This window comes from Bacillus massiliglaciei (assembly GCF_900098925.1).
Classification (GTDB): domain Bacteria; phylum Bacillota; class Bacilli; order Bacillales; family DSM-1321; genus Peribacillus; species Peribacillus massiliglaciei.
On the sequence record NZ_LT622360.1, the window covers coordinates 564311 to 794996 of the forward strand.

Annotated in this window: 224 protein-coding genes and 4 pseudogenes (2 of these 228 cut by a window edge); 208 read left to right on the forward strand and 20 right to left on the reverse strand. The window is 41.4% G+C overall.

Translation table 11 applies throughout. The features are described 5' to 3' along the window. The 7 genes in view from BQ4305_RS19300 to pyrE are tightly spaced (each overlapping or abutting the next) and all read left to right on the forward strand, a layout consistent with a single transcriptional unit that may run on beyond the window. A protein-coding gene (locus tag BQ4305_RS19300) for a dihydroorotase (RefSeq protein ID WP_110929353.1) crosses the window boundary here: on the forward strand, positions 1-297 show its end. It extends 990 nt beyond the left edge of the window; the window shows 297 of its 1287 coding nt (coding positions 991-1287); its start codon lies off the left edge, out of view; its stop codon occupies positions 295-297. Beyond that, on the forward strand, positions 294-1391 hold the full coding sequence (locus tag BQ4305_RS19305; protein WP_110929354.1) for a carbamoyl phosphate synthase small subunit: 1098 nt from the start codon (positions 294-296) through the stop codon (positions 1389-1391). Before BQ4305_RS19300 ends, BQ4305_RS19305 begins: the two co-directional genes overlap by 4 nt. After that, the gene (carB, locus tag BQ4305_RS19310; protein WP_110929355.1) at positions 1378-4584 is read left to right on the forward strand and encodes a carbamoyl-phosphate synthase large subunit; all 3207 of its coding nucleotides are present in this window, start codon (positions 1378-1380) and stop codon (positions 4582-4584) included. Before BQ4305_RS19305 ends, carB begins: the two co-directional genes overlap by 14 nt. Then, positions 4581-5366, forward strand: a complete 786-nt coding sequence (locus tag BQ4305_RS19315) for a dihydroorotate dehydrogenase electron transfer subunit (protein WP_110929356.1) — start codon at positions 4581-4583, stop codon at positions 5364-5366. Before carB ends, BQ4305_RS19315 begins: the two co-directional genes overlap by 4 nt. Further along, positions 5363-6304: a dihydroorotate dehydrogenase gene (locus tag BQ4305_RS19320; protein ID WP_110929357.1), complete on the forward strand. Its 942-nt coding sequence runs from the start codon at positions 5363-5365 to the stop codon at positions 6302-6304. The genes BQ4305_RS19315 and BQ4305_RS19320 overlap by 4 nt, the downstream gene beginning before the upstream one ends. Continuing rightward, complete coding sequence (pyrF, locus tag BQ4305_RS19325; RefSeq protein ID WP_110929358.1) at positions 6276-6992, forward strand: orotidine-5'-phosphate decarboxylase; 717 nt, start codon at positions 6276-6278, stop codon at positions 6990-6992. The genes BQ4305_RS19320 and pyrF overlap by 29 nt, the downstream gene beginning before the upstream one ends. Next, the gene (gene pyrE / locus BQ4305_RS19330; protein ID WP_110929359.1) at positions 6986-7621 is read left to right on the forward strand and encodes an orotate phosphoribosyltransferase; all 636 of its coding nucleotides are present in this window, start codon (positions 6986-6988) and stop codon (positions 7619-7621) included. The genes pyrF and pyrE overlap by 7 nt, the downstream gene beginning before the upstream one ends. Before the next feature lie 230 nt (positions 7622-7851). Here pyrE and BQ4305_RS19335 read toward each other — a convergent pair whose 3' ends face one another. Beyond that, positions 7852-9072 carry an ISL3 family transposase gene (locus BQ4305_RS19335; RefSeq protein ID WP_199880766.1) on the reverse strand — a complete coding sequence of 407 codons (1221 nt, stop codon included), beginning with the start codon at positions 9070-9072 and terminating at the stop codon, positions 7852-7854. A gap of 458 nt (positions 9073-9530) precedes the next feature. On the opposite strand from BQ4305_RS19335, the gene helD reads away from it, so the two are divergent. Further along, a complete protein-coding gene (helD, locus tag BQ4305_RS19340) occupies positions 9531-11864 on the forward strand; it encodes an RNA polymerase recycling motor HelD (RefSeq protein WP_110929361.1) in 2334 nt (777 codons plus the stop codon). Positions 11865-12067: 203 nt separating this feature from the next. Here the strand turns inward: helD and BQ4305_RS19345 are convergent, their stop codons facing one another. Further along, on the reverse strand, positions 12068-13780 hold the full coding sequence (locus BQ4305_RS19345) for an Rqc2 family fibronectin-binding protein (protein WP_110929362.1): 1713 nt from the start codon (positions 13778-13780) through the stop codon (positions 12068-12070). A gap of 285 nt (positions 13781-14065) precedes the next feature. Here BQ4305_RS19345 and BQ4305_RS19350 point away from each other — a divergent pair, with 285 nt between their 5' ends. From BQ4305_RS19350 to spoVM, 17 genes are all read left to right on the forward strand, one after another. Then, a complete protein-coding gene (locus BQ4305_RS19350; RefSeq protein ID WP_110929363.1) occupies positions 14066-16744 on the forward strand; it encodes a calcium-translocating P-type ATPase, SERCA-type in 2679 nt (892 codons plus the stop codon). 76 nt (positions 16745-16820) lie between these two features. Beyond that, entirely contained in the window at positions 16821-17774 is a 954-nt protein-coding gene (locus tag BQ4305_RS19355; protein ID WP_324611623.1) for a YicC/YloC family endoribonuclease, read from the forward strand. 55 nt (positions 17775-17829) lie between these two features. Continuing rightward, positions 17830-18093, forward strand: a complete 264-nt coding sequence (gene remA / locus BQ4305_RS19360) for an extracellular matrix/biofilm regulator RemA (RefSeq protein WP_110929365.1) — start codon at positions 17830-17832, stop codon at positions 18091-18093. A gap of 7 nt (positions 18094-18100) precedes the next feature. Next, positions 18101-18715 (forward strand): guanylate kinase, encoded by a 615-nt coding sequence (gmk, locus tag BQ4305_RS19365; RefSeq protein ID WP_110929700.1) that lies wholly within the window; start codon positions 18101-18103, stop codon positions 18713-18715. Between the two features lie 2 nt (positions 18716-18717). Then, positions 18718-18924 (forward strand): DNA-directed RNA polymerase subunit omega, encoded by a 207-nt coding sequence (gene rpoZ, locus BQ4305_RS19370; RefSeq protein ID WP_110929366.1) that lies wholly within the window; start codon positions 18718-18720, stop codon positions 18922-18924. 283 nt (positions 18925-19207) lie between these two features. Then, on the forward strand, positions 19208-20413 hold the full coding sequence (gene coaBC, locus BQ4305_RS19380; RefSeq protein WP_110929368.1) for a bifunctional phosphopantothenoylcysteine decarboxylase/phosphopantothenate--cysteine ligase CoaBC: 1206 nt from the start codon (positions 19208-19210) through the stop codon (positions 20411-20413). Positions 20414-20419: 6 nt separating this feature from the next. Beyond that, positions 20420-22828: a primosomal protein N' gene (priA, locus tag BQ4305_RS19385; protein ID WP_110929369.1), complete on the forward strand. Its 2409-nt coding sequence runs from the start codon at positions 20420-20422 to the stop codon at positions 22826-22828. A 106-nt stretch (positions 22829-22934) separates the two neighbouring features. Continuing rightward, the gene (def, locus tag BQ4305_RS19390; RefSeq protein WP_110929701.1) at positions 22935-23420 is read left to right on the forward strand and encodes a peptide deformylase; all 486 of its coding nucleotides are present in this window, start codon (positions 22935-22937) and stop codon (positions 23418-23420) included. Beyond that, positions 23417-24373: a methionyl-tRNA formyltransferase gene (fmt, locus tag BQ4305_RS19395; protein ID WP_110929370.1), complete on the forward strand. Its 957-nt coding sequence runs from the start codon at positions 23417-23419 to the stop codon at positions 24371-24373. The genes def and fmt overlap by 4 nt, the downstream gene beginning before the upstream one ends. Next, on the forward strand, positions 24360-25709 hold the full coding sequence (rsmB, locus tag BQ4305_RS19400; protein ID WP_110929371.1) for a 16S rRNA (cytosine(967)-C(5))-methyltransferase RsmB: 1350 nt from the start codon (positions 24360-24362) through the stop codon (positions 25707-25709). Before fmt ends, rsmB begins: the two co-directional genes overlap by 14 nt. Continuing rightward, entirely contained in the window at positions 25709-26803 is a 1095-nt protein-coding gene (rlmN, locus tag BQ4305_RS19405) for a dual-specificity RNA methyltransferase RlmN (protein WP_110929372.1), read from the forward strand. The genes rsmB and rlmN overlap by 1 nt, the downstream gene beginning before the upstream one ends. Positions 26804-26811: 8 nt before the next feature. Continuing rightward, a complete protein-coding gene (locus tag BQ4305_RS19410; RefSeq protein WP_110929373.1) occupies positions 26812-27561 on the forward strand; it encodes a Stp1/IreP family PP2C-type Ser/Thr phosphatase in 750 nt (249 codons plus the stop codon). Positions 27562-27566: 5 nt separating this feature from the next. Next, positions 27567-29570, forward strand: a complete 2004-nt coding sequence (gene pknB / locus BQ4305_RS19415) for a Stk1 family PASTA domain-containing Ser/Thr kinase (RefSeq protein WP_110929374.1) — start codon at positions 27567-27569, stop codon at positions 29568-29570. A gap of 12 nt (positions 29571-29582) precedes the next feature. Then, a complete protein-coding gene (rsgA, locus tag BQ4305_RS19420; protein ID WP_110929375.1) occupies positions 29583-30467 on the forward strand; it encodes a ribosome small subunit-dependent GTPase A in 885 nt (294 codons plus the stop codon). Between the two features lie 2 nt (positions 30468-30469). Continuing rightward, a complete protein-coding gene (rpe, locus tag BQ4305_RS19425) occupies positions 30470-31117 on the forward strand; it encodes a ribulose-phosphate 3-epimerase (RefSeq protein ID WP_110929376.1) in 648 nt (215 codons plus the stop codon). Positions 31118-31187: 70 nt separating this feature from the next. Next, positions 31188-31841, forward strand: coding sequence for a thiamine diphosphokinase (locus tag BQ4305_RS19430; protein ID WP_110929702.1), 654 nt, complete (start codon positions 31188-31190; stop codon positions 31839-31841). A 114-nt stretch (positions 31842-31955) separates the two neighbouring features. Continuing rightward, complete coding sequence (gene spoVM / locus BQ4305_RS19435; protein WP_046522178.1) at positions 31956-32036, forward strand: stage V sporulation protein SpoVM; 81 nt, start codon at positions 31956-31958, stop codon at positions 32034-32036. Positions 32037-32127: 91 nt separating this feature from the next. On the opposite strand, the gene rpmB is transcribed toward spoVM, so the two are convergent. Next, positions 32128-32316 (reverse strand): 50S ribosomal protein L28, encoded by a 189-nt coding sequence (gene rpmB, locus BQ4305_RS19440; RefSeq protein ID WP_028392895.1) that lies wholly within the window; start codon positions 32314-32316, stop codon positions 32128-32130. Between the two features lie 253 nt (positions 32317-32569). Between rpmB and BQ4305_RS19445 the strand changes: the two genes are divergently transcribed. The 102 genes from BQ4305_RS19445 (at position 32570) to BQ4305_RS19950 (ending at position 137272) form a co-directional block, all read left to right on the forward strand. After that, positions 32570-32932 (forward strand): Asp23/Gls24 family envelope stress response protein, encoded by a 363-nt coding sequence (locus tag BQ4305_RS19445; protein WP_110929377.1) that lies wholly within the window; start codon positions 32570-32572, stop codon positions 32930-32932. 18 nt (positions 32933-32950) lie between these two features. Beyond that, positions 32951-34621: a DAK2 domain-containing protein gene (locus tag BQ4305_RS19450; RefSeq protein WP_110929378.1), complete on the forward strand. Its 1671-nt coding sequence runs from the start codon at positions 32951-32953 to the stop codon at positions 34619-34621. 175 nt (positions 34622-34796) lie between these two features. After that, complete coding sequence (gene sdaAB, locus BQ4305_RS19455) at positions 34797-35459, forward strand: L-serine ammonia-lyase, iron-sulfur-dependent subunit beta (RefSeq protein WP_110929379.1); 663 nt, start codon at positions 34797-34799, stop codon at positions 35457-35459. Positions 35460-35502: 43 nt separating this feature from the next. Further along, positions 35503-36387 carry an L-serine ammonia-lyase, iron-sulfur-dependent, subunit alpha gene (gene sdaAA, locus BQ4305_RS19460; RefSeq protein ID WP_110929380.1) on the forward strand — a complete coding sequence of 295 codons (885 nt, stop codon included), beginning with the start codon at positions 35503-35505 and terminating at the stop codon, positions 36385-36387. Beyond that, complete coding sequence (gene recG / locus BQ4305_RS19465) at positions 36384-38429, forward strand: ATP-dependent DNA helicase RecG (protein WP_110929381.1); 2046 nt, start codon at positions 36384-36386, stop codon at positions 38427-38429. Before sdaAA ends, recG begins: the two co-directional genes overlap by 4 nt. 108 nt (positions 38430-38537) lie before the next feature. Next, a complete protein-coding gene (gene fapR / locus BQ4305_RS19470; RefSeq protein WP_110929382.1) occupies positions 38538-39095 on the forward strand; it encodes a transcription factor FapR in 558 nt (185 codons plus the stop codon). Between the two features lie 18 nt (positions 39096-39113). Next, complete coding sequence (gene plsX, locus BQ4305_RS19475) at positions 39114-40097, forward strand: phosphate acyltransferase PlsX (RefSeq protein ID WP_110929383.1); 984 nt, start codon at positions 39114-39116, stop codon at positions 40095-40097. 23 nt (positions 40098-40120) lie between these two features. Continuing rightward, positions 40121-41065 (forward strand): ACP S-malonyltransferase, encoded by a 945-nt coding sequence (gene fabD / locus BQ4305_RS19480; RefSeq protein WP_110929384.1) that lies wholly within the window; start codon positions 40121-40123, stop codon positions 41063-41065. Continuing rightward, a complete protein-coding gene (gene fabG, locus BQ4305_RS19485; protein WP_110929385.1) occupies positions 41065-41808 on the forward strand; it encodes a 3-oxoacyl-[acyl-carrier-protein] reductase in 744 nt (247 codons plus the stop codon). The genes fabD and fabG (BQ4305_RS19485) overlap by 1 nt, the downstream gene beginning before the upstream one ends. A gap of 105 nt (positions 41809-41913) precedes the next feature. Continuing rightward, a complete protein-coding gene (gene acpP, locus BQ4305_RS19490; protein WP_110929386.1) occupies positions 41914-42147 on the forward strand; it encodes an acyl carrier protein in 234 nt (77 codons plus the stop codon). A gap of 157 nt (positions 42148-42304) precedes the next feature. After that, positions 42305-43042, forward strand: a complete 738-nt coding sequence (gene rnc, locus BQ4305_RS19495; protein WP_110929387.1) for a ribonuclease III — start codon at positions 42305-42307, stop codon at positions 43040-43042. A 26-nt stretch (positions 43043-43068) separates the two neighbouring features. Then, on the forward strand, positions 43069-46632 hold the full coding sequence (smc, locus tag BQ4305_RS19500; protein ID WP_110929388.1) for a chromosome segregation protein SMC: 3564 nt from the start codon (positions 43069-43071) through the stop codon (positions 46630-46632). A 27-nt stretch (positions 46633-46659) separates the two neighbouring features. Continuing rightward, on the forward strand, positions 46660-47655 hold the full coding sequence (ftsY, locus tag BQ4305_RS19505) for a signal recognition particle-docking protein FtsY (RefSeq protein ID WP_110929389.1): 996 nt from the start codon (positions 46660-46662) through the stop codon (positions 47653-47655). 191 nt (positions 47656-47846) lie between these two features. After that, entirely contained in the window at positions 47847-48179 is a 333-nt protein-coding gene (locus BQ4305_RS19510) for a putative DNA-binding protein (RefSeq protein WP_110929390.1), read from the forward strand. A gap of 11 nt (positions 48180-48190) precedes the next feature. Beyond that, the gene (ffh, locus tag BQ4305_RS19515; protein ID WP_110929391.1) at positions 48191-49531 is read left to right on the forward strand and encodes a signal recognition particle protein; all 1341 of its coding nucleotides are present in this window, start codon (positions 48191-48193) and stop codon (positions 49529-49531) included. Between the two features lie 130 nt (positions 49532-49661). Then, positions 49662-49934: a 30S ribosomal protein S16 gene (rpsP, locus tag BQ4305_RS19520; protein ID WP_110929392.1), complete on the forward strand. Its 273-nt coding sequence runs from the start codon at positions 49662-49664 to the stop codon at positions 49932-49934. A 9-nt stretch (positions 49935-49943) separates the two neighbouring features. Next, positions 49944-50174, forward strand: a complete 231-nt coding sequence (locus BQ4305_RS19525; RefSeq protein ID WP_110929393.1) for a KH domain-containing protein — start codon at positions 49944-49946, stop codon at positions 50172-50174. A 282-nt stretch (positions 50175-50456) separates the two neighbouring features. After that, positions 50457-50843, forward strand: a complete 387-nt coding sequence (locus BQ4305_RS19530) for a YlqD family protein (protein ID WP_110929394.1) — start codon at positions 50457-50459, stop codon at positions 50841-50843. A 10-nt stretch (positions 50844-50853) separates the two neighbouring features. Next, complete coding sequence (gene rimM, locus BQ4305_RS19535) at positions 50854-51372, forward strand: ribosome maturation factor RimM (RefSeq protein ID WP_110929395.1); 519 nt, start codon at positions 50854-50856, stop codon at positions 51370-51372. Further along, complete coding sequence (trmD, locus tag BQ4305_RS19540; RefSeq protein WP_110929703.1) at positions 51372-52106, forward strand: tRNA (guanosine(37)-N1)-methyltransferase TrmD; 735 nt, start codon at positions 51372-51374, stop codon at positions 52104-52106. Before rimM ends, trmD begins: the two co-directional genes overlap by 1 nt. A gap of 129 nt (positions 52107-52235) precedes the next feature. Continuing rightward, entirely contained in the window at positions 52236-52583 is a 348-nt protein-coding gene (gene rplS, locus BQ4305_RS19545; RefSeq protein ID WP_110929396.1) for a 50S ribosomal protein L19, read from the forward strand. A 226-nt stretch (positions 52584-52809) separates the two neighbouring features. Further along, positions 52810-53364: a signal peptidase I gene (gene lepB / locus BQ4305_RS19550; protein WP_110929397.1), complete on the forward strand. Its 555-nt coding sequence runs from the start codon at positions 52810-52812 to the stop codon at positions 53362-53364. Positions 53365-53413: 49 nt separating this feature from the next. Then, positions 53414-54286, forward strand: coding sequence for a ribosome biogenesis GTPase YlqF (ylqF, locus tag BQ4305_RS19555; protein WP_110929398.1), 873 nt, complete (start codon positions 53414-53416; stop codon positions 54284-54286). Between the two features lie 120 nt (positions 54287-54406). Beyond that, positions 54407-55186, forward strand: coding sequence for a ribonuclease HII (locus tag BQ4305_RS19560; RefSeq protein ID WP_110929704.1), 780 nt, complete (start codon positions 54407-54409; stop codon positions 55184-55186). An 18-nt stretch (positions 55187-55204) separates the two neighbouring features. Beyond that, the gene (locus BQ4305_RS19565; protein WP_110929399.1) at positions 55205-57031 is read left to right on the forward strand and encodes a hypothetical protein; all 1827 of its coding nucleotides are present in this window, start codon (positions 55205-55207) and stop codon (positions 57029-57031) included. Then, positions 57028-57306, forward strand: a complete 279-nt coding sequence (locus BQ4305_RS19570) for an EscU/YscU/HrcU family type III secretion system export apparatus switch protein (protein WP_110929400.1) — start codon at positions 57028-57030, stop codon at positions 57304-57306. The genes BQ4305_RS19565 and BQ4305_RS19570 overlap by 4 nt, the downstream gene beginning before the upstream one ends. A 302-nt stretch (positions 57307-57608) precedes the next feature. Further along, entirely contained in the window at positions 57609-58769 is a 1161-nt protein-coding gene (gene sucC / locus BQ4305_RS19575) for an ADP-forming succinate--CoA ligase subunit beta (protein ID WP_110929401.1), read from the forward strand. Between the two features lie 17 nt (positions 58770-58786). Continuing rightward, entirely contained in the window at positions 58787-59689 is a 903-nt protein-coding gene (gene sucD / locus BQ4305_RS19580; protein WP_110929402.1) for a succinate--CoA ligase subunit alpha, read from the forward strand. Between the two features lie 87 nt (positions 59690-59776). Next, the gene (dprA, locus tag BQ4305_RS19585) at positions 59777-60658 is read left to right on the forward strand and encodes a DNA-processing protein DprA (RefSeq protein ID WP_110929403.1); all 882 of its coding nucleotides are present in this window, start codon (positions 59777-59779) and stop codon (positions 60656-60658) included. 242 nt (positions 60659-60900) lie between these two features. After that, the gene (gene topA, locus BQ4305_RS19590; protein WP_110929404.1) at positions 60901-62976 is read left to right on the forward strand and encodes a type I DNA topoisomerase; all 2076 of its coding nucleotides are present in this window, start codon (positions 60901-60903) and stop codon (positions 62974-62976) included. Between the two features lie 381 nt (positions 62977-63357). After that, positions 63358-64665, forward strand: a complete 1308-nt coding sequence (trmFO, locus tag BQ4305_RS19595; RefSeq protein ID WP_110929405.1) for an FADH(2)-oxidizing methylenetetrahydrofolate--tRNA-(uracil(54)-C(5))-methyltransferase TrmFO — start codon at positions 63358-63360, stop codon at positions 64663-64665. 58 nt (positions 64666-64723) lie between these two features. Next, positions 64724-65626, forward strand: a complete 903-nt coding sequence (xerC, locus tag BQ4305_RS19600; RefSeq protein WP_110929406.1) for a tyrosine recombinase XerC — start codon at positions 64724-64726, stop codon at positions 65624-65626. A 21-nt stretch (positions 65627-65647) separates the two neighbouring features. Then, complete coding sequence (gene hslV, locus BQ4305_RS19605) at positions 65648-66190, forward strand: ATP-dependent protease subunit HslV (protein WP_110929407.1); 543 nt, start codon at positions 65648-65650, stop codon at positions 66188-66190. A 15-nt stretch (positions 66191-66205) separates the two neighbouring features. Continuing rightward, complete coding sequence (gene hslU / locus BQ4305_RS19610) at positions 66206-67615, forward strand: HslU--HslV peptidase ATPase subunit (RefSeq protein ID WP_110929408.1); 1410 nt, start codon at positions 66206-66208, stop codon at positions 67613-67615. 77 nt (positions 67616-67692) lie between these two features. Further along, positions 67693-68472, forward strand: coding sequence for a GTP-sensing pleiotropic transcriptional regulator CodY (codY, locus tag BQ4305_RS19615; RefSeq protein WP_110929409.1), 780 nt, complete (start codon positions 67693-67695; stop codon positions 68470-68472). A 732-nt stretch (positions 68473-69204) separates the two neighbouring features. Next, on the forward strand, positions 69205-69594 hold the full coding sequence (flgB, locus tag BQ4305_RS19620; RefSeq protein ID WP_110929410.1) for a flagellar basal body rod protein FlgB: 390 nt from the start codon (positions 69205-69207) through the stop codon (positions 69592-69594). Continuing rightward, the gene (flgC, locus tag BQ4305_RS19625; RefSeq protein ID WP_110929411.1) at positions 69594-70043 is read left to right on the forward strand and encodes a flagellar basal body rod protein FlgC; all 450 of its coding nucleotides are present in this window, start codon (positions 69594-69596) and stop codon (positions 70041-70043) included. Before flgB ends, flgC begins: the two co-directional genes overlap by 1 nt. A gap of 36 nt (positions 70044-70079) precedes the next feature. Next, entirely contained in the window at positions 70080-70373 is a 294-nt protein-coding gene (gene fliE, locus BQ4305_RS19630; protein WP_110929705.1) for a flagellar hook-basal body complex protein FliE, read from the forward strand. Between the two features lie 73 nt (positions 70374-70446). Continuing rightward, positions 70447-72042, forward strand: coding sequence for a flagellar basal-body MS-ring/collar protein FliF (gene fliF, locus BQ4305_RS19635; RefSeq protein WP_110929412.1), 1596 nt, complete (start codon positions 70447-70449; stop codon positions 72040-72042). Positions 72043-72054: 12 nt separating this feature from the next. Further along, positions 72055-73074, forward strand: coding sequence for a flagellar motor switch protein FliG (fliG, locus tag BQ4305_RS19640; protein ID WP_110929413.1), 1020 nt, complete (start codon positions 72055-72057; stop codon positions 73072-73074). After that, positions 73067-73831, forward strand: a complete 765-nt coding sequence (gene fliH, locus BQ4305_RS19645) for a flagellar assembly protein FliH (RefSeq protein WP_407640171.1) — start codon at positions 73067-73069, stop codon at positions 73829-73831. The genes fliG and fliH overlap by 8 nt, the downstream gene beginning before the upstream one ends. Before the next feature lie 38 nt (positions 73832-73869). Beyond that, positions 73870-75159, forward strand: a complete 1290-nt coding sequence (gene fliI, locus BQ4305_RS19650) for a flagellar protein export ATPase FliI (protein WP_407640176.1) — start codon at positions 73870-73872, stop codon at positions 75157-75159. Then, positions 75156-75596, forward strand: coding sequence for a flagellar export protein FliJ (gene fliJ / locus BQ4305_RS19655; protein WP_110929416.1), 441 nt, complete (start codon positions 75156-75158; stop codon positions 75594-75596). The genes fliI and fliJ overlap by 4 nt, the downstream gene beginning before the upstream one ends. 12 nt (positions 75597-75608) lie before the next feature. Continuing rightward, positions 75609-76241, forward strand: coding sequence for a MotE family protein (locus tag BQ4305_RS19660; protein WP_110929417.1), 633 nt, complete (start codon positions 75609-75611; stop codon positions 76239-76241). 131 nt (positions 76242-76372) lie between these two features. Beyond that, complete coding sequence (locus BQ4305_RS19665) at positions 76373-78265, forward strand: flagellar hook-length control protein FliK (RefSeq protein WP_199880767.1); 1893 nt, start codon at positions 76373-76375, stop codon at positions 78263-78265. Positions 78266-78276: 11 nt separating this feature from the next. Continuing rightward, entirely contained in the window at positions 78277-78912 is a 636-nt protein-coding gene (gene flgD, locus BQ4305_RS19670; RefSeq protein ID WP_110929419.1) for a flagellar hook assembly protein FlgD, read from the forward strand. Between the two features lie 40 nt (positions 78913-78952). After that, on the forward strand, positions 78953-79813 hold the full coding sequence (gene flgG, locus BQ4305_RS19675) for a flagellar basal body rod protein FlgG (RefSeq protein ID WP_110929420.1): 861 nt from the start codon (positions 78953-78955) through the stop codon (positions 79811-79813). A 53-nt stretch (positions 79814-79866) separates the two neighbouring features. Continuing rightward, the gene (locus BQ4305_RS19680) at positions 79867-80091 is read left to right on the forward strand and encodes a flagellar FlbD family protein (protein WP_110929421.1); all 225 of its coding nucleotides are present in this window, start codon (positions 79867-79869) and stop codon (positions 80089-80091) included. Further along, the gene (gene fliL, locus BQ4305_RS19685; protein WP_110929422.1) at positions 80078-80509 is read left to right on the forward strand and encodes a flagellar basal body-associated protein FliL; all 432 of its coding nucleotides are present in this window, start codon (positions 80078-80080) and stop codon (positions 80507-80509) included. The genes BQ4305_RS19680 and fliL overlap by 14 nt, the downstream gene beginning before the upstream one ends. Positions 80510-80558: 49 nt before the next feature. Further along, the gene (fliM, locus tag BQ4305_RS19690; RefSeq protein ID WP_110929423.1) at positions 80559-81557 is read left to right on the forward strand and encodes a flagellar motor switch protein FliM; all 999 of its coding nucleotides are present in this window, start codon (positions 80559-80561) and stop codon (positions 81555-81557) included. Beyond that, on the forward strand, positions 81547-82755 hold the full coding sequence (fliY, locus tag BQ4305_RS19695) for a flagellar motor switch phosphatase FliY (RefSeq protein WP_110929424.1): 1209 nt from the start codon (positions 81547-81549) through the stop codon (positions 82753-82755). The genes fliM and fliY overlap by 11 nt, the downstream gene beginning before the upstream one ends. Positions 82756-82779: 24 nt before the next feature. Beyond that, positions 82780-83142: a response regulator gene (locus BQ4305_RS19700; RefSeq protein WP_110929425.1), complete on the forward strand. Its 363-nt coding sequence runs from the start codon at positions 82780-82782 to the stop codon at positions 83140-83142. Between the two features lie 12 nt (positions 83143-83154). After that, the gene (locus tag BQ4305_RS19705; RefSeq protein ID WP_110929426.1) at positions 83155-83829 is read left to right on the forward strand and encodes a flagellar biosynthetic protein FliO; all 675 of its coding nucleotides are present in this window, start codon (positions 83155-83157) and stop codon (positions 83827-83829) included. Then, entirely contained in the window at positions 83822-84487 is a 666-nt protein-coding gene (fliP, locus tag BQ4305_RS19710) for a flagellar type III secretion system pore protein FliP (RefSeq protein WP_110929427.1), read from the forward strand. Before BQ4305_RS19705 ends, fliP begins: the two co-directional genes overlap by 8 nt. A gap of 12 nt (positions 84488-84499) precedes the next feature. Then, complete coding sequence (gene fliQ / locus BQ4305_RS19715) at positions 84500-84769, forward strand: flagellar biosynthesis protein FliQ (RefSeq protein WP_110929428.1); 270 nt, start codon at positions 84500-84502, stop codon at positions 84767-84769. Positions 84770-84771: 2 nt separating this feature from the next. Further along, positions 84772-85551, forward strand: coding sequence for a flagellar biosynthetic protein FliR (gene fliR, locus BQ4305_RS19720; protein WP_110929429.1), 780 nt, complete (start codon positions 84772-84774; stop codon positions 85549-85551). Next, positions 85551-86633, forward strand: a complete 1083-nt coding sequence (flhB, locus tag BQ4305_RS19725; RefSeq protein ID WP_199880768.1) for a flagellar biosynthesis protein FlhB — start codon at positions 85551-85553, stop codon at positions 86631-86633. Before fliR ends, flhB begins: the two co-directional genes overlap by 1 nt. Positions 86634-86661: 28 nt before the next feature. Further along, positions 86662-88698, forward strand: a complete 2037-nt coding sequence (gene flhA / locus BQ4305_RS19730; protein WP_110929431.1) for a flagellar biosynthesis protein FlhA — start codon at positions 86662-86664, stop codon at positions 88696-88698. Further along, positions 88695-89855, forward strand: coding sequence for a flagellar biosynthesis GTPase FlhF (flhF, locus tag BQ4305_RS19735; protein ID WP_110929432.1), 1161 nt, complete (start codon positions 88695-88697; stop codon positions 89853-89855). Before flhA ends, flhF begins: the two co-directional genes overlap by 4 nt. After that, a complete protein-coding gene (locus tag BQ4305_RS19740; protein ID WP_234397008.1) occupies positions 89842-90711 on the forward strand; it encodes a MinD/ParA family protein in 870 nt (289 codons plus the stop codon). The genes flhF and BQ4305_RS19740 overlap by 14 nt, the downstream gene beginning before the upstream one ends. Further along, the gene (locus BQ4305_RS19745) at positions 90708-91805 is read left to right on the forward strand and encodes a protein-glutamate methylesterase/protein-glutamine glutaminase (protein WP_110929434.1); all 1098 of its coding nucleotides are present in this window, start codon (positions 90708-90710) and stop codon (positions 91803-91805) included. The genes BQ4305_RS19740 and BQ4305_RS19745 overlap by 4 nt, the downstream gene beginning before the upstream one ends. Positions 91806-91823: 18 nt before the next feature. Further along, the gene (locus BQ4305_RS19750) at positions 91824-93851 is read left to right on the forward strand and encodes a chemotaxis protein CheA (protein WP_110929435.1); all 2028 of its coding nucleotides are present in this window, start codon (positions 91824-91826) and stop codon (positions 93849-93851) included. Between the two features lie 43 nt (positions 93852-93894). Further along, positions 93895-94365, forward strand: coding sequence for a chemotaxis protein CheW (locus BQ4305_RS19755; protein WP_110929436.1), 471 nt, complete (start codon positions 93895-93897; stop codon positions 94363-94365). 4 nt (positions 94366-94369) lie between these two features. Next, positions 94370-94999 carry a chemotaxis protein CheC gene (locus BQ4305_RS19760; RefSeq protein ID WP_110929437.1) on the forward strand — a complete coding sequence of 210 codons (630 nt, stop codon included), beginning with the start codon at positions 94370-94372 and terminating at the stop codon, positions 94997-94999. Further along, positions 94992-95495 carry a chemotaxis protein CheD gene (locus tag BQ4305_RS19765; RefSeq protein WP_110929438.1) on the forward strand — a complete coding sequence of 168 codons (504 nt, stop codon included), beginning with the start codon at positions 94992-94994 and terminating at the stop codon, positions 95493-95495. Before BQ4305_RS19760 ends, BQ4305_RS19765 begins: the two co-directional genes overlap by 8 nt. 70 nt (positions 95496-95565) lie before the next feature. Then, positions 95566-96336 (forward strand): FliA/WhiG family RNA polymerase sigma factor, encoded by a 771-nt coding sequence (locus BQ4305_RS19770; RefSeq protein WP_110929706.1) that lies wholly within the window; start codon positions 95566-95568, stop codon positions 96334-96336. A gap of 335 nt (positions 96337-96671) precedes the next feature. Further along, positions 96672-97274, forward strand: coding sequence for a DUF6115 domain-containing protein (locus tag BQ4305_RS19775; RefSeq protein ID WP_110929439.1), 603 nt, complete (start codon positions 96672-96674; stop codon positions 97272-97274). Positions 97275-97433: 159 nt separating this feature from the next. Further along, positions 97434-98147 (forward strand): 30S ribosomal protein S2, encoded by a 714-nt coding sequence (rpsB, locus tag BQ4305_RS19780; RefSeq protein WP_110929440.1) that lies wholly within the window; start codon positions 97434-97436, stop codon positions 98145-98147. Positions 98148-98324: 177 nt separating this feature from the next. Next, positions 98325-99209, forward strand: coding sequence for a translation elongation factor Ts (gene tsf / locus BQ4305_RS19785; protein ID WP_110929441.1), 885 nt, complete (start codon positions 98325-98327; stop codon positions 99207-99209). A gap of 110 nt (positions 99210-99319) precedes the next feature. After that, the gene (gene pyrH, locus BQ4305_RS19790; protein WP_110929442.1) at positions 99320-100042 is read left to right on the forward strand and encodes a UMP kinase; all 723 of its coding nucleotides are present in this window, start codon (positions 99320-99322) and stop codon (positions 100040-100042) included. Positions 100043-100044: 2 nt separating this feature from the next. Next, positions 100045-100602 (forward strand): ribosome recycling factor, encoded by a 558-nt coding sequence (gene frr, locus BQ4305_RS19795; protein WP_110929443.1) that lies wholly within the window; start codon positions 100045-100047, stop codon positions 100600-100602. Positions 100603-100667: 65 nt separating this feature from the next. Next, positions 100668-100817, forward strand: a complete 150-nt coding sequence (locus tag BQ4305_RS21705) for a hypothetical protein (protein WP_199880769.1) — start codon at positions 100668-100670, stop codon at positions 100815-100817. Positions 100818-101028: 211 nt separating this feature from the next. Further along, complete coding sequence (locus BQ4305_RS19800; protein ID WP_110929444.1) at positions 101029-101802, forward strand: isoprenyl transferase; 774 nt, start codon at positions 101029-101031, stop codon at positions 101800-101802. A gap of 25 nt (positions 101803-101827) precedes the next feature. Then, a complete protein-coding gene (locus tag BQ4305_RS19805) occupies positions 101828-102616 on the forward strand; it encodes a phosphatidate cytidylyltransferase (protein WP_110929445.1) in 789 nt (262 codons plus the stop codon). A gap of 33 nt (positions 102617-102649) precedes the next feature. Beyond that, complete coding sequence (locus BQ4305_RS19810) at positions 102650-103807, forward strand: 1-deoxy-D-xylulose-5-phosphate reductoisomerase (RefSeq protein WP_110929446.1); 1158 nt, start codon at positions 102650-102652, stop codon at positions 103805-103807. Positions 103808-103822: 15 nt separating this feature from the next. Continuing rightward, positions 103823-105079: an RIP metalloprotease RseP gene (rseP, locus tag BQ4305_RS19815; RefSeq protein ID WP_110929707.1), complete on the forward strand. Its 1257-nt coding sequence runs from the start codon at positions 103823-103825 to the stop codon at positions 105077-105079. A 246-nt stretch (positions 105080-105325) separates the two neighbouring features. Then, positions 105326-107032, forward strand: coding sequence for a proline--tRNA ligase (locus BQ4305_RS19820; RefSeq protein WP_110929447.1), 1707 nt, complete (start codon positions 105326-105328; stop codon positions 107030-107032). Between the two features lie 303 nt (positions 107033-107335). After that, the gene (locus tag BQ4305_RS19825) at positions 107336-111655 is read left to right on the forward strand and encodes a PolC-type DNA polymerase III (RefSeq protein ID WP_110929448.1); all 4320 of its coding nucleotides are present in this window, start codon (positions 107336-107338) and stop codon (positions 111653-111655) included. 190 nt (positions 111656-111845) lie between these two features. Beyond that, positions 111846-112319: a ribosome maturation factor RimP gene (gene rimP / locus BQ4305_RS19830; protein WP_110929449.1), complete on the forward strand. Its 474-nt coding sequence runs from the start codon at positions 111846-111848 to the stop codon at positions 112317-112319. A 36-nt stretch (positions 112320-112355) separates the two neighbouring features. Beyond that, positions 112356-113483 (forward strand): transcription termination factor NusA, encoded by a 1128-nt coding sequence (gene nusA / locus BQ4305_RS19835; protein WP_110929450.1) that lies wholly within the window; start codon positions 112356-112358, stop codon positions 113481-113483. 17 nt (positions 113484-113500) lie between these two features. Continuing rightward, positions 113501-113776, forward strand: coding sequence for an RNase P modulator RnpM (gene rnpM, locus BQ4305_RS19840; protein WP_110929451.1), 276 nt, complete (start codon positions 113501-113503; stop codon positions 113774-113776). A gap of 6 nt (positions 113777-113782) precedes the next feature. After that, positions 113783-114085 carry a YlxQ family RNA-binding protein gene (locus BQ4305_RS19845; RefSeq protein WP_110929452.1) on the forward strand — a complete coding sequence of 101 codons (303 nt, stop codon included), beginning with the start codon at positions 113783-113785 and terminating at the stop codon, positions 114083-114085. A gap of 19 nt (positions 114086-114104) precedes the next feature. Beyond that, positions 114105-116264, forward strand: a complete 2160-nt coding sequence (gene infB / locus BQ4305_RS19850; protein ID WP_110929453.1) for a translation initiation factor IF-2 — start codon at positions 114105-114107, stop codon at positions 116262-116264. Beyond that, positions 116261-116542, forward strand: a complete 282-nt coding sequence (locus BQ4305_RS19855) for a DUF503 domain-containing protein (protein ID WP_110929454.1) — start codon at positions 116261-116263, stop codon at positions 116540-116542. The genes infB and BQ4305_RS19855 overlap by 4 nt, the downstream gene beginning before the upstream one ends. An 18-nt stretch (positions 116543-116560) precedes the next feature. After that, on the forward strand, positions 116561-116926 hold the full coding sequence (gene rbfA, locus BQ4305_RS19860) for a 30S ribosome-binding factor RbfA (RefSeq protein WP_110929455.1): 366 nt from the start codon (positions 116561-116563) through the stop codon (positions 116924-116926). A 79-nt stretch (positions 116927-117005) separates the two neighbouring features. Further along, positions 117006-117923, forward strand: coding sequence for a tRNA pseudouridine(55) synthase TruB (truB, locus tag BQ4305_RS19865; protein ID WP_110929456.1), 918 nt, complete (start codon positions 117006-117008; stop codon positions 117921-117923). Between the two features lie 31 nt (positions 117924-117954). Further along, the gene (ribF, locus tag BQ4305_RS19870; protein WP_110929457.1) at positions 117955-118914 is read left to right on the forward strand and encodes a bifunctional riboflavin kinase/FAD synthetase; all 960 of its coding nucleotides are present in this window, start codon (positions 117955-117957) and stop codon (positions 118912-118914) included. 126 nt (positions 118915-119040) lie between these two features. Further along, the gene (rpsO, locus tag BQ4305_RS19875) at positions 119041-119310 is read left to right on the forward strand and encodes a 30S ribosomal protein S15 (RefSeq protein ID WP_110929458.1); all 270 of its coding nucleotides are present in this window, start codon (positions 119041-119043) and stop codon (positions 119308-119310) included. Between the two features lie 369 nt (positions 119311-119679). Then, complete coding sequence (pnp, locus tag BQ4305_RS19880; protein ID WP_110929459.1) at positions 119680-121800, forward strand: polyribonucleotide nucleotidyltransferase; 2121 nt, start codon at positions 119680-119682, stop codon at positions 121798-121800. A gap of 217 nt (positions 121801-122017) precedes the next feature. Beyond that, a complete protein-coding gene (locus BQ4305_RS19885; RefSeq protein WP_110929460.1) occupies positions 122018-122977 on the forward strand; it encodes a polysaccharide deacetylase family protein in 960 nt (319 codons plus the stop codon). Positions 122978-123022: 45 nt separating this feature from the next. Next, positions 123023-124249: a M16 family metallopeptidase gene (locus tag BQ4305_RS19890; RefSeq protein ID WP_110929461.1), complete on the forward strand. Its 1227-nt coding sequence runs from the start codon at positions 123023-123025 to the stop codon at positions 124247-124249. Positions 124250-124410: 161 nt separating this feature from the next. Continuing rightward, positions 124411-125631, forward strand: a complete 1221-nt coding sequence (locus BQ4305_RS19895; RefSeq protein WP_199880690.1) for an ISL3 family transposase — start codon at positions 124411-124413, stop codon at positions 125629-125631. Between the two features lie 270 nt (positions 125632-125901). Next, positions 125902-126162 (forward strand): YlmC/YmxH family sporulation protein, encoded by a 261-nt coding sequence (locus BQ4305_RS19900; protein ID WP_110929462.1) that lies wholly within the window; start codon positions 125902-125904, stop codon positions 126160-126162. Positions 126163-126318: 156 nt separating this feature from the next. Beyond that, positions 126319-127221: a dipicolinic acid synthetase subunit A gene (gene dpaA, locus BQ4305_RS19905; protein ID WP_110929463.1), complete on the forward strand. Its 903-nt coding sequence runs from the start codon at positions 126319-126321 to the stop codon at positions 127219-127221. Next, positions 127218-127811: a dipicolinate synthase subunit B gene (locus BQ4305_RS19910; protein WP_110929464.1), complete on the forward strand. Its 594-nt coding sequence runs from the start codon at positions 127218-127220 to the stop codon at positions 127809-127811. The genes dpaA and BQ4305_RS19910 overlap by 4 nt, the downstream gene beginning before the upstream one ends. 181 nt (positions 127812-127992) lie before the next feature. Further along, positions 127993-129048 carry an aspartate-semialdehyde dehydrogenase gene (gene asd / locus BQ4305_RS19915; protein ID WP_110929465.1) on the forward strand — a complete coding sequence of 352 codons (1056 nt, stop codon included), beginning with the start codon at positions 127993-127995 and terminating at the stop codon, positions 129046-129048. Positions 129049-129133: 85 nt separating this feature from the next. Further along, positions 129134-130354 carry an aspartate kinase gene (dapG, locus tag BQ4305_RS19920; RefSeq protein ID WP_110929466.1) on the forward strand — a complete coding sequence of 407 codons (1221 nt, stop codon included), beginning with the start codon at positions 129134-129136 and terminating at the stop codon, positions 130352-130354. Positions 130355-130386: 32 nt separating this feature from the next. Further along, positions 130387-131259 carry a 4-hydroxy-tetrahydrodipicolinate synthase gene (gene dapA, locus BQ4305_RS19925; protein ID WP_110929467.1) on the forward strand — a complete coding sequence of 291 codons (873 nt, stop codon included), beginning with the start codon at positions 130387-130389 and terminating at the stop codon, positions 131257-131259. A gap of 626 nt (positions 131260-131885) precedes the next feature. Continuing rightward, positions 131886-133550 (forward strand): ribonuclease J, encoded by a 1665-nt coding sequence (locus BQ4305_RS19935; protein WP_234397009.1) that lies wholly within the window; start codon positions 131886-131888, stop codon positions 133548-133550. A gap of 248 nt (positions 133551-133798) precedes the next feature. Next, entirely contained in the window at positions 133799-134530 is a 732-nt protein-coding gene (locus BQ4305_RS19940; protein WP_110929469.1) for a ClpP family protease, read from the forward strand. After that, positions 134527-134745: a YlzJ-like family protein gene (locus BQ4305_RS19945; protein WP_110929470.1), complete on the forward strand. Its 219-nt coding sequence runs from the start codon at positions 134527-134529 to the stop codon at positions 134743-134745. The genes BQ4305_RS19940 and BQ4305_RS19945 overlap by 4 nt, the downstream gene beginning before the upstream one ends. A gap of 166 nt (positions 134746-134911) precedes the next feature. Then, on the forward strand, positions 134912-137272 hold the full coding sequence (locus tag BQ4305_RS19950; protein WP_110929471.1) for an FtsK/SpoIIIE family DNA translocase: 2361 nt from the start codon (positions 134912-134914) through the stop codon (positions 137270-137272). Between the two features lie 323 nt (positions 137273-137595). Here the strand turns inward: BQ4305_RS19950 and BQ4305_RS19955 are convergent, their stop codons facing one another. Continuing rightward, the gene (locus BQ4305_RS19955) at positions 137596-137889 is read right to left on the reverse strand and encodes a DUF6509 family protein (protein WP_110929472.1); all 294 of its coding nucleotides are present in this window, start codon (positions 137887-137889) and stop codon (positions 137596-137598) included. A gap of 272 nt (positions 137890-138161) precedes the next feature. Between BQ4305_RS19955 and BQ4305_RS19960 the strand changes: the two genes are divergently transcribed. The 21 genes from BQ4305_RS19960 (at position 138162) to BQ4305_RS20060 (ending at position 161367) form a co-directional block, all read left to right on the forward strand. Next, positions 138162-138887, forward strand: coding sequence for a GntR family transcriptional regulator (locus BQ4305_RS19960; protein ID WP_110929473.1), 726 nt, complete (start codon positions 138162-138164; stop codon positions 138885-138887). A 110-nt stretch (positions 138888-138997) separates the two neighbouring features. Further along, positions 138998-140074 (forward strand): BMP family lipoprotein, encoded by a 1077-nt coding sequence (locus tag BQ4305_RS19965; protein ID WP_110929474.1) that lies wholly within the window; start codon positions 138998-139000, stop codon positions 140072-140074. A gap of 167 nt (positions 140075-140241) precedes the next feature. Then, positions 140242-141777, forward strand: coding sequence for an ABC transporter ATP-binding protein (locus BQ4305_RS19970; RefSeq protein ID WP_110929475.1), 1536 nt, complete (start codon positions 140242-140244; stop codon positions 141775-141777). Next, complete coding sequence (locus BQ4305_RS19975) at positions 141770-142816, forward strand: ABC transporter permease (protein ID WP_110929476.1); 1047 nt, start codon at positions 141770-141772, stop codon at positions 142814-142816. Before BQ4305_RS19970 ends, BQ4305_RS19975 begins: the two co-directional genes overlap by 8 nt. Then, the gene (locus BQ4305_RS19980; RefSeq protein ID WP_110929477.1) at positions 142817-143776 is read left to right on the forward strand and encodes an ABC transporter permease; all 960 of its coding nucleotides are present in this window, start codon (positions 142817-142819) and stop codon (positions 143774-143776) included. A 189-nt stretch (positions 143777-143965) separates the two neighbouring features. Next, on the forward strand, positions 143966-145243 hold the full coding sequence (gene yfmF / locus BQ4305_RS19985; RefSeq protein ID WP_110929478.1) for an EF-P 5-aminopentanol modification-associated protein YfmF: 1278 nt from the start codon (positions 143966-143968) through the stop codon (positions 145241-145243). After that, complete coding sequence (gene yfmH, locus BQ4305_RS19990) at positions 145243-146532, forward strand: EF-P 5-aminopentanol modification-associated protein YfmH (RefSeq protein WP_110929479.1); 1290 nt, start codon at positions 145243-145245, stop codon at positions 146530-146532. Before yfmF ends, yfmH begins: the two co-directional genes overlap by 1 nt. Before the next feature lie 19 nt (positions 146533-146551). Then, on the forward strand, positions 146552-147277 hold the full coding sequence (gene ymfI, locus BQ4305_RS19995) for an elongation factor P 5-aminopentanone reductase (protein WP_110929480.1): 726 nt from the start codon (positions 146552-146554) through the stop codon (positions 147275-147277). Between the two features lie 77 nt (positions 147278-147354). Next, positions 147355-147612 (forward strand): DUF3243 domain-containing protein, encoded by a 258-nt coding sequence (locus BQ4305_RS20000; protein ID WP_110929481.1) that lies wholly within the window; start codon positions 147355-147357, stop codon positions 147610-147612. Positions 147613-147793: 181 nt separating this feature from the next. Next, positions 147794-148585 (forward strand): YmfK family protein, encoded by a 792-nt coding sequence (locus BQ4305_RS20005; RefSeq protein ID WP_110929482.1) that lies wholly within the window; start codon positions 147794-147796, stop codon positions 148583-148585. A gap of 8 nt (positions 148586-148593) precedes the next feature. Next, positions 148594-149511 carry a helix-turn-helix domain-containing protein gene (locus tag BQ4305_RS20010; protein ID WP_234397010.1) on the forward strand — a complete coding sequence of 306 codons (918 nt, stop codon included), beginning with the start codon at positions 148594-148596 and terminating at the stop codon, positions 149509-149511. Between the two features lie 73 nt (positions 149512-149584). Beyond that, on the forward strand, positions 149585-150169 hold the full coding sequence (pgsA, locus tag BQ4305_RS20015; protein ID WP_110929484.1) for a CDP-diacylglycerol--glycerol-3-phosphate 3-phosphatidyltransferase: 585 nt from the start codon (positions 149585-149587) through the stop codon (positions 150167-150169). Positions 150170-150193: 24 nt separating this feature from the next. Then, the gene (locus tag BQ4305_RS20020) at positions 150194-151441 is read left to right on the forward strand and encodes a competence/damage-inducible protein A (RefSeq protein WP_110929485.1); all 1248 of its coding nucleotides are present in this window, start codon (positions 150194-150196) and stop codon (positions 151439-151441) included. Positions 151442-151760: 319 nt separating this feature from the next. Next, positions 151761-152807 carry a recombinase RecA gene (recA, locus tag BQ4305_RS20025; RefSeq protein WP_110929486.1) on the forward strand — a complete coding sequence of 349 codons (1047 nt, stop codon included), beginning with the start codon at positions 151761-151763 and terminating at the stop codon, positions 152805-152807. 346 nt (positions 152808-153153) lie between these two features. Next, a complete protein-coding gene (gene rny, locus BQ4305_RS20030; protein ID WP_110929487.1) occupies positions 153154-154713 on the forward strand; it encodes a ribonuclease Y in 1560 nt (519 codons plus the stop codon). A gap of 160 nt (positions 154714-154873) precedes the next feature. After that, positions 154874-156094, forward strand: coding sequence for an ISL3 family transposase (locus BQ4305_RS20035; protein WP_199880690.1), 1221 nt, complete (start codon positions 154874-154876; stop codon positions 156092-156094). A 173-nt stretch (positions 156095-156267) separates the two neighbouring features. Then, positions 156268-157065, forward strand: coding sequence for a TIGR00282 family metallophosphoesterase (locus BQ4305_RS20040; protein WP_110929488.1), 798 nt, complete (start codon positions 156268-156270; stop codon positions 157063-157065). A 190-nt stretch (positions 157066-157255) separates the two neighbouring features. Then, complete coding sequence (spoVS, locus tag BQ4305_RS20045) at positions 157256-157516, forward strand: stage V sporulation protein SpoVS (RefSeq protein ID WP_029281188.1); 261 nt, start codon at positions 157256-157258, stop codon at positions 157514-157516. An 82-nt stretch (positions 157517-157598) separates the two neighbouring features. Further along, positions 157599-158519 carry a dipeptidase gene (locus BQ4305_RS20050; protein WP_110929489.1) on the forward strand — a complete coding sequence of 307 codons (921 nt, stop codon included), beginning with the start codon at positions 157599-157601 and terminating at the stop codon, positions 158517-158519. Between the two features lie 243 nt (positions 158520-158762). After that, positions 158763-160499 (forward strand): 2-oxoacid:acceptor oxidoreductase subunit alpha, encoded by a 1737-nt coding sequence (locus BQ4305_RS20055; protein WP_110929490.1) that lies wholly within the window; start codon positions 158763-158765, stop codon positions 160497-160499. Between the two features lies 1 nt (position 160500). Further along, entirely contained in the window at positions 160501-161367 is an 867-nt protein-coding gene (locus BQ4305_RS20060; protein ID WP_110929491.1) for a 2-oxoacid:ferredoxin oxidoreductase subunit beta, read from the forward strand. Positions 161368-161521: 154 nt separating this feature from the next. Here BQ4305_RS20060 and BQ4305_RS20065 read toward each other — a convergent pair whose 3' ends face one another. Together BQ4305_RS20065 and BQ4305_RS21710 are read right to left on the reverse strand one after the other, a co-directional pair. Beyond that, a complete protein-coding gene (locus BQ4305_RS20065; RefSeq protein ID WP_110929492.1) occupies positions 161522-162880 on the reverse strand; it encodes an IS1182 family transposase in 1359 nt (452 codons plus the stop codon). 281 nt (positions 162881-163161) lie between these two features. Beyond that, positions 163162-163332, reverse strand: a complete 171-nt coding sequence (locus tag BQ4305_RS21710; protein ID WP_199880770.1) for a hypothetical protein — start codon at positions 163330-163332, stop codon at positions 163162-163164. 288 nt (positions 163333-163620) lie between these two features. Here BQ4305_RS21710 and tdh point away from each other — a divergent pair, with 288 nt between their 5' ends. The 9 genes from tdh (at position 163621) to hfq (ending at position 175279) form a co-directional block, all read left to right on the forward strand. Next, complete coding sequence (tdh, locus tag BQ4305_RS20070; protein WP_234397011.1) at positions 163621-164661, forward strand: L-threonine 3-dehydrogenase; 1041 nt, start codon at positions 163621-163623, stop codon at positions 164659-164661. 133 nt (positions 164662-164794) lie between these two features. Continuing rightward, positions 164795-165970 carry a glycine C-acetyltransferase gene (locus BQ4305_RS20075; protein ID WP_110929493.1) on the forward strand — a complete coding sequence of 392 codons (1176 nt, stop codon included), beginning with the start codon at positions 164795-164797 and terminating at the stop codon, positions 165968-165970. 247 nt (positions 165971-166217) lie between these two features. After that, entirely contained in the window at positions 166218-167762 is a 1545-nt protein-coding gene (gene miaB, locus BQ4305_RS20080; protein ID WP_110929494.1) for a tRNA (N6-isopentenyl adenosine(37)-C2)-methylthiotransferase MiaB, read from the forward strand. A 1-nt stretch (position 167763) separates the two neighbouring features. After that, a complete protein-coding gene (locus BQ4305_RS20085) occupies positions 167764-168189 on the forward strand; it encodes a YlbF/YmcA family competence regulator (RefSeq protein ID WP_110929495.1) in 426 nt (141 codons plus the stop codon). A gap of 266 nt (positions 168190-168455) precedes the next feature. Continuing rightward, positions 168456-168998 carry an outer spore coat protein CotE gene (locus BQ4305_RS20090; RefSeq protein WP_110929496.1) on the forward strand — a complete coding sequence of 181 codons (543 nt, stop codon included), beginning with the start codon at positions 168456-168458 and terminating at the stop codon, positions 168996-168998. Positions 168999-169177: 179 nt separating this feature from the next. Further along, entirely contained in the window at positions 169178-171802 is a 2625-nt protein-coding gene (mutS, locus tag BQ4305_RS20095; protein ID WP_199880771.1) for a DNA mismatch repair protein MutS, read from the forward strand. Between the two features lie 21 nt (positions 171803-171823). Beyond that, entirely contained in the window at positions 171824-173779 is a 1956-nt protein-coding gene (gene mutL / locus BQ4305_RS20100; RefSeq protein ID WP_110929498.1) for a DNA mismatch repair endonuclease MutL, read from the forward strand. Between the two features lie 284 nt (positions 173780-174063). Further along, a complete protein-coding gene (gene miaA / locus BQ4305_RS20105) occupies positions 174064-175017 on the forward strand; it encodes a tRNA (adenosine(37)-N6)-dimethylallyltransferase MiaA (RefSeq protein ID WP_110929710.1) in 954 nt (317 codons plus the stop codon). Positions 175018-175045: 28 nt separating this feature from the next. Continuing rightward, positions 175046-175279 (forward strand): RNA chaperone Hfq, encoded by a 234-nt coding sequence (gene hfq, locus BQ4305_RS20110; RefSeq protein ID WP_199880772.1) that lies wholly within the window; start codon positions 175046-175048, stop codon positions 175277-175279. Between the two features lie 72 nt (positions 175280-175351). Here the strand turns inward: hfq and BQ4305_RS21955 are convergent. Next, positions 175352-175931 (reverse strand): annotated as a pseudogene (locus BQ4305_RS21955) (IS3 family transposase); the annotation flags it as partial. Continuing rightward, complete coding sequence (locus tag BQ4305_RS20125) at positions 175928-176131, reverse strand: transposase (protein ID WP_110929501.1); 204 nt, start codon at positions 176129-176131, stop codon at positions 175928-175930. The pseudogene BQ4305_RS21955 and the gene BQ4305_RS20125, both read right to left, overlap by 4 nt. A gap of 375 nt (positions 176132-176506) precedes the next feature. Between BQ4305_RS20125 and spoVK the strand changes: the two genes are divergently transcribed. Then, complete coding sequence (gene spoVK, locus BQ4305_RS20130) at positions 176507-177463, forward strand: stage V sporulation protein K (protein WP_110929502.1); 957 nt, start codon at positions 176507-176509, stop codon at positions 177461-177463. 32 nt (positions 177464-177495) lie between these two features. Here the strand turns inward: spoVK and BQ4305_RS20135 are convergent. Beyond that, positions 177496-178103, reverse strand: a pseudogene (locus BQ4305_RS20135) (trimeric intracellular cation channel family protein). A gap of 403 nt (positions 178104-178506) precedes the next feature. On the opposite strand from BQ4305_RS20135, the gene BQ4305_RS20140 reads away from it, so the two are divergent. The 19 genes from BQ4305_RS20140 (at position 178507) to BQ4305_RS20230 (ending at position 198330) form a co-directional block, all read left to right on the forward strand. Beyond that, on the forward strand, positions 178507-179775 hold the full coding sequence (locus tag BQ4305_RS20140) for a methionine gamma-lyase family protein (RefSeq protein ID WP_110929503.1): 1269 nt from the start codon (positions 178507-178509) through the stop codon (positions 179773-179775). A 195-nt stretch (positions 179776-179970) separates the two neighbouring features. Continuing rightward, complete coding sequence (locus tag BQ4305_RS20145) at positions 179971-180381, forward strand: MerR family transcriptional regulator (protein ID WP_110929504.1); 411 nt, start codon at positions 179971-179973, stop codon at positions 180379-180381. 33 nt (positions 180382-180414) lie between these two features. Continuing rightward, positions 180415-181749, forward strand: a complete 1335-nt coding sequence (glnA, locus tag BQ4305_RS20150) for a type I glutamate--ammonia ligase (RefSeq protein ID WP_110929505.1) — start codon at positions 180415-180417, stop codon at positions 181747-181749. Between the two features lie 493 nt (positions 181750-182242). Continuing rightward, the gene (locus tag BQ4305_RS20160) at positions 182243-183418 is read left to right on the forward strand and encodes a thiolase family protein (RefSeq protein ID WP_110929507.1); all 1176 of its coding nucleotides are present in this window, start codon (positions 182243-182245) and stop codon (positions 183416-183418) included. A gap of 21 nt (positions 183419-183439) precedes the next feature. Beyond that, positions 183440-184180, forward strand: coding sequence for a 3-oxoacyl-ACP reductase FabG (gene fabG / locus BQ4305_RS20165; protein ID WP_110929508.1), 741 nt, complete (start codon positions 183440-183442; stop codon positions 184178-184180). Between the two features lie 32 nt (positions 184181-184212). Further along, a complete protein-coding gene (locus BQ4305_RS20170; RefSeq protein ID WP_199880773.1) occupies positions 184213-185223 on the forward strand; it encodes a TRAP transporter substrate-binding protein in 1011 nt (336 codons plus the stop codon). 66 nt (positions 185224-185289) lie between these two features. Then, positions 185290-185784 carry a TRAP transporter small permease gene (locus BQ4305_RS20175; protein WP_110929509.1) on the forward strand — a complete coding sequence of 165 codons (495 nt, stop codon included), beginning with the start codon at positions 185290-185292 and terminating at the stop codon, positions 185782-185784. Continuing rightward, complete coding sequence (locus tag BQ4305_RS20180) at positions 185785-187062, forward strand: TRAP transporter large permease (protein ID WP_110929510.1); 1278 nt, start codon at positions 185785-185787, stop codon at positions 187060-187062. 17 nt (positions 187063-187079) lie between these two features. Then, entirely contained in the window at positions 187080-187844 is a 765-nt protein-coding gene (locus tag BQ4305_RS20185; protein ID WP_110929511.1) for an SDR family NAD(P)-dependent oxidoreductase, read from the forward strand. A gap of 21 nt (positions 187845-187865) precedes the next feature. Then, positions 187866-188807 (forward strand): 3-hydroxyacyl-CoA dehydrogenase family protein, encoded by a 942-nt coding sequence (locus tag BQ4305_RS20190; RefSeq protein ID WP_324611609.1) that lies wholly within the window; start codon positions 187866-187868, stop codon positions 188805-188807. A 48-nt stretch (positions 188808-188855) separates the two neighbouring features. Further along, positions 188856-189593: an SDR family NAD(P)-dependent oxidoreductase gene (locus BQ4305_RS20195; protein ID WP_199880774.1), complete on the forward strand. Its 738-nt coding sequence runs from the start codon at positions 188856-188858 to the stop codon at positions 189591-189593. Between the two features lie 28 nt (positions 189594-189621). Continuing rightward, positions 189622-190497, forward strand: coding sequence for a 3-hydroxyacyl-CoA dehydrogenase family protein (locus tag BQ4305_RS20200; RefSeq protein WP_110929514.1), 876 nt, complete (start codon positions 189622-189624; stop codon positions 190495-190497). Between the two features lie 228 nt (positions 190498-190725). Beyond that, a complete protein-coding gene (locus BQ4305_RS20205; RefSeq protein ID WP_110929515.1) occupies positions 190726-191739 on the forward strand; it encodes a LacI family DNA-binding transcriptional regulator in 1014 nt (337 codons plus the stop codon). Between the two features lie 74 nt (positions 191740-191813). Next, positions 191814-193415: an acyl CoA:acetate/3-ketoacid CoA transferase gene (locus tag BQ4305_RS20210; protein ID WP_110929516.1), complete on the forward strand. Its 1602-nt coding sequence runs from the start codon at positions 191814-191816 to the stop codon at positions 193413-193415. Between the two features lie 347 nt (positions 193416-193762). Beyond that, positions 193763-193939, forward strand: a complete 177-nt coding sequence (locus BQ4305_RS21715; RefSeq protein ID WP_199880775.1) for a hypothetical protein — start codon at positions 193763-193765, stop codon at positions 193937-193939. A gap of 136 nt (positions 193940-194075) precedes the next feature. Beyond that, positions 194076-195707: a spore germination protein gene (locus tag BQ4305_RS20215; protein WP_110929517.1), complete on the forward strand. Its 1632-nt coding sequence runs from the start codon at positions 194076-194078 to the stop codon at positions 195705-195707. Beyond that, positions 195697-196923 (forward strand): Ger(x)C family spore germination protein, encoded by a 1227-nt coding sequence (locus BQ4305_RS20220; protein WP_110929518.1) that lies wholly within the window; start codon positions 195697-195699, stop codon positions 196921-196923. The genes BQ4305_RS20215 and BQ4305_RS20220 overlap by 11 nt, the downstream gene beginning before the upstream one ends. Before the next feature lie 15 nt (positions 196924-196938). Beyond that, positions 196939-198057 carry a GerAB/ArcD/ProY family transporter gene (locus BQ4305_RS20225; protein ID WP_110929519.1) on the forward strand — a complete coding sequence of 373 codons (1119 nt, stop codon included), beginning with the start codon at positions 196939-196941 and terminating at the stop codon, positions 198055-198057. Positions 198058-198102: 45 nt separating this feature from the next. Beyond that, positions 198103-198330, forward strand: a complete 228-nt coding sequence (locus BQ4305_RS20230) for a YczF family membrane protein (RefSeq protein ID WP_110929520.1) — start codon at positions 198103-198105, stop codon at positions 198328-198330. 25 nt (positions 198331-198355) lie between these two features. Here BQ4305_RS20230 and BQ4305_RS20235 read toward each other — a convergent pair whose 3' ends face one another. Continuing rightward, positions 198356-199300 carry a nucleoside hydrolase gene (locus tag BQ4305_RS20235; RefSeq protein ID WP_110929521.1) on the reverse strand — a complete coding sequence of 315 codons (945 nt, stop codon included), beginning with the start codon at positions 199298-199300 and terminating at the stop codon, positions 198356-198358. Positions 199301-199409: 109 nt separating this feature from the next. Beyond that, the gene (locus tag BQ4305_RS20240) at positions 199410-199793 is read right to left on the reverse strand and encodes a VOC family protein (protein ID WP_110929522.1); all 384 of its coding nucleotides are present in this window, start codon (positions 199791-199793) and stop codon (positions 199410-199412) included. A 190-nt stretch (positions 199794-199983) separates the two neighbouring features. Between BQ4305_RS20240 and BQ4305_RS20245 the strand changes: the two genes are divergently transcribed. Then, the gene (locus BQ4305_RS20245) at positions 199984-200991 is read left to right on the forward strand and encodes a methyl-accepting chemotaxis protein (RefSeq protein WP_234397012.1); all 1008 of its coding nucleotides are present in this window, start codon (positions 199984-199986) and stop codon (positions 200989-200991) included. Between the two features lie 111 nt (positions 200992-201102). Here the strand turns inward: BQ4305_RS20245 and BQ4305_RS20250 are convergent, their stop codons facing one another. After that, positions 201103-201354: a spore coat protein gene (locus tag BQ4305_RS20250; RefSeq protein ID WP_324611610.1), complete on the reverse strand. Its 252-nt coding sequence runs from the start codon at positions 201352-201354 to the stop codon at positions 201103-201105. Positions 201355-201520: 166 nt separating this feature from the next. On the opposite strand from BQ4305_RS20250, the pseudogene BQ4305_RS20255 reads away from it, so the two are divergent. The 7 genes and pseudogenes from BQ4305_RS20255 to BQ4305_RS20285 all read left to right on the forward strand — a co-directional run bounded on the left by BQ4305_RS20255 (position 201521) and on the right by BQ4305_RS20285 (position 207304). Continuing rightward, positions 201521-201883 (forward strand): annotated as a pseudogene (locus BQ4305_RS20255) (spore coat protein). A gap of 14 nt (positions 201884-201897) precedes the next feature. Continuing rightward, a pseudogene (locus BQ4305_RS20260) lies at positions 201898-203034 on the forward strand (zinc-dependent alcohol dehydrogenase). 297 nt (positions 203035-203331) lie between these two features. Then, the gene (locus tag BQ4305_RS21720) at positions 203332-203502 is read left to right on the forward strand and encodes a hypothetical protein (protein WP_199880500.1); all 171 of its coding nucleotides are present in this window, start codon (positions 203332-203334) and stop codon (positions 203500-203502) included. Between the two features lie 158 nt (positions 203503-203660). Next, positions 203661-204920: a group II intron reverse transcriptase/maturase gene (gene ltrA, locus BQ4305_RS20270; protein WP_110926134.1), complete on the forward strand. Its 1260-nt coding sequence runs from the start codon at positions 203661-203663 to the stop codon at positions 204918-204920. Positions 204921-205216: 296 nt separating this feature from the next. Continuing rightward, complete coding sequence (locus tag BQ4305_RS21725; protein WP_199880500.1) at positions 205217-205387, forward strand: hypothetical protein; 171 nt, start codon at positions 205217-205219, stop codon at positions 205385-205387. A gap of 158 nt (positions 205388-205545) precedes the next feature. Continuing rightward, a complete protein-coding gene (ltrA, locus tag BQ4305_RS20280; protein ID WP_110926455.1) occupies positions 205546-206805 on the forward strand; it encodes a group II intron reverse transcriptase/maturase in 1260 nt (419 codons plus the stop codon). A gap of 214 nt (positions 206806-207019) precedes the next feature. After that, positions 207020-207304 carry a holin gene (locus BQ4305_RS20285; protein WP_324611611.1) on the forward strand — a complete coding sequence of 95 codons (285 nt, stop codon included), beginning with the start codon at positions 207020-207022 and terminating at the stop codon, positions 207302-207304. Positions 207305-207599: 295 nt separating this feature from the next. Here the strand turns inward: BQ4305_RS20285 and lexA are convergent, their stop codons facing one another. After that, entirely contained in the window at positions 207600-208223 is a 624-nt protein-coding gene (gene lexA / locus BQ4305_RS20290) for a transcriptional repressor LexA (protein ID WP_110929525.1), read from the reverse strand. 152 nt (positions 208224-208375) lie between these two features. On the opposite strand from lexA, the gene yneA reads away from it, so the two are divergent. From yneA to BQ4305_RS20320, 6 genes are all read left to right on the forward strand, one after another. Next, positions 208376-208687, forward strand: a complete 312-nt coding sequence (gene yneA / locus BQ4305_RS20295; RefSeq protein ID WP_110929526.1) for a cell division suppressor protein YneA — start codon at positions 208376-208378, stop codon at positions 208685-208687. A gap of 13 nt (positions 208688-208700) precedes the next feature. Beyond that, the gene (locus BQ4305_RS20300) at positions 208701-209345 is read left to right on the forward strand and encodes a YneB family resolvase-like protein (protein WP_110929527.1); all 645 of its coding nucleotides are present in this window, start codon (positions 208701-208703) and stop codon (positions 209343-209345) included. A gap of 65 nt (positions 209346-209410) precedes the next feature. Beyond that, the gene (locus BQ4305_RS20305; protein WP_110929528.1) at positions 209411-209644 is read left to right on the forward strand and encodes a DUF896 domain-containing protein; all 234 of its coding nucleotides are present in this window, start codon (positions 209411-209413) and stop codon (positions 209642-209644) included. Positions 209645-209839: 195 nt separating this feature from the next. Next, positions 209840-211843 carry a transketolase gene (gene tkt / locus BQ4305_RS20310; protein ID WP_110929714.1) on the forward strand — a complete coding sequence of 668 codons (2004 nt, stop codon included), beginning with the start codon at positions 209840-209842 and terminating at the stop codon, positions 211841-211843. A gap of 217 nt (positions 211844-212060) precedes the next feature. Continuing rightward, positions 212061-212501 carry a sporulation inhibitor of replication protein SirA gene (gene sirA, locus BQ4305_RS20315; RefSeq protein ID WP_110929529.1) on the forward strand — a complete coding sequence of 147 codons (441 nt, stop codon included), beginning with the start codon at positions 212061-212063 and terminating at the stop codon, positions 212499-212501. Positions 212502-212588: 87 nt separating this feature from the next. Next, the gene (locus BQ4305_RS20320; RefSeq protein WP_110929530.1) at positions 212589-212804 is read left to right on the forward strand and encodes a YneF family protein; all 216 of its coding nucleotides are present in this window, start codon (positions 212589-212591) and stop codon (positions 212802-212804) included. A gap of 699 nt (positions 212805-213503) precedes the next feature. Here BQ4305_RS20320 and BQ4305_RS20325 read toward each other — a convergent pair. Then, positions 213504-213674, reverse strand: a complete 171-nt coding sequence (locus BQ4305_RS20325) for an aspartyl-phosphate phosphatase Spo0E family protein (RefSeq protein WP_324611625.1) — start codon at positions 213672-213674, stop codon at positions 213504-213506. 222 nt (positions 213675-213896) lie between these two features. Here BQ4305_RS20325 and BQ4305_RS20330 point away from each other — a divergent pair, with 222 nt between their 5' ends. From BQ4305_RS20330 to BQ4305_RS20360, 7 genes are all read left to right on the forward strand, one after another. Then, positions 213897-214604 (forward strand): cytochrome c biogenesis CcdA family protein, encoded by a 708-nt coding sequence (locus BQ4305_RS20330; RefSeq protein WP_110929532.1) that lies wholly within the window; start codon positions 213897-213899, stop codon positions 214602-214604. 206 nt (positions 214605-214810) lie between these two features. Further along, positions 214811-215170 (forward strand): response regulator, encoded by a 360-nt coding sequence (locus BQ4305_RS20335; protein WP_110929533.1) that lies wholly within the window; start codon positions 214811-214813, stop codon positions 215168-215170. A 90-nt stretch (positions 215171-215260) separates the two neighbouring features. Further along, positions 215261-215737 (forward strand): CcdC family protein, encoded by a 477-nt coding sequence (locus BQ4305_RS20340; RefSeq protein ID WP_110929534.1) that lies wholly within the window; start codon positions 215261-215263, stop codon positions 215735-215737. 103 nt (positions 215738-215840) lie between these two features. Beyond that, complete coding sequence (locus BQ4305_RS20345) at positions 215841-216149, forward strand: DUF3219 family protein (protein WP_110929535.1); 309 nt, start codon at positions 215841-215843, stop codon at positions 216147-216149. Positions 216150-216223: 74 nt separating this feature from the next. Beyond that, complete coding sequence (locus BQ4305_RS20350) at positions 216224-216652, forward strand: DUF2621 family protein (RefSeq protein WP_110929536.1); 429 nt, start codon at positions 216224-216226, stop codon at positions 216650-216652. Between the two features lie 154 nt (positions 216653-216806). After that, complete coding sequence (locus BQ4305_RS20355) at positions 216807-217952, forward strand: exonuclease SbcCD subunit D (protein ID WP_110929715.1); 1146 nt, start codon at positions 216807-216809, stop codon at positions 217950-217952. Beyond that, positions 217949-221086 (forward strand): AAA family ATPase, encoded by a 3138-nt coding sequence (locus tag BQ4305_RS20360; protein WP_110929537.1) that lies wholly within the window; start codon positions 217949-217951, stop codon positions 221084-221086. Before BQ4305_RS20355 ends, BQ4305_RS20360 begins: the two co-directional genes overlap by 4 nt. 81 nt (positions 221087-221167) lie before the next feature. On the opposite strand, the gene BQ4305_RS20365 is transcribed toward BQ4305_RS20360, so the two are convergent. From BQ4305_RS20365 to sspO, 3 genes are all read right to left on the reverse strand, one after another. Beyond that, positions 221168-221554, reverse strand: a complete 387-nt coding sequence (locus tag BQ4305_RS20365; protein WP_110929538.1) for an Hsp20/alpha crystallin family protein — start codon at positions 221552-221554, stop codon at positions 221168-221170. 105 nt (positions 221555-221659) lie between these two features. Continuing rightward, complete coding sequence (locus BQ4305_RS20370; RefSeq protein WP_110929539.1) at positions 221660-221800, reverse strand: small acid-soluble spore protein P; 141 nt, start codon at positions 221798-221800, stop codon at positions 221660-221662. Between the two features lie 43 nt (positions 221801-221843). After that, entirely contained in the window at positions 221844-222002 is a 159-nt protein-coding gene (gene sspO / locus BQ4305_RS20375; RefSeq protein ID WP_110929540.1) for a small acid-soluble spore protein O, read from the reverse strand. Positions 222003-222410: 408 nt separating this feature from the next. On the opposite strand from sspO, the gene acnA reads away from it, so the two are divergent. From acnA to BQ4305_RS20410, 7 genes are all read left to right on the forward strand, one after another. After that, a complete protein-coding gene (gene acnA, locus BQ4305_RS20380; protein WP_110929541.1) occupies positions 222411-225122 on the forward strand; it encodes an aconitate hydratase AcnA in 2712 nt (903 codons plus the stop codon). Between the two features lie 289 nt (positions 225123-225411). Beyond that, complete coding sequence (locus tag BQ4305_RS20385; RefSeq protein WP_110929542.1) at positions 225412-225939, forward strand: TlpA disulfide reductase family protein; 528 nt, start codon at positions 225412-225414, stop codon at positions 225937-225939. A 103-nt stretch (positions 225940-226042) separates the two neighbouring features. Continuing rightward, complete coding sequence (locus BQ4305_RS20390; protein WP_110929543.1) at positions 226043-226171, forward strand: FbpB family small basic protein; 129 nt, start codon at positions 226043-226045, stop codon at positions 226169-226171. A gap of 58 nt (positions 226172-226229) precedes the next feature. Continuing rightward, positions 226230-226373 (forward strand): acid-soluble spore protein N, encoded by a 144-nt coding sequence (locus BQ4305_RS20395; protein ID WP_110929544.1) that lies wholly within the window; start codon positions 226230-226232, stop codon positions 226371-226373. Between the two features lie 53 nt (positions 226374-226426). Next, the gene (gene tlp, locus BQ4305_RS20400) at positions 226427-226657 is read left to right on the forward strand and encodes a small acid-soluble spore protein Tlp (protein WP_110929545.1); all 231 of its coding nucleotides are present in this window, start codon (positions 226427-226429) and stop codon (positions 226655-226657) included. 111 nt (positions 226658-226768) lie between these two features. Further along, a complete protein-coding gene (locus BQ4305_RS20405) occupies positions 226769-227191 on the forward strand; it encodes an acyl-CoA thioesterase (RefSeq protein WP_110929546.1) in 423 nt (140 codons plus the stop codon). Positions 227192-227217: 26 nt separating this feature from the next. Then, positions 227218-227508, forward strand: a complete 291-nt coding sequence (locus BQ4305_RS20410; protein ID WP_110929547.1) for a hypothetical protein — start codon at positions 227218-227220, stop codon at positions 227506-227508. A gap of 55 nt (positions 227509-227563) precedes the next feature. Here BQ4305_RS20410 and BQ4305_RS20415 read toward each other — a convergent pair whose 3' ends face one another. Next, positions 227564-227857: a HesB/YadR/YfhF family protein gene (locus tag BQ4305_RS20415; protein WP_110929548.1), complete on the reverse strand. Its 294-nt coding sequence runs from the start codon at positions 227855-227857 to the stop codon at positions 227564-227566. 352 nt (positions 227858-228209) lie between these two features. Between BQ4305_RS20415 and BQ4305_RS20420 the strand changes: the two genes are divergently transcribed. After that, positions 228210-228542: a PadR family transcriptional regulator gene (locus BQ4305_RS20420; protein ID WP_110929549.1), complete on the forward strand. Its 333-nt coding sequence runs from the start codon at positions 228210-228212 to the stop codon at positions 228540-228542. A 50-nt stretch (positions 228543-228592) separates the two neighbouring features. Here the strand turns inward: BQ4305_RS20420 and BQ4305_RS20425 are convergent, their stop codons facing one another. Further along, complete coding sequence (locus tag BQ4305_RS20425) at positions 228593-228748, reverse strand: YycC family protein (protein WP_110929550.1); 156 nt, start codon at positions 228746-228748, stop codon at positions 228593-228595. 76 nt (positions 228749-228824) lie between these two features. After that, on the reverse strand, positions 228825-229424 hold the full coding sequence (gene plsY / locus BQ4305_RS20430) for a glycerol-3-phosphate 1-O-acyltransferase PlsY (RefSeq protein WP_199880776.1): 600 nt from the start codon (positions 229422-229424) through the stop codon (positions 228825-228827). 259 nt (positions 229425-229683) lie between these two features. Here plsY and BQ4305_RS20435 point away from each other — a divergent pair, with 259 nt between their 5' ends. Next, entirely contained in the window at positions 229684-230097 is a 414-nt protein-coding gene (locus tag BQ4305_RS20435; RefSeq protein ID WP_110929551.1) for a CoA-binding protein, read from the forward strand. A gap of 236 nt (positions 230098-230333) precedes the next feature. Then, positions 230334-230686, forward strand: the 5' end (the start) of a protein-coding gene (gene parE / locus BQ4305_RS20440) for a DNA topoisomerase IV subunit B (RefSeq protein WP_110929552.1). The gene runs 1624 nt beyond the window's last position; only the first 353 of its 1977 coding nucleotides appear in the window; its start codon is at positions 230334-230336; the stop codon falls past the right edge of the window.

Consider the following 230686-nt stretch of genomic DNA (forward strand, 5'->3'; position numbering starts at 1 on the left):
TTTCCGCTGCTGTATACGGAATTAGTACTAACTGGGAAAATAACATTAAAACAGCTGATTGATTTCCTTACAATTAAGCCGGCTGAAAGCTTTGGTCTTCCATATGGCAGATTGGCTGCAGGGGAGCCTGCGGATCTTGTGTTACTGGACCTGAACCAGCAGCAAGAAATTAACGCTGCGGAGTTTTTATCAAAAGGAAAAAATACCCCATTCGAAGGCAAGTATTGCACTGGGTGGCCGGTAATGACGATTTCTGAAGGAAAAGTAGCATGGCAAAAAGGAAGTGTTCGAGCATGAAAAGGCAGCTGATATTAGAGGACGGAACTATATTTATTGGGGAAGCATTTGGTAGTGATGAAGATAAGACAGGAGAAGTCGTATTTAATACGGGAATGACAGGCTATCAGGAAATATTATCTGATCCTTCTTATTGCGGACAAATTGTTACACTGACCTATCCATTAATCGGAAATTACGGCATAAATCGGGATGACTTTGAGTCAATCATCCCTTCTGTCTCAGCACTGATTGTTCGTGAAGTAGCGGATCTTCCATCGAATTGGCGAAATCAGCTGACTTTGGATGAGTATTTGAAAAGTGTAAATATCCCGGGTATCAGCGGGATTGATACCCGCAAGCTGACAAGGCTGATCAGAAAGCACGGAGCAATGAAAGGGGTTATCTGCAGCTTAGACAAAAATGCAGAAGAAGTCTTATCCCAGCTGAAGGCTGCTGTTCTGCCGATTGATCAAGTGAAACGGGTATCAACAAAGACAGCTTATGCAAGTCCTGGATCCGGTGAAAGAGTCGTACTCGTCGACTATGGGATGAAGCATGGCATTCTTAGAGAACTTACAAAAAGAAACTGTGACGTGATTGTCGTTCCTTACAATGTAACCGCAGAAGAAATTATGAGACTGCATCCGGATGGAATTATGCTGTCAAACGGACCCGGCGACCCGACGGATGTTGAAGCGGCAATTCCGATGATTCAGGCGGTTCAAGGGAAAATTCCGCTGTTTGGAATCTGCCTCGGACATCAGTTGTTTGCCTTAGCGAACGGTGCTGAAACAGAAAAACTGACATTCGGTCACCGCGGATCGAACCATCCGGTCAAAGATCTTGCTACAGGAAAAGTAGCATTAACCTCTCAAAACCATGGGTACACCGTGAAAGAAGAATCGATTCACGGCACTGATTTAGAAGTGACCCATATAGCTGTCAATGATGGAACGGTTGAAGGCCTTAAGCATAAGGAGTTTTCCGCGTTCACGGTTCAATATCATCCAGAAGCTTCTCCAGGACCGGTAGATGCGAACTACTTATTTGATCAATTTTTAGAAAATATAAGAGCAGCAAAGAGAGGGGACATGAGTTATGCCGAAGCGTAATGATATCAAAAGTATTCTGGTGATCGGTTCAGGACCAATCATCATCGGACAGGCAGCGGAGTTTGACTATGCAGGAACACAGGCATGTATGGCGCTGAAGGAAGAGGGATACCGTGTCATCCTGATTAATTCTAATCCTGCAACAATTATGACAGACAGTGAGATTGCGGACAGTGTTTATATTGAGCCCATTACGCTTGAATTTGTCAGCAAAATTATTCGTAAAGAACGTCCAGATGCACTTTTGCCTACATTGGGCGGTCAAACCGGACTTAATATGGCGGTAGAACTTGCTGAATCAGGTATTTTGGAAGAGTGCGGGGTCAAAATACTTGGAACAAAGCTGGATGCAATTGAAAAAGCCGAAGACAGGGATTTATTTCGAAGCCTTATGAATGAGCTCGGTGAGCCAGTGCCTGACAGCGAAATTATCCATTCTTTGTCTGAAGCTTTCACCTTTGTAGAGCAAGTTGGCTATCCAGTCATCGTCAGACCAGCTTTTACGTTAGGCGGTACAGGCGGCGGCATATGTGAAAATGAGGAACAATTAATCGAGATCGTAGAAGGCGGGTTAAAAAGCAGCCCGGTTCATCAATGTCTTCTTGAAAAAAGTATAGCCGGATTCAAGGAAATTGAATATGAAGTCATGCGTGACGCGAATGATAATGCGATTGTAGTCTGCAATATGGAGAATTTTGATCCTGTCGGCATTCATACGGGTGATTCCATTGTGGCGGCTCCGAGCCAGACATTAAGTGACCGGGAATATCAAATGCTTCGAAATACATCTCTTAAAATTATTCGCGCTCTGCATATAGAAGGCGGATGTAATGTTCAGCTTGCGCTGGATCCTGACAGCTACCAGTACTATGTAATAGAAGTGAATCCGCGAGTGAGCCGTTCCTCGGCACTTGCTTCCAAAGCAACAGGCTATCCGATTGCGAAGCTTGCAGCTAAGATCGCGGTAGGACTGACCCTCGATGAGATGCTGAACCCGGTAACTGGGCAAACCTATGCGAGCTTTGAACCGGCCCTTGATTATGTGGTAACGAAAATTCCCCGTTGGCCTTTCGATAAGTTTGAGAGTGCTAACCGTAAACTTGGTACACAGATGAAAGCTACTGGTGAAGTAATGGCGATTGGGAGAACCTTTGAAGAATCAATCCTGAAGGCCGTCCGCTCTTTAGAAGCCGGAATCTATCATCTGGAACTTGATGAGGAGCTTTCCGACAGTTTAATTGAAAAAAGAATTCGTACAGCAGGAGATGAAAGGCTGTTCTATATTGGTATGGCCCTTAGGAACGGAGTAACGATTGAAACATTGCATGAATGGAGCGGGATTGATTTATTCTTCCTGCACAAATTGGAGAAAATCATCCGCTTCGAAAAGGAAGTCACTGAATCGAAGTATGATCCTGAAAAGACGGAAAAAGCAAAGAAGCTTGGTTTTTCCGATAAAAAGATCGCAGAATTATGGGATATTTCCGAAAAAGAAGTGTATGACTTCAGACAAAGGAATGGCATCATCCCAGTATATAAAACGGTCGATACATGTGCAGCAGAATTTGAATCAGAGACTCCTTATTTCTATGGCACCTATGAGGAAGAAAATGAGTCAGTCGTTTCAGATAAGAAAAGCGTTGTGGTTCTTGGTTCAGGGCCGATCAGAATTGGCCAGGGAGTGGAATTTGACTATGCAACAGTTCACTCTGTATGGGCGATAAAGGAAGCGGGCTATGAGGCCATCATTATTAATAATAACCCTGAAACAGTGTCAACAGACTTCAGCATTTCAGATAAGCTGTATTTCGAACCATTAACAATTGAAGATGTCATGCATGTCATAGATTTAGAAAAGCCAGAAGGAGTGATTGTCCAGTTTGGAGGGCAAACAGCCATCAATCTCGCTTCGGCGTTGGTGGAACGCGGGGTGAAAATCCTTGGGACTTCTCTAGAGAATCTTGACCGCGCAGAAAACCGGGATAAGTTTGAGCGAGCCCTTCAGAAGCTGCAAATTCCACAGCCTAAAGGGAAAACAGCGACATCTGTTGAAGAGGCCGTAATTATCGCTGATGAAATCGGCTACCCTGTTTTAGTGCGTCCTTCTTATGTATTAGGCGGAAGAGCCATGGAAATAGTTTACCATAAAGAAGAATTGCTTCACTATATGAAAAATGCAGTGAAAATAAACCCGGAACATCCAGTGCTGATTGACCGCTATTTGACTGGAAGAGAGATCGAAGTGGATGCCATTTCGGATGGCGAGACAGTTGTGATTCCTGGGATCATGGAGCATATTGAGAGGGCGGGTGTACATTCGGGAGATTCGATTGCGGTGTATCCTCCTCAAAATCTTACGGAGGAGCAAAAGAAAACGATCAAGGATTATACCATACGCCTGGCCAAAGGCTTGAATATAATCGGCCTTTTGAATATCCAGTATGTCATCAGTAAAGGCGATGTGTATGTTATCGAAGTTAATCCGCGATCCAGCCGGACAGTGCCGTTTTTGAGCAAAATCACCAATGTGCCGATGGCGAATCTTGCGACAAAGGTCATTTTAGGCCAATCATTGAAACATCTCGGCTATGAAACCGGCCTAGTAGGTGAAAAAAATGGAGTTTATGTAAAAGTGCCTGTATTCTCTTTCGCCAAGCTGCGCAGAGTAGATATCACATTAGGGCCAGAAATGAAATCCACCGGTGAAGTTATGGGAAAAGACACTACTTTGGAAAAAGCACTGTATAAGGGGCTTGTAGCATCCGGAATGAAGATAAAGGAATATGGCTCGGTGCTGCTGACAGTTGCTGATAAAGACAAGGAAGAAGCTATTCAGATTGCAGGGCGGTTCCATTCGATCGGCTTTAAATTACTGGCTACTCAAGGTACGGCTTCTTATTTAAAAGAGTCTGGAATTCCGGCCGATGTAGTCGGGAAAATTGGCGAAGAGGGAAGAGATTTGATTGATGTCATCAGGAAAAACGAGGCACAGTTCGTCATAAACACTCTGACAAAAGGAAAGCAGCCAGAACGTGACGGCTTTAAGATACGCCGGGAATCTGTTGAAAATGGAATCCCTTGCCTTACATCGCTTGATACGGCTGAAGCTATTCTGAGAGTGCTGGAATCTATGACCTTTACTGCAGAAGTCATGGAGAAAACACAAAAAACACTTGAGGTGAGCTTTTCATGAGAAAAGAGAATATGACGGTCCTTTCCCATCAAGAACTCACCCAAGATGTTTATGAATTGACTGTGCAAGGAGAGCTGGTTTCAGATATCAGTCTTCCTGGCCAATTTGTACATGTTAAAGTTGCGGAAGGTATGGAGCCTTTATTGAGACGCCCTATTTCGATCTCTTCATATGACAAGGAAAAGGATACATTAACCATGATCTACCGGGCACAGGGAAAGGGAACTATAGTCCTTTCAGGAAGGATGGAAGGCAAACAGATCGATGTCTTGGGCCCATTAGGAAACGGGTTTCCAAAAGATACGGTTAAGCCTGGAGAAACAGTATTGCTGGTTGGGGGCGGGATCGGGGTTCCTCCGCTTTATCAGCTTTCGAAGGAACTTTTGGCAAAAGGGGCAAGCGTCATTCATGTCCTTGGCTTCCAAACAGCATCAGCTGTATTTTATGAAACAGAATTCAGCCTCCTTGGTGAGACCCACATTGTAACCGATGATGGGTCTTCAGGCAGGAAAGGCTTTGTAACCGATGTAATGGAAGAGCTTGATGACGGACTTTCTTTCGATAAGGTTTTTGCTTGCGGCCCCACTCCGATGCTCAAGGCCATTGAATCGAACTATTCCGGGCGCAAACAAGTATATCTTTCCCTTGAAGAACGAATGGGCTGCGGGATTGGAGCTTGTTTTGCCTGCGTTTGTCATACAGGTGATGATCCAAACGGCTTTTCTTATAAAAAAATTTGCAGTGACGGGCCGGTATTCCGTGCAGGAGAGGTGATAATATGAATAGACTTTCAGTTGAATTGCCAGGCCTTTCATTGAAAAATCCGGTCATGCCGGCTTCCGGATGCTTTGGTTTCGGCAGGGAATACAGTAATCTATTTGATCTTGATACACTGGGTGCCATCATGATTAAAGCAACGACGCTTGCTCCAAGGTTCGGAAATCCTGCGCCGCGGGTAGCTGAAACGGATGCCGGAATGTTAAATGCCATCGGTCTGCAAAATCCCGGCCTTGAGAAAGTGATAAATGAAGAACTTGCCTTTCTTGAACAATTTCAGGTTCCGATTATTGCAAATGTAGCCGGTTCACAGATTGAGGAATACGTGAAGGTTGCCGAAAAAATCAGTAAAGTAACGAATGTGAAGGCAGTAGAATTGAATATTTCATGTCCAAATGTGAAAGAAGGAGGAATTGCCTTCGGTACGGTCCCTGAGGTTGCCTTAGCGGTAACGAAAGCTGTCAAAGAGGTATCGGCTGTTCCGGTGTATGTGAAGCTGTCTCCGAATGTAAGCAATATTGTGGAAATGGCGAAAGCAGTGGAAGCAGGAGGAGCAGATGGGCTGACAATGATTAATACGTTAGTCGGCATGCGCCTGGATTGGCAGACTGGTAAGCCTATATTGGCAAATGGAACCGGAGGATTGTCGGGCTCGGCGATTAAACCGGTTGCAATCCGGATGATATATGAAGTAAGCCAGCAAGTTTCCCTGCCAATCATAGGCATGGGCGGAATATCTTCAGCGGCCGATGTAATCGACTTTTTCTCGGCAGGAGCGAGTGCTGTAGCGATAGGAACTGCTAACTTCGTAGATCCATATATTTGTCCTCAGATTATTGATGAACTTCCGTCCTTATTGGATGAGCTGGGTTATGAACATATTTCAGACTGTATAGGAAGGAGCTGGAAAGCCAATGAGAGGCTCGCTTATCATCGCGCTTGATTTTCCGAACGTTTCAGAAACAGAAGGATTTTTAAGACAATTCGGACAGGAAAAGCTGTTTGTAAAGGTTGGAATGGAATTATTTTATCAAAATGGTCCGGCAGTTATCACTTTATTGAAAGATAAAGGACACGATGTATTCCTTGATTTAAAACTTCATGATATCCCTAATACGGTGAAAAAGGCGATGAAAGGACTCGCGGGTCTGGGAGCGGACTTAGTGAATGTTCATGCAGCAGGAGGCAAAGATATGATGCAGGCAGCTTTAGAAGGTCTGTATGCAGGCGCTTCTGCCAATCAAAAACGTCCGGAATGCATAGCGGTCACACAATTGACCAGTACATCAGCTTCCCAAATGAATAGAGAGCAATTGATTCCAGGCCCCCTCCTTAATTCCGTGCTGCATTATGCAGCTCTCTCGAAAGAAGCAGGACTTGCGGGGGTCGTTTGTTCCCCTTTTGAAGCAGGTGCGATTCATGAAGAAATAGGCCGTGATTTTATTACTGTCACTCCTGGAATTAGGAGGGCAAATGATGCTGCAGACGATCAAAAGCGGATTACAACTCCGCAGCAGGCAAGGAATCTTGGTGCGGATTCAATCGTCGTAGGGCGCTCGATCACACGATCGCCGAACCCGCTGCAAGCCTATCTGCAAATGAAGGAACTTTGGGAGGGAATTACATGTTAAAACAGACAATCGCAGAACATCTATTAGAAATCAAGGCAGTCTTCTTACAGCCCAACGATCCATTTACATGGGCGTCGGGAATTAAATCACCCATATATTGCGATAACCGGTTAACGCTGTCCTATCCTGCTGTCCGCAAAGAAATTGCAGCCGGACTGGTTCAATTGATTCAAGAGCATTTTCCTGAAGCAGAAGTGATTGCGGGTACGGCTACTGCAGGGATCCCACATGCGGCCTGGGTAAGTGAAAAGATGAACTTGCCTATGTGCTATGTACGTTCAAAGGCCAAAGCGCATGGAAAAGGCAATCAGATTGAAGGAAAGGTCGAGCGAGGGCAAAAAGTAGTTGTAGTGGAAGATTTAATTTCAACGGGCGGCAGCGTAATTACGGCTGTAAAGGCAATTCAGGAAGAAGGCTGTGAAGTGCTCGGGGTTGTTTCCATTTTTATATATGAGCTTCAAAGCGGAAAAGAAAAGCTTGCTCAAGAAAATATCAAAGTCTTTTCGTTAAGCGATTATTCTGCTCTGATTTCAGTAGCGCGGGATAAAGGATATATCGACAGTGCAGAAATGGAAAAACTGTCAAAGTGGCGGATGAACCCAACAGATGCAGGCTGGATCAAGGCATAATGATTTTCAACTTAACAGGCATGGAGGGGACCGGAGTGATACCGGCATTCTCTTCTTGCCTGTTTTTCTTTATTTGAGGTTTTTTAAGCGGTTCCAATAAATAGATTGGAACCGTTTTAATACTTTTTCTGCTTTTATTGACACTCAGCTGATAAAACTGCTGTTACAAAATGCGGTTCTTTAAAAATTGGTTCTCCGTCAAATGTTGGGGTGGCGACTGATCGCCATCCCTAACCAATATGTATCCCAATTCCTTTAAACTGATGGGTTAATAATATTTTTGCCCGAAAACGGCTGAAATTCCTGAATCCATACGCATTTCGCTTAAGAACCTTCGTTGAATTGTTGATCCCTTCTAAAAAACCATTCGAATACCCATAAACAAAGCTGTTTAAGATTTCTGTCTGCCAATTTTGGAGCGTGGTAATGGCTTTCTCCATTTCAGGAATGCCAGAGTCCTGGACCCGTCGATAAAAGTCTCTCAGGCCCTGTTTGACCTTCCCTATATCTTCCGATCCAGATTCCTTCGCCTGAACAAACCAGCCACGATAGGTTTCCTTTAATTCGTACGCTTTTTTAAGCTCTTCCGACATATCCAAATAACGATGCAGATGCCATCTGTCTTCTTCTGTCAGGCGGTCGGAGGCCTTGTAAAAGACATGCTTCATACGTTTGCACTTCTTGCGGTCATACGGGTGAAACTCTTTCTGTACCCTTCTCCGGACACCGTCCAGCGCCCAATAGACATACCGGCAGAAATGAAAGCGATCGGCCACAATCACAGGGCGTCCTAAGGCACTTTGAACCGCCGATTTAAAAGAATGGCTCATGTCCATGATCACCACCTGAACCTGGTCCCCATACTTTTGAAGATAGTGTTTAATCGTATTCTTATAGCGATTAGGCAGGATATCTAAGGGCTTTTTGGTGATTCCATCGGCAATGATGAGCTGGTATTTTCCTTCTCGTGTATCTCCTTTATACTCATCAATGGCAATCACAGAAGGCAGCTTTTCCACAGAACGTATTTCACTCCGAGCCAAACGGTCAAACCGGCGGACAATAGTAGAAGACGAAGAACCGTAGGTTTCCCCCGTTTCTTTAAAGGTCTTTCCTTTAATCGCCCGTATGCCCACGGCCTGATTCCACTCAATAGATGTACGCTGGTAACGCTGTACGAACGGGTTTTGTTCCGAAAAACGCTTCCCGCATGCACAGACATACCGTCTGCGTTTGTAGAATAAATCCGTCTTCCTCTCAAACCACTTTAAGTGCTTAACCTTTTGGATCCGGTAGTCGTGAACACGGGAGGTGGGAGCTCCGCAGTCAGGGCACTGCTGGAGGCTGCGTTCCATCTCCACATATACCCTCATCGTTTCCTCCACCTGCTCTACTTTTAAAATGGTAACCCCTTTTAAACCGGGAATATTCATGGTAAAATTCATGTGCACGCAACTCCATTCTCTACTTGTTTCTAGGCAACTCAAGTATAAAAGAATTGGATGTTTGCGTGCATTTTTTATGCAAACAATTGTATGGATACCCCAACAAATAGTATAGAGCCTAAAAATTGGATGAAACAGGTTGGGAAAGGGAAGTCTCGGATAAGGGAAGTGTATAGGGGAGAGACAAAAAATATAAAAGTGCTGAGTAATACATTCAGATAATAGAATTTTTTAGCTTTTGGCAGGAATAAGAAATCATTTCTTATACAGGCGGTCAAGGTGAGGTTTTTTATTAGAAAAGCTGACGGGGAACGTTATTTGCAGAGTTGTAATTCTAAGTAAAATATGATAAATTAGGATATAAACTGTTTTTTTTACAAAAAATAGTTTATATCCTCTGCTAAATTATATCATGAAATTGTTTTCTGGTCAAGTTCTTATTTTTATTTGAGGAGTGCTGTTAAATGAAGAAAGAGATTCAGGCAGAACAAGAGCACCTGAATAAAGTAATAGAAACCATCAGTAGCCAAATCAACAGGTTAGAAGCAGAAACTTCCCAGCAAAAAAAAGAAGTTGTGACGATCCGCAGGCATTTTTGGGATGACCTTAAGGTTAATATGGATACTTTTGATGATTACCTAGAAACACTGATTGGCTTAAGGCAGCAGGCACAAGCTCTCTCTGTAAGCCAGAGCAGCCATAGACAGGCCTCTAAGAAGCTGTCTGCACTCAGCCGTATGAAAAATGCGCCTTATTTCGGAAGGATTGATTTTACGGAATCGGGGACTATGGAGACAGATAAAATGTATATCGGGATTTCGACGCTCACTGATAAAAGCGGAGAGAACTTCCTGATTTATGATTGGCGAGCGCCGATATCAAGTGTGTATTATGATTACTCTCCCGGTCCTGCGGAATATTCTACACCAGGAGGCGTCATTTACGGCAAATTGGAAGAGAAGTGGCAATATATTATTCGCGAAGGTATTCTTGAATCAATGTTCGATACCAGAATTACCATTGGAGATGAAATTTTACAAGAGGTACTGGGCAAAGGCACGGACAAACATATGCACAGCATTGTTGCAACTATCCAGCAGGAGCAAAACAGGATCATTCGGCATGATCGCAAGCGTCTGCTCATCGTACAGGGGGCAGCTGGCAGCGGCAAGACATCTGCGGCTCTTCAGCGAGTAGCGTATTTACTCTACAAACATCGAGAAAGTCTGACGGCAGATCAAATCATTCTATTTTCTCCTAATTCAATGTTTAATAGCTATGTATCGAATGTGCTGCCTGAGCTTGGTGAAGAGAATATGCAGCAGGTTACTTTTCAGGAATATTTAGAGTATCGTTTAAGTCCTTTCTTTGAAGTGGAAAGTCCGTATGAGCAATTAGAGTTTTTGTTAACGGCCGACCGGGATTCCTTTTATAGCATTCGGTCAGCAAGTATTCGGTTTAAGGCATCAAAAAGCTTCTTCGAGGCAGTCCAAACATACAGACAATTTCTCGAAGGAAACGGGATGATATTTAAGGGGATAAAGTATCGCGGTGAAACATTGATATCAGACCAAATGATTTCGGAACGATTTTATGGAAGGGACACTTCACAGCGTTTTTCTAATAGGATTACTAAGCTGAAAGAATGGTTACATAAAGTGCTGGATGAAACGGAAAAGATCGAGCTGACAAAACCGTGGGTTCAGGAGGAAATGGAACTGCTCAGCAAAGACGATTATCAAAAGGTTTACTCCCGGTTAGAGAAGAAACGCGGTAGTGACGACTCTTTCGATGATTACGAAAGAGAGACAAAAATGCTTGCTCGCATGATTGTCCGCAAAAAGCTGAAACCACTGCGGAAACGGGTCAGAGCGCTTCGTTTTATTGATATAAAGGGGATTTACAAGCAGTTTTTTGAAGAGAAAATGCAGGAAAAACTATGGGACGGCAATGAAAAGCCAGAGAACTGGGATGAAATTTGTTATTTCACGCAAAAAAGGCTGGAGGAACAGAAACTTTATTATGAAGATGCTGCCCCATTTTTGCTGTTAAAAGAGTTAATCGAGGGATTTCAAACAAATACATCTATCAAACATGTACTTGTGGACGAAGGACAAGATTACTCTCCTTTTCAGTTCGAGTTTTTGAAAAGATTGTTTCCAAGAGCAAAGATGACTGTACTGGGAGACTTTAACCAGGCCATTTTTGCTCATTCAAGTGAACTGGCTGATTTTCAGACTCTTGCTGATTTATACGGTACAGAGGAGACGGAGAATATAATCTTAAACCGCAGCTACAGGTCCACCAAGCAGATCATTGAGTTTACGCGGCAGTTAATTCCTGAAGGAGAACGGATTATAGCTTTTGAACGAGAGGGAGCAAAACCGGTTATAACAGAAGTGTCTGATCATGATGCACTAAATCGTAAAATCCTTTCTAAAATCGAGTACTTACGAAGCCGTTACTATAAAACCATTGCAATCATATGCAAGTCTGCAACGGAAAGTTTGCATGTCTATAATACGCTGAGTAAGCTGACGGACTTAAAACTGGTTAAGAATGGTAAGAATGAATATGAACAGGGATTAATTGTTATACCGGCTTATTTGGCAAAAGGCATTGAATTTGATGCAGTCATCATTTTTGATGCATCCGCCGCGGTGTATGGAGATGATGATCTGCGCAGATTATTTTATACCGCATGCACGAGAGCCATGCATGAATTGCATATTTATTATGTTGGAGAACCCAGCCTATTTTTGTGTGAAGTCTCCCCGAATCATTTCCAGGTACAATAATGATGAATACATTCCGAGAGTAATATTTCTAAAAAGAAACGAGGACAAAAATAAAAACCATCACAATTTCTTTAAGGAGAAATTGTGATGGTTTTTTTTGCTTACATCGATTGGTTCCTGTTTTGATCTTGCTCGGAGCCTCAAGTTTTCCTCAGGCTGGATGTTCCCGAGGGTCCCAAACAGCTCAATTATTCAAGTATTTTTCACTGATTCATCATCTGAATGACTTTATCAGCATCTGGAGTTACATAAACTGTTTGCTGCTGCTCGTAAATAACAAATCCAGGTTTAGCACCGCTAGGTTTTTTTACATTTCGCACTTTTGTGAAGTCTACCGGTACAGAACTCGAGTTTTTCGCTTTGCTGAAATAGGCTGCAAGGACTGCAGCTTCCTTAATTGTATTCTCGCTGGGTTTTTCATTCCTGATGACAACATGTGAGCCGGGGATATCTTTTGTATGCAGCCATATTTCATCCCGCCGTGCAAATTTATTTGTTAAATAATCATTTTGTTTATTATTTTTCCCCACAAAGATCAGATCTCCGTCAGTTGAATAATAGGTTTCCAGCTGGGGCTTTGCGTTTGCTGGTTTTTTCATACCCTTTTTTTGCCGTTTCTTAATATATCCTTCTTCCTGAAGTTCTTCTCTCATTTCTTCGATATCTTTAGGAGAAGCGGATTGTATTTGCTGCTGCAATGTTTCGAAATAGGCAAGTTCTTCTTTTGAAATCTCAATTTGCTCTTTTACAGCCCCGACAGCATTCTTTGCTTTTTGATAACGGGAAAAATACTTTTGGGCATTTTCTGAAGGCGTTTTTAAAGGGTTAAGAGAGATGGTCACCTGGGCCTGATTGGGATCATAATAATTAAAAACAGTGATTTCTTTCATGCCTTTTTTCATCAGATGCATGTTAGCAGTCAGCAGTTCGCCGTACAATTGAAATGTATCACTCTGTTCACTGTACTCAAGTGTTTCTTCCAATTTTCGGAGCTTTTTGACCTGCTTGTCGATTTCATTGGATATAAGCCGCTCCAAATCGTGTGCTTGCTGTTTCACACGTTCGCGGTGTGCTTTGCCATAATAAAACCGATCCAGCATTTCGCTGAGCGAAGAAAAGTTTCGTTTCTCGCCCTTAATATGTGTTAAATCCAACATATAGAATACTTCTTTGTTTTCATTCGTAATAATTGTTGGCCTGTACTCTTGATTCGTGATAGCTTGTATCATTTCCATGAAAGCTTCCGGCAGCGTTTCGCTGTTTGCCAGTCCGGAACGGTACACGGCTTCTTTGGCTGCAAGAGGAGAAACACCGGCAAAATGCTGAACAAGCTGGCGGTCAAGTTTTCCGGAATTGAAATCAATTTGCTTCAAAATATCTTCTTTTGAAGCGGACAGGGGATTCAGTTTTTGCTGTTCTGGAGGAGCTATATATTCCTGTCCCGGTAATATGGCTCTGTAGCTGTTAACCGCATAAGAGATATGCTTGATGCTGTCTAAAATCAAATTGCGTTCAGGATCCAGCAGAATTATATTGCTATGTCTTCCCATTATCTCAATGATCAGTCTTTTTTGGCTTACGTCCCCAATATCATTCCGGCCTTTAATATCTAATGTAACTATCCGGTCGAGCCCGGTTTGCCGGATATCTTCAATAGTATACCCTTCCAGGTGTTTGCGGAGAAGCATACAAAACATAGGAGCTTCTTTCGGATTTTCATAATTCTCTCCGGTCAGCTGGATACGTGAATAACTAGGGTGTGCTGAAAGCAGCAGTTTATGATTTTTGCCTTTTGCCCGCACCACTAGAATGATTTCGTTTTTGTAGGGCTGCTGAACTTTGTTGATTCTGCCCCCTATTAATAATGAAGCGATTTCTTCAGTCATCGCTCTTGTAAATAATCCGTCAAATGACATGTAGGTATCTTCCTTTTCGTAGATTCATAAATTATAAGGCCTTATCTTCCGGCACTGTATCAGCTAGCTTCAAAACCTTCGCTTTTAAGCTTTTGCTATCCTTTTTAATTATAGCATGATTCAGGACAAGTCTGAATAAACATGGATTGAGAGATTGTTGCAAAAGCCTGCCGCTTTTGGGATTCGGGACAGCTGCTTCAATAATTCAAATATAATCTTTGCCAATCCACCTCTGGAATATGGAAGGCAGTTCACTTTAGCAGAAAAGAAGGTGTGTGATATTAAATGAAGTTTAGGGAAATGAAAGTGGAAGAAATGGAGTCTGCGCTAAAGACAAGCTTTAAGAGCGGCTTAAGTGGAAACGAAGCAAAAGGGCGGCAAAAGGAGTTTGGTCTGAATGAGCTCAAAGAAGGAGAAAAGCAGTCGGTGCTCCTTTTGTTTTTTGCCCAGTTCAAAGATTTTATGGTGCTGATTCTTCTTGCTGCCACACTTGTCTCTGGTCTGATGGGAGAATATATTGATGCCATCGCTATTATGGCCATTATTTTTTTAAACGGCCTTCTCGGTTTTTATCAGGAAAGGAAGGCGGAAAAGTCGCTGGAGGCCTTAAAGGATATGGCGGCCCCGCAAGTCTTTGTTTTGAGGGACGGGGAATGGAAGAGGATTGCTTCCAAAGAACTGGTCAAGGGAGATGTCATAAAGTTTTCTAATGGGGACAGGATTGGTGCTGATGTCCGGATCATTGAAGCTTCCAACCTTGAAATCGAGGAATCGGCACTGACAGGTGAATCTCTTCCCGCTATAAAACACAGTGATTCACTGTCTTCTGAAGCAGATGGGATCGGCGATCAGGAAAATATGGCTTTTATGGGGACGATGGTAACAAGAGGAAGCGGAAAAGGAGCAGTCATTGCCATTGGGATGGATACAGCGATGGGGAAAATTGCGGACTTACTTCAAACAGCGGAGTCATCCACGACTCCTTTGCAGCATAAGTTAGAGCAGCTGGGACGAATTTTAATTATCACGGCACTGTTTTTAACCTTGATCGTTGTGCTTACAGGTATTATTCAGGGCCATGATTTATTTACAATGTTTTTGTCGGGAGTTTCGCTTGCGGTAGCAGCGATTCCTGAAGGCCTGCCGGCCATTGTAACTGTAGCTCTATCACTGGGCGTGCAGAAAATGATTAAGCAAAAGGCTATTGTCAGAAAGCTCCCGGCTGTTGAGACTTTAGGTTGTGCTTCCGTCATTTGTTCTGACAAAACCGGTACACTAACACAAAACAAGATGACCGTTACAAAATTATGGAGCGGGGGGAAAACGTGGGATGTCAGCGGGATTGGATACCAGCCAACAGGAGAGTTTTCCTTGAACGGACAACCCGTTCAGGCGGGTCAAGAAAAACCGCTCATGCAGTTATTAACATTTGGTATGCTTTGCAATAATGCTGAACTGACTGTTCAAAACAAACAATATGTACTGAATGGAGATCCGACTGAAGGAGCGCTGCTGGTGGCAGCCATGAAGGCAGGCATGGAAAAAGAGACGTTGCTGAACCAATTCCAGATCGTCAAAGAGTTTCCGTTTGATTCTACAAGAAAAATGATGAGTGTGATCATCAAAAATGAACAAGGCAAGCAATTTGTGGTGACAAAAGGTGCGCCTGATGTCCTTATGGATGAGTGCAGTTCTATATACTGGGAAGGGAAAAGCACTCGGTTTGGAAGAGACTTGAAAATGAATGTCCAGTCTGTCATTGACGGACTGGCATCCCAGGCGCTGCGGACAATTGCTGTAGCTTACAGGCCGATTTCAAATGGAAATGTTATCCTGCATGAGAGCGAAGCGGAAAAGGATTTAACGTTTATTGGTCTGCAGGGGATCATTGACCCTCCCCGTCCGGAAGTTAAGCTGGCGGTCAAAGAATGCAGGGATGCCGGCATAAAAACTGTAATGATAACAGGAGATCACGTGACGACTGCTAAAGCGATTGCTAAGGAACTGGGGATTTTAAAAGAGCATTCTAAAGTTCTTGAAGGCAAACATTTAAATAATATGAATGTCGAGGAGTTAGAAGATCTAGTAGATGATGTATCGGTATTTGCCCGTGTTTCGCCTGAACATAAGTTGAAAATTGTGAAGGCTCTGCAGAACAAAGGACATATTGTTGCCATGACAGGTGACGGCGTGAACGATGCACCGGCAATCAAATCGTCAGATATAGGCATCGCCATGGGGATTACAGGGACAGACGTGGCGAAAGAAGCCTCTTCCCTTATTTTATTAGATGATAATTTTGCAACCATTAAGTCAGCTATAAAAGAAGGACGAAATATCTATGACAATATTCGAAAATTTATCCGCTATCTGTTAGCATCAAATGTCGGTGAAATTCTGGTCATGTTCTTTGCAATGTTATGTGCACTTCCGCTTCCTCTGCTGCCCATTCAGATTTTATTCGTTAACCTTGTAACGGACGGGCTTCCGGCTATGGCGCTTGGGTTAGATGAAGCTGAAGGAGATGTGATGAAGCGGGGACCCCGCAATCCGAAAGAAGGAGTGTTTGCAAGAGGGCTTGGGTGGAAAATTATTTCACGGGGGTTTTTGATCGGCATCTCCACTTTGATAGCCTTCTTTGTAGTATACAAGGCTAATCCGGATAACTTGGAGTACGCACAGACTGTCGCCTTTGCTACACTCGTGCTTGCCCAGCTGATTCATGTGTTCGACTGCCGGAGTGAAAAATCTATATTGGCAAGGAACCCTTTTGGAAATAAATTTTTAACAGGCGCAGTACTGTCATCTTTCGTCTTCCTGCTGGCTGTCATCTATTATGAACCTTTCCAGGTGATTTTCCAAGTGGTGCCGTTGACGTTAAAAGATTGGCTTCTGATTTTTGGCTTTGCTTCCGTCCCAACTTTTTTGCTGGCTGGTACCTTTTTAATAAGAAAAACGAATTAAAATATGATATAATGCTTTAGGTAGTAGGGTTTGGCTCTATTACCTTTTTATTTTTTCAGTACTGTGACATTCATTGATGTCTTATTTTCGGGCATCGGCAGAAGGATCGTTTATCGCCGATATGGCGGCTAAACCAGGGATAGGAAGTGAAGTCATGGTTTCAAGTATGACTGGATACGGCAGAGGCAAAGCGGAAAGCAGCGGCATAAGCGCAGTGGTTGAAATTAAAACAGTTAATCATCGATTCTGTGAGTACCATATCCGCATGCCCCGCCAATTGATGAGTTTAGAAGATAAAGTCAAGAAAACAGCGAACCAATACATACAAAGAGGCAGAGGCGAAATTTTTATCACGATTGAAGAGGATAAGCCTGCCTCAAAGCGCCTAAAAGTCGATTGGGATCTTGCAGATCAGTTCATAGGCCTTATGAAAGACGTTCAGGATAAATATCAGCTGTCTTCAGCTGTAACCATTCAGGACATGCTTCAAGTTGATTCTCTTTTGTCACTTGAGGATCGGCCTGCTGAAAATGAGGAATTGTCAGATTTGGTATTTGAGGCCTTGACACAGGCTTTGGAAGCATTAAAAGAAATGCGCCTCAAAGAAGGCAGTCAGCTATTGAAGGATTTGGAGAACCTGCTTCAGAAATTGATTCGTTCCGCACAAAAGGTAAAGAATTTCGCCCCGTTGGTCGTTAGGCAATATAAGGATCGGCTTGAACATAAAATCCGCGACTTATCGGATGGCCTGATAGACGATCAGAGGGCAGTGATGGAAGCTGCTATTTTTGCTGATAAATCAGATATAAATGAGGAACTTACCAGGCTTGAAAGCCATGCCGTCCAGTTTCAGGAGACATTGGCATTGGATGCTCCTGCCGGCAGAAAGCTCGATTTCCTCATCCAGGAAATGAACCGGGAAGTGAATACGATTGGAGCAAAAGCTAATTATTCCGATATCACCAAGGAAGTCGTGGAGATGAAGAGCCTGCTGGAAAAGATGAAAGAACAGGTTCAAAATATTGAATGATTAGTTATATCAAGTTTGTCTTAAGGTGACAATAGATGATGGATGGAGGACAAAGATGTCAATCAAGCTCATTAATATAGGGTTTGGAAATATTGTTTCTGCAAACCGTATCGTATCAATCGTTAGCCCGGAATCGGCGCCGATTAAAAGAATTATTCAGGATTCAAGGGACCGCGGATCCTTGATTGATGCTACTTACGGCAGAAGAACCAGAGCCGTAATCATCACGGACAGTGATCACGTTATTTTATCTGCTGTTCAGCCGGAAACAGTTGCTGCTCGTCTTCAAGATAAGGAAGACAGCATAGAAGAGGGGTAAATTCATGATTAGAGAAAAAGGTTTATTAATTGTTTTATCCGGTCCGTCCGGGGTAGGTAAAGGTACGGTTAGAAAGGCTCTGTTTTCACAGCCCGATACCGCGTTCGAATATTCAATTTCTATGACAACAAGACTTCCGCGGGATGGGGAAGTTGATGGCATCGATTATTTCTTTAAAACCCGAAATGAATTCGAAACGTTAATTGAAGAAGGAAAACTTCTGGAGTATGCTGAATTCGTTGGGAATTATTATGGGACTCCTGTTGATTATGTAAGGCAGACAATAGAGTCTGGAAGAGATGTTTTCTTAGAAATAGAAGTTCAAGGAGCCAAACAAGTTCGGGAAAAATTTCCTGAAGGACTTTTTATTTTCCTCGCACCGCCTAGTCTGTCGGAGCTGGAGAGCAGAATTGTCAATCGGGGAACAGAGTCGGAGGAAACAATCCGACGGAGAATGAAGGCTGCGAAAGACGAAATAGAATTAATGGATTTGTATGACTATGTTGTGGAAAATGATCATGTGGACACTGCGTGCGAGAGAATCAAATCCATCGTCACTGCAGAACACTGCAGAAGAGACCGTGTATCCGCAAGATATAAAAAAATGCTGGAGGCTGAATAAATATGTTATATCCATCAATAGATTCACTATTGCAAAAAATCGACTCTAAATACTCGCTTGTTTCCGTTGCTGCAAAAAGAGCACGGGAAATGCAGCAAAAAAATGACTGCAAAATAGAAAAACCTGTTTCCCATAAGTCTGTAGGGCGTGCTCTTGAAGAAATTCACAGTGGTAAATTGGGATATGAAAATCAATACGAAGAAAAGTAATCTAACAACTTGACCTCTTAGGTCTGATTTCCCTTCGGAGCCACTTTGTGCACTCGGACAAAGTGGCCCGTCGGGGATATCAGGCCTTTTGTTTTTTTGCTGCCTGCTTTTTGCGGATGTGTCATTTTTTTTATGACTATAACTGCATATGCTGTCAGTCAGCTAATTATGACAGGAATAGCAAAGGATAATATAAACCAAGCAGACGGGGACCAGGGCTTATTTAATGAAATTTAGATTGGGTTCCTTCATAATAAGATTAAAAATGTTAGGGGAAATGGGCATGCTTACTGATAAAAAAATTCTTCTTTGTGTGACCGGCGGTATTGCAGTTTATAAGGCAGCTGCTTTAACAAGCAAGTTAACCCAGGCAGGCGCCTCGGTCAAGGTGATAATGAGCGATTCTGCCCGTCAATTTGTGACTCCGCTTACTTTTCAGGCATTATCAAGGCATGATGTTTATGTAGATACATTCGATGAAAAAGATTCAGCGGTGATTGCCCATATCGACCTGGCAGATTGGGCGGATTTAATAGTAGTTGCACCGGCGACGGCAAATATTATTGGAAAGCTTGCGAACGGGATTGCAGATGATATGATTACGACCACACTTCTGGCAAGCAGCTCTCCTGTGTGGGTAGCACCAGCGATGAATGTCCACATGTATTCCCATCCTGCTGTGCAAAACAATATAAATGTTTTACATTCATTCGGCTATCGTTTTATTGAGCCGGGGGAAGGCTATTTAGCCTGCGGATATGTCGGCAGAGGCCGGCTGGAAGAACCGGAACGAGTTGTTGAATTAATAGCAGGATTCTTTTCCAATCAGGAAAAACGGCTCTTGGAAGGAAAAAGGGTGTTGATTACAGCCGGACCTACGAGAGAAGCAATTGATCCAGTCAGATACCTTACAAACCATTCTTCCGGAAAAATGGGCTATGCCCTGGCTCAAGAAGCATTAAGGCAGGGGGCTGAAGTTATACTTGTTTCCGGTCCTGTAAACCTGAATCCCCCTCCCGGCGTCACTGTCATCCAGGTTGAGTCGGCTCAGCAGATGTACAATGCTGTTTTTGAACATTATTCCGCAAGTGATATTGTCATCAAAACGGCAGCGGTGGCAGATTACAAGCCGAAATTGTATCATGAACATAAAATGAAGAAGCAAGATGGAGAACAAGTCATTGAATTGGAAAGAACGAAGGATATTCTTAAGGAACTCGGAGCAAGAAAAAATCATCAGCTTTTAATTGGATTTGCTGCAGAAACGAATAATGTAGCTGAATATGCTCAAGGAAAGCTGGAAAAGAAAAATGCAGACATGATTGTCGCCAATAATGTAACCCTTGAGGGGGCAGGCTTCGGCACAGATACGAATATCGTTTCCATCTATAAAAAAGATGGAACAATCATCGAACTGCCTATATTAAGTAAAACAGATACGGCAAGGCATATTTTAATCGAAGCAGCACACATGCTAAAGAAGGATTGATAGGTAATGGATATAGCATCGGTCATAGTAGACGTTCCTGCGCGGCAGACCGACCGGGAATTTGACTATAAGATACCGGTGAAATGGAAGGAAATCATACAGCCTGGAATGCGGGTCATTGTTCCTTTCGGTCCTCGGATGGTGCAGGGATTTGTAACCGGACTGAAAGAAAAAAGCGAATTTAAAAAGCTTAGGTTCATTAAGGAACCGATGGACCTGGAACCTGTTTTGAATGATGAGCTGCTTGGTCTTGCAGACTGGCTCACTGAAGAAGCTATGTGTTTTAAAGTACAGGCTCTTCAGGCGATGCTTCCGGCTGCCTTGAAGGCAAAATATGAAAAGGACATAGAAATTACTGCAGGGAAAAAGAATGAATTATCCTCAGAAATCAGAACCTTTTTTGGAGACAGAACTGCCTTGCCGTGGAAAGAAGCTGTCGATAGTGAATATGCTCCGCAATTGCAAAAAGAATTGAAAGCCGGGAACTTAGAGCTGATACACTATGTCAAAAACCGCTCAAATAAAAAAATGATCCGAACCGTACGGCCGGCACTCCCGGCTGAGGAGATGGCAAACGCGGCCGAGAATCTTAAACAGGCAAAAAAACAGCAGGAAATCATTCGGCAGTTTCAGCAGAATCCCAGTCCCATGGCCGTGAAAGATTTACTGAAACAGACAGGGGCATCTGCCGGAACGGTGAAGGCATTAGTTTCAAAAGGGATTTTGGCTGAATCGGAAGAAGAGGTGTACAGGGATCCTTATGAAAACCGATCCTTCATGAAATCCGATCCGTTTATACTTACGGACCAACAGGCAGCGGCATTAGAGCCGATAAAAGAAAAAATTGAAAATGATCAGCACGATGTCTTTCTCTTATATGGCGTAACGGGAAGCGGAAAAACAGAAATCTATTTGCAGGCCATTGCGTCGGTGATTGAAAAAGGACAAGAGGCGATTATGCTTGTCCCGGAAATTTCTTTAACTCCGCAGACTGTTAAACGATTCAAAGAGCGTTTTGGCAATCAGGTGGCTGTCATGCACAGCGGCCTGTCCGCCGGAGAAAAGTATGATGAATGGCGGAAAATCCATCGCAAAGAAGTGAAGGTTGTAGTGGGAGCCCGCTCTGCGGTTTTTGCGCCTTTTGAACGTCTGGGGCTCATCATCATTGATGAAGAACATGAATCGAGCTACAAGCAGGAAGAAAACCCCCGCTATCATGCGAGAGATGTAGCGATTCGAAGAGCTTCCTCTCATAACTGTCCAGTGATTTTGGGCAGTGCGACTCCGACTTTGGAATCATTTGCCCGAGCACAGAAAAATGTGTATCAGCTATTAACCTTAAGTAAACGGATGAATAATAATGCACTGCCTTCTGTGGAGATTATTGATATGAGGGAAGAACTGCGGGGCGGGAATCGGTCCATGTTTTCTGAAACGCTTTTTAAAAAATTGGAAGAGCGACTTGAGAGGAAAGAACAAACTGTTCTTATGCTAAACAAACGGGGACATTCCTCTTTCGTCATGTGCCGAAGCTGCGGATTGGTCATTAACTGTCCAAATTGTGATATTTCTTTAACGTACCACCGTTTCAGCCACAGCTTAAAGTGTCATTATTGCAATCATGAAGAAGCTATGCCGACTGTTTGTCCAGACTGTGGGAGCGATCATATTCGTTTTTTTGGCACGGGGACCCAAAAGGTAGAAGAAGAACTTGCCAAGATCCTTCCCGAGGCGCGGGTTATTCGAATGGATGTCGATACGACCAGCAGGAAAGGATCGCACGAACGCCTGTTAACTGCGTTCGGAGAAGGAAAAGCGGACATTTTGCTTGGAACTCAAATGATTGCGAAAGGTTTGGATTTCCCCAATATCACTTTAGTTGGCGTTCTGTCGGCAGATACAATGCTGCATCTTCCTGATTTCCGTTCTTCCGAGAAAACCTTTCAGCTTCTCACTCAGGTGAGCGGCAGGGCAGGGAGGCATGAATTGGCAGGAGAGGTAGTCATCCAAACGTATACTCCGGAACATTACAGTATTGAACTTTCGAAGTCCCAGGATTTTGACTCGTTTTATGAACATGAGATGATGATGAGGCGCAGCAGCCATTACCCGCCATATTATTATATGGTCATGATTACCGTTTCTCATGAGGATTTGATGAAGGCTGTAGGAGTAACGGAGCGAATTGCTTCCTATCTGAATGGCTGTCTAAGCAAAAATGCAATAGTGCTTGGACCCGTTGCTTCGCCAATCAGCCGAATCAACAATAGATATCGGTATCAATGTCTGATAAAATACAAACGAGAGCCTTTGCTGAAGCAGCATTTAAGGACGCTGATGGAGCACTATCAGCAGGAAATGCATAGCAATCAATTGCAAATATCCATTGATCTTAACCCGCAAATTATGATGTGAAGAGTTGTTTGCCGCGAGATGCTTTTGCACTCGCGCTTTTCAAGTAAAAGGGGTCTTAATAGATGTAAACTGTATTTGCTGCTACTTATAGGAGGATTTAGTGAATTTGAGCATATTACCAATTGTTATGTATCCTGAAAAAATTTTAAAACAAAAATGCGATAAGGTTACAGTTTTTGATAAAAATTTGGCCAAGCTGTTAAATAGTATGCATGATACCATGGTTGAAGCGGATGGTGTCGGTCTTGCGGCGCCGCAGGTCGGGGTCAAAAAACAAATAGCCGTCGTAGAGGTTGATGAGGAGCAGGGAATCATTGAACTCATCAATCCTGAAATCCTCGAAATATCCGGAGAACAGACGGGAGTGGAAGGATGCCTGAGCTTTCCGGGAATATATGGAGAGGTCAGCCGTCCCTATCGTGTGAAAGTACGTGCTCAGGACCGCAGAGGAATTTATTATGAACTGGAGGCGGAAGATTTCTTTGCCCGGGCGATTCAGCATGAAATCGATCATCTTCAAGGTATTCTGTTTACAAGCAAAATATCCCGGTATATGACAGAAGAAGAATTGGAAAGGTTGGAAGCGGAATGACAAAAATTATTTTTATGGGCACACCAGACTTCTCGGTTCCTGTATTAAAACGCATTATCGATGAAGGGTATGAAGTGGCAGCAGTGGTAACGCAGCCGGATCGTCCGGTCGGGCGAAAAAGAATTCTCACTCCTCCCCCGGTAAAAATCGAGGCGGTAAAGCAGGGAATCCCGGTTTTCCAGCCAGAGAAAATACGCGAAAAAGAAGAGCTGGATAAAATATTACAGCTTCAGCCGGACTTAGTCGTGACAGCTGCATTTGGTCAAATCCTTCCAAAGGAACTGCTTGAAGCCCCGAAATATGGCTGTATCAATGTTCATGCTTCTTTGCTGCCAGAACTGCGCGGCGGAGCTCCTATTCATTATTCCATTATACAAGGGAAAGATAAAACGGGGATTACCATCATGTATATGGCTGAAAAGCTGGATGCAGGTGATATCCTGACTCAGGCGGAAGTGAAAATAGAAGAAGAGGACAACGTAGGAACTTTACATGATAAATTAAGTATTATCGGTGCTGATCTGCTCGCTGACACGCTCCCTAAGCTGCTGAAGGGGGAACTGGAGCCCATGAAGCAAGATGAGTCACTGGCCACTTTTGCCTCGAATATAAAGAGGGCGGATGAAGAAATCAATTGGACAAACGCAGGTGAAGACATATATAATCAGGTCCGTGGCCTCAACCCATGGCCCGTAGCCTATACAATATTGAATGGAGCGGTGCTGAAAATCTGGCAGTCGCAAAAAATAAAGACAGATAAACAGCAGGAGCCCGGAACCATTTTAGATACTAAAGAAGGAATCCTGGTTTCTACCGGCAATCATACATCCATTCTTATTACTGAATTGCAGCCATCCGGCAAGAAAAAGATGAAAGCATCCGATTATTTAAGGGGTGCCGGTTCATTTATTGAAGCGGGAATGAAGTTAGGAGAACAGAATGACACAAACTAAGAAGAGCGTGCGAGAAATTGCTCTGGAAATATTGGAATCAGTTGAAAAAAATCAATCATACAGCAACCTTATGCTGAACAATATGATTAATAAATATCAATTATCTTCTGCTGACAGCGGTTTGCTGACAGAAATCAGCTATGGAACCATCCAGCGGAAAAACACGTTGGATTACTACTTGAAGCCTTTTTTAAAGAACCCTAAAAAAACGATGTCCTGGGTCCTCAATTTGCTCCGTTTGTCCGTATATCAAATGGTTTATCTTGATAAAGTTCCAGATCACGCGATCATATATGAAGCTGTGGAAATCTCTAAAAAAAGGGGCCACAAAGGGATCGTTTCTATGGTTAATGGAATTTTGAGAAATATCCAGCGTTCCGGTGTTCCTTCTTTGGAGGATATTCAAGATCCGGCGGAACGGCTTGCGGTTTCCACCAGTCATCCACTTTGGCTCGTACAGCGTTGGATTAATCAGTATGGATACGAGAAGACGGCTTTAATGTGTGAATTGAATTTGAGTGCGCCCCTCCAGACGGCCAGGGTAAATGTGAAAAAAATCTCGAGAAGTGAACTCCTTCCCATCTTGCGGGAAGAAGGCTTTTACGTAGAAAAAAGTGAAGTCCTGCCAGAAGCGATTGTATGTCTAAGAGGCAATCTCGCCCATTCGGAAAGCTATAAGCTGGGCTATTTATCCATTCAGGATGAAAGTTCGATGCTTGTAGCACATGCATTGGGGGCAGAAGGAAATGACGCTGTTCTTGACTGCTGTGCAGCCCCTGGAGGGAAAACGGCCCATATAGCAGAAGGTTTGACAACCGGGCAAGTTTATGCGCTTGACCTTCATGAGCATAAAGTGAAGCTGATTAAACAGCAGGCAGAGCGTCTTGCTCTTAGGAACATAAAGACCATTGTTACAGACAGCCGAAAAGCGGGTGATCATTTCAGCAAGGAAGGCTTTGACAGAATTTTAGTGGATGCTCCGTGTTCGGGTCTCGGCGTTATGAGACGAAAGCCTGATGTCAAGTATACGAAGACAAAAGATGATATAATGAAGCTTGCAACTATCCAAGAACAGCTTTTGGAAGCTGCGGCTCCCCTTTTGAAGAAGGGCGGACGTTTAATATATAGTACATGTACGGTTGACCGTGAAGAAAACGATTATATCGCCTCTGCCTTTTTGGAAAAGCATCCTGAGTTTGAAAAAGACACAGAGCTTCCCGAAAGGCTTCCTGAAGCAATCAGAGATAAAGCAGAGGAATATAAACTGCAGGTCTTTCCGCAAGACTTAGGCAGTGACGGGTTTTTTATTGCGAGTTTTAGAAAGAAGGTGCTGTAATGGCAGAAATTACGAAATCATCAAGAGTAAGAAAAGAGACAAAGCCGGTGAATCCCTCGATTTATTCTTTGGAGCTCCATCAGATAAAGGAATGGCTGGAGGAAAATGGAGAGAAAGCATTCAGGGGAGATCAAATTTACGATTGGCTGTATAAAAAACGGATTTCTTCATTTGAGGAAATGTCCAATTTGTCCAAACAGCTAAGAGATAAGCTTACTGCCAGTTTCACTTTTACAACACTGAACACGATTATTCAGCAAACATCTGCAGACGGCACAATGAAATTTTTATTTGAACTTCATGACGGATATTCGATAGAAACGGTTTTAATGAGACATGATTATGGCAATTCTATTTGTGTGACTACACAGGTTGGATGCCGTATTGGATGTACGTTTTGTGCTTCAACGCTGGGCGGATTAAAACGAAATCTTGAAGCCGGAGAAATAGTGGCGCAGGTTGTAAAAGTTCAGCAGGCACTGGATGAATCGGATGAAAGAGTCAGTTCACTTGTTATTATGGGAATCGGGGAACCGTTTGATAATTATGACAATATGATGTCTTTCCTTCGGAATATCAATCATGAAAAGGGATTGAATATCGGTGCACGGCATATTACCGTTTCTACAAGCGGGATTATTCCTAAAATTTACAAGTTTGCGGATGAGTCTCTTCAAATCAATTTTGCAGTCTCACTCCATGCTCCGAACACAGAGCTCCGCAGTAAACTGATGCCGATCAACCGCGCCTATAAGCTGCCAGATTTGATTGAAGCAATCAAGTATTACACTGAGAAGACAGGAAGGCGCGTAAGTTTTGAATATGGCCTGTTCGGCGGTGAAAATGATTCGGTCGAGCATGCTGAAGAGCTTGCAGCATTAATTAAAGACATAAAGTGCCATGTGAACTTAATACCGGTTAACTATGTACCGGAACGCAACTATGTGAGAACACCTCGTGAGCAAATTTTTGAATTCGAGAAGACCTTAAAAAAACGAGGCATAAATGTTACGATTCGCAGAGAGCAGGGAAGCGATATTGATGCAGCATGCGGTCAGTTACGTGCGAAAGAGCGTGCCGAAGAAACGAGGTGACCTTACAGATGAAAGCAGTATTTAAGACAGATAAAGGGAAGGTCCGCTTGCATAATGAAGATAATGGCGGAGTTTTCATGAATCCGGAGGGTGTTCGCCTTGCCATCGTAGCTGATGGCATGGGCGGCCACCGTGCGGGTGACGTTGCAAGCGAAATGACAATTAATATCATGAAGGAGTCCTTTACTGAAAGCAGGGGAATTACAACTGCCACAGAGGCTGAAGAATGGCTCCGCAATGAAATAAATCGGGTGAATCTAAAACTTTTTGAACATTCTGAAGCTAATCCGGAATGTAAGGGTATGGGAACAACGGTAGTAGCGGCTGTATGCACCGACAAATTCGCGAGCATTGCGCATATTGGCGACAGCAGGTGCTATATCCATGGCGAATCGGGGTTCAAACAACTAACAGAGGATCATTCGCTTGTCAATGAGCTGGTTCGTTCCGGACAAATTTCAAAAGAAGAAGCAGAGAATCATCCGCGTAAAAATGTTGTCCTGCGCGCTTTGGGCACTGAGCCGGAAGTGGATATTGATGTAACGACGATTATTTTTGAAGAAGGAAATATGCTATTAATCTGTTCAGATGGCTTATCCAATAAAGTAAGTGAGCAGGAGATGAGCCAAATCATTGAGGATGAAAAAGATTTGGATGAAAAAGCCGGTTCTTTGATCAGCCTTGCTAACCAATACGGAGGGGAAGACAACATTAGCCTTGTACTGGTTCAATTTCCTGAAGAAAGCGAAGGCAGGTGAACGCCATGTTGAGTGGAAGAAGAATCAACGGGCGTTATAAACTGCTCGAAATGATAGGCGGCGGCGGAATGGCCAACGTTTATTTGGCGAGAGATATGATTCTTGATCGAGATGTAGCTCTTAAGATTCTCCGAATGGATTTTAATAATGATGAAGAATTCATAAAGCGTTTCAATCGGGAGGCTCAGTCCGCAACCAGTCTGGCGCATTCGAACATTGTCAGTATCTATGATGTCGGCGAAGAAACGGATGTCTACTATATTGTTATGGAATACGTGAAGGGTCTGACTCTGAAACAATACATACAGAAACATTACCCGATCCCGATTGAAACGGCAATGAGCATTATGAAGCAAATTACCGATGCCATTTCACATGCCCATATGAACGGCATTATTCACCGGGATATCAAGCCGCAGAATATTTTAATAGATGAAAACGGAATGGTGAAAATCACAGATTTTGGAATTGCGATGGCTCTAAGCGCTACAAATATCACGCAGACAAATGCAGTATTAGGGTCGGTTCATTATCTGTCTCCTGAACAGGCTAGAGGCGGTATGGCTAATAAAAAGTCTGATATTTATTCATTAGGTATCGTCATGTTCGAATTGCTTACAGGGAGACTGCCGTTTTCCGGAGAATCAGCTGTTTCAATTGCTTTAAAACATCTTCAGTCAGAAACACCGTCTCCGAAGAGGTGGAACCCTGATATTCCCCAAAGTGTCGAAAATATCATTTTGAAGGCCACTGCCAAAGATTCTTATTATCGCTATGAAAGCGTTGATGCGATGGGGGAAGACATTGCGACTGCCTTGGATCCTGACAGAGTCAATGAACCCCCATTTGCTATTCCGGAAGATATGGAAGCAACAAAGGCGATTCCAATCATTACAAATGATCAAATCGATGCCTCAGATGAGACGATTATTAGAAAGCCAGAGATGAAAACAATCCCTGTTGCGCCCCGGCAGGATGACCAACCTGAACCAAAGGGGAAGAAGGGGAAAGATAAGAAACAGAAAAAAAAGAAAGAGAAGAAGAGGCGAAAATGGCCGATTATATTGTTCTCTTTCCTTTTAATTTTGGGGATTCTCTCTGCAACCGCCTATGTTGTCTATCCGAGCGTTTTTGGGCCAAAGGAAGTAACCATCCCGGATTTGACAGGAGAAGAACTGGATGATGCCATAACAGAACTGCTGAATTTAGGACTGGTTATTGACAAAACAATCGAGATTGAAGATGAAGAAGTTCCGGAAGGACAAGTCATTAAAACCGATCCGAAAGAAGGCCGGAAGGTAAAAGAAGGGGCGAAAATCAATCTGTATCAAAGTCTTGGCAAAGAAAAAATCACCCTTTTAGATTATGAAGGCCGCCAGCTCGATTCAGTAGAAAAAGAGCTGAACGAGATGAATTTTCAAGATGTTATTGTTACAGAAGTATTCAGTGATGAAGCAGAAGGTACGATCGTTTCACAAACCCCCGGCGCTGATGCAGAAGTTATCCCTTCGGAAACGAAGATTGAGTTGACAGTAAGCAAGGGTGCCGATAAAATTGCCGTGAAGGATTTGACTGGTTTCAATGAAGCAGCGCTCAATGATTATGAGGCGGAGAGCGGCCTGAAGATATCAAAGGATGAAGAACAATACAGCGATACGGTCGGGGAAGGCATGGTCATTTCTCAGTCGCCGGCGGCAGGCGGGAAAGTGGAAAAAGGCAGTACAGTCAATGTCGTTCTTTCGAAGGGAAAGGAGGAAATTCCTCCGAAGGCGGTTACGAAAGAAGTAACGATCGAATATGACCCGGCAGAGGAAGGTCAACCGCAGAAAGTTCAAATCTTTGTAGAAGACATGAATTCCAGCATGGCTGAACCGATCGATACAATCGAGCTTACTGAAACGATTAAATACAATATAGAAATGACGGTAACACCAGATAAAAAAGCAGCTTATAAAGTAATACGGGATAATAGTGTTATTTTGGAAGACGCAGTGGCGTACCCGGAATAAAGGAGTGAAGTTATGCCGGAAGGGAAAATTGTCAAAGCCTTGAGCGGTTTTTATTATGTGTTGGACGGACAAAATGTAATTCAATGCAGAGGCAGAGGGGTATTTAGAAAGAATAAGGTTACCCCTTTGGTGGGCGATCATGTCGTCTATCAGGCTGAAAATAAGACGGACGGTTATGTACTTGAAGTGAAGCCGAGAGAGAATGAATTGGTGCGGCCGCCCATTTCCAATGTGGATCAGGCAATTTTGGTGTTCTCAGCGATTGAGCCCTCCTTCAGCACGTCCCTGCTTGATCGGTTTCTTGTTTTAATTGAGCATAATGAAATAGAGCCTATCATTGTCATAAGCAAAATGGATTTGCTTGAAGAAGAGGAAGAACGCCGTACTGTATTAAAATATGCAGAAGATTACAGAAAGCTAGGATATGAAGTGCTGGAAACCTCTTCTGTGACTGAATCAGGAGTTAAAAAGCTTATCCCGTATCTGAAAGGCAAGACAAGCGTTTTTGCCGGTCAGTCTGGAGTAGGCAAGTCATCCTTGCTGAACGCAATTGAGCCGAATCTGGATCTAAAGACAGATCATATCTCCAGCCATTTAGGGAGAGGAAAGCATACTACACGCCACGTTGAGCTTATTCACATAGGGGAAGGGCTTGTAGCAGACACTCCGGGCTTTAGCTCGTTGGATTTCACTGATATAGAATCCGAGAGACTGGGCTATTGTTTTCCAGAGATATTTAAATATGGGGAAGAGTGCAAATTTAGAGGCTGCCTGCATGACAAGGAACCTAAATGCGCCGTAAAAAAAGCAGTAGAGGCAAAGGATATTGCCTCCTACCGTTACGAACATTATATGCAGTTTTTACAGGAAATCAGAGACAGAAAGCCGAGGTACTAAAAATGGTTAAAATAGCTCCATCCATTTTGTCAGCGGATTTTGCAAGATTGGGAGAAGAGGTACTTGATGTTGAAAAAGGCGGTGCCGACTATATTCATATAGATGTGATGGACGGACACTTTGTACCAAACATCACGATAGGTCCGCTGATTGTTAAAGCGATTCGGCCGATTACGAAGCTGCCGCTCGATGTCCACCTGATGATTGAGAATCCGGACCGCTATATTGAGGTCTTTGCAGAAGCAGGCGCTGATTATATTACTGTGCATGCAGAAGCGTGCACCCATCTTCACCGGACCGTTCAATTAATAAAATCTAAGGGGATTAAAGCCGGTGCTGTTCTTAATCCAGCTACACCGGTATCTGTCCTGCAGCATATTATTGTGGATTTGGATATGGTCCTTTTAATGACGGTTAACCCCGGATTTGGCGGTCAAAAATTTATTCATTCAGTCCTGCCTAAAATATCTCAATTAAAGAAAATGGCAGAACAATATAATCCTGCTCTTGAAATCGAGGTAGACGGCGGAGTAAACGAAGAAACGGCCAGCCTGTGTAAAGAACAGGGAGCTACAGTTTTGGTAGCGGGTTCCGCTATATATAATGAAAAAGATCGAAAAACGGCCATCAAAAAATTGCGCGGCCACTAAATTAAGAAATCCGTTTCCGTCCATTCTGACGGGCGGATTTTTCTTATTAAAACAACAGGCGGTGAAACATTTGATCATTGGTATTATGGCAGGGGGGCCACCTGAATTATATCCGTCCCTGAATGAGTATAAAAAGAAAGCTGATTTATGGATTGGTGTGGACAGAGGTGTAATTGAATTGGTTAAGTCGGGAATCTCCCCAAAAGCAGCCTTTGGAGATTTTGATTCTATTACAGACACAGAATTAACAGTTATCACGGAGATGATTGGAGATATTCATATTTATCCCCCTGAAAAAGATGAAACGGATTTGGAATTGGCTCTGAATTGGTCGATCGGCCTGAAACCCGAGGAAATTTTTATATTAGGAGCAACGGGCGGGAGAATCGACCATTTCCTGGGAAACCTTCAGCTTCTTCAGAGAAGGGATATACTTGAGCTAAACCGGCAATTGAAAATATATATCGCAGACCGGCAAAACCTGTATACGATCAAAACGCCAGGAACCTATACCTTTGAAAAGGAAGAATATTTGCCTTATTTCTCCCTTCTCCCTGTGACCAATATTGTAAAAGGAATCACTTTAAGAGGTTTTAAATATCCGCTTGAAAAAGCAGATGTGGAAAGAGGCTCTACTCTGACGGTCAGCAATCAACTTATTTCTGATAGGGGGAATGTTTCCTTTTCGGAAGGCATATTAATGGTGATAAGAAGCAGTGATTAACATTCATGCTTTAGCCGAAGAGGACTTATTAATCCTTCATTCGCTATTAAGCTTTACATGACTATGAAGTAAATTCCGCTGACTTGACCGCGGAATATTCAGAGGAGGCGCATGATGAAATTCTATACCATAAAATTGCCGAAGGTTTTGGGCGGCTTGGTAAGAGCTATGCTGGGAGCGTTTAAAAAAGGATGAATCCATAATCCATAACATCCTCATGTCGAGGATGTTATTTTTTTTGATTGGCCAAAATAAAAAGGCATCCGATAGGGATGCCCTTGAACCATTATACGCGCTCTACTTTGCCTGATTTAAGGGCTCTTGCAGAAACATATACGCGTTTCGGTTTACCATCAACTAAAATACGTACTTTTTGAAGGTTAGCGCCCCATGTACGCTTGTTAGCGTTCATTGCGTGGGAGCGTTTGTTACCAGAACGGGTTTTTCTTCCAGTGATCACACATTGACGTGCCATATTATATTCCCTCCTAACTACAGCAAGCTTAAGTTACAATATTAACCTTAAGTCTCATTTAAAATACCTTAATAATTTATCATAGATGCGATGAGAATGCAACACTTCAGTTAATTACTTTCAAGAAAAAAACCTTGACATACCTTCTTGGAAAATGAATTATAATAAGTACTGCAGGACTATTACTTTTAAAACAGGTTACATTATAGTAGAATGTGTTTAGTTGAATTGATTTTTTGGGAGGGAAATGAAAATGTCTATTGAATTACATACAAAATATGGACAAATCGATATCTCGAATGATGTGATCGCAACTGTAGCTGGCGGTGCAGCCGTCGATTGCTATGGAATTGTCGGAATGGCTTCCAAAAAACAATTGAAGGACGGCATAGCAGAAATACTTCGTCGTGAGAACTTTTCGAAAGGTGTTATTGTTCGGCAGGAAAATGATGAAGTGCATATTGATATGTTCATCATTGTCAGCTATGGAACGAAGATTTCTGAAGTTGCCCATAATGTGCAATCAAAGGTGAAATACACACTGGATAAAACGGTCGGGTTGGTTGTTGAATCCGTCAATGTTTTTGTCCAGGGAGTTCGTGTTACGAACCCTTAAGTATAGGAGGAAAGTTTAGTGTCAATTACAAGTTTAAATGGAAAACGTTTTGCAGAAATGATCATCCAGGGTGCGAACCATCTGGCTTCCAATGCCCAAATGGTCGATGCATTGAACGTCTTCCCTGTTCCGGATGGCGATACTGGAACAAATATGAATCTATCCATGACTTCCGGGGCTAAGGAAGTTCAGCATAATGTTCAGGAGCATATTGGTAAAGTAGGGATGTCCTTATCAAGGGGACTGCTTATGGGCGCCCGCGGGAATTCAGGTGTGATCCTTTCTCAATTGTTCCGAGGATTTGCAAAGGCTATAGAGAATAAGTCTGAAATAGACAGCAAAGAATTTTCAGAGGCCTTTGAAGCAGGTGTCCAAACAGCCTATAAAGCGGTCATGAAGCCTGTTGAGGGAACGATCCTGACAGTAGCGAAGGACGCTGCAAAGCAGGCCATTCTTTCTGCCAGGAAAAATGATGACTTAGTTCAGGTTATGGAAGATATAGTGACAGAAGCCAATGCTTCTCTCAAACGGACTCCTGATTTATTGCCTGTCCTCAAAGAAGTGGGAGTGGTTGACAGCGGCGGTCAGGGACTTGTACTGGTCTATGAAGGCTTCCTTGCGGAACTCAAAGGCGAGGCTCTTCCTGCGCGCTCGAAAAATGCTCCGAGCATGGATGATTTAGTGAACGCGGAACATCATATGAATGTTCAAGAACATATTAATACAGAAGATATTAAGTTTGGCTATTGCACAGAATTTATGGTCAGGCTTGAAAAAGATAAGATTGCAGAGAAACCTTTTGATGAAGATACTTTCCGTAAGGACTTAAGTGAATACGGAGACTCTCTTCTTGTGATTTCCGATGAAGAAATCGTCAAAGTGCATATTCATTCCGAACAGCCGGGAAACTGTCTGAATTATGGACAGCAATACGGCAGTCTTATTAAATTAAAGATTGATAATATGCGCGAACAGCATTCCGCAATTGTAGGGGATACGAGTACGCCGCTTGGTCCGATTGCAAAAGAAAGAAGTGAGTACGGGATTGTTTCTGTTGCGATGGGATCAGGTATAAGTGAGCTGTTTGAGAGCATAGGCGCTAATGTGGTCATTGAAGGCGGACAGACAATGAATCCAAGTACAGAGGATATTATCAAAGCTGTGAATGATGCCAATGCGGAAAATGTAATCATTCTTCCGAATAATAAAAATATCATCATGGCTGCACAGCAGGCAGCGGATGTTCTTGATCAAAACGTGATTGTAATCCCGACAAAAACAGTACCTCAAGGAATGGCTGCATTATTAGCTTTTAATCCGGCCAATGATAAAGAGGAAAATGAAAGGTCCATGAAGGATGCACTTCAGTACGTCAAGACCGGTCAGATCACATATGCTGTCCGTGATACGTCAATTGACGGACTGTCTATTGAAAAAGGGGACTTCATGGGACTTGACGAAGGCAAAATCAAAGTCAAGTCTAAACACAAGCTTGAAGTGGCCAAGGAACTGCTTTCAGGTATGGTTGATGAAGATTCAGAAATTCTGACCATTTTTTATGGTGAAGATGCTGAAGAAAGCGAAGTTGAAGAGCTGGCCGCTTTCTGTGAAGCACAATTCGAAGAGCTGGAAGTAGAAATACACAACGGCAGGCAGCCGCTGTATTCCTTCATTTTCTCAATTGAATAATTAGGATATTTCACATGACTGAGGCCGTGCTTCGTCATGTGCTGTCTTTTTTAATGGCAGAACACCTGCCTTAATATTGGAATAAACTGCATAGGTCAATAGGCTATGCAGTTTATTTTTGCGCGGGCCTGATGTGCATTCAACCGGGACTGTATGAATAAAAGGAGTGAAAGGCATGAAATATAAAAGCGTTTTTGATATCATCGGTCCTGTCATGATCGGGCCGTCCAGTTCCCATACTGCGGGAGCTGCCAGGATTGGGAGAGTAGCCCGCAATTTATTCGGCAGAGAGCCTGGCTGGATTGATGTTTCTTTTTACGGTTCTTTCGCGAAGACGTACAAAGGCCATGCTACCGATGTAGCGATCATTGGCGGTATAATGGATTTTGATACCTTTGATGAAAGAATAAAAGACTCTATAAAGATTGCGAAGGAAAAAAATATTAAGGTTACCTTTAAAGAAGAAGACGCTGTGCCGGAACATCCTAATACAGCAAGGGTCTCGATAGGAGATGACAGCGGCAGCCTGGAACTGGTCGGCATTTCGATTGGCGGGGGGAAAATTGAAATTACGGAATTGAACGGCTTTAAACTCCGTTTGTCCGGTCATAATCCCGCGATCCTTGTCGTTCATGATGATAGGTACGGGGCAATTGCCGGTGTATCCAATATTCTCGCTAAGTATCAAATTAATATTGGGCAGATGGAAGTGTCCCGAAAAGAAAAGGGGAAAATGGCGTTGATGACTATAGAGGTAGATCATACGATCGAAGATGTTATTTTACAGGAGATTGGCGCTTTGCCTAATATCACACAAGTTGCAAGAATTGCAGAATAGAAGTTTTTGAGCAATCGGTTTCATATATGGAAGGAGAAGTGCTATGTTCCGAAATGTAGCTGAGCTGGTAAAACTGGCTCAGGAAAATAACAAAAAAATATCCCATTTGATGATTGAACAGGAAATGCGGGTTACCGGCAGAACAAGAAGTGAAATTATGGATCAGATGGGGAATAATCTGGACGTTATGGAACGGGCCGTTGAACGGGGACTGGCTGGGGTGAAATCTTTATCAGGATTAACCGGCGGGGATGCGGTTCTGATGCAAAAATATATAGAAAGCGGAAATTCGCTTTCAGGGGAACTGCTTTTAGATGCGGTCAGCAAGGCTGTCGCAACGAATGAAGTGAATGCAGCGATGGGCACGATCTGTGCAACACCTACTGCCGGCTCTGCAGGTGTAGTGCCTGGAACGTTATTTGCGGTACAAAAAAAGCTGAATCCAACCCGCGAACAAAAGCTGGAGTTTCTTTTTACAGCTGGGGCTTTCGGTTTTGTAGTAGCCAATAATGCATCGATTTCAGGTGCCGCCGGAGGCTGTCAGGCGGAAGTGGGGTCGGCATCCGGGATGGCGGCAGCAGCGATTGTTGAAATGGCCGGGGGTACACCTGCCCAAAGTGCTGAAGCCATGGCCATTACACTGAAGAATATGCTTGGGCTTGTTTGTGATCCTGTGGCTGGACTCGTAGAAGTACCATGTGTAAAACGGAATGCAATGGGAGCAGCAAACGCTATGGTTGCGGCAGACATGGCGCTTGCAGGAATAACAAGCAGAATCCCGTGTGATGAAGTGATTGATGCGATGTACAGAATCGGTCAAACGATGCCTTCTGCGCACAGAGAGACAGGTGAGGGAGGTTTGGCGGCTACACCGACAGGCAGAATGCATGAAGCCAGGATTTTTGGAAAGCCGCAGCAGGCGAGATGAAAGCTTTGACAGATCCCATTTCCTCTATAAAAGGAATAGGAGAGGAAACTGCCGCACTCATGCAGGAACTGAAGATCGAGACAGTCCAGGACTTGCTTGAATATCTTCCTTATAGATATGAAGACTACCGTCTGAAGGATTTAGAAACAGTTGAACATGAAGAGCGTGTCACTGTAGAAGGTAAGGTGCACAGTCTGCCGGTTGTCAATTATTTTGGGAAAAAGAAATCAAGGCTGACAGTGAAGGTTTTGATAGGCCGCTATTTAATTTCTGTGACATTTTTTAATCAGCCTTATCTGAAATCGAAATTGCAGATAAACGAGACGGTAACAGTCACTGGAAAATGGGACCGGAACCGCCAGACCATCAATGGAACGGAATGCCATGTAGGTGCCTACCAAAGTGAAAATGAGTATGAACCAGTTTATTCGGTGAAAGCGCCGCTGACTGTTAAAAGGATGCGCCGTTATATCGGCAATGCATTTAACGATTATGGACATTTGATTGAGGAAAATCTTCCGGAGCAATTTCTTTCATTATATAAACTTCCTGATCGGGCACCAGCCTTAAGAAGCATGCATTTTCCTGTCTCGGCACAGGATGTTAAGCGGGCAAGACGGAGGTTTGTCTATGAAGAATTTCTTTTTTTTCAGCTGAAAATGCAGGCATTAAGAAAAATACAGCGGGAACAATCCAAAGGGATGAGTCAGAAGTATCAACTGAACAAATTGAATGAATTGATAAGTTCTCTTCCATTCTCCCTTACTTCGGCGCAAAAAATGGTCGTTAATGAAATCCTGACAGATATGAAGTCACCGTACAGAATGAATCGGCTGCTTCAGGGAGACGTAGGGTCCGGAAAGACAGTAGTGGCAGCGATTGCCTTATTCGCTTCGTTTTCGGCAGGCTATCAAGGTGCATTAATGGTACCGACCGAAATCTTGGCTGAACAGCATGCGGCATCCTTGAAAGAACTGCTAGAACCTGCAGGATTAAAAACAGCTTTATTAACCAGCTCAATTAAAGGAAAGAAAAGGCGGGAAATTTTAAGTGATCTGAAAGAGGGACGTCTTGATCTCTTAATCGGAACTCATGCGCTGATTCAGGATGATGTAAATTTTAACCAGCTCGGTCTTGTCATTACGGATGAACAGCATCGTTTCGGAGTTGAGCAGCGCCGTGTTTTAAGGGAAAAAGGGGAGAACCCGGATGTGCTCTTTATGACTGCAACTCCGATACCAAGAACTTTGGCAATCAGTGTTTTCGGGGAGATGGATGTTTCTACTATTAATGAATTGCCTGCAGGCAGGAAAACGATTGAAACCTATTGGGCGAAACATCAGATGCTGGAGAGGATTCTTTCGTTTATGGAGAAAGAACTCCAAAAAGGACGGCAGGCTTATGTAATCTGTCCGCTGATCGAAGAATCGGAAAAACTGGATCTGGAAAATGTTCTGGATGTTCATTCTATGCTCACCCATCATTTTGCGGGCCGCTACCGTGTCGGATTAATGCATGGCCGCCTGCCGGCTGATGAAAAAGATGAAGTGATGAAACAGTTCAGTGCCAATGAATCTCAGATTCTTGTTTCCACCACAGTAGTCGAGGTTGGGGTGAATGTCCCGAACGCTACGGTAATGGTTATCTATGACGCTGAACGTTTCGGCCTTGCTCAGCTGCACCAGTTGAGAGGGCGTGTGGGCAGGGGGAGCGAACAGTCCTACTGTATCCTCCTTGCTGATCCCAAAACTGAAAATGGCAAGGAAAGAATGAAGATTATGACAGAGACGAATGACGGATTCGTTGTGTCTGAAAAAGACTTGGAACTTCGCGGACCAGGAGATTTCTTTGGAAGAAAGCAAAGCGGAATGCCGGAATTTAAGGTGGCGGATATGGTTCATGATTATCGTGCACTTGAGGTAGCGCGAGATGATGCTGCCAAGCTGATTGCTTCAGAGAGTTTTTGGAAGGATGAGGAGTACAGACCTTTGCGAAACTATTTGGAAAGAACCGGCGTCTTCTCAGGAGAAAAATTGGATTGAACCATAAATGGCAGATTGCGAGAAATAGACAATGTCTTGCAATCTGCTTTTTGTTTCTATATACTACTATTAGTACCTAGTCATAAAACTGTGGATGGTGACCTTCAAATGAAAAGAAACAAGAAGGACCGCCAGCGTTTATTAATCGAAACAATTAAGGGGAATCCTTTTGTCACAGATGAGGAGCTGGCTGAGAAATTTTCCGTAAGTGTCCAGACAATCCGGCTTGACCGCCTTGAATTGTCAATCCCTGAGCTCCGTGAAAGGATTAAGAATGTGGCGGAGAAGAAATTCAGTGATGAGATAAGGGCACTGCCGCTTGATGAAGTAATCGGAGAAGTGATTGATATTAACTTGGATGAAAATGCAATTTCCATCCTCGACATAACGAAGGAACATGTTTTTAAAAGAAATGGCATAGCGAGGGGCCATCATCTTTTTGCTCAAGCCAATTCACTCGCCGTGGCTGTTATCAATGATGAACTGGCATTGACGGCAAAGGCTACTATTTTATTTACACGTTCTGTTAAGGAAAATGAAAGAGTAGTGGCGAAAGCCAAAGTGGCTGAAATCGATCATGCCCATGACCGCACAATTGTTGAGGTCAGCAGCTACGTGGATAAGGAATTAGTTTTTAAAGGCGAATTTGAAATGTTTCGCTCATAGGAGTTGGAGGATAGAAATATGAAGATAGCCATTGATGCAATGGGCGGAGACCGCGCACCCAAGGAGCAGGTTTTGGGTGCTATGAAGGCGGTAGCGGCTTTCCCGGATGTTGAAGTCATCCTGTTTGGCAAGGAAAAGGAAATCAAGGAACATCTAGCTGATACAGAAAGAATTTCGATTGTACATACAGATGAAAAAATTTTAGGTACTGACGAGCCTGTCCGTGCAGTAAGACGCAAGAAACAGGCTTCGATGGTTCTGGCTGCACAGCAAGTGGCAGACGGCAAGGCAGATGCCTGCATCTCTTCAGGAAATACAGGAGCTTTAATGGCAGCTGGGCTGTTTGTCGTCGGACGAATGGAAGGAATCGATCGGCCGGCGCTTTCTCCTACTCTGCCCACAATTGACGGCAGGGGATTTGTTTTGCTGGATGTCGGAGCGAATGCAGATGCCAAGCCAGAACATTTACTCCAATACGCAATCATGGGATCGGTCTATGCTGAAAAAGTGAGAGGGATTTCTGCTCCAAGAGTAGGCCTGCTGAATATTGGAACCGAAGAGAGCAAGGGAAATGAATTGACTAAACAGGCATTTGCCCTTTTGCAGCAATCTGAGGCTATTCGATTCATCGGCAATGTTGAGGCAAGGGATCTTTTGGAAGGGCCTGCCGATGTCATCGTGACCGACGGTTTTACAGGAAATATGGTCTTAAAGACGATTGAAGGGACAGCTATGGGGGTCTTCAGTATGTTAAAGTCCGCTCTGCTCAGTAACATGAAAAGCAAACTGGCGGCCGGCTTACTTAAACCTGAGCTGAAAGGAATCAAAAATCAGCTGGACTATTCTGAATACGGCGGTGCAGCCCTTTTTGGTTTGAAAGCTCCTGTGATTAAAGCACATGGCTCTTCTGATGCCAATGCAATCTATAATGCCATTCGCCAGACGAGGGACATGGTTTCTCATGAGGTAGTGCCTACAATTGCGGATACAGTAGGGAAATGAATTCAAATAGGGGGAAAAGCTAAATGGGTAAAATTGCTTTTGTGTTTCCTGGACAGGGATCACAGACGGTCGGTATGGGCCGCGACTTATATGATCAAAATGAACAAGGAAAGCAGCTATTCGATAAAGCCGATCAAAAATTGGGTTATTCTCTGACTGAGCTGATGTTCACCGGACCTCAGGAGGAGCTTACTGCTACATACAATGCACAGCCAGCTTTGCTGACCGTCAGTTACGGTCTTTTTCAGTCGCTGGATGCAGCGGGGATAAAAGCGGATTATACAGCCGGCCACAGTCTTGGTGAATACTCAGCTCTTGCTGCTTCTGGAGCGATAGCGTTTGAGGATGCTGTCTATGCCGTACATAAACGAGGGAAATTCATGGAGGCAGCTGTGCCGGACCGTCAGGGATCAATGGCGGCTATTTTAGGCATGGATCGATCTGAACTGAGCGAAATCGCTGCTGAGGTAACGGAAACTGGAGAGTCTGTACAGCTTGCAAACATAAATTGTCCTGGACAAGTTGTTATCTCTGGTACCAGAGACGGCGTTCAGGCTGCCAGTGCCAAAGCGAAGGAAAAAGGAGCGAAACGTGCGCTTCCGCTTGATGTCAGCGGTCCTTTCCATTCTTCTCTTATGAAGCCTGCTGCGGAGAAGCTTCAGGCGGTGCTTAATGAGATTGCGATTAATAAGGCCGCGGTTCCGGTTATTTCAAATGTTACGGCAGAACCGGTAACCGATCCAGAAGAGATCAAGACAAAACTAATCGAACAACTGTATTCTCCGGTATTATGGGAAGACAGTGTCAAAAAATTGCAGGCTCTTGGCGTAGACACTTTTATCGAGATTGGTCCAGGGAAAGTATTGAGCGGATTGATTCGTAAAATTGACAGGTCGCTTACTGCGATTTCTATTTCTGATATGGCAAGCCTGGAACAGGCAGTGGCAGCACTGAAGGAGGGAAAATAATGAGTCTTACTGGCAAAAAGGCCCTCGTGACTGGGGCATCAAGAGGCATTGGCCGTGAAATAGCCCTTTATCTTGCGAGTCAGGGAGCGGACATTGCTGTGAACTATTCAGGCAGTGAAGCTCATGCTCATGAGGTTGTGAATCAAATCAAAGAGATGGGCCGGGAAGCGTTTGCTGTTCAGTGCAATGTGGCGGACAGTGATGCGGTTGCCGAAATGACAAAAAAAGTGATTGAGGAGTTCGGACAGCTGGACATTTTAGTAAATAATGCCGGAATCACAAGAGACAATCTCTTAATGAGAATGAAGGAAACAGAATGGGACGATGTCATCGACATTAATCTTAAAGGTGTTTTCCTTTGCACTAAAGCAGTGACCAGACAGATGATGAAACAAAGAAGCGGCCGTATTATTAATATTGCTTCGATTGTCGGTGTCAGCGGAAATCCAGGGCAGGCTAATTATGTAGCTGCCAAAGCTGGGGTTATTGGACTGACAAAATCAACAGCTAAAGAACTTGCTTCCAGAGGAATAACGGTTAATGCTGTAGCTCCGGGATTTATCACGACAGATATGACGGATAAATTGACTGATGACATCCAGCAGGCGATGCTCGGACAAATTCCTCTGTCTCGTTTTGGAAGCCCTAAGGAAGTGGCATCAGTGGTTGGCTTCCTTGCATCAGATGCCAGCGCCTATATGACAGGTCAAACTCTCCATGTAGACGGCGGAATGGTTATGTAATCTCCTGTTACTTAGGAGATTTTTAAAAAAGACACTTTAATTCTTATTTTTGCTTTTAATATTGGGATAAAGTATCTTATAATGGCTTGAGGGGAGGTGAATACAGTGGCAGACGTTTTAGAAAGAGTAACAAAAATCGTAGTGGACCGTTTGAATGTAGAAGAGTCCGAAGTGAAACTTGAGGCTTCATTCAAAGAGGACCTTGGTGCCGATTCCCTAGATGTTGTGGAATTAGTAATGGAACTTGAAGATGAGTTCGATATGGAGATTTCCGATGATGATGCTGAAAAGATCGTCACAGTTGGAGATGCTGTGAATTACATAAATAGCGTTATGTAATTAAAAATGTACTGGGAAAAGCTCCGTTATTTGAACGGAGCTTTCTCTTATGCCTGAATTTAGGTATGATAGAATGTAGGACACTGGCAAATCTTCGCTAATGTTTGGAATGAAAATACAAGAAAAATGGTTAAGTGCCGTTTTGGAGGTTTTTAACATGCGGAGGAACGGAAATTATCGTAGACCACCAATGAATGAAATGAAATTTAAAGAATTACAAGAACAGCTTAATATTCAATTTACAAATGAAAAATTACTGAAGCAGGCTTTTACACATTCATCCTATGTGAATGAGCATCGCCGCAAGCCGTATGAAGATAATGAAAGGCTTGAATTCTTGGGTGACGCTGTCCTGGAGCTGACTGTCTCCAGATACTTGTTTGAAAAATACCCCATGATGAGCGAAGGAGAATTGACAAAATTAAGGGCAGCCATCGTTTGTGAACCTTCATTAGTGGAGTTCGCCAATAAAGAATCATTCGGCAAATATGTTCTTCTGGGAAAAGGAGAAGAAATGACAGGCGGCAGAGAAAGACCTGCCATGCTTGCGGATGTTTTTGAGGCTTTCATTGGGTCGCTTTATTTGGATCAGGGGCTCGAAAAAGTGATTCAATTTCTAACAAAGACAGTATTCCCTAAGATTGACGAGGGTGCTTTTTCTCATGTGATGGATTTTAAAAGCCAGCTTCAGGAGTTAATTCAGCGGTCTGGCAACGGACAGCTCCAATATAAGATTCAGGAGGAAAGAGGTCCGGCTCACAACCGTGAATTTGTTTCAGCCGTCTTATTAAATGGAGAGATGCTCGGAGAGGGAGCAGGAAAATCTAAAAAAGAGGCAGAGCAGCATGCTGCCGCCAGCGCACTTAAAGCATTAAAAGAAAAGAAAACAACATGAATGCTGGGTAAGAAAGGAGGAAAATGATGTTCCTCAAACGTTTGGATGTACTAGGGTTCAAGTCTTTTGCAGAAAGGATTTCGATTGATTTTGTACCGGGCGTAACAGCTGTTGTCGGGCCGAATGGCAGCGGGAAAAGCAATGTAACAGATGCTATACGGTGGGTATTAGGTGAACAATCGGCAAAATCTCTTCGCGGTTCAAAGATGGAAGATATCATTTTTGCCGGAAGCGATTCTAGGAAATCCTTAAATTTTGCTGAAGTTTCACTGACTCTTGACAATGAGACGAATTCACTTCCGATCGACTATCATGAGGTGAGTGTTACAAGAAGGGTATACCGTTCAGGTGAAAGTGAATTTTTTATTAACAAACAGGCTTGCAGGCTTAAGGATATCATTGATCTATTTATGGATTCGGGTCTGGGACGTGAGGCCTTTTCTATCATAAGCCAAGGGAAGGTCGAAGAAATTTTAAGTAATAAAGCAGAAGAACGACGGGTGATATTTGAAGAAGCAGCCGGGGTGTTAAAATACAAAACAAGAAAAAAGAAGGCTGAATCCAAGCTTTCCGAAACACAAGAAAACTTGAATCGTGTCAATGACATCCTCTATGAATTGGAAGGTCAAGTGGAGCCTTTAAAAATACAAGCATCACTTGCACGTGAATTCCTTGAAAAAAAAGAGGAATTGGAAAAAGCAGAAGTAGCACTTACTGTCTATGAGATTGAAGATCTTCATCGGAAATGGGAAAAACTGTCGCATGAATTAGAGAGACACCAGGCTGATGAAGAAAAAATGGCCCAATCGATTGCCAAGAAGCAATCAGACCTTGATGAAATTCGAGTGAATATTAGAGAACTGGATACTTCTATAAGCGGTCTCCAAGACGACTTGTTATCAGCAAGTGAAGAATTGGAAAAACTGGAAGGCCGTAAAGAAGTGTTAAAGGAAAGAAAGAAAAACGCTTCTCAAAATAAGCAGCAGCTGGAAAAAGGAATTCAGGAAAGCGCAGCTGAAGTTAACCGTCTTTCTGCTGAAAAGCAAGCCGAAGAAAGACGCCTTGCTGAAACAGAAGCAGAAGTAAAACAGCTTCAGCAGTTGCTGAATGACAAGCAGAAGATGCTGAATCATTTTAACGGCGATATCGAATCAGCCATTGAACTGCATAAAAGCGATTATATTGAATGGCTGAACAAGCAGGCCACAGCAAAAAATGAAAAGCAGTACTTACTTCAGCAAATTGGGCAGCAGGAGCAGAGAAATGCGCGCCTAGATGAAGAAAATCAGAAATATGTGAGTGAAAGAGAAGCCATTCAAGCGAGAAAACAGGAGTTCCAGGCATTGCTGGAAAAGAACCGTCTTCAGCTGTCTGAGCAAATTGCCGCTTTCAGAGTTCAGCAAAAGAAACTCGAGGAAGACAAGGAACAGTATCAAAATCAAGAGACCATGCTTTACAAGGCTTATCAGTTCCTTCAGCAGGCTAAGTCCCGCAAAGAAATGCTGGAGGAAATGGAAGAGGACTATTCTGGATTTTTCCAAGGGGTCAAAGAAATATTAAAATCAAGAAACACTTTGTCTGGCATTGAGGGTGCTGTAGCCGAATTAATTAAAGTGCCAAAGGAATACGAAACGGCCATTGAAACAGCTCTTGGCGGAGCCACCCAGCATATTGTTGTCGAGAGGGAAGAGCATGCAAGACAGGCAATCACTTTCCTTAAGAAGAATCGCCACGGACGTGCAACCTTCCTTCCGTTAAGCGTAATAAAGCCGCGGGAAATATCACATTCCCAACTCCAAACGTTAAGGAACCATTCTGCCTTTATCGGGACTGGTGCCGAATTAATTAAGTATGAACCGAAGTTTTCGTCCATTGCCGGCAATTTACTGGGCAATGTGATCATCACCACTGATTTAGCAGGCGCAAACGATTTGGCGAAGCTTGTTCAGCATCGCTATCGTTTTGTTACGCTTGATGGAGATATTGTAAATCCCGGCGGTTCTATGACCGGAGGTGCCATCAAGCAAAAATCTTCATCGCTTCTTTCGCGGAAATCAGAACTGGATGATTTGAAACGAAAGTTAGCAGAAATGGAAGAAAAGACAGCCCGCTTGGAAAAACGAGTTAAACAGCTGAAAAACACTCTGGCTGTGCAGGAAGCTGAGCTGGAACATTCCAAAACAGCAGGTGAATCCCTAAGACAGGAAGAACAGAGGCTGAATGCGGAACTCCGCGATATCGAGCTTCAGGAAAAGAATATTAATGACCGGCTCCACCTCTATGATTTGGATAAAAATCAAATTTTGGAGGAACAGCAGCAAAAGAATGCCCGGCTTAATGAATTGGCAGAGCTTATTGCTTCCTGTGAAAAGGAAATTTCGATGATTGACAAATTAGTGGCAGAGCTGACTGAGCAAAAGCAAAACCAGCAGTCTTCTAAAGACAGTCTCTTAGAAGAAACGAGCGAGCTGAAGGTATCACTCGCTTCTAAACGCCAAGAATTTCTTTATCAAAAAGAAACGGTTCAAAGGATTGGAAAAGACCTTGCTTTAGAAGAACAAAAAGTTAAAGAATATCAGGAAGATCTTTCACTTTTGACAAACGAAATGAGCAGCAGTTCCAGCGGAGAAGAGATGCTGGAGGATGCAGCCAGACAAAAACTTACCGTAAAGAACCAAGCGTTGGAAACGATAGCGGCTGAGAAAAAGCAAAAAGAAGATTTGCAGAGACGCTTGGAAACCTTTGAATCTTCTTTGAAAGAAGAAAATCGGATTTACAAAGGCCTGGCTGAGGTTGTCAAGGATGAGGAAGTGAAACTCAACCGTCTTGATGTTGAACTGGAAAACCGTCTTGAACATCTAAGAATGGAATATGTTTTATCATTTGAAGAAGCCAAAGAAAAGTATCCGATGACGATGGAGTATGATGAAGCGAAGAAAAAGGTAAAGCTGATTAAACTCGGTATAGAAGAATTAGGCAATGTTAACCTGGGGGCAATTGATGAGTATGAGAGGGTCTCTGAAAGATATGATTTCCTTCTGAATCAGAAGGAGGATCTTCAGCAGGCAAAAGATACTTTATTCCAGGTTATTGAAGAAATGGACAGTGAAATGAAGCGGAGATTTAAGGATACATTCTATGCAATCAGAGAACAGTTCGAAAAGGTTTTTCAGGAGTTATTCGGAGGGGGCAGAGCTGAACTGAAGCTGACAGATCCTGATGATTTGTTAAATACAGGTGTTGACATTATCGCTCAGCCTCCGGGAAAGAAACTTCAGAACCTAAGTCTGCTCTCGGGCGGAGAACGTTCCCTTACGGCCATAGCTTTGCTGTTTTCTATTTTGAAGATCCGGCCTGTTCCTTTCTGCGTACTGGATGAAGTTGAAGCGGCGCTTGATGAAGCGAATGTCTACCGTTTCAGCCAATTCTTGAAGAGGTTCAGTGCGGATACTCAATTTATCGTTATCACTCATCGAAAAGGAACAATGGAAGAAGCGGATGTATTATACGGAATCACTATGCAGGAATCCGGTGTATCAAAGCTGGTATCGGTTAGGCTTGAAGAAACGGAAGAGTTTGCAGAAGTGTAAACATTATAGATGGAAGGAAGTGGGATAATGGGGTTTTTTAAAAAACTGAAAGAAAAATTTACAAACCAAGGTGAAGAGTCAATTGGTGAGAAGTTTAAGCAAGGTTTAACCAAAACAAGGGATTCTTTTACCGGAAGAATGAATGATCTTGTAGCCCGGTACAGAAAAGTGGATGAGGAGTTCTTTGAAGAGCTAGAGGAAATCCTAATTCAGGCAGATGTAGGATTTGAGACGGTTATGGAATTAATTGACGAGCTGAAGCAGGAAGTAAAACGCCGCAATATTTCAGATACCAAAGAGGTGCAGGCTGTTATATCTGAAAAACTAGTGGATATTTATAAAGGGGATGGCGAGGCATCTCCAGCGTTAAATATCCAGGCTGACGGGCTGACAGTCATTCTGTTCGTCGGCGTGAACGGTGTCGGCAAAACAACGACGATCGGCAAACTCGCCCACAAGTTTAAAGAAGAAGGGAAATCGGTAGTCCTTGCAGCTGGAGATACGTTCCGTGCAGGAGCAATCGAACAGCTTGAAGTATGGGGAGAACGTGTCGGTGTAGATGTTATTAAGCAGGCAGAAGGCTCGGATCCAGCTGCTGTCATGTTTGATGCCCTGCAGGCCGCCAAAGCGAGAAAATCGGATATCTTAATTTGTGATACAGCCGGCCGTCTCCAAAATAAAGTGAATTTGATGAAAGAGCTGGAGAAAGTAAAGCGCGTCATTGAAAGAGAGATCCCTGGCGCCCCGCATGAAGTCCTGCTTGCGTTGGATGCGACGACAGGCCAAAATGCGCTTATTCAGGCTAAAACGTTCAAGGAAGCAACCAATGTAACAGGCATTGTCCTTACAAAGCTGGACGGTACTGCAAAAGGCGGGATTGTTCTGGCCATCAAAAATGAACTTGATATCCCGGTTAAATTCGTCGGTCTTGGCGAAAAGATGGATGATCTTCAAGAGTTTGATGCTGAGAAATATGTGTATGGCCTGTTTGCGGACAGCCTTGAAACAGAGGAAACAGAATAACCCGATTAAAGCTGCCGGTGCCTAGATTTTACTATCTTCCGGCGGTTTTTTTGAATGAATCATCCAAGGGAATCAGCCGAAGAAGGAAAACGCTAAATAGTGGTAAGGAGTTTGCCTTGACATTGCATAGGCGGGATTGTATACTAAAAACTTGTAAAGGGTTTTCACTTAACAGCAGGGAGGGTTATTAAATGCTCGAAAAGACAACGCGCATCAATTATCTTTATGATTTTTATCAATCGTTGTTAACTGAGAAGCAAAAGAGCTATATGTCCCTCTACTATCTGGATGATTACTCTCTTGGTGAGATTGCCGAAGAATATGAAGTAAGCAGGCAGGCAGTCTATGACAATATAAAAAGAACAGAAGCGATGCTGGAGGAATATGAAGCGAAGCTGTTGTTATTTCAAAAATTTCAAGAGCGAACCAAATGGATTGCCGAGACAAAGAAACTTATTGAACAAGATCATTTTTCTTCTGAGGATCTTTTGGAAGCAATCAAAATTCTCGAGAAGCTGGATTAGGAGGCTCAAATATGGCATTTGAAGGTTTGGCCGACCGATTGCAAAGCACGATGCAGAAAATCCGCGGAAAAGGGAAAGTCAACGAAGCGGATGTTAAAGAAATGATGCGCGAAGTCCGTTTGGCGCTTCTTGAAGCGGATGTTAACTTCAAAGTCGTCAAAGAATTCGTCAAGCGGGTCAGTGAACGTGCGGTAGGGCAGGAAGTGCTCAAAAGCTTAACTCCCGGCCAGCAAGTCATTAAAGTAGTAAAAGAAGAACTGACCGAGCTAATGGGCGGAGAACAGAGCAAAATTGCCGTCGCTTCCCGTCCTCCGACTGTTGTTATGATGGTCGGTCTGCAGGGTGCCGGTAAAACAACTACAACTGGTAAACTTGCCAATCTTCTAAGAAAAAAATATAACCGCAAGCCTTTGCTGGTGGCGGCAGATATTTACCGTCCTGCAGCAATCAAACAGCTTGAAACACTTGGCAAACAGCTGAGTATGCCTGTTTTTTCACTGGGAGATCAGGTCAGTCCTGTTGAAATCGCTAAGCAGGCCATTGAAAAGGCAAAAGAAGAACATCATGATTATGTTCTGATTGATACAGCCGGCCGCCTGCATATTGATGAAAATCTGATGGGTGAACTGCAGGAAATTAAAGAACTGGCTAATCCTGCTGAAATTTTACTCGTGGTCGATGCTATGACCGGTCAGGATGCTGTGAATGTTGCGCAAAGCTTTAATGAACAGCTGGGCCTGACAGGAGTAGTGCTGACCAAACTGGATGGGGATACCCGAGGCGGAGCAGCGCTTTCCATTCGTTCTGTCACCAGCACACCGATTAAATTTGTCGGTATGGGAGAAAAATTAGATGCACTTGAGGCTTTTCATCCTGAAAGAATGGCATCAAGAATCCTGGGCATGGGTGATGTACTTTCTTTAATTGAGAAGGCGCAGGCCAATGTGGATGAAGAAAAGGCGAAGCAGCTGGAGCAGAAAATGCGGACGGCTACTTTCACCTTGGATGATTTCCTGGAGCAGCTTGGCCAGGTCCGCAATATGGGACCGCTGGATGATTTGCTGAAGATGATTCCCGGAGCTAATAAAATCAAGGGAATGGATAATCTTCAGATTGATGAAAAGCAAATTGGCCATGTGGAAGCGATCATACGGTCTATGACCGCAAAAGAAAAAGAACAGCCTGAAGTCATCAATGCTTCCCGAAGAAAACGAATTGCAAAAGGCAGCGGAAGAACAATCCAGGAAGTAAACCGGCTGCTCAAGCAATTTGAAGAGATGAAAAAGATGATGAAACAGGTAACAAGTATGCAAAAAGGTAAGAAAAAAGGCTTTAAATTTCCTTTTATGTAATCAAATTTCAGGTAATAAAGCCACGTATCACAAGGTTTTTTAAACTGTTAAGAAAAAAACCTTTACAAACCAACCATACATTTGATATTATACTATCTTGTGTGAAACTATTCGGAGGTGCTTATTTAAAATGGCAGTAAAAATTCGCTTAAAACGTATGGGAGCTAAGAAAACTCCTTTCTATCGTATTGTAGTTGCAGATTCTCGTTCACCACGTGACGGACGTTACATTGAAGTGGTTGGAACTTATAACCCGGTTGCAGAACCAGCAAAAGTTGAAATCAACGAAGAGCTTGCTCTTAAATGGCTGCAAGATGGAGCAAAACCATCTGATACAGTCCGCAACTTGTTCTCTAAAGAAGGCATCATGGAAAAATTCCACGTTGCTAAAAACAGCAAGTAATCGATTCAGATGAAAGAACTGATCGAAACAATTGTTTCGCCCCTTGTTGAATATCCTGAAGAGGTCCATGTGTCCTCAAGGGAAGAAAGTGATCGTATCACTTATATCCTTTCTGTTCATAAGAAGGATATGGGAAAGGTCATTGGAAAGCAAGGGCGGGTTGCCAAAGCGATTCGGACTGTAGTAAATGCAGCAGCATCAACTCAGCAAAAGAAAATCATTTTGGAAATATCCGAATGAGGAGGGGCTTCCCCTCCTTTTTATTTATATTCAGAACCTGCACTGTCCTCTGTATTACGTTTCTAAAATCCCCTGATATGCTTCACCTGTCGAAACTGACGGCCAGCCTAAATGATATAAACGGGCTTCAATCATCACCATCAGTGCTTGTTTTAGCATTCCTTTTTAGGCGCATTATTCTGTAAGATACGCTATACTTAGAGAATAAGGCAATTTAGGTAAGAAATAATAAATGATATACATAACGTTACTGTCTAACCATGGAGAGAAGGAGGTGCTGGTATGAAAATTCTCCAGAATATAATTGTTGCTCAGGTCTTAACAGAGTCCAGCAAGAATCAGCTCCTGATAAAGTACAAGTCGAAACGGCTTCAGCTTCAAAAAGAGAGCGAGCAGCTTAGATTTGAACTCAAGAAGCTGGAAAAAACGAGGAATGTTTCTCCTGCCAGCTTAAAAATGCACTTTGAGAAAGAAATAAACAGCAGGCTTGAAAAGATAAAGCTTCTGGACTTTCAGATGGAACAGCTGGAAATTTTGCCTATAGGCAGTGAGTTGAAGGAACGTGAAATGCAAAGCATCGTGGAAGTGGAAGTTGGAGCAGATTGGGAAGAACTTATTTCGACTAAGACCATCTTAATAAAGGATGGCATTGTCGCAGAAATTCGCTAGAGGTGACATAATGGAAAAATGGTTTAATGTAGGGAAAATTGTAAATACTCATGGGATCAAAGGTGAAGTCCGGGTCATATCGAGAACGGATTTTGCGGAAGACCGCTACCGAATAGGCAATACACTTTATCTATTCCGTGAGAATGAAAAAGAGCCTCTGGCTTTAAAGATTAAAACGCATCGTACACATAAGAATTTTAACCTTTTATCTTTTGAGGGGTTGGACAATGTCAATCAAGTAGAAGCTTTTCGAGACGGAATCCTTAAGGTTTCTTCCGACCAGCTGAGCAAACTCGATGAAGGAGAGTTTTATTTCCATGAGATTATAGGCTGTATCGTATATACAGACACAGGAGATGAGATTGGCAAAATCACAGAGGTGCTTACACCCGGAGCAAATGATGTGTGGGTGGTAAAACCGGCCAAGGGCAAGGATGTATTGATCCCGTATATCGATCAGATTGTTAAAGAAGTAAATATAGAAGCAAAGAAAGTCATCATTACACCTATGGAAGGACTGCTGGATTGATGAAGATTGATGTATTATCTCTTTTTCCAGAGATGTTTGAAGGGGTGCTCGGTTCCTCAATATTGAAAAAGGCACAGGAAAAAGGTGCCGTTCATTATAAAGTCACTAATTTTAGAGATTATGCTGATAATAAGCATCAAACTGTGGATGACTATCCATACGGGGGAGGAGCAGGCATGGTTTTGAAGCCTCAGCCCATTTTTGATGCAGTAGAGTCATTGACAGGACAGGCTGATAAGAAGCCTCGTGTAGTCCTTCTCTGCCCTCAGGGTGAACGGTATACCCAGAAGAAGGCAGAAGAGCTGGCTCAAGAAGACCATTTAGTTTTTATCTGCGGCCATTATGAAGGATATGATGAACGAATCCGGGAACATTTAGTGACTGATGAGATTTCTATAGGGGATTATGTATTGACTGGGGGAGAACTGGGAGCAATGGTGATCATCGACAGTGTGGTGAGGCTTCTTCCAGGCGTGCTGGGCAATGAGGATTCACCGATTATGGATTCACATTCGTCAGGGCTTCTTGAGCATCCGCATTATACAAGGCCGGCAGATTTCCGCGGCATGAAGGTGCCGGATGCCCTGCTTTCCGGAAATCATAAGCGAATTGATGAATGGCGTATGAAGGAATCTCTCCGCAGAACTTGGCACAGAAGACCGGATATGCTGAAAAACTATTCAATCGATGAGGCGGAAGCAAAGTTATTGGAAGAAATCAAAAAAGAACAGTAGGATCCTGTTGCAACAAGGATTGCTGTATGGTATGATAAATCTTGTGCTTGGCAAAATGCCGGGCCTTATAACGATGTTCCGCTGCAAACAAAATGCTTTGCAAGAGCGTCCAGGAGGAGTTGGAAAACAATGCAAAAACTTATTCAAGAAATTACACAAGAACAGCTTCGCACAGACCTTCCAGATTTTCGTCCGGGAGATACTGTACGTGTACACGTAAAAGTTGTTGAGGGCACTCGCGAGCGTATTCAGTTGTTCGAAGGTGTTGTTATCAAACGCCGCGGCGGCGGAATCAGCGAAACTTTCACTGTCCGTAAGATCTCTTACGGTGTAGGAGTAGAAAGAGCTTTCCCTGTCCACACACCAAAAATCGCAAAATTAGAAGTAGTTCGTTACGGTAAAGTACGTCGTGCGAAACTTTACTACCTACGTGAACTTCGTGGTAAAAAAGCGCGTATTAAAGAAATTCGCCGCTAATTTTCCGCTTTCCGGCGGGCTTGCCATGAACAAGCGAATAGAAACAGTATGTGAAGGAAGGGAGCTTGTTCAGCAGGCTCCCTTTTTTTACGCCATTCTTCTGACCAAAACGTCTTCTGTCTAAAAATGTTTTGGATAAACTGCTGATCCGTCTGACTTCCTCGCCTTACCCTCAAAAAAATGGTAAAATGACAGGATGAGGATATGATCTTAAAGGGATGATGGAATGTCAAAGAAACGAAAAGTGATACGAGAATGGATAAAAGCCGCGGCAGTTGCCATACTTGTGGTTGGATTCATCCGCTTCTTCCTCCTTACCCCGATTTTTGTTGACGGCTATTCCATGATGCCGACATTAAAAGACAATGAAAGACTGCTCGTGAATAAGGTATCCTATGTTTTTAAGGAGCCGAAACGATTCGATATCATTGTTTTCCGGGATGAGGAAGGCAGGGAATATATTAAGCGAATCATCGGGCTTCCGGGCGATACTGTAGAATATAGAGATGATATTCTATATATTAACGGGAAACCATATAAAGAGAAATATTTAAAAAAATATAAACAACAATTGATTGATGGAGGTCCTTTGACGGAGCCGTTCACGTTATCAGATAGTATCGGGAGAAAAACGGTTCCGGAAAATCATCTCTTTGTCCTTGGAGATAATCGCCGCTACAGCAAAGACAGCAGGCATATTGGCGTGATTTCTTATGACAGGGTCCTTGGAAAGGCAAGTTTGGTCTTCTCGCCTGTTAAGGATACCCGATTCGTCAAATGAACGAAAGAGGCAGGCTTTAAAGCCCTGTCTTTCGGAAAGGTGGATTTCATTGACTATTCAATGGTTCCCGGGCCATATGGCCAAAGCAAGACGGGAAGTAACAGAAAAATTAAAGCTTATCGATATCATTTTTGAACTGGTGGATGCGCGGATTCCGGCTTCTTCAAGGAATCCGATGATAGATGAGATCATTCAGCATAAACCAAGGATTATTTTATTAAATAAAGCCGATATGGCAGATCCCATTAAAACGAAGCAATGGCTGGAGTACTATAAAAATCAAGGAGTTAAAGCTGTTGCTATCAATTCTCAGGCAGGAAACGGACTTAACCAAATTACGGCTGCAGCCAAGGAATTGCTGAAAGAAAAGTTTGATAGGATGAAAGCGAAGGGAATCAAGCCAAGGGCAATCCGTGCCATGATTGTTGGGATTCCAAACGTGGGAAAATCAACTCTCATTAACCGGCTTGCGAAAAAAAATATCGCGAAAACCGGCAATACGCCTGGAGTAACAAAAGCACAGCAATGGATTAAAGTAGGAAAAGAAATGGAACTGCTTGATACTCCGGGAATCCTTTGGCCAAAATTTGAAGATCAGGAAGTAGGCCTTAAATTAGCTTTAACAGGAGCGATCAAAGATACGATATTGAATCTTCATGAAGTATCACTGTATGGGCTGCGTTTCCTGGAGAAGGAATATTCGGACAGGCTTAAGTCACGGTACAGTCTGACAGAGATCCCGGAAGAAACCGTTGAACTATTTGATGCAGTCGGCAAATTCAGAGGGTGTTTGGCCAGCCGCGGAATGGTGGACTATGACAAGACAGCTGAACTTGTCGTCAGGGAAATCCGTTCTGAAAAAATGGGGCCGCTCACTTTTGAAATGCCGGCTGCCCCTGAGGAAACAGAGAAGGAAATGTAATAAGGTCGACAGCGGGGAGGTCACGGAGCTGCCCCGCTGTTTTTATGTTGAAAAAACAAAGACGGGCTTTTAACAGTTTCTGCTTCATACCGATAAATAAAGTATAGGTGATAAACATTGATTAACAAGCTAAGTATTAAAGAAATTTCAAGGGTTTTAAAATCTGTTCAGGATCCGTTTGATCCGTTTTTGATTCAATGCAGCGAGGATGGACGCAAAGGAGTCCAAGATCTGGCGGATAAATGGAAGCGGCATTATGAGAGAAGGCAGAAAGTACTTCAAGAGTTTGAAAGAATGTCTTCTTTTGAAAAGGAACTGAAACAAAAAGGATTTACATTCATAGCTGGTATTGATGAAGTGGGGAGGGGCCCCTTAGCCGGCCCGGTAGTCGCAAGTGCAGTCATTCTTCCCGATGGGTTTCTTTTACCTGGGTTAAACGATTCGAAAAAGGTCCCTGAGAAAACAAGAGAGAGATTTTACGAGACCATTATGAAGGAAGCTGTAAGCGTGGGGACAGGAATCATACATAGCGATGAAATTGACGAGATTAATATTTACCAGGCTGCGAAAAAGGCGATGCTGCAGGCGGTGTCCAAGCTATCCATAATGCCTGACCACCTGCTCATTGATGCTATGGAACTGGACCTTTCAATTCCCCAGCTCTCGATTATTAAAGGGGATTCAAAAAGCATTTCCATATCCGCTGCTTCTATTGTGGCAAAGGTGACGAGGGATAGAATAATGCGGGAATATGCAGAACAGCATCCACACTATCATTTTGAGCAAAATATGGGATATGGCACGCCTGCCCATCTGGAGGCTTTAGACTTGTTTGGCTTAACTCCCTGGCACAGAAAAAGTTTTTCACCTGTAAAGGAAAGACTTTTGCCTTCAAAATAAATGAAAGGGGGAAGAATAGTGGATTTTACAGGTATCCGTGATTTATTCAAAGTGGGAGAGGTTCAGCTGCGATCTGCTGCTGAACCGTTAAAAAGCGGGCATATTATTGCAGGTAAGATTCAAAAGCTTTTCCCCCGTCAGACAGCAGAGGTAATCTTAGGAGGACGGACAGTGATTGCGAAATTGGAAGCCCCTCTGGAAGCTGGTAAACGATATTTGCTGCAGGTGCAGCCCGTACAGGATGGAAAACTGGTTTTAAAGGTAATTGCTCCTGCTTTAGAAAAGGGCCGGCAAATGACTGGTACGTCCTCTCAAGTACTTACCCACATGGGAATCCCTCAAACTCAGCACTCAAAAGATTTAGCCGGCCTCATGCTGAAAAACGGCTGGCCAATCGAGCAGGCAGATTTTGAAAAGTCACTTCAATGGCTGGAATCTGCTAAAAATCCCAATATAGCCCTCGAAAGTATAAGACATATGCACAGTAAGGGACTTCCATTTGCAGATGATGTATTTTATGCCATGCAAGAGCAAGCTAAAGGCGATTCTCTTCATCAGCTCTTGTCAGGACTGTTACATTTGCTGAAAGAAGAAGGAAATGTAACCAATACTGCAAAAGAGCTGAAACCTCTTCTGGAGAATATGGTCCTTTCGAAACGAGAGGGACTGCAGGGGACAGGTGTACAAAAATTAATCGAACATTGGCTTTCTAAAGATATACCAAGAGAAGAGAGAGCTGCAGCCTTCAGCTTGCTGCAGAAGGCTGGGTTTATTCAGGCAGGACATACAGAAAAAAGTTTTTTAACTGACGTATTATCCGTTGCCGGAAACATCAAACAGGCTGAGAGCAAGGCAGAGGGTGAAGCGCTCAGGGTGCTGCAGACAATCTCTGCCCTTCAGCAGCAAGCAGACAGTGGAAGAAATGCAGTGCTAAAGGGCATTCTTTCTCGTATTCCGGATCTGAATATTGGTGAAAAAAATGGAACACCAACAGAACTGGCTATGCAATGGCTGCAAAACAAGGCGGAAAACAATAAAGGAGAATTTATCACAAGACTCCTCACTCGCCTTGTAGGTGGCCAGCATGCGCCGTCTTCTAATGAAGCTTCGGCAGAATGGCTGCTCGCAGCCGGAAAGAATCATTCAGGATTGACACCGCTTGAACAGCGAGTGCTTTCTAATGTGGAAACAAATACACTCAGAGGAGAAACCGAGCAGAATTTCAGTATGCATTTGAAAAAGCTCATAAGCCTTCTGGGTCTTCAGCTGGAAAATTCACTTTCTAAATATCATTCAGGACAGGGGAATACAGAGCCGGAGATGATGCTAAAACCGTTATTGCTGAAGCTGCTTGCTGAAAGTCAGCCTGAACCTATTAAGGAAGCTGCGGGACAGCTTGTCCAAAAACTTACGGCACAGCAATTATCCTTCCGGGAAACCGGTCCTCTTCAGCAATTTCAAGTTACAGTCCCGTTAATATTAAAGGATTGGAAAACCGATCTAACAATGGAGTGGAGCGGGAGAAAAAAAGAGGATGGTTCAATAGATCCGGAATTTTGCCGGATTATATTTTACCTGAATCTTGAGCAATTGGCTGAAACGGTTATTGATGTGCAAATCCAGGGCGAGGTGATTACGATGACAATTGCCAATCAAATGGGCGAACAAATGGACAGGTTTGCAGCCGGCCATGTAGAAACGATGAGGGAAAGCCTCGATAGACTGGGATACCGTCTTTCTGGGATTGTGTTTAAACAGAGCGGACAGGATGGAACAGCAGGAATGAAGAAAAGCGGGTCTGCTGCTCCTAAAGAAATATATGACAGGCTGGATATACGAATATGAGAGAGGAAAAAAGGAAGCAGGCTGTCGCGCTTAAATATCACCCAGTCTCGTCTCAGGTACCGACAGTGACAGCCAAGGGAAGAGGCAAAGTGGCAGAAAATATTTTATCGGCAGCCAGAGAACATGCTATTCCTGTCCAGAGTGACCCAAGCCTGCTTGAACTATTAAGCAAGCTTGACGTGAATGAATCGATTCCTGAGGAGCTTTATGGACCTGTAGCGGAAGTGTTTGCTTTTATTTACAAATTGGATAGAGATATAGCAAAAAATAAATAAGCGGACTTTTCTCAGAAGGTATGGTCAAGGGACCATGCCTTTTTGATATAGGGAAATATTAACTTACTCTGAATCAATACATAAAAATGACTTGTTAATTCTTTAAAAAATATGAAGAATAAATGGAAATCAATCGATTTAAGTAGGGAATAAATGAAAAAATATATTGTGAGAAATATATTATTATAATAAATTTTGAAAAAACGAAAGAAAAAAATGCATGAAGGAGAAATATGTTGTAATATGGTAGAGAAAACATGCTTAACTTCAGTTTGTTTTTTAGTAGATAAGGAGGATGTAAAATGAATATCCACGAGTATCAGGGGAAAGAAATTTTACGGCAATACGGGGTATCGGTTCCAGACGGTCAAGTGGCCTATACAGTGGAAGAAGCTGTAGAAGCAGCCAAATCACTTGGAACTGAGGTAACAGTCGTCAAAGCTCAGATTCATGCTGGAGGCCGAGGCAAAGCGGGCGGTGTTAAGGTTGCTAAGAATCTTGATGAAGTTCGTACATATGCAGAAGAAATCCTGGGCAAAACGCTTATTACCCATCAAACGGGTCCTTTGGGCAAGGAAGTTAAGCGTTTACTTATTGAAGAAGGCTGCGATATCAAGAAAGAGTATTATGTGGGTCTGGTACTTGACAGGGCAACAGACGGGGTAGTTCTGATGGCATCTGAAGAGGGCGGCACAGAAATTGAAGAAGTTGCCGAAAAGACTCCTGAGAAAATTTTCAAGGAATATATAGATCCGGTGGTTGGTCTGTCTGCCTATCAGGCAAGAAGAATTGCATTTAATATTAATATACCTACCGCACTGGTGAATAAAGCTGTTAAATTTATGACAGGATTATATACCGCTTTTATTGAAAAGGACTGTTCGATTGCGGAAATCAATCCGTTGGTTGTAACGGGTGCCGGAGATGTGATGGCACTTGATGCAAAATTGAACTTTGATGATAATGCATTATATCGACATAAGGACATAGTTGATTTTCGTGATTTTGATGAAGAAGATCCAAAAGAAATTGAAGCGTCTAAATATGACTTAAGCTATATTTCTCTCGACGGGAACATTGGCTGCATGGTAAATGGCGCAGGCTTGGCAATGGCAACTATGGACATTATCAAACATTATAATGGCGATCCTGCTAACTTCCTTGATGTTGGGGGCGGTGCTACAGAAGAAAAGGTTAAGGAAGCCTTTAAGATCATCCTTTCCGATCAAAATGTTAAGGGGATTTTCGTTAACATTTTTGGAGGAATCATGAAGTGCGATATTATTGCCACAGGGGTAGTGGGTGCTGCAAGAGAATTAGGTCTGGATGTTCCATTGGTCGTACGGTTAGAAGGGACAAATGTCGACCTTGGAAAACAGATATTAAAAGAATCTGGGCTAAATATTACGGCTGCTGAATCTATGGCAGACGGGGCAGAAAAAATCGTAGCATTAGTAGGATAAAGCAGGGGGGGATTATAATGAGTGTATTTATTAATAAAGATACAAAAGTAATTGTTCAAGGGATTACAGGTTCAACAGCTATTTTTCATACGAAACAGATGCTTGAATACGGTACAAAGATTGTAGGCGGCACTTCTCCGGGGAAGGGCGGAAGCGAAGCGGAAGGTGTTCCGGTATTCAATACCGTTGCTGAGGCAGTTGCCGAGACAGGCGCCACAGCATCCGTTATATATGTACCTGCGCCATTTGCGGCCGATGCTATACTTGAAGCTGTTGATGCAGAGCTGGATATGGTAATCTGCATAACAGAACATATCCCTGTGTTGGATATGGTTAAAGTAAAAAGATATATGAAAGGGAAAAAAACGCGCCTGATTGGACCGAATTGTCCCGGAGTGATCACACCTGAAGAATGCAAGATTGGAATCATGCCCGGATATATTCATAAAAAAGGGCATATTGGTGTCGTATCCCGTTCCGGCACTTTAACATATGAAGCGGTTCATCAGCTTTCTCAGGCGGGCATCGGCCAGTCTACAGCAGTAGGAATTGGCGGTGATCCAGTAAATGGTACAAACTTCATCGACGTTTTAAAGGCTTTCAATGATGATCCCGAAACGAAAGCGGTCATTATGATCGGCGAAATAGGCGGCACGGCGGAAGAAGAAGCCGCAGTATGGGTGAAAGAACATATGACCAAACCAGTGGTCGGATTCATCGGAGGACGGACTGCACCTGCTGGGAAAAGGATGGGCCATGCAGGTGCAATCATTTCAGGCGGAAAAGGCACTGCAGACGAGAAAATTCGTGTAATGAACGAGTCCGGAATCAAAGTAGCTGACACTCCATCCGTAATTGGTGAAACATTGATCAATGCAATAAAAGAAAATGGCATTTATGATGTATGTAAAACCCATTAATAAGTGATTTCTAAAGGCTGATCCTCTTTCGTTAATGAAAGAGGTCAGTTCCTTTTTGCATGCAATCTGCCAAAGGAGGACATATATGTGAACAAGAAAAAAAGACTGCTGCATCTCCATCATTGCCAAGGCATTGGCTATAAATCGATTGACAGGATACTCCTGAATGACCCTTCCCTTCAAACCCTCTATACTAAAACTTTTCAGGAATGGAAAGAGCTTCTCCTACTTCCCACTCAAAAGATAGAAAACTTCTATCGTGACCTTCATTCATTACCGCTTGCTAACATTCTTCAAAAATATGAAAACTCCCAAATCGATTACCTAACGTTGGAAGACCCGGATTATCCCTGTTTGCTAAAAGAGATTTATGATCCGCCCCATATTCTTTATTTAAAGGGGAAAAGAGAGCTTTTAACAGAAAGGCGGCCGATTGCTGTAATCGGTACCAGAAAGCCGACAGCATACGGGACAGAAGCGTTAAAATCGATTTTGCCGACACTTATTAAGAAAGACGTGGTAATTGTAAGCGGGATGGCGATTGGCGTCGACTCTGCGGCTCACTTGATCACTCTCAAAACAGGAGGTAAAACCATTGCGGTTCTGGGCGGAGGAATTTTGGATATTTACCCTAAACAAAATAAAAAGCTTGCGGCAGATATAGCAGAACAAGGCTTGCTGATTTCCGAAATGACGCCTTTCACTAAAGCAGAACCATGGATGTTCCCGATGAGAAACAGGATCATAAGCGGATTATCCATAGGGGTATTTGTTGTTGAAGCAAAAATAAAGAGCGGGTCGTTAATCACGGCTAAGCTGGCACTAGATCAAAACAGAGAGGTCTTTGCCTTACCGGGAACAATCTTTAGCTCTGAATCACAAGGGACAAACAGGTTAATCCAAGAGGGAGCAAAAATGGTTCTTGCACCGGAAAATATTTTGGAAGAGCTTCCGGTAAATATTATATAGAAGTTTTCCAAAAAGTAGAGAGCATACGTGAAATTTTCATTAAATATGCTAAAAGAATAGAAATATTAGGGAAAAAGGTTGAAATTATTTGAAAACTGTTATAAATTTTGCAACAGACCCCTTTTAAAAGTGCTTTTTGGGTTATAAGGGGACATTTCTTGAAATATCCAAGTTGACAAATGAAATTTGAATGATTGATAATAGTGAAGATTTATATTACCTCTTTGAGGAGGACTTAGTGAATGTCGGATTATTTAGTAATAGTGGAATCGCCGGCCAAGGCGAAGACGATAGAGAGATATTTAGGAAAGAAATATAAGGTCAAGGCATCCATGGGGCATATTCGTGATTTGCCGAAAAGTAAGATGGGTGTGGATGTTGAACATGAATACGACCCTCAATATATTACGATAAGGGGCAAAGGCCCCATATTAAAGGAATTAAAAACAGCTGCGAAAAAGGCAAAGAAAATTTATCTTGCGGCTGACCCCGACAGAGAAGGGGAAGCGATTGCCTGGCATTTGGCTCACAGTCTCGATGTGGACATCCATTCGGATTGCCGGGTAGTTTTTAACGAGATTACCAAAGAGGCAATCAAAGAATCATTTAAAACACCAAGGCCAATTAATATGAACTTGGTAGATGCGCAGCAGGCAAGGAGGATTCTTGACAGACTGGTCGGATATAATATCAGTCCTTTATTATGGAAGAAAGTCAAAAAGGGTCTGAGTGCAGGAAGAGTTCAATCCGTAGCTGTAAGAATGATTATTGACAGAGAAAATGAAATCAAAGCCTTTATTCCAGAAGAGTATTGGTCAATCAAGGCCGATTTCTTGAAGGGAAAAGAACAGTTCCAAGGATCTTTCTTTAGCATGAATGGAGAAAGAACAGAATTGAAGACAGAACAGGATGTTAAGAAGATTCTGTCTGAGATTCAAGGCGGAGAATTTAAGATTGTGTCTGTGACCAAGAAAGAACGAAAACGTAATCCAGCTGCACCGTTTACGACTTCTTCCCTGCAGCAGGAGGCAGCAAGGAAGCTTAATTTCCGGGCCAAGAAAACAATGATGCTCGCACAGCAGCTATATGAAGGAATTGAGTTAGGAAAAGAAGGAACTATCGGTTTAATCACGTATATGCGTACAGACTCGACAAGAATTTCTGAAATTGCGAAAGATGAAGTTAAAGGTTTAATTGAAAACAATTACGGAAAAGAATATATTCAGTCTGAGCAAAGAAAAGAAAAAAAGAACTCGAACGCTCAGGATGCTCATGAAGCCATTCGTCCGACTAGTTCACTCAGAGAACCTAATTTAGTAAAAGAACATTTATCCAGAGATCAATTCAGATTGTATAAATTGATTTGGGAAAGATTTGTTTCTAGCCAAATGTCTTCTGCAATTATGGATACGATGACAATTGATCTGGATAACAACGGAATTGTTTTCAGAGCGAATGGATCAAAGATTAAATTTCCGGGTTTCATGAAAGTTTATGTAGAAGGAAATGACGATTCTGAAGAAGAAAAAGAAAATCTGCTGCCAGATGTAAAAGAAGGCGATAATTTCTTTTCAAAAGATATTGAACCAAAGCAGCATTTCACACAGCCGCCGCCAAGGTATACGGAGGCAAGACTTGTCAGAACGCTGGAAGAATTAGGCATAGGAAGACCTTCTACGTATGCCCCGACTCTGGACACCATTCAAAAAAGAGGATATGTGACGCTTGATAATAAGCGATTTGTGCCGACAGAATTAGGAGAAATTGTATTGGAACTGATCCGAGAATTTTTCCCGGAAATTCTGGATACCGAATTCACAGCTAAAATGGAAGAGGAATTTGACAGCATTGAAGAGGGGCAGACCCAGTGGGTAAAGGTGATCGACCATTTTTATAAAGGTTTTGAAGTCGACCTGAAAAAAGCTGAAAGCGAAATGGAAAAAATAGAAATCAAGGATGAGCCGGCTGGTGTAGACTGTGAGGAATGCGGACATCCCATGGTGTTCAAGATGGGGCGTTATGGCAAATTTATGGCCTGCAGCAATTTCCCTGACTGCCGCAATACAAAGCCGATTGTAAAAGAAATCGGTGTAAAATGTCCGAACTGTAAGGAAGGCAATATTATAGAAAGAAAAAGCAAAAAACGGCGGATTTTTTATGGATGCGACAGGTATCCGGAATGCGAATTCATTTCTTGGGATAAGCCATTAGCGCGGCCATGTCCAAAGTGTGAAGGCACGTTAGTAGAAAAGAAACTAAAAAAAGGCATTCAGGTACAATGTCTAAAATGCGACTACAAAGAAACTCCGCAAAGTTAATAAGATGACTTTAAGGTATTAAAAAAGTATCGGGATGTTACTCCCGATACTTTTTGCTGTTTAGGGGAGGGTACTTTTGTTCGATTGACATTGTTTCCGATAATCACTTTCTATGGAATGTCTTTCGACTAAAAAACAGCTGCAACATCCAAACATTTAGCCATCTTTATGGAAGAGAGAATTTCATTTATTTTTCCTTTTTGAAAAGAATGGAGCGGAAAAGAAGCTATTTTTCAGCTTAACGCATAAATCATTGGACAAAGCGATTTAGAAAGGGATATAATATTTCTTTGCCATCCATCTTTTTTAGGCAAAAAAAGTTTCTCAACTACCGTTAATGAAGAATGCAGACCATACATAAATAATAGGGAGGCAAAATAAATGGAAGGAATGAAAGTGAACGTAATCGGTGCCGGGCTTGCTGGCAGTGAAGCCGCTTGGCAGCTGGCTAAAAGGGGAATTAAGGTTGATTTATATGAAATGAGGCCTGTGAAACAAACGCCTGCACACCATACTGATAAATTCGCAGAGCTTGTTTGTTCCAATTCACTTAGAGCTAATACGCTTACAAACGCAGTCGGCGTTTTAAAAGAGGAAATGCGTATTTTGGATTCGGTTATTATTTCAGCAGCTGATGCGTGCGCTGTGCCGGCAGGGGGTGCGTTGGCTGTTGACCGCCATGAATTTGCCGGACTGGTCACAGAGAGAGTGAAAAATCACCCGAATGTTACAGTTATTAATGAAGAAGTTACAGAGATCCCTGAAGGTCCGACGATTATTGCGACTGGACCTTTAACCAGCCAATCACTGTCAGACAGCCTCATGAAAATTATGGATGAGGAATATTTGTATTTTTATGACGCAGCTGCGCCTATCATTGAAAAAGACAGCATAGATATGAATAAAGTATATTTAAAGTCCCGATATGATAAGGGAGAGGCTGCCTATCTAAACTGTCCGATGACGGAAGAAGAATTCAATCGCTTTTATGAGGCACTTATCGCAGCAGAAACTGTTCCATTAAAAGAATTTGAAAAAGAAATCTTTTTTGAAGGCTGCATGCCTATTGAGGTAATGGCTCAAAGGGGAAGAAAAACCATGCTGTTCGGACCTATGAAACCGGTCGGTCTTGAAGATCCAAAAACCGGAAAGCGGCCATTTGCAGTCGTGCAATTAAGGCAGGATGATGCAGCAGGTACTCTTTATAATATTGTTGGATTCCAAACTCATCTAAAATGGGGGCCGCAAAAAGAAGTGCTTCAATTAATACCCGGCTTGGAAAATGCGGAAATTGTCCGTTATGGTGTCATGCATCGAAATACTTTTATTAACTCACCCAAAGTGTTAAAGTCTACCTATCAGTTTAGAAACCGAGACGATTTATTTTTTGCGGGCCAAATGACAGGTGTGGAAGGATACGTCGAGTCAGCGGCTTCAGGTCTGATTGCAGGTATTAATGCTGCAAGGCTTGTATCGGGAAAGGATGCAACAGAATTCCCGCTTGCTACGGCAATGGGAAGCATGGCTAACTATATCACCACTACTAATTCGAAGAATTTCCAGCCGATGAATGCGAACTTTGGATTATTCCCAGATTTGGAAGTAAAGGTCAAAGGGAAAAAGGAAAGAAATGAAATGCATGCAAATCGGGCATTGGAAACAATTCAGAACTTTGTGAATTGTTTGTAATTTATTTGCCTGCCTTTTTAAAGTATGGTACTATTTAATAGCCTTTGTGAGGTGTTCTATGAATCGTTTAACAGAGGAGTTTCATTCTTTCGCAGAGTATTTGCAGATTGAAAAGAATTATTCACTTCACACACTGAATAATTATAAACGGGATATCGAAGAGTTTTATCTGTTTTTACATGAGCAGGGTATAGAAGACCTTGCTCAGGTTGAATATTTTGATGCCCGGCTTTTCTTGACTAAGCTGCATCAGAACGATTTATCGAAGCGGTCGGTAGCCAGAAAAACATCTTGTCTTAGAAGTTTCTATAAATTTTTACTGCGGGAAGGGAAAGTGAAAGAAAACCCATTTTCCCTTGTATCCCTGCCGAAAAAAGATCAAAAACTTCCTCGTTTTCTATATGAGGAGGAACTAAATCATTTGTTTTCTTCATTAAAAAGGAATTCGCCGAAAGAAATTCGCGATGCAGCTTTGCTTGAATTGTTGTATGCATCGGGAATCAGGGTAAGTGAATGCTGTGAGATTAAATTGAAGGACCTGGATTTTAGTTTAGGAACCATCCTCATTCATGGAAAGGGGAAAAAAGACCGGTATGTTCCTTTCGGAAACTATGCCCGGGAAGCGCTGGATACATATATTAACTCGGCAAGGAATGATTTAATTCCAAGTACAAAGCCGGATCATAGCTACCTATTTGTTAATTTTCGGGGGAGTCCGCTCACAGCCAGAGGAATTCGCTATATCTTGAATGGGTTAATAGAAAAAGCGGCACTTGAAGGGAGTTTGCATCCGCATATGCTTAGGCATTCATTTGCCACGCATCTGCTGAATCGGGGTGCAGATATACGGACAGTCCAAGAACTGTTGGGCCATTCTAAAATCTCTTCAACACAAGTTTATACACATGTATCGAAAGATCAGCTGAAAAAAGTATATAATGCAACACATCCTAGAGCATAAAGTTTCGAAAGGAGAATGGAAATGGGTAATTTTCATGCAACCACCATTTTTGCGGTGCAGCATAAAGGAAAGAGCGCCATGGCGGGAGACGGTCAGGTTACACTTGGAAATTCAGTAGTTATGAAGCATACGGCCAAAAAGGTAAGGCGGATCTTTAACGGCCAGGTACTGGCTGGCTTTGCCGGGTCTGTTGCAGACGCATTCACACTGTTCGAAATGTTTGAGTCCAAGTTGGAAGAATATAATGGAAACCTTCAGCGCGCAGCTGTAGAAATGGCAAAGCAATGGAGAAGTGACAATATATTGAGAAAGCTTGAGGCTATGCTGATTGTGATGGATACTGAGCATATCCTTCTTGTTTCAGGAACGGGTGAGGTTATAGAGCCGGATGATGGCATTCTTGCCATAGGTTCAGGAGGCAATTATGCACTCGCAGCAGGCAGAGCATTAAAACGGTATTCCGGCGATCATTTGACTGCCAAGGAAATTGCGGAATCATCTTTACAAATTGCAGCGGAAATTTGTGTCTTTACCAATACAAATATAATCGTGGAAGAGCTGTAAGGAGGAGTTGAGAGAATGCGTAAAAAAACAGACTTAACACCGAAGCAGACGGTCGAGAAACTGGATCAATATATTGTCGGTCAAAGTGAAGCCAAACGGGCGGTAGCCGTGGCTTTAAGAAACAGATATCGGAGAACGCTGCTTTCTGATCAGATGAAAGATGAAATTGTCCCCAAAAATATCTTGATGATCGGTCCTACCGGTGTAGGGAAAACCGAAATAGCCCGCCGGATTGCTAAATTGGTGGGAGCCCCTTTCATAAAAGTAGAAGCAACGAAATTTACGGAAGTTGGATATGTTGGAAGAGATGTAGAATCCATGGTCCGGGATCTTATGGAAACATCCGTGCGACTCGTCAAGGAAGAAAAAATGGAAAGTGTGAGGGAGAGGGCGGAGGAAAATGCAAACCGCCGTCTTATCGAGCTGTTAGTTCCTTCTTTTAAGAAACAAAACACGTTTAAAAACCCTTTAGAAGCATTATTTGGCGGAAATCAATCTTTTGATGAACAAGAAAGTGAACAGCCTGCCGATGATATGAATATAAAGCAGAAACGGGCTTTGGCCGAAGAAAGACTGGCAAAGGGCGAATTAGAAGAAGAAATGATTACCGTTGAAGTTGAAGAACAGCAAGCTTCCATGTTTGATATGCTGCAAGGTTCGGGAATGGAACAAATGGGGATGAATATGCAGGATGCCCTTGGCAGTTTAATGCCTAAAAAAAAGAAGAAAAGAAAATTAAAAGTAAGCGAGGCCAGGACGGTGCTGGCAAATGAAGAAGCCGGGAAGTTAATTGATATGGATGAAGTCACACAGGAAGCAATCTACAGGGCGGAGCAAACAGGCATCATTTTCATCGATGAGATTGATAAGATTGCAAGCAAACAATCTGGAAGCTCTTCTGCAGACGTATCACGAGAGGGAGTCCAAAGGGATATTCTCCCGATTGTAGAAGGATCCACAGTGGTCACGAAATATGGTTCTGTAAAAACAGATCACGTTCTCTTTATTGCTGCAGGAGCATTTCATATTGCAAAGCCGTCTGATTTAATTCCGGAACTTCAGGGCCGGCTTCCCATCCGTGTAGAATTGAAAAAGCTGACAGTTGAAGATTTCGTCAGAATTCTGCATGAACCGGATAATGCTTTGCTAAAACAATATGTAGCATTATTGGAAACAGAAGGTATAAAAATAGAATTTTCTGACGAAGCTATTCGTAAAATAGCTGAAGTTGCTTTTGAAGTGAATCAAAATACCGACAATATCGGTGCCCGCCGCCTTCATACGATTATGGAAAGACTGTTGGAAGATCTTTCTTTTGAAGCACCTGATGTGACGCTGGATAAGATCCTTATCACGCCGCAATATGTAGAAGAAAAACTCGGCTCTATTTCACGGAATAAGGATTTGAGCCAGTTCATTTTATAAGGCGGCTTCAATCGGCAAACATTGTAATTAGATTGAGCAATATACACAGTTAACAAGGTTTTTAGGAGGAACAAACAATGAATTTACTAGAAAAAACAAGAAAAATTAATGCAATGCTTCAAAAAGCGGCTGGAAAGCCCGTAAACTTTAAAGAAATGGCTGAGACATTAAGCGATGTTATTGAGTCTAATGTATTTGTCGTCAGCCGCCGCGGAAAGCTGCTTGGGATTGCTGTCAGCCAGCAAATTGAAAATGAACGTATGATTAAAATGCTTGAAGATAAGCAATTTCCTGAAGGGTATACGAAAAACCTTTTCCATATTGAAGAAACTTCTTCAAATTTGGACATTGAAAGTGAATATACCGCTTTCCCAGTGGAAAATAAGGAATTGTTTTCTGCCGGACTTACTACAATTGTGCCGATTATCGGAGGCGGAGAGCGTCTTGGAACATTAATTTTAGCCAGACTGGAAGAAAAATTTCATGATGACGATTTGATCTTGGCTGAGTATGGCGCTACGGTAGTAGGAATGGAAATCCTTCGTGAAAAAGCAGAAGAGATTGAGGAAGAAGCTCGCAGTAAAGCGGTAGTTCAAATGGCAATTAGTTCCCTTTCTTATAGCGAATTAGAGGCCATTGAGCATATTTTTGAAGAACTGAAAGGAAATGAAGGTCTCCTTGTTGCTTCAAAAATTGCTGACCGCGTAGGAATTACACGTTCTGTTATTGTTAATGCGCTTAGAAAGCTGGAGAGCGCCGGAGTCATTGAGTCTCGTTCTCTGGGAATGAAAGGAACATATATTAAAGTATTGAATGATAAATTCCTGTTGGAATTAGAAAAGTTAAAAAATAGTTAATTTTGATAAAAGCCTGTATATCAGGCTTTTTGGCTGCAGACAGACGGAAAAAATTCGGTCTGACCTGCAGTCTTTTTTTATTTTTTCCAGCCTGTTACCCGTTTTGCTTCCTCATAAAGTCACTTAATACCCTTAGTCTCTTAAAATTCTGTTTAAATCCCCTACCCACTCATATCGAGTTTCTAATTCAGTTAACAAAATATAGAAAACTTGAAATAATGACACACCATTTTGTAACCGTGCAGGGAAACCGGTACAGTTAGTCCTTTATTTTAGGAACCGTTTTTTTTATTCCAAGCCATATAATAAGAAATACATAAAAAATTCACAAATAAAAAGGTTAAATTATAGTCATATAGAACTATAAGTGATGTATAATATGGAATTATATAGGCTTATAATTTTTGTGGCTTCTTTTTTATGTGTTAAATATCCTATAACTTCTTTTTTTATAAGCGGAATTTAATGTAAAAATATTGTTTTTTAAGAAATTTAGTACAAAAGTAACAAGTAGTTTTGCGGTTTTTTAGGTATGATTGTAAAAGTATTCAAGAAGAAATTGGATTGATTGTCGAATATAATCAAAAAATGAATTATTTTTAAAGGGATTTTAAAGAAAAAGTGAAAGAAACGACAAAATAAGGCATGGTTCTACAATTGATAGGTATTTATAACTATGATTAAGAGAATGAAAGATTGGCTTCATTCTGATGAAAGGGGAGCAGTGAATAAATGGAAATTTTCTCCGGCACCATTCACTCTTTGGAAAAAGCATTGGATTATTCCACTGCCAAACAAAATGTAATTTCTCAAAATATTGCTAATGCAGACACTCCTAATTATAAAGCTCAGGAGATTACTAAAAATAATTTTCAGAACGAACTAAATTCAGCAATGGATACGTATAGAACAGACAACAGGCATTTTGCATTCACTGAAAATGAGGCAAAGCCTTTTACCATCTCCCGTAACAATGTGAGTTACAACAATAATGGGAACAGCGTAGATGTTGATAAAGAAATGAGCGACCTAGCAACCAATCAAATTTATTACAACGCAGTGACAGATCGCCTCGCAGGAAAGTTTTCTTCCCTGCAAAACGTAATTAGGGGTGGAAAGTAATGAGTATGTTTCATAGCTTGAACACCACTTCGACTGCATTGACAAGCCAGCGGTTAAGGATGGATGTTGTTTCCTCAAACATGGCTAATTCCGAGACTACAAGAGGGAAATATGTAGATGGAGAATGGAAGCCGTATCAAAGAAAAAGTGTTGTACTACAAAGTAAAGAGAATGGTTTTTCCGGTTATCTGCAAAGAGCCTCTTCGGGCGGCTCTGAAGGCAGCGGGGTAAAGGTTGCCAAAATCGTGGAGGATCAGACTCCGGGCAAGCTCGAATACAATCCTGATCATCCGGATGCAAACGAAGAGGGGTACGTTGAAATGCCGAATGTTGATCCGCTGAGAGAAATGGTGGATTTGATGAGTGCGACCCGCTCCTATGAAGCAAATGTTACAGTAATGAATGCCTCCAAAGGAATGCTGATGAAGGCACTTGAGATAGGAAAATAAAATGTAGTAGTACGGGAGGAAATATAAATGCCAGTAATGGGAATCACAGCTCTGAATAATACGAACGGGATAGCGGAGCAAGCAGCAAAGGCAACTCCTTTTAAAGCACAGCAAGATTTTTCGGGTGCATTGAAGGATGCGATCAATAAGGTAAATGAAGCTCAGATCAGTTCAGACCAAGCAACTGAAAAAATGGTAAATGGAGAAAATGTGGACCTTCATACTGTTATGGTTGCCAGTCAAAAAGCAAGCATCTCTATGTCAATGGCTCTGGAAGTGCGAAATAAAGCTGTGGAAGCTTATCAAGAGATGATGAGGATGAGCATATAGAAAAGGCACTTCTTAAGAAAGAAAGGATTCATCAAGTTCCTACTAAATTCACATATAATACCGGGGGATTGAAATGAATGAAGCGTTAACGTCAATTAAAACTAAGGTAACAGGATTTTGGGGAGCTAGAAGCAAAAAACAAAAATTTCTGCTGATTGGCTCTTTCCTGTTTCTTTTGCTTTTTATAATTTTCTTATCGATATGGACATCTAAAACAACAATGGTTCCTTTATACAGAGATCTATCTGCTACAGAAACAGGCAGCATAAAAGAGAATCTGGACAGTAAAGGGATTAAAAATGAAATATCTGAAGATGGAACAAGTATCAAGGTACCTGAAGAACAGGTAGACACCTTAAAGGTTGAACTTGCAGCGGAGGGACTTCCTCAGTCGGGCAATATTGATTATTCTTTCTTCGGTCAGAATGCCGGAATCGGCATGACAGAAAATGAATTCAATGTCGTTAAATTGGATGCCATGCAATCTGAGTTAGCTGGGCTGATAAAGAACATAGAAGGGGTGCAGGATGCGAATGTCATGATTACTCTCCCCTCAGAGGGCGTCTTTGTAAGTGACGCTGCCGGTGAAGCTTCTGCTTCCATTGTTTTAACTACAAAGCCGGGATACCAATTTCAAGAAAATCAAATCAATTCTTTATATCATTTAGTCTCGAAAAGTATCCCGAATCTTCCTACTGATAATATCGTCATTATGAACCAAGACTTTGAGTATTTTGATTACGGAAATACAAAAAGTTCTGCTGCCGGTACAGCTTTTGCTTCCCAGCAGGAGATTAAAAAAGAAATTGAACGTGATATTCAGAGACAAGTACAAACGATGCTTGGCACGTTAATGGGTCGGGATAAAGTGGTTGTATCTGTTTCCACAGACATTGATTTCACTCAGGAAAACCGTGAAGAAAACCTGGTTACTCCTGTAGATGAAGAAAATATGGAAGGGATCACAATTTCTGCTAAAAGAATAAATGAAACATACAGCGGTGATCAGGCAGCCGCAGGGGGAGTGCCTGAAGGTGAAGATGCTTCGGATTCGCTTGGCTCAACCTATGTTGAAGGATCAGACGGTTCAGGCGATTATGAAAAAGTTGAAGAAACGGTAAATAGTGAAGTAAACAGAATAAAAAAAGAAATTGTTGAAAGTCCATATAAAATAAAAGATCTCGGTATCCAGGTAATGGTTGAACCGCCGAACGCAAAGGATCCTAACTCACTTTCTGACGAAAGCAGAGAGGACATATCCAAAGTCCTAAGTACCATTATCAGAACAACAATTAATAAAGACGGGGAAACTGAGGCACTTACTGATGAAGATATTGAACAAAAAATTGCGATTTCAGTGCAGCCTTTCAATGGGAAAATGACAGCAACTCAATCTGAAGTACCAGTTATTCCAATATGGGTTTATATCGTAGGGGGCACTTTGCTTCTCATCATTATTATCCTCGCCATTCTTTTCTTCCGGTCAAGAAGAAAAGAGGAAGAATATGAAGAGGTTATTGTGGAAGAGGAAGTCCCTATTACCGTTCCGGACTTATATAAAGAACAAGAAACAGAAGCATCCATCAAGAGAAAGCAACTTGAAAAATTAGCTAAAGAAAAGCCGGATGAATTTGCTAAATTGTTAAGAAGCTGGATTGCAGAAGATTAGGAGGGCAGCGAAGTGACAGATCGAAAGAAAAAAGGCGGTTTAACTGGTAAACAAAAAGCAGCTATACTTCTGATCTCTCTCGGACCAGATGTTTCTGCTTCAGTATATAAGCATCTTTCGGAGGAAGAAATTGAGAAGTTGACTTTAGAAATTTCCGGTGTGAGAAAGGTGGAAAACAAGGAAAAGGAAGACATTATGGATGAGTTCCATAATATCGCTCTTGCTCAGGATTATATCTCTCAGGGTGGGATAGGATATGCTAAACAAGTCCTGGAAAAAGCACTTGGCACGGAACAGGCTGCTTCTATTATCAATAGACTGACTTCGTCTCTCCAGGTAAGACCGTTTGATTTTGCGCGGAAGGCTGATCCAGCTCAAATATTGAACTTCATCCAGAATGAGCATCCGCAGACAATCGCGTTAATTCTTTCTTATCTTGATCCTGCTCAGGCAGGCCAAATCCTTTCAGATTTACCTCAAGATATGCAGGCTGATATTGCGAAACGAATCGCCTTAATGGACAGCACATCACCAGAAATCATCAATGAAGTCGAACAAATTCTTGAACGTAAGCTTTCTGCTACTGTTACACAGGATTATACTCAAACTGGCGGTGTAGAAGCAGTTGTAGATGTATTGAATGGTGTAGATCGATCTACTGAGCGGACAATCTTAGATGCACTTGAGATCCAGGATCCAGAATTGGCAGAGGAAATCAAGAAACGGATGTTTGTCTTCGAAGACATTGTCACACTTGATGGAAGAGCGATTCAAAGGATTGTTCGGGATTCTGATAATGAAGACCTTAAACTTTCTCTCAAGGTTGCAAGTGATGAAGTGAAAGATATTGTCTTTAAGAATATGTCAAAACGTATGGTTGAAACGTTCATTGAAGAAATGGAATATATGGGACCTGTCAGACTGAAAGATGTTGAAGAAGCTCAATCGAGAATTGTAACAGTTATCCGCAGGCTTGAAGAAGCGGGCGAGATTGTCATTGCCCGCGGCGGAGGAGATGACATTATTGTCTAGGATCATCAAATCATATTTAGCCAATGACACAAAACAGCAGGGAATTCCGATTAAACTAAGAACTTTTACTCCTTTTCTGCGTGAAGGTGATACAGAAGGCGCTTCAAATGACGGCAAGCCAGATTCTGACTGGGAAGAAGCAGCAAGGCTTGAAGCTGAAGAAATTTTATTAAAGGCCCATAACGAAGCTTTACGGCTCAAAAGGGAAATCGAGGAAGATCGGCAGCGCTGGGAAAATGAAGAGAAGCCTTTACTAAGAGAACAGGCGCAAAAAGAAGGCTTTCAGCAAGGTTATGAAGATGGACAGCAAAAGGGCTATCAAGAGATGGCAGAGTCGATCCAGTTTGCAGGATCAATCATTGAATCATCGAAAGAAGATTACCAAAAGCATATTGAAGCTTCTGAACCTGTCATTTTAGAGCTTGCTGTTCAAGTAGCCGGCAAAATCATTGCTTCCAAGCTAGAAAGCGAAGATGAGACTTTTCTGGGAATCGTAAAGAGAGCTGTGAAGCAAGTGAAAGAGCATACAGAGGTCCAGCTTCATATTCATCCAATGCACTATCCTTTCGTATTGGATCATAAAGACGAACTGCTGGCCATCTTCCCAAGGGAAACAGAATTGTATATCTATCCTGATGAGGAAATGAGTGAAACAGGCTGTTATATCGAATCGGATAAAGGAAGAATTGATGCCAGTGTGGACACTCAGCTTGAAGAGATTAAGCAGAAACTTACAGAATTACTGGAAGGTGAGTAAACGTGCAGGTTAAAGACCTTATTCCGTTGGTTGAAGAAATGGACAGCTTTAAACAGTATGGCAGGGTTAAAAGAGTAGTTGGCCTCATGATTGAATCACAGGGACCGGTCAGTTCAATAGGTGATATTTGCTTTATAAATGCCGGAACACAGAGAAAAAACAGAAAAATCATGGCGGAAGTTGTAGGGTTCAAGGATGAAATGGTCATTTTGATGCCTTTTACCTCTGTCAGTGATATTTCACCGGGCAGTATAGTCGAAGGGACAGGAAAACCTTTGGAAATTAAGACAGGTACCGGACTGATCGGAAAAGTGGTAGACCCCCTTGGACAATCAATTGATGAAGCACTGCTTCCGAAAGGGCTTGCTTCGGTGGCAGTCGATCGGGAACCCCCAAATCCAATGAACAGGCCGCCAATTTCCGAACAGATAAATGTCGGGGTCAGAGTGATTGACAGTCTCCTGGCTGTGGGAATGGGACAGCGTGTAGGGATTTTTGCCGGAAGCGGAGTCGGCAAAAGTACTTTGCTGGGAATGGTAGCAAGAAATACCACTGCTGATTTGAATGTAATAGCGCTAATAGGGGAGCGAGGCCGTGAAGTCCGTGAATTTATTGAAAAAGATTTAGGACCGGAGGGACTTTCACGCTCCATTGTAGTTGTGGCCACTTCCGATCAGCCTGCGCTTATGAGAATAAAGGGTGCATTGACGGCTACTGCTATTGCTGAATATTTCCGGGATAAAGGACTGAATGTCATGCTGATGATGGACTCAGTAACCCGGGTTGCTATGGCGCAGAGGGAGATTGGTCTGGCAGTAGGAGAACCGCCGACAACCAAAGGTTATACCCCTTCTGTATTTGCTATATTGCCGAGGCTCCTTGAACGTACAGGTACAAATGAACATGGCTCAATAACTGCTTTTTATACCGTGCTGGTTGACGGAGATGATATGAATGAACCAATAGCAGATGCAGTGCGGGGAATTCTTGATGGGCATTTTGTCCTGGACAGGCAATTAGCCAATAAAGGACAATATCCGGCGATCAACGTTTTAAAAAGTATTAGCCGTGTAATGAACAGCATAGTGGCAAAAGAACATAAGCAGGCCGCCGAAATTCTTAGAAACAGGCTGTCGACGTATATGGAATCAGAGGATTTAATCAATATCGGAGCTTATAAGAAGGGATCTTCCCCAAATATTGATCAATCAATTAAGCAATATCCCGAAATTATCTCTTTCTTAAAGCAGGGCACACATGAAAAAGTAACAAAGGAACAAAGCATCCAGAGACTGATCGATTTTATGGGAACAGGTGAAAATGTATGATGTTTCAATATAAATTCGGCAAAATCCTGTCAATCAGGGAGAAGGAAAAGGCTGACGCGCTTTCCAAATATAATGAATCCATGAAACGCTTTGAAGAAGCAGCAGAGAAACTATATAAGCTGTTAAAGAAAAAAGAGGAGCTGCTTGATTTTCAGCAAGAAAAACTAGTTACAGGTCTTTCTGTTCAGGATATTAGACAGCACCAGCTTTTCATGGACAACTTGGAAAAAATAATCGAACAAAACCAAAAAACAGTTATGGAAACCCGTTATATTATGAATAAACGGCAGCAAGAGCTTATGGATAAGAACGTGGAAGTTAGGAAATATGAAAAAATAAAAGAAAACGATTTTACTAGATTTCTTGATGGTATGAAGGAAGAAGAAAACAAGAGCATGGATGAGATATCCATCCGTCAATTTTTAAATAAAGGATAACAGGTGAAGCATATGGGCAGAAAACCAGAAACATCCAAACATGATCCGAAAGAATCGACTGAAAAAAAAGCGGGGAAATTCCAATGGTTTTTGTTTGTGTTTGTCATCCCTATTTTCTTTCTGCTTCTTGTAACCGGTATTGTCTTACACTTTGCAGGTTTTGATATCGCAGATAAATCAAAAGAAACTCTTTCGAAAATTCCTTTTACGCAAGATGAAAACCAGGCGAAAACAAATAAAGACCAGACACCTGAGCAGTATGAAAAAAATGTGCAAAAACTGGAAGAGGACCTTGGCAAAAAGAATGAAGAAATCAAAAAGCTTGAAAACATTATAGATACAAAGGATCAGTCCATATCAAAGCTTGAGGCAGAAAAAGATCAACTGAAAAAGCAGCAGGCTGAAGAAGCTGACAGCTCACCAGAAAAAAAAGAAGAAGACACATTAAAGGAAATTACCCGTACCTATGAAACCATGTCTGCCAAAAAAGCAGCACCTATTCTTTCCCAAATGTCAGAAGAAGAAGCATTAAAAATTTTAGGGACACTAAAGGCGCAGACGCTGGCTAAAATCTTAGAACAGATGCCGCCAGAAGATGCCGCTAAATTTACAAAAGGCTTGACAGCCAAGGCAGAAGGAAATTAAATACAACATCAGCAGGGCTGGCGAGGTGATAGACTATGAAATTGGAAACATTGTCCTTACAAAGCGGACTGTCCTTTGGAAGTGCAGGAAAACTATCAGATTCAGACGGTAAAGGACGATTCAGTTTAGTATTGGATTCAGCTGTTTCAGAGGAAGAATCTGATAAACAAGAAACAGAACCAGCAGTAAACGAAGAACAAAAAAAGATCATCACAGATTTGCTTCAATTTTTAGAACAAGTCCATGCAGAGAATTCTGATAAGAGCGATGAACAGGCTAAAGCAACGCAGAATCTCCTGCTTAAATGGAGTAATAATGGCGAGATGAGCAAAGAACTTGAGGATTTGCTTCCCTCTGCTAATAAACTGGGCATTGAGGAGGATGAACTGTTTAATGCTGATATTTTAACTGTTCAATCTTTATTGCAGAATCTTTCAAATATGGCGCCAGAAGATTTGGAAGAATTTGGATTGAAAGAGGCTGCTGACATAATTGCCTGGTCAAAAATGCAATCTTTACTGACACAAACAAATGAATCTTCTGAAGATGCAAAAACCCTTAATCTTCATACGGAACAATTATTAGAAACCATTGGAGAAAAGTTCAAAAATCTTTTGGTAACGGATCAATTCAATGTAAATGAAGAGAAGCAATACCAAGATCTTCCGATTTTATCGGCAAAACAATTACACAATGAGAACCCTCAATTAACTGAGAAAGCCGAGGCATTTTCCTTAACACTTTTAAATGAAGGACAGCCAGTTACTCAGGAACAATTTGTTAAAGAATTTTCAGCCATTCTTAGAAAAGGAGATCTTTTTGGGGGTGATGGAAGTAAAAGGCTATTAGTTCACTTGAATCCAGAAAAATTAGGCTCATTTAGTATAGAGATGCTACAAAAAGACGGCATAATGACCGCTAGAATAATGACTGCGACTTCACAGGTTAAAGACTTGCTTGAAAAGCAGCTGCCGTCACTAAAACAGGCTTTCAGCTTTCAGAATCTCCAAGTTGATAAAATTAATATCGAAAGTTTAAACCAGGGAAGTTTTTTCGTTAGAAACCAAGGGCAGAGAGAAAGTGGAATTCAGCTGCAAGAAAAAGGCGGGTTACAGGAAACTTTCCTCTCTCTTGTCAAAGAGGGACAGCCAGTTACTCAGGAACAATTTGTTAAAGAATTTTCAGCCATTCTTAGAAAAGAGGATCTTTTTGGGGGTGATGGAAGTAAAAGGCTATTAGTTCACTTGAATCCAGAAAAATTAGGCTCATTTAGTATAGAGATGCTACAAAAAGACGGCATAATGAGCGCTAGAATAATGACTGCGACTTCACAGGTTAAAGACTTGCTTGAAAAGCAGCTGCCGTCACTAAAACAGGCTTTCAGCTTTCAGAATCTCCAAGTTGACAAAATTAATATCGAAAGTTTAAACCAGGGAAGTTTTTTCGTTAGAAACCAAGGACAGAAAGAAAGTGGAATTCAGCTGCAAGAAAAAGGCGGGTTACAGGAAACCGGCAGCCAAGGAAATTTCCAGACTCCTATGTCAAAAGTTGAACAATTTTTCCTCTCTCCTGTCAAAGAGGGACAGCCAGTTACTCAGGAACAATTTATCAAGGAATTTTCGGCAATCCTTAAAAAAGCGAATTTTTCGGCAATTAACGGGGTAAATAAGCTATTAATTCGTTTAAATCCAGAAAATTTAGGTTCTCTGCGTGTGGAGATGGTTCAAAAAGATGGGTTGATGACTGTCAAAATACTGGCCACTACGGCACAGGCAAAAGATCTTCTGGAAAAGCAGCTTCAGTCTCTGAAACAGGCTCTCAGCATTCAGAATATTCAAGTGGATAAAATAGATATTTCCCAACAGCCGGGAAGCTTAAACCAGGAGCGTTTATTCCATAAAGAACCTGAGCAGCAGGACAGGGGAAATCACTCACAAGATCAATCCAAGCAAGAAAATGAATCTGAAGAGACGGCAGGTTTTTCTGAAACACTGGATGATGCCCTGCTTAACTTAGAAGTGTAGGAGAAGAAAATATGACAAGTATTGATACCTCTTTGCTGTTACCAAGCAACCAAACGGAGACAAGGAAAACTGGAGATAACCTTGGAAAAGATGATTTTTTGAAGCTTTTAATTACCCAGCTTCAAAATCAAGATCCCAGCAATCCGATGGATAATACTGAATTTATTGCACAGATGGCTACTTTTTCAACTCTTGAGCAAATGATGAATATTGGTACAAAAATAGATGAATTAAAAAGTTCTAACGATCAAAAAAATCTAGTCCAATATAATTCCTTTGTCGGGAAGGAAGTGAAATGGCATTCTTTGGACGAGAATAGTAACGAACAGCCTAATATTAAGGAAGGTACAGGCAGAATTGCTTCTATTCAATACAAAGGAGATGCTGTTTACTTCTTTCTGGAAGACGGAACCAAGCTGGAACCCGGGAATATATCAGAAATTAAAGCTGATACACCTATAAATAACCTGTCAACAGGAAGCGAACTAATTGGCCGGAAGGTAACCTGGCTTGATGAAGCTGGTTCTGAGTTATCGGGAATGGTTAAATCGGTATTAATGAGTGAAGGCAAACTGAAATACGAGATTGATGATGAAAACCATTCCAAACTATCGAGTGACCAGTTTATTAAAGTAAGCAGTGTTTGAGGATTTTAAGACGGTTTTAAAATAGAAAGGGGAAATTTATATGTTACGTTCAATGTATTCAGGTATCAGCGGTTTAAAAGGGTTTCAAACAAAACTTGATGTAATAGGAAATAATGTTGCCAATGTCAATACTGCCGGCTTTAAAAAGAGCAGGGTGACATTCAGCGACACAATAAATCAGACACTGTCAGGTGCGACTGCCTCCACAGATAATAAAGGCGGTACCAATTCCAAACAGGTTGGATTAGGTTCGACAGTTGCTGCAATTGACACGATCCATACGCAATCAAGTCTGCAGACAACAGGAAGAGACCTGGATTTGGCTATTTCAGGAGATGGCTATTTTGTCATGAAAAATGGGGATGCTGATTATTTCTCCCGTGCCGGAAACTTTTATCTGGATGAGAATGGCACACTGGTTAATTCAGAAGGATTGAAAGTGCAGGGTTATCCGGCTGATGAGAATGGGAATGTTAATGTCAATGGAGGGTATGGTGATATTTCCATTGACGTTAATGACGTATTGCAGAATGCTGACGGTACTGAAGCAAAGCTTGAGAGCTTTAATATTGGTTCTTCCGGTGAAATTAATGGGGTTTATTCAAATGGTTCAATTGTTACGCTTGGACAGCTTGCCCTCGCAAAGTTCAGCAATAGCTCTGGGCTGACCAAAGCGGGCGGCAATACGTTTCAGCAATCGATAAGTTCCGGCGCACCGAATACAGGGGTCGCTGGGGATGGCAGAGGAACCATTGCTGCCGGTTCATTGGAAATGTCAAATGTTGATCTATCCGAAGAGTTTACGGACATGATTGTGGCACAGCGGGGATTCCAGTCAAATACCAAAATCATTACCACCTCCGATGAAATTCTGCAAGAACTTGTCAACCTGAAAAGATAAGTAAGGGAGGGACGGAGCTGAAGCGGAATTACCCGGTTTTGCTCCGGTAAAACATAATTAAAGTATCAAGGCTTAACGGGAAACGTTTTACTATTAATGCATTATATATTGAAATGATTGAATCGCTGCCGGACACAACCATCACTTTTACAAATGGGAAAAAAATCGTCGTGCTCGAAAAGGAAGAGCAAGTTGTAAGAGAGATTAAGAATTTTTACAAAGAAGTCAATGTTTTAGGGGTTTGCAATAATCTGGAGGATATAAATCATGAAGAATAAAGTATTGACCATCATGCTCATTATGATGGTTGCCATTACATTGGTAGGTGTGATAGCGGTTGTTGTGGTAACGAAGGTTGGCGAACCAACCTCTGCTGAGTCCGAACCATCCATTGATGAAATTGTGAAGGCTTCTGTCGAAATCCCGGAAATTACAACAAACCTGGCCGGTAATGATTTCATCAAAATTTCCTTTACAATCCAGACTGACAGCAAAAAAGCGAAAGAAGAGCTGGAAAAAAGAAACTTTCAAGTTCAGAACATTATCATTACGGAGCTATCGGAAACAAAGGCTGAACAATTAACAGGAAAAAAAGGCAAGGAAGCATTACAGACAAAGATTAAAGAAGAAGTCAATAAAGTGATGCAAGAAGGACAGGTTGTGAAGGTATATATAACTTCCTCCATCCTTCAATAAGGAATTTTAAGACTGTCGAATAGGTGCAGCGAGTCTGGAGGTGAACACATTGTCTGGAGATATTCTTTCTCAAACTGAAATTGATGCATTATTATCTGCCATTTCAACAGGGGAAATGGATGCTGAGGAATTAAAGAAAGAAGAAGTTGAGAAAAGGGTAAAGGTCTATGACTTTAAACGGGCATTACGTTTTTCTAAAGATCAGATTCGAAGCTTAACAAGAATACATGAAAATTTTGCGAGACTGCTGACAACTTATTTCTCTGCCCAGTTAAGAACATATATTCAAATCAGTGTGGCTTCCGCTGATCAAATTCCTTATGAGGAATTTGTGAGGTCGATTCCAAAAATGACTATTTTGAATGTATTTGAAGTACCGCCTCTTGATGGACATATCATTATAGAGGTCAATCCGAATATAGCTTATGCAATGATGGACAGGGTTTTGGGAGGCAGAGGAGTAAGTGTCAATAAAGTAGAAAATCTGACAGAGATTGAAACAAAAATCATGTCCAATTTATTTGAAAAAGCATTTGAAAATATACAGGAAGCATGGTCCGCAATTATTGATATTGATCCGGTGATGACAGATTTTGAAATCAATCCGCAATTTCTGCAGCTAGTCTCTCCTAATGACACAGTAGTGGTCATTTCCCTGAATACTCAGGTGGGAGAAACAACGGGCATGTTAAATATATGTATTCCTCATGTTGTTCTGGAGTCCATTATTCCTAAACTTTCTGCCCATTACTGGATGCAGACTGCACAAAAGGAAAGACTTCCTGAGGAAGTAGAGCTGTTAGAGAAACGGATTAAAAAGACAAAGCTTCCTATTATGGCCGAATTAGGCCGGACGGATATAAGTATTGAAGATTTTCTGCAGCTTGGAGCCGGAGATGTCATCGATTTAGGAAGACCTTTAAGCTCTCCGATGCTTGTTAAAGTCGGAGAAGTGCCAAAATATACGGCACAGCCAGGGAAGGCAGGAAAGAAACTAGCAATTCAAATTCTTGAAGTTTTGAAGGGGGGAGACGAAGATGGTAAGTGATGGTATGCTTTCTCAAGATGAGATTGATGCATTATTAAAAGGAAGTTCGGAGACAGACGAAGCAGAAATGAACCATGATAATCTTGAAATTGGTGATTTTTTATCCAATATGGAACAGGATGCCTTAGGCGAAATTGGGAATATTTCATTTGGAAGCTCTGCGACGGCCTTGTCTACTTTGTTAAATCAAAAAGTAGATATAACTACTCCGAAAGTTAATTTAATTGAAAAGAAAATGCTTTCAGAGGAATTCCCTCATCCGTATGTTGCCATTCAAGTCCAATATACAGAAGGTTTTCTCGGAATGAATATGCTTGTCATTGAGCAGAATGATGCAGCCATTATTGCTGATTTAATGCTTGGGGGCGACGGACTGAATCCAGGCGATCTGCTAGGTGATATTCAGTTAAGTGCCGTCCAGGAAGCTATGAATCAGATGATGGGTTCAGCAGCAACTTCCATGTCAACAATTTTCAATAAGAAGGTAGATATTTCACCGCCTAGCATTGATTTACTGGACTTTGCACAGGGTGAAGGGAAAAATACAATTCCGAATGAAGATTTGTTGGTAAAGATTTCGTTTCGGCTGAAAGTGGGCAGTTTGATAGATTCAAATATTATGCAGCTGCTTCCTTTGCCTTTTGCCAAAAGTCTTGTAGAAGATTTAATGCAGGAATCAATTGAATCAACAGATATGGAACTAAAGGAAAGTACGAAATCTGCGCAGGCAGACGATGACAAACTTAGGCAAACTCATCCAGAAGAGCCGTCTGAACCAGACCGGCAAATGAGTAATCCATCAGCTTCTCAGTTGCAATCTAATATACCTGCAGAACCGCAGTACTTTGGTTCTCAGTCTATGCCGCAGGGCCAGCCCGTCGATGTACAGCCTGCAAATTTCACAAACTTTCAGCCATATCAGCTTCAAGAAACCGAGTCAAGAAATTTGAGTATGCTAATGGATATCCCGCTTCAGGTTACAGTTGAATTGGGACGGACACAGCGCTCGGTTAAAGAAATATTGGAATTGACACCTGGCTCTATTGTTGAGCTTGATAAATTAGCGGGTGAACCGGTCGATATTTTGGTTAACAACCGTCTGATGGCTAAAGGAGAAGTCGTTGTAATCGAAGAAAATTTTGGCGTCAGAGTTACGGATATCGTAAGCCCGAGCGACCGGATAAATAATCTAAAATAGACACACTTTTCGGAGGTAATGGAAATGGGACAAAAGATTTTAATCGTTGATGATGCAGCATTTATGAGAATGATGATCAAAGATATTCTTTCAAAGAACGGGTTTGATATTGTAGGAGAGGCTGCAGATGGAGCACAGGCTGTAGAAAAATATAAAGAAACCCAGCCAGATCTCGTGACAATGGATATTACAATGCCTGAAATGGATGGCATCAGTGCTCTTAAAGAAATTAAAAATATTAATCCGAATGCTAAAGTAATCATGTGTTCTGCCATGGGTCAGCAGGCAATGGTTATCGATGCGATCCAGGCCGGTGCTAAGGACTTTATCGTCAAGCCATTCCAGGCTGACAGAGTATTAGAAGCAATCAACAAGGCATTGGGCTAAGAGGGGATTATCTTGTATTCTTTGAAAAAATGGATGGCAAGTGTGCTTCTGTCTCTTGGCATTGTCATCCTGTTTCAGCCAGCCGCAATGCCGGTCCATGCTGCGTCAGGTGATACAGAGACAGTTAAGGAAGCATATGAGGAGCCTGGAGATCAAAAGAATGCCAATAATGAAAGCGAAAATTCGCAGCAAAATGAAGCTCCCGGTAAAGACGCAGTAGGCCTTACTTTTTTGGATTTTCTGCGTATGGGAGCGGCACTGCTATTCGTTATTGCTTTATTATTCATATTACTTCGCTTTATAAATAAAAAAAATAGAGCTTTCCAGAGAGCTAATTTTTTGGAAAATATGGGTGGGACAAGCCTTGGGGGCAACCGTTCCATCCAGCTTGTAAAAGTCGGCGGCAAAATATTGGTTGTGGGTGTCGGTGAAAATATCCAAGTGTTATCGGAAATCACCGATGAAAAAGAGATTAAGGAAATCACGGACAGCCGCAATACCGCCTTTAATCAGCAAACCGGAGCAATGGATTTTCTGGCTAAATTAACTGATTTGAAGGCTGGTTTGAAGCCACAGAAAAAGGAAGATTTCCAATCTGTGTTTAAAAATAAAATCAAAGAATTGAAAGAGGATAGAAAAGATAGATTGAAAGATTTGGAACGGAAAGGAAGGGACCGGGATGAATGAATTCATGGAATTTTTCAACAACAGCGACCCTTCCAATGTCTCCGCTTCTGTAAAATTGTTTCTTTTGCTGACGGTTTTGTCATTGGCACCGAGTATTTTAATATTAATGACATGCTTTACCCGAATCATTATTGTCCTGAGTTTTGTAAGAACTTCCCTTGCTACTCAGCAAATGCCGCCAAACCAAGTATTAATTGGTCTTGCCTTGTTTATGAGCTTTTTTATCATGGCGCCGACGTTTCAGGAAGTAAACAAGACAGCCCTGACTCCGCTTTTTGAGGAGAAAATCAATCTTGAGGAAGCGTACGAGAAAGCAGCAGTGCCATTTAAAGACTTTATGAGCCAGCATACGAGACAAAAGGATTTGGCTCTCTTTTTAAATTATGCAGGAATGGATAAGCCTGAAACCGTTCAGGATATTCCTTTGACAGCACTGGTCCCGGCCTATGCGATAAGTGAAATTAAGACAGCTTTCCAGATAGGGTTCATGATCTTTATCCCTTTTTTGGTGATTGATATGATCGTTGCCAGTGTTCTAATGTCGATGGGGATGATGATGCTGCCGCCTGTCATGATTTCATTGCCATTTAAGATTCTTCTCTTTGTTCTGGTCGATGGCTGGTATTTAGTAGTTAAATCATTATTACAAAGCTTCTAAGCGGGTGAAAAAATGAATGCAGATCTTGTTATTGACATAGCTGAAAAAGGAGTGTACACCGTCCTGATTTTAGCGGGGCCTCTGATGATTATCGCGTTGCTGGTCGGACTGCTGATCAGTATTTTTCAGGCAACTACACAAATTCAGGAACAAACATTGGCTTTCGTGCCCAAAATTGTGGCAGTGATGCTCGGACTTGTTATTCTGGCTCCATGGATGATCAGTCAATTGCTTTCCTACGCAAATGAGATTTTTGGGAACCTGAATCGGTTCGTGGGCTGAAAATGGAAGAAATTTTACCGCATTTCCCAGCATTTTTGTTAGTTGTTGTCAGAGTAACGACTTTTTTTGTTGCTATGCCAATATTTTCATATAGAACGATCCCTGCGTCACATCGGATAGGGTTAGGTGTAGCCTTGGCCTGGATTATGTACTATACATTGGATATCCCGGTACTGGAAATTGATGCTGAATTTTTCCTTTTAATTATTAAAGAAGCTCTTGTCGGATTGTTTATCGGATTTATCAGTTACGTCATTATTACCGCCATTCAGATTGCCGGCGGTTTAATAGATTTTCAGATGGGATTTTCCATCGCAAATGTCATTGATCCCCAAACGGGCGCACAAAGTCCGTTAATGGGGCAGTATCTCTATATAATTGCTCTGTTGTTTTTACTTAGTACGAACGGACATCACCTTTTATTAGATGGAATTTTTTACAGCTATCAATTCATACCTTTGGAACAAATGTTTATTCCTTTTGGAAAAGAAGAACTTATAAACCAAGTAATCCTGGCCTTTAATAAGTCATTTATCATTGCTTTTCAGATGGCCATTCCGGTCGTCGGTAGCATCTTTTTGGTCGATGTCGGTCTTGGAATCCTTGCCAGAACGGTTCCCCAGCTGAATGTGTTTGTAGTCGGTATACCAGTCAAAATCATTGCAAGTTTTCTTGTCTTGATTATTGTACTGGGAATGATGATGAAAGCTGTTGCCGGTCTTTTTGAATATCTTATTTTAACGATGAGGACCTTGATGCAGGTGATAGGAGGGATGGGCTGATGAAATTATTGAAGGTTGACCTCCAATTTTTTGCCGGTGAAAAAACGGAAAAAGCCACTCCTAAAAAAAGGCAGGACCAGAGAAAAAAAGGACAAGTCGCCAAAAGTCAGGATGTTAATACGGCTATTAATCTGGCAGCGGTGTTTGCTGTACTGCTGTTTGCCGGGCCCTTCATGTATAAGCACATTATTGGAATCATGAGAGATTTCTTTCAAAATAGGATGCAGGAAAACCTGACTGAAGATAATGTACCGCTTTTGCTTGCAGAAGTCATGACATCTATGGGATTGGTTTTGGCTCCGATATTTGGTGTGGCTTTGGCCGCAGGGATTGCTGCTAATCTCATGCAAACCGGTTTTTTATTCTCAGCGGAAACGATTCAGTTTAAGCTGGAGAAATTAGATCCTATTAAAGGATTCAAACGAATTTTTTCTATGAGAGCACTAGTTGAACTGCTCAAGTCGCTCTTGAAAATATCCTTCGTTGGTCTTGTAGTTTTTTATGTACTATGGCAGCGTATGGATGAAATTATCGAACTGTCTCAAGTTTCTGTAGGCAGCGCCCTTTCCATTTTAGGTGATATTACAGCAAGCGTCGGTATTTATGCTGCTGTTGCTTTACTATTTATAGCAATCTTAGATTATATGTATCAGAAATATGACTTTGAAAAAAACATCCGCATGTCCAAACAGGATATAAAGGACGAATATAAAAACAGTGAAGGCGATCCGCTTATTAAATCAAAGATTAAACAGAAACAGCGTCAGATGGCGATGCAAAGAATGATGCAGGAAGTGCCAAATGCAGATGTTGTCATCACAAATCCGACCCACTTTGCAATTGCTTTGAAATATGACGAAGAAAAGTCTGATGCACCTTATGTTATAGCTAAAGGCATGGATTATCTCGCACAAAAAATAAAGTATATTGCTAAAGAAAATGACGTCATCATGGTTGAAAATCGGCCCTTGGCCAGATCACTTTATGACCAGGCTGAAGTCGGACAAGCTATTCCCGAGGAGTTTTTCAAGGCTATCGCAGAAGTCTTAGCCTTCGTATACAAAACGAAAGGGAAAATATGAGTGTTAACAGTAGTTAGGAGAGAGTTAAATGCGTGCAAGAGATCTAGTAGTAATAATAAGTGTCATCATGATAATCGCCATGCTGATCATTCCAATGCCGACATGGCTGTTAAGTTTCCTTTTATTAATTAATATTTCTCTTGCCCTGATGGTTCTGCTTACGGCAATGAACATTAAGGAGCCTTTGGAATTTTCAATCTTTCCAACATTGCTTCTGCTTCTTACTCTATTTAGGCTTGGACTGAATGTTTCTACTACCAGGGCGATTTTAACCCATGGTGATGCAGGCGGAGTGGTTGAAACGTTTGGCACTTTCGTAGTCGGCGGCAATATTTTAGTGGGACTTGTTGTGTTTTTAATACTTGTTATTATTCAATTTATTGTGATTACCAAAGGTTCGGAAAGAGTCTCTGAGGTTGCGGCGCGTTTCACATTGGATGCTATGCCGGGAAAACAAATGGCCATTGATGCCGATTTGAATGCCGGCATGATTTCTGAAACAGAAGCACGGAACAGAAGGGAAAAAGTAGGAAACGAATCTGATTTTTATGGTTCAATGGACGGTGCAAGCAAATTCGTTAAAGGAGATGCCATAGCTGGAATTATCATTGTCATTATCAATCTGATTTTTGGTATTGTGATAGGCATGCTTCAATTAGATATGGAATTTGCAGATGCTGCCAATCATTTTTCCATGCTGACTGTAGGAGACGGGATTGTCAGCCAGGTTCCGGCACTATTAATATCTACGGCAACGGGTATTGTAGTAACAAGGGCGACGACAAATGGAAATCTCGGTACAGATATAACAACGCAGCTTTTCCGTTTTCCAACAATGTTATATGTAACGGCAGGAACGATTTTCTTCTTAGGACTCGCAACTCCAATTGCTGATTTCTTTACAATTCCGCTCGCAGCCTTAATAGGAATCGGAGCCTATGTCATGTCTAAAGCACCGAAACCGGATCAGAAAGAAATAGCGGAAGCGGAAGAAGAAATAGAAGCAGAGGAAATGAAATCGCCTGAAAGCGTCGTAAATCTATTAAGTGTCGATCCTATTGAATTCGAATTTGGCTATGGCCTTATTCCTCTGGCTGATGCGAACCAAGGCGGGGATTTATTAGACCGGGTCGTCATGATACGAAGACAGCTGGCTATCGAAATGGGAATTGTCATTCCTGTTGTTCGAATAAGAGATAATATTCAACTGAACCCAAATGAGTACAGCCTGAAGATTAAAGGCAATGAAATGGCACGGGGAGAACTGCTTCTTAACCATTATCTGGCGATGAGCCCGGGAATTGACGATGACTCGATAGAAGGTATTGACACAATTGAGCCATCTTTCGGACTGCCGGCCAAATGGATTTCAGAAGAGATGAAAGAACAGGCGGAAATCATGGGTTATACGGTAGTGGATCCGCCGAGTGTTGTCTCCACTCACTTGACTGAAGTGCTTAGGGCGAATGTGCATGAATTATTGGGCAGAGAGGAAACAAAACAGCTTATCGATCATTTGAAAGAAACATCGCCAATCCTTGTTGAAGAAGTCACACCTAATCCGCTTTCGATTGGCGATGTTCAAAAAGTGCTGGCAAAGCTTTTAAAAGAAAAAGTATCCATCCGCAATCTGCCAGTCATTTTTGAAACGCTTGCGGACTATGGCAAGATGTCATCCGATACGGACCTGTTAACGGAATATGTCAGACAGAACCTCGCCAGACAAATTACGAATAGTTTGCTGGGGAATGAAGAGAGATTGCAAGTCATAACGTTATCTGGAAAAGTGGAAAAGATTATCGCTGACGGAGTTCAGCAAACAGAACATGGAAATTATCTTTCTTTGGATCCAGCTGTATCTCAATCTATTTTGGAAAATATAGCAGCGAAACTGGAGGAAATGTCTCTTATGGAGCAACAGTCCATTCTCCTTTGTTCGCCCGCTGTCAGGATGTATGTAAGGCAGCTTATCGAACGGTATTTTCCGAATGTACCTGTCGTTTCCTATAATGAATTAGAAGCGAGTGTAGAAGTTCAAAGCGTAGGGGTGGTGAATGTGGAATGAAGGTAAAAAAATTCAGTGCTCCTTCAATGACAGAGGCTATGAAACAAATAAGAAGTGAATTAGGGAATGATGCCGTAATTTTGAACTCTAAACCCGTCTATACCGGAGGGTTCCTGGGGATGTTCAAAAAACGGACTATTGAAGTGATTGCTGCAATAGATCCGGAGGTGTCACCGGTGCAGCAAGCTGTTAAACAAAAAACGAAAAAGGCGCCTTCTGATTTACCTTTACCTTTAAAAAGTGAGGAGTCCAGCCATATAAACATAAGACCTGTTCATGAAGAGCGGGTGAACCTGGAGCAGGAATTAACGGAATTGAAAGGAATGCTTAAAACCCTTCAAGATCCTAATATGCATTATTTTCCCGGGCCATTAAAAATAGCCTATACGTTTCTACAAGAGCAGGAACTGGACGTATCTATCAGAACAGAAATTATGGAAAAACTCTTGTCTTATTGGCATTCTGCTTCCATCTCGGAAGAAAAAGTCTGGGAAACAGTTAATACTGAATTGAAGAACATTCTCCAAGCAAAAGTTCCGGCTGTCGAAGGTTTTCAGAAAAAGTTTATTAACATTGTCGGGCCGACTGGTGTGGGGAAAACGACGACAATTGCGAAGGTAGCAGCCGAGAAAATGTTAACTGATAAAAAGAAAGTGGCTTTTATAACTACTGACACTTATCGGATCGCGGCCATTGATCAGCTGAAGACTTATGCAAAAATACTGAATGTCCCTCTTGAAGTAGCTTATAATCTTGAGGATTTTAAAAGGGCATCAGAAAAGTTTTCTCATTATGATTATATCTTTATTGATACTGCAGGCAGAAACTTTAGGAATGAACAATATGTGAAGGATCTCTCTGAGATTATCGATATTACGGAAGAAATGGAAACTTTCTTGGTCCTTTCACTAACCTCCAAGCAAAAAGATATGGAGGATATCTACCGACAGTTCTCGTCGATACCGATTCAGCAATTTATTTTTACAAAAGCAGATGAAACATCTACATTCGGTTCGATGATTAATATGATGAGTAAGTATCAAACAGGTGCTGCCTACATCACAAATGGCCAGAATGTACCGGATGATATTGAGGAAGCAACAGATACAGTTCTGATCAATACGGTAATGGGAGCAGTTAATAATGGACCAGGCTGAAAAACTGAGACAGAGATTCGCTTTAGGCCGTAAACGTGCGAGGACCCTTGCTGTTGCAAGCGGCAAAGGAGGGGTAGGTAAGTCTAATTTTTCATTGAATTTTGCCCTTTCCCTGGCGCAAAAAAAGGAACGGGTCCTTCTGTTTGATATGGATATCGGCATGGGGAATATCGATATATTATTGGGCGAGCATTCATCTAGGAGCATAATCGATTTTTTTGAAAAAGATTGCTCTTTGGAAGAAATCATGAGCTATGGACCGGAAGGCATTTCCATAATCAATGGAGGCTCTGGTCTTACACAGCTTTTCAGCCTGGATGAGACCAGGCTTTCAAAATTTTCGAGTGCTTTCTCCTTTTTGGAAGAAAAGTTCGACTATATCATTTTTGATATGGGAGCAGGCATTACAAATGATTCGGTTAAATTTCTTCTATGTGTGGATGAATTAATCGTCGTTTCCACTCCAGAGCCAACATCTGTTATGGATGCTTATTCTGTCATGAAATATATTCACTCAGTAAGCAGCAGCCTCCCGTTTTATCTTGTCTGTAACAGGGCTAAAAGTCCAAGTGAAGGCAGAGTTACTGCTGAAAAACTGAAAAGTGCTATGCATAAATTTCTGCAGAAAGATGTTACTGCTTTAGGGTTTCTGCCAGATGATGAAGCGGTTGGCAAAGCGGTAATCAATCAGATTCCATTTCTCCTGTTTAAACCGGAAGCGGCTGTTTCCAGGGCTATGTCCGCTCTGGCAGAAAAATATAGGAATAGATGGTTCCAAGAGGAATGGGCTGTTCCAAAAGGAAATTTTCTGCAAAAGTTAAAAAGCTTATTTTCAGGAGGGAATTCCATTACATGAATGTTATTAAAGTACTAATTGTGGATGATTCAGCCTTCATGAGAAAACTGATTGGAGAATTTCTGTCTGAAGATGAGAGGATTGAGGTAATCGCTACTGCAAGGAATGGTCAGGATGCGATTAAGAAAGTTCACGAATTAAAACCGGATGTTGTGACGATGGACATAGAAATGCCCGTTCTTGACGGGCTGGAAGCTTTGCAGATCCTTATGAAAGACTGTCCTGTCCCGGTAGTGATGCTTTCAAGCACCACTGAGGCCGGGGCAGAAAGCACCCTTACGGCGATGCAATATGGGGCCTTTGACTTTGTAGCGAAACCGTCTGGTTCCATTTCTCTTGATTTATACAAGATAAAACATGAAATTATTTCCAAAATAGTGGCTGCTTTTGATGCAAATGTTCACAAATTGAAAAAAAAACCAGAAAAGAAGAAAAAAATAGCAAAATTATACCCTGAATATAGTAAAATCGGAGTAGATAAAAAGTACAATTTCGAGTATGATAACAAAAAACAGGCGAATAGATCCAGGAAAATTGTTTTAATTGGAACTTCAACGGGCGGACCTCGGGCATTGCAATCCGTTCTGACGAAGCTCCCTGCTTCATTCAGTGCTCCTATACTGATTGTTCAGCACATGCCGCCAGGCTTTACCCAATCGCTGGCACAGCGATTGGATGGTCTTTGTGAGATCCGCGTAAAAGAAGCCGAGGATGGTGAGCTGATCCAAAAAGGAACAGCATACATAGCTCCCGGAGGATTCCATCTCAAAGTGAAAAAACTTGGGTTAAGCTATATGGTTTTGCTTGATCAATCTGATAGCCGAAACGGCCACAGGCCTTCTGTGGACGTTATGTTTGAAAGTGTAAGTGAAGCTGAAGAACTTGAAAAGATTGCGGTCGTTATGACAGGAATGGGAATGGATGGGGCAAACGGTTTATTAAAGTTAAAGAAAGACAGCCGTGTTCATGCTATTGCCGAATCTGAGCAAACGTCCATTGTCTTTGGAATGCCAAAGGCAGCTATTGCGACGGGGCTGATAGATTGTGTGCAAGATGTGGATGATATTGCTGCAGCAATCAGGCTTTATTGTTAATTCTGGAGGTGCAGATTTATGGATATGAATCAGTATTTAGAGGTTTTTATAGAAGAAAGTAAGGAACATTTACAAACTTGCTCAGAGCAATTGCTTGTATTGGAAAAAAATCCTGAAGATCTCTCGATCGTAAATGAAATTTTCCGTTCAGCTCATACTCTAAAAGGGATGTCAGCAACAATGGGTTATGAGGATCTGGCGAATTTAACTCATAAAATGGAGAACGTACTGGATGGAATCAGAAACAACCAGATTCAATTAACGCCTGAAATAATTGATGTGGTGTTCATGGCTGTGGATGATTTGGAAGCGATGATTTACTCCATTGCGGAAGGCGGCGATGGTAAAAGGGACGTAAGTGATGCTGTACGAAAGCTTCAATTGATTGAAAAAGGTGAAAGTCCTGTTGGGCCTGGCGAAAAAGAATCTGCTGCATCTGCTGAAACGGCTGAAAAAATAAGCGGTTTTGATCAATTTGAATTAACTGTGCTTCAGCAATCAAAGGATCAAGGATTTAACAGTTTTCAAATCACTGTCGAATTGAGGGAAGATTGCCTTCTTAAAGCAGCACGCGTCTTCATGATCTTTGAAGTATTGGAGCAAGTAGGGGAGGTTATCAAATCTAATCCGCCCGTTGATGAACTCGAAGAAGAACATTTTGATCAGCGATTTGAAGTGACGATTGTTACTAAGGAATCGAAGGATGTCATCGAAAAGAGAATTATGAAAGTTTCTGAAGTGGATTTCGTTCAGGCTCTTCCTTTGGATCTGCAAAATGTAAAAGAGGCGGCCTCTCTAGAAGAAGAAAAAAACAGCCGAGCTGTTCTGGAACAAGAGAAGCAGCCGGATAAAGCTGTATCTCAGAAAGCAGCTTCTAAGCCTGCAATTAAGCAATCTAACAAAACCATTCGTGTAAATATTGAACGTTTAGATATTTTAATGAATTTATTTGAAGAGCTTGTGATTGACCGAGGCAGGCTTGATCAGATCTCAAAAGAGATTAATAATCAGGAGCTTAATGAAACGGTAGAAAGAATGTCAAGAGTTACCGGTGACCTTCAAACGATTGTGCTGAACATGAGGATGGTTCCGGTAGAGACAGTTTTCAATCGTTTTCCTAAGATGATCCGCCAATTGGCACGCGATCTTCACAAAAAAGTGAATCTTGAAATTGCCGGAGCTGAAACGGAGTTGGATCGGACGGTAATCGATGAAATCGGTGATCCGCTAGTACATTTATTAAGAAATGCGATCGACCACGGAATTGAGACACCTGAAATCCGCAAAGCAAATGGAAAAGATGAAGAAGGCCAAATTAAGCTGAAAGCATATCATAGCGGAAATCATGTTTTTATTGAGATTGAGGATAACGGCGCAGGGATTAATAAAGATAAAGTTCTTAATAAAGCCATTTCAAACGGGATCATCACAAAAGAGGGAGCACTTTCATTAACAGATAAGCAAATATTTGAATTAATCTTTGCTTCAGGTTTTTCTACGGCTGATAAAATTTCCGATGTTTCAGGCAGAGGAGTCGGTCTTGATGTGGTTAAAAATACAATTGAATCACTCGGAGGCTCTGTCACGATTGATTCAAAAGAGGGACATGGCTCGAAGTTCCTGATTCAGCTGCCGTTAACGTTATCAATTATTTCCGTAATGCTGGTTGAAATCCAAAAAGAAAAATATGCGATTCCTTTATCTTCTATTATAGAGACGGCAATCATTAAAAAAGACGAAATTATGAACGCACATGACCAGCAAGTGATTGATTTCAGGGGCAAGGTTCTTCCATTACTATTCTTAAAGGATGTTTTTGAAGTCCCGGAGGAAAACGAAACGGATTCTGAGTTCCTTTCAGTAGTGATTGTACGAAAGGGAGACAAGCTTGCCGGACTTGTTGTGGATTCATTCATCGGTCAGCTTGAAATTGTACTAAAATCACTGGGCAATTATTTAAATTCAGCCTTCGCAATCTCGGGAGCGACAATTTTAGGCGATGGCCAGGTTGCATTGATTGTTGACTGCAATGCATTAATCCATTAAATGAAAAACTGTTCATCCCAGAATGATTGAAGGAGGAAAAGTAATGTCGGAATTAAAGACTGAGAAAAATATGAAAGTGATAGTTTTTCAGATAAAAGATAAAGAATATGTTATCCCGGTTGATAAGGTCAAGGGGATTGAAAAACTGCTGTATATTACCCGTGTGCCTAAAACGATCCCATTTGTTAAAGGGGTTATTAATTTGCGGGGCGTGATCACGCCTGTCATTGATTTAAGAGTCCGATTTGGTTTTGAAGAGACCAAATATGACGAAAGCACCAGGATTATCATTGTGACAATCCAAGGGATGGAAATCGGTTTGATTGTCGATTCGGCAAATGATGTTCTTGATTTGCCTGTTGACAGTATTGAACCTCAGCCGGAAATTGTCGGCCAGGTGTCTTCAGAGTATATTAGCGGTGTTGCCAATCTTGAAAAACGCCTGTTAATCCTTATTAATTTAGAAAATATTCTCTCCTTGGATTTGTCCGATCAATCGGTCATAAAGGGGTAAGTCTATGTCATTTATCGATAAAATTGATTTTTTCCGTATGGATGTCTTAAAGGAAATCGGCAATATCGGTGCAGCACACGCAGCAACTTCCTTATCCCATATGTTAGGACAAAAAATTAATATGCGTGTACCGGGGGCGAAGGTAGTTTCCTTTAATCAGATGCTGGATATGGCCGGCGGAGCGGACCATGTGGCAGCTACCATTTTTCTTAGGGTAGAAGGAGACATTAAGGGGAGCATGTTTTTTGTTCTGCCTCTTCCTGTTGCGAGCTATTTTATTAAACAAATGACTGATGAGGATTTTTCTTTCAATGGTGACCCTTTAAAAGATCTTCATATGTCTGCCTTGCAGGAACTGGGAAATATTCTTTCTGGATCTTATCTTACTTCTTTGTCGGATTTTACAAAATTGAACATATATCCTTCGGTTCCTTCTCTTAGTATCGATATGACAGGTGCGACAATCAGTACTGGACTGATTGAGCTTTCGCAGACTAGCGATCACGCAATTGTCATTGAAACGCTGATTGAAAAAGAAGGAGTTTCCCAGCTTAGCGGCCATTTCTTTTTGCTGCCGGACCCTGATTCCTTTGAAATCATATTTGCCTCTTTAGGAGTTGGCACAAATGGCTGAAACGTTCGCTGGGAAAGTAATTAAAGTCGGAATTGCCGACATGGCTGTAGTGCGATCGCCTGATATCATCCGAACAGCAGGGCTTGGCTCATGTGTCGGGCTCGTTCTCTTCGATAAGAGAAGAGGGGTAGGGGCGCTGCTTCATGTCATGCTTCCCGATTCTTCTTTGGCCAAAGCAGGTGCCCTGAATCCGGCTAAATTTGCAGATACAGCGATAAAAGAAATGATCAGCCAGTTATCGAATCTCGGGATTCCGCTCACTTCTTTGAAAGCGAAAATGGCCGGAGGGGCCCAAATGTTCCAGTTTTCCACGGGATCTGATTTGATGAGAATCGGCCCAAGAAATGTAGAAGCTGTCCGTAAAGAATTGTCAGATTTGAAGATTGAGATTATAGCAGAGGATGTCGGCGGAAATAACGGAAGAACGATTGAATTTAATCCGGAAAATGCAGAGTTGCACATACGAACGGTGAATGAAGATACGAAAATTATATAATGCTTTCAGCGGGCAGGCTGGGAAGCTGCTGCAGCATCATTGCGGAGCGCAAAAGCAGGGAGGATATTTTATGTCACAAACGACTATTAATGAAGAACAATTGCATTGGGATAACTGGATCAGCTTTCGTGACCCGGAAGCAGGAGATGTTCTTGTGAAAAAATACATTCCACTTGTCTCCTATCATGTTCAGCGGATTTCGGCCGGCCTGCCGAAAAGTGTAAGCAGGGATGATATCCGGGGACTGGGTATGATGGGGTTATTCAATGCCTTGGAACGATTTGATCCGAAACGAGATAATAAATTTGATACGTATGCTTCTTTTAGAATTCGAGGTGCCATTCTTGACGGGCTCCGAAAAGAAGACTGGCTGCCAAGAAGTGCACGGGATAAAGCGAAGAAGATCGATGCAGCAATTGAAAAGTTGGAACAAAAGCTGATGAGAAATGTGACCCCAAGAGAGGTAGCGGGTGAGCTTAATATTTCGGAAGATGATGTCCACACAGCAATGAATGAACATTACTTTGCCAATATTCTTTCGATGGACGAGCAGCCTTTGGAGCAGGATGATAAAGAGAGTACCAACTACCATATTAAAGATGAAAAAGCGGAATTGCCGGAGGAGCATATTTTAAAGGAAGAGCTCTATAAGGAATTGGCGGCAGTAATTGAAACCTTGAATGAAAAAGAACAGCTCGTTCTGCAATTATTTTACAAAGAGGAATTAACACTGACAGAAATAGGTCAGGTTATGTCTCTTTCAACCTCGCGAATCTCTCAAATTCATTCCAGGGCTATCTTCAAATTGCGCGCTGCCATGAAAAGCGACAGGGAAAATTAACAGACAGGTTTTAGAACATTCCAGATTTCTCTGAATAGCTGAGAAGCATCTGCGTTTAGGTAAAAGCTGAGGATTATGAAAAGAGCCACCTTTAAAGCAAAGAGGATGGCTTTTTCGTATGCTTGCTGCATGTTCAGGTGTATAGATCAGAAAACAGTATGTCTTTCTCCCTTATTCATCTGCTGTTTAACCAATCGAAAACAATGAAAATATGGCTTTCATAATGTTATACTTGCCATAGACAAGGCGGTAAAATTTCTGTATGTAAATTTTTATATCTGCGCAAATGTGGTGTAAAACAAGAAATTATTAAAGGCTAAGGAGTTATCGTACTGATGTATACATTTTTTCTATTTATCCTTTTTCTATTAAATATTCTGACGATCTTTTTTGTCATTCTCCTTTATTCCCGTCAAAACCGTCTTATTCATTTGGAACAGCGGCAAAAAGAAATGGCTGAAGAAATCGAAAATCTTATGACAGAGTACCTTTTGGAAATAAAGGAAGAGAATGAATTACTGTTGCAGAGGTTGGAATCAGACAGGGGAACTGTTACAGCCCAAGGTTCATCCCAGTCTTACGAAGCAGCGAATACCGAGAGTGCAGATCCTGTGCAAACTCAATCGTCAGCCTATAATCTCAAAAAAGCACGGACAGCCTATTTATCTGTTCAGGAAACGAAGCTGGATTCTGCTGAAAAAGAAAGTGAATTGCCAGGTATGGCTGAACAGGAATTTGATAAGAATGAGAAATTAGGGAACGAGAAGGCGGCAGAAAACTTGGATAATAAGATGGAAGCGGGCGGAATAAACACTGGCTCTTCACTCACGGATGAAGTTCTCCTGCTCCATCAAAAAGGCTTGAGCGCAGAACAAATCGCGAAAAAACTGGAATTGGGAAAAACAGAAGTGGAATTATTGTTGAAATTTCACGGATAATAATGTTTTTGCTTGCCTGTCACTGCTGATTATGCTATATTATGAAATGGTGTTAATACACACGCTTTGTGATTCATACAGATGGTGCTGTTGTAAATACAGTCCTGTATGAAAACGATCAAGGCGGAGGAAAAACAAAACCATTTAGGAGGAACTATAATGTCAGTCATTTCTATGAAACAATTGCTTGAAGCTGGTGTTCATTTCGGACATCAAACACGCCGCTGGAACCCAAAAATGAAGAAGTATATCTTCACGGAGCGTAACGGCATCTACATCATTGACCTTCAAAAAACAGTGAAAAAAGTCGAAGAAGCTTACAACTTCGTTAAGGAATTGGCAGCTAACGGCGGAACTGTACTTTTTGTAGGAACTAAAAAGCAAGCACAAGAATCTGTTAAAGAAGAAGCTATCCGTTCTGGTATGTACTATGTAAACCAACGCTGGTTAGGCGGAACTTTAACAAACTTTGAAACAATTCAAAAGCGTATTGCTCGCCTGAAAGAAATCGAGAAGATGGAAGAAGAAGGAATCTTCGAAGTGCTTCCTAAGAAAGAAGTTATCCAACTGAAAAAAGAATGGGAACGCTTAGAGAAATTCTTGGGCGGCATTAAAGATATGAAAACACTTCCTGATGCAATCTTCGTTATTGATCCTCGCAAAGAGCGTATTGCTGTAGCGGAAGCTCATAAATTGAACATTCCATTGGTTGGTATCGTTGATACAAACTGTGACCCTGACGAAATCGATGTTGTTATTCCTGCGAATGATGATGCGATTCGTGCGGTTAAATTGCTTACTGGCAAAATGGCAGATGCGATCTTAGAAGCTAAACAAGGCGAAGAAACAGCAACAGAAACAACAACTGCTTAATTTTTCCCGAAAAAGGTGATAAGAGGATAATGCCTTTTATCACCTTTTTTTACGATATTCCGTTCCAATGAATGGAATACAATGAAGCAAAAAGACATAACCGGGCTAAAAAATGTATTTCCCGGCAAAATAGCAGAAGACTGCTAACATGTACTTAATTTTAAGGAGGATATTAATATGGCAATTACTGCACAATTAGTTAAAGAATTGCGTGAAAAAACCGGTGCCGGCATGATGGACTGCAAAAAAGCATTGGTTGAAACTGACGGCGACATGGAAAAAGCAATCGATTTCCTTCGTGAAAAAGGGATTGCAAAGGCTGCTAAGAAAGGCGACCGTATTGCTGCTGAAGGTCTTACTTCTATTGTTGTGGACGGAAACGAAGCAGTTATCCTGGAAGTGAACTCTGAAACAGATTTCGTTGCAAAAAATGAAGGTTTCCAAACTCTTGTAAAAGAATTGGGAGAATTCTTATTAGCAAACAAACCTGAGAGCGTAGAAGCAGCTCTTGAACAAACAATGAGCAATGGTGCAAAAGTGGAGGACCACATTAATGCAGCAATTGCTAAAATTGGAGAAAAGTTAACTCTTCGCAGATTCCAAATCGTTACTAAAACAGATAACGATGCTTTTGGCGCATATCTTCATATGGGCGGCCGCATTTCTGTGCTTTCTGTTCTTGAAGGAACATCTGATGAGGATGCTGCAAAAGACGTTTCTATGCATATTGCTGCGATTAATCCAAAATACGTTTCACGTGACCAAGTTGACGCAAGTGAATTAGAGCGTGAACGTGAAGTATTGACTCAACAAGCATTGAATGAAGGCAAGCCTGAGAAGATTGTTGCAAAAATGGTTGAAGGCCGAATTAATAAATTCTACGAAGAAATCTGTGTCAACGAGCAGGCGTTCGTTAAGAATCCAGACCAAAAAGTTGCACAGTTTGTAGAATCAAAGGGCGGAAAAATTGCCTCTTTCATTCGCTATGAAGTAGGAGAAGGAATTGAAAAACGCCAAGATAACTTTGCTGAGGAAGTAATGAGCCAAGTTAAGAAAGACTAATTTTTAGTCTTGGTTGAATAGGGGACACACCGTGTGTTCCCTATTTTTGAATCGTCATAATGATGGAATGTGGCAGGGCGAACGAAAAGATTACATAGTTGGAGGTTCTCATGAGCAACGCGAAATATAAACGTGTCGTATTAAAATTAAGCGGCGAGGCTTTAGCCGGTGAAGAAGGATTTGGGATAAACCCGGCAATTATTAAGTCCATTGCCGAGCAAGTTAAAGAAGTAGCTGAGCTGGATGTTCAAGTCGCGGTTGTTGTCGGCGGCGGAAACATATGGCGCGGAAAAGTTGGCAGTGAAATGGGCATGGACCGTGCAAATGCAGACTATATGGGGATGCTTGCAACCGTTATGAATTCATTGGCTCTGCAAGACAGCCTTGAACAAATGGGAATTCAAACCAGAGTTCAAACTTCAATTGAAATGAGACAGGTAGCAGAACCTTATATTCGCAGGAAGGCAATCCGCCATCTCGAAAAACAGAGGGTAGTCATTTTTGCTGCCGGTACAGGAAACCCTTATTTCTCAACTGATACAACCGCAGCGCTTCGTGCGGCTGAAATTGAAGCTGACGTTATATTAATGGCTAAAAATAATGTAGATGGCGTTTACAGTGCGGATCCTTTTAAAGATAAAGACGCTGTGAAATATGAAGAATTATCGTATTTGGATGTAATCAAAGAAGGCCTGGAAGTAATGGATTCAACTGCCTCATCTCTATGCATGGATAATGACATTCCGTTAATTGTTTTTTCAATCATGGAAAAAGGAAATATCAAACGTGCGGTTCTCGGTGAAACATTGGGAACAATTGTAAGGGGGAAATAATGATGCCAAAACAAGTTATTTCAAATGCAACATCAAGAATGGAGAAAGCGATCGGCGCATATACAAGAGAATTGGCCAGCATCAGAGCAGGCCGGGCAAATGCCTCATTGCTGGATCGAATCACTGTAGATTATTATGGTTCTCCTACACCTGTTAATCAGCTTGCCGGAATTTCTGTCCCAGAGGCCCGTCTATTGGTGATTCAGCCTTATGACAAAACGATTTTAGGTGAGATTGAGAAGGCAATTTTAAAATCAGATTTAGGACTGAACCCGGCGAACGACGGATCACTGATTCGAATTGCCATTCCTGCTTTAACAGAAGAACGCCGGAAAGAATTGGTGAAGCAAGTTAAGAAGGAAGCGGAAGAAGCCAAAATTGCCATCCGTAATATCCGCCGGGATGCTAACGAAGATTTGAAGAAATTGGAGAAGAACGGCGAAATTACAGAAGATGATTTACGCGGTTATTCCGATGATATTCAAAAACTGACGGATACGAACATTACAAAGATTGATGATATTACCAAAAATAAAGAAAAAGAAATTCTTGATGTTTAATTTATTGAAATATTGATCATTGGGCAAGGAGAAATCCTATAGCTTGATTTAAATGAACCGAATTCATGTCGAAATGGCAGGATCTGGCGTCGGTGGCAGGGGATCTATTTATTCTTTCCCAAACAACTGCTGATGTCAGTGAAATGGCAGGACAGAACGAGGTTCTTTTTTTAATGCCTGTCCCTTGGAAATCCATTTTCACTAATGGCTTTTAAATCCAAAAATGAATACATTTGCATTTTTATTTTAGGGAGATTTTGGATTTTGCTTATTCTATCGTCAAAATCTTTTTCATAATAATAATAGGACTTCACATGCTTTTTTGATATTATTATATAGATTCACGACAATGGAGATGCCGTGGGAGATACATAGTACGAAGCATAATATGTATGGTATAAGTACAACCTGATAGGAGACTAAGCTATGGATTCAATATGGAAGCGTATCGTTAAAAAGGATGCTTCTTCCGATTTAACAAATAGAATTAAGAAAGCGAAAGAAAGCGGTATACCGCATCACGTCGCCATCATTATGGATGGAAATGGACGCTGGGCTAAAAAGAGATCTCTGCCCCGAATTGCCGGCCATCATGAGGGTATGAAAGTCGTGAAAAAAATCACGAAATTCGCCAGCAAATTAGGAGTGAGTTCACTTACACTCTACGCCTTCTCAACAGAAAACTGGAAACGGCCAAAAAGTGAAGTTGAGTTTTTGATGAAACTCCCGGAAGAATTTTTGGGCACATTTCTTCCAGAACTGATTGAAGAAAATGTCAGAGTGGAAATGATAGGGGAGAAGGAAACTTTGCCAGCCCATACTAAAAGGGCAATAGACAGGGCGATGGAAGAGACGAAAGGCAATACAGGACTTGTGCTGAATTTTGCCTTGAACTATGGAAGCCGGGCAGAAATCCTTAAAGCGGTTCAACATGTTTTGGAAGATGTCGAGAGCGGTATTCTGCCTAAGGAATTAACAGAGGAAATTTTCTCGAAGTATTTGATGACAAGCACTATGCCAGATCCTGATTTGCTGATCCGGACGAGTGGAGAAATCCGATTGAGCAATTTTATGTTGTGGCAGTCAGCCTATTCTGAGCTTTGGTTTACCGATGTTTTATGGCCGGACTTTAAGGAGGAACATTTCCTCGAAGCGCTTGAAGTTTACCAGAAACGTGTTCGGAGATATGGCGGTGTGTAATCTAGAAGGTGAGGATAAGTAAATAATGAAAGAAAGAATTATTACAGCTATCGTGATGGCAGCAGTTTTTATCCCGCTGCTTTTGATCGGCAGCCTTCCGTTTTTAATCTTGGTGTATATTTTAGCTTCAATTGGACTGTATGAATTATGTAAAATGAAGCAAATCAGCATAACGTCCGCTCCTGCTATTATTTCTTTTTTATTGTTGTGGATGCTGCTGATTCCTGATGGAGGAAATGGTTTTTTCGGAACAATCGATCGAAAGGTACAAATCTTTTTGCTTGGATTGCTGTGCATGTTAATTGTAACTGTACTCTCAAAAAATCGTTTCACTTTTGACCATGCAGGCTTCCTTGTGATCTCAGTCCTGTATGTGGCAATGGGATTTTACTTTCTGTTTTTGACGAGAGAGCAAGGAATTGGAAATGTTTTGTTCGTTTTATTTACAATCTGGGCGACCGATTCCGGTGCCTACTTTGTAGGGAAATCTGTTGGTAAGCGGAAGCTATGGCCGGAAATCAGTCCGAATAAAACAGTAGAAGGATTTCTCGGCGGTATTATCTGTGCATTGGCGGTCGCTGCAGGATTTATCCTTTTTGGAAACCTCTCTTTTTCAGCAGGAGAGATGATACTGTTGAGTATAGTGGTATCCATTTTTGGACAGCTTGGAGACTTGGTTCAGTCAGCTTATAAAAGGCACTACGGTGTTAAGGATTCAGGCAGGCTGCTCCCAGGACACGGCGGAATTTTAGACAGGCTTGACAGTGTCATTTTTATTTTGCCGATTTTGCATTTATTAACATTGATGAATTAAAAAATTGCAGCTAGGAGTAGGAGATGAACCAAATTGAAATATATTAGCCTGCTCGGTTCTACTGGTTCTATAGGGGAACAGACAGCAGATGTGGTGAGAGCACATCCAGACCAGTTTCGAATCGTAGCGCTTTCCGCAGGGAAAAATATTGATTTAGTAAGAAAACAAATTCAAGAGTTCAGACCAGAGCTGGTATCTGTTCAGACTAAAGAAGGCCGCGATATCCTGAAAAGTGAATTTGCCGGCCAGGGAATCACTTTCCTTTATGGCGAGGAAGGGATGAGAGAGACAGCGGTTTTTGGAAAGGCTTCTATTCTCATTAATGCTGTACTGGGCAGTGTTGGCCTGCATCCAACATTAGAGGCAATCCGGGCCAAAAAGGATATTGCGATTGCTAACAAGGAAACTTTGGTTACAGCCGGTCATCTAGTTATGGCGGAAGCGGAAAAGGCTGGGATTTCCCTCTTGCCTGTTGACAGTGAACATTCTGCCATTTTTCAGGCTTTACAGGGAGAAAAAGAGAAAAACATTGAGCGGTTAATTATTACGGCCTCTGGCGGAAGTTTTCGCGATCGCAGCAGGGAAGAGCTGAGCGGTGTAACAGTCGAACAGGCTTTAAATCATCCTAACTGGTCTATGGGCGCAAAAATCACCATTGATTCTGCTTCCATGATGAATAAAGGCCTTGAAGTGATTGAAGCGCATTGGCTTTTCGATATGCCTTATGAGAAAATCGATGTTCTTCTTCATCGAGAAAGTGTCATACATTCGATGATTGAGTTTCATGATTCAAGTGTGATGGCCCAGTTGGGCACACCAGATATGAGAGTGCCGATTCAATACGCCCTCACATATCCGGACAGACTGCCTCTGGCCCGCAAGCATCGTTTAAACCTGGCGGACATCGGAAAACTCCATTTTGAAGAAATGAATGTTAAAAGGTATCCTTGTTTGCAATTTGCATATGATGCGGGTAAAATAGGCGGAACAATGCCGACCGTATTAAATGCGGCCAATGAAGCGGCTGTTGCAGGATTCCTTGCAGGACAGATTTCGTTTTTGGAAATCGAATCAATGATCGAAGAAGCTTTGAATAAACATGAGGTTACAGCAAGTCCAAATTTAGAAGTCATACAGCATGTGGATAAGGAAACCCGCCAGCGGATTGAATCAATATGGAAAAAGAGGTGATCTAGTATGCAGACTCTGGAAACCATTATAGCGTTTATTATTATTTTTGGTGCTTTGGTTTTTTTCCATGAACTTGGACATTTATTCTTTGCGAAACGTGCCGGCATTTTATGCCGGGAGTTTGCTATCGGTTTCGGCCCGAAGGTTTTTACGTATAAAAAGAAAGAGACTTTGTATACGATAAGACTTCTTCCCCTTGGCGGATATGTCAGAATGGCCGGAGAAGATGCAGAAAGTGCAGAAATTAAACCGGGCTACCGAGTCGGACTCCTTATGGATGAAGAAGAGACAGTCCAAAAGATTATTATTAACAATAAGGATAAATATCCTGATATTCGCCTGGTAGAAGTGGAATCCATTGACCTGGATCATAAATTGCTTTTGACAGGTTATGAAGAAGGTCAGGAAGAGCTTAAGACCTTCAAAATAAGCCATGAAGCCATTATGGTGGAAGACGGGACTGAAAATCAGATTGCCCCGTATGACAGGCAATTTGCATCTAAATCACTTGGACACCGGACAATGACCATTTTTGCCGGTCCAATGATGAATTTTATTCTTGCTTTCGTCATATTTGTTCTAATTGGTCTGTTTCAAGGAGTGGCTGTGGACGAACCGAGAGTTGGCGAACTGACGAAAGACGGTACAGCCGCCGAGGCAGGATTAAAAAGCGGTGACATGATTCAATCGATAGACGGTACAGAGGTTGCCAGCTGGCAGGATGTGCAGCAAACTATACAAAAGAACCCCGGAAATGAAATTGATTTTATTGTCGAGAGGGATGGCAAGACAATGACGATCCCAGTTGTGCCGGAAGAGGTTGACAGGGATGGTGAAAAAATCGGTATCATCGGGGTGTATGCTCCAATTGAAAAAGCACCTTTAAAAGCTCTGGAATACGGAGCAACAGAAACTTATTTCTGGACAAAACAAATCTTTGTCATTTTGGGACAAATCGTAACAGGAGGCTTCTCTGTTGACATGCTTTCAGGACCTGTCGGGATTTATAAATCAACAGAAGAGGTAGCGAAGCAAGGACTCTTCACTCTAATGAGATGGGCTGGGCTTCTGAGCATTAATTTAGGTATTATGAATCTTCTGCCGCTTCCGGCACTTGATGGAGGAAGACTCCTATTCTTCGCAGTTGAGCTGTTGAGAGGGAAACCGATTGACAGGCAGAAAGAGGGAATTGTCCATTTTATCGGCTTTGCCTTATTAATGCTATTAATGATTGTGGTAACATGGAATGATATTCAGAGATTTTTTCTCTAATAAGCAGTAAACTCGGCGGCTGGTTAAACAGCCGTCATTCCTTTTGTCATAAAACAAACGTATGCTAAATATGCTTTCCCCTTTTAAAAAGCTGCCGGCATACGATATAATACCACGTATGCGGCAAGACGGCATACGATATAATAATATGAATGCGGCAAGAGCTGCCAGTGAGTATGAATGAAATGTCCCTGCCAAGGGATGGGTTATTTAAAAATTTGGATGAAGTATTGAAGAGGTGCAGAGATGAAGCAAAGTACGACGTTAATTCCAACATTAAGAGAAGTGCCGGCTGATGCCGAAATTAAAAGCCACCAATTATTATTGCGTGCCGGCTATATGAGACAAAATTCAAGCGGTGTATATAGTTTTATGCCCCTTGGAAAAAAAGTGCTTCAAAAAATTGAGAATATCGTCCGCGAAGAAATGGACAATGCCGGAGCGGTAGAATTGCTGATGCCAGCTTTGCAGCAGGCTGAATTTTGGCAGGAATCGGGGCGCTGGTATACATATGGTCCTGAGCTAATGCGTCTAAAAGACAGAAATGACAGAGAATTCGCCCTTGGTGCAACACATGAAGAGGTTGTCACCAGCCTTATTAGGGACGAAATCAAATCTTATAAACGGCTTCCGTTAACTGTCTATCAGATTCAAACAAAGTTCAGGGATGAAAAACGCCCAAGGTTCGGATTGCTGAGGGGCCGGGAGTTCATTATGAAAGATGCCTATTCTTTTCATGCGAACCAGGACAGTCTTGATAAAGCTTACCAAAAATTATTCCAGGCTTATTCCAATATTTTTGCGCGCTGCGGCCTGGACTACCGTGCCGTTATTGCAGATTCTGGTGCAATGGGCGGGAAGGATACGCACGAATTTATGGCTCTTTCTGAAGTGGGAGAAGATACAATCGCCTACTCAGACAGTTCTGATTATGCGGCTAATATTGAGATGGCCCCTGTAATTACCCAGTATGAAAAAAGTCAGGAAGCACCGGCTGCCATGGAAAAAGTTCATACTCCGGATCAGAGAACGATTGAAGAAGTAGCGGCTCATCTAAGCGTTTCAGCAGATAAATGCATTAAATCGCTGCTGTTTAAAATTGATGATCGCCATGTTCTTGTCCTTGTCCGCGGAGATCATGAGGTCAATGACATCAAATTAAAAAATCATTTCAATGCTTCAACGGTTGAACTAGCGGCTCCTGCCGAAACGAAAGAAATAGTAGGCTGTGCAGTTGGTTCACTTGGTCCTGTTGATGTCAGTGACAAAGTAACTGTGATTGCTGATCACGCTGTAAAAGCAATTGTTAATGGAGTAACAGGTGCAAATGAAGAAGGTTACCATTATATCAATGTAAATCCTGAGCAAGATTTCCATGCAGATGAATATTTGGACCTGCGTTTCATTACAGAGGGAGACGTTTCACCTGACGGAAAAGGAAAAATCATTTTTGCCAAAGGAATTGAAGTCGGTCATGTATTCAAGCTTGGCACAAGATATTCAGAGGCGATGAATGCGGTATATCTGGATGAAAACGGGCGTACTCAGCCAATGATCATGGGGTGCTACGGAATCGGTGTCTCAAGAACACTTGCAGCTGTAGCTGAACAGTTTAATGATGAGAAAGGCCTTGTTTGGCCGGTGGATTTGGCGCCTTATCAAGTTCACCTCATTCCAGTAAACATGAAAAATGAAGAACAGGCTGGATTGGCTGAAGAATTGTATAGTCAATTAAAGGCTGAACATCTGGATGTACTGATGGATGACCGTCAGGAGCGGCCGGGAGTGAAATTTGCGGATTCCGATTTGATCGGCATTCCGGTCAGGATCACTGTTGGCAAAATGGCGGCAGAAGGAATTGTGGAAGTGAAAGACCGACGCACAGGGGAAATGTTCGAAATTTCAAAAGAAAATCTTATCGATCAAGTACGGAACCTGCTGTCTAAACAGTAAACAAAAAGAACATCATCCAATTTGGGATGGTGTTCTTTTTAACTCGCTGGGCCGTTTTTTTCTACAGCTATGACAGCTGTAGAAATCCTTGGAGATTGGATATCGTTTTTTCAGTAGCAAAAGCGGGAGTATGGTATAATAGCATCTGTTATAAATTACTCAAAGCTCCCATCCCGCAGCCTGAGCCCCCTTTGTTTTATGGGGACTTCCAGGGCTGCTCTGGCATTCAGGCTGTTGGCTATTTAGGGCAGTAAGCAAAAAAGTAAGGACATAAACTGATTTTTATAGGTAAGGAGAGAGGGAATGGATCAAAATCCACAAGGTGGCCGAGAGAGATTTCAGCTCTTGCTTCAGCAACTAGGCTTAACGGAAGATGCGTTTGTGCAATATTTCAGCGGGGCAGAAATAGAAAAACTTCAAATAGAAAGAGAGTCAAAGAGATGGCATTTCATCTTTAAGATTCCGAATCTGATTCCGTGCAGTGTACATTCCCGGCTGAAAACACATTTGAGCGGAACTTTTGCGCATATTGCCAAGGTTTCATTTGTACTCAATGTAGAAAATCCTCAGGTCACTGAAGAAATTGTAAAAGATTATTGGAATCATTGTTTGCAGGACTTACAAGGAGCGTCTCCAGCGCTTTTAGCCCTCTTAAATGACCAGGAACCTAAAGTAATTGGACAAAGAATCATTGTGAGGGCGAGAAATGATGCGGAAGCTGGCCAGCTGAAACGAAAATATGCTGGTTTGATTTCGAATGTATATCAATCATTCGGCTTTCCGCCGCTGTCTCTGGAAGCGGAAGTAAAGACTGAAACGGATGGCGGAGAAGATTATCGCAAGTTCCTGGCAGAAAAACAGCAGGAAGACGCAGCCAAGGCCTTAGCGGCTTTAACGGAGATGCAGAAGAAAGAATCAGAAAGCGGAGAAGAGGAATTTAACGGACCGGTCAAAATTGGTTACACCATCAAGGAAGATGCAGACTTTAGAAGGATTGAGCAGATTATTGATGAAGAGCGGAGAATTGCCATTGAAGGATATGTATTCGATGCAGAAGTAAAAGAACTCCGCAGCGGCCGGAGTCTGCTGACCTTCAAAGTAACGGATTACACCAGTTCAATCTTAATTAAAGTATTCTCCAGGGACAAGGAAGATGCGGCCATGCTCGCGCGTGTAAAAAAAGGCATGTGGGTACGCGCTCAAGGAAGCATTCAGAATGATACCTTCGTACGGGACTTGGTCATGATTGCCAATGATATAAATGAAATCAGCAAAGAAGGCAGAAAAGATACCGCTCCTGAAGGAGAAAAAAGGGTTGAACTACACCTTCATACACCAATGAGTCAGATGGATGCTGTCACGCCTACAGGTGCTTTAATCGCACAGGCAGCCAAGTGGGGACATCGGGCTGTTGCGGTGACAGATCATGCGGTCGCACAGTCATTCCCTGAAGCATTCAGTGCAGGGAAAAAACATGGGATCAAAGTTCTCTACGGGGTTGAAGTGAATCTTGTCGATGACGGAGTTCCGATTGCCTATAATGATGCTGAGCGGCTTTTAGCAGATGATACTTTTGTCGTATTTGATGTAGAGACCACCGGTTTGTCTGCTGTATACGACACTATCATTGAACTTGCTGCAGTCAAAATCAAAGACGGAGAAATCATTGACCGTTTTGAGTCTTTTGCCAATCCTCATCACAGGCTTTCAGCAACAACAATCGATTTAACCGGGATAACAGATGATATGGTTGAAAATGCTCCTGATGTCCCTGAAGTGCTTGAGCGCTTTAAAAATTGGGCTGAAGATGCTGTGCTTGTTGCCCATAATGCAAGCTTTGACATGGGATTCCTGAATGTCGGCTATAAACAGATGGGATACCCAAAGGCAGCCAATCCAGTCGTTGATACATTGGAACTGGGCCGGTTTTTATATCCTGAATTTAAAAACCACCGCCTAAATACGCTTTGTAAAAAGTTTGATATCGAGCTGACACAGCATCACCGTGCTATATATGATGCGGAAGCCACAGGCTATCTCCTGCTCAAAATGCTGAAGGATGCCCTTGCTAAAGGCATCGAATACCATAATCAGCTTAATGATAATATGGGGAAAGGGAATGCCTATCAGCGCTCCCGTCCATATCACTGTACATTGCTTGCCCAGACGCAGGCAGGACTTAAAAATCTATTTAAACTGATATCGATTGCCCATGTAAACTATTTTTACAGAGTTCCCCGCCTCCCCAGGTCCCAGTTAATAAAGTACAGAGAAGGGATCCTTGTAGGCTCAGGCTGTGATAAAGGGGAAGTGTTTGAGGGAATGATGCAGAAAGGTTTTGAAGATGTACTTGAAACAGCGGAATTCTATGATTATTTTGAAGTACATCCGAAGGAAGTCTATCAGCATCTTCTCGAACTTGAATATGTCAGAGATGAAAAATCCTTGGAAACCATCATCAGCAATATTGTCAAATTAGGAGAAAAACTGGATAAACCAGTCGTTGCGACAGGCAATGTCCATTATTTAGATCCAAATGATAAAATCTACCGAAAAATCCTGGTTAATTCACAAGGGGGCGCTAATCCGCTTAACAGGCATAAGCTCCCTGATGTTCATTTCAGGACTACGGATGAAATGCTGAACGCCTTCTCTTTCCTCGGCAAGGAAAAGGCGAAGGAAATTGTTGTGGAAAATTCCAATAAAATAGCCGACATGATTGATGAAATCAAGCCGATCAAGGATGATCTATACACGCCTAAAATCGAAGGCGCAGAAGAAGAAATGCGTGAAATGAGTTATTCGATGGCTCGAAAGATTTATGGGGAAGAACTTCCGGAAATCGTTGAAGCAAGATTGGAGAAAGAATTGAAAAGCATCATTGGGCACGGTTTTGCGGTTATCTATCTTATCTCCCACAAACTCGTGAAGAAGTCACTGAACGACGGATATCTTGTTGGTTCGAGGGGATCTGTAGGTTCTTCTTTTGTTGCAACCATGACGGAGATAACGGAAGTGAATCCGCTCCCTCCGCATTACGTCTGTCCGGAGTGCAAGAAGTCCGAGTTTTTCAATGACGGTTCTGTTGGATCAGGGTTTGACCTCCCTGATAAGAACTGTCCAAATTGCGGTATCCCGTATAAGAAAGACGGCCATGACATTCCGTTTGAAACCTTCCTTGGTTTCAAAGGAGACAAGGTTCCGGATATTGACTTAAACTTCTCCGGCGAATATCAGCCGCAGGCACATAACTACACAAAAGTGCTGTTTGGAGAAGAATATGTATACAGAGCCGGAACAATCGGAACTGTGGCCGAGAAAACAGCTTATGGATATGTAAAAGGATACGCTTCAGACAATAACCTTCATATGAGGGGAGCAGAAGTAGACAGGCTTGTTGCCGGATGTACTGGTGTAAAGCGAACAACCGGTCAGCACCCTGGCGGAATCATCGTTGTACCTGATTATATGGATATATACGATTTCTCACCGATTCAGTTCCCTGCGGATGATCGAAACTCAGAATGGAAGACGACGCATTTCGACTTTCACTCGATTCATGATAATATTCTGAAGCTTGATATACTCGGGCACGATGATCCCACTGTCATTCGGATGCTGCAGGATTTAAGCGGAATTGATCCAAAAACGATTCCGACAGATGATCCTGAAGTTATGAAAATATTCAGCGGTACAGAATCGCTCGGTGTCACAGAAGATCAGATCATGTGTAAGACCGGAACATTGGGAATTCCTGAGTTTGGTACCCGATTTGTCCGTCAAATGCTTGAGGATACAAAGCCGACAACTTTTTCAGAGCTTGTACAGATTTCCGGTCTTTCTCATGGTACAGATGTATGGCTCGGAAATGCTCAGGAATTGATTCATAACAATATTTGTAATTTGAGTGAGGTAATCGGATGCCGGGATGATATTATGGTGTATTTAATATACCAAGGGCTTGATCCATCCCTTGCATTTAAGATTATGGAGTCAGTCCGGAAAGGGAAAGGTCTCTCGGAGGAATTTGAAGCCGAAATGAGAAAAAATGAAGTCCCTGAATGGTATATTGATTCTTGTAAGAAAATTAAATACATGTTCCCTAAAGCCCATGCTGCAGCCTATGTTTTGATGGCTGTCCGAATTGCTTACTTCAAGGTGCATATGCCGCTTTTATATTATGCCGCTTACTTTACCGTCCGTGCGGATGACTTTGAACTGGAAGCAATGATTCGCGGATCACATGCCATCAAGGCAAAAATTGAAGAAATAAACGCAAAAGGGCTTGAAGCTTCAACGAAAGAAAAAAATACCCTCACAGTTCTGGAACTTGCTTTGGAAATGTGTGAGAGAGGATATTCTTTCAAACAAGTGGATTTATATAAATCAAGTGCTGATCAATTCATTATTGAAGGCAATGCCTTGATTCCGCCGTTTAATTCGATCCCCGGGCTCGGAACGAACGCGGCGATTAATATTGTCAATGCAAGGAAAAATGGAGAGTTTTTATCAAAAGAAGACCTCCAGCAGCGCGGTAAGGTTTCCAAAACGATTCTGGAGTATCTCGATAAACAAGGATGCCTGGAATCTCTTCCGGAACAAAACCAATTATCCTTATTTTAATGTGAATAGCATATTTGGCTAAACATTCATCATATTTGCATAAAAATCTGGATTATGGTATATTTTTATTGGAAATACTAAGAGGAACCAATGGCAAGAGTGGGGAAACCCACTCTTTCGTGTTGTATTGACCATTTATTTTCAAATCCATTACCAAGACTTTTTAACTGAACAGGTTTGGAGGAAACACATGAGTAAAAAGGTAACGGAAATCGTAGAAGAATTGGCAGCCCCGATTCTTGAGGAGCTTCAGCTGGAACTCGTTGAAGTAGAGTATGTCAAAGAAGGGAAAAGCTGGTTCCTTCGTGTATACATCGATAAGGAAACAGGAGTTGATATCGAAGACTGTAGCAACGTCAGTGAAAAGCTGAGCGAAAAGCTTGATGAAGCTGACCCGATATCTCAAAATTATTTCCTGGAAGTGTCATCTCCGGGCGCTGAAAGACCTTTAAAGAAAGATAAAGACTTTTTAAAGGCGATTGGCAAAAACGTTTACATCAAAACATATGAACCAATTTTGGATGAGAAGGAGTTCGAAGGCGTTTTAACCGAATTCGACGGTGAACAGGTAACCCTGGAAGTCAAAATCAAGACTCGTAAGAAAACAGTGATTATCCCTTATGCGAAAATTGCTAAAGCGAGACTCGCCATCACCTTCTCTTAAAAACCAGTACATTACATTAATAAGGGGGATCAACCCATGAGCAGTGAGCTGTTGGATGCTCTGCACATTTTAGAAAAAGAAAAAGGGATTTCAAAAGAGGTCCTAATTGAGGCGATTGAAGCAGCATTAATATCGGCTTACCGACGGAATTTCAATCAGGCACAGAACGTACGGATTGATTTGAATCTTGAGAAAGGTTCGATGAAAGTATTTGCCAGAAAAGATGTCGTTGACGAAGTTTTCGATTCCAGATTGGAAATTTCTTTGGCTGAAGCGCGTCAGATTAACCCTAATTATTCAGTAGATGATGTAGTGGAAATGGAAGTCACTCCTAAAGACTTCGGCCGGATTGCTGCTCAGACAGCCAAGCAGGTTGTAACTCAGCGTGTTCGCGAAGCTGAGCGCGGCATTATCTATTCTGAATTTATCGATCGGGAAGAGGATATCATGACTGGTATCGTTCAGCGCCAAGATTCCCGTTTCATTTATGTCAGCTTAGGAAAGATTGAAGCCCTGCTGCCTCAAAATGAACAAATGCCGAACGAACAATATAAGCCGCATGACCGTATCAAGGTATTCCTGACAAAGGTTGAGAAGACTTCGAAAGGACCGCAGATTTTCGTTTCCCGCTCACATCCCGGCTTGTTGAAACGTCTTTTTGAGATTGAAGTACCGGAAATTTTTGACGGAACGGTTGAAATTAAATCAGTTGCAAGGGAAGCTGGAGACCGCTCTAAGATATCCGTTTATTCGGCTAATGAAGAAGTGGATCCAGTCGGATCATGTGTCGGCCAAAAAGGGCAGCGTGTTCAGGCCATTGTCAATGAACTGAAGGGTGAAAAAATTGACATCGTAAAATGGTCCGAAGATCCAGTCGTTTTTGTAGCAAACGCCCTCAGTCCGTCCAAAGTGCTTGAAGTACTGGTTAACGAAGAGGAAAAGGCTACAACTGTCATCGTTCCGGATTACCAGCTGTCCCTTGCTATCGGCAAAAGAGGGCAAAACGCCCGCCTTGCAGCGAAGCTGACAGGATGGAAAATCGATATTAAAAGTGAAACTGAAGCCCGTGATGCAGGGATCTATCCTGTAGACGACCAAGACTTCCTTTTGAATAAAGAAAGCTATACAGATCAAGAAGATGATTATTCCGAGGATATTGATTAAGTTAGAGGTGAGCGGACATGAATAATCGTAAAAAAGTTCCATTGAGGAAATGTGTCGCCACTGGTGAGATGAAACCGAAAAAAGAAATGATCCGGATCGTCCGATCAAAGGACGGAGAGGTCAGTATCGATCCTACCGGAAAAAAATCGGGACGGGGTGCTTATTTGACGCTTGACCGGGAAATCATTCAAATGGCCAAGAAAAAGAATACATTATCCAATCACCTTAATGCCCATATCGATTCCTCCCTATATGAAGAATTGCTTGAATTAGTGGAAAAGGAGAAATTCTAAAACATCATGTCTCAGCACCAATGGATGTCTCTATTAGGTTTGGCAAATCGAGCGCGTAAGCTGATTTCTGGAGAGGAATTGGTGGTAAAAGAGATTAGGAGCAAAAAAGCAAAAGTCGTTCTTTTAGCATTGGACGCCTCGCAAAATACAGAAAAAAAAATAATAGATAAATGCACCTATTATCAGGTCCCCATTCGAAGAGTTGAAAATCGCTACATCCTGGGCCAAGCAATTGGCAAGGAAGCCAGGGTTGTTGCAGCTGTTCTTGATGAGGGCTTTGCGAAGAAACTCCGGACGCTGCTCGATTAATTTTAACGGGGGTGAACGTATGTCAAAATTGCGTGTTTATGAATATGCAAAGCAAAAAAATGTTTCAAGCAAAGAAGTAATAACAAAACTTAAAGAAATGAATATAGAGGTAACAAACCATATGACAGCATTAGATGATTCAACTGTTCAAAAATTAAACAATTCAATAAAGCCTAAAAACGACGGGCAGCAATCTGCGCCTAAAACGAATCCGACTGTTGCAAAATACGAAGCGGAAGCTGATGAGAAAAGCACAGTAAATAAAGAAAAGCTCAAGAAAAAGCCTGCTGCCAAACAAGCTGGCGGCGCAAAAAAACCAGGTCAAAACCAGTCATTTAATAAAAACCGCAATAATCGAAATAAAAACAATAAACAAAGGCAGCAGCCGCAGCAGCATGTACCTGTAAAAAGGAAAGAACGCGAACTGCCTGAAAAAATCACTTTCTATGAGTCCTTAACGGTTCAAGAACTAGCTAAAAAGCTGCACCGCGAACCATCTGAAATCATCAAAAAATTATTCATGCTCGGTGTGATGGCTACGATTAACCAAACACTGGACAAAGATGCAATTGAGCTTATTGCAGCTGAATATGGGGTAGAAGCAGAAGAGGAAGTGCGTGTGGATTTAACCGACCTTGAATCTCTCTTTACTGATGATGCTCCTGAAGATCAAACAGAGCGTCCGGCTGTTGTTACGATCATGGGCCATGTTGACCATGGTAAAACAACATTGCTTGATTCCATCCGTAAAACAAAAGTAACAGAAGGTGAAGCAGGCGGGATTACCCAGCATATCGGTGCTTATCAGGTTGAAGTGAATAATAAGAAGATCACTTTCCTTGACACTCCCGGACATGCTGCCTTTACGACAATGCGTGCCAGAGGTGCTCAGGTTACAGATATCACAATTATTGTAGTTGCAGCTGATGACGGTGTAATGCCGCAGACAGTTGAGGCGATTAACCATGCGAAAGCGGCAGAAGTTCCAATCATTGTTGCAGTCAATAAAATGGATAAAGAAGCAGCTAATCCGGACAGAGTCATGCAGGAACTGACTGAATACGGTCTTGTATCTGAAGAGTGGGGCGGCGACACAATATTTGTTCCGATTTCTGCGAAGAATGGCGACGGTATTGAGAGCTTGCTTGAAATGATCATTCTGGTCAGCGAAGTTGAAGAGTACAAGGCAAATCCAGACCGTAATGCTAATGGAACAGTTATAGAAGCGCGCTTGGATAAAGGCCGCGGTTCTGTTGCAACACTGCTTGTACAGAACGGAACATTAAAAATTGGCGATCCAATCGTTGTCGGCAATACTTATGGACGTGTACGGGCAATGGTTAATGACCTTGGACGCCGTGTAAAAGAAGCTGGTCCGTCAACGCCTGTAGAAATCACTGGTTTAAATGAAGTGCCGCAGGCTGGAGATCGTTTTATCGTATTTGAAGATGAAAAGACAGCCCGTCAGGTTGGTGAAACACGGGCACAGCGTCAAGTCCTTTCTCAGCGCAATGAAGGCTCCCGTGTAACATTGGATACATTGTTTGAACAAATGAAACAAGGGGATATTAAAGAGCTGAATATTATCCTGAAAGCTGATGTTCAAGGTTCTGCTGAGGCATTGGCGGCTTCCCTTCAAAAGATTGAAGTGGAAGGTGCGAAAGTTAAAATCATCCATACCGGAGTAGGCGCTATTACTGAATCCGATATTATTTTAGCAACTGCTTCTAACGCCATTGTTATTGGATTTAATGTCCGTCCTGATGTGAATGCAAAACGGGCTGCTGAATCTGAAAATGTCGATATCCGCCTACACCGCATTATCTATAAAGCGATTGAAGAAATTGAATCAGCAATGAAAGGGATGCTTGATCCAGAATTTGAAGAGAAAATTATTGGTCAGGCTGAAGTCCGTACAACTTTCAAAGTTTCAAAAATTGGTACAATTGCCGGTTCATATGTAACAGAAGGCAAGATCACAAGGAACAGCAATGTTCGTCTAATCCGTGAAGGCGTAGTAATTTTCGAAGGTGAAATTGACGCCCTTAAACGTTTTAAAGATGATGTAAAAGAAGTTGCCACAAACTATGAGTGCGGGATTACAATCAAGAATTATAATGACGTTAAAGAAGGCGACATTATCGAAGCCTATGTAATGGAAGAGATTGAGCGTACATGATCATTGGATCTATCCAATGTGAAATGATGATCCACAACGCCCACTCCCTTAAAGAAAAGCGTGCGGTATTGCAGCGCATTATAACTAGACTTAAACAGAAATATAATATTTCAGTCGCCGAAACAGATTTCCAGGATTTATGGCAGCGCACAAAAATTGCCATTGTCACGGTTTCATCTTCACGGAAAGCAACTGAGAGGGAATTGCAGAATGCCCTGCAATTCCTAGATTCTTTTCCGGAGATTGAGCGAACAATAACAGATATGGAATGGTTATAAGCGAGTGAGGTGATATGTATGAGCCTTCGGTCTAATCGAGTTGGCGAACAAATGAAAAAAGAGCTGAGTGAAATTATCGGCAGAAAAATAAAAGACCCCCGGGTCGGTTTCGTGACGGTTACTGATGTGGAAGTAACGGGTGATCTTCAGCAGGCTACGGTCTATATCTCAGTTCTTGGAGATCAGGAGCAAAGAGAAAATTCCCTGAAGGGGCTTGCCAAAGCAAAAGGATTTATGAGAAGTGAGCTTGGCCAGAGAATCCGTTTGCGGAAAACACCGGAATTATTCTTTGAATTTGACGAATCCATTGATTATGGAAACCGAATTGAGACTTTAATTTCGCAAATCCATAAAGATGATAAACCGACTGACGACAATGAATAAAAACTGAAAAGGAGGCCGACTCATACGCAGTGCATGGCACTACAGGCAGAGTTGGTCTCCTTTTTTTGAAGGTGATGAAATGGAAGGAATATTGCCGCTTTTTAAGCCAAAAGGGATGACTTCCCATGATTGTGTTTTCAAGCTGCGGAAAATCTTAAAAACAAAAAAAGTGGGGCATACAGGAACTCTTGATCCTGATGTGACAGGAGTACTCCCTATTTGTGTGGGCAGGGCAACTAAGATTGCCGAATATATTACTGATGCCGGCAAGACTTACGAAGGAGAAGTGACCCTTGGCTATTCCACCTCAACCGAAGATAGCAGCGGCGAAATCATAGATCAAGTGACACTTTCTGAGCCAGTTTACCGCAGTCAAATCCTTCAAGTCTTTGAATCATTAACAGGAGTTATTACACAAACCCCTCCAATGTATTCTGCTGTGAAGGTAAATGGCAAGAAACTGTATGAATATGCCCGTGCTGGAATAGAAGTGGAGCGCCCCTCAAGGCAGGTTACGATTCATGAATTGACTCTCATGGATGACAGAGAAAGGTTTACTGGTGAATCGATTTCGTTCCGTTTTAGAGTCAAGTGCAGCAAAGGGACATACATTCGAACCCTTGCCGTTATGATGGGTGAGATGTTAGGCGTACCGGCACATATGTCGGATTTGATTCGTGTGGAATCAGCCGGTTTTTCTCTTGAAGACTGCTGGACCATTGAAGAAGCTGCGAGTATGGCGGAAATAGGGAAAATCGATGAACTTCTTCTGCCTTTGGAAAGAGGGCTCATTCATTTGCCGAAAATTTATATTAATGATACATTAGCAAAGAAAGTGCTGAACGGAGCAGTATTAGAGCAGACGGACAAAATGGCTTTTGGTGAGGAGCCTTTTGTTATAATGGACTCAGCAGGAAAGGCACTCGCTATTTATCAATTGCACCCAACAAAAGAGGGCCTGATTAAACCTGTTAAAGTTTTGGCACAGCAAATATAGAATGTCTTGTTGTCGGAAAGAGGAGATTTAGGTGAAAGTGATCAAGATAGAGCATCCGCAAACGTTTAATCCTGAGGATTTTCCTGAACTTGTGCTGGCGATGGGCTTTTTTGATGGTGTTCATAAAGGTCATCAGAAGGTCATCATGACTGCAAAGGAGATTGCCGAGCAAAGACAAATGAAATCGGCGGTTATGACTTTTGACCCTCATCCTTCCGTTGTATTGGGGAAGAATGCAGAAGGTGTCCGTTATATCACGCCGCTCGAAGATAAAATCAAGATGATCGAAGAGCTGGGGATTGACTTCTTATTTATTATCCATTTCAGCCAGGAGTTTGCTCAGCTTGAGCCTCAGCAATTCGTTGATCAATATATTGCGGCCTTAAATGTCCGCCATGCTGTCGGCGGATTCGATTATTCATATGGGCGATTCGGAAAAGGGACAATGGAAAACCTTCCCGAGTTTGCAAAGGGCCGTTTCACTCAGACTGTTGTTGCCAAACAGAGTCTCGAGGAGGAAAAAGTAAGCTCCACCCGGATCAGGAAGACACTCTCCCGCGGTGATTTTAAGGATTATCACCATCTTGTAGGCAGATATTATTCCACACGGGGCAGGGTCATTCACGGAGAAAAGCGCGGCAGAAAATTAGGGTTTCCCACAGCTAATATCGAATTGCTGGATACATATATTTTTCCTGCGCCGGGCGTCTATGCAGTCAGAATCAAATTTGATGACCGCTGGCATGAAGCAGTGTGCAATGTTGGATATAAACCGACCTTTCATAAAGAAAAGCCGGAGTTTCCATCTATTGAAGTTCATATTTTTGATTTCAACCAGGATGTTTACGGAGAAGAAGCGGCCGTTGAATGGCATTGCAGGCTTAGAAGCGAAAAGAAATTCAATGGAGTCGCTGAATTGATTGAGCAGATTGAGCACGATAAACAGAATGCGCTCCGTTATTTTAAAGAAACCGGCCAAAATTTACAGTAGGCTTGCATTTTTTGAGGAAAAGATGTATTCTATTATATGTACTAAAATAACCATTGCTTGGCTAGTCGAGACTCCGACGCTGGCTAGGTAATTGGGGATTTATGAAAATTTAGGAGGAAATATTTTATGGCTATCACTCAAGAACGCAAGAACGAAATCATTGCTGAGTTCAGAACTCACGATACTGACACTGGTTCTCCAGAAGTTCAAATTGCTGTATTAACAGAAGAAATCAACAAATTGAACGAACACTTACGCACTCATAAGAAAGACCACCATTCACGTCGCGGTCTTTTGAAAATGGTTGGTAAGCGCCGTAACCTTTTGACTTACCTTCGTAACAAAGATGTAACACGCTATCGTGAACTAATCAACAGATTGGGTCTACGTCGATAATTGGTTGCTTGAAAGCGGGAAATTTCCCGCTTTTTTGATGTATAAAGCTTGGAGAAAGATGTTAGTTTTGAAGATCTCAGCCAGGCCCGCATCAGATGGCTCGGCGGCAGCCGGGCTTTTTCTATTCTGAGAAAGACTGCCTGAAGATTTACATATAGATCAGCATCATTACTAGACTTGGTTTTACATATTTATTGAAATGTTTTGGATATTTCATTCATTTTGCTGTTAATGCCGGGTTTTTTCGTGCATAATAGGAATAGTTTGGTTTTTATTTTAAAAATGAACTTTCATATATATTGGGTTGATTCATACTGGTTTATGTTAACAGCTCCAAAGCGAAGATTCAGAGAGGGGTTTTAATGAAAGATGACACAAGAAAAACATACGTATTCATTTGAATGGGCCGGCCGAAATCTGACGGTTGAAATTGGCCAATTAGCGAAACAGGCAAACGGAGCCGTTTTAGTCCGTTATGGAGATACGGCTGTGTTAAGTACAGCTACAGCTTCCAAAGAGCCAAAAAACGTGGATTTTTTCCCGTTAACTGTGAATTATGAAGAAAAATTATATGCTGTAGGAAAAATCCCTGGCGGCTTTATCAAAAGGGAAGGCCGTCCAAGTGAACGGGCAATCCTTGCCAGCCGTTTAATTGACAGGCCGATCCGCCCGCTGTTTGCCGATGGATTCAGAAATGATGTACAGGTAATCAGCATGGTAATGAGTGTCGACCAAGACTGTTCTTCCGAAATGGCTGCGATGTTCGGTTCTTCCCTTGCACTGTCTGTGTCTGATATTCCTTTTGAAGGCCCTATTGCTGGTGTTGTAGTGGGCCGCATTAACGGGGAATTCGTGATTAATCCAAATGTAGAGCAAATGGAACAAAGCGATATCGACCTTACAGTAGCCGGAACAAAAGATGCCATCAACATGGTTGAAGCAGGAGCTAAAGAAGTGCCTGAAGAAATTATGCTTGAAGCCATCATGTTCGGTCATGAAGAAATTAAAAAGTTAATTGCTTTCCAAGAGCAGATTGCAGCCGAGATCGGCAAAGAAAAAATGGAAGTAAAGCTATACCAGGTAGATGCAGAGCTTGAAGCTGAGATTAAGAATCTGTGTCTTGATGATATGAACAAGGCTGTTCAAGTCAAAGAAAAACATGCCCGTGAAGATGCTATCACCGCTGTTAAAGAGCAGGTTGTTGCTCAATTTGAAGAGCGGGAAGCAGATGAAGAAACGCTTAAGCAAGTAAAAGAAATACTTGGGAAATTGGTGAAAGCTGAAGTGCGCCGTTTAATTACGGAAGAAAAGGTTCGTCCAGACGGACGTCATCCTGAAGAAATCCGCCCGCTTTCTTCAGAAGTCGGCCTGTTAGCACGTACGCATGGATCCGGTCTGTTTACAAGAGGACAAACTCAGGCTCTGTCTATTTGTACATTGGGAGCTCTTGGCGATGTCCAAATTTTGGACGGACTAGGAACAGAAGAATCCAAGAGATTTATGCACCATTATAACTTCCCTCATTTCAGTGTGGGTGAAACTGGGCCGCTTCGCGGGCCGGGCCGCCGTGAAATTGGCCATGGTGCTCTTGGTGAAAGAGCTTTGTATCCAATTATCCCAGATGAGAAAGACTTCCCTTATACAATCAGGGTTGTTTCAGAGGTATTGGAATCCAACGGTTCTACTTCGCAGGCAAGTATCTGTGCAGGGACACTGGCTATGATGGATGCAGGTGTGCCGATTAAGGCGCCTGTTGCCGGTATTGCCATGGGCTTGATTAAATCAGGCGAATATTATACGATCCTGACTGATATTCAAGGCATGGAAGATCATTTGGGAGACATGGACTTTAAAGTTGCCGGAACTTCTAAAGGAGTTACCGCTCTGCAAATGGATATTAAAATTGAAGGGCTGTCCCGCACGATTTTGGAAGAAGCCCTGCAACAGGCTAAAAAAGGCCGTATGCATATTCTAGCTTCTATGATGGAAACAATGAACGGACCGCGGGAAAGATTGTCTAAATATGCGCCGAAAATTTTGACGCTGACGATTAATCCAGATAAAATCCGAGATGTTATTGGGCCAAGCGGAAAGCAAATTAATAAAATCATCGAAGAAACTGGTGTTAAGATTGATATTGAACAGGATGGAACAGTCTTTATTTCATCCATTGATCAGGAAATGAATGAAAAGGCTAAGAAAATCATTGAAGATATTGTACGTGAAGTTGTCGTAGGTGAAAAATATCTTGGTAAAGTTAAACGTATCGAGAAATTTGGAGCCTTTGTAGAAATCTTTAATGGTAAAGACGGCCTGGTTCATATCTCTGAACTCGCTGAAGAGAGGGTAGGCAAAGTGGAAGATGTTGTCTCAATCGGCGATGAAATTTTAGTGAAGGTTACTGAAATTGATAAGCAGGGAAGAGTAAATCTTTCTCGTAAAGCGATTTTAAAGGAAGAGAAAGAAGCGGCAAACCCTTCAAAATCTTAATGGGATCCGGCTTAAGCTTTTCCCTAGAAAGCGAGCTTGGAAACGGGAACCCATGCAACATGACCCGAACATCCAATTCTCTGTGAGAATTGGATGTTTTTTGTCTATCCGAGCCTCTGTTTAGGTATGATAACATTAAAAAAATAATAGGATTCGCATGGCACTGTTCTGCCTTGTCCTTTTTTTTCATATCTATTGTATGAAGGAGGCAGAAAAAATGAATAATAAATGGAGTCATATAGTTGCGATAAGTGCCATTGCAGGTATATCATGGTTATTAGTGCAAAATCCATATACTCATTTTTATTTGGCTCATCTGGCGGATAATGCTGAAACAGTCATGAAGCAGGAAGATTCGCTTTACGGTTCAATACAGGAAGCAGCAAAGAAACATGAAATTGCTTACCAAGATGCAAGAATTGATCGTGTTTGGAAGGCTGTTCCCGGAATGAATGGATTGAAGGTTAATATTGAAAAATCCTATGAGGCGATGAGAAAAGAAAATCATTTTGATGAGAAGAAACTGGTCTACGATCAGGTAAAGCCAAAGATCCATCTGAATGATCTCGAACCGGCCCCAATTTACAGAGCTCATCCAGAAAAGCCAACCGTTTCGTTTCTTATTAATGTGGCTTGGGGTAATGAATACTTAACGGAGATGCTTGCTGTTTTAAAAAGACATAATGTAAAGGCCACCTTTTTTCTGGAAGGAAACTGGACAAAAAAAAATCCTGAACTTGCCAAGATGATAGCGGATGGAGGCCATGAAGTCGGCAATCATTCATATTCACATCCTGATATGAAAAATCTTTCTGCAGAGGCAACACAGAAAGAAATCAGTAAAACGAATGAAGTAATTGAAGCAGTTACAGGAAAGAAAAGTGTTTGGTTTGCTCCTCCAAGCGGAAGCTTCAGGGATGAAACGGTCAAGATTGCGGACTCATTTGGAATGAGAACGGTCATGTGGAGCGTGGATACGATTGATTGGCAGAAGCCAAGTCCAGAAGTGCTTAAACAAAGAGTTCTTTCAAAGGTCCATCCCGGTGCATTTGTTCTCATGCATCCTACCGAATCCTCTTCATCATCTCTTGAAAGCTTGATTATCAACATTAAAAAGAAAAATCTGGATATTGTTACCGTCTCAGAAGCAGTGGAAGAAAAACGAATCATTCATTGAAATGAATATGGTCTGCAGCAGCAAAGAATGGAGGAATGATGTTCGTTGATTAAAAATTATACTTGTCAAAATGGAGTTCGAATCGTACTTGAAAATATCCCAACAGTACGCTCTGCCGCGATCGGTGTCTGGATCAAGACAGGCTCCCGGAATGAAAGCCCAGAGCTGAATGGGATTTCTCATTTTCTCGAACATATGTTTTTTAAAGGAACCAAGACAAGGAACGCCCGTGAAATTGCTGAGTCATTTGACAGCATAGGCGGGCAGGTAAATGCTTTCACTTCAAAGGAATATACTTGTTACTATGCAAAGGTTCTAGATAATCATGCCAGCTATGCGCTTGAGGTTCTGGCAGATATGTTTTTCAATTCCACTTTTGATAAAGAGGAATTAGAAAAAGAAAAAGGCGTCGTCTGTGAAGAAATTAAAATGTATGAAGATACACCGGATGATATCGTTCATGATCTGTTAAGCCAGGCTGTTTATCAGAATCATCCGCTTGGTTATCCAATTCTGGGTACAGAGGAGACGTTATCGACCTTTACAAGTGATACTTTAAAGAAGTATGTTTATGATATGTATACACCCGATAAAGTCGTTATATCTGTTGCGGGGAATGTGAATGAGGAAATGATTAAGGAAGTCGAAAAATATTTTGGCTCTTATGAGGGTGGTCAAACTAAGCAAGAATTGATTAAGCCTGTTTTTCATCAAAATCATTTCACAAGAACGAAAGAAACAGAACAAGCTCATTTATGCATTGGATATGAGGGGCTTGAAATCGGACATGAAGACAGCTACAGCCTGATTGTACTTAATAATGTACTTGGAGGCAGCATGAGCAGCCGTCTTTTCCAGGAAGTCAGGGAAGAAAGAGGGCTGGCCTATTCTGTCTATTCCTATCATTCAAGCTATCTGGACAGCGGTATGGTCACGATATATGGCGGGACAGGGGCGAATCAGCTGGACAGCCTTTATAATACTGTTAAGGAAACTCTGGATGTATTCAAACGGGATGGAATCACAGAAAAAGAACTGAGAAACAGTAAAGAACAGCTAAAAGGAAGCTTGATGCTCAGCCTTGAAAGTACAAACAGCAGAATGAGCAGAAACGGAAAAAATGAATTGTTATTAAGAAAACATCGTTCATTGGATGATATGATTGAAAAAATTGACCAAGTGACGGCGGAAGGTGTTCATCAGCTGGCAAACAAGATATTTACTGAACATTCATCTTCATTAGTAAGTCCGCTTGAAAATTGGAAAAGATAAGGTACTGGTCTGCTTTTGCCCTGTTGGGGCGGAAGCAGGCTTTTTTTGGGCTCTATACTATTTGTTGGGGTATCCATACAATTGTTTGCATAAAAAATGCACGCAAACATCCAATTCTTTTATACTTGAGTTGACTAGAAACAAGTAGAGAATGGAGTTGCGTGCACATGAATTTTACCATGAATATCCCCGGTTTAAAAGGGGTTACCATTTTAAAAGTAGAGCAGGTGGAGGAAACGATGAGGGTATATGTGGAAATGGAACGCAGCCTCCAGCAGTGCCCTGACTGCGGAGCTCCCACCTCTCGTGTTCACGACTACCGGATCCAAAAGGTTAAGCACTTAAAGTGGTTTGAGAGGAAGACGGATTTATTCTACAAACGCAGACGGTATGTCTGTGCATGCGGGAAGCGTTTTTCGGAACAAAACCCGTTCGTACAGCGTTACCAGCGTACATCTATTGAATGGAATCAGGCCGTGGGCATACGGGCGATTAAAGGAAAGACCTTTAAAGAAACGGGGGAAACCTACGGTTCTTCGTCTTCTACTATTGTCCGCCGGTTTGACCGTTTGGCTCGGAGTGAAATACGTTCTGTGGAAAAGCTGCCTTCTGTGATTGCCATTGATGAGTATAAAGGAGATACACGAGAAGGAAAATACCAGCTCATCATTGCCGATGGAATCACCAAAAAGCCCTTAGATATCCTGCCTAATCGCTATAAGAATACGATTAAACACTATCTTCAAAAGTATGGGGACCAGGTTCAGGTGGTGATCATGGACATGAGCCATTCTTTTAAATCGGCGGTTCAAAGTGCCTTAGGCCGCCCTGTGATTGTGGCCGATCGCTTTCATTTCTGCCGGTATGTCTATTGGGCGCTGGACGGTGTCCGGAGAAGGGTACAGAAAGAGTTTCACCCGTATGACCGCAAGAAGTGCAAACGTATGAAGCATGTCTTTCACAAGGCCTCCGACCGCCTGACAGAAGAAGACAGATGGCATCTGCATCGTTATTTGGATATGTCGGAAGAGCTTAAAAAAGCGTACGAATTAAAGGAAACCTATCGTGGCTGGTTTGTTCAGGCGAAGGAATCTGGATCGGAAGATATAGGGAAGGTCAAACAGGGCCTGAGAGACTTTTATCGACGGGTCCAGGACTCTGGCATTCCTGAAATGGAGAAAGCCATTACCACGCTCCAAAATTGGCAGACAGAAATCTTAAACAGCTTTGTTTATGGGTATTCGAATGGTTTTTTAGAAGGGATCAACAATTCAACGAAGGTTCTTAAGCGAAATGCGTATGGATTCAGGAATTTCAGCCGTTTTCGGGCAAAAATATTATTAACCCATCAGTTTAAAGGAATTGGGATACATATTGGTTAGGGATGGCGATCAGTCGCCACCCCAACATTTGACGGAGAACCTTTTTTTGCAGCTTAGGACGGAGCTAGAAGCACTTTTGTATAAAAAAGCCAAGAACCGAAACTCCATCACATAATCCTCGTTTCCGTATGCAAATGCAATTAGGGATAGTCTATCTGAACACCCGTGACCATGGGTATCTTAAGTTTATTGGACAGCTCATGCATTTTAAGAGTGAGGAACATCATATAGTAAAGAAGAGAGGACAGATGAAGACAGGGGGAAGCTTATATGAGGCTGAGCAAGTTGAGCGGCAAAGAAATTGTAGATGTAAACAGGGCAGAAAGGTTGGGAGTTCTTGGCCAAACGGATCTAGAAATCGACCATACAGGACAGATTAAAGCATTAATAATTCCTTCCGTAAAATGGTTTGGTATCATTCGCGGCGGCAATGAAATAAGAGTGCCCTGGGAACGGATTAAGAAAATTGGGGCAGATATGATGATTATCGATTTTTCTCTTGAAAAAAGCCCTTATAAAGATTCAGACTAAATGTTAATAGCCGTTTACAGCGGCTTTTTTTGATGTCTTTATTCTTCACCGATTGCATGCCGGATACATAAGATGTGAGGGTACTTGAAAAAAGAAGATAAGAAAAAAACATAAAATATTTCATTGGATTCATTTAAAAAAGAAGGTGACGGTTTAATGCTAAACGGCATGCAAATCGCTGTAATTGGTGGGGATGCACGTCAGCTGGAAGTGGTCAGAACACTGACAGAGCTTGATGCAAAACTAATATTAGTGGGCTTTGAGCAGTTGGATCATGCGTTTGCAGGAACCATCAAGGAAAATGTGCAAGATGTACCATTTTCTCAAGTGGACGCCATTATTCTTCCGGTTCGCGGAACAGATCAAGACGGAAAAGTAGAAACGATTTTCTCAAGCGAAGAAGTCATACTTACAAAAGAAATGATAACAGCTACCCCTGAACATTGTGTATTTTATTCGGGTATCAGCAACCATTATTTAGATGCTCTATTTAAAGAAGCGAATCGGAAACTTGTTTTATTATTTGAGAGAGATGATGTAGCTATTTACAATTCTATTCCGACAGTAGAAGGAGCCATCATGATGGCTATACAGCACACAGACTTTACAATCCATGGCTCGAACATTGTAGTGCTGGGCTTAGGGAGGGTTGGTATGAGTGTCGCCAGGTCTTTTCAGGCACTGGGAGGCAAAGTGAAGGTAGGTGCCAGAAAAAGCGAAGACCTTGCGAGAATTACGGAAATGGCTGCAGAACCTTTCCGCCTGAAAGATTTAAAGCCGGCAGTGAATAATGCTGATATTGTCATTAACACAATCCCTTATCCTGTGATAAGCGCTGAAGTTATTGCACAGATGCCGGTTCATACTTTAATCATCGATCTAGCTTCAAAGCCTGGCGGTACAGATTTTGATTTTGCTGAAAAGCGTGGAATCAAAGCATTGCTTGCACCCAGCCTGCCAGGAATCGTCGCCCCGAAGACAGCGGGTAAAATATTAGCCAATGCTTTGGGAGACTTATTACAGGGAGAAGCAAAGAAAAAAAGGGGGAATCCATCATGAGCTTAAATGGCAAGCGGATTGGCTTTGGGTTAACTGGTTCGCACTGTACCTATGATATCGTTTTTCCTGAAATAGAAAGAATTGTGAATGACGGAGCTGAAGTTATACCTGTTGTCACTTCCACTGTGAAAAATACGGAAACCCGTTTTGGAAAAGGTGAGGATTGGATTGACAGAATTGAAAAATTGACGGGGCATCATGTCATTGATACAATCGTCAAAGCAGAGCCTCTAGGACCGAAGCTGCCGCTGGACTGTATGATCATTGCTCCTATGACCGGCAATTCTATGAGTAAACTTGCCAATGCAATGACTGAATCTCCGGTTCTGATGGCAGCAAAAGCAACGATGAGAAATCATCGCCCTGTCGTACTCGGGATTTCTACCAATGATGCCCTTGGCCTGAATGGGATGAATTTGATGCGTCTTATGGGTGCTAAGGATCTTTATTTTGTGCCTTACGGCCAGGATGATCCTTTTAATAAACCAAATTCAATGGTAGCAAGGATGAGTCTGATATATGATACGGTGATTTCCGCATTAGAGGGAAAACAGCTTCAGCCTGTTATTATTGAAAGGTACAAAGATTGAAGCCTTAGAAAGGCAGCCTTTGACAATTTTTCTGTAATTAAATGGATTATACGGAGCCCTTGCGGAATATTTCGTAAAAGATTGTTTCTTTAACACATGAATATGATAAAATAAATGATATTCCAATAGCAATTTAGACTATATAATATAAAAAACAGAGATTGAAAAGGGGTTTGGACAAATGACAGAGACACTGGGTTTGAATATTGCGGTTGTAGGAGCGACCGGAGCAGTAGGGCAGCAAATGATTTCTACTCTTGAAGGAAGGGACCTGCCGATTAAGAAGATTTTATTCTTATCTTCAGCCCGTTCTGCCGGTACTAAAGTTACTTTCAAGGGGAAAGAAATCACAGTTCAGGAGGCAAAGCCTGAAAGCTTTGAAGGCATCGATATCGCATTATTCAGCGCCGGTGGCAGCGTGTCCAAAGCACTTGCGCCTGAAGCCGTAAAAAGAGGTGCAATTGTTGTTGACAACACAAGTGCCTTCCGGATGGATCCGGATGTACCGCTTGTTGTACCGGAAGTGAATGAAGAAGATTTAAGAAACCATAACGGCATTATCGCAAATCCTAACTGTTCAACGATTCAAATGGTTGCAGCTTTGGAGCCGATTCGTCAGGCGTATGGCTTGAAAAAAGTAGTCGTGTCTACTTATCAGGCTGTGTCTGGTGCAGGGGCAGCCGCCATTTCTGAATTAGAAACACAGGCAAGAGACTTGCTTGACAGGAAAGAAATAAAGACAGAGATTCTTCCAGTCAAAGGCGGGGAAAAGCATTATCAAATTGCTTTTAACGTGATTCCTCAAATTGATAAGTTTGAAGATAATGGCTTTACATTTGAGGAAATGAAAATGATAAATGAAACAAAGAAAATTATGCATATGCCTGAATTGTCTGTAGCGGCTACGTGTGTTAGACTTCCTGTAGTAACTGGGCATTCTGAATCTGTGTATATTGAAATAGAAAATGACGGAGTTCTTGCATCAGATATCCAAGGACTGATGCAAAAAGCGCCGGGAGTTGTGCTTGAAGATGATCCAGCCAACCAGATCTATCCGATGCCTGCTGCTTCTGTAGGGAAAAATGATGTCTTTGTCGGCCGCATCAGAAAAGATTTAGACGAAGCGAAAGGTTTCCATCTATGGGTCGTTTCAGACAATCTATTAAAAGGTGCAGCATGGAACTCGGTTCAGATTGCAGAGAGCCTGCTGAAATTAGGGTTAGTTACTGTAAAATAATTGGATTCTGTTTACTTCGTATACAGAGTAAGATCGGTCAGCAGTCTTATTATGGATTGCTGGCTTAAATTTGAGGTGTGTAATTATGAAAATCATCGTTCAGAAATTCGGCGGAACTTCTGTTCGTGACGAAGAAAGCAGACGGCATGCTAAACGGCATATTGAACATGCTTTAAAGGATGGATACAAAGTTGTTGCAGTTGTATCTGCCATGGGAAGAAAAGGGGATCCATATGCAACGGATACTCTCCTCTCTCTTATAGACGGAGGAAATCTTTCTAAAAGAGAAGTGGATTTATTAATGTCAGTGGGAGAAACCGTTTCTTCTGTGGTTTTCACTGATATGCTGCTGCAGGAAGGGCTGAAGGCGACGGCATACACAGGAGCACAGGCCGGTTTCCTTACAAGCAAGGAACATTCCAACGCTAAAATTATTGAGATGAAATGCGACCGTCTTCTGAAAGAGCTTGAAGTGAATGACGTAGTAGTAGTCACTGGTTTTCAAGGTGCAGCCAAGAACGGTGACATCACTACACTGGGCCGCGGCGGAAGCGATACCTCTGCTGCAGCTTTAGGAGCTGCTCTGCAGGCAGAGGTCGTTGATATTTTTACAGATGTGGAAGGGATCATGACGGCGGATCCGAGAGTTGCTGAGCATGCCAGACCGCTAAAAGTTGTTTCCTACACAGAAGTCTGTAATATGGCCTATCAGGGAGCAAAGGTTATTCATCCCCGGGCAGTGGAGATTGCCATGCAGGCAAAAATCCCGATCCGTATACGTTCCACTTATAGTGACGGTTTGGGCACATTAGTGACCAGTGTTAATAAAGGGAGCGAAGGAACCGACATTAAAGAGCGCTTAGTAACCGGTATTGCTCACGTTCCCAATGTCACACAGATTAAAGTCAGCGCTAAAAAAGAACAATATAATCTGCAGGCAGAAGTTTTTAAAGCAATGGCCAATGCTTCTATTTCAGTAGATTTTATCAATATTTCACCAAATGGTGTGATTTATACGGTCAGCCACGATAAGACCGCACTGGCTATTGATATATTAAAAGAAATGGGCTATACACCTGTAATTGAGGAAAACTGCGCCAAAGTTTCCGTTGTAGGCGCAGGGATGACAGGCGCTCCAGGTGTGGCTGCAAAGATTGTGACTGCCTTATCAGAAAATGGAATCGGCATTTTACAGTCTGCGGACAGCCATACAACAATTTGGGTGCTGGTAAAAGAACAGGACTTAGTTAAAGCGGTTAATTCTTTGCATGATGCTTTTAATCTTCATGTAGAAAGCGCAGAATGAATTCTAAAATATGCTGTTTAAGAGGTGTTAATATGATTTTCGGTAGAGTTTCAACGGCAATGGTTACCCCTTTTGATAGTAAAGGGAATGTGGATTTTCAAAAAACGACTACACTTGTCAATTATTTAATTGAGAATGGAACTGATTCTGTTGTATTAGCTGGTACAACAGGTGAATCACCAACGCTCTCAACAGAAGAAAAACTTGCTCTTTTACGCCATGTTGTAAAGGTTGTCGATAAAAGAATTCCCGTCATCATGGGAACAGGAAGCAATAACACGTATGCTTCTATCGAATTAACGAAAAAGGCTGAAGAAAATGGTGCAGATGCAGTTATGCTTGTTGCCCCATACTATAATAGAACAAACCAGGAAGGATTATTCCAGCATTTCAAAACGGTTGCTGAAAGTACAAAACTTCCGGTTATGCTCTATAATATTCCTGGAAGATCCTCGGTTAATATTGAGCCTGAGACGATCATCGAACTTTCTAAGATTGAAAATATTGTTGCTGTAAAAGAAGCAGGCGGCAATTTGAGTGCAATGACACAAATTATTGCAGAAACAGAAGATGACTTTATTCTCTACAGCGGGGATGATGGTCTTGCTCTTCCTGTTCTTGCGATAGGAGGCGCGGGTGTTATTTCTGTGGCATCTCATGTAGCCGGGAATGAACTTCAGGAGATGATTGCGGCATTTACAAGCGGAAACCTGAAAGAAGCGGCAGAATTGCATCAAAAACTCCTTCCTTTATTCAAAGGCCTGTTTGCGGCTCCGAGTCCTGCCCCTGTAAAGACCGCCCTGCAATTAAAGGGAATTGATGTAGGGTCAGTTAGGCTTCCGATTGTGCCATTGACAGAAGGCGAACGCACCGCTTTAACTGAAATTTTAAAGCAATATTCTTAAATAAGATAGGAAGCAGCTACATATAAAATCTGCTTGCCTTGACTGGATAAAAGGATCAATCCATGCGATAGGTATCAGAGTGTAGACAAACTTGAGTTTTTCGAGTTTGCCTACACTCTTTTTTCTTTTAAATATGTAAATAATTGTTTCCTTCGCTGGAGCCGCCGCTTTCCAATCTACTTTAATTAAAGGAACAGTAATTTTTTCGAAATGATGTAATTCAACGAAAAATGACAAAAGTCACCGATGATGATCATCTTTTTGCCTTTTGTCAACAATGGCGGCCACTCCATACGATTGGCTTTATTATCATACTAAAGAAGCGTATGAAACTTTCAAAAATCCAGACTTCCTCTCAGATCTTAATCAGTCAGGCACAGAAAAAGATTCTTTTGTCCTCTTTCAATAGATTCTGTATATTCATAATAATTTCGTCAGTTCTGCAGTATCTGTTGTAATCATTTTTAGTCATCAGGTATAATGGTTACAATTGGTTTGTACGGGATTATATGAAATTAGTAATTCAATTCAGGTAGAAAGCAATGAAACTAGATAGTAAGTAAATCTAAAGGCAGCTGAGCTTCTGCTGTTATGCAGCGGACAGCGAGTTTAAGGAGGACGTAAGATTGAGTAGAGAAAATAGAGGCATAAAGATTATCCCGCTTGGAGGACAAGGGGAACTAGGAAAGAATATGTATGTGGTGGAAGTCGATGAAGATCTATACGTGCTGGAAGCAGGGCTTATGCTTCCGGAAGAGGAAATGCTCGGCATTGATGCTGTTATTCCGGACATTGCTTTTCTGCAGGAAAACAGGCACCGAGTACGCGGTATTTTTATCAGTCACGGGCATGAAGACCATTTTGGGGCGCTCTCTTATATTTTAAAGCATTTAAAAGCACCGGTTTATGGTACAAAATTAACGCTTGCTTTAATAAAGGCAAAGCTTAAAGGGGACGGCTTTAATGGCAGAACAGAATTCATTGAAGTAACGTCTGATTCTCTGCTAAGTTTTCCAAGTGCGGCCGTTTCTTTTTTCCGGACAAATCACAGTATCCCTGATTCAGTTGGAATTGTCATTCATACTGGAGAAGGTGCCATTGTGTATACAGGTGACTTTAAATTTGATCAGGCGGCTTCAGAATTATACCGGCCTGAAATTGGGAAAATGGCTGGCCTTGGGGAAGAAGGAGTTTTTTGTTTATTGTCTGACAGCACAGGAGCAGAACAGCCAGGTTATACACCTTCTGAAGCCATTATTGCTAAGAATATGAAAGATACCTTTTATAAAGCCGAGGGACGTATAATCGCAGCTTGTTTTGCTTCAAGCCTTAACAGAATACAGCATGTATTCAATGCTGCAGCAGCGAGCGGCAGGAAAGTGGCTGTCGTCGGCAAGAGTCTTCAGCGGGTATATGAAACGGCATTGAAGCTTGATTATCTGAAGGTTGAAGAAGATTTAATTGTTCCTGTACAGGAAATTGAACGTTATGAAGACAAGGAGATTGTGATCTTATCAACGGGTCATCAAGGAGAACCTATTGCTGCCCTGCAAAAAATGGCTAAGCAGTCCCATCGGCAAGTGACGATCAAAGAGGGAGACACAGTAGTCATTGCGGCTTCACCGCTTCAGGGCGGAGAGCTTACATTGGCAAAAACAATCGATATGCTGTACAGGGTGGGAGCGCATGTAGTGACAAACCGTCAGCGTGTCCATGTTACAGGTCATGGAAGCCAGGAAGAACTTAAAATGATGATTAACCTATTAAGACCAAAATTCTTCATTCCTGTCCATGGTGAATACCGCCATTTATATGCACATGAGAAAGTCGCCATGGAAGCTGGTATACCAAGGGAGAATATTGTAATTGCGAGCAAGGGTGACGTCATTGAGGCCAAGAAAGACGGAATTCGAATAGCAGGCAAAGTGCCGTTTGGAAATATTCTGATAGATGGCAGCGGGGTAGGTGATGTCGGAAATATTGTGCTGCGCGACCGCAGACTTTTATCCCAAGATGGGATTTTAATTGTTGTTGTGACATTAAAAAGGCAGGATAAAAGCATTGTAGCAGGACCGGAAATGATATCCAGAGGATTTGTGTATGTTCGGGAATCTGAAGGACTTATGGAGGAAGCCTCTGAAAGAGTTACTGCCATCGTTAAGGAAAATGGAAGCCGTCAGCCATTTGACTGGGCAACATTGAAGCAGGAAATGCGCGATTCTCTTAACCAGTTCTTTTACGAAAAAACAAAGCGCCGCCCAATGATTTTGCCAATTATTATGGAAATATAAAACTGACGGCAAAGCTGATTTTATGGGGGGGGATTTTCCCTTCGATAAAATTGGCTTTTTTTATTCCTATTTGAAATCGGAATGAACGGCTGTTTGCTGAAGGTCGGCGTCAGCTTTTTGGAAATGTGCTGTATAGAGAGCTTATGGTCAGTACACCCGGATTTAAGAAATGTCTTTATCTTTTATAAGAATGAAGTATCCGGCCGGTGACATACTAAAATTACTTAGTGTGGAAAGGGGTTTAGAAAATGGATAAAACACCATTGCCAAATGGAGGGGATGACCGCCAGGAAGGCAAAAATTCTACCTTGATGGAAAAAATACAGCAGCTTGGCAGTACGAATGTTCCTCAAATGTCCCAGGATTCTAAGATTCACTGTTTAACAATCGTTGGACAGATCGAAGGTCATATGCAGCTTCCGCCGCAAAATAAGACAACAAAATATGAGCATGTCATTCCTCAAATTGTAGCAATTGAACAAAATCCAAATATAGAAGGACTGCTTGTCATTTTAAATACAGTTGGCGGTGATGTAGAAGCCGGACTGGCGATTGCTGAAATGCTTGCTTCCCTTTCAAAACCGACCGTGTCGATTGTCCTTGGGGGAGGCCATTCCATCGGGGTCCCCATTGCTGTTTCTTGCGATTATAGCTATATAGCAGGAACGGCCACCATGACCATTCATCCAATTCGCCTGACCGGCCTTGTGATTGGAGTTCCGCAAACCTTTGAATACTTGGATAAAATGCAGGACAGAGTGATTAAGTTTGTTACAGATCATTCTCAAGTGTCCGAAGAAAGCTTTAAAGAACTGATGTTTGCCAAAGGCAATTTAACAAGGGATATCGGAACAAATGTGGTAGGAACAGAAGCTGTAAAAGAAGGGATTATTGACGAAGTGGGCGGAGTCGGGCAGGCCATCAGAAAATTGAATGAACTGATGAATGTCAAGAATGATGAGGAGGGACTGCTTCAATGACGCTGTATACGATCATACCTGAGGAAATGATTTTTGAGGATCAGCCGGAGATGCGGCAGAATTTATTTGAAATTCAGCTGGGCGGTATACCTGTTCAGGTAGAACATGATGGCGGCCAGTCTCTTCGGATTGAACGCATATTAAGCACAGACCCGGCAGATTTCCTGCATCACCATATTCAGCCTGGAAAAACGATTCCATTGTTTTATTCATGAAAATAGAAAATAAGTCCAACTGAGCTAAAATATGATATAATGAACAAAATCGAAAACAGCAGCCGTTCGGCTGCTTTCTTCCGTTTTAGAGAATACTTTTAAGATATTCGGTTCAGGATTTCTGTCCGATTATGATGTAAATGATGAAGAGTTAAGGTGTGATAGTATGGCAAAGAGAAAAAAAAGAGGAAAGGCAAGTACGGATAAATTAAAAGTAACGTTAAAATATGAACTGATAGGTTTAGCCGTATTGGGATTAACCATCATTGCGCTTGCAAAGCTTGGTGCAGTAGGTCGCGGAATCGTTTCACTTGTGCGTTTCTTCATGGGTGAATGGTATATATTATTTTTGGCAGGTATGCTGATTCTCGGGTTTTATTTAATGATTAAACGAGCTACGCCCTATTTATTAAAGCGGCAGCTGGTTGGCTTATATTTTATTATAGCGAGTTTGCTGCTTTTGAGTCATGTGACATTATTCAATAATCTTTCAGAAGGCGGTCCCTTTACAAAGCCTAGTGTCATTGCCAATACATTCGAGCTTTATAAAATGGAGATTCAAGGGGAAACAAGTTCTACGGATCTCGGCGGCGGAATGATAGGAGCTGTATTGTTTGCCGCTTCTTATTTTCTTTTTGATGCAGCCGGATCGAAAATCGCAGCTTTCCTTTTTATAGTAGTTGGCTTTGTCTTGCTGACGGGCCGTTCTTTAGGAGATACCCTTGGCAAATTTTTCAAAAAGTCTGGGGGGGTTATTAAGGGACAGTGGTCAGCCTTTTTAGATGATATGAAAAACTGGAAACAAGAAAGAAAAACCAAGAAAACGGTTGGAAAAAGAGCAAACAGAAGGGCTTCCAGACGTTCACCGGCTGATGAAGAAGATAACGGGGATGTATCGCCGCAAGCGGAAGAAAATACTGAACCGGTAGTTTCCGAGCCTATTATATCCAGTTTTTCGGATATGGCATATCCGGAAGAAGAGACCGGATATCGCATTCAAAAGGAAACAAAGCATGAGGAAGAAGCAGATTCATCTAATGATGGACAGAATGATTTGGCTCCTCAAATGAATTTCACAGAAGTAGAAAATGTCGATTATACGCTGCCGTCTCTTTCTTTGCTCAATCAGCCGAGAAAAACCGATCAAAGCGGTGAATATCGCTTAATACATGAAAATGCGGCCAAGCTGGAAAAAACGTTTCAAAGTTTTGGAGTAAAAGCTAAGGTGACGCAGGTTCACTTGGGTCCTGCTGTAACAAAGTACGAAGTTCATCCCGATGTCGGCGTTAAGGTCAGTAAGATTGTAAGTCTTTCGGATGACCTGGCCCTAGCCCTCGCGGCAAAGGATATCCGAATGGAAGCACCGATTCCAGGAAAGTCTGCGATTGGAATTGAGGTCCCAAATTCGGAAATTGCAATGGTATCCTTAAGGGAAGTTCTTGAAGCAAAAGAGGCTGATAAGCCGGACGAAAAACTGCAGATAGGATTAGGCAGAAACATTTCAGGTGAAGCGGTGAAAGCGGAACTGAACAAGATGCCCCACCTGCTTGTGGCCGGGGCTACAGGGAGCGGAAAGTCAGTCTGCATTAATGGAATCATCACAAGTATTTTAATGAGAGCAAAACCGCATGAAGTAAAAATGATGATGATTGATCCTAAAATGGTTGAGCTTAATGTATATAACGGAATCCCGCATTTGCTAGCTCCGGTAGTGACTAATCCGAAAAAGGCCGCGCAGGCCCTTCAGAAAGTTGTCAGTGAGATGGAAAGACGGTATGAATTATTTTCTCATACGGGCACTAGGAATATTGAAGGGTATAACGATTATATTAACCGGATGAACAAGGCAGAAAACGAAAAGCAGCCTCTTCTTCCTTATATTGTCGTGATAGTAGACGAGCTTGCCGATTTAATGATGGTTGCCTCTTCGGATGTTGAGGATGCTATAACACGGCTTGCCCAAATGGCACGGGCTGCCGGAATTCATCTGATTATCGCTACTCAGCGTCCTTCCGTAGATGTCATCACCGGCGTAATTAAAGCAAATATCCCTTCCCGTATCGCATTCAGCGTTTCTTCCATGACAGATTCCCGAACCATTTTGGACATGGGCGGGGCAGAGAAGCTTCTTGGACGGGGAGATATGCTATTTTTGCCTGTCGGCGCATCTAAGCCTCTTCGTGTTCAGGGTGCATTCTTGTCGGATCAGGAAGTAGAAGAAGTTGTAGAATACGTTATTTCACAGCAAAAGGCGCAATATAACGAGGATATGATTCCTGATGATGTACCTGAAACGGCAAAAGGGGAAGTGGAAGATGATCTTTATGAGGAAGCTGTTTCTTTAATTATCGAAATGCAGACAGCTTCAGTTTCAATGCTTCAGCGGCGTTTCAGAATTGGCTATACCCGGGCTGCAAGGCTGATAGATGAAATGGAGCTTAGGGGCATTGTAGGACCTTATGAAGGAAGCAAGCCAAGAATTGTTTTGGTCCCGAAAGAAGGAGGAGGAGAACTCCATACTTCCTAACCACAAGGCATTGAGAGACATCCCTCTCGATGTCTTGTGTCATTTTGGGGACCGAAATTGCGGGTGAAATCCGTTGATTTCTGCTCTGGGCACTTGCTTTCCGAGAGCCGCGGTGAGCCGGCGCATCGCTGATCGCTCTTACTGGGTCTTACCTGTTCTGCAATTCTCCTTAGAGTCAAGCACCCTGCATTCCAATCTTCCCGTGCTATTTACATCATTCTATTTTAAAAGAAAAGAGTGTAGACAAACTCGGGCATTTGCGAGTTTGTCTACACTCTGAATCAAATTTCACATAGAGAAATTTGATTTTTTTATTTTTGTCGTTACTCTGCTTCTGATAAATGGCTGAAACAAAAGGAATCGAGCATAGCCAGCTCTTCTTCATCAAGGTCAAAGTCAAGAATTTCTTCACTGTCCCTTTCATGAATATCATATTTAACAATTTCTTTTTGTCCTTCGCCAACTAAATAGATAAGACGGATATATAATCCTTTTTCAGAATAAAGCTCATCATCCTCAGAAACAGAAAAGTCAATCATATATTCGTATCGGTCTCCGGATAAAATTCCAAACGGATCCTCTAATTTTTCAATACTATATTCTAATAAAGACAGCATGATTTTTCATCCCTTCAAAACAGATATCATACATTATACCTAAGTTAGGGAACGAGGGAAAGAGCCATCGGAGGAAAAGGAAAGCTTTTTTAAACGTTTTCCCAATTATGGATAATTATCAGATTTATATGGAATATATGAATATTCTTTTTTTACTGAAATAACAAAACACTATTTATTTATATTTTAAAAAGTGTTATATTATTTTCGATTAGTAGAATTGTTATACATCAGAAGTCTGATGTCTTTAGAAAATCGTTGGGGGAGCTTGCATGTCTATTAAGTCTGATAGTCGGCATTTATATTTACAGGTGATCGATCATCTGAAGCAGGACATTGAAAAAGGGCTTTATCAGGAAAATGAGAAATTGCCTTCAGAATTTGAACTAGCCAAAAAATTGGGTGTCAGCAGGGCAACCTTAAGAGAAGCGCTGCGGATATTGGAGGAAGAAGGCTACATCTTGCGCAAGCATGGTGTCGGTACATTTATCAATCCGAAACCTCGTTTTTCATCAGGCATCGAGAATTTGACCAGTGTCACAAAGATGATTGAAGAGGCAGGCATGAAACCTGGTACGATTTATTTAAAGACATCGACTCAGCAGGCTGCAGAAGAGGATATGCGGAGATTTGGCTGTCAGCGAGATGAAGAAATTGTTTTAATCGAACGAGTCCGCACGGCAGATGGCAAGCCCGTGATTTATTGCATGGATAAAATTCCAGAATCTTATTTTTCGGAAAATTTCAAGAAGAATGACGAATCTTTATTTGATATGCTGGAAAAGGATAAGCATCGAAGAATTACCCATGCTGTTGCCGAGATAGAACCGATTGGATATCACGAAAAGGTTTCGCCTATCTTAGAGTGTTCGCCGGACTCAGCGCTTCTTGTACTAAAACAGATGCATTTCGATGACAGAGATCAGCCAGTCCTTTATTCTGTAAACTACTTTAAAGCAAATATGTTCAGTTTCCATGTTGTGCGCAAGAGAGTTTGAATCCGCCGTTCAGGCTGCCGAAAATTTTTAAAACGCTGTGGAAACGTAAACATTATTTACTTTTCAGAACACTTCTACTCTGAAAATTTCTGTACTAGGGGGTAAAATTCTTGAAGAAGAAAAAATTTGGCCTGGCATTATCACTTGTTTTAGCTGCAGGAACAATTTTAGGCGCTTGTGGTAACAAAGAAGAAGAAAGCGGATCTGAAAAGAAAAATAATTTCACGGTGGCCATGGTTACTGATACAGGCGGTGTAGATGACGAATCATTCAACCAATCCGCATGGAAAGGAATCCAGGAATTTGGCAAGGAAAATGATTTGGAAAAAGGGAAAGATGGCTTCAATTACCTGCAATCTAAATCAGATGCCGATTATGCCAAGAACCTGAATACATTAGTACGTGAAGATTATAATTTAATCTATGGAATCGGTTTCCTTCTGGCTGAATCAGTAGCTGAAGTTGCTGATCAAAGACCAGATTCTCAATTTGCTATTGTAGATACTGTTGTTGATAAAGATAACGTTGCAAGCATCAATTTTAAAGAGGAGCAAGGCTCCTTCCTTGTGGGTGTCATTGCCGGCCTTCAGACAAAAACAAATAAAGTCGGCTTCATTGGCGGGGTAGAATCAGAATTGATTAAAAAATTCGAAGTAGGCTTCAAAGCAGGTGTCCTTTCAGTTAACCCGAAAGCAGAGATTGAGGTGAAATATGCCGGTGACTTTAATAAAGCGGATATCGGTAAATCAACTGCCGGTTCTATGTACTCTTCAGGAGCTGACATTATCTATCATGCTGCAGGCGGAACTGGAAAAGGTGTCTTCACAGAGGCAGTAGAGCAGAAGCAAAAAGATCCGGACAGAGAAATCTTTGTCATCGGTGTGGACAGTGACCAAGCTAAATTGGGTGACGTTCCGGGAACGGATGATAATGTAACGCTTACTTCTATGATTAAGCGCGTGGATATTGCCGTAAAGGACCTTGCTGAAAAGACGAAGGCAGGGAACTTCCCTGGCGGAGAAGTCATTCAATACGGAATTGAAGAGAATGGTGTCGGCATTGCTGATACAAAAGACAATGTTACCGAAGAATCTTTAAAAGCGGTTGAAGAATGGACAGAGAAGATTAAATCAGGAGATTTAGTAGTCCCAGCCACAGATGAAGAATTCAAAAAAATGAAATTTTAATTATAGCTTTCACTAGAAAGAAAGAGGGCGTTGTGCCCTCTGTTCTTTCTTATTAAGCGAAAAACCAAATGAAAAAAAATGAAAGTTTCATAGTTTTCCATTTGGTTTTTCTTAAGCCAAAGTCATTGTTTACTTTCTATACACTCATTCTAGGAGTTGATAATAACGTGGATTATGTAATCGAGATGCTTAATATTCGAAAAGAATTTCCTGGAATTGTTGCGAATGATAATGTTACGCTTCAGGTAAAAAAAGGCGAGATACATGCGTTACTGGGGGAAAATGGTGCAGGGAAATCTACTCTTATGAACGTTCTTTTTGGTCTTTATCAGCCTGAACAGGGAGAAATTCGAGTAAATGGCAAGCCAGTGAACATTTCCAGTCCAAATGTTGCAAATGAACTGGGAATAGGGATGGTCCATCAGCATTTTATGCTCGTTGATCCTTTTACGGTGACGGAAAACATTATCTTGGGCAAGGAACCGGCTAAAGCAGGGAAAATTAATTTAAAACAAGCGAGTGATGAGGTAAGGGAATTATCCGAAAAATATCAGCTTAAGGTCGACCCGGATGCGAAAATTGCCGATATTTCCATAGGGATGCAGCAACGTGTCGAAATAATAAAAACATTGTACCGCGGGGCGGAAATCTTAATATTTGATGAACCGACCGCCGTATTAACTCCTCAGGAAATCAAAGAATTAATTATCATCATGAAGGCTTTGATAAAAGAAGGAAAATCTATCATACTGATTACTCACAAATTAAAGGAAATAATGGAAGTGTGTGACAGGGTTACAGTGATACGGAAAGGGCAGGGCATTGGTACGGTTGATGTCAAAAACACAAACCCGAATGAATTGGCGAGCCTTATGGTTGGCAGGGAAGTGGTGTTCAAGACGGAAAAAAAGGAAGCCAGTCCAGCCGGTGCAGTTTTGGAAGTGAATAATCTTGAAGTTGCAGATGCAAGAGGCGTGAAAGCGGTCAGAGGTCTCGACCTTACTGTACATGCAGGGGAAATTGTCGGCATTGCCGGCGTAGATGGAAATGGGCAGTCTGAATTGATAGAAGCTTTGACAGGACTGCGAAAGGCTGCAGGCGGATCGATTAAAATTAACGGAAAAGAAATTAGAAATCTTAAACCTCGGAAAATTACAGAATCAGGGGTCGGCCATATTCCGGAAGACCGTCATAAACACGGACTTGTCCTGGATTATAGCATCGGTGAAAATATTTTATTACAAACCTACTATCAAAAGCCTTATTCAAAAAGTGGTATCTTGAATTCAAGGAAAATGTTTGAAAAGGCCCGCAGCCTCATTAAAGGGTATGATGTCCGGACGCCGAGCGAATACACTCCGGCCAGGGCTCTTTCAGGAGGGAACCAGCAAAAGGCTATTATCGGCAGGGAAGTAGACAGGAACCCAGATCTGTTAATTGCTGCCCAGCCAACAAGAGGTCTTGATGTAGGTGCGATTGAATTCATCCACAAGCGGCTGATTGAACAAAGGGATGCGGGGAAAGCTGTCTTGCTGATTTCCTTTGAATTGGATGAAATTATGAATATAAGCGACCGGATTGCAGTGATATATGAAGGGAAAATCGTTTCTATCGTCAGCCCGAAAGAAACTTCTGAACAAGAACTTGGTCTTTTGATGGCCGGCAGTAAGCGAGCGAAAGCAGGTGAAGACAAGCATGTCTAAATATTTATCAAAATTAATAAGCCCGGTTATCGCAGTTATACTCGGTTTGATAGTCGGAGCAATTATTATGCTTGCCAGCGGTTATGACCCGATTGCAGGCTATGCCTCCATGGTCAGCGGAATTGTCGGCGATTCCTATTATATTGGGGAATCCATTCGGACGATTGTTCCATATATTTTAGCCGGACTTGCCGTTGCTTTTGCATTTAGAACAGGTCTTTTTAATATCGGCGTAGAAGGACAGCTTATAGTCGGCTGGCTGGCCGCAGTTTGGGTGGGAATCAGTTTTGAACTTCCAAAATTCATCCATTTGCCGTTAGCCATTTTAGCAGGTGCTGCTGCCGGAGCGCTGTGGGCTTTCATCCCAGGTTTTCTGAAAGCGAGATTCAGGGTGCATGAAGTGATTGTTTCCATCATGCTTAATTATACGGCTTTGTATGTAACCAATTATTTAATTAGAAACGTTATTACAGATAAGCTGGATAAAACTGAGCGTATTGCAGATACGGCTTCACTGCGTTCGCCTTTTTTTGAAAGCATTACGGATTTTTCCCGTCTGCACTGGGGGATCATCGTGGCTATTATTTGTGTAATTATTATGTGGTTCATTCTGGAGAAAACAAAGACTGGCTTTGAGCTGAAAGCAGTAGGATTTAATCAAAACGCATCAGAATACGCCGGGATGAGTGTAAATAAAAACATAATTCTGTCCATGGTTATTTCGGGGGCGTTTGCCGGACTTGCCGGTTCTATGGAAGGTCTGGGCACTTTTGGATATGCTGCCGTGAAAGGCGGATTCACAGGAATGGGATTTGACGGCATTGCGGTGGCTCTCCTTGGAGCCAATACAGCAATTGGAGTTGTCCTTGCAGCCCTCTTATTCGGCGGTCTGAAGGCCGGTGCCTTGAATATGCCGCTTGAAACAGGAATTCCTAGTGAAATCGTAGATATTGTGATTGCCTTAATTATTTTCTTTGTGGCTGCTAGTTATTTTATCCGGTTTATTACGGATCGCTTAAAAAAGAAAGGAGTGAAATAAGTGGATTTTTACCAAGTGCTGCAAATAATTGTTCCTTCTATGATTGCTTTGGCCGCTCCGCTTATATTCACTGCCCTTGGCGGTGTGTTTTCTGAACGGGCCGGCGTGATCAACATCGGTTTGGAAGGGCTGATGGTCATTGGCGCGTTTACTGGTATCGTGTTTAACTTAATGTTTGCTGATGATTTGGGAAGCTGGACTCCATGGGTAGCCATCCTTGCAGCTATGGGTGCAGGTCTGGTATTTTCAATCCTTCATGCAGTCGCAACAATTACCTTCAGAGCGGACCAGACGGTGAGCGGGGTTGCGATTAATCTATTAGCGGTCGGCCTGACCATGTTTTTGGTGAAATTGATTTTTGATAAAGGCCAGACTGACCGGATTACGGAAACTTTTCCAAGAATCGATGTACCTTTATTAAGTGACATTCCATTTCTAGGGAAAATCTTTTTCTCTAATGGATATTATATTGTCTATATTAGTATATTGATTTCTTTTATAGTCTGGTATGTACTTTATAAAACACCATTTGGTTTAAGGCTCCGCGCGGTAGGAGAACATCCTATGGCTGCTGATACAATGGGTGTCAATGTCTCAAGGATTCGCTATGCCGCTGTTTTGCTGTCAGGAGCATTTGGCGGAATAGGGGGAGCGATTTACGCCACGATTTTCTCCAATGAATTCAATCATGCTACGATTAACGGGCAGGGTTTTATGGCGATTGCGGCCATGATATTCGGTAAATGGCATCCTGTCGGGGCCATGGGGGCCGCATTATTCTTTGGACTGGCCCAAAGCCTGAGTATTGTCGGATCAAGCCTGCCGTTCTTTGAGGATATTCCTTCCGTTTATCTGCTGATTGCGCCTTATGTTCTGACTATTATTGCGCTGACTGGCTTTATAGGACGTGCTGATGCTCCTAAGGCATCTGGCGTCCCTTATATTAAAGGAAAAAGATGAAGAATTAAGCAGCCGTTGTACTTGGCTGCTTTTTTTGTAGATTATAATAAAATTATGTAAACTTTAAAAAGTGTCTCTAACTTGCATGATTTTTCCTTTGGCATGTATATTTTAAGTAGATGTTTAAAAGAGATAAGTAAAACAAACAATAGGGACAGCAAGGAATACATAATAAAGGGAGGAAAAATAATGGCTATTGCTTCCGAAAATATTACAGCTTACAGCGGTTATAATCTTCATACCGTTCAGACCGCGAAATATAAAACCAATACTCTTGTGCTGAAAATGATGGCGCCTTTAGAAGAGGAAACCGTTACATACCGGGCACTTTTGCCCCATGTGCTTCAGGCTTCCACTGCAAATTACCCTTCAACCTCTGAGCTGCGCTCCTATCTTGATGATTTATATGGAGCAAATTTCTATGCGGATGTAGCGAAAAAAGGAGATTTTCAGATTATTACCTTTACCATCGATATTGCCAATGAGGAATTCCTCAGCGACCGGACACCATTATTGGAAAAGGCGTTTGCTTTACTGTCTGAAGTAATCTTTAAACCGAATTTAGAAGGGAATGCTTTTCAAAAAGAATCGTTTATGAATGAAGCGAGAGCTTTAAGGCAGCGATTACATTCTATCTCTGATGATAAAATGCGGTACTCGGCTATTAGACTGGTTGAGGAAATGTGCAAGGATGAACGCTACGCACTTGATGCAAATGGGAGAATAGAGGATCTGGAACATATAACACCTGAGGGGCTTTTTAACTACTATCATAAAGCTCTTTCAGAGGATAAGGTGGATTTATATGTAATCGGTGATATCCAGCTCAAAGAAGTTAAGGAACTGGCAGAGAAATATTTTGTTTTTGAGGAAAGAAGTAAAGCTTCTTTTGAAAAAAACAATGAACATCAAGTAAAGGAAGAAAAAGAAATTATCGAGAGAACGGATGTAAAACAAGGAAAACTGAATATTGGCTACCGTACAAATGTTATATACGGCGATCCGGATTACTATGCGCTTCAGGTTTTTAATGGATTATTCGGCGGTTTTTCTCACTCGAAATTATTTCTGAACGTCCGTGAAAAGGCGAGTCTTGCTTATTATGCCTCCTCACGTCTTGAGAGTCATAAGGGTTTATTAATGGTTATGTCAGGAATAGAAAATGACCATTACGGTCAGGCGCTGGACATCATTCGCGAACAATTGGAGGCCATGAAAAGGGGAGAATTTACTGAAGAGGAGATTCAACAGACTAAGGCTGTTATCAAAAATCAAATTCTGGAAACTGTTGATGTGTCCAGGGGGCTTGTTGAAATTCTTTATCATAATGTTATCTCAGGCAAGACGGTTGAACTTGATGAGTGGATGACTAAGACTGATGAGGTTACGAAAGAAGAAATTATCAAAGCTGCCCGTAAAATAGAGCCGGACACCATCTATTTCTTAACGGGAAAGGAGGCAGTTTGATGGAAACAATCAAATTTGAGCAGCTCCAGGAAGAACTCTACCACGAAAAAATGCCGAATGGACTTGAAGTATATATTCTTCCGAAAAAAGGGTTTAATAAATCCTTTGCCACTTTTACGACAAAATACGGATCCGTGGATAATCACTTTAAATCTCTAGATAGACAGGAGCTTGTCAAGGTCCCGGACGGAATTGCCCATTTTTTGGAGCATAAATTGTTTGAAAAGGAAGACGGCGATGTCTTTCAGCAGTTCAGCAGGCAGGGTGCTTCTGCCAATGCGTTCACTTCTTTTACAAGAACGGCGTATCTTTTTTCCAGCACAACGGATTTTCATAAGAATCTGGCAATCTTGATTGATTTTGTCCAAGAGCCGTATTTCTCTGAAAAGACTGTTGAAAAAGAGAAGGGGATCATTGGACAGGAGATTAATATGTATGATGATAATCCGGAATGGCGGCTTTATTTTGGCACGATTGCCAATATGTATAAAAACCATCCAGTAAAGATTGATATAGCCGGAACGGTGGAGTCCATAGCTGATATTACGAAAGATATGCTGTATGAATGCTATAATACGTTTTATCATCCAAGCAACATGATGCTGTTCATTATTGGTCCGGAAGATCCGAATGAAATTATGAATATGGTCAGAGCTAATCAAGCTGCTAAGAACTTTGTAAACCAGCCAGAGGTTGAAAGGGAATTTGAGGCTGAACCAAATCAAGTAGCCAAGAAAAGCGATATTTTAAGAATGTCGGTACAGACGCCAAAAGTAATGGTAGGGATAAAAGCTGCTGATGTTCATATAAGCGGCAGGGAGCTTTTGAAGAAAGAGCTTGCAGCCAATATTTTTTTGGAAATGCTTTTTGGCAGGAGTTCAGCTCTGCATGAAAGCTTATATGGAAGCGGGCTGATCGATTCCAGCTTTTCTTTCGACTATACTCAGGAACATGGATTTGGATTCGCGCTGATTGGAGGAGACAGCCCAGAACCAGAAAGGCTAATGGAAAAACTGCATGAGATTCTTCATCAATCGAAAACAGGCAAAGGGCTTGATCAACAAGGCTTTGAAAGAACCGTTAAGAAAAAAATTGGTTCTTTTCTTCGATCTATGAATTCGCCTGAATATATTGCCAATCAGTTTACAAGATACGCTTTTAATGACATGGACTTATTTGAAGTAGTACCGGAGCTTGAAAAATTGACTTTAAAAGATATCCATGAAACCGCAGGTGAATTGATTCGTGATGAAGCAATAACAGTCTGTCAGGTTCTTCCGAAAAATTAATCAAAAGGAGAAGAGATCATTGGGGAAACGATTTGCTTTAATTACAGGAGCAAGCGGGGGGATTGGAAAAGAAATTGCATTGAAATTAGCAGAAGAAAATTATTCGCTCTATCTGCACTATAACCAAAATGAAGGGGCGCTTAACGAACTTCTTGAGATGCTTCAGCCTTATCCAATCGAATTAATCCCGATTCAGGCTGACTTAGGTACGCCGGACGGCTATAAACAGCTTATAAACAACATTTTTGCCCTGCATGCGATTGTATTAAACAGCGGGAATAGCTATTACGGTTTAGTGACAGATATGGATGATCAGACCATTAATCAAATGATTCAGCTCCATGTGACCAGTCCTTTTCAGTTAACTAAGGAGCTCCTGCCTAAACTAATGTACCAAGAAGATGCATCCATTGTAGCGGTGACCTCCATCTGGGGGCAGACGGGTGCTTCCTGTGAAGTGCTCTATTCCATGGTGAAAGGCGGTCAAAATGCTTTCATAAAGGCACTCAGCAAAGAGGTATCTCTATCAGGGATAAGAGTGAATGCAGTAGCTCCGGGAGCCATTTCTACTTCAATGCTTGAAAATTTCAGTGCAGATGAACTGGAACTTATTAAAGGAGATATACCAATGGGGCGAATGGGCAATGGCAAAGAAGTGGCAGAAGCCGTTTCCTTTCTTCTTTCCGACAAAGCTTCTTACATTACAGGGCAGGTATTAGGTGTCAATGGAGGCTGGTACACTTAATTTTAAAAAAATGAATAAAAAAGATCATCTCTCCACAAAATATCAATGTACCATTTTGAAGGAAAGGATGATCTTTTATGTCAGTTTTAGACAATTGGGATCAATGGAAAAACTTTTTAGGCGACAGACTGCACCAGGGAGAATCACAAGGACTGGATGGTTCTGCTATCAGTAATTTGGCATTTGAAATCGGTGATTACCTTGCGAACCAAGTAGAACCGCAAAATGAGCAAGAACGTATCATGGCAGATTTATGGTCAGTGGCAAGCGATCAGGAAAAACATGCAATTGCAAGTGTCATGGTTAAGTTAGTAGAAAATAACGGTACAAAGTAAAGGAAAGAACTCTGCCGCAATCCGGCAGGGTTCTTTCTTTTTATATATATAGGCCTGTTGTAAGAAAATATAGAAGTATTAGGGTTTTTCCTTTTAACTTTACCTTAAATGCTATATTATAGAAGCTAGGCAATGATTATTAAAGAATTTGAACAGGCTTCCGTTTTAAAGGAGTGTTCTCGTGGAAAAAAAAGAGTGGTATTTTGAATATGAAATCCAGAAGAATCGACCTGGCCTATTGGGGGATGTATCTTCATTGCTGGGTATGCTGTCGATAAATATTGTAACCATAAATGGTGTAGATGAAGGCAGGAGAGGCCTGCTGTTACTGACTGAAGACAGTCGGAATATAGAAAGGTTCGAATCGATCCTTCACACGATGGATACAATTAAAATCATTAAACTCAGGGAACCTAAATTACGTGACAGACTGGCTGTCAGACATGGAAGATACATTCAAAGAGGCGCTGATGAAAAAAACACTTTCCGTTTTGTCAGAGACGAGCTGGGACTTTTGGTTGATTTTATGGCTGAATTATTTAAGCAGGAAGGCCATAAGTTAATTGGCATTCGGGGAATGCCCCGTGTCGGAAAAACGGAATCAATCGTTGCAGCGAGTGTATGTGCTAATAAAAGATGGCTGTTTGTATCATCTACTTTATTGAAACAGACAATCCGCAGTCAGCTTATTGAAGATGAGTACAATAATAATAATTTATTCATCCTTGATGGCATTGTATCCACCAAACGTGCGAATGAGCGCCATTGGCAGCTGGTTCGTGAAATTATGAGAATGGATGCAGTGAAGGTTATTGAACATCCTGATGTTTTTGTAGAAAATACAGAGTACAGGCTTGAAGACTTCGACTATATTATTGAATTGCGAAATAATCCGGACGAAGAAATTACATATGAAGCAGTAAACCAAAATGAACAATTTTCCGGATCGGATTTTGGATCATTTGATTTTTAAATTGGCAGGTGTTTGATTTGACGGAATTAGGAAACCGGCTGAAAGAAACAAGAGAATCTAAAGGGCTGTCTTTAGAGGATCTGCAGGAAGCCACAAAAATTCAAAAACGGTATCTGGTAGGGATTGAGGAAGGAAACTACAGCATGATGCCGGGCAAGTTTTATGTACGTGCGTTTATAAAGCAATATTGTGAAGCTGTCGGCCTTGAGCCGGATGAGATTTTCGAAGAATATAAGAGTGAAGTCCCTTCTGTATATACGGAAGAAATACCAGAACAGCTTTCAAGAGTAAACTCCCGAAACGCAATTGGTCCAGACCGTTCAAAGGTCACAGATTTGCTTCCTAAGATTTTGGTCGGAGCTGTAGCTGTCGGAGCCGTTGTGCTGGTTTGGGTATTAGTTTCTAATTTTATGGGGAACCAAAGTGAAGAAAAGCCTTCTACCGAAAATTCCAGCGGAGAAGTCGGCTTTAATGAAAATGATCAGTTTGATAAAGAAAAAGCGAATAATACTGAGACAGAAGACCAAGATAAAGAAGAAAAAGAAAGTGAAAATAAAAAAGAGGAAGAAGACTCTTCTAAGCAAGATGAGACTGATTCTTCTTCAGAGCTTTCTGCTGTCAGTTCGTCAGGGAAAACCAGCATATATGAACTGAAAAATGCAGAAAAATTCAATTTAAAGGTTTCATCCACTGGTGCAACATGGGTCGGAGTAAGTAACGGAGAGGGAAAACTGGTTTTCCAAGGCACCCTAAATAAAGACCAAAGCGAAGAGCTTGATTTTTCTGATGAATCAGAAGCGGTTATTAAAATAGGAAATGCCCCGGACGCTGAAATTTTTGTTAATGATGAGAAGCTGAAATTCTCAATCTCACCTACAGAAGTTACGACTCAAACCGTGACGATACAGTTTAAAAAGGAGGAATAGTCATCTGTTTGATGGCTTTTTTCTCTTATCATTAAAATAATAAAATAAAGCGTGAATGCTGGAGGTAGTAGTTTTGAATTTGCCTAATAAAATAACCATTTCTAGAATTTTTTTAATTCCTGTTTTTCTGATTATCATGCTCTATCCTTTTTCATGGGGAGAAGTCACTGTTTGGGGAGTGACCTTGCCTGTCACCCATCTGATTGGAGCGCTTATCTTTATCATTGCTTCCACTACGGATTGGATAGACGGATATTATGCGAGGAAGTATGACCTTGTCACAAACCTCGGTAAGTTTCTGGATCCGTTAGCCGATAAGCTTTTAGTATCTGCTGCTTTGATTGTACTGGTTGATTTGGACTTGATTTATAACCTTTCCTGGATTGCAATTGTGATCATCAGCAGAGAATTTGCTGTCACTGGTTTAAGGCTTGTATTGGCGGGTGAAGGAGAAGTTGTTGCGGCTAATCAGCTTGGAAAAATTAAGACCTGGGCCCAGATTATTGCGATTTCCGCAATGCTGCTGCATAATCTGCCGTTTGAAGGCATACATTTCCCGTTTGCGTTAATTGCTCTTTGGATCGCCTTGATTTTTACGGTTTGGTCCGGAATGGATTATTTTATGAAAAATAAAACGGCGTTTGTAAACTCAAAGTAAATCAGTCAGTTTGGGGGAGTATATATGGATGCAGAGATTATTGCGGTTGGCTCCGAGCTTTTGCTTGGTCAGATTGTTAATACAAACGGTCAATTCCTTTCCCGTCAATTTGCGGAAATGGGTGTTAATGTTTTTTATCACACTGTCGTGGGCGATAATCCAGACAGGCTGAAAAAGGCCATTGAAATTGCAGAATCAAGAGCCAACCTAATTGTATTCACCGGAGGTTTAGGTCCAACGAAAGACGATTTAACAAAAGAAACGATTTCTGGCCACCTCGGCAAAAAGTTACTTTATAACCAAGATGCTTTAACGTCTATTGTGGCTTATTTTGAAAAGACCGGACGCAAAATGACAGAAAACAACAAAAAACAGGCACTTGTCCTTGAGGGAAGCGATGTTCTTCCCAATGATCATGGCATGGCTCCCGGCATGGTGCTTACAAAGTCGGAGATTACATATATGCTCCTCCCGGGACCGCCCAGTGAAATGAAGCCGATGTTTTTGTCGTATGGCTTTGAAGCGCTGTACGATAGGCTCGAGAATCACGATCGCATTGAGTCTAAAGTCCTGCGGTTCTTCGGAATAGGTGAATCGCTGCTTGAAACGGAAATTGAAGATTTACTTGTAAATCAGACGAATCCGACTATTGCACCTTTGGCTGCGGATGGAGAAGTAACCCTGCGTATTACAGCTAAAGACGTTTCAAGAGAAAAATGCATGGAACTCATCAATGAAGCAGAGCAGAAGATTCTTAAACGTGTAGGAGAATACCATTACGGCAATGAGCAGACTTCCTTGGTAAAAGAGCTGGTAAAAGAACTGACAGCAAGAAAGCTGACTGTTGCTGCTGCGGAAAGCCTGACAGGAGGGATGTTTCAGGAAGAATTGACATCTCTGCCGGGAGCGGGAAAAATTTTTAAAGGCGGCATTGTCAGTTATACGAATGAAACGAAGGCTAAGCTGCTGGAAATCAGTGAAGAGACGATTGCCCAATATGGGGTGGTCAGTAAGGAATGTGCCGTAGAAATGGCTGTCAATGTACGACGAAAGCTTAATGCAGACATAGGCATCAGCTTTACCGGGGTTGCGGGTCCGGACCAGCAGGAAGGAAAGCCGGTCGGAACTGTTTATATCGGCATCGTTTATCGTGACGGAAGGCAGCAGACAGAACAGCTTAACCTTTCAGGGAGCAGGAACCAAAATAGAAAACGGTCTGTTAAATATGGCTGTCATTATTTGCTGAAAAACCTTCAAGAGGATCAAAATTAAATAAGAACAGAAACCCAGGCAGAGTACAGGGAGAGAAATAGAGCCCTAAACTGCCTGGCTTTTTATTTTTGCGGAGATGAAAACTTGATTTTCTTCAGTGACTGAGGGAGAAAATCGGTTTTGTGAGCGGGTAAAACGGAAAAATAAGAGTAAGTTCTATTGAAAAATAAACGAATAAATGTTCGACTTTTTGCTTGGCAAACGATGAAAAAAAGTATATAGTAGGGATAGGTTATAACACAGATGACAGTTTTCATACTGGCAGTTAATAGAGAAAATTAATCGAGATTCGATTATTCCATATAGAGGAGGAAAATAAGTGAGCGATCGTCAAGCGGCGTTAGATATGGCATTAAAACAAATTGAAAAGCAGTTTGGTAAAGGTTCTATTATGAAATTGGGAGAACAGACCGACCGCAGGGTTTCAACTGTTTCAAGCGGTTCCTTGGCCTTGGATGTTGCACTTGGAGTGGGAGGCTATCCGCGCGGAAGGGTAATTGAGGTATATGGTCCTGAGAGCTCTGGTAAAACAACTGTTACGCTTCATGCTATTGCTGAGGTACAAGCGGCTGGCGGAACAGCTGCTTTCATTGACGCTGAGCATGCGTTGGACCCTGTTTATGCTCAAAAACTTGGAGTGAACATTGATGAGCTTCTTCTTTCACAGCCGGACACTGGAGAGCAGGCTCTGGAGATTGCAGAAGCATTAGTTCGAAGCGGAGCTGTAGATATTTTAATTATTGACTCTGTAGCGGCTTTAGTGCCTAAAGCAGAAATTGAAGGAGAAATGGGCGATTCTCATGTCGGCCTTCAGGCAAGAATGATGTCTCAAGCGCTGCGTAAATTATCCGGTGCAATCAATAAATCGAATACGATTGCTATTTTCATTAATCAGATTCGTGAAAAAATCGGTGTCATGTTCGGTAATCCAGAAACTACCCCTGGAGGCCGTGCCCTGAAATTCTATTCTACAGTTCGTCTGGAAGTAAGGCGCGCTGAACAGTTGAAACAGGGAAATGAAGTAGTGGGTAATAAAACAAAGATTAAAGTTGTGAAAAATAAGGTAGCTCCTCCTTTCAGACAAGCTGAAGTGGATATTATGTATGGTGAAGGCATTTCCCGTGAAGGGGAAATTATTGACATGGGTTCTGATTTGGATATCGTTCAAAAGAGCGGTTCTTGGTATTCTTATAATGATGAGCGTCTTGGCCAGGGAAGAGAAAATGCGAAGCTCTTTTTAAAGGAAAACAAAGAGCTGGCTAAAGAAATCTCTCAAAAGATCAGGAATCATTATAACCTGGATGGAGAACATATTGCTTCGGAAGAGGATGACAGCGAAAAGGAACAATTCGAACTTTTGGATTAATAATAGCTGACTAAAACAAGCCTTGGCAATGTATTTGCTGAGGCTTGTTTTACATCGTCCGGTTCGTTTGAAACAAAGGTCGTTATATCGGGGAAACGGAATGGTTAAAAGCACTTTTTGTTCTTCGGAGAACCAAAAATTCAAAATGAACTCTGAATATTCAATAAGAGCAAGGTCAACCCCTTGACAATAAAATTTCTCAACTATACAATTAACTTGTATATTTTACATTTTTTCAAACTGAAATTAAAAACCAAGTGTAGTGTATATTTGAAAATGTACAATGTACTTGCCGACAGTTCAACATTAATGATGTAAAAAGTTCATAGCAAGGGGAGGTGACAAGATGGAACTCATGACAATCATCTTCACTTTGCTTGGCCTATTCGTCGGTGCAGTTGTTGGCTATTTTGTACACAAATCTATGTTTGAAAACAAAATAGCAGGGGCAAAAGGTTCTGCAGAACAGATCATTGAAGATGCTAAGAGGGGTGCAGAGGCCTTAAAAAAGGAAGCCCTATTGGAAGCAAAAGATGAAATTCATAAAATTCGTACCGAAGCTGAACGGGAAGTCCGGGAACGCCGGAACGAATTACAAAAACAAGAGAATCGGTTATTGCAAAAAGAAGAGAATCTTGACCGCAAGGATGAAACGTTAGATAAACGGGAAACCCTTTTGGAGAAGAAAGATGATTCTCTAAACCAAAGACAACAGCATATTGAAGAGATGGAAAGCAAAGTGGACGAGATGGTTCGTAAGCAGCAGACAGAACTTGAAAGAGTTTCTGGTTTAACTCGTGAAGATGCAAGATCAATCATCATTGACCGAATGGAAAATGAGCTTGCTCACGATGTGGCTCTTATGATTAAAGAAAGTGAATTGCGAGCTAAAGAAGAAGCTGATAAGAAAGCTAAAGAAGTTCTATCTCTTGCCATCCAAAGATGTGCAGCTGACCATGTGGCAGAAACAACGGTATCTGTAGTCAATCTTCCGAACGATGAAATGAAGGGTCGGATTATTGGACGTGAGGGACGGAATATCCGGACACTAGAAACGCTTACTGGTATCGATTTAATTATTGATGATACCCCGGAAGCGGTAATTCTTTCTGGATTCGATCCTATAAGGCGTGAAACAGCAAGGCTGGCCCTTGAAAAACTTGTCCAGGACGGAAGAATCCATCCGGCTCGTATTGAGGAAATGGTTGATAAGTCTAGGCGGGAAGTCGACGAGCATATTCGTGAAATTGGTGAACAGACGACTTTTGAAGTTGGTGTTCATGGGCTTCACCCCGATCTTATCAAAATCTTAGGCCGTTTGAAATTCCGTACCAGCTATGGTCAGAACGTGTTGAAACACTCGATAGAAGTAGCTCAGCTTGCCGGATTGCTTGCAGCTGAACTTGGTGAGGATGAAGTGCTTGCCCGTCGGGCTGGCTTGCTGCATGATATTGGAAAAGCCATTGACCATGAGGTTGAAGGCAGTCATGTAGAAATCGGAGTGGAATTAGCTACGAAGTATAAAGAACATCCAGTAGTTATTAACAGTATTGCCTCCCATCATGGGGACACTGAGCCTACTTCGACAATAGCCGTCCTGGTTGCCGCAGCTGATGCACTTTCAGCAGCAAGGCCGGGTGCCAGAAGTGAAACACTTGAAAACTATATCAGACGTCTGGAGAAGCTGGAGGAAATATCCGAATCTTATGATGGAGTGGATAAGTCCTTCGCGATACAGGCAGGACGGGAAGTAAGAATTATCGTTAAACCTGAACAGGTTGATGATTTATCTGCACATCGCCTGGCCAGGGATATCAGAAAACGAATTGAAGAAGAACTCGATTATCCAGGGCATATTAAAGTAACAGTTATTAGAGAAACACGCGCTGTCGAATATGCTAAATAACGAAAACGGAGTGGATTGCCACTCCGTTTTTCTTATGGCTTTTTTAAGGCTCTATACTATTTGTTGGGGTATCCATACAATTGTTTGCATAAAAAATGCACGCAAACATCCAATTCTTTTATACTTGAGTTGCCTAGAAACAAGTAGAGAATGGAGTTGCGTGCACATGAATTTTACCATGAATATTCCCGGTTTAAAAGGGGTTACCATTTTAAAAGTAGAGCAGGTGGAGGAAACGATGAGGGTATATGTGGAGATGGAACGCAGCCTCCAGCAGTGCCCTGACTGCGGAGCTCCCACCTCCCGTGTTCACGACTACCGGATCCAAAAGGTTAAGCACTTAAAGTGGTTTGAGAGGAAGACGGATTTATTCTACAAACGCAGACGGTATGTCTGTGCATGCGGGAAGCGTTTTTCGGAACAAAACCCGTTCGTACAGCGTTACCAGCGTACATCTATTGAATGGAATCAGGCCGTGGGCATACGGGCGATTAAAGGAAAGACCTTTAAAGAAACGGGGGAAACCTACGGTTCTTCGTCTTCTACTATTGTCCGCCGGTTTGACCGTTTGGCTCGGAGTGAAATACGTTCTGTGGAAAAGCTGCCTTCTGTGATTGCCATTGATGAGTATAAAGGAGATACACGAGAAGGAAAATACCAGCTCATCATTGCCGATGGAATCACCAAAAAGCCCTTAGATATCCTGCCTAATCGCTATAAGAATACGATTAAACACTATCTTCAAAAGTATGGGGACCAGGTTCAGGTGGTGATCATGGACATGAGCCATTCTTTTAAATCGGCGGTTCAAAGTGCCTTAGGCCGCCCTGTGATTGTGGCCGATCGCTTTCATTTCTGCCGGTATGTCTATTGGGCGCTGGACGGTGTCCGGAGAAGGGTACAGAAAGAGTTTCACCCGTATGACCGCAAGAAGTGCAAACGTATGAAGCATGTCTTTCACAAGGCCTCCGACCGCCTGACAGAAGAAGACAGATGGCATCTGCATCGTTATTTGGATATGTCGGAAGAGCTTAAAAAAGCGTACGAATTAAAGGAAACCTATCGTGGCTGGTTTGTTCAGGCGAAGGAATCTGGATCGGAAGATATAGGGAAGGTCAAACAGGGCCTGAGAGACTTTTATCGACGGGTCCAGGACTCTGGCATTCCTGAAATGGAGAAAGCCATTACCACGCTCCAAAATTGGCAGACAGAAATCTTAAACAGCTTTGTTTATGGGTATTCGAATGGTTTTTTAGAAGGGATCAACAATTCAACGAAGGTTCTTAAGCGAAATGCGTATGGATTCAGGAATTTCAGCCGTTTTCGGGCAAAAATATTATTAACCCATCAGTTTAAAGGAATTGGGATACATATTGGTTAGGGATGGCGATCAGTCGCCACCCCAACATTTGACGGAGAACCTTTTTTAAAGACAGTCCAGATGATTGAAAGAAGGATTATTTACTCTGAAATCGCAAGGAACAGAGTTTTACAGCAGTTTTATGATACAATACAGATGGAATGGCTAACTTGAACAGAAGAAAGGGTTTTAACATGAAATTGCTGTTTATCGGAGATGTAGTAGGATCTCCCGGAAGAGATATGGTAAAAGAATATTTGCCTAAGATTAAAGAAAAGTATAAACCCCATTTGACGGTCATAAATGGTGAAAATGCCGCAGGAGGACGAGGAATTACGGAAAGGATTTACCGTGATTTCTTGGAGCAGGGAGCGCAGGCGGTGACCATGGGAAATCATACATGGGATAACCGTGATATCTTTGAATTTATTGAGGATGCAAAATATTTAGTCCGTCCGGCGAACTTTCCTGAAGGAACTCCCGGGACAGGTCTTGTCTTTCTGAAGCTGAACAAGCTGGAAGTGGCTGTGATTAACCTGCAGGCAAGAACCTTCATGCCCCCATTGGATTGCCCGTTTCAAAAGGCAGAAGAGCTGGTAGAAGAAGCATTAAAGAGAACTCCCATTATCTTTGTCGATTTCCATGGTGAAGCAACAAGTGAAAAGCAGGCGATGGGATGGTTTCTGGATGGAAAGGTTACAGCTGTAGTAGGGACCCATACACATGTCCAGACTGCCGATAATCGAGTTTTGCCGAAAGGGACAGCCTATATTTCAGACGTAGGTATGACAGGGCCTTACGATGGCATTCTCGGCATGGATCGCCATGCGGTGATTCACCGTTTCCTAACAAGCCTTCCGGTAAGGTTCGAGGTTCCTAAAGAGGGCAGGGCCCTTCTGAGCGGGGTAATCATTGATATTGACGATAAAACAGGAAAGGCTAAAAAAATCGATCGGATTTTAATAAATGATGATCATCCGTTTTTTCATTAATATTTTTCCTGGCAGGCTATTTTCAGATGAATGGTTTTCACGGTCTGAATCCATTTCCCTATCCTCTTGATATTTCCTGATTCCTTAAATTTGTCATAGGAATTATCAAGTAAGAATATAGTAGCAAAGAAAAGAGTTATACTTTGAACTGTTATTTTACTCGGAAAGGGAAAACAAGGAGGACTAGGGGATGGAAATATTAAAGGTTTCAGCAAAATCTAATCCTAATTCTGTAGCAGGCGCTCTGGCAGGGGTTCTCAGGGAAAGAGGCGCAGCTGAGATTCAGGCCATCGGAGCCGGGGCGTTAAATCAAGCCGTCAAGGCCGTAGCGATAGCAAGAGGATTTGTGGCACCCAGTGGAGTCGATTTGATTTGTATTCCTGCCTTTACAGATATTTTAATTGATGGAGAAGAAAGAACGGCGATAAAATTAATTATTGAACCGAGGTAGCGTTCAACATTCCTGTTTGCTTTTGCAAACAGGTTATTTTTTGGCGTATTATTTCATCTAAATAAGAAGGGGGAAAGAAATCATGAGAATATTTGATGCCCACTGCGATGCTTTAATGAAATTGTTTATGGACCCAGCTGCCTCTTTTAATGATAGTGAAAACCTTCATATAACAAAGAAAGAATTAAAGGAAACCGGGGGCAAGGTCCAGTGCTTTGCGATTTACATACCTGAGAAAGTTCATCCGGGAATGAGATTTTCATCAGCTTTGGCAATGGTTGATCTATTTTATGAGAAAATCTTGAACGAACCGGAAATGAAAATGGTTCGGACCAAATCGGATATTGAATCTCTTCGAGAGGGAGAGATAGGTGCTGTATTGACATTGGAAGGCTGTGACTGTATTGGTGACGATATAGTAAAACTTAAAACCCTTATAAGGCTGGGGGTGGCTTCTGTCGGTCTGACATGGAATTATGGGAATATGGTGGCTGATGGAGCTTTAGAACCAAGAGGAGGAGGTCTTACGCAATTTGGCCGTGAAGCAGTAGCTGTGCTGAATAAAGAACATGTGTGGTGTGATGTTTCACACTTGTCTGAATCTGCTTTCTGGGATACTGTAGAGGATGCGCACTTTCCGATTGCTTCCCATTCAAATGCCTATCAGCTTTGTGAGCATCCAAGAAATTTAAAAGATGAGCAAATCAAGGCTTTGATTCAGAAGAACGGAACAATTGGCGTTACCTTTGTACCAAAATTTTTGCATCCATCCGGACAGGCGGCAATTAAGGATATCTTGCTCCATGTAGAGCATATTTGCAGTCTCGGAGGTCAAGATCATGTGGGGTTTGGATCGGACTTTGACGGAATAGAGCAAACGGTTCAGGGAATGACGGCCTTTAGGGGGTATACAGCCTTGGGGGAGGAACTGTTGAAGTTCTATCCTGAGAAATTAGTCCGGAACCTATTATTCCACAATTTTGTGAAGGCTTTTCCGCGTTAAGTCTTTTAAAAAGGTGTTTCGCTCACCAAAAACTCTGAATCAATATAATATATTCAGAAAATACTGACTTCCATTTTAAGAGACTTGCATTTTTATAGCGAAAGGTCTAGAATTGAAACGTTTAGTACTCCTTTCCGTTATTATTCGAGATTCCGATGGCTTCTCTATAGAGAAAGGAGAAATCATCTGATTTACTAATCATTATTTTGACATATTTTTAAGATACATAAAGGAGTGTAGAGCATGATCAATCAACTTTCTTGGAAAGTTGGCGGACAACAGGGGGAAGGCATTGAAAGTACAGGGGAAATTTTTTGTATTGCCTTGAACCGCCTTGGGTATTATCTGTACGGTTACCGTCATTTCTCTTCCCGAATTAAGGGAGGACATACCAATAATAAGATTCGTGTAAGTACATCGGAAACACGAGCTATTTCTGATGATTTAGATATATTAATAGCGTTTGACCAAGAAACAATCGACGTTAATTATCATGAATTGCATGAGGGCGGAGTCATTATTGCGGATGCGAAGTTTAATCCTGTGAAACCGGAAAATACATGCGCCGAATTATATGTTGTCCCATTTACTGATATTGCATCAGAAAATGGAACATCTTTGATGAAAAATATGGTGGCCATCGGTTCTACCTGTGCAGTTCTGAATATGGAAATTTCAGTATTTAACGATGTTGTCGATGAAATTTTCGGACGTAAGGGCGCCGAAATAGTAGAGAAAAATATGAATGCGATTACGGCTGGTTATGAGTTTATGAAACCATTGCTTGGGGACAGGCTTGGCGCAATGCAACTGGAAAAAGCAGATGGAAAGAAACGAATGTTCATGATTGGCAATGATGCGATAGCACTCGGAGCACTTGCCGGGGGCTGCCGTTTTATGGCTGCGTATCCAATCACTCCTGCTTCTGAAATCATGGAATATTTAATAAAAAAATTGCCGGAGCTTGGAGGCACAGTCATCCAGACGGAAGATGAAATTGCAGCTGCGACGATGGCGATCGGGGCGAATTATAGCGGTGTGCGCGCTTTGACTGCTTCCGCCGGTCCAGGATTATCATTGAAGATGGAGGCGATCGGTCTTGCCGGAATGACAGAGACGCCAATTGTCATTGTGGATACTCAGCGAGGAGGGCCATCAACAGGTTTGCCGACAAAACAGGAACAATCAGACTTAATGGCGATGATTTATGGAACCCATGGGGAAATTCCGAAAATTGTCATGGCGCCAAGCACAGTTGAAGAGGCTTTCTATGATACTGCAGAGGCCTTTAACCTTGCGGAAGAATATCAATGTCCGGTCATTGTTCTGTCCGATTTACAGCTATCGCTGGGGAAACAGACGGTTGAACCGCTTGATTATAATAAAGTTGAAATCAGGCGCGGTAAACTGGCCGATCACGAATTGCCTGAGTTGGAAAAACACGAGTATTTTAAACGTTATGAAGTAACTGGCGATGGAGTTTCTCCAAGAGTCCTGCCTGGTATGAAAGGCGGAATCCATCATGTAACAGGAGTTGAGCATGATGAAACAGGGAAGCCTTCTGAATCGGCAGCAAACAGAAAAGCCCAAATGGATAAGCGAATGAGGAAAATCGCCAATCTGTCATTTAATACTCCTGTATATAAAAATGCTCCTCATGAAGAAGCGGATTTATTAATCATAGGATTTAATTCTACTAGAGGAACAATTGAAGAGGCGGTTACTAGAATTGAGAAAGACGGAATAAAAGTGAATCATGCTCAAATTCGTTTAATCCATCCATTCCCAGTGGATGATGTTCTTCCGCTTGTTCAATCTGCCCAAAAAGTTGTGGTCATTGAGAATAATGCAACGGGGCAATTAGCCAATATTCTAAAAATGAATGTGGGGCATATCCATAAAATTTCCAGCATTTTGAAATATGACGGCACCCCATTTTTACCGCATGAGGTTCATACACAATGCAAGGAGTTGTTTTAATATGGCAACATTTAAAGACTTTCGTAACAATGTAAAACCAAACTGGTGTCCAGGCTGCGGTGATTTTTCCGTTCAGGCTGCTATCCAGCGTGCGTCGGCAAATGTGGGGCTTGTGCCGGAAGAACTTGCCGTGGTATCCGGGATTGGTTGTTCGGGACGAATTTCGGGTTATATAAAATCGTATGGTTTTCATGGTATTCACGGCCGTTCTCTTCCAATCGCACAAGGAGTGAAAATGGCTAATCGTGATTTGACTGTCATTGCTTCCGGCGGGGACGGAGACGGTTTTGCAATCGGTATGGGACATACGATCCATGCTATTAGAAGAAACATCGATATTACCTATATTGTCATGGATAATCAAATATATGGATTGACCAAAGGACAGACTTCTCCCCGTTCTGGGACAGGCTTTAAAACGAAGTCTACTCCTGAAGGATCCATCGAACAAGCGGTTTCTCCTATGGAACTGGCACTATCTGCAGGCGCAACCTTTGTAGCCCAGAGCTTCTCTACGGACCTGAAAGATTTAACCGCTATTATTGAAGCGGGAATCAATCATAAAGGATTCTCTTTCATTAATGTATTCAGTCCTTGTGTCACATACAATAAAGTTAACACTTACGATTGGTTTAAAGAAAACCTGACAAAGCTGAATACAATCGAAGAATACGACACTTCCGATAAAGAAATGGCTATGCAGACATTAATGAAACATAACAGCTTAGTAACTGGCATAATCTATCAAGATACAGATAGAGCTTCTTACCAGGAATTGATTCCGGGATATAAAGAAGAGGCGCTGACTAAGTCAGATTTGACTTTAGATCAGGCTCATTTTGATAAATTAATGAATGAATTCATGTAAAAAAAGGGTTCTCTCCATTTTGGAGAGGACCCTTTCAGATTGTCGACAAAAGGCCTTCAGAATGGTCTCATTCTGAAGGCCTTTTGTCTTTTTGAGATTTTCTTAGGTATTTTATGGTCTGATTTTAAGCAAAATGCTCTTCGAGTATTCTATTTTAGACCATAGCCGAAGCTTGCCATGTCCAATTGGCAAGCTTCTTTAAATTCATAGCAGCAAAAGCAAGCATCGCCTGCATGGACAATTTTTTAATCCCTCGAAGGGCTGTCCATCGCATACCATGCTTTTCTTTCGCATCCGCAAAGACACGTTCATTCGTTTCTTTGCGTCTTGCATATATTTGTTTAATATCGTTTTGATGACGAAGATGATCTGCTTCCTCCACATACTGCGCCCAAATATGACGTTCAATCATTTTTCTGTGCTCCTTACTATTTGTACATTGAGCGAGTAAAGGACAATTGGCACATTGAACTGGGTTCGACTTGTATTGGCGTTTGCCTTCTTTGGTGGTAGTTGAATATTTTAGAACCTGTCCTTCCGGACATAGGTAGCAATCATAGTACTCGTCATATACATAATCGTGCTTGCGTAAAAACCCATCTTTCGTTTTGGGTCTTGTATAAGGAAGTACTGGTTGAATCTCATGTTCAAATAAGAATTTAGTAATCGCAGGAGTTTTATAAGCAGCATCGGCAGCAACAGCAAGTGGCTTCTTCACTTTTTCCATAACCTTTTCAACAAGTGGCTGAAGCATATGACTATCATGAACATTTCCAGGTGTCACAACCGCCCCAAGTATAAACCCATACCGGTCCGCAGCCGCATGGAATGAATAAGCAAACTGTTTCGTTCTTTCATCTTTTACATAATAGTCACTTTCAGGATCTGTTGTACTCTCTTTAATCTCCTTAACTTCTTCTTTTTCAAATTTATCTGATGGGAATGGTTTCTTCCCATGATCAACTCGATCCTGATTCAATTCTTCTTGAAGTTTAGCTTCATATGCCCGAGTCTCTTTACGAACTATCTTCTTTTCGAATTTACGTTTATTCGCACTTGCTTTAACATGTGTTGAATCGATGAAGACATGGTCAGCACTTAGTAGTCCTTTATCTGCAATTTCTTTAAGAATTCGATAGAAAATCTGTTCGAAGATATCCGTATCTTGGAAACGACGTTCATAATTTTTACCGAAGGTAGAAAAGTGCGGTACTTCTGAATGAAATCCAAACCCTAAAAACCAACGATACGCCATATTTGTTTCAATTTCTCTTATTGTTTGACGCATTGAACGAATTCCAAATACATATTGAACAAATGTCATTTTAATTAATACGACTGGATCAACACTAGGTCGACCTAGTGTTGAATACAGTGATTCAACTAGTGGATAGATGAAAGAAAAATCAATCGCTGATTCAAGCTTTCTGACCAAATGATCCTGTGGTACAAGTTGCTCTATTGTAATCATTTCCATTTGATCACGTTCACTTATTTGATTTTTTGTCATCATATCCATTCACCTCAGACATTTATTTAGAAAGGAGTTGATTGTAGTGCAGGCGGCGACTCCTGCGGGAAAAGCGTGAAGGCCGATACCCCGCAGGAGCAAAGCGACGAGGAGGATTGGGCCACGCCCGCGGAAAGCGTCCGCCGAAACGAAAATCAACTAACACTATTTCAAAAACTATTACTATTATTTTAAAAGAAAAAAGCCTGTAGGCAAACTCGAAATTTCGAGTTTGTCTACAGGCTGAAAGGGTTCTCTCCATTTTGGAGAGGACCCTTTTACAATTAGCTGGCTACCTTAAAACCAGCATCTTCTTCTGCAGCATCTGCCGAAACCAAAATTCCCTTGGTTCCCCCGGCAGTGATGCTTGCCGTGGTCTCTTTCATCATCATAGCTTCCGCGAACTTCGTTATTGCGATTGCCGCAATCGACAAAAATATTAATATTTTCGACATCTCGGTTATTCCGTTCACGGCCTCTATTATTTTCTCTGTTTCTATGGTCCTCTCTGCATCTATGATTTTCTCTGCATGACATGTAAGCCACTCTCCCTTTAAATGTTTTTACACCATATACTATGTAACGCAGGACAAGTTGAAAGGGAGGTTTGTCCAGAAAAGTAAAATATGTGTTTGAACTATATTTACACCCTTTTAGAAAAGAAAAGCGAAAAAAGGTCTAGACGGCCGTCATGATTCATAAAGATAGAATATTCTCGTTTATTGGGTGAGGAGTGTGGCCATGTGAAAGAAAAAATGAAAGCATTGGTCAAACCATTTAGCAGAGCTGGAGCAGAAATGAAAATGGTAGATATTCCTGCTATAAAAGATGATGAAGTCTTGATTAAAGTGAAAGCAGCCTCTATTTGCGGTACGGATGTTCATATTTTCAGCTGGGATAAATGGGCAGAAAAAAGAGTGAAGCCCCCCTATACAATGGGGCATGAATTTACAGGAGAAATTGTACAGATTGGGCGGAATGTCAAAAATGCGATGATCGGAGATTTGGTAACGGCTGAAACTCATATAATCTGTCATCATTGTCCCCAATGTTTGGAAGGCAACCACCATGTTTGCCGGAACACAAAAATTCTCGGTGTCGATCGGGATGGGAGTTTCGCTGAGTATGTTGCGGTTCCATCCTTTAATATCTGGAAAAATCCAGCTGGGATTTCCCTTGCAGAGGCAGCTATCCTTGAACCTTTAGGAAATGCCGTCCATACAGTGCTTTCCGGTGAAGTGACAGGAAAAATGGTAGCCATTATTGGGTGCGGGCCGATTGGCCTGATGGCAATAGCTGTCGCTAAAGCAGCAGGAGCAGCGGCTGTAATTGCTATAGATGTAAACGAGCATCGATTAGATTTGGCAAAGAGACTGGGAGCTTCATATGAAATTAATTCTTCCAAGGAAAATACGATAGATAAAGTGAAAAAAATTACGTCAGACTGCGGGGCAGAAGTCGTTTGTGAGATGAGCGGTAACCCGCGGGCTGTTGAACAGGCTTTTGAAATCATTACACCTGGAGGACGAATGTCCATCTTAAGTCTCCCGCCGGCTCCAATTGCCATTGATTTCGCTGAAAATTTAGTACTGAAAGGAATTACGGTCAAAGGGATAAGCGGAAGAAGAATTTTTTCAACATGGAGGAAGCTGACTGGCATGCTTTCCTCAGGAATCCTTGATATTAAGCCGCTTGTCACGCACACGCTTCCGCTGGAGGAGTATAAACAGGGGTTTGAGATGATGAGTAACGGACAATGCGGCAAAGTGCTGCTCCTGCCGTAAATGATTGAAGTTCGTTCGGTCCATTTTTGATAAATGCTTGCCGTTCTTTGCATACCAGTTCCTGGCTGATTGGTATGCAAAGCTCGATTTTTGTTTTGAAACTAGCTAAATATTTCGAGGAGGAAGTGAAGAAATGGCTGATTTTTCTTTTCTGGATAATGATTTCAAACTTCTTAAAAATGAAGGACTTTCACATAAAAAGAATCCATTAGAAACAGAGCAGGGAGCAAAGATAAGAATGGGAGGAAGAGAGGTTATCCAGCTTTCTTCGAATAATTATCTTGGATTGACTGCACATCCCCATGTAAAAAAGGCAGCGATTGATGGAGTGAAAAAATACGGAGCGGGGACAGGGTCTGTCCGGACTATTGCAGGAACTTTCACCATTCATGAAGAACTTGAACAAAAGCTCGCCGCGTTTAAAAAAACAGAGTCCGCTATTGTCTTCCAATCAGGATTCACGGCCAATCAGGCCATCCTTTCTTCTGTTTTAACAGAAAAGGATGTCATTCTGACGGATGAACTGAACCACGCTTCCATTATTGATGGAATCAGACTGTCAAAAGCTGAAAGGAAAATCTATCATCATGTAGATATGAATTCCTTGGAAACAGCGTTAAAACAATCGATGAAATACAGAAACCGCCTAATTGTGACTGATGGGGTTTTTTCGATGGATGGGAATATCGCGCCGCTCCCGGAGATTGTAACGCTTGCTGAAAAATACGATGCTTTAGTGATGGTTGATGATGCACATGCTTCAGGAGTATTGGGTGAAAATGGAAGAGGAACGGTCAATCATTATGGGTTAGATGGGAAAGTCCATATTCAGATCGGAACACTGAGTAAGGCAATCGGTGTTTTGGGAGGGTACGCGGCCGGAAGCAGAAGCCTGATTGACTATTTAGCCTGTCATGGACGTCCGTACCTATTCAGCACTTCACACCCGCCGGCCGTTACGATGGCTTGCAGCGCAGCGATCGATGTGTTGCTTTCAGAGCCAGAAAGGATTGAGAAGTTAAGAAGGAATGCCAGGTATTTCAAAAACGGTCTTCAATCTGCCGGATTTGACACGGGAAAGAGTGAAACTCCGATCACTCCGGTCATGACAGGAAAGGAGCAGCTTGCCTTTGAACTTTCCAATAAGCTGTTAGAATATGGCGTTCTTGCCAAAGGCATTGCCTATCCGACAGTAGCGAAGGGGGAAGCAAGGGTAAGAACCATTGTAACGGCGGATCACTCTGAGAAGGATTTGAACGATGCGCTTGCCGCTTTTTCCAAGGCCGGCAAGGAACTGCAGATCATCTAATTCCATGAAGCTCTGAATAGGAAATACGCAGCTGGGGTGTATTGTGAAGATTCTTGCACAATTTGTTACGCAGTCTGCTGCACTATTGTTTCTGGCTAAGAAAAGCTTTATACTAAGTAATGTCAGAGATCCACCCAATGTATGGAAAAAAATTGATGAACAAATAAAAATGCCATTTTAATTAATTGGAAGATAGTTAGCTCTTGAATCAGCTCTTGAAGTCTAGCTCAGAAGAAAGGAGTTCAACATGAACGAAAAACAACGAATGCAATCACAGCAAGTACAGGCTGAGAAACCAGCGGACAAAAAATCCGAAAAGGACTACAGCAAATACTTTCAAGCTGTGTATGTGCCGCCTTCCTTGAAAGACGCAAAAAAACGCGGTAAGGAAGAAGTGAAATATGAGAAAGATTTCGCCATTCCAGAGGAATTTCGCGGGATGGGAGAAGGCAAACGGTTTTATATCCGTACATATGGATGCCAAATGAATGAGCATGATACAGAAGTAATGGCAGGGATTTTCATGGCCCTTGGATATGAAGCCTGCGAATCTGTTCAGGAAGCGGACGTGATTCTGCTTAATACGTGCGCAATCCGTGAAAACGCGGAAAATAAAGTATTTGGCGAGCTTGGCCACCTTAAGCCATTAAAGCTGGAAAAGCCGGATTTGCTTATCGGTGTCTGCGGCTGTATGTCACAGGAAGAGTCGGTTGTAAATCGGATTCTCGCCAAGCATCATTTTGTTGATATGATATTTGGAACGCATAATATTCACCGCCTGCCTCAAATCCTCAACGAAGCTTATATGTCAAAAGAGATGGTCATCGAGGTGTGGTCTAAAGAGGGAGATGTTATTGAAAATCTTCCTAAGGTACGGAAAGGCCAGACTAAAGCATGGGTGAATATTATGTACGGATGTGATAAGTTCTGTACCTACTGTATCGTTCCATATACCCGAGGGAAAGAAAGAAGCCGGCGTCCTGAGGAAATTATTCAGGAAGTCCGCCATTTAGCTTCTCAAGGGTACAAGGAAATTACCTTGCTCGGGCAGAATGTGAATGCATACGGGAAAGACTTTACTGATCTCGACTACCGTCTTGGCGACCTGATGGATGAAATCCGCAAAATTGATATCCCAAGGGTCCGCTTTACGACCAGCCATCCGCGGGACTTTGATGATCACTTGATTGAAGTATTGGCGAAGGGTGGAAATCTGGTAGATCATATTCATTTGCCGGTTCAGTCCGGAAGTACCGATATTTTAAAAATTATGGCCAGAAAATATACCCGTGAGCACTACCTTGAGCTAGTACGCAAGATTAAAGCGGCGATTCCGAATGTCTCTTTGACAACCGATATTATCGTCGGCTACCCAAATGAGACGGAAGAGCAATTCGAAGAAACGATCTCGCTGTATAAAGAAGTTGGTTTTGATGCAGCATACACGTTCATTTATTCTCCGAGGGAAGGTACTCCTGCTGCAAAAATGAAGGATAATGTCCCGTTAGAAATAAAGAAAGACCGTCTTCAGCGCCTGAATGCAATAGTGAATGAATTTTCTGCCCAGAAAATGAAAGAATATGCTGGGAAAGTTGTGGAAGTACTTGTCGAAGGTGAAAGTAAAAACAACCCAGAAGTACTGGCTGGATATACTACGAAAAATAAGCTGGTGAATTTCAAAGCTCCTAAATCTGTCATCGGACAAGTCGTGAAGGTGAAAATAACCGAAACTCGCACTTGGTCGCTGAATGGAGAGTGGGTTGAGGAAGCAGCAGCTGTAAAGGTGGACTAATATGGCGAAATATTCGAAAGAAGACATCTTAAACAGAGCGGCAGAATTGGCAGGAATGATTGCAGAAACAGAAGAAGTCGATTTTTTCAAACGGGCAGAAGCAGCCATAAATGACAACCAGAAGATTCGGGAAATGATAGCGAGTATCAAGAGCCTTCAAAAACAGGCTGTAAATTTTCAGCATTATGGTAAAGAAAAGGCCTATCACCAGGTACAGTCAAAAATTGATGCTCTGGAAAATGAACTAAATGAAATTCCGATTGTCCAGGAATTCAAACAGTCGCAGGGAGATGTGAATGATTTACTTCAGATGGTTGCTTCACAGGTTTCTAATAAGGTAACCGACCTGATTATTGAAGCTACAGATGGGGATATTCTGCGCGGTGAAACAGGTTCTAAAGTACAATCCGGCGACAGCTGTTCCTGATTTGTGCAGCTGAGCGGATAAATGGTACGGCCGTCCTGAGGACATACATTTTATAAGAACCTCCGATTTTTTCGGAGGTTCTTTCTTTATATGCAGGGCCTTCCTTCTCATACCAGTGCCCAATCGTGACACATATCTATAAGATAGGCATAAAATATCCTAGCTTTACATTATAAAAAAGCAGTTTTCATCAGGATGTTATGTAGCACACTAGACTTTTACCATGCATACGATAAATGGAAACTGTATGAGGAGGGTTCGCTAGCATGTCACAATATAGAGAGATAATAACCAAAGCGGTGGTGGCAAAAGGACGTAAATATACGAAGTCCTCACACACCATTTGCCCGGCTCATCATCCTTCCAGCATTCTGGGTTGTTGGATCATCAACCATAAATATGAAGCAAAAAAGGTCGGCAAAAAGGTAGAAATACACGGCAGCTACGAAATAAACGTTTGGTATTCATATAATCATAATACAAAAACGGAAGTCGTCACTGAAAAAGTGCGGTATACCGACGTTATTTCGCTGAAGTACCGTGATCCGGACTGCCTGGATGATCAAGAAATCGTAGCTAAAGCTGTTCAGCAGCCTAATTGCCTGGAAGCAAGCATTTCCCCTTGCGGACAAAAGATCATTGTTTATGTTGAAAGGGAATTTTTTGTGGAGGTCATAGGTGAAACGAAGATTTGTGTAGCTGTCTCCCCTAATGGCCGCTGTGATGATGATTGGGATTTTGAATTGGAAGAGGAAGATGAATTCGAAGATTTGGATCCTCATTTCCTGGATGAATTCGAAGACGAATAATATTCAAGAAATGAGTTTATGAATAAATGCTGAAGGAAAAACTGCTACCGGATGGACGATGTTCCATCCGGCTTTATTTTATATCCTGAATTGACAATATCACCTTCATGAATCAAAAAGGTGCCTATGTTATAATAAAAGTCATGTAAAGATTTTGTTAGGAAAGGTTTTGACGAATAATGGCCGGATACACGCCAATGATGCAGCAATACTTAAAAATTAAGGCGGAATATGAGGATGCCTTTTTATTTTTTCGATTAGGAGATTTTTATGAAATGTTCTTTGAGGATGCACTTAAAGCTTCTCAGGAACTTGAAATAACACTGACAAGCCGTGAAGGAGGAACATCAGAAAGAATTCCAATGTGCGGAATTCCTTATCACTCTGCAGCGAATTATATTGATATTTTAATAGAACGGGGCTACAAAGTAGCGATTTGCGAGCAGACAGAGGATCCTAAACAGACAAAAGGAGTCGTAAAGCGAGAAGTAGTGCAGCTCATTACCCCTGGAACAAAAATGGATGGCAAAGGTCTTAATGAAAAAGAAAATAATTTTATTGCTGCCATTACTGAATTCCAAGACGGAACTTTTGGTTTTGCCTATACAGACCTTTCTACAGGTGAAAGCAAGGCAACGGTTATTCAGGGATCGTTTGATGACTTAGTAAATGAGTTTGCTATTTTAGGGGCAAAGGAGGCTGTCCTTCCAAGTGATTTCTCTGAAGACAAAAGAAAAAAATTACAGGAACGGGGTGCAGATGCCGTTTCTATAGAGGATAATTGTATCCTTAATGATGAGTTAGAAGAGTTGGTCCGTCCGTTAGCTGAAGAGAAAGCTGTTCTGTCGGTTTCACGGTTATTAAATTATTTATATCGGACACAGAAGAGAAGCTTAGATCATCTGCAGCCTGTCGAGTCATATGAAACATCGCACTATATGAAGATAGACTATTTTTCTAAACGGAATCTCGAACTGACAGAAACAATTCGGAGCAAAGGGAAAAAAGGCTCCCTGCTCTGGCTTCTTGATGAGACAAAGACCGCTATGGGCGGCAGGCTTTTAAAACAGTGGATTGACAGGCCGCTGATAAATAAGAACCAAATAGAAAAAAGACAAAATTTAGTAGAGATTCTTAAAAATCAATTTTTTGAGAGGGAAGACCTTCGGGAAAAGCTCAAGGAAGTGTACGATCTGGAACGGCTTGCCGGACGGGTGGCATTTGGAAATGTGAATGCCCGTGACCTTGTACAGTTAAACCGCTCGCTTATGCAGGTTCCTTCTATTAAAGAATTAATAGATTCTCTCGGCGACCGGCCAGAAAGCAAGGCTTTGGCAGAAAAATTGGATCCATGCCAGGAAGTCAGCGACCTTTTGAACCAAGCCCTTGTAGATAATCCGCCTTTGTCCATTAAAGAAGGGGGAATTATTAAGGATGGATTTAATGAAGAGCTGGATAATTACCGATACGCAAGCCGGAATGGAAAGACATGGATTTCAGAACTTGAGCGGGAAGAACGGGCCAGAACAGGCATTAAATCATTGAAAATTGGTTTCAACAGGGTATTTGGCTATTATATTGAAGTGACACGGGCTAACCTTCACTTATTGGAAGAAGGACGCTATGAGCGAAAGCAAACACTTACAAACGCAGAGCGCTTTATTACACCTGAATTAAAAGAAAAAGAAGCGTTAATCCTTCAGGCAGAAGAAAAAAGCCTGGGATTGGAATATGAGTTATTTGCAAAAGTCCGGGAGCAGGTTAAAGAATATATTCCGAGATTGCAAAGACTCGCCAAAGCCATCAGTGAACTGGATGTCCTTCAATGCTTTGCGGCTGTCAGCGAGGAGCGGCATTATGTAAAGCCTTCTTTTTCTGACAGCAGAGAAATCAAACTGACAGATGGCCGGCATCCTGTAGTAGAGAAAGTGCTGCAAAGTCAGGAGTATGTGCCGAATGATTGCTATATGGGAGACGGCCGTGACCTTTTATTGATTACCGGACCAAATATGTCAGGAAAAAGCACCTATATGCGTCAAATTGCCCTTACTGCGATTTTGGCGCAAATTGGTTGTTTTGTACCTGCAAAAGAAGCGATTCTTCCTATTTTCGATAAAGTTTTTACAAGAATCGGAGCAGCGGACGATTTAATTTCGGGACAAAGTACCTTTATGGTTGAAATGCTTGAAGCGAAAAATGCCATAATGAATGCAACCGGCAGCAGCCTGATTCTATTTGATGAAATAGGAAGGGGAACATCCACTTATGATGGTATGGCGCTGGCACAGGCTATTATAGAATATATTCACGATCATATTGGTGCAAAAACATTGTTCTCGACTCATTATCATGAATTAACTGCTTTGTCAGACAAGCTGGAGAAACTGGAGAATATTCATGTCAGTGCAGTCGAGAAAAACGGACATGTTGTTTTTCTGCATAAAATTAAACAAGGACCGGCAGATAAAAGTTACGGCATACACGTAGCCAAACTTGCAGAGCTTCCTGAATCCTTGATTCAAAGGGCATCTTCCATATTGGCTGAACTGGAACAGGGCAGTGAAGAACAGACATTACCAAAAGAAAAGCCTGCCGCTGCAGAGATTCCAGCCAGTCATACCATCCATGAACAGAAGGAAACATCCCAGCTTTCCTTTTTTGGCGAACCAGCTCCTGATAATAAGCAAGCCTTATTGTCCAAGGAGAAAAAAGTCTTAGAGGAATTACGAAATATAGACCTTCTTGAGTCAACTCCTCTTGAGGCCTTAAACCTTCTGTATAAATTGCAAAAGAAAGTAAAATAAATCAAGAAATGAGGCGGTTTCATGGGTAAAATTGTTCAGCTCGATGAAGCATTATCCAATAAAATTGCAGCTGGAGAAGTTGTTGAACGCCCTGCCTCGGTCGTGAAAGAACTGTTAGAAAATGCGATTGATGCAAGGAGTACGGTCATTGAGATCGAAGTGAAGGAAGCGGGACTGGAATCCATCAGAATTATAGATAATGGCGAAGGGATTTCAGAAGAAGATGTCAAGAACGCTTTTAAGCGTCATGCGACAAGCAAAATTAAAGATGAAAATGATTTATTTAGAATTAGGACACTTGGTTTTCGCGGGGAAGCGATGCCGAGTATTGCTTCGGTATCCCGCTTTGAAATGAAAACGAGCACAGGTGACAGCCAGGGAACAAGAATTCTTCTTGAAGGGGGAGTGATTAAAGAATATGAGCCTGCCTCGAGCAGAAAAGGGACTGATATTACGGTTTCAGACTTATTTTATAATACTCCTGCACGGCTGAAATATATGAAAACTGTGCATACAGAACTTGGCAATATAACGGATGTAGTCAACCGTATTTCACTGGCCCATCCCGATGTGTCCATAAGCCTTTCGCATAATGGAAAAAGGATTCTTCAAACGAATGGAAATGGTGATGTAAGACAGGTGCTGGCAGCGATATATGGTATCAATATGGCGAAGAAGATGATTCCCATCGAAGCAGCAACCCTCGATTACAAAATAAACGGCTATATTGTGCTTCCTGAAATTACACGGGCATCAAGGAATTACATTTCAACTATGATAAATGGACGTTTTATTAAAAATTATGGCCTTGTGAATGCGATTTTGGATGGTTACCATACACTTCTTCCAATTGGAAGATATCCGATTGCTCTCTTGTCTGTCGAGATGGATCCTATATTGGTTGATGTCAATGTACATCCTTCCAAAATGGAAGTCAGACTGAGCAAAGAGCAGGAATTATTCCGTGCTGTATCCAGCACAATCAAGGCAGCGTTCAGGAAGCGATCACTTATTCCAAGCGGTTTCACCCCTTTGGCCAAAAATCAGCCGAAGACTGAGCAGACTGTTCTTGAACTGGATCATGTAGTCAGTGAAGGAAAAAAAGTCCTTCAAGAAGTAAAAAAAGAAACAGCATTAATAAAAGATAAAGTGTCTCTTGAACAAATGGAGCACGCTGTTGAACAGCCTCATGTTCAGGAGACGGAAGATCCTTTTGAACAAATGAGCAGAGAAATTATTTTTGAAAACCAATACAGTCATGAACAAAGTCGGGATCACGAGGTAGAGGCACCATTTACAGATGAACTGAGAGATCAGAGCGGTTATCAATCTGCAGAAGAATTGACTACTTACGGTTTGGAAGCAGAAGAGGGATCCCATGAGGAGAGTAAGACAAGAGTTCCTCCAATGTATCCAATCGGGCAAATGCACGGCACCTATATTTTTGCCCAGAATGAGAATGGATTATATATTATTGATCAGCATGCAGCCCAGGAACGGATTAAATATGAATATTTTAAGGAAAAAGTCGGCAAAGTGGAAAATGAGCTTCAGGAAATGCTTGTTCCAATCCATTTAGAACTTTCAACCGATCAATGCATCCGAATTAATGAATACCGCGAGGAGTTACAAAAAGTCGGTATTTTTCTTGAAGAGTTTGGTCATAATTCCTATATTGTCCGTTCACATCCACAATGGCTCCCTAAAGGGATGGAACAGGAAATCTTAGAGGAAATGATTGAACAGCTGTTTTCAATGAAAAAAGTAGATGTAAAAAAACTAAGAGAAGAAGCAGCGATATTAATGAGCTGTAAGGCATCCATAAAGGCGAACAGGCATTTGCGAAACGATGAAATACAAGCTTTGCTGGATGAGTTGCGTTTTACCTCTGATCCGTTTACTTGCCCGCATGGAAGGCCCATTATTATTCACTATTCGATTTATGATATGGAAAAGATGTTTAAGAGGGTTATGTAATCAAATTGAGGTATTTTTTGTTGTTTTACCTTATTATGTAAATTTATGCACCGTACCCGGAAGATGTATTTCATGGAATACGGTGCTTATTTTTTAAAAGAAAAATCGAAGGAATCCAACTGATAAAATTTCATCTCTTGATTGTCTTGGTTTGAACAAGGTATTTCCTGGGTAAAATGGATACGTAATGAGCGAAATTAGAATTAAATGGCTTAGAGGATTTAACGATTTGTCCCTTTTTTATGGTAAGATAGGAAAAAATATATAAGGCAGTGGATGAATTGGTGCAAAAAAAGAAAAAACTTCTTGTGATTATCGGACCTACAGCTGTAGGGAAAACAAAATTAAGCATAGAATTGGCAAAGCGTTTTAATGGAGAAATAATAAGCGGGGATTCTATGCAAGTCTATAAAGGGATGGATATAGGAACGGCAAAGATCAAAGAAACAGAAAAAGAGGGCATTCCTCATCATCTGCTTGATATTTTGGAACCTGAGCAGGAATTCAGTGCAGCCCAATTTCAATCGAGAGCTAATGAAGCGATACAGGAAATACATACACGCGGTAAACTCCCTATCATTGTAGGAGGGACAGGTCTATACATACAATCTGTTATTTATGATTATCATTTTTCTGAATCTCCTTCTAATCCTGAATACCGCCAGGAACTAGAGCGGGAAGTAAAAGAAAAAGGAATAGAATCTGTTTTTCAAAAGCTGCAGGCTGTCGACCCGGATAGTGCCGGAAGGATCCACCCTAATAATAGCCGAAGAGTAATCCGTGCTCTTGAAATTTATCACTGTACAGGAAAAACGATGAGTGAACAATTGAGTGAACAAACAAAAGAATGGAAGTACGATACCTGTATTATAGGGCTTACTATGGACCGTGATTTACTGTACAGCCGAATTAATGCCCGTGTCGATGAGATGGTGAATGAAGGTCTTTTTGAAGAAGTAAGCTCTTTGTATCACAAAGGGCTCAGAGACTGTCAATCGATTCAGGCAATTGGCTACAAAGAAATCTACGGATTTTTGGAAGGAAATCTGACCAAAGAGTCTTCGATAGAAGCTTTAAAGCAGAATTCCCGCCGATTTGCAAAGCGCCAGCTGACATGGTTCCGCAATAAAATGGATGTCAAATGGTTTGATATGTCCAATTTAGAGCAATTTAGCAAAAAAACTGAAGAAATCTCTGCTTATATTGCAGGAAAGCTTTGTAATAAGGCGAATAAATAAATTTAGAGAGAATAGAGGAGGACTAGAAATGAAACAATCTGTTAATATTCAAGATCAATTTTTGAACCAGCTTAGGAAAGATGGAGTGTATGTAACGGTATTCTTATTAAACGGTTTCCAAATCAGAGGCCAAATTAAAGGATTTGACAATTTTACTGTCTTATTCGAATCGGAAGGGAAACAGCAGCTGGTATTTAAACATGCGATTTCTACATTCGCTCCTCAGCGAAATGTCCAAATTGATTATGAAGTGAAAGAGTGACATTTCAATTATATAAATCAAAAAACAGGCCTTCAGCTGAAGTGAACCCAAAAAGTTAGACACTTTATTTAGTTAGGCAACCTTGAGGGCATGAACTCGGTAATCAACCGGGCTCATGCCTTTTAATTTCGTTTTAATACGTTGGTGATTGTAATAATGGATATACTCCTCTAGTTCTTGTTTGAAATGCTCCATGCTGTCGAACTCTTGTAAATAAAGTAATTCAGATTTTAGTAGAAATTTTCTATAACGGCGTTATCGAGACAATTTCCCTTTCGGGACATACTTTGTGTAATGCCATGTGTCTTCAAGGATTGGGAATAGGATTTCAGTTGATAATGCCAACCTTGATCTGAATGGAGAATGGGTGTATCTCCTGATTCTAAATGCTTGATGGCTTGGTCCAACATCTTGTGGACTAACGAATAGGTAGGACGTGACTCTATTTGGTAGGCGATGATTTCTCCATTAAATAAATCAAGGATGGGAGATAGGTACAATTTTTCACCGTCACGTCCGTCACCCATTTTTCATGAGGCTTGGTGGCCTTAAAATCCCTTTGGAGTAGATTAGGCGCAACCTTTCCCACCTTGCCTTTGTAAGAACGATATTTCTTCATCCTTACCATACATTTTAACCCCAGCTTATTCATACCGAAGCACTGTTTTCTGCCGTATAAGTTGTATAGCGTTTTTCAAATGCACGCACTCCATGATGATTATACTGATGAATCCAATTAAGTAATACTGATGGGTGAACACCAATGGACTTAGCTATAGTTTTTTGTCCCTCTATTCCGCCTAAATACCTCTGTACAGCTTGTGTTTTCTGTCGTGCTGTAAATTTAGCCATATAAAAAACTGCACCTCCAATTGTTAGATGTGTCTAACAATTGGGGTGCAGTTCACAGCAAGGCCTGTTTTTTTGTTTGTAATATATGGTGTAAGCTCTTTTAAATGGAAAAAGCGAAAAGGATAATAATGGAGAAGTCTTTTGAATAGAATGGATTAGGCTGATTATTTCTTGGGAAAGCGCAGGATATGACAAATCTGCATCATTCCTTAAAAAAATAAGTGTAAAATGTCGCTAAAGACAGAGCGGCTGTCTCCTCACTGTCATATTAGGTCGCTTTGCCCCGAAAGTTAATAAAAATGCAACCTTTAAATTGGTTTGTGGGAAATTTCCCTCCCTGTTTTACGGGAAATGTTCATCTGTGAGGTGAAAGTTTTGGAACAGCCGATAAGGAAAAAGAATAAGGGACAGATAAATATTGTTTTTAATGGCGCGAATCGAAACCCGCCCGAAAAGAAGCCGCTGATTAAAGAAATACCGGCTTCCAAGGCGATTCCCCAGCATCATATAGCATTAAAAGAAATTGAGAATGAGTTGGACGCACTGGTTGGAATGGAAGAGATGAAGAGGATTATAAAAGAAGTCTATGCCTGGATATATGTGAATCAAAAAAGAGAAATAAAGGGATTGAAAGCAGGAAGCCAAGTATTGCATATGATGTTTAAAGGAAACCCAGGGACTGGAAAAACAACGGTTGCCCGTTTGATTGGAAAATTGTTTTTGAAAATGGAAGTGTTGTCAAAAGGCCATCTTATTGAAGCGGAGAGGGCAGATTTAGTGGGAGAATATATAGGCCATACAGCTCAAAAGACAAGGGACCTTATCAAAAAGGCAATCGGAGGCATTTTATTCATTGATGAAGCTTATTCATTAGGGCGCGGAGGAGAAAAGGATTTCGGAAAAGAAGCGATAGACACGTTAGTCAAGCATATGGAAGATCGGCAAAATGAATTTATTCTTATTCTTGCTGGCTATCCAAGGGAAATGGAATATTTCCTCAGCCTTAACCCTGGTCTTCATTCCCGATTCCCGCTCGTAGTGGAATTTCCTGATTATACGGTTAACCAGCTGATGGAAATCTCTTCGCAAATGCTTTTAGAAAGAGAGTATACAATGAGCGGGGATGCAGAAAGAAAGCTAAGAGAACATTTAATGTTAATTCGCTCTTATCCGTCAGGCGTGTCATTTTCGAATGGCCGGTATATCCGAAATATAATTGAAAAATCAATAAGGGCACAGGCGATGCGTCTGTTATTAGAGGATTCATTTGAAAAGGGAGATTTATTGACGATTCGAAGCCAAGATCTAATCCTGGAAAAAAAAGAGGAATGAGGAAGCGAGTAATCCGCTTCCTCATTCCTCCTCTATGCTTTAACCTGAAATCGTTTATTGGGCAATCTCCATTTATAAACATAAGACAGTACTCGAAGAACTGTGATGGCTGCGAAAAGAAAATAGAGTTCCCAAGCTTCCTCCAACAGTCCGATTCCAATTATGGCACCTGCAAGGATGGACCAGACACATAGATTTCATCCCTGAATACTAATGGTTTCCTTCCGGCAAGCACGTCTCTGATAATACCGCCTCCGCATCCTATCAGAGCTGCAGCAGCTATACACGCGCTTAGCGGGAGTTCCAGCTCCACTGCATATAAAGTGCCTTGGATGGCAAAGGCAGATAAACCAATGGCATCCGAGAAATTCCCCCACTTGCCCCAATGCTTCAGCGCATTTCCTGGAAAAAGAAAAACAGCTGTAATGGATAAGAGAGCAATGATGAAATAAGAACCCTGAATCCATAAGGCGGAAACGGGAACTCCAATAAGCAGATTCCGGATTGTCCCGCCTCCAAATGCAGTTACTATCCCTAGAATATAAACACCAAGCAAATCATATTCCTCTTCAATAGCTATAATTGCTCCGCTTACTGCAAAAGCGATCGTTCCAATGATCGTGAGTATTTCCCATGTCATGTTTATTTTACCTCAAGCTATATTTTTAAAGCGGTGAAGCCGAAGTTGATTTTAGCATGTTTGACTAATTTTGGCATTAGTTTTTTAATGTGTATATTTCTTATAGGATACAGCAGGCATAACTGGTGGTGCTTTTTTATATAGCAGGGCATATTTCCCTGGCAGCAAAGCAGAAATGGTTGTGAAGTAATCAGGAATCATTCTCTAAAGTTTAAATCCCCGTTATACAGGAAAAAATCGTAAAGAACGGTGTGTTGTTGTTTCTTCCCTTGAATAACGTTGTATAATAGAAAGGATGAGGCCTTTTATAGGGAAGATTGTAAAACATGCATCGAAGAAAACAGACATTATAAAGGAAATGGTTTGAGTAACAAAAGAAATAATCTATCTAAGAGGAGCTATTATGTACGAGCAATTAACACACGGGGGAATTTTACAAAAAATCGTGAAAGAAGCGGAAATGAAAATTGCCCCTTTTCATGCAAAAATCGAAGAAAATATAACAACGAATCAATTCAGAGTGCTGAACAGTTTTCAAAAACATAAAGTGAGTGATTCGAATTTTATTCCATCAACAGGATATGGATATGATGATTATGGCAGAGATACTTTAGAAGCGATCTTCGCCGAAGTTTTTGGTGCAGAAGCCGGTTTGGTGAGACCGCAAATCATTTCCGGCACTCATGCCATCTCTACTGCATTATTCGGAATTTTAAGACCAAATGATGAATTATTGTACATTACAGGGAAACCTTATGATACACTAGAAGAAATTGTCGGAATTCGCGGTAAGGGTATAGGCTCATTGAAAGAATTTAACATCTCTTATCAAGCAGCGGAACTTACCTCTTCTGGCGGTATTGATTTCGAAGCGGTAAAAGCGGCTGTCCATTCCAATACAAAAATGGTCGGTATCCAGCGTTCTAAAGGGTATGCGACACGTCCTTCATTTACAATAAGCGAGATCCAAGAAGCTATTCAGTTTGTAAAAAATATCAACCCTGAAATTATCGTGTTTGTCGATAATTGCTATGGTGAATTTGTTGAAACTGTGGAGCCTTGTCATGTAGGAGCTGACTTAATGGCAGGTTCGCTTATAAAAAATCCAGGGGGTGGGCTTGCCAAAACCGGGGGTTATATTGTAGGTAAGCAAAGTCTAGTAGAAGCATGTTCTTACCGCCTTTCATCTCCGGGAATCGGAGCTGAAGCAGGGGCATCTCTTTACAGTCTGCAGGAAATGTATCAAGGATTCTTTCTGGCGCCCCATGTTGTCGGCCAAGCTCTGAAAGGGGCGGTTTTTACAGCTGCTTTTCTGGAAATGCTGGGAATGAATACGGAACCTAAATGGAATGCAGAACGAACGGATCTTATACAATCGGTGCAATTTGATGATCCGGATAAAATGGTTGCCTTTTGCCAAGCCGTCCAATTCGCTTCACCGATCAACTCACATGTAACTCCGTACCCAGCCTATATGCCGGGATATGAAGATGACGTGATCATGGCAGCTGGAACTTTTATTCAGGGGGCAAGCCTTGAATTGACTGCTGATGGACCGCTGAGGGCGCCTTATGTTGCTTATGTCCAGGGCGGTCTGACCTATTCACATGTAAAATTAGCAGTGCTGACCGCTGTGGACCGGCTAATTGAGAAAAAATTATTAACCGTTTAAATGAAGAGCAAAGCAGCTGAATCAATCATCCAGCTGCTCTGCTATAAAAATAAGGCGAGACAGCTTTTGAAAAGTCGCATAATTCATGCTAATTTTAATAATCTTAAAAAAATGTGTGACAAAAGATAACATATTATTGACAACAAACCTTACATATATTAAGCTTTTATTATGATAAAGTTAAGGAGGATGCTAATGAGCGGCAACAACATTAGGCGTTCGATGCCACTCTTCTCCATCGGAGTTGTAATGCAGCTGACAGAGTTGTCTGCACGTCAGATTCGATATTATGAAGAGCATCAGTTAATTACTCCTATGAGAACAGATGGAAATCGCAGGCTATTTTCTCTGAATGATATCGACAGACTCCTTGAAATAAAGGATTTGATTGAACAGGGAGTGAATTTGGCAGGCATTAAAAAAATTTTCACTGTGAAGGAAAATGAAGAACCTAAACAGCACGATCTTGAGCAAGCTGAAAAAATCAGACAGGACCTTAGTGATGAAGAATTAAGGAAATTGCTCAGGGCTGAGCTTATGCAAAGTCAAGGGGGAAAAAACCGTACTTCATTGCGTCAGGGAGATATGTCTAGATTTTTCTATTAAATAATTAATGATCACTTGGGGAGGAATGGAAAGATGGCAAAGTACACACGCGAAGATATCACTAGATTGGCGAAAGAAGAGAATGTTAAATATATTCGTCTTCAATTTACAGATATCTTAGGAACAATCAAAAATGTGGAAATCCCGGTAAGTCAGCTGGAAAAAGCGCTTGACAACAAAATGATGTTTGATGGATCTTCAATTGAAGGTTTTGTACGTATTGAAGAATCAGATATGTATTTATACCCTGACTTAGATACATGGGTGGTTTTCCCTTGGACTTCTGAAAAAGGCAAAGTGGCCCGTCTTATTTGTGATATCTATAATACAGATGGAACACCATTCGAAGGTGACCCTCGTGCGAACCTAAAAAGAGTTCTTGCTGAAGCAAGAGAAATGGGCTTTACTAACTTTAATTTAGGGCCGGAGCCTGAATTCTTCTTGTTCAAGCTTGATGAAAAAGGAGAGCCTACTCTTGAATTGAATGATAAAGGCGGATATTTTGACCTTGCACCGACTGATTTAGGGGAAAACTGCCGCCGTGATATCGTACTAGAACTTGAGGAAATGGGCTTTGAAATCGAAGCTTCCCACCACGAAGTGGCGCCAGGCCAGCACGAAATCGATTTTAAATATGCTGATGCTGTCACTGCATGCGATAATATCCAAACATTTAAACTGGTTGTTAAAACAATCGCCCGCAAGCACGGACTGCATGCAACCTTCATGCCAAAACCGCTTTTCGGCGTAAACGGATCAGGCATGCACTGTAACGTATCCTTATTCAAAGAAAATGAAAATGCATTCTTTGATAAAGGCGGAAAACAAGAATTGTCTCAAACAGCTGAGCAATTTATTGCAGGGATTATCAAGCATGCACCAGCTTTCACTGCAGTAACAAACCCAACTGTTAACTCATATAAGCGTTTGGTACCTGGCTATGAAGCGCCTTGTTATGTGGCGTGGTCCGCTAAAAACCGCAGCCCGCTGATCCGTATCCCGGCATCCCGCGGCGTCAGCACACGTGTAGAGGTTCGAAGTGTAGACCCTGCAGCAAATCCTTATCTTGCATTAGCTGTTCTTCTAAAAGCTGGTCTTGATGGAATCAAGAACGAATTGACTCCTCCGGCTCCAGTAGACCGCAATATCTATGTAATGTCTAAAGAAGAGCGCGAAGAAGTAGGCATCGTTGATCTGCCGGCTACTTTATATGCAGCACTTGAAACATTAAAAGCTGATGAAGTTATTAAAGAAGCTCTTGGCGGTCACTTGTTAGAACACTTTATTGAAGCGAAAGAGATTGAATGGGATATGTTCCGTACCCAGGTTCACCCATGGGAGCGCGACCAATACATGACAATGTATTAATCTATGAAACCCTTGGCACTCTAAGTGTCAGGGGTTTTTTATTTATGTGGGCAAAAGTTTATAATTATTTCAGTTTCATAGTCTGCCCACAACTTTCCCACAATTATTTCATTAATGTATCTAGGTGTTTTTCTAAATCAAATGAGAATAAAGCTATATTTTCTAATATCATTATTTCGCTATATCATCAGGCCGCTGAAAAACAGCGGTCTATTTATATTGTCAGCTTGGATAAAAGAAGGCAAATGTATCGGTTATGTTTGGAAGAAGGGAGAAATAAAAAGAGGGAAATAAGAGACAGATTACTATCTATGTATTTTTAATCAAGGATAGAGTTTATAGAAAAAATAAAAAATCAGTATATTTAGTATTTAAGTTAATATACTACAGCAAAACGTTTAACTGCAAACAAGATAAAAGGGTCTGCTTCTTAAGAAAAGGGGTCAAGGCCATACAGCAAAACGTTTAGCTGATTAGAAAAGGGGGCGGAGATTTGAAAGAGACAGTCATTGTCGGAATGGCCCGGACGGCAATCGGCACGATGAATGGTGCGATAAAGGATGCAGAAGCGTCTGATTTAGGGGCAGCAGCCATTCGTGAAGCGGTCAAGAGGTCAGGTATTGCAAATGAACAAGTTCAAGAAGTAGTGATGGGGTGTGTCGGGCAAATAGCTGAGAACGCTTTTGTTGCCAGGATGTGTGCAATTAAGGCTGGACTTCCGACTACCAGTACTGCCTATACGGTTAATCGGTTATGCGGTTCAGGTTTGCAGGCTATTAATAATGCAGTGCAGCAAATTCAAACAAAAAATGCGGAGATTATTGTTGCCGGCGGGACTGAAAATATGGACTTATATCCTTTTTATATCCGTAAAGGAAGATATGGATACCGCTATGGCCATGCTGAGCTGGAGGATGGTTTAATGACAGCTCTGACAGATCCTTTTGGGCAATATGCAATGGGAGTGACTGCGGAAAAAGTAGCCTCTAAGTTTAATATAACACGTGAAGAACAGGATCTCTTTGCCTATCAGAGCCAGGTAAAAGCAATGAACGCAATTGAAAGCGGTTACTTTTATGAACAGATTGTATCGTTTGAATTAAAGGATCGGAAGGGCAGCCTAAAGGTCTTCGATACGGATGAACATCCGAGACAAACGTCTATAGAAAAACTTTCAACATTAAAACCGGCCTTTGAGAAAGGCGGCACTGTGACTGCAGGCAATTCATCGGGAATAAACAATGGGGCAGCAGCTCTTGTCCTGATGTCACGTGAAAAAGCCGAGGAGCTTGGTTTAAAACCGATCGCGTATGTAAGAGAACAGGCCGTAGCAGGAGTGGAGCCAGAAATAATGGGCTTTGCACCATCACCCGCGGTTAAAGCCTTGCTTAAAAAAGCAAATTTGACACTGGATGATATTGATTTAATCGAACTGAACGAAGCTTTTGCGGCGCAATCACTTGCTGTTATAAAAGATTTAGAAGTGAATCCAGACAAAGTCAATGTAAACGGGGGCGCTATATCTTTAGGCCACCCAATTGGAGCTTCCGGAGCAATCATTACGATTAAACTTCTGTCAGAGCTGAAGCGCCGCGGACTAAAAAGAGGAATCTCAACGATGTGCATTGGCGGCGGGCAGGGGATTGCGACTATTTTTGAAATGGCATAGCAGATATTGGGAGGTGTAATAATGATTGACCATACTGGAAAAATCGCGGTTGTTACCGGAGCTGCCCGAGGTCTTGGAAAAGGGATAGCTGAAAAGCTTGCCACACTTGGCGCACATGTCATCATAAGCGATTTGAATGAGGAAGGTTTACATCACGCAGCAGAAGAGATCAGGAGGCAGGGCGGACATGCAGAATGGCATGTCTGTAACATCACAGACCGGGAACAGGCAAGAAGGCTGATAGAAGATTCAGCAGTAAAATACGGACAATTGGATATTCTTGTGAATAATGCAGGCATCAATCGTGACTCAATGCTTTATAAGATGAGTTATGAACAATGGGACGCAGTGATAGATGTTAATTTAACAGGAGTATTTAATACAATGCAGCCTGCAAGCAAAATTATGGATAAACAAGCAAACGGGCGCATCATCAATATCTCGTCAGCTAGCTGGCTTGGAAATGTAGGTCAGGCGAATTATGCAGCCGCTAAAGCAGGTGTCGTAGGGCTTACGAAAACAGCAGCCAGGGAGCTTGGTAAAAAAAATGTAACGGTCAATGCGGTTTGCCCAGGGTTTATTGAAACGGATATGACGAGAGGAGTGCCTAAAAAAGTATGGGATTTGATGGTTTCAAAAATTTCTATGGGCAGAGTCGGAACACCTGAAGACGTTGCAAACTGCATTGCATTCCTTGCTTCCGAACAAGCCTCATATATCACAGGGGAAGTTGTAAATGTTGGCGGAGGCATGATTCTATAACGTTTCACCTAAAAAACTGCTGGAGGAATCTTATGAAACTATTTAAAAGAAGTTTTTATATGGCTCTTATTGCAGGAACAGTTCTATCTTTGGCTGCGTGCGGAGGCGATGCGGATAGCAAAAGCTCGGGGGAAAAAATGGTCTTTGATGTAAGTCTTCCGCTGGGTCCGGGTTCTCATCAGGATGTGGGAGTCCAGGCGTTCGGTGAGGAGCTTGAAAAATTGTCTGATGGGAGGCTGACGATCAAATCACATCACAATAATTCTCTCGGCGGCGAACGGGAAGTCGTAGAGGGAATGTCTATTAATTCCATCGATTTAGGAATAACCTCTACAGGTCCTTTAGGAGGGTTCGTACCGGAGTATTTCATGTTTGATATGCCTTACTTATTTAATGACTATGAACATGCATATGCGGTACTTGACAGTGAAATAGGTGAGGAGCTGGCACAAAAATTAGAAGAACAGGCAAATGTTAAAGTTCTTGCGTGGATGGAAAATGGTTTTCGGAATGAGACAAATAGTATCCGTCCGATTCATACGCCTAAAGACTTAAAAGGAATCAAGCATCGAACACAAGAATCAGAAGTTCAAGTTGATACGTGGAAAGCACTTGGAACAAACGCTACTCCAATGGCCTGGCCGGAAGTATATACAGCTCTGCAGCAAGGGGTAATGGAAAGTCAGGAAAACCCGCTCCCAACTATTTATGATGTCAAATTCTTTGAAGTGCAGGAACATTTGGCAATGACAAAACATGTATATTCACCGGCTCCTTTAATGATGAGCAAGCAGTTATTTGAGTCCCTTTCAGAAAAAGATCAGAAACTCGTCCTAAAAGCAGCTCAAGCAGCGCTGCCAATTCAGCGAAAGGCAAGTCAGGAGCAGGCAGAGGAAATGAAAAGAAAGCTGGAAGAGGAAGGTATGAAAGTGACAGAACCGGACTTAGAATCTTTTAAACAAGCAGTAGAACCTGTATATAAAAAATGGGCACCTCAAATAGGAGAAGAAATGATTGAGAAAGTCCGTCATTTTAAGTATTGACTTGTTAAGAAAGAAAAATGGATGGCCGATCCATTTTTCTTCTCTTAAGGAGAGGGGGAGCAAAATATGATAGGTGTTCTTAGAGGGTATCTGCGTGTAATAGATTTCGTAAATCAAATCCTTGGCTGGATCTTAGCTTTAATGCTTGGGCTTATGACAGTGCTGATCACATGGCAGGTTTTTGCCAGATTTGTTGTAGGCAATTCTTTAACATTCTCAGAAGAAGTAGCCCGGTTTTTAATGATTTGGATTACACTTCTCGGAGCAGCCTATGCTGCACGGCAAGGTACATTGATTGCAGTGGAACTGATGCCAGATCTATTAAAAGGGGCTGCGAGAAAAGCAGTGAGAATTATTGCGCATTTTTTAGCACTTGTATTCTACATCATTTTGATTCGATATGGCTGGGAAATTGCACAGTCTGTATCATTTCAGAGAGCTCCAGCTACTGCCATTTCTATGTTTTGGCCAATGTTAGGTATATGCGCAGGGGGGGTGTTTTTATTTTTAAATACACTTGCAGTGCTGTTTGAAGAAGTAATTGGAAAGGAGGAACGGTAAATGGTTGTGCTTCTCTTTATCATTTTGCTTGGTCTTTTTGCACTTAGTGTTCCTATAGCAACATCGCTTGGTTTAGCAACATCATTTGTTGCCTGGCAGGGGGATGTTTTTGGGCTGCAGGTTATTCCGCAGCAAATATTTAATTCCATCAATTCCTTTCCGCTGATGGCGATACCCTTTTTCATTTTAGCGGGGTATTTAATGGAAGTGGGCGGGATTTCACAAAAGCTGATTGATTTTGCAAGTACTCTTGTCGGTCATATTACCGGTGGTCTTGCCATGGTAGCGATCATTACGTCAATGTTTTTCGCTGCTATTTCCGGATCCGGAGCTGCTACAACAGCAGCAATTGGTTCGATTATGATACCGGCAATGATTGCAAAAGGGTATGAAGTTCGGTATGCCAGTGCAAATCAGGCAGTCTCTGGAGCTTTGGGAGTCATCATACCGCCAAGTATTCCGTTAATTCTTTACGGGATAGCTGCACAGGTTTCAGTTGGCGAAATGTTTATGGCGGGTGTGTTTCCGGGGGTTTTTGTGACAGGTACTTTATTAATTGCCGCATATTTTGTAGCGAAGAAGAAGGGATACAAGGGTGTTAAAAAAAGCAATTTTAAAGAAATTTTGGTAGCATTAAAAGGAGCAATATTATCTTTATTAATGCCAATTATTGTTTTGGGGGGGATTTATGGAGGCGTTTTCACACCGACTGAAGCTGCGGTCATAGCAGTTGTCTATTCGTTTCTAATCGGATTCTTTGTCTATCGTAAAATTAAATTGAAAGATCTTGTTCCTATTTTCAAAGACTCATCTGTTACGACATCTGTTGTGATGATAGTGATTGGCACTGCCGGATTATTCAGCTTTTTTATCAACCGTTTAGGTGTCCCGACAATGATATCTGAGTTCTTTTTAACGATTACTTCAAGTGCTGCTGTCTTTATCATTCTAGTAAATATACTTCTGCTAATTACCGGCATGTTTATAGAAGCAGCGGCCGCAATCTTGATTCTTGTGCCGATTTTATTGCCGATTTCGACAAGTCTTGGGATTGACCCGGTTCACTTTGGAGTCATTATGGTCGTAAACTTGGCTATTGGCCTTGTTACGCCGCCTGTCGGAATTAATCTTTTTGTAGCTGTACAAATATCCAAATTAAAAATATCAGCCATTTCAAGGGCGATTGTCCCTTTTGTGATCATTTTATTTGTCGATGTTCTGGTTATTAGCTTTTGGCCATCCTTATCTTTATGGCTGCCATCGATCGTAAGCAAATAAATGAATAGGAGAGAGATATGAATTATTCAATCGAATCCAGTTTACGGGGAAAAGTATGTTTAATTACAGGAGGTACAAAAGGAATTGGTAAAGAGTGTGCATTACAAATGGCAAAAATGGGAGCAAGAGTCGCAATTGCTGCAAGAAATCAGGTTGAATTGGACCGAGTAACTGAAAAATTAAAAGAATACCATGCCGACATTGTTGGCGTTCAGGCAGATGTATCATCTATCCATCAAATCAAAGAACTATTCCGTGCAGTAAAAAAAGCATTTGGTACACTTGATATTCTTATTAATAGTGCCGGAACAAATATTCGCACGCCAGCCAAAGACGTAACGGAAGAAGAGTGGGATACCATTATGGATTTGAATGTAAAAGGCTCCTTTTTTTGCGCACAAGAGGCTGCAAAATTGATGTCGCCTGAAAAAGTGTGCAAAATTATTACCATTTCTTCTCAATATGGTCATATTGGTTCAGCCAACCGGTCGGTGTATTGTACGAGCAAAGGCGGAGTAGAACTAATGACTAAAGCACTTGCCGTTGAATGGTCCCCCCATATTCTAGTGAATTGCGTGGCACCGACCTTTATTGAAACGGACTTAACACAGGTGCTTTTCAAAGATGAAAAAACAAAGAAGACTCTTTTGGACCGTATCCCTGTACAGCGTGCCGGCACTGTAGAAGATGTTACAGGGGCAGTTCTTTATTTAGCTTCCGATCTATCGAATATGGTGACAGGAACCTCGCTGGTTGTAGACGGCGGATGGACTGCCGGGTAAAAAAGCAAAAAAAGGAGGAGAATGATGGAGAATCTTGGTATTTTGGGAGCAGGAACAATGGGTCACTCCATAGCACTGGCCGCTGCCTGGGCTGGAATGGCACCGACTGTTTATGGAGTCGATCAAGAAGATATAACGAGAGCAGCAGAAGGAGTGAGGATCAAATTAACCACACTTGAAAGAGAAGGAGTATGCAGCGCTGAAGAAAATAGGAGAATCCAGGACCGAATACGTTTTACGGATTCATTTAAAGAAACGATCAAAAATGCTACGTTCATTATTGAAGCGGCCCCTGAAAACCTGCCATTAAAGCAGCAGCTGTTTCAAAAGTTAGATATGTATTGTGATAAAAATGTTATTTTGGCAAGCAATACATCGGGATTGAGCCCTACAGAGATTGCTTCTGAGGTTAATTATCCAGAAAGAACAGTTGTCACACACTTTTGGAATCCGGCTCATTTGATCCCGCTTGTTGAGGTGATCAGAGGCGAACATACATCTAATGAAACAGTAAATCGGTCTCTCGAACTTCTGAGAAACATGAAAAAGAAACCGATTGAAGTAAAAAAAGATATATTAGGTTCCATCGTAAATCGTCTGCAGTACGCCTTGTTTCGGGAAGCGCAATATATTTTAGAACAGGGAGCTGCGACAAAAGAAGATATAGATGCAGCCGTTAGATACAGTATTGGGAGAAGACTGCCGGTAACGGGCCCCTTCTTAACGGCTGATATGGGCGGGCTGGATGTTTTTCATGCTATATCAAACTATTTATTTCAAGATTTATCGAAAGCAGATGAATCACTAAGTGAAATGAAGCGGCTTGTAGAAAGCGGTCGATTTGGCCAAAAAACGGGTCAGGGATTTTACGAATGGAATGAACCGTTTACTAAAGAAATAAATGAAAAGAGAGAACGGACATTAATTGAATTTTTAAAAAAGGATTATGAAGAGATGGAATAGAAATAGGTTTCAAGATAACATCCTAATAGAAACGGAGCTGGCGAAATAATGAGAGGAAAAGCAGCAATCATTACTGGTTCAAGCAGTGGAATTGGCAAAGAAATAGCATTGCGTTTAGCAAAAGAAGGTGTAAATATAACCATTAACTATTCCTCATCAAAAGATCAGGCTTACCAAGTGAAAGAAGAAATCGAAAAATTAGATGGACAATGCGTGATTGTCCAAGGGTCTGTAGCGGAGGAAAGAGTTTCAAGAAAATTGGTAGAAGAGACCGTTAAGGCTTTTGGAAGGGTAGATATTCTTGTGAATAATGCAGGGACAACAAACTTCGTCGAACACCGTGATTTAGAAGGATTAAAAGAGGAGTTTTGGGATAATGTGATGGACGTAAATGTGAAGGGAACCTTTTTTTGCTCCCGTGCTGCTGCAGAAGAATTAAAGAAACAGCGCGGGTGTATTGTTAATATTACCTCTGTTGCGGGCCAAACAGGACTTGGCAGTTCAATTGCTTATGCAGCATCCAAAGCAGCAGCCAACAGTCTTACGAAATCGCTGGCACGCGTATTGGCACCAGAAGTGCGGGTGAACAGTATTGCTCCTGGCGTAGTCGCGACAAGATGGATAGAAGGTCATGAAGATCAAATGAAAGAACTTAGTGAAGCAACGCCGCTTGGACGGATGGCCACCCCAGAAGATATTGCTGATGCTGTTTATGGTCTTATTGCGCATTCACATTTTGTTACCGGCGAAATTATCCGTGTAGACGGAGGCATGTTTATTAACTGATCACAAGAACCAAGAAAAGAGGGAATCGATGAGTATTCAAAAAGTCGGAGTACTGGGCGCGGGACTGATGGGTGCAGGAATTACTCAAGCAATTGCTCAAGGCGGATTTCACGTTTCATGGATCGATATTTCAGAAGAACAATTACATTCAGGTAGGAACGCAATAAGCAAAATATTAAATCGAGATATTGAAAAGGGTCGTAAAACAGAACAGAATAAGCTGGATATTATGGATCGAATTTATTCGTATACGGATTTAACCGTTTTATCAGATGCAGATCTTATTATAGAGGCAGTTCCCGAGAATTTAAAACTAAAGAAAAGTGTATTTAAACAATTAGATCAAGTGGCAAAGGAAGGGGCTATTCTAGCCACGAATACTTCAGGTCTGTCAGTAACAGCGATGGCAGCCGTGACTAAACGCCCTGAATATTTTGTTGGTGCCCATTTCTTCTATCCAGTGCCAAAAATGGATTTGCTGGAAATTACTCCAGGATTGCTGACTTTGCCAGAAGTAGTCGATGAAATGAAAGAATTTTCTGTGAAAATAAACAAAGAACCGGTTGAATGCAAAGATTATCCTGGGTTTATTGTTAATCGATTGTTGGTTCCGATGGTGAATGAAGCAATTTATCTTGTAATGGAAGGGGTAAAACCGGAAGATGTGGATGCAGCGATGATGCTTGGGGCGAATCATAAAATGGGACCGATTACTTTGGCAGATTTTGTTGGGCTCGAAACACTTTTGGCTACAATGCAGGGACTTTACGACGGGTTTCAAGATTCAAAATACCGTCCCTGTCCATTGCTTGTAAAGATGGTCGAATCTGGCCGTCTAGGCCGTAAAACCGGCGCAGGTTTTTATGAATACGATGAAAAAGGGAATAAAATATCCGGCTGTTGAGCGAGAAAAATACTGTAAAATTGAACGTGTTCTATTTTACCCACATTCTATGAATCTCACTCATAATGAATGAAAACGTTTAATATAGTAAATGGAGGCATCTTTACTTTGAAACTAGCAACTGAAAAATAATCGATCAAATTCTTATGAATGGTTGAAGTGTTTCATGATTTATTTATGAAAAAACTCGGATGCTTTCAGCTAAACGTTTCACTTGGAGTGAGAACAATGGTGACAATAAAAGATGTTGCAAGAACAGCGAACGTTTCAATTGCTACTGTTTCGGCTGTAATTAACCAGAATAAATTTGTAAGTGAAGAATTAAAAGAAAGAGTCGAGAAAGCAATACATGAGCTCCGGTATCGTCCCAATAAGGTGGCCAGAAGCTTAAAAAAGAAAGAAACAAAATTAATTGGAGTTGCTGTGACAGAAGTAACAAATCCTTTTTATCCCCATTTATTAAAAGGGGTAGAAGATACAGCGCTTGACTATGGGTATAATGTTCTTCTTTGTACAACAGGTGATGATCCCAGTAAAGAATTAGAACTGGTTCAATCGATGGCCGATCAGGGAGCGGATGGAATTATTCTTGGTACGGCTGACCAAGCCGATTCTGAGAGTATTGTCTTTTTAGAGGAAGCAAAGATTCCTTATGTTCTGATCAACCGATCACCTTCAGAATATAAAGGAAGCCTGGCGCGCATAAATAGTTATCTTGTCGGAGAAATGGCAGCTCAGTATTTAACAGATTTAGGCCATGATAAGTTGATCTTTATAGGCGGGGATCGTTTAAATAGCTGGGAGCGTGAGAGAGCGTTTATTGATACGCTTAAGACCAAGGATATTTCACTCGGGCCAGACCGGATAATTAGAAGTGAATATAGGAGTGAGAGAGTATATAATGATATTCAAAATTTAATAAAAGATAGACAAATAATGCCTACAGCTATTTTTGCAGCGAGCGATATAATGGCTTTTGGTGCAATTAAAGCACTGCTGGATTATGGAGTCAAAGTACCGGAAGATGTATCCGTAATGGGAGCTGATAATATTCCTTTTTCGGAAGATTTTAAAGTCCCGCTCACTACAATTGATGCGAAAGCTTATGAAATTGGAAAATGTGGATGTGATTTGCTGATTCAAGCTGTGAACCATCGGACGGAAGAATTTGAACATAAGCAGATTTTTCTAAAGCCTGTTCTTATAGAAAGAGACAGCTGTAAAAGTGTGAAGCATCATTAAGACATAATGTGTCAAAACTTCTAAAAATTAAGATCTTCAAAAGGGGATTATTTCACTTTGGAAGGAATGAGAATATGCCGCAAGAACTTAAAGCAAATGAACTGGCGGGCTCTATAAAGAGTGGCAGCACCATTGCTCTGGTCGGTTTTGGCGGGATGGGACAGTGTGATAAGATTTTACAGGCGATTGGCAAAGAATTTCGGGAAAAGGGAAAACCGAATCATTTAACCGTTTTTCATACAGCGGGACAGTCGGACCGTACAAATGGGATCGAGAACATTGCAGAGGAAGGGTTGATTTCAAGAATTATTGGAGGCCACTGGGGACTTGCTCCAAAAACACGCAAATTAATTGAAGAAAACAAGGTTGAGTGCCACTGCTGGCCCCAGGGGCAGCTGACCCACCTGTTAAGAGCGATGGCGAATAAAATGCCGGGACATATCTCGCCTGTCGGTCTTGGTACCTTTGTAGATCCAAGGGTGGAAGGCGGTAAGTTTAACGAACGGGCAAAAAAAGAGAAAGATCTGGTTAAGCTCATTCACATCGATGAAGAGGCATTTCTCATGTATTCTTCCATTCCATTTGATTACGTATTTATCAGAGGAACCAGTATAGACGAAGAAGGAAATGTGACGACAGAAGAAGAACCTCTTAAACTTGAAATTCTGTCTGCAGCACAGGCAGCTAAAGCTTACGGGGGGAAAGTAATTGCACAGGTAAAGTACACTGCGAAAAAAGGATCATTCCATCCGAAAGATATAGTGGTGCCCAGTTACTTAATTGACGGATTTGTATTGGCAGAAAATCCAGAAACAGAGCACCGTCAAGCGCCGCTTACTGTTTACTCACCCGTTTATAATGGCAATGTGAAAACACCGGTTAAAAACATGGAGGCCATTCCGCTCGATATACGCAAAGTCATAGGCAGGAGGGCTGTGCAGGAGCTTTATAAAGGTGCAGTAGTCAATTTGGGGATAGGCATTCCAGGCGATGTGATCGGTCCGATTACGAATGAAGAAGGTATAAATGAAGACTTAAAGCTGACACTTGAATCAGGGATTATTGGCGGAGTGCCAGTTGGCGGAAATTCGTTTGGTATTGCTCAAAATGCGACGGCTATAATAGAACATGAATATTTATTTGATTTCTATCATGGTGCAGGAATTGATGTCACCTTTATGGGAGCGGCTGAAGTCAATGGGCGAGGAAACGTAAATGTTTCTAAATTTGCAGGACGCAGCGTTGGAAGCGGGGGATTTATTGATATAACTCAAACGGCTAAAAAGGTGATTTTTTGCACGACGTTTACAGGTGGCGGACTTGAAATCCAGGTGAAAGATGGCAAACTGTCTATTGTTAAAGAGGGGAAAATTAAAAAATTCATCAAAGATGTTCAGCAAATCACCTTTAGCGGAGAGTATGCAGCTCGCAGTAAAAAACAGGTGATGTATGTAACGGAACGAGCGGTTTTCAGTTTAACAAATGAAGGCTTGGTTCTGAAGGAAATTGCACCAGGAATTGACGTAGAAAAGGATATATTAGCTCATATGGAATTTAGACCGGAGATCTCTCCGAATTTAAAAGAAATGGACGGTATTGTTTTTCGTGAAGGGAAAATGAAATTAAACGAAAAATGGCTGACCGAAAATCCATTATTTCCATTTCAAACAGCTTAAGAAATTTTGAGAAAAGCTAGTAAAATGAATAATGTAATTAAGGCAGGATAGGTTTCATTACAAAATGTAATGGTTAAGGTACATAATTAATCTATGAAAACAACTCAGCATAAGAACATGCAGGAACCGACCCTTATTAAAGTCGATACATTTACATTTTGTTAGCTGAAAACTCAAATCCCACAGAAAAACAGTTCTTTTCTGGGTTTGTTTAATCTATGAAACAGGCGAAAATCATAAGAAACATTAATTTAGTAAAAAATATCTGAATAATCTAGTTATTATTTCCCGTCGGTGGTATATATATCAAAAGGCTTCTTTTTATCAACCATGGGAGAGTGGTAAGGATGGATATCCAAGCAAAGATCTATGTCACGAAGGATAGTGTTTATGTGTATGGAGACATTACACAAAAGCCGATTAAATTAGAGAACAAATCGATGGAAGAATCATACCTGATTGGCGAAGCATACAGAAAATTTGAACGGCTGAATGCTCTGAATCAAGGAGAAAATCATAATTGAGAGTAACAGGAATCTTCTCTTTTTAAGGGAAGGTTTCTTTTTTTTTGTGCGTGGAAATGGTAATATTTTGATTCCGTATAAAGGGTGTATAAGTGGAGAGAGTATAGGTAAGCGGAAAGAGGAGGGATCAGAGAGTATGTTTTCAGGCAAAGGAAAAAAAGGAAGAGGGAAAGCAGATAAGTCTAAAAATGTCCATTATTCTTTTGAGCCTTCTGATCCGGAATTTATTGATGCTTCCTTATCTGTAAACCTTGCGTATATGAAAGAAAAGACTGGGAATAGCCCAGATATTGCTGTCCGTCAATTAAAAATCGGAGATGCGATAAAGGTTGATATGGCATTAGTCTATGTGGAAGCCTTAGTCGACAATGATTCGATCAGTGATTTTTTAATTGAGTCATTGCTGAGGCATGACCCTTTAGAAGAAAAAGTTTTTTCACAAAATCTGTTGGAGACAATCTCGAAAGAAATCGTTTCCCTTAAGGGGATAGAGGCAGTAAATAAATGGAGTAAGCTCTTTGAAGACTTGATGAATGGGCATTCTATTATCTTCATTGAGGGAATGGAGCAGGCCTTAAGTTCCAGTACGGAAGGCGGAGAGAAAAGAGCAATCGAAGAATCTTCCACGAATGTTACTCTTCGAGGACCGCGTGAATCTTTTACTGAATCAATCGATACCAATATAGGCCTGATTCGCCGAATCATTAAAAATCCTAATTTATGGACTGAATCGATGAAAATAGGCGAAGTTTCCAATACAGATGTGACCATTATGTTTTTAAACGGGATTGCTAAAAAAGAAACTGTTGAGGAAGTCAGAGAACGTCTGAAGCGGATCAGCATCGACGGAGTTCTAGAATCCGGTTATATCGAACAGCTTATTGAAGACCAGACCCTTACTAGTTTTCCTACAATTTATCATACTGACAGGCCTGATACAGTGGCGGCCAATCTTCTGGAGGGAAGAATAGCGATTTTGGTGAATGGGACGCCGTTTGTCTTATTAGTTCCTGCCTTATTTATTCAATTTTTTCAAGCGATTGAAGATTACTATATCCGTTATGACATAGCCACTGCTATTCGGTTTTTACGCATTTTGGTTTTTTCCATCTCATTAATTGGGCCTGCGGTATATATAGCAGCGACTACTTTTCATCAAGAAATGATTCCTAGCAGCCTGGCTATTATTGTGGCTGCACAGAGAGAGCCTCTTCCTTTTCCGGCATTTATTGAGGCGCTGATCATGGAAATTGCATTTGAAATATTGAGGGAAGCGGGGGTCAGGATGCCTAAGGCCATTGGCTCGACCATCTCTATTGTAGGTGCGCTCGTCATTGGTCAGGCGGCAATCCAAGCGGGGATTGTATCATCAGCCATGGTGATCGTTGTGTCTATAACTGCTATAGCAAGTTATGCGACCCCTTCATACTCTATTGCCATTTCTGCGAGATTGATTCGATTCTTCTTCATGCTTAGTGCAGCTACATTTGGTTTTTATGGAATGATCTTGGCATTTATCTTCATCTTGGTCCATTTATGCAGCCTGAGGTCTTTTGGTGTGCCATATATGTATCCGTTTGCCCCGTTTAATCTGAAGGAGGCGGGCGATACGATTATTCGAAAGCCGACTTGGGCATTTAATAGCAGACCTGAATATTTAAATGATCGAAATAAGCAGCGTGAAGGAGCAAAGCAAAGACCGACTGCTCCTAAAAGCCGCAATATGATAAATTTTAAAGCTGAAAAAGGTGAGCGGAATGAATCGTAAATGGATTCTGCCCTTTGCGGCGGTTTTAATAGCTATACTCTTGTCGGGATGCTGGAGCAGAAAGGAACTCAACGAACTGGCTATCATTTCTGCTGTCGGCCTGGATATGGATGAAGAGGGCAAGTATGTGAAAACACTGCAAATTATAAATCCCAGTGAAGCAGCCGGAGGACTTCAGGGCGGCGGAGACGGACAGGGACCGTCTATTTCCATTTTTACAGCTAAGGGAGATACGGTCTTAGATGCGCATTATAATGTATCAAATAAGGTGCCGCGCCGGCTTTATCACGGCCACACGAACCTGCTCGTTATAAGTGAAAAGCTTGCCAGAGATAAAGGTATTCAGACGATGCTGGATGCCTGGGAGCGTGATCCGGAAATACGGACGACGATGTCGGTTATCATTACTCATGATACGAAAGCAGCGGATCTGCTAAGAACGTTGACGTTAATCGATAAAATCCCTGCGGAAAGAATGACAGACATTATAGAGGTAGCCGAGGAATTAAAAGGACAGTATATGAAAGTCACAATAAAAGATATAATAGAAAATTTTAATTCAGCCGGCAGAGAAACCGTTATCAGCGGATTTACCTTAAAAGGGGATGCAAAAAAAGGAGGCAAGATTGAGAACATAGAAGAAACAGAACCCAAAACATTTATTTTAGCTGACTCACTGGGTATTTTTAAAGGAGGCAAGCTCATTGATTGGTATAAAGGAGATACGGCCAGAGGAGTTGTTTGGATTCTCGATAAAGTAAAGAAAACCGACATAGAGTTAGAGTGGAAGGGAAAGAACAACAGTATCAGCTGTCAAATCGTCCGTCAAAAAACAAAAGTTACCGCCAATACGAAGAATGGCAGGCCATCAATTGCTATCCATGTAAATGCGCTGGGAGATGTGAGAGAAGTCACCACCGAAATAAATCTGAATGAACAAAAAGAAATCGAAAAAATCGAAAAATTGTTGGAGAAGGAAATTCAAGCTCAGTTGGAAAATACGGTAAAGCGGACACAAAAGAATAAGACTGATATTTTGGGGTTTGGAGAAGTGCTTCGTATTTCAGATGTGCAGACATGGAATAAGATGAAACATAACTGGAATGAGAACGAATTCAGCAAATTGGATGTCCGCGTTCAAGTCGACGCAAAAATCCGCGGCACCGGCTTACGGAATAAATCTTATATTTCAGATATGAAAGATAAAACACAGTAAGGGAGGGGGAGATTCATGGAAAAGGCCAGGATCAGCAAATACCAATTTTTTATCCTTATTATTTTCTTTGAGATAGGAAGCGCCATGCTGGTCGCGCTTGCGATGGAAGCCAGGCAGGATGCGTGGCTCGCGATATTGATGGGGATGGCAGGCGGTCTGTGCCTCTACTATATTTACTATGAATTGCATGCCTATTATCCAGACCTTGCTTTGACAGAATATGCCCAAAATATCCTTGGGAATTTTATTGGAAGGCTCATTGGATTTCTGTATGTCATCTACTTTATATATGGCGGTTCAAGGATTCTAAGAGATGTCGGGGAAGTACTGGTTACTTTTTCATATTGGGAAACTCCGATCATCATATTAAATCTGTTGCTTATTTTAGTGGTGATTTACGCAGTCAGAAAAGGGATTGAGGTTTTAGCAAAAACAGGAGAATTGCTGTTTATCCTGATTTTTATCATCTCAGCTATTGGATTTATCATCATGGTGTTTTCTGGCTTAATCGAAGTGAATCACTTAAGGCCCGTCCTTGAACACGGCATACAGCCAGTTTTAAAAACCGCTTATACGCAGACTCTTTATTTTCCGTTTGGAGAAATGATTGTCTTTACTATGATTTTGCCGTATATGAAGAATCAAGAAAAAACGAAACGCGTAGGTTTTATAGCAATTGGGACAAGCGGCCTCATCCTGGCATTCATGATGGCCATAAACATAGCCGTGTTAGGGGTCAGTCTTGCCGGGCGGTCTCAATTTCCGCTACTGTCTACCATTCAAACTATCGATATTGTTGGCTTTTTATCAAGACTGGATGTATTTTTTATGCTGTCTTCCATTATCAATGTGTTTTTTAAAATAAGTTTATACACTTATGCTGCTGTTATAGGAACGGCTACCTTGTTTTCAGTAAAAGAATCTTACAAACTGGTTTATCCAATTGGGGCCATCATGCTGATTTTATCAATGGTGATCGGAAGAAGCTTTACAGAACATGTGATAGAAGGGCTTCATATAGTTCCAATTTTTGTTCACCTTCCTTTTCAAATTATCATCCCGTTCATCTTACTTATACTTGCTTTTTTAAAGAACAGAAAAAAGAACGGACGAAACAAAAAAGATACCGTGTAAATACAAATGACGATTCCAAAATGTATCAAGGAGCATGGGGGTAGAATGAAGATATTCTGGATTTTTATTTTGCTGCTGATTGTATTAATCGCTTTTGCCATATGTTTAGATCTGCTAATGGGGTTTGACTTGAAAACATCGATTAATAATGTGCAGACACCCTTTATTGAAATGCAATTAGGTGAAATTTCATTAATAGGGCTTTTCTTTTTGTTTTTATTTGCAGGCTTTGTCCGAACATATCTTAAAAACAAAAAAAGAAAGGAAAACTAAAGTAGAGGAAGAAGGAACATTGATATTATCTTATTTTTAAAAGAGTTTCCATAATGGTTGTTTGTAACGTCTCATAATTAAAGTTAAAGACTACATTATGTATTTTATATGCAGGTTCTGCTTTACGCCGAAAGTCGGCTATGCTTTGACCGAAAGCAGCGCCTTTTTCAGCGACGACTTTAATCGGCACTTTTGAAATCTGCGCGAATTCCTGATAAAGCAAATACCATACAGTCATAAAATCATGGATCGGGCTTCCTTTAATTCCGGGCATTGTTCTAGAATAGTAATTATAGTAATAGTCGAGCATTGGTTTTAGGATAAGACCGCCGGGATCCCTCGTTTTTTGATGATATTCGTCAATGTGGTTGACCATTTCAGGAGTCAAAATGGCATGCTGTGTAATATTTAATGGGATGAGGGTTAAGTTTGTTGCATACTCCAAAATCAAATTGGCGGCATATGGATCTGAGTAAAAATTAGCTTCTGCCACCGCAGTTATATTCCCCGGATAAAAAAAGGCGCCGCCCATGCAAATATACGGTAGGTCTCTCATTTTTTCAAGGTTAAGAACAAAAGCGGTTGCTAATGAGGACAGGCGGCCGAGATTAATAATCGTTAAATTATTCTTATGTTGATCCACTATACCATAGAGATCATTTAAGGGGTATACCGGATATGAAATATCAGGGGGAATAAGCGGACCCAAACCAACGGGTCCGTGCACTTCTGGAAAGTATTCAGCCGGAATGCCGGTTAAAGGCATGGAAGCCCCCAGAAAGACGGGGACATGTTCTTCATGCATGACATATTTTATGTAATTGATATTACGAATGACATCTTCTCTTGGAACATTTCCATAATCAGCAACAATTCCAAGTATCTCTAAATCGTCCCGAAAGAAGGAATAAATAAGAGTGAAAGCATCATCTATTCCTAAATCTGTAAAAATAATTACTTTCTCAGCCATCCGTATCTCTCCTTTTTATATGTATATGGCATGAATGGATTGAGAAATGACAACAGAATGAATAAGATTATCTAATATAGGCGGATGACGCTTTATAGAAAAAGAATTTTTAATGGTTGCAGATCATCAATACATTTCCATCAGGGTCGGAAAAAGTAAAATAGGCAAATTCACCAATTCTCTCTATCTCTTTTACTATAGGGACATTCTTATTATTTATAAAATCATAGGCTTCATCAATATTTTCTGTATACAAATTAAACAAAACATGGTCAGACGGTTTTAAAACAAATAAAGGATCAAAGGTGTGATCATCTAAGGTTAATCCTGTAAAACCTGAAACGTGTATATTATATACAGGAGATTCTACGGGTTCACTTACAGGAGAAAGTCCAAGAAGCTCATGATACCAATTGACAGACCTTTGAAGATCTTTTACATGAATGAATACATTATTTACTTTATTAGCTATTGGTGAAGCATTATGTTTCATAATGAACACTCCTTTGTATGGTTTCTGAATTCATTAATTCTTTAATCCAAGCAGAAAATCCTTTTCATTTCAGTTTTTTCTCAAAGTAAAAGTATTTACTAGTCATAAAGAATCATATAGAGTGTTTTTGTATGCTATACTATCTATAAATAGGAAGAACATTAGTTAATTAGTCTAATGATATAGGGGGATGGAATGGGTGGAAAGCGAGATAGTTAATAATCTGAATGTTTCGTCATTGATGAGTGATTTAAAAGAAGATAACTTAAAAATGCAGGAAGTTATGAAAAAAATTAAAGATATCTCGATAAAATCAAATATTCTTGCCCTAAACTCTGGAATTGAAGCTGCCAGAGCAGGGGAAGTTGGAAGGGGATTTTCAGTTGTTGCAAAAGAAATAAAAAAGTTTGCGGTTGAAAGCCTTGATGCCAGCAATCAGAGCGAGAAGATCATTCATAGCATTCAGCAGAAAGCAAATGAAATTATGGCGGTGCGGACGGTTGATATAGCGTATGATACGATAGATAAAATCGATCGGAATCTATTCGAAAGAAACTGTGATGTTCAGGCATGGGCTACTTTTAATGCCATTAAGAACTGTTTAATTCATCCATCTGATGAATCACAGAAAACCGCTCAAGCCTTTCTTCAGAACATATATGAAATCTATGAAGTATATTTTGACTTGTATGTAGTGGATCTAAACGGAGAAATTATTGCAGCGGCTCAAAACAGAAGTCAGATAGGAAGAAATATGTCAAATCGTGAATGGTTTCAGGAAGTAACTCGAACTGGAAGCGTTCATGTTACTGACATGTATTATTCTTCGACAGCAGGCGGGTATACAATGGCTTATTCAAGCCCGGTCAAAAATCAGCAGGGTGAAGTAATCGGAATATTGACTACGAGGTTCAATTGGGAATTCATTTACGATATTATCAGCCGTGTGAAAATTGATAAGAAAACGGAGTTATATATTATCAATTCTGATGGTGTGATTATTGCTTCAAAGAATCAGGAAGGAATATTAAGTAAAGAACTCACCCATTTAAAATCCGTGAGACAAGTTTTGTCGGGAACTGAGAAAAGAGGATATGTAATGGAGAAAGGCCAAATCCAAGCTTTTTGTTTAACGGAAGGATACAATTCCTATAAAGGCAAAGGATGGTCGGCCATTGTAATAGAGACGATTGGATAATTTGGCTTAATCCGATGAAAAAATACGTTTTTTAAAAAGCTTGGGAGGTGATCAAAACTTCCCAAGCTTTTTATATATAAGTGAATAAGCAACATCAGGAATCGGTAAGCCTTAAAGCTGTCTCGGCAGTTTTTTGATCATTGTGTTTTGTTCAATTAGGTTATAGGGATGGTAAAACCCTTTATTCATCATATATTTAGTAATGCTTTGATGAGTATATACCGCCGTTTCCAGATGTTCTAAAAAGGCACTTTTTAATTCAGGATCTGCTGTTTCAGTAATAGCGAATGTTAAGTTTCTTATACCTGATTTAGCCGAAATAAGAAAATTTGTAGCGATGACTTGAAAGGATATTGATACCAATACAAAGCATGTAAAGCACTTGAAGGAAATTTTAATGAACCGAGGTTATAAAAATCTAACAATCAATCCATGACCGTCTGCCGGTTTGGCTGTCCATAGAAGCGATAAATGAGCTGAAAGGCTTCTATAATGCAGAGAAAGTCCTCAGTAAATGAGAGGAATACTAATGGAAATGGATTATCTGGATCCCCAAGGCGCAGAGCATATGCCTGAAATGGCTGATGCCTCTTTTGCGCTTGATTTTCTGCTTTCAATAAAAAATGGAATCCATACATACTGACTTGCTCTGTCGGAAACAGCGAGTCCTGATGTAAAAAATGTATTATATGGACAATTAGAGAAGGCGGTCAACTTGCATAGTCAATTATCGGATTTAATAATTCGAAAAGGGTGGCTGCATCCGAACGATTTGAAAAAACAGATTGAACTTGACTTGAAGTCAGCAGACATGGCGATTAGTATTGCTGGAATGAATTTATTTCCTATTGATACTGACAGGCTGGGAATGTTTGCAACACCTGATAAATGAAAGGAGGAAGATGATTGAAAGCTGTAACCTATCAAGGGAATAAAAATGTCCAAGTGAAGAACGTAAAAGACCCTGCTATTAAAAATTCAGATGATATCATCATTAAAGTCACAACTTCGGCGATTTGTGGTTCTGATTTGCACTTAATACACCAGTTAATCCCGAATATGCCAACAGATTATGTAATAGGTCATGAACCCATGGGCATTGTAGAAGAAATTGGACCGGGTGTAACCAAACTCAAAAAAGGAGACCGGGTCATTATCCCATTTAACGTAAGCTGTGGAAGCTGTTGGTATTGCAATGATGATCTGACAAGCCAATGTGATAACTCGAATCCCCATGGAGAAATGGGCGGTTTTTTTGGATATTCAGAAACCACTGGGGGCTATGCAGGCGGCCAGGCTGAATATATGTGAGTACCTTATGGTAATTTTACGCCTTTTAAGCTGCCTGAAAATTGCGAATCAGAAGATGGAAAACTTGTTCTGCTGGCCGATGCGGCAACGACTGCTTATTGGAGTGTAGACCATTCAGGCGTAAAACCAGGTGATACGGTCATCGTTTTAGGGTGTGGTCCTGTAGGACTTCTTACGCAGAAATTCGCTTGGCTCAAAGGGGCAAAGCGAGTCATTGCGGTTGACCATTTGAACTATCGTCTAGAGCATGCAAAGCGTACGAATCATGTAGAAATTGTCAATTTTGAGGAACATGAATCCACTGGAGAATATTTGAAAGAGATTACAAAAGGCGGAGCTGATATCGTAATTGATTGTTCGGGAATGAGCGGGAAAATGACACCGATGGAATATCTCGCTTCAGGGCTTAAACTGCATGGTGGGGCAATGGGAGGCATCGTGATAGCCTCACAGGCAGTTCGAAAAGCCGGTACGATACAGATCACCGGCGTTTATGGGGGCAGGTATAATGCTTTTCCTCTTGGTGATTTGTTTCAGAGAAACGTTGATATAAAGACTGGCCAAGCTCCTGTTATTCCGTATATGCCCTACTTGTATGATCTCATTTCCAAAGAAAAAATAGATATTGGTGACGTTGTTACTCATGTACTTCCAATAGATCAGGCAAAACATGAGTATGAAGTATTTGATACAAGAACGGATGGCTGTATTAAAGTAGTACTTAAACCGTGAATACTGGCTATAAAAAAAGAATCATGAATTTGTCCAGTCTCTTGATCGTATCTGATCAAGAGACTTCTTTCTGTGTGCGCCCGGCATGGGTGCAGTCTATAGGGTGAGAGTCCCGAACCATGAAGGCAGTAGTAATGGTTAGCTTAACGCAAGGGTGTCTGTGGTGACGCAGAATCTGAAGGAAGCGAGCGGCAAACCTCCGGTCTGAGGAACACGAACTTCATATAAGGCTAGGTACCATTGGATGAGTTTGCACAACAAAACGAAGTCCTTACTGCCGAAGGTGGTACAGAGTAAATGAAGCAGATAGATGGAGGGAAAGACTGTACTCTTACCCGGGGAGGTCTGATTGGAACGCCAAGTTCCCTTGGTAACCTATCCAGCGATGGACAGCTGAACAATCAGAAGTCAGCCGAGGTCATAGTACCATTCCAACTCGAGATGGAATGGGAAGGACTGAACTATTAGGAAGAACGAGAACTAGGCATATAATTCCTGTATAGAAGCAGACAATCCGAAAGGACTTACTTGAAGGAGGAAGTGGTGAATTCCACAGGGGACTTCATGAGGGTGGAGCAGGAATAACATAATTAGATTTCTACGTTCACGTCGAAAGGAAATATCACATGTTAATGGATCTGATTCTGTCACGGGAAAACTTAATAGAAGCACTTAAACGTGTGGAGAAGAACAAAGGGAGTCACGGCATAGATGGAATGTCCGTAAAATCCCTACGAAGACATCTCTATGAGAACTGGGAAACTCTTTGTGATTCATTAAGGGAAGGTACCTATCAACCTAACCCAGTCCGTCGAGTCGAAATCCCGAAACCGAACGGTGGAGTAAGATTACTAGGAATACCTACCGTGACAGACCGGTTCATTCAACAGGCTATCGCCCAAGTTCTAACCCCACTTCTTGACCCAACCTTCTCAGAACATAGTTATGGGTTTAGACCAAATAGAAGAGGTCATGATGCGGTTCGTAAAGCAAGGGAATATATAAGTGAAGGTTATAGATGGGTGATTGACATGGACTTGGAGAAATTCTTTGATAGAGTCAATCATGATAAGTTAATGGGGATATTAGCAAGTAGAATCCAAGACCGGCTGGTCTTGAAACTTATACGGAAATATCTCCAAGCAGGAATTATGATGAATGGTGTAGTCTATGATGCAGAAGAAGGAACACCACAAGGAGGTCCACTGAGCCCCCTTCTTTCGAATATCCTTTTGGATAAACTTGATAAAGAGTTAGAAAGGAGAGGTCACAAGTTTGTCCGCTACGCCGATGATTGTAATATTTACATGAAATCGAAGAAAGCTGGAGAACGAGTGATGAACTCAATTACATGCTTTATTGAGCAGAAATTAAAGCTCAAAGTAAATAGAGAAAAGTCAGCAGTTGATCGCCCGTGGAAACGAAAGTTTCTTGGCTTTAGCTTTACGGTCAATAAGAAACCGAAGGTTCGAATAGCCAATGAAAGTATTAAAAGGTTTAAGGCTAAAATACGGGAGTTAACCTCCCGTTCTAAACAAATTCCTATGGAAGTTAGAATCGAGAAACTAAATCAATATCTAACGGGATGGTGTGGATATTTTGCATTGGCTGATACACCAAGTAAATTTAAAGAATTTGATGAGTGGATTAGACGGAGACTCCGTATGCTTGAATGGAAACAATGGAAGAAACCGAGGACAAGAGTAAGAAAACTCAAAGGTCTAGGTGTCCCTGACCAAAAGGCATATGAATGGGGAAACTCCAGAAAGAAATATTGGAGAATAGCCTGTAGTCCAATCTTACACAAAACCCTCAATAACTTGTATTGGAGTCACCGAGGGTTGAAAAGTTTATATAATCGATATGAATTTCTGCGTCAAACTTAATGGAACCGCCGTATACCGAACGGTACGTACGGTGGTGTGAGAGGTCGGGGGTTAATCACCCCCTCCTACTCGATTNCGCCCGGCATGGGTGCAGTCTATAGGGTGAGAGTCCCGAACCATGAAGGCAGTAGTAATGGTTAGCTTAACGCAAGGGTGTCTGTGGTGACGCAGAATCTGAAGGAAGCGAGCGGCAAACCTCCGGTCTGAGGAACACGAACTTCATATAAGGCTAGGTACCATTGGATGAGTTTGCACAACAAAACGAAGTCCTTACTGCCGAAGGTGGTACAGAGTAAATGAAGCAGATAGATGGAGGGAAAGACTGTACTCTTACCCGGGGAGGTCTGATTGGAACGCCAAGTTCCCTTGGTAACCTATCCAGCGATGGACAGCTGAACAATCAGAAGTCAGCCGAGGTCATAGTACCATTCCAACTCGAGATGGAATGGGAAGGACTGAACTATTAGGAAGAACGAGAACTAGGCATATAATTCCTGTATAGAAGCAGACAATCCGAAAGGACTTACTTGAAGGAGGAAGTGGTGAATTCCACAGGGGACTTCATGAGGGTGGAGCAGGAATAACATAATTAGATTTCTACGTTCACGTCGAAAGGAAATATCACATGTTAATGGATCTGATTCTGTCACGGGAAAACTTAATAGAAGCACTTAAACGTGTGGAGAAGAACAAAGGGAGTCACGGCATAGATGGAATGTCCGTAAAATCCCTACGAAGACATCTCTATGAGAACTGGGAAACTCTTTGTGATTCATTAAGGGAAGGTACCTATCAACCTAACCCAGTCCGTCGAGTCGAAATCCCGAAACCGAACGGTGGAGTAAGATTACTAGGAATACCTACCGTGACAGACCGGTTCATTCAACAGGCTATCGCCCAAGTTCTAACCCCACTTCTTGACCCAACCTTCTCAGAACATAGTTATGGGTTTAGACCAAATAGAAGAGGTCATGATGCGGTTCGTAAAGCAAGGGAATATATAAGTGAAGGTTATAGATGGGTGATTGACATGGACTTGGAGAAATTCTTTGATAGAGTCAATCATGATAAGTTAATGGGGATATTAGCAAGTAGAATCCAAGACCGGCTGGTCTTGAAACTTATACGGAAATATCTCCAAGCAGGAATTATGATGAATGGTGTAGTCTATGATGCAGAAGAAGGAACACCACAAGGAGGTCCACTGAGCCCCCTTCTTTCGAATATCCTTTTGGATAAACTTGATAAAGAGTTAGAAAGGAGAGGTCACAAGTTTGTCCGCTACGCCGATGATTGTAATATTTACATGAAATCGAAGAAAGCTGGAGAACGAGTGATGAACTCAATTACATGCTTTATTGAGCAGAAATTAAAGCTCAAAGTAAATAGAGAAAAGTCAGCAGTTGATCGCCCGTGGAAACGAAAGTTTCTTGGCTTTAGCTTTACGGTCAATAAGAAACCGAAGGTTCGAATAGCCAATGAAAGTATTAAAAGGCTTAAGGCTAAAATACGGGAGTTAACCTCCCGTTCTAAACAAATTCCTATGGAAGTTAGAATCGAGAAACTAAATCAATATCTAACGGGATGGTGTGGATATTTTGCATTGGCTGATACACCAAGTAAATTTAAAGAATTTGATGAGTGGATTAGACGGAGACTCCGTATGCTTGAATGGAAACAATGGAAGAAACCGAGGACAAGAGTAAGAAAACTCAAAGGTCTAGGTGTCCCTGACCAAAAGGCATATGAATGGGGAAACTCCAGAAAGAAATATTGGAGAATAGCCTGTAGTCCAATCTTACACAAAACCCTCAATAACTTGTATTGGAGTCACCGAGGGTTGAAAAGTTTATATAATCGATATGAATTTCTGCGTCAAACTTAATGGAACCGCCGTATACCGAACGGTACGTACGGTGGTGTGAGAGGTCGGGGGTTAATCACCCCCTCCTACTCGATTCGGAAAAACAATCATTTCTTTGGAAAAAAAAAGAACTGATAGACGGCAAGTAAGGATTCAAAAAGCTTAAAAAGGGCGTTTCTAATTTTAAAATCTGGAATATCTTATTACTAGGATCATTCAAAATCGAGGTGGATTTATGGAAAATGAAATTATGCAGCAGGTATTGCTGTTCACTAGTATTCTTTCGCCTATTACAACAGCTTTTTTAGAAGTGATAAAACGGGCAGTGGCTGTACCTAAAAATTTTCTGCCATTATTGAGCGTTCTTATAGGGCTGATTATAGGATATCTTTCATATCCTTTTACAGATATGGATACAGCTTTGAGACTGTGGGCCGGAGCTTTTGCGGGGCTTAGCGGTACAGGAATCTACGAAATGGTTTTGAAAAAAAGAGAAGGAATGTCTAAAAAAAGTAATTAGTAGAGAAATGCAAATGATTAAAAGAACAATAATAAAAATCTTTCATGTTTTACAAAGAATAGCATAGCTATAGATTAAGAGAGTAAATAGAAAAAAGCGCATAAAATGCGCTTTTCAGGCTGTCGACAAAGTCGATAGCCATTTTTAATACTGAATTAGTAATCAAGATATTGCGCTGTTTCAATCAGAAAGACACTAAATAAGCTGAAACAAAAAAGTGAAAACCCCATTTTCGCAAAAGTTTTTTTCGAAAATGGGGTTTGTCTACACTCTGAAAAGCGCATAAAATGCGCTTTTAGTGTATGTGGCGATACAATCCGATGACTTTTCCTAAGATTTTCACATCTCTTAAAATGATCGGATCCATATTGGAATTTTCAGGCTGCAGTCTAATATGGTCTGACTCTTTAAAGAATCTTTTTACTGTTGCTTCATCTTCTTCAGTCATGGCGACAACAATCTCGCCATTGTTGGCAGAGTTTTGCTGGCGGACAATCACATAGTCTCCATCAAGAATCCCTGCTTCTATCATACTCTCACCCATAATTTCCAGCATAAATACATGTTCATCATGAGGGGCCATACTTTCCGGAAGGGGGAAATATTCTTCTATATTTTCAATAGCAGTGATAGGGAGCCCAGCTGTTACTTTACCGAGTAAAGGAACATTGATGACATTGCTCTTTGGTATATTATTTCCTTCTTCTAAATCTAATATCTCTATTGCACGCGGCTTTGTCGGATCCCTTCTAATAAGACCCTTGCTTTCCAAACGAGATAAATGTCCGTGCACTGTGGAACTGGAAGCCAGCCCAACTGCTTCTCCTATTTCTCTTACGGAAGGCGGATAGCCCTTTTGCCGCACTTCCTCTTTTATAAAATCGAGTATGTCCTGCTGCCTTTTAGATAGCTTAGTCAATTCTACACCCCTTCTCTTGCATCTTTTGCCTTATTATAACATGTGTTCCTATGGTATACAAACATAAGTTCGAATAATGTGTTGACTAGTACAAGTGTTCGGTATATAATTTCAGTAAATGCGAACGGATATTCGATAAGGGGGAAATAGTAATGAGTAATTTAATGAATAAATATATGTATACGTGCCTTTTAGCAGCAATGGTCTTTATTTTATCGGTCTTTTTTTCATTTTCATTGCAAGAGGACAAACGGGAAGACTATGTTTCCATTGAAGTAAAAGACGGAGATACATTGTGGGAAATAGCTGACCGGCATGAAGTTCCTCAGTTGACAAAAGCAGAATTCATTGATTGGATAGAGAAGCATAATGGAATACAAGGTGATACATTAACTGCCGGCAAGGAAATAACCATTCCGGTGAGCCGGGGAGATTTCACTCATAATTTAGCGAGTCAGGAATAAGGGCAGGGATGTTATGAAAGCTATTATTTATTGCCGAGTGAGCACGGAAAAGGAATCACAGGAAACCTCACTGGCAAGGCAGGAAGAAGAATTGCTGGCGTTTGCCCAAAAGATGGATGCAGAAGTCATTCAGGTTTATAAGGAGCGGGCAAGCGGTTATGATCTGGACAGAGATGCCATTTTCGATATGCTTGATCAGTTCCGTGGCCATCAGGCGGATGCTCTGTTTATTCAGGATGAAACAAGACTTGGAAGAGGAAATGCCAAAATCGCTCTTTTTCATGTAATAATGAAAGAAGATGTTAAGATATTTTCACTCTCGCATGAGGGACAGTACGAACTATCTGATGCGGACGCATTGGTTATTCAAATAGTAGGTATAGTGGAAGAATACCAACGTAAATTACATAACCTGAAAATTAAGCGCGGTATGAAAAGGGCAGTTGAGAATGGATATTCGCCAGAAAAAAATCTCAAAAATCAAGGTCAGGGCGGCGGCAGGGACAGGAAAGAGGTTCCGGTTGAGGAAATTGTGAAGCTGAGGAGGAATGGACTTACTTTTTCTGAAATTGCAGCAACCCTGAGAGGATTTGGTTATCCTGTTTCCAAGGCTACCGTTCACAGAAGGTATCTTGAGTACCAAAAAGAGGAGTTGTGAAACTTGAAAATTCTCTTAAATTTTAATAACATGTCAATATCTCGTATCAATGAAGGAGAGAAAACATGTTATCCAAAGAAAAACTAGCGAGAATCAATGAGCTTTCCAAAAAATCGAAGGCTGAAGGGCTTACAATCGAAGAAGCGAAAGAACAATCTAAGCTTAGAAGTGAGTATTTACAGACATTCAGAAAATCAATGTCTGATACGCTTGAAAATGTTAAAATCCTTGATCCTGAGGGGAACGATGTTACACCTCAAAAAATTAAGGATATTAAAAGCAAAAGACGCTTACATTAATAATAATGAAAGAGTTTAAATAGAATGAATGAGAAAGGGATGCAGCTAGGTGTATCCCCTTTTTTATAAGTTGTTCTACTACCGTGTCATACCTGAATTTAAGAAAACAGGAAGATATTCCGTTGTTTTTGGTTGTTATATTAACCATCTCGCTATAATATAAAGGAGTACATAAAAGGAAGGGATGTTTACATGATGTTAGACAAAAAGGATGCACTTTCTATCAACACGATTCGTACACTATCAATCGATGCGATTGAGAAGGCTAACTCCGGGCACCCTGGTATGCCGATGGGAGCAGCGCCTATGGCGTACAAGTTATGGACCGATTTTATGAACCATAATCCTAAAAACCCAGAGTGGTTTAACCGTGACCGTTTTGTACTATCAGCAGGTCATGGCTCAATGCTTTTATATAGCCTGCTTCACCTTGCCGGTTATGATTTGTCTATGGATGATTTGAAAGGCTTTCGTCAATGGGGAAGCAAAACTCCGGGTCACCCTGAATATGGACATACAGCAGGTGTAGATGCAACAACTGGTCCTCTTGGCCAAGGTGTTGCTATGGCAGTGGGTATGGCTATGGCTGAACGGCATCTTGCAGAAACATATAACCGTGATTCTTATCAAGTAGTGGACCATTATACGTATGGAATTTGCGGTGATGGAGATTTAATGGAAGGTGTATCCGCAGAAGCTGCATCATTAGCGGGGCATCTGAAGCTGGGAAGATTAGTTGTACTTTATGATTCAAATGATATCTCATTGGATGGGGACCTTGACCGTTCTTTCAGTGAAAGTGTAGCAGACCGTTTTAAAGCGTATGGCTGGCAATATATCCGTGTAGAGGATGGAAATGACCTGGATGAGATTGCGAATGCTTTAAAAGAAGCAAAATCAGACGAATCACGCCCGACCCTAATTGAAGTTAAGACGGTAATTGGCTTTGGTTCTCCTAACCGTTCAGGTACATCTTCAGTTCATGGCGCTCCTCTTGGTGCTGATGAAATGAAACTGACAAAAGAAGCCTACAAATGGACTTTTGAAGAAGATTTTTATGTACCGGAAGAAGTATATGATCATTTTAAAGAGAAATGTGTAAAAGCCGGCGCCCAAAAAGAAAAAGAATGGAAAGATTTATTTGAAAACTACCGGGAGGCTTATCCGGAGTTAGCGAAACAATTAGATTTAGCGATAAAAGGAGAACTCCCTCAGGGATGGGATAAAGATCTTCCTGTCTATGAAGAAGGAAAAACGTTAGCTTCACGTGCATCAAGCGGAGAAGCGCTGAATGCAATCGCTAAAAATCTGCCGAATTTCATCGGGGGTTCAGCCGATTTAGCTGGTTCTAATAACACAAATATTAAGGGAGCAGCAGATTTTATCCCAGGTGAATACAGCGGCCGAAACATATGGTTTGGTGTGAGGGAATTTGCAATGGGAGCAGCACTTAACGGACTTGCTTTGCATGGCGGAGTGAAAGTATTTGGCGGAACATTCTTTGTGTTTTCTGATTATCTTCGTCCTGCAATCCGACTTGCTGCTTTAATGGGTCTTCCTGTAACGTATGTTTTCACGCACGACAGTATTGCAGTCGGTGAAGACGGTCCAACCCATGAACCGGTCGAACAGCTTGCTTCACTCAGAGCAATGCCTAACCTAAGCATCATCAGGCCTGGAGATGGCAATGAAACGGCAGCTGCCTGGAAACTGGCTATCCAATCAACCGATAAACCTACAGCTCTTGTCTTGACCCGTCAAGGATTGCCAACATTGAAGCATACAGCAGAAAAGGCTGCTGAAGGGGTTTCAAAGGGAGCTTATGTAGTTTCTCCTGCTAATAAGGAAGTAGCTGATGCATTATTATTAGCTACTGGCTCTGAAGTTCATCTTGCTGTAAATGCACAGCAAGCACTGGCAGAAGAGGGAATCGAAGTTTCAGTTATCAGTATGCCTTCTTGGGATCGTTTTGAAGAACAAACGAAGGAGTACAAACAAACTGTTTTAAATCCAGCTGTGAAGAAACGCCTTGCAATCGAAATGGCATCTCCATTCGGCTGGGAACGATATACAGGAGATGAAGGCGAAATTTTGGCTATTAATCAATTTGGCGCTTCTGCTCCAGGCGGGAAAGTCATGAAAGAATATGGCTTTTCTGTTGAAAATGTTGTAAACCGAGTAAAAGCTTTATTGAAATAATCATTGTCTAAAACTGGTACCCAAAAGGGTGCCAGTTTTTTTGTACAATAATTTGATAAAAATCACATTCGACAAAACTAGAGTAAAATTTCTCCAGCAAATAACATGTCTTTTCTGTATGTTCATATTATAATGAAGGAAATTTAACGCTATTTCGTATTAAGAGATACAGCTCCTCTTTAGATGAATGAAAAAGGATGTTGGGAGGAATCCACGAATGAGAACCTATCAAATTTATTTAATCGAAGATGAATTTGCCCGCCATTATTTAGGTAGAGAACGGATCTTTTTCAACTTGTTCGGGGATTACAGCCAGGCAGAGGGAAAACATAAGCTTGTGCTGGAAAAACAGATAGAATACGTTACTAAGTGCATTCCGAGTGAGTATATAGAACAAACGATCGATAAAAGAATTAAGAAGCTCAGAAATTTCAAGTCCCGGGAATCGGGTCATTACATTGAAAAAATCAATGGCTACAGTAAAGCGAGTCTTGCGGTGGATCAAGAAGTCATTACCGTTAGAGCAGAAGGAGATTTTGAAGCGGAGACAGCATATTTTGAATGTATTCGTAAATGTGAATCCAGCTTTTTGGCCATCGATATTGAAAATGAGAAATATGGATGGCTAAAGCCTATTAAAGAAAGAAAATTTGTGTAAAAATAGGACATATAAGCAGCAAGTATTGTATAATAACCTTTGGTCTAGTACACTTATTGGTAGACAACATGAAGGAGGAAAAAAGGTATGTGGATATACATTCTTGTTGGCGTTCTGGCATTGATCCTCGGTCTTGTACTGGGATTCTTCATTGCCCGTAAATACATGATGGATTACTTAAAGAAAAATCCGCCGATTAATGAGCAGATGCTGAAGATGATGATGATGCAAATGGGTATGAAACCATCCCAAAAGAAAATTAATCAGATGATGAGCGCAATGAACAAACAGCAGGGGAAATAAGTCCTTTGTCTAGTAAGTCTCGTTTATCTATCGGCTTGAATTCAATCCATAGATTGATGATGAGGTGGTCTCTCTAAGTAAATTTAAGCTGGTGTTGATTGATTTTTTTAAAACGGAAACCGCTTTTTCTGGTAGAACGTATGCCGGAAAAAGCGGTTTTTTGTTGTTGGAAATGTCTATTCAAGACAGCCAGGATCAGGAAAAGCCCTTGATTATCTAATAAATTTAGTAATGATTTTAAACTATTATGAAAAGTTTGTAAGAGAAACTAAAAAGACCTTTTTTTATGTGTACTCTTGTCCAATCAATTTCTACAATCGTGACATATAGTAACACTACGAGGGAGGTGGACATATTGAAATCTGGATACCGTGTGCAAAAAACATGTAAAGTTACCCGCTGCTTTACAGAAAATGATCCGTCTACCGTTTGGACTCCTGGCGTTAGAAATAATCGCGCAGGCACAACAAATATCATTATTCGCTGCAGAGGATAAATGAGCAGCAGCGAAAATAATCTCTGAGAGCCTATGTATTGGTTGCTCTATTATTACTGGTTATAATGAAAAGACAGATTCCTGAGAAGAAAAGGAATCTGTCTTTTTACAGTTTGGAATATGAACGATTTGCTTTTCATAATAATTAACTAAAGGGAAGGGCCTGTCCTTTCATTTAGGTTGAAATATTTATAAGGAGATTATTAATAATAGTTTTTGTCAAACTGGTTAAGCAGCCGGTCCAATTGCTGACTGTATTCTATTGTAATGCGGGAGGATAACCCATTTGCTTTGATAATATCATGAAGTTCGTTTCTCTTTGCTTCTATTTTTTCTAGCAATTCTTCTTTAGCCACAATTAATACCCTTTCCAGATCAGAAGATGATCGTATTTTTTAATAAACGGCAGTTTAATTTATACTAATTATAATGTTTAGTCAGATGGAATTCAAATGACAGAATAGGCAAAAAATTGACAAAGAATTGACGTGAGATTGCCATTCGTTGCCAGTAAACATTCAAAAAGCGTGTAATGTCTTTTTATCGTATTATTTGGTACAATATTGATAGATTGGCACATTTAGGAGTGATTTATCTTGAGTGATGTAAATATCTTTTTAGCTTTTGGGGCTGGGTTTTTAAGTTTTATTTCACCTTGCTGTCTGCCTTTATACCCTGCTTTTCTGTCTTATATTACAGGAATGAGCGTGGGAGAAATAAAGTCGGAAAATGTGCTGTTGCATAAAAGAAGCCTTATACATACTTTATTTTTCTTGCTTGGCTTTTCTGTTGTCTTTCTTGCAATTGGTTCAAGCACTCCTTATATAGCTTCCTATTTTGCTGAATATAAAGAATTGTTCCGGCAAATAGGCGCGGTTCTAATTATTTTCTTTGCTCTCGTAATCGTGGGTGTATTCCGTCCAAAGATGTTAATGAAAGATAAAAGAATTGAATTTAAACACCGTCCATCTGGATATATTGGTTCGATTCTTATCGGCCTTTCATTTGCGGCGGGCTGGACTCCGTGTACAGGTCCGATATTGGGATCTGTCATTCTTTTAGGGGCTACGCAGCCCGGTATGGCTCTATATTATATGATGGCTTACATACTTGGCTTCGCACTGCCTTTCATTATCCTTTCTTTTTTTATTGGCAAGCTAACATGGTTTAAACGAAACAGCCAGCTTATTATGAAATCAGGAGGCTACCTAATGATGGTGATGGGAGTCATCTTGTACTTTGATTGGATGAAGCAGTTGATTTCTCTGATTTCCATACCGTTCGGAGGGTTTACAGGATTTTAAACTCTTTCATAAATACGCAATTCGATCAAATTACTGCGATTGAATACAGTTGAATTCACCTTCAGAGTCATATGCCGAGCCCTTTTTTAAAGCTTTGTCGATGTCAGCGCCTTGTTCCCTAAAACGCTTTAGTAACAATCGAAAGAGCCTGATTTAAAAACAAACATATAAATGACTAAGGTGGAATTTTTCAAGGAGGGAAATAAATGAGTAGGGTATTGATTGTAGATGATGCTAAGTTTATAAGGGAAACCATCGCGCAGATACTGCAAAAAGCCGAGTTTCAAATTGTAGGAGAAGCAGAAAATGGTTTTGAAGCGATCAGTTTATACCGCACCTTAAAGCCCGATCTCGTTATTATGGATATTACTATGCCTCATATGAGCGGAATTGATGCTGTAAAGGAGATAAAAAAAGAATATCCCGCGGCAAGGATTATTATGTGTTCAGCTATAGGTCAGCAAAGAATGGTAATAGAGGCTCTTGAAGCGGGGGCCCGTGATTTCATTATCAAACCGTTTGATGAAATAGGTGTACTAGAATCCATTCGCCGGGTATTTTCTTAAATAAAGAGTATACTTGCTTAACTAAAATGAGTGCTATATACTTTTTATAAAGATTGAAGTTAGGGTCCAATTTTGAAAAGGGATGATTAGATGATATATATAACAACGGGCTTGGCGCTTATTATGGCACTTGTCATATTTAAATTTAGGATGAAAGAAACGGAAAGGCCGGTTAATGCCAAGAATATTATCCTGCCGCCTATCTTCATGAGTACAGGTGCGTTAATGTTTATCTTCCCGATTTTTCACCTGAATGGTTCTCAATTCCTTGAAGCAATCTTTACTGGTATGGTTTTCTCATTGCTGCTTATTAAAACATCTAAGTTTGAGATAAGAGAAAATCAAATATATATGCAGCGTTCAAAAGCTTTTATCTTTATTTTAATCGGCCTTTTGGTTATTAGGCTGATTGCCAAAATAGTATTGGGCACATCGATCGAATACGGTCCGTTAAGCGGGATGTTTTTCATTTTGGCTCTTGGAATGATCTTTCCTTGGAGAATTGTTATGTACTTACAATATAAAAAGCTTAAAGAGACTTTTTTTGGCAATGGAAAGATGGCCTAGTTTATCAGTTAAACCCTCCGGTCCGGGAGGGTCTTTTGCTTATTTAAGCAGTATTTCTGCAATTTAAAGATCCATATAATCATGAAGAAAAGAGCTGACAGATATGATTAGACAAATTCAATTGGATGACAAGATATTAGAAGTAGAAGAATGTAACTTGCATAAAAAGCAGACTAGTCAGGACGGTGAATTTCTGCGGGAAGTTCATTTTTCTATAAAAGTGACGAATGAAAAATATCATGAGATCACAACCCTGCTTTACCGAATGAATTTTAATGTTTTTATACCTGAATTAAATATGAGATTCCCGGCGAAAATTACAAATTACACGGCTCCTTTTACTAATCTTTATGTGGAAGGAAATGAGGGAGTGTTTTCATTGATTCTGGTTGAAGTGCCGCAGGAAGCCTAACCCCTCTCCTTCTTGTAAAATTTTCCTTTCGTCACTATAATAAAAGCAAAGGAAAATCGGGGAGGGCGGAGCATTTGCTTGAAGGCTGGTTTTTATGGTTTATCCTTTTCTGGATTGTTATCTTAATTTCTTTAATGTGTATTGGCGGCTTCTTTATGTTTAGAAAATTTTTGAAGAGATTGCCGAAAACGGACGGGAAGTCGGATATGGATTGGGAAGAATATTATATTTCGGAAACCAGACATATGTGGAAACAGGAGGAAATTGATCTTTTGGAGGATTTGGTTCACCCAGTACCTGAGCTATTCAGAGATGTAGCACGGCAAAAAATAGCAGGGAAAATAGGAGAGCTGGCTTTACAGGAAAGAGTGACTGCGATTTCCCAGGATTTAATCTTCAGAGGCTATATTTTGGCCACTCCTAAAAGAGATCATAAATTTTTGAAAAAAAAGCTGATTGAACGGAATGTTGATATTAAGACATATGAAAACTTTTTTATCTAAGGAAACAGGCTGTTCTAAGCCTGTTTTTTGATTTGGTAAAAGTAGAACACCTGTGCGTGGACAAAAACTTTTTGTTATAATAATGAGAAATGAGTGGATTCAGCCAGACGTCATTTCTGCTGAAATCATATTTTCATAGAAGAGGTGAATGAAAGTGAAATTTATTCATACTGCAGATTGGCATCTTGGCAAAATCGTTCATGGTATACATATGACCGAAAATCAAAGACATGCTTTATTGCAATTTATTGATATATTGACAGAAGAAAAGCCAGATGCGGTTATTATTGCAGGCGATTTATATGATCGTTCAGTTCCGCCGACAGAAGCCGTTAATTTACTGGACGAAATTTTTTATAAAATTAATGTGGAAATGAGTATTCCAATTGTAGCCATTGCGGGAAATCATGACTCTGCTGAGCGTCTTTCATTTGGATCTTCCTGGTATAAGAAAAGCAAATTATTTATTCAGGGGAAAATGACGCCGCTTTGTGAATCCGTACAAATAGAAGGTGTGAACTTCTATTGCATCCCGTATGCAGAGCCTGGTACAGTAAGGCATATTTATGAAGACGACAGTATTTCAAGCCATCAGGATGCAATGAAAGTGATCATGGGCCGAATTGAGGAAAAGCTGAATCCGAACGAACCTAATGTACTGGTTGGGCATGCGTTTGTTTTAGGCGGGAAAACCAGCGATTCTGAGCGAATTCTTAGTGTGGGCGGTTCAGGCTGTGTATCTGCAGATCTTTTTGAAGCTTTTCATTACACTGCTTTAGGGCATCTTCACAGTCCGGACGCTATTAAGCACCCGACTGTTTACTATTCGGGTTCACTTATGAAATATTCTTTTTCTGAAGCAAAGCAAAAGAAATCCATTTCGATTGTGGAAGTGAATGATCAAGGAGAATTTGATCTCCGTTACCGGACCTTGACGCCAAAGCATGATATGCGGGAACTGAGCGGGCATATGGAAGAATTGTTGGATCCTTCTTTTTATCAAGCTCAGCAAACGGAGGATTATCTTAAAATTACTCTTTTGGATGAGGGGGCCCTTATGGATCCGATTAATCGCCTCCGTGAAGTTTATCCCAATGTGCTGCATCTCGAACGAAAACTGGACTTAATCGATATGAGGAGAAAGCAGGCGTTTTCTTCTGTGAAAAATGAACGGATGTCAGAGCTTGATTTGTTTGAAACATTTTATAATGAAATGACAGAACGGGAATTTGACCAAAGAAAAAAGAATGTCATGATTCAAATTATGGAGGCTGTCAGGAAAGAGGAGGCAGCGAAATGAAACCATTAGTATTAACGATGAAGGCTTTTGGGCCGTATGCCGGTAAGGAAATTATCGATTTTCAGTCATTGGGGAACAGGACCATGTTTGTAATTTCAGGAAAAACAGGGGCAGGAAAGACAACCATATTTGACGGTATCAGTTATGCCATTTATGGCAAGGCAAGCGGGGAAGACCGGAACGGACAGGAACTGCGGAGCCAGTTTGCTGAACATGATGTTTTAACAGAGGTGGAACTGAATTTTACATTGAAGCAAAAGCAGTATACCATTAAACGTTCTCCTCAGCAGGAACGAAAGAAAAAATCGGGAGAAGGTACGACACAAATTGGCGCCAAGGCAGAGCTGTATGAATGGGAACCTGATGGAAGTTCTAAAAAGCTGCTCGGATCCAATGTTCGGGAAGTGGATGAAAAAATAAAATCTCTAATTGGTTTGGATGCGAATCAATTCAGGCAGATCCTGATGATTCCTCAGGGGGAATTTAGGAAATTGCTTATTTCCGAAAGTAAAGATAAGGAACAGATTCTTCAAAGACTTTTTCATACGGAGTTATTTAAGAAAGTAGAGGAAAAGCTGAAGGAAGAAGCCTCTTTACTAAAAAAACAAGCAGAAGAAAATGCACGGGAAAGAAGACAGTTCATCAAGGAAATCCTTCCGTTGGAAAGCGAATCACTCTTGGAAGAAATGAATTCGGAGATGCCGGATGAAATAAAGACAATGGCGTTGCTTAATGAATGGATTCAGTCAACAGAAGAGGTCATCCATCAGCACGAACAGGGGATTTTAGAAAAGCAAAAAGTGCGTGATCAAGTTCATAAGGAAATTTCTAAAGCAGAAGACGTGTTGAAAAGCTTCGAGGAAAAGGACAGGCTGCTGAATGAAAAAAACAATCTGGAAGCTGTGCGTCCTGAGTCAGAAGAAAAGAGAGAAGCCATTCAAAGGGCCCGGCAGGCAGCTGTTCTTGAAAAGCAAGAACAATTTTATTTACGAATTGGCAATGAATTTCAGCAAGTGAGCAAGGATAAGGAGCTTTTATCCGGTCAAATGAGTCTTCTTCAAGAAAAACTGGAAAAGGTACAAGATTTTTATAATGCTGAAATACTGAAAACAGCCGAGCGCGAAAAGGCACAGAAGCGGGTGCACGACCTTGAACATCTGGAAGCATCTGTTCAGGATTATGCATTGCTGAATAAAGAAGTGAAAATGGCTGAGGGAGCTTTGGACAAATCCATGGCCGTACTAAAGAGTACAGAGACGCAGCTTGCTAAACAGGAGAGAACCTGGGAGCAGCTATGGGAGCGAAAAGAAGAATGTGAAAAAGCAGCTCTTGAATATGCGGATCTTGGAATGGCGGCAGAAAAAAACCGTCAGCTTCTTCACTCAATCGAAAAACTATCTGCGCTAAAAGAGGAATTGGAGCAAAAGAGAGACTTCATGGAGAAAAGGAAAGAGCTGTATAAACACTATCTTTCTGAGTACGAACAGAAACAGAAAGGCCTTGAAGAACTTCAGGAACAGTTTCGCACAAGCCAGGCTGGACTTCTGGCTCTCACTCTTAAGGAAGGCTCGCCTTGTGCTGTTTGCGGTTCTGTGCATCACCCCCATCCGGCTGTTCTGCCTGATGAATCCCCTTCCGAGGCTTTCGTTAGCAGCCAAAAAGAGGCTCTTGGTGAGATAGACAAAAAAAGAGCGAAAGCTGAGACCGAGTTTTATCAGGCAGAATCGATGTGTATGTCCCTCCAAAAAGAAATAGATGAAAAAGAGCGAGAGATGAAAGAGTGTCTCCCTGATTTTGATTTAACGGCAATAGAAGAGCACAGGATCCAAATCGCTAAAAAATCATTAGAGTTTGATCAATCTCTAAAAAAACTGTTATCTAAAAAAGAGCAGCTTCAAGAAGTAGAAAAAAAACTAAAAACCTTGAAGCAGGAAACAGCTGAGCTAAAAAATCTGCTGTCAGAATGCAAGCAAGAAGCAGAAGTTTCTCAATCCCTGTATTTTGAAAAGAAAGCCAGGCTTTCTTCTTTAAAAGCTTCCCTTCCGGAGGAGCTGAGAACGGAACAGGGGTACTTTACCGCCTTAAATAATGCAAAACAAATCTATAAAAGTCTTGAGGACTCATTGAAAAAGGCCCAATCAGACCTGCAGAATACAAAGGAAGAGGAAGCTGGTGCCAAGGCAAAATGGGAAGCATTGAACGTAAGAGAAGAGAGCTTGCGCAAGGAATTAGAAACAGAACGGAGTAAATTTCTCAGCGATATGAAAAATCAAGGGTTTTCATCTTATAAAGAATATACTTCTGCCAAGAAAACAGAGCAAGATATCAGCCGGCTTGAGATGCAGGTCCGTGTATTTGAGCAAAAAGTACAGGCAAATATCAGTCTCCTGCATGATCTTGAATTAAGGCTCAAAGGTGTAGACAAGCCAGATCTCCAAGGGCTGAAAAACACTTTCTTATTGATAAATGACCAGCTTGAGGAACAAAGAGCAAGAAAAACACAAGTGGAAGCAGCGTGGGAAAAAAATAAGGGCATCGCTATCAAAATTAAGGAGAGCCAAGAGCGTCTAAAGGAATTGGAAGAAGAATACGCGGTGGTCGGCCATCTTGCTGATATATCCAAAGGGCAAAACCCTTTCCGAATTACGTTTGAAAGGTTTGTCCTTGCGGCATTTTTGGACGATATATTAAAAGCGGCAAACGTGAGGCTTTTAAAGATGACCAGCGGACGTTATCAGCTTCTCAGAAAATTGGATCCAACGAGGAAGAATATTCAAAGCGGGCTCGAGGTTGCGGTGTATGATCAATACACAGGACAGGAAAGGCATGTAAAGACCCTTTCGGGAGGAGAAAGCTTTAAAGCTTCGTTATCATTGGCCTTAGGACTTGCGGATGTTGTACAGGAGCATGCTGGCGGAATTTCCCTTGAAACCATGTTCATTGACGAAGGGTTTGGAACACTGGACCCTGAATCTTTAGATCATGCTATAGAGGCTCTGATGGATATTCAGAGCACCGGCCGCCTTGTCGGGATTATTTCACATGTTCCGGATTTAAAGGAGCGAATTGATGCAAGACTGGAAGTGACGGCAACCCAAAAGGGCAGCCGAACATCATTTTATTTTTCGAGTTAACGATCAGATAAAATTAATCATCACAGTGGATTTGACTCCGGCTCGTTTATTTGGCCGGAGTTTTTTACATACTTAAAGGATCTATTCAATTTGAATTCTCTGTGTATTGGAAGCTGTTTCGTGTTTAAAGATATGGATCGTTAGCAGACTGTGCCTGAATTCTGCTTTAATTTTATGAGTAGCAATGGGAAAAGGAAATGGGATGCTGCGTGAAACAGATGGCTGATTATTTTGCTTTTCTTTCTTTATAAAAATGGAAATTTCGTTTTCATCTAACTGGATCGATATATCTTCAAGTTCAACATGTTCAAGAATCGCTTCAACGGTGTATTCCTCATTATCTTCATAAATATCTATAAAAAACAGCTGATTATCGAGCATTGCAATGTTGGGATCAAGAAAATAATTCTTTACCCATTCGTTAAATTTTTTTGTCTCGCTTTTTGAAACAGGATTAGATTTTGACATAATCTTCTTTACCCCCGGATGCCCCTTTGCTCACATTATATGCTTGCTTTACTCCGGTTGGTGATTAAGAAATTATTGCCGGCCTCCAAAAGGAAGCCGGCAATTTTACATATCATGATGTGTATTATGCTTTTGGCGTGTATGATTTCTGTTTTTCACTTTATGGGAACCTTTCAGAGGAGCAGGCTGTCCGCCTTTTCCTTCATTTGGGAGCTTTGTATTTTTTCTTTGCTGATCCAATTTCATCGCACCTCCTACAAAATACTGTAAAGCTTCTTATCGAAAGGAATTATTGATTTTTCTTCCTTTTTTTATTGTTTTGCTTTTGTTCTTCCGATAGCGGGAAATTAAGAGGCCCTGCAAATTCCTCGTTATAGCCGGCACCTGCACCTTGTCCCTTGGCATCATTCATGCCTGGAATTACATGATTCGCTTTTCTTTTTTTCATTTTGCACCTCCAACCATATTTTTTGTCAAAAGACTGGCCTTATGTAAGGGAAATAAAACTGAAGGTGGAAATTTTATTAAGATAATGAAAGGAAGAGGAATTCACGATTAAATAAAAACAAACTGTATATAAATTCCATGTTTTTCAATTAAGGAAAAAGGATGAGGGATTTTCTAATAAGAAAAACTTATCAAAAACAATAACATTCTTGTTATTTACTTATACCAAAATTTATAATACAATAAATTCGAAAGGGAAGTTGGGGATGGAGAAAGAATAGATCTTTCGACGAAAACTGACTTTTTACTTAATAATTTTTTTATTGGTAAACATGGTTGTAACATAACCACGTTTTGCTTCTGTGTGCAGAATTGTGTTCTGCTAGTCTTAATAGGGGGTAATATTGTAATGGCAAACAATGATGTGTATCAAGCACGCAAATCCTTCCAGATTGATGGAAAAAGCTACAATTTCTATAGCCTTGATGCTATAGAAAAAGCGGGTGCAGGCAAAGTATCACGCCTTCCATATTCAATCAAAGTTCTTCTTGAAGCAGTTTTGCGTCAAGTTGACGGAAGAGTAATTACAAAAGAGCATGTTGAAAACCTTTCCAAATGGGGAACTGACGAACAAAAAGATATCGACGTTCCTTTTAAGCCATCACGTGTAATTCTTCAAGATTTCACGGGTGTACCGGTAGTAGTTGACTTAGCTTCACTGCGAAATGCATTTGCCGCTTTAGGCGGAAATCCTGATAAAATCAACCCTGAGATTCCGGTTGATCTAGTAATCGACCACTCTGTTCAAGTTGACAAAGCTGGATCTGTAGATTCTCTATCTGTCAATATGGACTTGGAATTCGAACGTAACGCAGAGCGTTATCAATTCCTAAGCTGGGCACAGAAATCATTTAATAACTATCGTGCTGTTCCGCCTGCAACTGGTATTGTTCACCAAGTGAACTTAGAATACCTAGCAAACGTGGTTCATGCTGTTGAAACTCCAAACGGAGAATTTGAAGTATTCCCTGATTCTGTTTTCGGTACAGACTCACATACTACAATGATCAACGGTATCGGTGTTCTTGGATGGGGTGTCGGCGGAATTGAAGCCGAAGCTGGAATGCTTGGACAGCCTTCGTACTTCCCAGTACCAAAAGTAGTCGGTGTTAAACTGACTGGTCAGCTTCCAAATGGAACAACTGCAACTGACTTGGCTTTAAAAGTAACTCAAGTGCTTCGTGCTCACGGAGTAGTAGGTAAATTCGTTGAATTCTTCGGACCTGGTGTAGGATATCTTCCTCTTGCAGACCGCGCCACAATTGCAAACATGGCTCCTGAATACGGTGCTACAGTCGGTTTCTTCCCGGTTGATGCAGAAGCAATTGACTATATGCGTCTGACTGGCCGTGACGAAAACCAAATTAAAGTGGTTGAAGAGTATTGCAAAGCTAATGGATTGTTCTACACACCTGAAAATGAAGATCCAACTTATACAGATGTAGTAGAAATTAATCTTTCTGAAGTGGAACCCAATCTTTCCGGCCCTAAACGTCCGCAAGATTTGATCCCGCTTTCACAAATGAAGAAATCTTTCCATGAAGCTATTAATGCTCCAATGGGCAACCAAGGCTTTGGAATGGACGATTCAGAATTAGAAAAAGAAGTTACTGTTAAGTTTGCTGACGGCAATGAAGCAACAATGAAAACTGGTGCTATCGCGATTGCGGCCATCACAAGCTGTACAAATACTTCTAACCCTTACGTAATGCTTGGAGCGGGTCTGATTGCGAAGAAAGCAGTTGAAAAAGGCCTAAAAGTTCCTGAATACGTAAAAACATCTTTGGCTCCGGGATCTAAAGTAGTTACTGGATACCTTCGTGATGCAGGATTGCAGCCTTACTTAGATCAATTAGGATTCAACATCGTTGGATACGGCTGTACAACATGTATCGGTAACTCTGGTCCGTTGGCTGATGAAATCGAAGCAGCTGTTTCAGAAGCAGATCTTTTAGTAACATCTGTTCTTTCTGGTAACCGTAACTTTGAAGGACGTATTCACCCATTGGTAAAAGCTAACTACTTGGCTTCACCAACATTGGTTGTGGCATACGCACTTGCCGGTACAGTTGATTTTGATCTTCAAAATGATTCACTTGGAAAAGACAAAGATGGCAATGATGTTTATCTTGCAGATATCTGGCCATCACAAGAAGAAGTAAATGCCGTTGTTAAAGCGACTGTTACTCCTGACCTATTCCGTAAAGAATATGAAACTGTATTCAATGATAACAAACGTTGGAATGAAATCAAAACAAGCAACGAATCCATCTATCAATTCGACGCGAAGTCAACATATATTCAAAATCCTCCTTTCTTTGTAGGTTTATCTCCAGAACCAGGCCATGTAAATCCTCTTTCTGGATTGCGTGTAGTCGGTAAATTTGGTGATTCAGTAACGACTGACCACATTTCACCTGCAGGTGCTATCGGTAAAGATACTCCAGCTGGTATCTACTTGCGTGAAAATGGTGTAAGTCCTCGTGATTTCAACTCTTATGGTTCCCGTCGTGGTAACCATGAAGTAATGATGCGCGGTACTTTCGCTAACATTCGGATCCGTAACCAAATCGCTCCTGGAACTGAAGGCGGATATACGACTTATTGGCCAACAGGCGATGTAATGGCGATCTATGATGCTTGTATGAAATACAAAGCAGACGGCACAGGTCTTGCCATTCTAGCGGGTAAAGATTATGGTATGGGAAGCTCACGTGACTGGGCTGCTAAAGGTACTAACCTTCTTGGCATTAAAACAGTTATCGCTGAAAGCTTTGAGCGTATTCACCGTTCTAACCTTGCTTTGATGGGTGTTCTTCCACTTCAATTCAAAGAAGGAGAAAACGCTGAAACACTTGGATTAACTGGTAAAGAAGCGATTGCAGTTCAAATCGACGAAACAGTTAAACCACGCGATATCGTAAAAGTTACAGCTACTGATGAAGCTGGCAACGTGAAAGAATTCGAAGCTTTAGTACGTTTCGACTCTGAAATCGAAATTGATTACTATCGTCATGGCGGTATCCTTCAAATGGTATTGCGTGGCAAGTTAAAAGGCTAAATCTCTTTTATAAAACAGCAATCCGCTTCTGCGGGTTGCTGTTTTTTATTTTGCCCGAAGTTCTAAAAGATTATGTCTTAAGTGGTATGTTAAGATGATATGTTTTCAGAGAAACGGCAAGAAGGAATAGGAAATGGTATGATATATAAAGGTTTTATGATTTTGGTTTAACAATATCTTTCTTTAAAAATGGATTATTGATACTATTATGGAAAGAGTAAGACATAGAATAATGATAGAAATCTGAATATTAAATATAATGGATACACAGTGAAGGAAAGGGGATTTTATGATAAAAAAAGTAGCAGCCACTGTCCTGCTGATCCTTTTAATTGGCACGGCCATTGTACAAGCAATGAGCAATCAAGAGGAGAAAAAGGTAAACAGTCAGCAAGAGAATTTGGGGGGCCTGAACATTGGAAGCAAGGCTCCGGAGTTTGAATTGAAGACCTTATCAGGAGAACCTGCCAAGCTATCTGATTACCGGGGAAAAAAAGTTCTGCTTAACTTCTGGGCGACATGGTGCCCGCCTTGCAAAGAAGAAATGCCTGATATGGAGAAATATTCACAAGAGACGGAAGATGATACCGTTATTTTGGCAGTCAACATTGATCCCGAAAACAATGTAAAAGGCTTCATAGAGGATAATAACATTACTTTTCCTGTTTTATTAGATCCTGCTGGAAAGAAAGCGATTAATACAGAATATCAGGTCCTAAGTATACCAACCTCATTTTTTATTGATGAAAAAGGCTACATAAGAAATAAATATGTTGGTGCATTGACATATAATGATATGCAGCGATTTCTCAGATAGTATGCAAAACGGAATGAATATATTCCGTTTTTTTTATGGGAAAATTTATAGTTTAAAGAAAATTTGGAAAGGATAGTATTAACATTCTAATGAGGTGAAAAAAATGAAAAAAAGAAAAAAAACATTTGAAGAATTAGTCAGAGAAAATAAAAATGAAGTGATGAAGGATTCTATATTAATGGAAAGAATCGAGAAGCGATTAGAGCAAAGACATATCGAAAAAGCTGAGTAAAAAAATGGAGTTCATATTTTTTTATCATCCGTTCATTCTAAGAGAAGGAGGGATGTAAATGAGTAATCCAAAAAAAGATTCACAGCATTTCAGGCCGAGTCATATTGGAACACAGCCTCGAGAAGCAGGGGGCAATAAAGGCAGGCAAATGCAAGACAAATCAGGGAAACACCCTCAAGTAATTCAGACTAAAGGGGAATAATACTGATTGTTTACATAATAATATTATGTAAACAAAAAAACGGAGGGATTAGCATGCAAAATAAACCAAATCCGGATAATCGTTTAGACAATGTGGAAAAACTACAAGATATGATTCAAAATACTGAAAGAAATATCCATGAAAGTGAAGAAGTTCTGCCTCTCGCATCTGAAACAGAAAGGCAGGCCATAGAAGCTAAAAACGACAGACGTATGGAGAGTATTAAAGCTAATCGCGAAGAAATCAAGGATGAACACGAAGCAAGACAAAATGGATACCGCTGAACAGCTTTTTGAATGAAAGAGGGAGAAGGGAGTGCGAAGCCTTTCTCCCTTTTTTGATGAGAAACTATGGTAAAATGGGTAGGGATTTATAAGAAGGCGAGGTAGAGGGCTATGCATATTGCAGAGCAGCAAATAGAAGTCAGGTATGCAGAAACAGATCAAATGGGTGTTGTCTATCATGCAAATTATTTGATTTGGATGGAAATAGGCAGAACCAAACTGATTAAAGACATTGGTTTTAATTATGCTGATATGGAAAAAGAAGGAGTAATTTCCCCGGTTATTGATATTACTGCTTCTTATAAGAAACCAGTCAGATATGGAGAAACAGCCAGTGTTCAGACTTGGATTGAACATTATGATGGTTTAAGGGTAAGATATGGGTATGAAATCCGTAATGGAGGAGGGGAACTTTCAATGACGGGAAGTTCTTCGCATGTCTGTGTAAAGAAGGACAGCTTTAGGCCTATCTCCATCAAAAAAAGTTTCCCTGAATGGCATGAAGCCTATGAAAAGCATAAAAAGCAGGTGTAAAGATCTACATAAAGGGGAGAGCACAGTTGGCTTTCGGAGTAAAAAGAAAACATGTCATTGAATGGAAGAAAAAAATTGATTCAGGAGAAATTGCTTTTTTAACCCATTATTGGCTGGATGACCGATTCCCTGGATGCAAGACTGTTACTAAAGTTGGCTGCAAAGATTTAGACGCACTTGCAGTATGGGGGAGCCAGTACGGCCTGCAAAAAGAGTGGATTCATCACCGCCAGGATGGTTACTCTCATTTTGATTTGCTTGGCGCTAAGCAAGAAGAAATCCTTAAAGCCGAGGGGATCGAAAATCATTTAAAATAAGGAGTTTTAAAAGTCTCAACAGCTTTTTCTGCTGTTGAGGCTTTTTTTATGTTTCTTAAGGCTGAATATAATCAAATTCGGGCTCTTCCCGTTCTTCATTGTATCGAATGATAAGATCATGCCCGTCAAAATACCATAAATCATCTTCTTCAATAAAAAAAGTCAAATCAGGATGCCTAAAACTCACAGCCGGCTCTGCCGGATCTTCAGCCATTAATCCGAGAGAAAATCCACTTTGGATGGGACTGTGTCCTCCGTACCTGACAAAAATCCGCAGTGCCTCACCAGTTTGTAAGTCAAGTTCATTTTTATACCATTCAACGGCCTGGTCCGTTACTTTCAATTCCATATACAAGCCTCCTTGGCTGATATCAGTTTCTTTAAGTATAAATTAATCCTAGTGAAATTCAATGAATGGCTTCTTTTTTCTTTCATTTTCAACAGAATATCATGAAATTATCTTAAAAAAACTTCCTATTTAACCGATTGTTCTTTAAAAAGAACAATCGCGAATAAAATGTCGAATTGAATAGGCTAGACTACATCGTTAATCTAGGTATTTGAACGCTCAAATATATTATAAAATCTTTTTAGTTTATTGATAATTCAGAAAAATGGTTATATAATAAGAAAAAAAGTACCTTTCATTAAGATGTAGTCTAAGAAAGTCTATATCTTGTTATGATACAGGAGGGGTGAACTTGCGTAAGACGGAACTGTTAAAAGGTACGACGGAGATGATTCTTTTATCTCTCTTAGGGGAGAGAGATATGTATGGTTATGAAATCATTGAACAATTGAAGTTGCGTTCAGAAGGGTATTTTACCTTTAAAGAAGGCATGCTTTATCCTGCACTGAAAAAACTTGAACAAAAGGAATATTTGAAAAGTTATTGGAGGGATTCCATGGAAGGACCAAGGCGGAAATACTACTATGCGACGAAAAAAGGGAGTAAGCAGGCAGAAGAGTTATGGGAGGAATGGGAAGTATTTCAGGAGACAATAAGGCGAATTTCAAATCGGCCAGCAGAATAGAAGAAACAAAAAACACATCGAGTGTTTCCCGATGTGTTTTTGAACTGCAGTCAGTCTTTATCTGACGCTGTCTTTTGTTTGGATTCCGCTTCAGACATCTTTTTCAGCAAGACCGAAGTTGGCATATGGAGAATTTGCTCAAGCGGAAGGTTTAGAGATTTTGCTAATTTTTGTGCAGTTTCAGGTGAAATTTGCAATGGCTTCAAGTCTCTTGCCTCCTGTATCTTTCACAAGTGCCTACTGATAAAAAGGCTGGATCTTGTTTGTGAAAATTATTCTTCATTATTTTTTCCTAAACCAATTGATTTTAGGCTCAGTATGATTGATGATCCTACCGATATTGGCACGGTGGCGATAAAAAATAAAAATAGCTATAAAGGCTGTCACAAGTACAAGCGGCCAATCATCAAACTTAAAAATCAAACTGTAGGCCAAGGAAGCAGCAGCGGCTGTCATAGAGGCTAATGAAACATATCTGGTAACTAATAATATGATGAAGAAGACCGCTACTAAAATTAAGAATAAAACCGGCGCATAAGCCAGAATGACTCCTGCTGAAGTGGCTACTGCCTTACCGCCGCGGAAGCCTGCGAAAATCGGAAACATGTGCCCGACCACTGCAAATACACCTGCAAGGAGCGGATGAATATCAATATCAAGCCATAGAGGCAGAAGCGCAGCCAGAGTTCCTTTTAAAATATCCATAATGGTGACTGTCAGACCTGCTTTTACTCCCAGTGTACGAAATGTATTCGTCCCGCCAAGGTTTTTGCTGCCGTGTTCCCTGATATCTGTCTGATAAAATGCCTTTCCGATGATCAGACCGGAAGGGATAGAACCAATCAGGTACGCCAACGCTAAAACAATAAGTATTATAATCATTGTATTGCCCTTTCTATATGTAGTCTCTAATCATTGCAAAGCTGATTTTTTAAGTATTCTTCTTAATCCAAAGCCATTCACGCAGGTATTATTGTATCATTTTCGTGAAAGAATGTTTCAAAAAGGAAAAAAATAATTAAAAAAAGTTTGTTTAGCTCATTATTCGTTATAATATATTCGGTATCCTTTTAAAAGAGATAAAAGCGGGTATTTAATTAAACGAGTTCTTAAGAAATACATGGAAAGGGACGGTGATAGTATGGCAATAAGTAATCCAAGCAGGGAAGAAATCGGCAAATTGCTGAAACAATCTAAACGAATAGCAGTAGTAGGGTTGAGCGATAACCCTTCGAGAACCTCTTATATGGTTTCAAAAGCTATGCAGGACAGCGGATATGAAATTATTCCTGTTAATCCGACTGTTTCTGAAGTTCTTGGAGTAACAGCGGTGCCCGCCTTAAAAGATGTAAAAGGACACGTAGATATTGTGAATATTTTTAGGCGATCTGAATATCTGCCTGAACTGGCAAGAGAATTTGATTCTATCGATGCAGATATTTTTTGGGCCCAGCTTGGACTTGAAAATGAGGAAGCCTATGACTTTTTGAAGAAAAAAGGCTATACTGTTATTATGGATCGATGTATTAAAGTAGAACATGCTCTTACAAAATAATGGACAGGGGGGCGGCTGCCTCCTTTTTTTCGCCATTTTTACAAGGAGCTCGCACAAATAAAAAGGAAGTGTATATTTCCGTTTGGACAGATACCAAGAACACTTGTTCTGTTTTTGGGTTTGTATTATACTTAGTATGGAACGATAGATGTACATAATTAGTTATCATGGTTAGTCATTTCATTTGAAGTATGATATGGCACGGAAATTGTGTATGGCAAGAAAGGAGAATTTCTGTGGCAAAAAATTTAAAACCAATCGAGTACAATGATGATGCAATCCAGGTATTGGAGGGGCTCGAAGCGGTCAGGAAACGTCCTGGCATGTATATTGGCAGTACAGATACCCGCGGACTTCATCATTTAGTGTATGAGATTGTCGATAACTCCGTAGATGAAGCATTGGCAGGTCACGGGGATCAAATAATTGTAAAAATCCATAAGGACAACAGCGTAAGCGTTACCGATAAAGGGAGAGGCATGCCCACTGGAATGCATAAAATGGGGAAACCTACGCCGGAAGTTATTTTGACGATTCTCCATGCTGGAGGAAAGTTTGGACAAGGCGGCTATAAAACGAGCGGCGGACT

Bases quoted from the DNA above. Each gene is read 5' to 3' on its own strand.
- BQ4305_RS20075 (WP_110929493.1), top strand. From the start codon at position 164,795: ATGGCTGATTTTTCTTTTCTGGATAATGATTTCAAACTTCTTAAAAAT.
- BQ4305_RS20220 (WP_110929518.1), top strand. From the start codon at position 195,697: ATGAATCGTAAATGGATTCTGCCCTTTGCGGCGGTTTTAATAGCTATA.
- sspO (WP_110929540.1), bottom strand. From the start codon at position 222,002: ATGAAAAAAAGAAAAGCGAATCATGTAATTCCAGGCATGAATGATGCC.
- BQ4305_RS19445 (WP_110929377.1), top strand. From the start codon at position 32,570: ATGTCTATTGAATTACATACAAAATATGGACAAATCGATATCTCGAAT.
- carB (WP_110929355.1), top strand. From the start codon at position 1,378: ATGCCGAAGCGTAATGATATCAAAAGTATTCTGGTGATCGGTTCAGGA.
- smc (WP_110929388.1), top strand. From the start codon at position 43,069: ATGTTCCTCAAACGTTTGGATGTACTAGGGTTCAAGTCTTTTGCAGAA.
- yfmF (WP_110929478.1), top strand. From the start codon at position 143,966: ATGGCTATTGCTTCCGAAAATATTACAGCTTACAGCGGTTATAATCTT.
- rlmN (WP_110929372.1), top strand. From the start codon at position 25,709: ATGGCAGAAATTACGAAATCATCAAGAGTAAGAAAAGAGACAAAGCCG.
- BQ4305_RS19805 (WP_110929445.1), top strand. From the start codon at position 101,828: ATGAAAGAAAGAATTATTACAGCTATCGTGATGGCAGCAGTTTTTATC.
- sucD (WP_110929402.1), top strand. From the start codon at position 58,787: ATGAGTGTATTTATTAATAAAGATACAAAAGTAATTGTTCAAGGGATT.
- BQ4305_RS20370 (WP_110929539.1), bottom strand. From the start codon at position 221,800: ATGAAATTGGATCAGCAAAGAAAAAATACAAAGCTCCCAAATGAAGGA.
- BQ4305_RS20335 (WP_110929533.1), top strand. From the start codon at position 214,811: ATGAGTAGGGTATTGATTGTAGATGATGCTAAGTTTATAAGGGAAACC.
- BQ4305_RS20195 (WP_199880774.1), top strand. From the start codon at position 188,856: ATGAGAGGAAAAGCAGCAATCATTACTGGTTCAAGCAGTGGAATTGGC.
- BQ4305_RS19530 (WP_110929394.1), top strand. From the start codon at position 50,457: ATGAAAATTCTCCAGAATATAATTGTTGCTCAGGTCTTAACAGAGTCC.
- BQ4305_RS20065 (WP_110929492.1), bottom strand. From the start codon at position 162,880: ATGATGACAAAAAATCAAATAAGTGAACGTGATCAAATGGAAATGATT.
- tsf (WP_110929441.1), top strand. From the start codon at position 98,325: ATGGCAATTACTGCACAATTAGTTAAAGAATTGCGTGAAAAAACCGGT.
- plsX (WP_110929383.1), top strand. From the start codon at position 39,114: ATGAAGATAGCCATTGATGCAATGGGCGGAGACCGCGCACCCAAGGAG.
- BQ4305_RS20320 (WP_110929530.1), top strand. From the start codon at position 212,589: ATGTGGATATACATTCTTGTTGGCGTTCTGGCATTGATCCTCGGTCTT.
- BQ4305_RS19355 (WP_324611623.1), top strand. From the start codon at position 16,821: ATGTCTTATTTTCGGGCATCGGCAGAAGGATCGTTTATCGCCGATATG.
- pyrH (WP_110929442.1), top strand. From the start codon at position 99,320: ATGAGCAACGCGAAATATAAACGTGTCGTATTAAAATTAAGCGGCGAG.
- BQ4305_RS19955 (WP_110929472.1), bottom strand. From the start codon at position 137,889: ATGCTGTCTTTATTAGAATATAGTATTGAAAAATTAGAGGATCCGTTT.
- BQ4305_RS19775 (WP_110929439.1), top strand. From the start codon at position 96,672: ATGTATACATTTTTTCTATTTATCCTTTTTCTATTAAATATTCTGACG.
- yneA (WP_110929526.1), top strand. From the start codon at position 208,376: ATGAGTAATTTAATGAATAAATATATGTATACGTGCCTTTTAGCAGCA.
- rsmB (WP_110929371.1), top strand. From the start codon at position 24,360: ATGACACAAACTAAGAAGAGCGTGCGAGAAATTGCTCTGGAAATATTG.
- BQ4305_RS19940 (WP_110929469.1), top strand. From the start codon at position 133,799: ATGGATAAAACACCATTGCCAAATGGAGGGGATGACCGCCAGGAAGGC.
- BQ4305_RS19900 (WP_110929462.1), top strand. From the start codon at position 125,902: ATGAGGCTGAGCAAGTTGAGCGGCAAAGAAATTGTAGATGTAAACAGG.
- flgC (WP_110929411.1), top strand. From the start codon at position 69,594: ATGAGTATGTTTCATAGCTTGAACACCACTTCGACTGCATTGACAAGC.
- spoVS (WP_029281188.1), top strand. From the start codon at position 157,256: ATGGAAATATTAAAGGTTTCAGCAAAATCTAATCCTAATTCTGTAGCA.
- rbfA (WP_110929455.1), top strand. From the start codon at position 116,561: ATGAGCCTTCGGTCTAATCGAGTTGGCGAACAAATGAAAAAAGAGCTG.
- BQ4305_RS19825 (WP_110929448.1), top strand. From the start codon at position 107,336: ATGGATCAAAATCCACAAGGTGGCCGAGAGAGATTTCAGCTCTTGCTT.
- flgD (WP_110929419.1), top strand. From the start codon at position 78,277: ATGACAAGTATTGATACCTCTTTGCTGTTACCAAGCAACCAAACGGAG.
- topA (WP_110929404.1), top strand. From the start codon at position 60,901: ATGTCGGATTATTTAGTAATAGTGGAATCGCCGGCCAAGGCGAAGACG.
- fmt (WP_110929370.1), top strand. From the start codon at position 23,417: ATGACAAAAATTATTTTTATGGGCACACCAGACTTCTCGGTTCCTGTA.
- flgB (WP_110929410.1), top strand. From the start codon at position 69,205: ATGGAAATTTTCTCCGGCACCATTCACTCTTTGGAAAAAGCATTGGAT.
- rsgA (WP_110929375.1), top strand. From the start codon at position 29,583: ATGCCGGAAGGGAAAATTGTCAAAGCCTTGAGCGGTTTTTATTATGTG.
- BQ4305_RS19315 (WP_110929356.1), top strand. From the start codon at position 4,581: ATGAGAAAAGAGAATATGACGGTCCTTTCCCATCAAGAACTCACCCAA.
- BQ4305_RS19525 (WP_110929393.1), top strand. From the start codon at position 49,944: ATGAAAGAACTGATCGAAACAATTGTTTCGCCCCTTGTTGAATATCCT.
- BQ4305_RS20205 (WP_110929515.1), top strand. From the start codon at position 190,726: ATGGTGACAATAAAAGATGTTGCAAGAACAGCGAACGTTTCAATTGCT.
- BQ4305_RS20060 (WP_110929491.1), top strand. From the start codon at position 160,501: ATGGCAACATTTAAAGACTTTCGTAACAATGTAAAACCAAACTGGTGT.
- sucC (WP_110929401.1), top strand. From the start codon at position 57,609: ATGAATATCCACGAGTATCAGGGGAAAGAAATTTTACGGCAATACGGG.
- sirA (WP_110929529.1), top strand. From the start codon at position 212,061: ATGAGAACCTATCAAATTTATTTAATCGAAGATGAATTTGCCCGCCAT.
- fabG (WP_110929385.1), top strand. From the start codon at position 41,065: ATGAGTCTTACTGGCAAAAAGGCCCTCGTGACTGGGGCATCAAGAGGC.
- xerC (WP_110929406.1), top strand. From the start codon at position 64,724: ATGAATCGTTTAACAGAGGAGTTTCATTCTTTCGCAGAGTATTTGCAG.
- BQ4305_RS19700 (WP_110929425.1), top strand. From the start codon at position 82,780: ATGGGACAAAAGATTTTAATCGTTGATGATGCAGCATTTATGAGAATG.
- fliE (WP_110929705.1), top strand. From the start codon at position 70,080: ATGGGAATCACAGCTCTGAATAATACGAACGGGATAGCGGAGCAAGCA.
- BQ4305_RS19770 (WP_110929706.1), top strand. From the start codon at position 95,566: ATGTCACAAACGACTATTAATGAAGAACAATTGCATTGGGATAACTGG.
- rpsO (WP_110929458.1), top strand. From the start codon at position 119,041: ATGGCTATCACTCAAGAACGCAAGAACGAAATCATTGCTGAGTTCAGA.
- yfmH (WP_110929479.1), top strand. From the start codon at position 145,243: ATGGAAACAATCAAATTTGAGCAGCTCCAGGAAGAACTCTACCACGAA.
- BQ4305_RS20085 (WP_110929495.1), top strand. From the start codon at position 167,764: ATGGCGAAATATTCGAAAGAAGACATCTTAAACAGAGCGGCAGAATTG.
- BQ4305_RS19510 (WP_110929390.1), top strand. From the start codon at position 47,847: ATGCTCGAAAAGACAACGCGCATCAATTATCTTTATGATTTTTATCAA.
- dapG (WP_110929466.1), top strand. From the start codon at position 129,134: ATGAAAATCATCGTTCAGAAATTCGGCGGAACTTCTGTTCGTGACGAA.
- BQ4305_RS21725 (WP_199880500.1), top strand. From the start codon at position 205,217: ATGAAGCAGATAGATGGAGGGAAAGACTGTACTCTTACCCGGGGAGGT.
- BQ4305_RS20140 (WP_110929503.1), top strand. From the start codon at position 178,507: ATGTACGAGCAATTAACACACGGGGGAATTTTACAAAAAATCGTGAAA.
- BQ4305_RS20415 (WP_110929548.1), bottom strand. From the start codon at position 227,857: ATGGAATTGAAAGTAACGGACCAGGCCGTTGAATGGTATAAAAATGAA.
- BQ4305_RS20185 (WP_110929511.1), top strand. From the start codon at position 187,080: ATGAATTATTCAATCGAATCCAGTTTACGGGGAAAAGTATGTTTAATT.
- BQ4305_RS20055 (WP_110929490.1), top strand. From the start codon at position 158,763: ATGATCAATCAACTTTCTTGGAAAGTTGGCGGACAACAGGGGGAAGGC.
- infB (WP_110929453.1), top strand. From the start codon at position 114,105: ATGTCAAAATTGCGTGTTTATGAATATGCAAAGCAAAAAAATGTTTCA.
- BQ4305_RS19350 (WP_110929363.1), top strand. From the start codon at position 14,066: ATGAAGTTTAGGGAAATGAAAGTGGAAGAAATGGAGTCTGCGCTAAAG.
- BQ4305_RS19910 (WP_110929464.1), top strand. From the start codon at position 127,218: ATGAGCTTAAATGGCAAGCGGATTGGCTTTGGGTTAACTGGTTCGCAC.
- recG (WP_110929381.1), top strand. From the start codon at position 36,384: ATGAAAGCTTTGACAGATCCCATTTCCTCTATAAAAGGAATAGGAGAG.
- rpsP (WP_110929392.1), top strand. From the start codon at position 49,662: ATGGCAGTAAAAATTCGCTTAAAACGTATGGGAGCTAAGAAAACTCCT.
- BQ4305_RS19950 (WP_110929471.1), top strand. From the start codon at position 134,912: ATGGCAAAGAGAAAAAAAAGAGGAAAGGCAAGTACGGATAAATTAAAA.
- rny (WP_110929487.1), top strand. From the start codon at position 153,154: ATGGAACTCATGACAATCATCTTCACTTTGCTTGGCCTATTCGTCGGT.
- sdaAB (WP_110929379.1), top strand. From the start codon at position 34,797: ATGAAATATAAAAGCGTTTTTGATATCATCGGTCCTGTCATGATCGGG.
- BQ4305_RS20385 (WP_110929542.1), top strand. From the start codon at position 225,412: ATGATAAAAAAAGTAGCAGCCACTGTCCTGCTGATCCTTTTAATTGGC.
- BQ4305_RS19760 (WP_110929437.1), top strand. From the start codon at position 94,370: ATGTCATTTATCGATAAAATTGATTTTTTCCGTATGGATGTCTTAAAG.
- helD (WP_110929361.1), top strand. From the start codon at position 9,531: ATGAAGAAAGAGATTCAGGCAGAACAAGAGCACCTGAATAAAGTAATA.
- rimM (WP_110929395.1), top strand. From the start codon at position 50,854: ATGGAAAAATGGTTTAATGTAGGGAAAATTGTAAATACTCATGGGATC.
- priA (WP_110929369.1), top strand. From the start codon at position 20,420: ATGGATATAGCATCGGTCATAGTAGACGTTCCTGCGCGGCAGACCGAC.
- tlp (WP_110929545.1), top strand. From the start codon at position 226,427: ATGCAAAATAAACCAAATCCGGATAATCGTTTAGACAATGTGGAAAAA.
- BQ4305_RS20395 (WP_110929544.1), top strand. From the start codon at position 226,230: ATGAGTAATCCAAAAAAAGATTCACAGCATTTCAGGCCGAGTCATATT.
- BQ4305_RS20145 (WP_110929504.1), top strand. From the start codon at position 179,971: ATGAGCGGCAACAACATTAGGCGTTCGATGCCACTCTTCTCCATCGGA.
- BQ4305_RS20175 (WP_110929509.1), top strand. From the start codon at position 185,290: ATGATAGGTGTTCTTAGAGGGTATCTGCGTGTAATAGATTTCGTAAAT.
- BQ4305_RS20050 (WP_110929489.1), top strand. From the start codon at position 157,599: ATGAGAATATTTGATGCCCACTGCGATGCTTTAATGAAATTGTTTATG.
- dapA (WP_110929467.1), top strand. From the start codon at position 130,387: ATGATTTTCGGTAGAGTTTCAACGGCAATGGTTACCCCTTTTGATAGT.
- fabD (WP_110929384.1), top strand. From the start codon at position 40,121: ATGGGTAAAATTGCTTTTGTGTTTCCTGGACAGGGATCACAGACGGTC.
- fliP (WP_110929427.1), top strand. From the start codon at position 83,822: ATGAATGAATTCATGGAATTTTTCAACAACAGCGACCCTTCCAATGTC.
- BQ4305_RS21710 (WP_199880770.1), bottom strand. From the start codon at position 163,332: ATGTCGAAAATATTAATATTTTTGTCGATTGCGGCAATCGCAATAACG.
- tkt (WP_110929714.1), top strand. From the start codon at position 209,840: ATGTTAGACAAAAAGGATGCACTTTCTATCAACACGATTCGTACACTA.
- BQ4305_RS21720 (WP_199880500.1), top strand. From the start codon at position 203,332: ATGAAGCAGATAGATGGAGGGAAAGACTGTACTCTTACCCGGGGAGGT.
- miaB (WP_110929494.1), top strand. From the start codon at position 166,218: ATGAACGAAAAACAACGAATGCAATCACAGCAAGTACAGGCTGAGAAA.
- pyrF (WP_110929358.1), top strand. From the start codon at position 6,276: ATGAGAGGCTCGCTTATCATCGCGCTTGATTTTCCGAACGTTTCAGAA.
- ltrA (WP_110926455.1), top strand. From the start codon at position 205,546: ATGTTAATGGATCTGATTCTGTCACGGGAAAACTTAATAGAAGCACTT.
- mutS (WP_199880771.1), top strand. From the start codon at position 169,178: ATGGCCGGATACACGCCAATGATGCAGCAATACTTAAAAATTAAGGCG.
- dpaA (WP_110929463.1), top strand. From the start codon at position 126,319: ATGCTAAACGGCATGCAAATCGCTGTAATTGGTGGGGATGCACGTCAG.
- BQ4305_RS20170 (WP_199880773.1), top strand. From the start codon at position 184,213: ATGAAACTATTTAAAAGAAGTTTTTATATGGCTCTTATTGCAGGAACA.
- BQ4305_RS20200 (WP_110929514.1), top strand. From the start codon at position 189,622: ATGAGTATTCAAAAAGTCGGAGTACTGGGCGCGGGACTGATGGGTGCA.
- trmD (WP_110929703.1), top strand. From the start codon at position 51,372: ATGAAGATTGATGTATTATCTCTTTTTCCAGAGATGTTTGAAGGGGTG.
- codY (WP_110929409.1), top strand. From the start codon at position 67,693: ATGAATTTACTAGAAAAAACAAGAAAAATTAATGCAATGCTTCAAAAA.
- BQ4305_RS20225 (WP_110929519.1), top strand. From the start codon at position 196,939: ATGGAAAAGGCCAGGATCAGCAAATACCAATTTTTTATCCTTATTATT.
- BQ4305_RS20360 (WP_110929537.1), top strand. From the start codon at position 217,949: ATGAAACCATTAGTATTAACGATGAAGGCTTTTGGGCCGTATGCCGGT.
- BQ4305_RS19975 (WP_110929476.1), top strand. From the start codon at position 141,770: ATGTCTAAATATTTATCAAAATTAATAAGCCCGGTTATCGCAGTTATA.
- rimP (WP_110929449.1), top strand. From the start codon at position 111,846: ATGAGTAAAAAGGTAACGGAAATCGTAGAAGAATTGGCAGCCCCGATT.
- hslU (WP_110929408.1), top strand. From the start codon at position 66,206: ATGCGTAAAAAAACAGACTTAACACCGAAGCAGACGGTCGAGAAACTG.
- BQ4305_RS21715 (WP_199880775.1), top strand. From the start codon at position 193,763: ATGGATATCCAAGCAAAGATCTATGTCACGAAGGATAGTGTTTATGTG.
- BQ4305_RS19755 (WP_110929436.1), top strand. From the start codon at position 93,895: ATGTCGGAATTAAAGACTGAGAAAAATATGAAAGTGATAGTTTTTCAG.
- rplS (WP_110929396.1), top strand. From the start codon at position 52,236: ATGCAAAAACTTATTCAAGAAATTACACAAGAACAGCTTCGCACAGAC.
- fliR (WP_110929429.1), top strand. From the start codon at position 84,772: ATGGAAGAAATTTTACCGCATTTCCCAGCATTTTTGTTAGTTGTTGTC.
- ftsY (WP_110929389.1), top strand. From the start codon at position 46,660: ATGGGGTTTTTTAAAAAACTGAAAGAAAAATTTACAAACCAAGGTGAA.
- BQ4305_RS20240 (WP_110929522.1), bottom strand. From the start codon at position 199,793: ATGAAACATAATGCTTCACCAATAGCTAATAAAGTAAATAATGTATTC.
- ltrA (WP_110926134.1), top strand. From the start codon at position 203,661: ATGTTAATGGATCTGATTCTGTCACGGGAAAACTTAATAGAAGCACTT.
- BQ4305_RS20285 (WP_324611611.1), top strand. From the start codon at position 207,020: ATGGAAAATGAAATTATGCAGCAGGTATTGCTGTTCACTAGTATTCTT.
- BQ4305_RS20125 (WP_110929501.1), bottom strand. From the start codon at position 176,131: ATGGCTAAATTTACAGCACGACAGAAAACACAAGCTGTACAGAGGTAT.
- BQ4305_RS20345 (WP_110929535.1), top strand. From the start codon at position 215,841: ATGATTAGACAAATTCAATTGGATGACAAGATATTAGAAGTAGAAGAA.
- fliJ (WP_110929416.1), top strand. From the start codon at position 75,156: ATGATGTTTCAATATAAATTCGGCAAAATCCTGTCAATCAGGGAGAAG.
- flhB (WP_199880768.1), top strand. From the start codon at position 85,551: ATGAAATTATTGAAGGTTGACCTCCAATTTTTTGCCGGTGAAAAAACG.
- flhA (WP_110929431.1), top strand. From the start codon at position 86,662: ATGCGTGCAAGAGATCTAGTAGTAATAATAAGTGTCATCATGATAATC.
- BQ4305_RS20405 (WP_110929546.1), top strand. From the start codon at position 226,769: ATGCATATTGCAGAGCAGCAAATAGAAGTCAGGTATGCAGAAACAGAT.
- rpmB (WP_028392895.1), bottom strand. From the start codon at position 32,316: ATGGCACGTCAATGTGTGATCACTGGAAGAAAAACCCGTTCTGGTAAC.
- coaBC (WP_110929368.1), top strand. From the start codon at position 19,208: ATGCTTACTGATAAAAAAATTCTTCTTTGTGTGACCGGCGGTATTGCA.
- BQ4305_RS19570 (WP_110929400.1), top strand. From the start codon at position 57,028: ATGAGAGAGGAAAAAAGGAAGCAGGCTGTCGCGCTTAAATATCACCCA.
- BQ4305_RS20435 (WP_110929551.1), top strand. From the start codon at position 229,684: ATGGCAATAAGTAATCCAAGCAGGGAAGAAATCGGCAAATTGCTGAAA.
- lepB (WP_110929397.1), top strand. From the start codon at position 52,810: ATGTCAAAGAAACGAAAAGTGATACGAGAATGGATAAAAGCCGCGGCA.
- BQ4305_RS20230 (WP_110929520.1), top strand. From the start codon at position 198,103: ATGAAGATATTCTGGATTTTTATTTTGCTGCTGATTGTATTAATCGCT.
- BQ4305_RS19660 (WP_110929417.1), top strand. From the start codon at position 75,609: ATGGGCAGAAAACCAGAAACATCCAAACATGATCCGAAAGAATCGACT.
- trmFO (WP_110929405.1), top strand. From the start codon at position 63,358: ATGGAAGGAATGAAAGTGAACGTAATCGGTGCCGGGCTTGCTGGCAGT.
- plsY (WP_199880776.1), bottom strand. From the start codon at position 229,424: ATGATTATAATACTTATTGTTTTAGCGTTGGCGTACCTGATTGGTTCT.
- rpsB (WP_110929440.1), top strand. From the start codon at position 97,434: ATGTCAGTCATTTCTATGAAACAATTGCTTGAAGCTGGTGTTCATTTC.
- BQ4305_RS19410 (WP_110929373.1), top strand. From the start codon at position 26,812: ATGAAAGCAGTATTTAAGACAGATAAAGGGAAGGTCCGCTTGCATAAT.
- BQ4305_RS19800 (WP_110929444.1), top strand. From the start codon at position 101,029: ATGGATTCAATATGGAAGCGTATCGTTAAAAAGGATGCTTCTTCCGAT.
- fliI (WP_407640176.1), top strand. From the start codon at position 73,870: ATGGACAGCTTTAAACAGTATGGCAGGGTTAAAAGAGTAGTTGGCCTC.
- ffh (WP_110929391.1), top strand. From the start codon at position 48,191: ATGGCATTTGAAGGTTTGGCCGACCGATTGCAAAGCACGATGCAGAAA.
- hfq (WP_199880772.1), top strand. From the start codon at position 175,046: ATGAAACAATCTGTTAATATTCAAGATCAATTTTTGAACCAGCTTAGG.
- BQ4305_RS19745 (WP_110929434.1), top strand. From the start codon at position 90,708: ATGAATGTTATTAAAGTACTAATTGTGGATGATTCAGCCTTCATGAGA.
- acnA (WP_110929541.1), top strand. From the start codon at position 222,411: ATGGCAAACAATGATGTGTATCAAGCACGCAAATCCTTCCAGATTGAT.
- sdaAA (WP_110929380.1), top strand. From the start codon at position 35,503: ATGTTCCGAAATGTAGCTGAGCTGGTAAAACTGGCTCAGGAAAATAAC.
- BQ4305_RS20040 (WP_110929488.1), top strand. From the start codon at position 156,268: ATGAAATTGCTGTTTATCGGAGATGTAGTAGGATCTCCCGGAAGAGAT.
- BQ4305_RS20090 (WP_110929496.1), top strand. From the start codon at position 168,456: ATGTCACAATATAGAGAGATAATAACCAAAGCGGTGGTGGCAAAAGGA.
- fapR (WP_110929382.1), top strand. From the start codon at position 38,538: ATGAAAAGAAACAAGAAGGACCGCCAGCGTTTATTAATCGAAACAATT.
- BQ4305_RS20000 (WP_110929481.1), top strand. From the start codon at position 147,355: ATGTCAGTTTTAGACAATTGGGATCAATGGAAAAACTTTTTAGGCGAC.
- BQ4305_RS20190 (WP_324611609.1), top strand. From the start codon at position 187,866: ATGATGGAGAATCTTGGTATTTTGGGAGCAGGAACAATGGGTCACTCC.
- BQ4305_RS19320 (WP_110929357.1), top strand. From the start codon at position 5,363: ATGAATAGACTTTCAGTTGAATTGCCAGGCCTTTCATTGAAAAATCCG.
- BQ4305_RS20340 (WP_110929534.1), top strand. From the start codon at position 215,261: ATGATATATATAACAACGGGCTTGGCGCTTATTATGGCACTTGTCATA.
- flgG (WP_110929420.1), top strand. From the start codon at position 78,953: ATGTTACGTTCAATGTATTCAGGTATCAGCGGTTTAAAAGGGTTTCAA.
- mutL (WP_110929498.1), top strand. From the start codon at position 171,824: ATGGGTAAAATTGTTCAGCTCGATGAAGCATTATCCAATAAAATTGCA.
- BQ4305_RS19945 (WP_110929470.1), top strand. From the start codon at position 134,527: ATGACGCTGTATACGATCATACCTGAGGAAATGATTTTTGAGGATCAG.
- rpe (WP_110929376.1), top strand. From the start codon at position 30,470: ATGGTTAAAATAGCTCCATCCATTTTGTCAGCGGATTTTGCAAGATTG.
- rnc (WP_110929387.1), top strand. From the start codon at position 42,305: ATGCGGAGGAACGGAAATTATCGTAGACCACCAATGAATGAAATGAAA.
- BQ4305_RS19740 (WP_234397008.1), top strand. From the start codon at position 89,842: ATGGACCAGGCTGAAAAACTGAGACAGAGATTCGCTTTAGGCCGTAAA.
- BQ4305_RS19765 (WP_110929438.1), top strand. From the start codon at position 94,992: ATGGCTGAAACGTTCGCTGGGAAAGTAATTAAAGTCGGAATTGCCGAC.
- BQ4305_RS19845 (WP_110929452.1), top strand. From the start codon at position 113,783: ATGTCTCAGCACCAATGGATGTCTCTATTAGGTTTGGCAAATCGAGCG.
- BQ4305_RS20180 (WP_110929510.1), top strand. From the start codon at position 185,785: ATGGTTGTGCTTCTCTTTATCATTTTGCTTGGTCTTTTTGCACTTAGT.
- glnA (WP_110929505.1), top strand. From the start codon at position 180,415: ATGGCAAAGTACACACGCGAAGATATCACTAGATTGGCGAAAGAAGAG.
- BQ4305_RS20020 (WP_110929485.1), top strand. From the start codon at position 150,194: ATGGATGCAGAGATTATTGCGGTTGGCTCCGAGCTTTTGCTTGGTCAG.
- BQ4305_RS20300 (WP_110929527.1), top strand. From the start codon at position 208,701: ATGAAAGCTATTATTTATTGCCGAGTGAGCACGGAAAAGGAATCACAG.
- frr (WP_110929443.1), top strand. From the start codon at position 100,045: ATGCCAAAACAAGTTATTTCAAATGCAACATCAAGAATGGAGAAAGCG.
- BQ4305_RS21705 (WP_199880769.1), top strand. From the start codon at position 100,668: ATGTCGAAATGGCAGGATCTGGCGTCGGTGGCAGGGGATCTATTTATT.
- rnpM (WP_110929451.1), top strand. From the start codon at position 113,501: ATGAATAATCGTAAAAAAGTTCCATTGAGGAAATGTGTCGCCACTGGT.
- BQ4305_RS20245 (WP_234397012.1), top strand. From the start codon at position 199,984: ATGGAATGGGTGGAAAGCGAGATAGTTAATAATCTGAATGTTTCGTCA.
- remA (WP_110929365.1), top strand. From the start codon at position 17,830: ATGTCAATCAAGCTCATTAATATAGGGTTTGGAAATATTGTTTCTGCA.
- pyrE (WP_110929359.1), top strand. From the start codon at position 6,986: ATGTTAAAACAGACAATCGCAGAACATCTATTAGAAATCAAGGCAGTC.
- BQ4305_RS19855 (WP_110929454.1), top strand. From the start codon at position 116,261: ATGATCATTGGATCTATCCAATGTGAAATGATGATCCACAACGCCCAC.
- hslV (WP_110929407.1), top strand. From the start codon at position 65,648: ATGGGTAATTTTCATGCAACCACCATTTTTGCGGTGCAGCATAAAGGA.
- BQ4305_RS20305 (WP_110929528.1), top strand. From the start codon at position 209,411: ATGTTATCCAAAGAAAAACTAGCGAGAATCAATGAGCTTTCCAAAAAA.
- nusA (WP_110929450.1), top strand. From the start codon at position 112,356: ATGAGCAGTGAGCTGTTGGATGCTCTGCACATTTTAGAAAAAGAAAAA.
- BQ4305_RS19885 (WP_110929460.1), top strand. From the start codon at position 122,018: ATGAATAATAAATGGAGTCATATAGTTGCGATAAGTGCCATTGCAGGT.
- BQ4305_RS19820 (WP_110929447.1), top strand. From the start codon at position 105,326: ATGAAGCAAAGTACGACGTTAATTCCAACATTAAGAGAAGTGCCGGCT.
- fabG (WP_110929508.1), top strand. From the start codon at position 183,440: ATGATTGACCATACTGGAAAAATCGCGGTTGTTACCGGAGCTGCCCGA.
- BQ4305_RS20365 (WP_110929538.1), bottom strand. From the start codon at position 221,554: ATGTCAAAATCTAATCCTGTTTCAAAAAGCGAGACAAAAAAATTTAAC.
- BQ4305_RS19305 (WP_110929354.1), top strand. From the start codon at position 294: ATGAAAAGGCAGCTGATATTAGAGGACGGAACTATATTTATTGGGGAA.
- BQ4305_RS19960 (WP_110929473.1), top strand. From the start codon at position 138,162: ATGTCTATTAAGTCTGATAGTCGGCATTTATATTTACAGGTGATCGAT.
- BQ4305_RS20390 (WP_110929543.1), top strand. From the start codon at position 226,043: ATGAAAAAAAGAAAAAAAACATTTGAAGAATTAGTCAGAGAAAATAAA.
- spoVM (WP_046522178.1), top strand. From the start codon at position 31,956: ATGAAATTCTATACCATAAAATTGCCGAAGGTTTTGGGCGGCTTGGTA.
- asd (WP_110929465.1), top strand. From the start codon at position 127,993: ATGACAGAGACACTGGGTTTGAATATTGCGGTTGTAGGAGCGACCGGA.
- truB (WP_110929456.1), top strand. From the start codon at position 117,006: ATGGAAGGAATATTGCCGCTTTTTAAGCCAAAAGGGATGACTTCCCAT.
- BQ4305_RS20210 (WP_110929516.1), top strand. From the start codon at position 191,814: ATGCCGCAAGAACTTAAAGCAAATGAACTGGCGGGCTCTATAAAGAGT.
- fliY (WP_110929424.1), top strand. From the start codon at position 81,547: ATGGTAAGTGATGGTATGCTTTCTCAAGATGAGATTGATGCATTATTA.
- flhF (WP_110929432.1), top strand. From the start codon at position 88,695: ATGAAGGTAAAAAAATTCAGTGCTCCTTCAATGACAGAGGCTATGAAA.
- pnp (WP_110929459.1), top strand. From the start codon at position 119,680: ATGACACAAGAAAAACATACGTATTCATTTGAATGGGCCGGCCGAAAT.
- BQ4305_RS20235 (WP_110929521.1), bottom strand. From the start codon at position 199,300: ATGGCTGAGAAAGTAATTATTTTTACAGATTTAGGAATAGATGATGCT.
- fliQ (WP_110929428.1), top strand. From the start codon at position 84,500: ATGAATGCAGATCTTGTTATTGACATAGCTGAAAAAGGAGTGTACACC.
- BQ4305_RS19345 (WP_110929362.1), bottom strand. From the start codon at position 13,780: ATGTCATTTGACGGATTATTTACAAGAGCGATGACTGAAGAAATCGCT.
- rpoZ (WP_110929366.1), top strand. From the start codon at position 18,718: ATGTTATATCCATCAATAGATTCACTATTGCAAAAAATCGACTCTAAA.
- pknB (WP_110929374.1), top strand. From the start codon at position 27,567: ATGTTGAGTGGAAGAAGAATCAACGGGCGTTATAAACTGCTCGAAATG.
- BQ4305_RS19750 (WP_110929435.1), top strand. From the start codon at position 91,824: ATGGATATGAATCAGTATTTAGAGGTTTTTATAGAAGAAAGTAAGGAA.
- fliF (WP_110929412.1), top strand. From the start codon at position 70,447: ATGAATGAAGCGTTAACGTCAATTAAAACTAAGGTAACAGGATTTTGG.
- BQ4305_RS20215 (WP_110929517.1), top strand. From the start codon at position 194,076: ATGTTTTCAGGCAAAGGAAAAAAAGGAAGAGGGAAAGCAGATAAGTCT.